The sequence below is a fragment of the Zhongshania aliphaticivorans genome (assembly GCF_902705875.1).
In the GTDB taxonomy this organism is placed as follows: Bacteria; Pseudomonadota; Gammaproteobacteria; order Pseudomonadales; family Spongiibacteraceae; genus Spongiibacter; species Spongiibacter aliphaticivorans_A.
The window spans coordinates 1-230,686 of record NZ_CACSIK010000002.1 but is presented as its reverse complement, the minus strand read 5'-3'; the positions used below and the strand labels follow the sequence as shown (position 1 = coordinate 230,686).

Sequence of the window (230,686 nt, the reverse complement as noted above, 5' to 3'; positions counted from 1 at the left end):
TCAGCTCCTTCTATTTCATTGACTATAGACTTTTTCAATGCGATGACTTCTAAGCAAGAGTTATAGTCAGTTGAAATATGAGTAATTAAGATGTCTATGTCTTTATATTGACTGCTTCCTTTAAAATATGAACCATAACCATATACAGATATCATCAATTTTAAAGCCAACCATTTTCTTGAAATCGTTCACGTTCATACTCTGTAAGGTAAGTCCAATACTCCCTTTTGTTTATAGCGGCCATGAATCCAGCGGTATCATACACACCAACCTGATCAGACATACAATTACGCTTAACATCTAGTGAATAACCACACCAATTAGAACTGATAACTACAGCTTGTAATGGTCCATAGTTTTCACATGACTCTACATATTCTGCAGTATCAAAGGAGTAGCACTCACAAATGAATACTTTTAATCTGCGACCATCAGTCAGTTCAAGGCTATAAACACTAGGGTTAACACGCTCAATTGTGTTTACTTTTGAATGCTCACGCATACGTTGTTCAAAAAAATTATAGTTTCCGTAATAGCTCATCCATGGAAAATTATCGTTGTGTGCTGGCATCTTCTTCTCCAAAAACTAATTCTTCAAAATCTGTAGGAAAACGTAAAACTGCTTGATACGGAATATCATCATTGACCCATGCTTCATAGCTCTCTACATGCATTATAAATTTACTAATAATTCGTTGTTCAAGCTTAGAAAATAACTCTCTATTTTCCTGTAATATTTTTACCACTTCACGGTTATTTGGAATGATTGTGGAAAGTCGAGCAGAGGTCCATAGAGCGTGTACTTGATCGTTATTAGGGTTTCTTCGGGCATTATCAGACAGTGGGCCATATTGGTTCCATGCTTGATGATTTTCAGACATATAAATTGAGATTTTATCTTTTAACTGATCCGTATTTTCAAATTTTTCTACACCAAGTCTATTTGAAATAAAGCTCTCGTGTTGATTTTTCATTTCAAGGAGAAGATCTACAGGGTATTCTGCTTCATTCTCTTCTTTATCAATCAATGTGTGGTGAGTAGGACATAATAGTATTAAGTTCTCATAACTATCACGTTCAGTGCTTGATTGTGATTGGTCATATCTATTTGAACCTGGCTTATTTCCTTTTATATGAGCCATTTCTCCAAGCGTATAAGGTGCAACTCCTGCGGCCTGCTCTACAGAAAGCTTTTCAGCGCAACCTGAAAAGGAACATATTCCTGCCGCATTTGACCATAGTAGTTTTATTGATTTATTTGTAATAGCCAATGGGACTCCTGTGAGCTATAACTAAAAATATAACAGCATTATTATGAAGACTGGTGCCTTATAACACCTTGGCTCTCTATCTCCAGGCCCGAATTCAGAATGGCGCCAAAAACCCTAGCGATATCATGCACTTGATTGTATTTCGTGGAATTGACTATCGGCGTTAGCAAGACGCGTCACCTCTATTTTTTCTTAAATCCCTTCTCCTGATCATAAACCCATACCTCAAGAAATCAACAACTTAGATTTCGATCTACGGAATTAGTGATCCCGCTTCTAGTGAACAAGCTCGTCGCTGGCGTGAACGGGTTGGCCAGTTTTAGTTGACCACTACAGAGAGCTTGGATTTCCATCGCCCAAGAGCCTTAATTCGGCCATTTTATGGTTCAAAGTGAGGTCAACTTATGGGGAAATGTACTCACGGCGGTGTAATCTGCAAGGTGAAACATTTCTCACCACCCACTGCACTTATCGCGTGCATAAATGTCAAAACCGCAGGGCGGTGTTCAATATCATTATTAACAGCTTATGCTCACGCCTGAACGCAATAATTAGCTTAACAAGATAGAATGTAACCAAAATGATTATCGTTGGTATCCACTTTGTGGTGAATACCGCACAACATCTGGAGAAGCAGTCTCATGTTCAAACGGATTTTTCAGGGTGTCCTGATCCTACTCGTCATAGTAGTAGCAGGCGTCGTATTTGCCCTAGAGCCCATCGCAAAGTTTATGATTGAACGCGAAGGCAGCAAACAAGTTGGTGCCCGCGTTAATGTCGACAGTGTCGATATCAGCTTCTACCCCACCCATGTTGCGCTCAACGGTTTAACTGTCGCCAACCCGCAGGAACCCATGCGGAATTTACTGCAGAGCGAAAAAATCTCTGCAGATGTAGATGCCAAAGCCTTACTTAAAATGCAGGTCATTGCCGATGAAGTGCTTTTATCCGGTCTGCAAATGTACACCGAACGCAGCACTCCCGGTACATTAGATGGCAGCATGCCACCGCCTAAAGAAGAAGACAGCAGCAGTGGTATGCCCACTATCACACTGCCAGACCCCGATGCCCTGCTCGCAGAAGAAAAGGCCACCATCCAAGCCGAAGTCACCGACATTCAAAATGGCTTTAGTCAATTAGAATCAAAGTGGCAGGACAAAGCGGCAAAAGTGCCAGACCAAGCCCAGTTTGAGCAATACAAACAACGCTGGAATGATTTAAAAAACAAAAATGTCATCGAGCGCATTGCCGGTGCCAAAGAATTACGTGACGACATAAAAGCAGAGCTCCGCCAGTTTGATAACTTAAAAGAAGACTTATCAAACGATTCCGCTGAAATAAAGTCACTGAGCTCGCGCGCCGCGACACTGCCCGCCAACCAGTCTAAACGCATGTTATCAAAATATGGCTTAGACCAAGGTAGTGAAGGCATGTTGCGCTTTCTACTTGGCGATGAGGTCAACACTATGGTGCAACGCGGCCTTAGCCTATACCAAGAAACCATGGGTAATATGGCTGCAGAAGAAGAGGCTCCAGTAAGTACCGAGCCCGCTGCGGAATTACCGGTCAATATTTTGATTCGTAAGATTTTGATTGATGGCTATCAAGTGATTGGCGGTGAAAAACTCGCTTACTCAGGTGAGATAAACGACGTTACCGACAAGCAAGATTACTGGAACAAGCCGATTACTATGGCGCTTAGCGGTGGCATGGAAGAAAAGTCACAGCTTGTTATCGACGGTATCTTTGATCAGCGTAATGACACCCTTAAAAGTGTTTTTAATATGGGCCTAAAGCAGTTAGCCCTATCTGGTGTTTCACTGTCGCAAAGTCCAGAACTCCCCTTGCAATTAGAGCAGGGTATTGCCGATATTGCCGCCAATTTCTCAATCAATGGCGACAACCTCAGCGGCTCTGTAGAGGGCTTGATCAATCAAGCAAAATTATTACTTAGCAATACCGACAACAAGACCGCAACCCTGCTTGCTGCAGCGCTGGAAGACGTTACTAAATTGGTGATGGATTTGAGTGTTAACGGCACCGTGAACGACCCTGCTATCAAACTTAAATCAAACTTAGATAGCATATTAGGTGACGTGTTGGGGGCTGAATTGAAAGCGCAACTTGGCGAGGTAGAGGACAAACTCAAAGCTAAGCTCAGTGCGGATTACGGGCCACAAATTGCAAGTTTGCAAGATAAGAAGAACATGTTGAGCCAATACCAAGATCTGCTCGGTGACCGTGAAGCCGCCTTGCAAGCACTGATGAAAGAATTAATGTAAACGCATTAGCTCTTCACACAGTTCAGAAAACAAAAAAGGCGCGCCTCATAATGAGGAGCGCCTTTTTTCTAACTCAATACAGCTTATTTAATTTTTGGATTTAAGCGACCAGAGTCATATTCCATATACATGGCTTCTAAACTCATTGGTTTAATTTTTGACGCGTTACCTGCGGTGCCAAACGCTTCGTAGCGTGCCACACAAATTGCCTTCATTTCTGTGATGGTTTCTTTCAGGTATTTGCGCGGATCGAACTCACTCGGGTTCTGCGCCATAAAGCGGCGAATCGCACCGGTAGATGCCAAGCGAAGGTCGGTATCAATATTGACCTTGCGAACACCGTGCTTAATTCCCTCGGCGATTTGCTCAACGGGCACCCCGTAAGTTTCAGGAATTTCACCGCCGTATTCATTGATAATCGCCAGCCAATCCTGAGGCACACTTGAACTGCCGTGCATGACCAAATGAGTGCCAGGAATGCGCGCATGGATCGCTTTAATACGATCAATAGCAAGAATATCGCCAGTAGGTGGGCGAGTGAATTTATAGGCGCCATGGCTTGTACCACAGGCAATCGCGAGGGCGTCCACCCCAGTTTTAGCAACAAAATCTGCGGCTTCTTCTGGGTCTGTCAGCATTTGCTCGTGAGATAATGTGCCCTCTGCACCCACGCCGTCTTCTTCTCCGGCTTGTCCAGTTTCAAGTGAGCCTAGGCAACCCAGTTCACCCTCAACAGAAACACCGCAGGAATGCGCCATGTCGACAACTTTACGGGTTACATCGACGTTGTAGTCGTACTCAGCAGGTGTTTTGCCGTCTTCTAATAATGAGCCATCCATCATCACCGAACTAAAACCAAGCTGCATAGAGCGCTGGCAAATAGCTGGGCTAGTGCCGTGATCTTGGTGCATAACGACGGGTATTTCTGGAAATTCTTCAATGGCGGCCAGAATCATATGACGCAGGAAAGGTGCGCCAGCGTATTTACGCGCACCGGCAGAAGCCTGCATGATCACGGGACTATTAGTCTCACGCGCGGCTTCCATAATTGCGCGAGTTTGCTCCAAATTATTGACATTAAATGCGGGTACGCCGTAGCCATACTCGGCCGCGTGGTCCAGCATTTGACGCAGACTGATAAGTGCCATTGTGAGTTCCTTTTAAGTTTTACTAAATGTATTTAGATGCCCAAGAACTGGTGCTTATAACCAGCCTTATTTGCGACGCTCAGATCAATTAGCTTTGTGCTCGTGCCTCTAAGATCGCCACCGCTGGCAATGTTTTACCTTCTACATATTCTAAAAATGCACCGCCGCCGGTCGAGATATAAGACACTTGATCAGCAATGCCAAATTTATCAACAGCAGCTAGGGTATCACCCCCGCCCGCAATGGAAAATGCACTAGACTCGGCAATGGCACGGGAGATGTCCTCGGTGCCATCTGCAAATTGGTCAAACTCGAATACCCCTACTGGGCCATTCCATATAATAGTGCCAGCTTGTTTCAGTATTTCGGCAAGACAAGCAGATGACACCGGACCAATATCAAAAATCATATCGTCATCGCCGACATTTTCTACTGGCCGTAGCGTTGCAGGCTCATTAGCGTCGAATTTTTTCCCGGTCATCACATCGGTCGGAATAGGAATTTGACACTTCTCCATTAAGGCCTTGGCTTTTGGAATCAGGTCTTCTTCATATAATGACTTGCCAACATTGTGCCCTGCGGCGGCAAGAAAGGTATTGGCAATACCACCACCGACCACCAACTGGTCTACTTTATCAGATAAAGTCTCCAACACCGTGAGCTTGGTCGACACTTTAGAGCCACCGACTATCGCCACAAAAGGCCGTGCGGGATTGGCCAGAGCGCGTTCTAAATTATCTAACTCACTCGCCAACAATGGCCCTGCACACGCAATAGGTGCGTATTTAGCAACCCCGTGGGTCGATGCTTGTGCACGGTGAGCCGTGCCAAAGGCATCCATAACAAACACATCACACAATGCCGCATAGGCTTTTGCTAAATCGTCACTGTCTTTCTTTTCACCAGCATTAAAACGCACATTTTCTAGCAGGGCGAGCTGGCCATTTTCAAGGGTCACACCCTCTTGCCAGTCATTGAGTAAGGCAACGGGCGCACCCAATGCTTCACTCAAATATTCTGCAACGGGCTTTAATGAATATTGCTCATCAAACTCACCCTCTGTCGGGCGGCCAAGATGTGACATAACAATGACTTTTGCACCCGCCTCCAGCGCCAACTTCAATGTTGGCAAGGCAGCACGCAAGCGCGCATCTGAACTGACTTTGCCTTCTGCAATGGGGACGTTAAGATCTTCTCGGATCAGTACTCGCTTGCCGGCCAGATCCAAATCCTGCATTTTAATTACTGCCATGTTCTATTCCCTATTTTCCCGAGAGCCACTAGCCGTATCGGCCAGACTAATTACCTAGGTTGCCGACACCCCACGTGCCGCCAATCTCAATATTCTTCATGCAAGATTCGCGCTGCCCACTGCCTACGACAACCAATGTGCCGTCACATCTAGCATCCGATTTGCATAACCCCACTCATTATCAAACCAAGTAAATAAGCTCACCAACTCGCCCGTTACCCGTGTTTGCCCCGCATCAACTATCGCCGAGCGTGGATCGTGGTTGAAATCACAGGACGCAAGCGGTTCATCGCTATACCCCAAAATGCCGGACAAGCGCCCTCTCGCGGCCATTTTAAGTGCCACATTCACATCTTCTACACTTACGTCGGCGTTTAAGCTTACCGTTAATTCCATCGCCGAGACATTATGAGTTGGAATGCGCACTGCCCGCGCTGCAAAACGACCATCAAGCTCAGGAATTATTCGCCCAATACCCGCTGCCAAACCGGTATCAACCGGGATCATCGACAGCCCTGCGGCGCGTGTTTTTCGTAAATCGGTGTGATGATAGGCATCCAATACCGGCTGATCATTCATGGCTGAATGGATGGTTGTGATACAACCCGAGCGCACCCCAAACGCCTTATTCAGCACGTCGATCACCGGCACAATGCCATTTGTAGTGCACGATGCGTTGGAGACGATGCGCTGTTCAGGGTCTAACTCCTGATGATTGAGCCCATACACTATGGTCGCAATACCCGGCTCGCCAGGTTGAGACAATAATACATGACGAGCGCCGCGCTCAATATGGGCCTCTAGCTCGGCATAACGGCTAATGACACCAGAACACTCGAGGACGACATCAATATTGTGGCGAGTCCAATCCACATTGGCCATGTCGTCATCATGGCTTACCGCAATGACATCACCATTAATCACCAATGTGCCATGACGAAACTCAACCTCGCCGGGAAAGCGGCCATGGGTACTATCGAACCGTGTTAAATGCGCTATTGTCGCCAAATCTGCTGGTTCATTAATGGCGACAATTTGCATTTTTTCACGCAAAGGTGACTCATAAAGGGCGCGCAATACACAGCGCCCTATTCGGCCGTACCCATTTATGGCCAGTCGCAACATTAGTCTAGGCAATCCTCAACGGCTTCTACAACAGCGTTAGCAGTGATACCAAAATATTCGAATAAATCAGCTGCTGGCGCCGACTCACCGAAGCTATCCATACCCACAATACGACCGTCCAAACCAACATATTTGTACCAGTAATCGCGATGTGCTGCTTCAACTGCAACCCGGGCTGGCACACTGCTTGGCAGTACCGACTCACGGTAATCACCGTCTTGGCTATCAAACACATCAGTGCTTGGCATAGACACAACGCGGATTTTTTTGCCCTTAGCGCTCAGTACTTCTTGCGCAGCCATTGCCAGCTTCACTTCTGAACCGGTTGCAATAATGATGGCTTCTGGCTCACCGTCACAGTCGCTGAGCACATAAGCACCACGGGCAATATTGGCTAGCTGAATGTCGTCACGTTGTTGGTGCGGCAAACCTTGGCGTGTGAAAATCAAGGCACTTGGACCATCAGCACGCTCCAACGCCGCTTTCCAGGCAACCGCAGACTCGGTCATATCGCAGGGACGCCACAAAGACATATTCGGCGTGCCACGCAAACTCGCAATTTGCTCAATTGGCTGGTGAGTTGGGCCATCTTCGCCCAAGCCGATAGAATCGTGGGTGTATATATGAATGACCCGCTGGCCCATGATGGCGGCCATGCGCACGGCATTACGTGCGTATTCCATAAACACCAAGAAGGTGGAACCGTAATTAATAAAGCCGCCATGCAGGGCAATACCGTTCATCATGGCTGACATGCCGAATTCACGAACACCGTAATGCAGGTAGTTGCCGCTGGCGTCTTTTGCCTCTATCGCTTTGGCTCCGCCCCAAATTGTTAAATTTGAACCTGCCAAGTCGGCAGAGCCACCTAGAAGTTCTGGCAGCATGGCACCGTAGGCATCCAAGCACAGTTGTGATGCTTTGCGTGTTGCCACGTCTTTAGATTCAGCTTGGCACTGAGCAATATAGGCATTGGCCTTTTCAGCAAAACCAGCCGGTAAATCCCCCGCAGATCGGCGCCCAAACTCCGCCGCCAATTCTGGGTATTCTGCCGCATAGGCATCAAAGACATCGTCCCACGCTCCTTCAAGCGCCTTACCTTTATCTTGCGCATTCCAGCCATCATAGATGTCAGCAGGGATTTCAAACGGCGCATGTGGCCAGCCCAAGGCTTCGCGAGTCAGGGCAATTTCCGCCTCGCCCAATGCTGCGCCGTGGCTTTCTTCTTTGCCTTGCTTATTAGGTGAACCTTTACCAATAATGGTTTTACAGCAAATTAATGTCGGTTTATCTGACTCTGCCCGTGCCGCTTCAATAGCACGCGCAATCTCTGCACTGTTGTGACCGTCAACGGCGGGAATCACATGCCATCCGTAAGCTTCAAAACGAGCTGGGGTGTCATCGGTGAACCAACCTTCAACTTCACCGTCAATGGAAATACCGTTGTCATCGTAAAATGCAATCAGCTTACCCAGACCTAAAGTTCCGGCCAGTGAACACACTTCGTGGGAGATTCCTTCCATCATGCAGCCATCACCAAGGAAGGTGTAGGTGTAATGATCGACAATATCAAAACCATCGCGGTTAAACTGTGCAGCCAATACTTTTTCGGCCACCGCCATACCTACGGCATTGGCAACACCTTGTCCCAATGGGCCGGTAGTGGTTTCTACTCCAGGCGTGTAACCGTATTCAGGATGGCCCGGCGTGCGGCTATGCAGCTGACGGAACTGCTGCAAATCTTCAATCGACAGATCGTAACCAGAAAGGTGCAGCAAAGAATAAATAAGCATGGAGCCATGACCGTTAGACAACACAAAACGGTCGCGGTTAACCCAAGATGGATTGCTTGGGTTGTGCTGCAAATAGTCACGCCATAAAACTTCGGCAATATCTGCCATGCCCATTGGGGCACCTGGGTGACCAGAATTGGCTTTCTGAACGGCATCCATACTAAGGGCGCGAATGGCGTTAGCGAGATCACTGCGAGAGGGCATCGGTGGCTCCTGAAATTTTAGCGGGCAACAAAGAGGCGGTATTTTCCACTACCGGCGGCAAGACAGCAAATACCAGAACCGTAAAAATGGCCAATTTACTTGCGCGAGGCGACAGCTAAGGCGAAAATTGCCAACTCAAGGAACAAATCAGGCTAAAAACCCCATGTTCAACAATATTTTGATGGTATGCATTGGAAATATTTGCCGCAGCCCGTCTGCCGAATACTTGCTAAAACACAAACTCGCTCACAAACCCAATGTCATTGTCCACTCTGCCGGCCTTGGCGCGCTCGTCGACAAACCCATCGACCCCAGCGCAGGACAACTTCTCACCGCCAACGGTGTTGACGCAGAGGCGCACCGCGCCCGACAACTTAGCACTGATATGCTGCTCAAAGCTGATTTAATTTTGGTGATGGAACAGCGTCATATAAAAGGTGTTACCGATCTTGCTCAGCAAGTTAGCGGCAAAACGTTTTTACTGGGCAAGTGGTCACAGAATCAGGCCGTACCTGACCCTTACCGTAAAAGCATGGAAGCCTTTGAACATGTTTACAAACAGATCGACCAATTTACCGATGACTGGTTGAAATACCTCTAAGGCCGCCAGAACAATAACAATCGCAGGCATGGCTATTTATTTGGCCATGCCGAATAAGCGGCCACGAAATCGAAATTTACAGCCTCAAAAACTATATCAATATATTTTGATATAGATTGCGAGCCCTGCTACACTGCGCAGCATGAAAGCTGCCGCCCATACCCCGAGCACAAGCACCACCCTTGATACCGAGCTTTTGCAACTATGCAAAGCGGGCGGCGATAGCTTGCGTCTGCAGGTTTTACGGGTGCTAAGCCGGGACGCCTACTCCGTCCAGGAGTTATGCCATATCTTGGATTGCCGACAATCCGGTATGAGCCACCACCTTAAAACCCTGACTGTTGCGGGTCTCATTACTAAACGCCGCGAGGGCAATAGCCTTTTTTATCGCCGCACTTACACCCCCAGCCTTCCCGCTCTGAGCGCACTTCACAACGCGCTACTTAGCAGCGCGGACTTAATCAGTTTGGCACCGGAACAACAGGCGCGGCTTGAGCAGGTATATATTGAGCGCGCAGATCGCTCGCGACTCTTTTTTGCCGAACATGCTGGTGAGTTTGGAGAGCAACAAGAACAAATGGTGGCCTACAGCGTTTACGGCCAGAGCTGCCTAGAACTACTGCGCAGCAGCCAAGCCAACGGCGGCAAGTTAGCAATAGAAATTGGCCCCGGTGAAGGCGCCTTTTTAGCCGAACTGTCACCGCATTATGACAAGGTGATTGGTCTAGACAACGCCGACGCCATGCTGAAGCGTGCCGACGAGTACATCAACCAGCAGGCCTTGAAAAATGTCTCGCTGATGCTTGGCGACAGCCGCGACCCCAGTCTTCAGCAAGACGCGGCAGACTGCGTGGTTTGCAATATGGTGTTACACCACGTGCCGTCCCCCGCTGACATCTTTAAAGATGCGGCTCGGCTGCTAAAACCCGGCGGCCTATTTTGTGTTACCGATTTATGTCGCCACGATCAGAGCTGGGCGCGAGATGCCTGTGGCGATTTATGGCTGGGCTTTGAGCCTGACGATTTAAGCGAGTGGGCACAGGCCAGTGGCCTGCAGGATGGGCCCGCTGCGTATTTGGCGCAATTAAATGGATTTCGAGTACAGGTTCGGCAATTTGTAAAACCGGATCATTTTCATACAACGATACCAACACACCAGGCCCGACACTCATAACTTATTGTCGGTAACTGGAGTGACTAACCACAGAGGACCTAGCAACATGTCTGACTACAGTATATTTACATCAGAGTCCGTATCGGAAGGACATCCAGACAAAATGGCCGATCAGATTTCTGATGCGGTACTAGACGCCATTATCGCTCGCGACAAATACGCGCGTGTTGCCGTTGAAACACTGGTTAAAACCGGCATGGCCATTGTTGCTGGCGAAGTTAGCACCTCTTGCTATGTCGACTTAGAAGACATTATTCGCGACGTTATTACCGGCATCGGCTACAACAGCTCAGACGTCGGTTTTGATGGCGCGAGCTGCGCGGTTCTCAACGCCATTGGCAAACAGTCTATCGATATCAACCAAGGTGTCGATCGCGCAAAACCAGAAGACCAAGGCGCCGGCGACCAAGGCTTAATGTTTGGTTACGCCACCAACGAAACTGAATCGTTAATGCCCGCCCCGCTGTTTTATTCTCACCGCTTAGTGGAGCGGCAAGCACAGCTGCGCAAAAACGGCAGCTTGCCTTGGCTGCGCCCTGACGCAAAAAGCCAAGTCACTTTACGCTATGAAAATGGTGTACCTGTGGCTGTCGACGCGATTGTACTTTCAACCCAGCACAATCCAGAAATTTCCCAGGCTGATTTGCAAGAAGCGGTACGTGAAGAAATTATCAAACACGTTCTGCCCGCTGAACTGCTTCACGCCGGCACAAAATTCCACATTAACCCCACTGGCAACTTTGTAATTGGCGGCCCTGTCGGTGACTGTGGTTTGACGGGACGTAAAATCATCGTCGACACCTATGGCGGCATGGCCCGTCACGGTGGTGGCGCATTCTCTGGCAAAGATCCATCTAAGGTTGACCGCAGCGCTGCTTATGCAGGTCGTTATGTGGCCAAAAATATTGTCGCCGCCGGCCTAGCGGATCGCTGTGAAATTCAAGTTTCCTACGCCATTGGCGTTGCCGAGCCCACGTCGATCTCTATCAATACGTTTGGCACCGGCAAAGTCAGCGACGCCAAACTAATTGCCGCTGTACGTGAAGTCTTCGACCTGCGACCTTACGGCATCACCACCATGCTTGACCTAGCTCACCCCATGTATCAACCCACTGCCGCCTACGGTCATTTTGGTCGCGACCCTTACGAGCACACTTATACATGGAAGGACAACGGCGAAACTAAATCAGAAACCAGCACTGCTTTTAGCTGGGAAAAAACCGACCGCGCAGATGCACTGAACAGCGCACTGTAATTTCGCGGCAAATTAACAAAGACAAAGGACAATATTATGACAGCAACACAAGCAGATTCAGGATTCAACGATTACAAAGTAGCTGACATCAGCCTAGCCGCTTGGGGTCGTAAAGAACTCAGCATTGCCGAAGGCGAAATGCCAGCGCTGATGGCTTTGCGTAGCAAGTACGGTGCAAGCAAGCCCTTAGCCGATGCAAAAATTCTTGGTTGTATCCACATGACGATTCAAACCGGCGTGTTAATTGAAACCTTGATTGAGCTCGGCGCCGAAGTACGCTGGTCATCTTGCAATATTTTCTCTACCCAAGATCACGCTGCCGCCGCTATTGCTGCAGCAGGTATTCCCGTCTTTGCGTGGAAAGGTGAAACCGAAGAAGAATACGAATGGTGCCTAGAGCAAACCATCCTTAAAGATGGCCAACCTTGGGATGCCAATATGGTGTTAGACGATGGCGGCGATTTAACTGGCCTGCTACACCAAAAATACCCGCAAATTATGGACGGCATTCACGGCATTACTGAAGAGACCACAACAGGTGTTCACCGTCTGCAAGAGATGCTGAAAAAAGGCGAACTGAAAGTACCCGCTATTAACGTAAATGATTCTGTCACCAAGTCTAAAAACGACAACAAATACGGTTGCCGTCACAGCTTAAACGACGCTATCAAACGCGGCACAGATCACCTGTTATCAGGCAAAAAAGCATTGGTTATTGGCTATGGTGACGTAGGCAAAGGCTCTGCCCAATCACTTCGCCAAGAAGGCATGATTGTTAAGATCAGTGAAATTGATCCTATCTGTGCAATGCAAGCCTGCATGGATGGCTTTGAAGTTGTGTCACCTTACAACAATGGTCTTAACGACGGCACAGAAGCCTGCATCAACACCGCTGTATTGGGCAACACCGACCTGTTGGTTACCACCACCGGCAACGTCAATGTCTGCGACTCAAATATGCTAAAAGGTCTGAAAAACGGCTGTGTAGTTTGTAATATCGGCCACTTTGACAATGAAATTGATACCGCCTTCATGCGCAAAAACTGGCAGTGGGAAGAAGTTAAACCACAGGTTCACCTTGTCTATCGCAACAAAGCAGAAAACGATCACCTGATTCTGTTATCTGAAGGCCGTTTGGTTAACCTTGGCAATGCAACGGGTCACCCAAGCCGTATCATGGATGGCTCATTCGCCAACCAAGTACTTGCGCAAATGTATTTGTACGAGCGTCGCTTTGCCGACATTGATGCCAGCTTAAAAACCGATGCTATCACCGTAAAAGTGCTGCCTAAAAAGCTAGATGAAGAAGTCGCAGCCGACATGGTTGCCGGATTTGGCGGCGTTGTTACCCAGCTCAGCCAAGCTCAGGCAGACTACATTGGCGTCAGCGTAGAAGGCCCGTTCAAACCTGAGAGCTATAAGTATTAATTAGTTGGACGACTGGTGTCGGATGGCTGAGGAGTAGCCCTAGATGGCTTACTTTAGACTTCCGACACTGGCCCACACGCTCAACACCACGGAACATTATCATGGCAAATCGTTACAGCTTTGAATTTTTCCCACCCAAAACCGAAGCGGGTCGCGAAAAATTAAAAGACACTCGCAGCCAATTGGCATCACTAAATCCCGAGTTTTTCTCAGTGACATACGGTGCTGGCGGATCTACCCGCGACAACACCCGTGACATTGTGCTGGAAACCAAAAAAGCCGGCTTGTCGGTGGCGCCACATTTGTCCTTCGGTGGCGATGAAGAGGCTGATATTTTAGCCCTTCTTAATAGCTATAAAGACGCAGGCATTGACCGCATCGTCGCACTGCGGGGCGACATTCCGTCAGGTATGGGAGCAACGCGCTTAATTTACGCCAGAGGGCTCGTAGAATTTATTCGCAAACACACCGGCGACCATTTTCAGCTAGAGGTAGCCGCCTACCCAGAAATTCATCCTGATGCGAAAACCTATGACGCCGACATTGGCTTTTTAAAAGACAAGCTCGACGCCGGTGCCGACAGCGCGATTACCCAGTATTTCTTTAGTGCTGACTCGTATTTTTACTTTATGGATGCCTGTGAGAAAGCCGGCATTAGCAAGCCGATTTATCCCGGCATAATGCCCATTACTAATTTTACAAACTTGGCGCGATTCTCTCGTAACTGTGGTGCTGACATTCCGCGCTGGTTGGCGCAAAAACTAGAAGGTTATGGCGACGACCAACAAAGTATTATTGAGTTTGGTAAAGAGTTTGTCACCGAGCTTAGTCACATCCTAATGGAAGGCGGCGCTCCCGGTATTCATTTTTACAGCATGAATCAGGTTGAGCCGATAAAAAGCATTGCCCAAGCAGTTATAGAGTCACACCCTTAAACTGTGATTCAAGCAACGGATGGCAGTTAACTGCCATCCGTTGCTTGGGTATTTCTCGAATCAAGCCACTGCACCACCGCGATCAGACCGCATCCATTCAATACCTTTACAGCCATTTTTTATAGCGGAAGAACACCAATAGGGCACCGGATATTGCGACGAGTATTCCAATAAAAATCGCAAAGGCATCGCCATTGTCAGCGCCAGGAATACCTCCCACATTTATACCCAGCAGTCCGGTCGCAAACCCCAGCGGTAAAAAAATCGCCGACACAATCGACAGCACGTACATTCGATTGTTCGACTCTTCCGAAATCTGATTGACCAACTCTTCTTGGCTGACCGCAGCGCGCTCACGAATACTGTCTAAGGTTTCTATATACTGCGCTAAGCGATCACTCACCTCCCTAACGTGACGCCGCTGATCATCACCAAACCAAGGCAAACGCTCACTCTGCACCCAACTCAACGCATCCCGCTGCGGTGCCAAATAACGCCGCAGAGCAATGGATTGACGACGCACCTGTCCCAGCTCACTGCGCAGTTTTGCACGCGCACTGCTAAGTAAGTTTTCTTCTAGCTCATCAACTTTATCTTCCGCATTATCAATGGGCCCCGCCATACGTCGAACCAGACGATCGCATAGCATCGCCACAAATTCAGAACTCGTTTCTGGCCCCTCTCCCTCTTTAAAACTACGAACAATGTCATCAACTGATAACAACTGACGCTTTCGCGAACTGATAATCCGGTGCTCATGAACAAATAAGCGTATAGAAACCATATCTTCGGGATCGGCTTCTGGGTTCATATTTACACCCCGCAAGGCCATTAACAGGCCGCCACAGTGAGACGTTGCTCGCGGACGGGTGTCTTCTGCCACTAAAGCAGAAATAGCGATGTCGTCCAAACCACTATGGTCCTCCAGCCAAGACAAGGTTTCCGGCTTGCTGTAATCGAAATGTAGCCACAGCAAACCCTGCTCTGGCTGCCAAGTGGACAATTCCGCCTCGCTAATATCTCGAGCACCACCCTGACCATCGAGTATTTTCGCGTACACTAAAAACTCATCCATTCCGAGTATCTCTTTATTTAAGCTTGTCACCGATAATCGCACAGCAACACCATGACGAACAATCATTCAGTACTCACGGTATTGAGCAAACCGTCTCGTCACATCAATAAGACTGGGAGCTGTTGCTATACGAATAACACAAGGTAGTCAGACCTCCTGAATCCTAAAATAATAATCTTACTGGAATGAATGATGAAAATTGGTATTTGCCTTCCCTATATGCAATCTGGCATCAGCCGCCAAGACTTTAAGGACTGGTGTCACATCATAGACCAAGGGCCGTTTTACAGCTTATCTTGTGGTGAACGTATTACTGGTTACAGCTATGAAATGCGCAATATCTTGGCGTTTGCCGCCGCTAAGACTGAGCGTGTAAAAATCATTCCTGCTCTATACGTTCTCCCTATGCATAGCGCTGTACAAGCTGCCAAAGAAATAGCGACGCTAGACATCCTCTCTGAAGGACGCGTTATGCTCACCGTCGGTGTCGGTGGCCGAGAAAAAGACTATCAAGCCTTGGATGCCAGTTTTAAAAATCGCTTCCAGCGAATGGATGATCAAATCGCAACCATGAAGAAAATATGGCGCGGCGAACGCTTGGACGGCCTAGAAGAAATTGGCCCCACACCAATTCAAGCCGGGGGCCCAGCTATTCTTGTTGGTGCTATGGGCCCCAAAAGTATCAACCGAGTCTCGAAATGGGCAGACGGTTTATACAGCTTTGCGATGGATGGCAATGCTGACCTGATCAAGCATTTCTTCGACTCTGCAGACAGCGCATGGCAAGTATCTGGACGAGAACACAAACCTTACCGCATGGCCGGATTTTGGTACTCACTCAGCAATAACTCTAAAACAGCACTGGGCAACTACGTGTTTGATTATCTAAAAACCTTTGGCGAAAAAGACGCCCGAGATATTGCCAACACCATGACAATGCATGATCCCTCGGCCATTAAAGACGGCCTAGATGCGATAGAGGCCTTGGGCTGTGACGAAATTCAATTGGTGCCAGCCACGGCTGATATTTCTGAGGTAGACCGCTTAGCAAACCTGATTGCTGGCCGGTAAATACTTGATCAATTAAACCGTGCTATTTTAATTTTGCACAAATTTCCAGCAAGGTACTTAGCTGTTTGTCCGTCACATTTTCGGTCAGTTCATCTGCACAGTGAATACAGGTGACTAGCGCATCATGGTATATCTCCACCCCCGTTGCGCTCAGTTTGACCAAGCTATACCGCGCATCTCGCTGATTAACCTCTTTTTCAACCAAGTGTAATTTCTGCATGGGGTTCAGCTTTTTGGTGATACCCGATGCCGACAAACTCACCGCGTCAGCTAGTTCGGTACGGCTCATGGTATGGTCTGTTGCCATATTCAGGTGATGCATCACCATAAACTCGGCAAAACTAATACCGTGAGCACTTAGCTTTCGATCAGCTCGTTTCACAAATGCAGCGCTTAAACTAACAATATCTGTCAATAAATTTAATGAACTATGCAAGGTCACAAATAAAGCCCCTAGTACTTGAAAGGTAAAGTATCTATCAACAATACTTCAGATCGAGAGCAAGCGCAATAGCAAGCCGCAATCGAGGGGTAATTTAAAAAATATCACCCTAGTCATCACGACCAATACGACCCACCACCGCTTTACATTAATTAAACTGATTAATATCCGCTAAATTTTGCACTTTTATATGAATTTATTGTTTATATACTCAGTCTATACGCAAACATCGTGCAATCAGGGGACGCACCATGCCAATAAAAAATACTCGCAGCCGCTATGGCTGGATAAGCATGGGCTTACATTGGCTTATGGCGCTGGTGGTAATTGCCATGTTCGCGCTAGGCATTTGGATGCGCGAACTATCCTACTATGACCCTTGGTATCAAGATGCGCCCGCCATCCATAAAAGTATTGGCATCATTTTATTTACCCTATTAATCGGCCGTATTATCTGGCGCAATATTAATATTCGTCCTCTTGACGATCCCGCCCTCAAACGCTGGGAGCGCATAACTAGCCACCTCGCCCATTTTGCGCTATACGGTTTAATGTTAGCGTTGATGGTCGCTGGTTATTTAATATCGACCGCCGACGGTCGACCCATTCAGGTATTTGATTGGTTTAGCGTACCGGCAACCTTATATGGCATTGCCGAACAAGAGGATATTGCCGGTGAGATTCACGAGATTCTCGCATGGGCACTTATTTTACTCGCCGGTGTTCATGCGCTCGCAGCATTGAAACATCATTTTATTAACCGCGACTCGACCTTGCTCAAAATGCTGGGGCGAGACGCCAAAAACATCACTCCTGTACACTCTACTGAAAAGGAAAATGGACTATGAAAAAACTCATCGCACTTGGCTTTACCGCACTTCTTGGCTTCAGCGGAGCCTTGCACGCTGCAGAATATAAAATTGACACTGCAGGGGCTCATGCCTTCATTCAATTTAAAATCAAACATCTTGGTTATAGCTGGCTATATGGCCGCTTCAATGATTTTGAAGGACGTTTTAATTACGACCCAGCCAAACCCGAAGCATCGACGGTTGATGTCACCATCAAAACCTCCAGCGTCGACAGCAATCACGCCGAGCGTGACAAGCATTTGCGAGGTAAAGATTTCCTAGAGGTCGAGAAATTCCCTATCGCCACCTTTAAAAGCATCAGCTTTACCCCACTAACGGACGGTAAAGCTGAACTAAAAGGTACGCTCACACTGCACGGTGTAACTCAGCCGGTCACTATTGCGGTGTCAGAAATTGGCGGCGGCAAAGACCCATGGGGTGGTGTGCGCCAAGGATTCCACGGCACAACCGAAATCGCCCTTAAAGATTTTGGTATTACTAAAAATCTCGGCCCCGCCTCGCAAACGGTAGAGCTGATCTTAGATATAGAAGGTATTGCGCAATCAATGATGTAGTACTGTCCATATTACTTTAATGCTGGTATGAACTTTATTGGTCTATAAGGCTCAAAGCTTAGGAATGACCCTCATCCAGTTTCAATTTATTCGGCCGCTTTGCGGCCTTTTTTATGCCTTCTCTTTTTATACCTACTCTTTGGGTGAATAGGTTTCTAACACATCATCTGCAGTAAATTGTGCATCTAATAGCGCAATCAAAGCATAAACCCCCATTAACTTTCTCATCACATACAGAAAATCTTTAGGAGGCAGGGCAAAATATTTGCTGATCGATGCCGCCACTGCGCGCTTGACTATTCGCTGTGGTAAACCGCTATGACGCCAGCAATACTGCCCATCTTCAGTAAGTGCTCGGGCAGGCACAGTGTCATCAATTTTTCGCAAAGGCTCTGCGATATCAACACCAATATCAACAAAATTATCAAGAACTGCCTGAGGGAAATGGGGCTTCATAAACCCTAGGCTAATTGCACGCTGTAAAAACTGGGCTTTATCCCGTCCACACGCGGCCAACAACATATCGCAAAACTCGCTGGCAAAGGCATTGGGCAATAAGCGCATTGCACCAAAATCTAAAAGTACTAATTTGTCATCTGTGCCGTTGCTATCAATGCGCACTCGAAAATTACCAAAATTGGGATCAGTTTGCATACGTCGCCATGTAAACAATTCCGTGAGAAATAAATCCAAGACCGCTCTGCCCAAACGATTACGTCGAGCTTGCGATAAATCCGCAACTTCTGCCGCGTTAACCGATACCGCCTCCTCGTAACTCATACAAAGAACACGACGTGTGCAAAATTGCGGGTAGCTTTTTGGCACGACAAATCGAGAATCATCCGCTAATGCTTGGTAAACAAAATCAAGGTCGCGGCGCTCTTGTTCGTAATCCACTTCTTTATGAAGCAACAAGCGGATATCACCAAACCAATCATCTAAATTCCGGGTACTCGGCATAAGTCGAGATACCTTTAAAAGCTGCATCACCGCGCTAAAATCAGCGTCAATGGTGTCATCCACCCCCGGATACTGAATCTTTATACACAGCGCTTCGCCAGTTTCTCGCAACACCGCGCGATGCACCTGCCCCAGTGATGCCGCCGCCAAGGGTTGTTCATCTATCTCTAAGGCCAATAACGCCGACTCACCTAATTCTTTCACCAACACGGGCCTTATGGCTCGCCATGACATGGGCGGCGTATTATCTTCAAGCTTGTGTAAGGCCTCTGCCACCTCCGGAGGCATTAAGTAATCACCATAGGTCGCCATCATCTGGCCGATTTTCACCACGCTGCCTTTTAAGCGGCCCAGCTCCTCAACAAAAAAATCAATATTCTCTTTTCGTTTCGCCAATGCGGCTTCTTCATCGCCACCAAAGCGCTGCAAGATGGATTGCCGCACAGCACGCGCACCGTATCTCGCGCCTAATTTTGATAGCGCCAAGCGCCGTGAAAACGCGCCAGTTTTAAGGTGATGTAGTGATTCATCATTTTTACTCATACGCTGGCGTACACCTACTTTAAATAGCGATTTATCCAATGACATACTGTAAACCGTGAGCGGTCTTCCTCTGGATTGCTGACGGTATTCCACATTCTGACTCGTGCTACGACCACTATTCCTTTACATTGAGTCCACAGTAATAACAAACCACTATCGTAACAGGACACCCGTTATGAAACAGCTACGCGCACTCACCCTCATTGGCCCCGGCTTTGTGGTAGCGGCTACCGGTTTAGGTGCAGGTGACTTAGTTGCGGCGGCAGTATCGGGAGCAACCCTTGGCAGCCAATTATTATGGGCCATCGCCTTTGGCGCCATCATCAAGCTCGCCCTTAATGAAGGCTTAGCCCGCTGGCAGCTAAGCAGCGGCACGACCTTATTGGCAGGCTGGCTTACTCATCTGCCTCGATGGATAAACTATTATTTTTTAATTTACTTATTTATCTGGGCCTTTTTAGTGGGCGCAGCACTGATGGCAGCCTGTGGCTTAGCGGCAAATGCCCTGCTACCTCAGCTTTCCGTTAATAGCTGGGCATCCATCCACTCGGTACTCGCCATTGCATTGGTATTATTCGGACGGTATTCACTGCTCGAACAGGCCATGAAAGTGTTGATACTCCTAATGTTTGCCACGGTCATGGCAGCCCTCTTGGCCAGTGACTGGTCGCTTATCACAGCAAGCTCAAACAATATTGGCGATATTAGCCAGCACATCAATTTGGTTATGGCCCTCATTGGCGGGGTTGGTGGCAGTGTCACGCTACTTTGCTATGGCTATTGGATGCGCGAAAAAGGCTGGCATGATAGCGACTCCCTCAAACTCGCTCGCATAGATCTCCTTATCGCTTACACCATTACCGCCCTCTTCGGCATGGGAATTATGATACTTGCCGCCCAGTCAGCACCTGAGTCAACGTCGGGCACTCATATTCTATTGGCCATGGCCGACCAACTCGGCGTACTGCTTCAACCCATTTTTAAAACCTTATTTTTAATCGGCGTGTGGGCAGCGGTATTCAGCTCTATGCTTGGGGTTTGGCAGGGTGTGCCATATATCTTCACCGACCTCACCGCTCAATGGCGCCATCAGCACGCGCCAATCAATACAACTAGCACACCATATAGATTAGCCCTGTTGTATATCGCCATCCCCCCCATCGCCCTGTTATACATGGGCAAACCCGTTTGGCTCATAATTTTATATTCGGTAACCGGTGCGCTATTTATGCCGTTTTTAGCACTCACATTGCTGTACTTGAATAATCGCGTGATTAAGCCAGCATTGCGCTACGGAGCCATCAGTAATACCGCGATAGTACTCGCACTGATTGTCTTTACATTTATTGGTGGGCAATATTTTTTGTCATGATGTGAGCCCGAATATTAAGGCCACTCGTCACCATAATCGTGAAGCAATTCTTCACCGGCACTAATATTACGGAGCGCAACCACGCTAAAATCGTCGTAGTAAATCACATTGAGAGATTTATGATGATTGATGTATTTCAGGCTGCAAGTGACATCGACCAAGCTGCCATCAGACATCGTCAAGGTATGTAAGCCGGCCTCATTAACCGCTCGTGTCGCACATATTCCCAACAGCGCGCCTTGGGCTATGTCTTGTCGGGCAAATAAGCCTTTACCATGTATTTCACTTTTACCCACTTGGTAGCACTTTGCCATTGTTCACCTCAGTCATGCCAGCAACACAGGGAGTAAGGTGATAAATTTATCGCCTTGCCCCGCTGCTACTTTATTTATAAAGCCTCAGGGCAAGGCAAAGGTAATTACTGCGCCATTTACTGCGCCAACATACTCATTAACGCCGCCCAACTGACTTTATCTGCATGAGCATCATAAGCTAGTGGCATGTCATATTTTTTACCAAGCGCTGTTGATCCAGGGTTTGTGAAGCTGTGCATCACACCTGGAAAACTCAGCAGTTCCAAATCCACTCCAGCAACCGTCATTTCTTCAACAAAGCCCGCAACTTGCTTGGCCGGCACCATGGCATCGGCACCGCCGGTAGCCACCAGTACTTTAGCTTTAATGGTGCCCGGTTCGACTTTTGTTTCAGTGCCTAGCGATCCGTGAAAGCTCGCCACCCCCGCCAAATCAAGACCACGACGAGCTTGATTCAATACCACCGCGCCACCAAAGCAGTAACCAATTGCAAACAATTTATTACTGTCTACCGATGGCTGCTTACGCAAAATAGCCAGTGCTGCATCAAACCGTGCATTCATTTTTTCAGGCTCAGCCAAGGCGGCATTCATAAATGACATTGCGTCTTTTGGATGTGTGGTTGATTTACCCGTACCATACATATCAACAGCAATTGCACTATAGCCCAAGCCTGCCAACTGCTTAGCGCGTTTGCGTGCATAATCATTCAAACCCCACCACTCATGCACAACCACCACCGCAGGGGCCGCTTTACTCACTGCGCTATCGTGATACAACACAGCCGTTCCCAGCTCATTAGGTAAGTTTATTTTCTGCTCTACCACAGCGGCATTCAGCACGGAACTTGTAAATACCAAGCCAAATAATAGTGTAAAAAACTTCATTCCAGACACTCCCCTATCAGTTCATTAATATGTTCAGAATATAGCGCCAAAACGATGACAAACATAGGCACGCGCTTGCGCTTAACTAAAAATTCAATTGGCTGGAGCTGATAAGATAGCGATACAAGCCCTTATCTCATCCATCCGTAAGACAGTAATCACCCAGCCAAACGCTGCACTAAGCTTAATGATACTGAATAGGAATATCACATCATATCCCGCTCAATATCCCGCAAGCGGCTGGCGTAATAACGGCAATTTTTCCATATCCATTCTTCTTTCGAGCGACGCGCTTTTTTCATTGTCGCCCCACTTTTATAACCCTTAAGCTTTTTACCATTACCCAAAGCCTGCTCTAAGCGAACGGTTTCAATCTTTTTTGCACGACACGCTTGCCAGCTGGCAGCGTGGGCAATGGGGAAAATACTAAGACAATATAGCAATACGAGTAGACGAAATTTCATGATGACCTCCTTGTCATTTTTGAAACTACCCCTAAACAATACGGCAGTGAATCACACTTTGTAAAACGGTCTGACCAATTTCATCGCTCTCTACCTGTCTTATCGCGCACCCCAATGGCATAATAGTTCGCTGTTACCCTGCCAAACGGAATTTTTACATGAGCAGAATCGCCCTGCCCCAGTATTTAGCCAACGCCTCTGTGGCGCCCGACCTGCAATCAGTTATTCTCGGCCTCGCCGAAGTCAGTGCCGATATTAGTAAATCATTAGCCAAAGGCGCACTGGCAGGTATTCTAGGTGCTGCCGGCGCTGAAAATGTGCAAGGTGAAGACCAAAAAAAGCTAGACGTCATTGCCAACGACATGATCAAAGAAGCTCTCGCCGCACTTCCCAATGTACGTGGGCTAGCCTCAGAAGAAGAACCTGATGTCGTTCCCTGCCACACCAACGGCAACTTCTTGGTGACCTTTGATCCGTTAGACGGCTCATCCAATATCGACATTAACAGCATGGTTGGGACTATCTTTTCGGTATTGCCCCACACCGGAGAAACTGCGGTTACCGAGCAAGATTTTCTACAACCCGGTCGCCAGCAAGCGGCGGCAGGCTATGTGCTATATGGCCCTTCGGTCATGCTGGTAATCAGTACTGGCAGTGGGGTGGCCATGTTTACCTTAGATCAGGATTCCGGTAATTATTTACTCACCGAAGCTGACGTTGCGATTCCCAGTGAAACCAATGAATTCTCTATTAACGCCTCTAACCAGCGTCACTGGGCAGCCCCCATGCAGTCTTATATTGCTGACCTAATCGCCGGCAAAGACGGCCCGCGCGGTAAAAACTTCAATATGCGTTGGGTTGCGGCGATGGTGGCGGATGTTCACCGCATTCTCTGCCGAGGTGGCTTATTTACTTACCCTTGGGATTCACGCAAACCAGAGCAAGCCGGCAAACTTCGCCTGATGTATGAAGCAAACCCCATGGGTTTCTTGGTTGAACAAGCCGGCGGCGAAGTCTGGACACCTGAAGGTAAAATTCTCGATATTCAACCAGCACATATTCATCAGCGCGTGCCTGTTATTTTGGGTGCCGCAACTGAAGTTGCTCTTTGCGTAGACTACCACCAGCGCTGAATCCCCTTCAGCGCCCACAGCGGAATATTCGGTAATGCTTAGTTATCGCCATGGTTTTCACGCCGGCAATCATGCCGACGTGCTAAAACATGTGGTCGAGGTGCTTATCCTCGACTATTTGATGCAAAAACCCACTGCCCTGTCTTATATCGACACCCACGCTGGCGCAGGTTTCTACCACTTTGCCAGCACATTCAGCGCGCAAAACCGCGAGTTTGATAGCGGAATCACCAAACTGCGCAACGCGGACGGCCAATTCGCTCCACCATTAGCGCGATACCTAGATATTGTAGAAAGCTGCAGTACCAACGAAGCTGCTGGCTATCCAGGCTCACCTGCTATTGCCATTGCCATGCTCCGCAAACAAGATAAAGCACATTTATTTGAGCTTCATCCCAACGACCACCAAAACTTAAGCAAGCGTTTTAAACACCAAGCGCAGATAAAAGAAAGTGATGGTTTTGCTGGCCTAAAAAGCGTGTTACCACCGCCAAGCAAACGCGGTCTCATTTTAATCGATCCGCCCTACGAAGATAAAAACGACTATCGCAATGTCATTGCCTCACTTAAGGACAGCCAGCGACGCTTCCCTAACGGAGTCTATGCGCTGTGGTACCCGCTTATTCCTCGTGACGAATCAAAAGATTTAGGTCGTCGCTTAAAAGCGCTATCGCCCAATAACTACCTGCATGCACAATTACACGTGCAAGCCGAACAAGGTAGTCACGGCATGTATGGCAGCGCCATGTTTGTTATTAATCCGCCCTGGCAGCTCCATGAACAAATGCAAGAAGTCATGCCGGTTTTACAAACGCTTTTAGCCGATGGCGAAAACACACCGTTCAAGTTAGACGCGGTAATAGCTTAATTTTGCAGGCTAATCTTATGCCGTGCTTTAGTGTAAGTGCATGCCTCTTACACCAACTCGTTGGCAAGAAACTCCATCGTATCGATGGACGTTTCAAAGTGATCGCGGTGCCCTATCATCAAGGTAGTCACATCCGATTTTTTCCAATCTTGTAAGCGCTCTCTAATACGCTCCTTAGGTCCAAGCAGCGATATCTCGTCAACCAAGGCATCGGGCACGGCCTTTATCGCCTCATCATGCTTACCGTCATACCACAAGTCCTGCACTTTTTCGGCCTCATCACCAAAGCCCATTCGACCCATTAAATTTTTATGGAAATTATCTTTCCGCGCCCCCATACCTCCCAAGTACAGCGCCATCGTCATTTTCCCTGGATACATGGCGTCTTCGAGATTGTCATTAACAATGCAATTCACCATTGCATTAATTTCGAAATTATCGGGTTTGTTTGCCAAGCTTTCATCGAAGATATTTAAACGATACGGCGACACAAAAATAGGCATCCAGCCGTCGAATTTTTCTGCTGCCAGTGCAATATTCTTTGGGCCTTCGGCCCCCAAAAATACCGGAATTTTTTTCCGTAAAGGATGAGTAATACTTTTCAGTGGTTTACCTAAACCCAAGTTATTCGGTCCCTGGTAAGGCAAGTTATATTGGCTACCGTGAAACTCCACTGGCGCCTCCCTAGCCACCACCTGCTGAAAAATATCCAGCCATTCACGGGTTCGCTCCAGCGGTCGCTTAAACTGCTGACCATACCAACCCTCAACCACCTGCGGGCCAGACACACCCACGCCCAAGCACAAACGACCATTGGACAAATGATCCAACGTCATCGCCGTCATCGCTGCACAAGCCGGTGTACGCGCCGACAACTGCATAACCCCAGTGCATAAACGAATCTTACTGGTCGTAGCCGCTATAGCTGCAAGTGGTGTAAAGCAATCTGAACCATACGCCTCAGCGGTAAAAACCGAGTCAAAGCCCATTTTTTCCGCCGCTTGGGCCAACTCTAAAAACCGATCCGTCGGCTGCTTTTGCCAGTATCCAAGATGGAGCCCAAGTTTCATGCTTAATCCTCATTATTATTTTGAGCATTCAAAAAAGTTTATGCCGCGCGAACTACTGAGGCTAATGCACTGCGGACTTTGCCGCATGTAAATACAATCGCTACGCTCACATGGATACCCGATCGGGGTCGGGTATGACGTGGTTTCTTATAGGTCACCCACAACTCCCCCCACTGTCATCCCCAACTTGATTGGGGATCCACAAACCTCAGAACCTAATTCGTTCCAAACTTCTCCACATGCAAATGCATTCGCTGCGCTCACATGGATACCCGATCGGGGTCGGGTATGACGTAGTTTCTTATAGGTCACCCACAACTCCCCCACTGTCATCCCCAACTTGATTGGGGATCCACAAGCTGCTGAACTTAGAAAACACGCCTTACTTCGCTACAAGTGACAATCGGTTACAACGCTAGGAAAAACTCAACATCACCTTGCCTAAGAAGAAATGCGTCTTACGACAATTGGCAGATCATCGACTGGTTTTGGTAAAGGCACTGTCTGCATTTTATTACTAAAGTTATCAGCCAAATGAAATTCATATTGCCGTAAGAATTGATGCATAAAGTTTTTAACTTGCATTAACGCAAAGTGCATTCCGATGCATTTATGGGCACCACCACCAAAGCCAACAAAGCTAAATGAATGGCGCTTATGTTCATTACGGGGCGCTAACCAACGATCAATATCAAATTTCATTGGCTCATCCCAGTACTCTTCCATACGGTGATTATGCTGAGGTGCCAAAAATAAAATAGTATTCGCTGGAAGTTTATACCCACCCAATTCGCATTCTTTTATAGTCCGGCGCTGCATCATCATAACGGAGGGGTGTAGTCGTAGTGCCTCTTTTACCGCCACTTCCATCAGTGGCATTTTCTCTAAATCTTCATACTCCAAATAAGGCTTATCAATGGCCATTACCTCATCGCGTAAGCGCTGCTGAAGCGCTTGATCTTGTCCCAAATGATAAAGCATATGGCTGAGTGCACTGGTCGTAGTATCGTGCGCAGCAAATAATAAAAAACTCATGTGGCCAATGATGTCTTCATCCGAAAAATAATCGCCATCTTCGGTCTTTTCTCGTGTGAAATAACTGAACGTGTCGGTACCGTCACCAGCTCGACGCTCTGCAATCAAGCTACCGAAAAATTCTTTCAGATAACGCTCACCTATTTTGCCTTTGCGAAATTTGGTGCCGGGTAATTCTTTGGTAACAATACCCATCAAGCCATCTGAAATATCCAAAAATGCCTTATTTAGTTTTGCCGCACGCTCATCACTCTCATCTAAACCAACAAATATTCTCGCCGCAACATCTAATAATATTTGCTTAATCGCAGGAAAAAACAGTAATTGACCCTTGTCACCCCAATCCACAATACTCTCGGCAATCATTGGCCCCATTGTGCCGATATACCCTTTCATTGCTTCATTTTTAAATGCTGTCTGCATCATACGGCGCTGAAATTTATGCTCTTCATGGTCTCGCAGTAATAAAGCACCTTTATAAAAACGGCCCAATGAACCCATATAACCCATTTCTGCAGAAAAGTTCTTATCCTTATCGAGATAGACCTCTTTATATAAATCTGGACCTATCAATAACGCGCCACGAAAACCCGCCAAACCAAAACGACTCACGCTACCAAATTTTTTATATTGATTATCAATAGTGCCGTAAAGGTCATTTACCAACTGGAACGTTTGACCAATAATCGGCAGCCCAAATGAACCAGGAATATGATTCAGGTTTTCATTATTCTTAGCGAGTTTATAGCTAGGGGTAACGGCGGTAGTCATAATCGGCCCTCCAAGTGGGGTGCGATGGATTCATTATTGTGAACTCATCATAGACCGGAGAAACATACATATCAATCGTTCGATATGAAACATCGGTAATATTCGGTATATTACCCAACTTGAATACTCATCGCGTCGTATCAAATTACAATGCTAAGGATTAAAAGTTGAGGAAAGTTGACCACGACAGCCGCCGAGAAGACGTTGCCGCTGCAGCCGCAAGCCTAATTGCTAACAAAGGTTTGGAAGCACTCACTACCCGTGCATTAGCCAAAGAACTTGGCTGTTCCATTGGCGTACTGTCACATTACTTCCACAGCAAAGAAGAAATCGTTATCGCCGCCTTCCGCTGGGCAGACCAACGCATCGACCTGAGAATGCAAGAAGCGATTGCCGATGACAGTCCCAATATCGAATCATTTTTTCCCGTCATTAAAGCGGGTTTACCGCTAGATGCCGAATCGGATTTAGAATGGCGCGTCCGACTTAACCTACACACTTTTGCGTTAACCCATGACACCAGCCTGCAAGCTGAGCGAGAAAAAAATCAACAATTCCGAGATCTTATGACAGGCATGATCGCCGGCCTACAAAACAAAGGCCATGTCACCAAAGAAGTAAGTGCAGAAGACATTACAAGCATCGCCTTCGACCTCGTCAACGGCATGGCCAAAAACCTAGTCATGTGTCCCTTTGACGAACGTGAACAAAAGGCCGAATACCTCTATAAACTCATTGAAATGCTAAGACCACTTCCCAAGCCTTAAATCAAACGCATTCGCTACGCTCACATGGATACCCGATCGGAGTCGGGTATGACGTAGTTTCTTACAGGTCACCCACAACTCCCCCCACCGTCATCCCCAACTCGATTGGGGATCCACAAACCTCGGAATTTAACCCGCTCCGGGCTTCACTGCATGTAAGTATATTCGCTTCGCTAACCTGGATACCCGATCGGGGTCGGGCATGACATGGTTTCTTATAGGTCACCCACAATTCCCCCCACCGTCATCCCCAACTCGATTGGGGATCCACAAACCTCGGAATTTAACCCGCTCCGGGCTTCACTGCATGTAAGTACATTCGCTTCGCTCATCTGAATACCCGGTCGGGGTCGGGCATGATGTAGTTTCTTATAGGCCACCCACAACTCCCCCGTCATCCCCAACTTGATTGGGGATCCACAACCCTCGGAATCTAAGCCACTCCGCACTTTGTTATATGTAAATACATTCGCGGCCTCATCTGGATGCCCGATCGGGGTCGGGCATGACGTGGTTTCTTATAGGTCACCCCCCCCACTGTCATCCCCAACTTGATTGGGGATCCACAAACCTCAGAATCTAAGCCACTCCGCACTTTGTTATATGTAAATACATTCGCGGCCCTCATCTGGATGCCCGATCGGGGTCGGGCATGACGTGGTTTCTTATAGGCCACCCCAACGTCAATAACCGGAAGCAAAATCCTTTACAGGTACTCACTACAAACTAGCGGTTTATCGCGACTTCGCTATCACCTCATTGGCATACCAGCTCATCATGCCGATTTTTTCTTCAACGCTCTTATCATCTACTTCAGACGCATACACATCGCGAAATGCCACTAGCACCTCATCAATACCAATATCTTCAAGACGTTTAATACCGTCGGCAGAATACGCCTCTGCCGTCATCGCATGAAACTCAAACGGCAAGTGATCCCGGCCATATTCTTTGCGGTAGTCATTTATTTGATCCACCATGCCCTTTATCGAATCCAATTCACCACCCGCCGCAATCCAGCCATCGCCCAATCGAGCGGCGCGACGCAATGCAGGCTTGGAGTGGCCGCCAACCAAAATGGGTGGCCTAACAGCGGGCACTGGACAAAGCTTAATTTCAGGCAGTTCAAACATGTCCCCTGAATACCCGAAATATTCCCCGGTCATCAGTCCATTAATGATCTCAATCATTTCATCCATACGTTTGCCGCGCTTGCCCCATGCCACATTAGTCACTTCAAAGTCTTCAGCCCAGGGGCTAATACCAACACCATAGCCAAAGCGGTTATTAGTAAGAATGGCTAAGCTAGACAATGACTTAGCAATTAAAGCCGGCTCATGAACAGCCAATTTATGAACAGAGGTGGTGAATCGAATCCGGCTGGTTAATGCTGCCAAATGGGCGGTTAATAGAAACGGCTCAATAAAAGGTACGCCGTCTAAAAACTCGCGACTACCATCACTGTTATACGGATATTTAGAGCTACCTTCTTTGGGATAACAAATGCTATCCGGCATGGTAATAGTGTCAAAACCTAAGCGCTCGGCTTCTAACGTCAGTGGTAAATACTGCTCAGTGGGACACATACTATGGTGATAGGCGAATTTCATGGCCAAATCCTTCTCGATCGTTATTATTTTTAGCTTGCCCATGTCACAGGGTCGCAAACTATGATCGACAGACAATAATATATTGCAGATCCTTTCGCCTCATCCGAACGGCGCAGCACACTTAATAAAACCAAGCGAATGCATACCATCACAAAAGAGGAAAACCTTGGCAAAATAGACCACAATATGAATACAGACTTTGATTATTGAGGCACAGACTCTTTTTATGCGCTTTACTTTTTTAGGCACCAGTGCGGGCACGCCCACCGCCAGCCGCAATGTCACCGCACTGGCGATGGCAATGGACGACCAGAAGGAATGGTATTTATTCGACTGTGGCGAAGGAACCCAGCACCGCTTATTAAAATGCCGTTACTCCTCTGCCAAGCTCAAAACCATCTTTATCACCCACGTACACGGTGACCACTGCTACGGTCTCCCCGGCCTTATTGCTAGCGCCAATATGAGTGGCCGCAAAGCCCCGCTTACTGTCTGCGCACCAGACGGCATTGAACAATATGTACGAAACACGTTTGCCTTAACCGATGTTCACAATCTACGCTTTCCCCTTAACTTTGTACGCTCAGACCAAGACGATTTTCACTATCGTGACGAGCACATTTCTGTCAATGCAGTAGCCATGTCTCACAGAGTGCCTTGCTTTGCCTATCACGCAACTGAAATACCGCCATACCATATAAATGAAAACAAACTAACTGAACTTGGTGTACCAAGAGGCCCACTTTGGCACGAGCTACAACAAGGCAATGATGTCTCACTTGAAAACGGAACACGCATCAAAGCCGAACAAGTGCGCACTGCTGGGTGGACACCTCGCAGTGCTGTTATTGGCGGTGACAATGACAAACCTGAGCTACTGCTAAAGGCGCTAAAGCAAAGTGATTTATTAATTCATGAAGCAACCTTTACAGAAGATGTACTCGCACGAGTGGGTCCACAATACATGCACAGCACCGCCGCCATGGTGGCAAAAACAGCAGAGAAAGCAGAGCTAAAACACTTAATACTCACCCACTTTAGCCAACGCTACCGTATGGACAAAGGCGCAAAAGAACATACAGTAAAGGACTTATATGACGAAGCAAGACAAGACTACCAAGGCAACTTAGCCTTAGCAGAAGATATGCAAAGCTACCAACTGGAAAAAGATAAAAGCTTGAGTAAGTTATAGTAATAACGTCATACCCAACTCGATTGGGGATCCACAGGCCCCAAGCTTTGACTCAACGCACCAACTAAAGCGCATTCGCTGCGCTCACCTGGATACCCGATCGGGGTCGGGTATGAACAATTACAAACAGCCCTCAGCCACCATACCCGTCAGGGTTATTACTCTGCCAACGCCACGTATCTGCCATCATTTTCTCAAGGCTACTTCCTGCCACCCAGCTTAATTCTCGCTTTGCTTTATCTGCATTTGCCCAAAATGCAGGTAAATCACCATGACGACGCGGTGCTATTTTATACGGCACTTTTTGGCCGGTAACAGATTCAAACGCCTTAACCATATCCAACACAGACACCCCATTACCGGTGCCCAAATTAAACGCATGCAAGCCCACTTTATCTAAGGACTGCAAAGACCGGCAATGCCCAACCGCCAAATCGACAACATGCAAATAATCCCGCAGACATGTGCCATCTGGCGTATTGTAATCATCACCAAAGACCGACAACTCAGCCAACTTACCCACGGCAACCCGACTAATAAACGGCATGAGATTATTCGGAAGCCCCAAAGGATCCTCACCAATTAAGCCAGAGACATGCGCGCCAATAGGGTTAAAATACCGCAATGCAACCACTGACCAGCGTGAATCAGACACACACAAATCAGCAAGGACGCGCTCTACCATTGCCTTAGATGCACCGTATGGACTAGAAGGCTGCCCCAAGGGCATAGACTCTTCATAAGGCACCGGCGCATCGGGGCCGTACACCGTAGCAGATGAACTAAAAACCAACTTAAACACACCTGCCTCAGCCATTGCTTGGCACAAAACCATAGTGCCACGCACATTATTGTCATAATACTGCAAGGGTTTTTCGACACTCTCACCAACGGCTTTTAAACCAGCAAAATGAATCACGGCATCAATGTCATACTTTGCAAATACTGCTGCCAAGGCATCAGCATCACGCACATCGGCTTGAACAAAAAGAGGAGCTTTACCAGAAATTTGATGAATACGATTAAGAACCGCTGGATTACTATTTACTAGGTTATCAACAATAACAACATCATAACCCGCTGCCTGTAGCTCCACGACCGTATGGCTGCCAATATAACCCGCGCCACCCGTAACTAGAATTGTTTGCATGTGCTAAACCTACAACTCAAAACATGTATCCTAGCGTATAAACGGCGAGGTTATAATCTTTACAAATCTTTCGATCACCATCGTATACTCACTTGAGAAGCATAAAGGCTCCCGAAATTATCATATGAAAACTGTGCTACTCTCAACAAGTCTTACGCAATATCGTAAACTTTCGCCAACGCATTAGCATCGCCAGCCCTAACGAACAATCACTATCTGACCCACTCTACCGCCTCACCACTCAAGCTCAACAACCGCATCCAATCCCCAATTCGATTGGGGATCCATAGGCCATGAGTTTTGACTCAACGTATTAACTAAAGCGCATTCGCTGCGCTCACCTAGATACCCGATCGGAGTCGGGTATGACGTGAATTTTTAGGTCATCCTCAACTCGATTGGGGATCCACTTACCTCAAAACCTGCTCCGCGCCGAACTCTGCTACTACCAAGTGCATTCGCTGCGCTCACCTAGTCACCTAGATACCCGAACAGAGTCGGGTATGACGTGAATTTTTAGGTCACCCTCAACTCAATTGAGGATCCACCTACCTCGGAATCTGCTCCGCGCCGAACTCTGCTACTACTAAATGCATTTGCTGCGCTCACCTGGATACCCGATCGGAGTCGGGTATGACAACAACGGGACATACTCCGGCCACTATCCAACCCGCCACCCCAACTACCCAGCCGTCATCCTCAACGATCGTACAGTCACCCCCCAACTACCCAACCGTCATCCCCAACTTGATTGGGGATCCACAAACCTCGGAGGTTAAATCCACGCAGCACGACGATACATGTATATGCATTCGCTTTATACTCAAGTGAATATCCAATCGAACGCTAGGCCCACAAATACAACGACCAGGTACTTTAATAAGTTACACAGTGAGTAGGGTTTAGATTATTACTTTAGTGTCGAAGCAACATAAAAATGCTATCAACAACCATAGAAAAACACAGGTGGAATACCCAAAATAAAAAGGAGGCAGGAACGCCGAGAGTTCAATTCTAGTGCACTAATCCTTTGTGCATAACCGTTCCTTGGTCAGCGTCCCTGCCAAGTGCTCATCCTGAGCAAGATTAAGTTTAACGCTGAGCTGAAGAATTGCAAATTATAAATCACCCTCAAATCTTAATAACCATAACGATTAAGCTCACTATGTAACATTAAGCTCATATCGAGAAATACAAAATGCCAATATCAACGTTTAATCGACTATCCCTAAACACGGCCATCCCATAGCACCGCAAACTTAAAAATATCATCCACAGGCCTCGGCACCTAGTTCGCGTCGCACTTAGATACAAGTAAATGCATTCGCTCCGCTCACACGGATACCCGCTCGGGGTCGGGGTCGGGGTCGGGGTCGGGTATGACGGTCTCTCCACCACCCCAATTCAAACCCATCGTCATCCCCAAAGATCCAACAGCCATCCCGAAAAACCCTACAGTCACTCCCAACGACCCTACCGTCATCCCCAACTCGATTGGGGATCCATCTACCTCGGAATATGCTTCGCGCAGAACCCTGCTAATACCAAGTGCATTCGCTCCGCTCACATGGATACCCGATCAGGGTCGGGCATGACATGATTAAGACTGGGACTGACATTATGAAAAGCTCTGCACACTCCGTCCACGCCCAATACCGTAATAAGCAATGCCTTGTTCCTCTAATAAAACAGGGTCATACAAATTGCGTCCATCAAATATAACTGGGTGACTAAGTGCTTCTTTTATTAACTCAAAATCCGGCGCTTTAAACGCATTCCATTCTGTACATACCACCAAAGCATCCGCGCCATTTAAGGCCGACTCTTTTGTTCCCATTAAACTCAAATCTGGCCGCGTGCCATATATACGCTGAGTTTCATTCATGGCCTCGGGGTCATAAGCTTGTACCGACGCACCCGCTGCCCACAATTTTTCCATAAGCACACGACTAGACGCATCACGCATATCATCGGTGTTCGGTTTAAACGACAAGCCCCACAGCGCAATTCGTTTACCTTGTAGATCACCCTTAAAATATGCCTCAACATGGGTAAACAATTTTTCTTTTTGACGACTATTGACCGCCTCAACTGACTTCAGTAATTCCGGCGTATACCCTACTTTTTCAGCCGTACGTACCAAGGCCTGCACATCTTTGGGGAAACAAGACCCGCCGTAGCCACAGCCCGGATAAATAAAGTGATAACCAATACGCGGGTCTGAACCAATACCCTGCCGTACTTTTTCGATATCCGCACCCAACTTTTCAGCCAAATTAGAAATCTCATTCATAAAACTAATTTTAGTCGCCAGCATACAATTAGCTGCGTACTTGGTCAGTTCAGCAGAACGTACATCCATCACAATTAATTTTTCATGGTTGCGGTTAAAGGGCGCATACAACTCCCGCATGGTATTTTCGACAGCAGGATTATCGGTTCCAATTACAATTCGATCTGGCCGCTGACAATCTGCAACCGCCGCCCCCTCCTTTAAAAACTCAGGATTAGACACTACATCAAAACCGACATCCACACCGCGCTCAGCCAACACCTCAGCCACACACGCCGCCACTTTATCTGCCGTGCCCACAGGCACAGTCGATTTATCGACAATAATTTTTGCCGACTCCATATACGTCGCAACGGTCTTCGCCACGGCTAACACATATTGTAAATCTGCAGATCCATCTTCATCTGGCGGTGTACCCACGGCAATAAACTGGACCTTACCGTGTTTAACACCAAAAGCGGCATCCGTAGTAAACTGCAAACGGCCAGCCTCATAATTACTCTGCACCAACGGCGTTAACCCAGGCTCATATATTGGAATGTCACCTTGCTTTAAGTTTTCTACACGCTCGGCATTAACATCCACACACACCACTTCATGCCCAACTTCAGCAAGCACCGCCGCCTGCACCAACCCGACATAACCAATACCGAATACCGTGACTTTCATTCGCTTACCCTAAATAAAAATATTAACTATATTAAATTCTAGCACGCTAAAAAGACCGCCCGGGACTTTAATCCAAGAAGAAATCGTAAAAAAGAGTGTTTAATAGAACTAAAACAAAACAATTGAAAATAGAAGCCCCGCATAACGGCGTCCAGAAAACTAACGATCAAATAGATTTATATTGTCATACAGGGCAATAATTGCGGTTATCAATACCAAGCTGCTTAAAACCCAAGAGTAACACTAAATTCAGCGCCAGCAGTGTCTTTACCCATATTGCGCAACTCAAAGTCACCACCCTGGTAATAAAGTCCATAGCTGAAACTCCAGTCACGCCAGTTTTCAAGATAGTTAAGTTTACCCTGCCAACCATCACCTGTTCGCCAAGCCAATGGTGTTACACCAGTTGCCTTATTCGTACCGTCACTATTAAAGTTCAGTTTAGATAACACCACTTGCCATGTCGCACCTGTTTCAGTGAAAACCTCAACACCAAGACTGGTAGATTTGGAGTCATTATCAATTGTTGCCGCCATATTCCGGTCTTTGTAACGATAACCAGATTTATAAGTCCCATGCTCATATGCATAATTTATTTGCCCAGACTTATAAAAACGCCGTGTTAATGTGTCAGTGAACTCAAGATAAACACGAACATCATTACTAGCAATCGGCATTTGAGCACCCAAGCCAAACGTGGCGATTAAGCGAGACGGCATCACGCCTGCATTATCCTCACCAACTAACTCACCGTAATGCTCAACGCTTATTTGATTACCAGAAGCAGTCGCACGCCAATCTATGCCGGCAATCTGATTACTAGGTTCGTTGTTACTGTTTATACCATTATCACCGTTGTTATCGTTACCGGTGACCATATCGACAAAACTACTAGAATCCTCTGGACGACCATCCCCACCCCATTGCGCCGCTCTTGACCCACCCAACTCTAACCAGCTTGCAGGCCGAAACGACATCCTAGCGCCCAATAATTTTGCATGGCTTATTTCACGATCACTCTCTAACTGCCCTGCAAACATCACCAAATTCCATGGTCCCAACCAGCTTAATAAAGGGCTTTCAAAAGGAAGGCTATTATTACGCTGCAAAAATATGCCGGGAACAGGCCGAGCATTATTCGACAATACTAAGGCATTTTGACGACTTGGCCCCCACCAGCGATCTATAGCGCCCGCCGCCGCAGCCCAGTTACCAAATAATAACGCAGCATAACTACCGTCAAAGCGAACATTCTCGCCATCTGCAGGGTCACCGGTATACGTCGTTTGTAACTTATACGCTGTCCCGCCATGAATAGCGGCATAACTAAGGCTTAATTCAGCCTCCTCACGAGGCACGCTATTAAAGCCTCTTAGTTGATTGGGACGCTCGGAGACAGACAATGAAACTGAAGTTCGGCTTGGCTTAGTGTGTTGTATAAATGCGTTACGAACATAGCTAAGAGAACGCTGCTGACCCGCAGTTAAATTACGACGACGCTCACCCCGCTTAACATCATTAATAACACCAGACCACATCAACGGCCACGTGTTGATAGGTACCGTAATAATACCTGCATCAGCCAACACCGTGATGTGGTGTCGAAGCTGCGAGTCCCCCACCTCCATCCAAGGCGAAGCACGCAACTGCGCCGAAAAAACGAAAAGCCAAGTTATCAATGTTGCCGTAATTACCGTTCTAAAATCCATTTTCATCTACACGATTTTGGCGCAGTAAAGACCGCGCAGGAAAAAACACCATAATACCTATTTTTTTGCCTAATGGCTTGAGTAGATTAAATGCATTCGCAACCACTCACATGGATACCCGATCGGAGTCGGGTATGACGTGGTTTCTTATAGGTCATCCCCAACGACCCGGCCCGTCATCCCCAACTACCCTACCATCATCCCCAACGACCCTACCGTCATCCCCAACTCGATTGGGGATCCATCTACCTCGGAATCTTCCCCGCACCACACTTCACTAATACCAAGTGCATTCGCTGCGCTCATCTGGATACCCGATCAGAGTCGGGTATGACAACAGAGAGACATACTCCGGCCACCATCCAACCCGCCATCTCAACTACCTTACCGCCATCCCCAACAACCCGACCCGTCATCCCCAACTTGATTGGGGATCCACCTACCTCAGAATCTGCCCCGCACCGCACTTCGCTACTACCAAGTGCATTCGCTACGCTCACATGAACACCCAATCGGAGTCGGGTATGACAACAGAGGGACATACTCAGGCCACCATCCAACCCGCCATCCCAACTACCCTACCGTCACACTCAACGACCAATTCGTCATCTTCAACGAGCAGTTCGTCATCTTCAACGAGCAGTTCGTCATCCCCAACTCGATTGGGGATCCACAAACCTCAAGCCTTAGGGGCACGCCCATACCGATCTTCAAAACGCACAATATCATCTTCACCCAAGTAAGAACCCGACTGAACTTCAATCAACTCAAGCGGAATAACACCAGGATTCTCCAAGGCATGAACAACACCAACCGGAATATACGTCGACTGATTCTCCGTCAACATCAACTCTTTATCACCATTAGTCACTTTTGCAATACCAGACACAACAATCCAATGTTCAGCTCGGTGATGATGCATTTGCACCGATAACTTAGCACCCGGCTTTACCGTAATACGCTTAACCTGATACCGCTCACCGTTATCAATAGAATCATAAACACCCCAAGGCCGGTAAACGTGACGGTGCTGACTCACCTCGCTACGGTCTTGCGCTTTTAATGACTCAACAATTTTCTTAACGTCTTGAACTTGATCTTTAGCCGCAACCAACACCGCATCATTCGTCTCGACAACGACAATATTATCCAAACCCACCGTCGCCACTAAACGATGCTCGGCTCTAATATAAGAGTTAGATGTATTATGACTCAGCACATCACCGCTACTTACATTGCCAGCAGCATCTTGATCACCAATCTCCCACAAAGAAGACCACGCGCCCACGTCACTCCAACCCGCCGACAAAGGCACAACCACAGCCTTATCAGTTTTTTCCATCACCGCGTAATCTATCGACTCATCAGGGCAAGTTTTAAATGCTTGCGCATCTACCCGTAAAAAATCAACATCACGGGTTTTGCCCAAATATGCCTTTTCGCAGGCAGAATAAATATCTGGCCTAAAAGCTTTTAGCTCATTCAAATACACATCAGCCGCCACTAAAAACATGCCGCTATTCCAGTAATAGCCGCCGTCATCTATATAAGATTGCGCAGTCTCTGCATCCGGCTTCTCAACAAACCGAGACACCGCGTAAGCGCCATTACCACTCTCAACGCCACGCTGAATATACCCGTAACCGGTGTGAGCCGACTCGGGCACAATCCCAAAGGTCACCACCTGACCAGACTCAGCTTGCGCCTTTGCAACCTCAACCGCAGCATGAAATGCGGCCACATCGTCAATCACATGATCCGCCGCCATCACCAAAAGCAATGGCGCAGCACCATCAGAAGAGTCCAGCGCTTCAAACGCAGCCAGCGCAATAGCCGGCGCGGTATTACGGCCAACGGGTTCTAAAATAATAGACGTTAATGCTGCACCGAACTCTTGCGCCTGCTGCGCCACCACAAAGCGATGCTCTTCATTGCAAATAACCGACGCGCTAGCGCTTAAACCCTCAACGCGAGCAAGGGTGGCTTGCAGCATGGAGTCTTCACCGGCAATAGATAAAAATTGCTTGGGGAATAACCCTCGGCTAGACGGCCATAAACGGCTGCCGCTGCCACCGGCCATAATAACTATATTCATTCAAGCACCACTACTTAATCTATTATTATGAAACGTCTATTTAACGCCAAACTGCCAATGTATTAAAACCCAAGCGTTTTTTCACAAAATAGACCGCGAGCAAATTCTGAGTCGCTACGGCAATCGCAGTGCCAATCGCAGCACCAAACACGCCAAAGTTAGCGGTCATAACCCACGCCAATATCAACGCAGTCGTACCCGATACCAACGTAATACTTCGAAGATCCCGCTCATGTCCCGTCATAATTAACAAAAAACCAACGGAACCAGTAATAACGTTAACGAATTGCCCAATTACGAGTATCCGTAATAACGACGCACCTTGCTCAAATTCGACACCAAATAATCCCATAAACAGCGTTGGAAAAAACAGCATTACGATTAAAATAGGAAATGCTATTACACTAGTAAGTACCACCGACTTTTTAGCTAAAGAAGACAATTCCCCCATTGCACCTGTTTTATATAAAGCAGAAAATCGGGGAGCGACAACGAGATTAATCGCTATAAGAACAAAGCTCGTTAGCATTGCTGTACGCTGCGCAACCGCGAGCTGTGCAACCAAATCAGGACTAAGGTAAGCGCCCGCAAAAAACTGACCAGACCACTGAACTAATTGCCCCATAACAACAACCAACCATAACGGAAGGCAGCTAGTAAATATTATACTCCAAGAAATACCTAATTTTTCTGACCTTGGCACCTTCCAATAAAACAAGACTCCGCCTGATATTGCTATTAATATACTCCCGACAGAAAAAACAAGAGCTAATTGTTGAGCCTGAAAAATTTTGAAATAATAAGCCCCCCCAACCAAGCAACAGTTAATAGCAATATTTAAAACGAAAATAGACCACGAGACGAGGCGTAAACCTTGTAAGGCATTTGCTCCAAGTGTTAACAGCGCCAAGCCCGGAATACCCAAAGATATACTTCTAAATACTGGTGCTAACGCAGGTTTAGATAACACATTATTTGCGAGATAATCTGCTAACAAATAAAAAAAGATAGCAATGGAAACACTTAAGGCTGATCCAAATAAAATCGACTTATTGTAAACTGCTAGTGCCTGTTTAGTGTCAGCAGCAATAAATCTCACTACAGTATTATCTAACCCGCCTCGAGATAATGCTGCTAACACAGCCACAATAGAATAAGTAAGGAAATAGTATCCCGACTCCTCCGCCCCCAACTGTCGTGCAATAAAAAAGGTCGCAGAAAATGCTGCTAATGCTCCAAGAATACGGACCAAGAATGCAATTCCCCCGTGCACCAATAACTCACGAGTATCGACATTAGCTATCATTCCACGAAATCGATAAAGCATCATTTCTAAGCCTAATTCAATCGTTATAACTTCGCCCACGGCCAATGCCGTAGTAGGCTATACCTTGTGCTTCTAGTATGGCGGGGTCGTATAAGTTGCGGCCATCGAATATCACGGCGTGATTTAGCGTTTCTTTTATTAGATCAAAGTCCGGGGCTTTAAAAGCGTTCCATTCAGTGCAAACCGCGAGGGCGTCGGCGCCGTTTAGGGCCGATTCTTTGGTACCCATTAGGTTTAAGTCTGATCGGGTACCGTATATGCGCTGGGTTTCGTTCATAGCTTCGGGGTCGTATGCCTGTACTATCGCGCCGGCAGCCCAGAGGTTTTCCATGAGTACTCGGCTGGATGCGTCGCGCATATCGTCGGTATTTGGTTTAAAGGACAGCCCCCACAGGGCAATGCGCTTGCCAGCCAAGTCGCCGTTAAAATAAGACTGAAGATGGTTAAATAATTTCTCTTTTTGGCGACCGTTCACCGCCTCGACAGAGCGCAGTAGTTCTGGGGTGTAGCCGACTTTTTCCGCCGTTCTGACCAATGCCTGTACGTCTTTAGGAAAACAGGAGCCGCCGTAGCCGCAGCCGGGATAGATAAAGTGGTAGCCAATGCGCGGATCTGAGCCTATGCCCAGCCGCACTTTTTCGATGTCGGCGCCGAGTTTTTCAGCCAGGTTGGCCATTTCATTCATAAAGCTAATTTTGGTTGCCAGCATGCAGTTGGCGGCGTATTTGGTCAGCTCTGCCGAGCGCACGTCCATGACAATTAATTTTTCATGGTTGCGATTAAAGGGGGCATAGAGCTCGCGCATTTTATTTTCTGCAACGGCGCTGTCGGTGCCGATCACTATACGATCTGGGCGTTGGCAGTCTGCAACCGCTGCGCCTTCTTTCAAGAATTCTGGGTTAGAGACCACGTCAAAATCTAAGCTCACGCCGCGCGCTTTTAATATTGCGGCAATGCACTCGGCGACTTTGTCTGCGGTGCCTACCGGCACGGTCGACTTATCGACGACAACCTTGGGAGTTTCCATATAGGTGGCGATGGTTTTTGCCACCGCCAAGACATATTGCAAATCCGCAGAGCCGTCTTCGTCTGGCGGGGTGCCCACCGCAATAAACTGGATTTTGCCGTGTTTTACCCCAAATTCAGCATCGGTAGTAAATTGCAGGCGGCCAGCCTCGTAATTGCGCTGTACCAATGGCGTCAAGCCTGGCTCGTAAATCGGAATAATGCCTTTCTTAAGGCTCTCGACCCGCTCGGCATTAATGTCTACGCAAACCACCTCGTGCCCAACCTCGGCCAAAACTGCCGCCTGCACAAGGCCCACATAACCAATACCAAAAACTGTTACATCCATCTAACTGACCTATAAAAAGGGCTAATTCTTAGGTGAATTCTAACACGCAAATATTAACTGGTGGAGAAAACCCGTTTAAAGCAGCATTAAACCAACACCAAATTTAATAAGGGAGTGGTCTAAAGTTTTGAGGGGCTATTCATACATAGCTTTTTGAATTAAAATTCATTTCACTAATTCCGACTTAAATCGATCAAACAACGCATTACTAACAATATTATTTTTAAACCTTGTAGAGCTTGATTTAGCTTCCGCAGACATACACAGCCACATGCACTCATCCATCTCCATCACTCGAAGCAAAATATCACCAAGCAACTTCGAATCCGACTTCGCAACTAAATATCCGGTTTTCCCATGCGACAGAACCTCCTCAAGGGCTCCATTTTTGTAAGCAATTACCGGCGTGCCAGATGCTAACGCCTCAACAACAACCAAACCAAGGCTCTCCGCCTCTCTTAAAGACGGAAATACAAACACTGTCGATTCTCGATATAGCGCTACCAAATCTCGTTGCGACACAGATAGTATATGACTAAGCTCAACGAGCTCAGCATGCCTTTTTGAAAACGATTCTACTTCAAATTTCTGAGGCCCATCGCCAACAATTATAACTCGAACCCTCCCCTTCCTCACGAGCAAGACAGCCTCGACAGCAGCCAGAAAGTCTGAAACGCCTTTCCCTGGAACCAACCTTCCCACAAATAATATAGTCGGAATTTCAGGCATACACCGATCTTCGCTATCAAAAAAGAAATCTGGCAAACCTCCCGATGGAGACACAAAAAAATCTTTTTGTGTTGGGCAAATAAATTCCTCCGCTACATTTTTGTAATATTCAGATGGGACAACAATGAAATCTGAAATTCGGCAGGCTATTTTGGATATCCATAGGCGTAATTTAGAAAATCTTCTACTAACACCCAGCTCATCAGCTATGTCGCTGCCATGAATATTGCCGACGATCTTAATACCTGGCCGGAACAATTTTAATAGAATAACCGGAACCCCAGAAAGCGAGATGTAATGGAAATAAAAAAAATCCCACCGGCCTTTAAGGCCTAAATTTAACACTCTATAAAAAAAAATGAGATAATTTAAAATAATATATCGCGACCCTCGATTTAGAGATAATACAGTTACATCTGCTCCACTTTCCTCAAGCCCTTCAGCGCAGTTTTGTACAAATGTACCAAGTGATGGCTGCGCCGCACTCGGATACATATTAGTGATGAGCAATATTTTTATTTTTTCGCTCATACCAAGAACCTACTAGTCCAACTCGGAAGATACTCGTGATCTACCATTGATAAAAAAATCTTCATATCATGATCTAATTCTCCGTATATCTTTTCACGCAAACCATCATCAAGCACTAGCTTCTCCCTGAAGTTATAAGATCGAGCCTTTTCTTTCAAAAATCTAGAAAAATCATCCCCCAATACCATTTTAGCAAATGTCTTCATACCACCAGGCCGACTAAGAATTCTTCCAATAAATTTACTCTTAGGCTCCCCTGACACATTACTTTTTTTACCTCTCAGTAAATCCATATCAAAATTAAGACAAAGAAAATCACTGATTTTCTTTGAGAATAAATTTGGCTGACTATACATCCATTCTTGATGCAAAATCAGATAATTCCCTTCTGGAACAAGCTCCTTAAAAGCCTTAAGCTGATGCCCATAGCAGCTAGCTGCCAGATAATGCCATATTGGACTCCAACCCTCACTTATTCGACGTGATTCACTACACAAGGCATCCCGAAAAGAATCCAGCGGCTCCCTTGCGTCTCGACGCATATGCTGATATGCAGAAAAAGCCCGCTCCGCCGGATCCCGAAAGAGCAAAATAAATTTCGCATCCGGAACTTCCTTTAAAATTTCAGCTATAGCCCCTCCTAAATACAAATACATAGTCGATGCATCAACACGCCACTTACAACCAACACCGTCATATAATTTGGTATATTCGTGCCTCTGATGCACAATCATACTTCTAAAAATTTCGTTATCTGCTGGACCCGAGAATTGCGGAGAGACATTCGGAAAAGCAAAATAGTGTGGCTCTTTTTCTTTCGGAACATAAAATTCACTACCCAACCGAAGGACATCAGATAATGACGTGGTGGCCGCCTTAGGAACCCCAGCAATAAACAAATTTGGAAACACCATTTTACTCACCTCCCCCAACAACACAGAACAATGTACTTATGATTTATGACGCCTGACGGAACCTAAGCACCTCTACATCATTAACTAAAATCACATCTTATCCAGAGCAATTCAAAATCTAATCGAATTCATCCTCGGAACCGATCAACTTAACGCACACCTTTAACACACTTTGCCAGCCACAACTATTTGACAACAGTAGAAATCACCTCACCAATATCTTCTCCTTGCTCAGCGCTAAAAATAAAGACATTCGAAAAATCCACATGTTTCTCTGAATAATCCGAGCCGTCTGGACAATAAATACCAAATTTAAAAAAAGGAGGTGAAACATCATTATAGCCAATAGGCACTGACTGCTTAGAGATTTCCATGGTATTAAACTTAATATAAACGTCGCCGGTTAGTAATAGTGGATTGATAACTTGACGGAGAATAATTATATTCCATTCGCCATATTTGACCTGCCCCAACCTCCATTTTGTGACCGAGCTAAATTCCCACGCACCTGGTTTACCAGGCGTTACCACCTCTTTGCTCTCACGAAAAATAAAGTATAATTCACCACTTTCGATTACCAGTGACGAAATGGGGTTTCTTGGCTTTTCCCCTAGTTTTTTATCCGGCATAGCATGATACTGCGCTATGATAGTGGGAGCTGAATCATTAACGAAATATTGCCCAAGAACTCTAAAACGAAAAGTAACCCACTGTGCAAGCTGCCTTTTATGGGGGCTATACAGAATTTCCGCCCCCTTACTAGATCTACTATCATTCATATCGCTTTTTTTCCAATTAAAACGATAATCAAAATCTGCACCTTCTACGTCTTGGCGCTGAATGATTGAATAGGAAAAAGGCTCCTCCCTCTTTTCTGTCGGCTGGCAACCCCATAGATAACAAAAATATAAGACCATGGTGAAAATAATAATTGAAAGCATTCTAACAAGCATTACGCCCACCCCTAACCAATATCCAGCTTCACTACGTCTAGCCATATTAGCTGGAGAACCATCACCTCCTACTATGATTTCTTATCGTCGACACCGAATCGCGAAGACCTATATCTATCAAACGAGAGAGAGCATAAAAAAGACAAAAAACCACAAAAACTGTAATCAGCCAGTATAAAAAAAGAGAGAACCCTCCTCTATGCCAATCAAACACTTTCGGAAAGAATCCAGACAATACAATTGCAAATGTAGGATACCTAAATATACCGAAATCAATCGCAACTAACACCGAAATTGCTGCAAGATAGTATATCAAAATACCCGCAGAACTCGCAGAAACCAGAATACCCTCACCAAATATTGTCGGTGACAGCGTAAGCTCTCTTAGGCTACCGACAACAAATTGGGTGTAATATGCTGAACCAGACAACATAATGTCAGGCTTCTCCTCCCAGAGCACTCTTGGCACCATTCTTAACAATTGATTTTCGAGCAATATCGTACCTGGGCACTGGACCACACCTCCAGCACTAGAACAATGCTCATAAATATTATAAAACGCATCAACTGGGAAAATATCGCCCTGGAGAAACAATAGTAATTGGGGTATGAACGCAAATCCTGATGAGTTTTCAGAGTAACCATATCTCATCATAGCCAAACCGCCAACTACAAATGGGAACAGACAAATTAGTGCAAGCATTGTTCTAAATTTAATTCTTCCCGTGTGGTACATAGTTAAAGTCACACATACGATTGACAACAAGAAATAAAACCGAAGCCCCACTGTAAACAAAAAAACAAGCAACCCAAAGCCGACAAAAGAAGCTGAGTAAAACCAAAATGCAGAGGTCTTTGCACTAGCCCATATTTTCCAAAAAAAATATGGCACAAAGAATGGCATAAACAAATAAAGCGCCCCTAAACCCCTTGTTTGTTCATATCGGGCCTCATAATCACCCATCGAGGATCCGAACCCCGTACTAGCTCCATACGCCAAAATCGAGATCCCGCTTGCCCAAAAAAGCAAATAAACAAACAGCCGATTCACTCTAGGCACATCATTCAGCGCCGAGTAATTAAACTGTTCAACCCTCAATTTTTTGCGAACATAATAGAACGCACACAAACAACAAGTAAACATGAACGTATATAGAGAAAACGCTTCTACATCAACGATTTTTAATTTATCCCGTACCAAAAGATTAGAATTAATAGTTATAAGTAAACTTAGAACCAAAAAAACAAGATGATAAGCCACCGCGAAAAGGAAAAAGGAAAAAGGATTTTTTTTAAATAATTTCTTTACCATGTACACTAACAAAAAGCATTGCAGTAATATTAAAGCATATTCCATCGTTCATTCCTTCAAGACCTATACCGGTGCAGGGACGCTAACCAGCCAAACCCTACGACACAAATACAGCCAAGACACAACAACCAATACAAATTTAGCCTGAACTGCACCGATTGCACTATCAACATTATCTATTTCTCTGTTCCAAGTGTGTTGGCGTACTAGCCCCAGAACTAACAAACAAATTTCACTCCGCAACTTGGAATTTCGATCATAAAAATGTGGAATTTAAATGCGTTCATACTCGCAAAAAAACGAGATCACAACACTGAACACCACTGCGCGTAAGCCCTCTATTTATCCAGACAAAAATTGGACGGTTTAACAAGCTACAAAGAACGCCCGCAAACTGTCAATAAGCATATCCCGACTGACGGAAGCATTTTCGCCTGCAGGCAACAATTCCGTCCGTCTTTTCAGCAACAGCAACATTTGCTCCTTATCTGAAACACGATAAACTCCAACAACTCCATTAACAGCATCCGCAGTTGCAAGCTGATGGTCGTTCCTGTGTTCACCCATGATGGCCAATCTAGGAAGGATAATTAGTGGCTTCTTCATTTTTTTCGCCGCCAGGATTGTACCAATCCCTGCGTGGCCAATGATTAAATCTGCCTTCTCAAAACATGCATCGTAAACTTCAGGCGTCATGGATGGGTGATATTCAACATTCTGGGGAACATAAGTTGTATTCCCTATTTGCGCCACCACTCCAAGCCCAAGCTGTTCAGCCAATTCGTCGACCATCTGAATTAATCGCGGAAATCCAAGCTGCGTGCCAACTGTTACAAATATCATAGGACAGACCCCATGTATTGAGCACCTGCGGCCTCAGCAACGTGCTCCCATTGCGACAACCACAAATCAGCATATTTCCTCGCCCTAAGGCCCGACATGGAAAAGGTCTCGGCGTTAGCGACGCTGTCTACCCAAACCGTTTTGATACCAAGTTTTTTCCCAATTGCTAGCGCTATTACACCGGGTAACGCGCCGGTAGAAATAATTACGTCTGGCCGCATCTTAATAAGCTGCCAAAAAATAGCAAACACACATAAAAGTGCTTTAATTGGCCGATCTCTGTTGCAATCGGGAATGATTGCGTACGAAGATAGCCCCTCTTCTTGGCTTGGCAGACCCGCCATTGTTGTAACAAAATGCGTTTGCTGACCTTCGAATGCCGGGCGAAGGAGCATGAGCTGCTTCCAATGTCCACCGCCGGAGGCGACTGCGAAAATTTTTTTCATTAAATACCAATCCGTAAAATAATTTATATCGGCAGTATCGAGCCACCATTTAAAACTAATATAGGATAAGAAAACACTCCCCTGAGCAAAGGAACACCACGGCACAATAAGAACCAAAACTCAGTATTAGCTTATAGATTTCAAGTTAAGTACATCCTTAGCAGGCAAAAATATTTTTGATTTCTTTGTGCAAAAAGGCTTTATTCACGAAGGTTTAGTACGCTTGCGGGGCGACAAAACCTTTAAAAACAGTGGCGCAGACAATTTTAAGATCCATCCAAACAGACCAATTTCGTATATAAAACAAATCAAACTCAATCCGCTTTTGCATTTTTTGAAGAGTATCCGTCTCACCGCGCCAGCCATTCACTTGCGCCCAACCTGTAATACCAGGCTTAACTAAATGGCGCTGCATATAGCCACTGATTTGATCGCGATATAGCTCATTATGAGCAACCGCATGGGGGCGAGGGCCAACAATACTCATTTTGCCCTGCAGTACGTTGATGAACTGGGGGAGCTCATCAAGCGAGGTTCTTCTAATAAAGGTACCAACTTTGGTAATACGGGCATCATTCTTTTGCGCCTGCACCACCACATTGCCGTTATCACAGGTGGTCATTGAACGAAATTTCCACACCATGATTTCTTCGCCGTTAATTCCGTAACGGCGTTGCTTAAAGATAACTGGACCCTTAGAAGTGAATTTTACTGCCGCCGCAATAAACAACATCGGAACTGCAATTAAACATAAAATGATTGAGCTAAGTACAACATCTTCCACACGCTTTACAACGGCATCAAAGGAATCAAAAGGGGTATCGTATACGCTTACTACGGGCAAACCGCCAATTTCACGGCTGCGTGCATTGAGCATTTTAAAGGTAAAAACATCGGGTACGATGTGAACGCAGCATGAACTATTGGCCAGAAACTCAACCAGTTCTTTTATGGTTTCTTCTTCTCGCATGGGTAGAGCAATATAAATATCATCAAACTCACCCGATCTAGCCTGCTCCTTTAAAAATTCAATATCCCCTAAGACTTGAAGCTTTTCACCGCCTAAAGGTCTACCACCTACCGTGACACGATTATCATAAAAACCCGCTATATCCATACCCATCCAAGGGCTTTGCAGAATACTTCTCGCCAACGTTAGCCCCGGTTCTTTAGCGCCAACGATAGCCACTTTGCGTGTGTTCACCCCTGTGCGGCGCATTTCTCGTAATACAATGCGCGCGGATACACGGTAAAAGCTAATGCCAACGGGGACAGCCAAGGCCCAAGCCACCATCACACCACCGCCAAAAGACTCATTTAAATCAAAAATAAACTCAAAGGTTAATAAGGTGCCCAGCACAATTAACCAAGTGGTAAAAACTGTTTTCACTTCATGGAGCAAAGACTGACCACGCCACGAAAAATACAGGCCATTTTTATGGGCAAGAATATGATAACTAAGGGAACCGACAAACGCAGCGACTTGGTAGCAAACCTCCCAGCCGTGGCCAGCTAAATTTACCAGCAAGGCCAGCAAGCCCCAGATCAGCAACACATCACTTACCTGATGCATGCCTACCAACATTGAATGGTGCTGCTTAATAAAGCCGCCTGACTGAATTGTATTACTCGCGCTTAACCGCTCGGTGCTCACAGCAACTCCCTCGCTTAGGAATGTTGTACTTCATTTTAGAAAGAGGGCAATCCTTTGACGACTTTCCTTGGTATTTCTATCAATTTGACGATTTGATCCTAGTTTAGAGACTTTATTCACAAACCATCTCTAGCCAGCCATCATATATCAGGCGCATTAAAGTTTAGTTGCAATATTGTGCTTTGCACTAAATTTGTTCTGTTACTGCATCCAAGCACGCAATTCTGCGCCATATGAGCGCAAAATCCAAGTGTCAATCCATGTAATTACTACACTTTTGCTTTTACGCGTTGGTTTTCACTCCCTTTACTTGCGCTCCGCCGCCATACTGATAATGTTACCCTGAGTAACATTTAAGCTAACTGAGCCCACACTAGGCAATAGCAAGTTGTAGGCCATTGTTTTGTTTTCCCTCACTTTTTTGTGAGTTTTTTGTATTATATAGAGGGCTGGTCGTAATGGGCTGATGGTAAAGCTCTGAGTGCGGCGGTATTTGGATCCCCGATCGAGTCGGGGATGGCATTGCTGGAGTCGGGTATCTAAGTGCGCGGAGCGAGTGCTTTATATTTCTACGCTGATTCAGAGTCTGGGGTATGTGGATCCCCGATCGAGTCGGGGATGACATTACTGGAGTCGGGGTGACATTGCAGGAGTCGAGGATGGCATTGCTGGGGTCGGGTATCTAATGTGCGCGGAGTGAGTGCTTTATATTTGTACGTTGAGTCAGAGCCCGGGGTATGTGGATCCCCGATCGAGCCGGGGATGACATTACTGGAGTCGGGGTGACATTGCAGGGGTCGGGGATGACATAGGTGGAGCCGGGGTGACATTGCAGGAGTCGAGGATGGGATTACTGGGGTCGGGTATCTAAGTGTGCGGAGCGAGTGCTTTATATTTGTACGCTGAGTCAGAGCCTGGGGTATGTGGATCCCCGATCGAGCCGGGGATGACATTGCTGCAACTGAGGATGGGGTGCTTTTGGTCATGTTTTTTGAGCAGCATTATGTTGATTGGCTTAGTTTGTGCCTTTCTGCACAAAATCAGCGCTGGCGTGAAGAAGGCAAGGTCGTTATGATTACACCCCGCGTATGGATGCGTCTTTATTTGTCAAATTTCGCTTTTAAGGGATTAGTGTGAACTGCAAAAAGAAACAGTGGGAATTTATCGATACAATAGCGAGCGGAGTATTGTCGTCGTATCGAGTATTTGACTTAGCCAATTTAATTCTTGTCTTATATAGCGCATTTGCGATTAAGACAACCAGTATCGCAGCAACGGATTTTCCTGCATGAATATTTTGAAAGCAAGCGCTTTTAGTTTTCTGATCATTAGTACATCAGCCTGCACACTTGTTCCTGGCAGCAATATGAATTCACTGAACTCGCGGTGGTTTGATGACACGCCCGAAAGCTACACCCCAGCGACACTTGATACTAGCTTTATTACCATTGACGCCACGGTTTTAAATCATTTAAATCAATCCACCCCCATTGGCGCCTCTCCCAATTTGGCGCTTCAAAAAGCCATGAGCGCTTACGAGTATCGCATTGGTCCCGGTGACGTATTGACCATTACGGTGTGGGAACACCCCGAGCTAACCATTCCCGCTGGCTCATTTAGAACTGCGGCAGAAGGCGGTAACGAGGTTAAGTCAGATGGCTCAGTGTTTTATCCCTATGCTGGCAATATTGCAGTAGCCGGCTTAACCACCAATGAAGTAAAAACACTGTTAGAAAACCGCTTAAGTTCGGTAATTAAAAAACCGCAAATAGACGTGCGTGTCGCTTCTTTTAATAGCCAAAGGGTTTACGTTACCGGCTCTGTAGCACAACCTGGCGTACTTCCCATTTCGGCTACTCCGCTAACCCTAGTTGATGCCATTGAGCAATTAGGCGGGCTAAGCAACAACGCATCCTGGGGATCGGTGACACTCACTCGTAACGGTGTAGCTAATACAGTTTCTCTACGGGCTCTGTATGAAGATGGTCGCTGGTCAGAAAATATTTTGTTACAAGACGGCGATTTAATTCATGTGCTCCGCAATGACGCCGACAAGGTGTTTGTCTTGGGTGAGGTGAACAGGCCACAAAGTCTGACCATGTCACGCAACGGAACCAGCCTGGCTGAAGCGCTAGCAGAATCCAATGGTATTAATGAAAACCGTGCCGATGGAAGAGGCGTATATGTTTTGCGCAACGCAGGCATCACTCATGACGAAGATGGCCTACCTGTTTATCACGCAACAATTTATAACTTAAATGCCGCTTCTGCTGTAGGCTTTATGTTAGCAGACAAATTCCCTTTGGAGGCCCGTGATGTGGTGTATGTGTCACCTGCACCCATTACTCGCTGGAACCGTTTTTTGAGCCAGCTGCTTCCCTCCATCATCGCCACGGATACCATTGGCGATGTTGAAAATAATTAATGTATTCAATAATGCCAACACGATTAAGCTCACCTAATCATGTTGGCATTATTAGTAATAGATAGTGAAAAAACTGCGCCTACCAGAGGGTTCGTGCGCGATTATCTTCTCAAGACTTAAAATATTTATCTGCATTCGGTACTGGATTATATGACAAGCCAAACCCCCTCGATAGACAGCAATAAGAACCCCATCCAAAGTGGCCGTCAACAACAAGATGACGAAATTGATTTACTGGCCTTGTTTGGCACCTTATGGGAATCTAAAGTGCTCATCGCCACCATCACCGCCGTGTTTATGGTGCTAGGCGTAAGTTATGCTTTGTTAGCCACTCCCGTATACAGAGCAAATGCCATCGTTCAAGTTGAAGAAAAGTCACCCAGCCTACCCGGCATGAGTGACGTCACTGAGATGTTTGGCGGTGAATCTGCCGCGGTTACCGAAATTGAACTATTAAAAAGCCGTAAAGTCATTGGCACTGCAATAGATGAACTAAACTTAGATATCATCGTTGAGCCACATTATTTCCCTATAATTGGTCACGCGATTGCGCGCCGCTTCCAAGGTGATGAGGGTGTATTTAACACACCCATAATGGGCTTTAAGAGCAAGGCTTGGGGTGGCGAGAAAATTAGCGTAACACGCTTTGCTGTACCCAGTTCTATGTTTAATGAAGAACATACTTTAATTACTGGGGAGAATGGCAGCTATACATTGGTATCACCAGAAGACGAAGTTTTACTTGAAGGGCACGCTGGAAAGACCACTAACAGCCAAGGCTATGAATTATTTGTTAGCGAACTACAAGCTCGCCCCGGCACACAATTTTCCTTAAGCAAAAAGCGCCGCCTCAGTGCCATCATCGCTTTACAGCAATTACTTGGTGCCTCTGAAAGAGGTAAAGACTCCGGCATTATTGCCATGTCATTAGAGGACACTGACCCCGCTCATGCTGAAGACATTCTCAATGTCGTTGCCGGCACTTATTTGCGCCAGAATGTAGAGCGCCAATCTGCCGAGGCAGCAAAGAGCTTAGCTTTTTTAAAAGACCAACTACCGACCATTAAGAAAGACTTGGAAGAAGCCGAACGCAAGTTTAACGAATACCAAGTACAAGCCGGCTCCGTTAACATCAGTGCAGAAGCTAATGCATTACTTGAACAGGTTGTTGATATTGAAGCTGGCCTTGCTGAATTACAATTAAAGAAAGCAGAGTTAGACCGGCTTTACACCCGCGACCACCCTGCCTACCAAGCGTGGCGTGAGCAAATGGCCGAGCAACGGGCTAGAAAGGAGCAGTTTAATGAGCGTATTAAAGGCTTACCCGAAACCCAACAAGAGTTGCTGGGTTTAAAACGTGACTTAGAAGTCGGCACCGAAATTTACACCCAAATGCTGAACAATATTCAAGAGCTGGATATTGTTCGTGCCGGCACCGTGGGCAATGTACGTATTGTTGATGATGCCGCTGTGAACGTTGAAGAGCCGGTTAAACCTAAAAAAGCGTTGATTGCCGTTATCGCAACCTTATTAGGCGGCTTTTTAGGTGTGGCTATTGTATTGGTTAGAGCCGCACTGAATCGCGGTGTCGAAAACCCTGATGACATCGAAGCCATTGGTATGCCGGTATACGCGTCTATTCCTTTATCAAACGAGCAAAGTAAACTCGACCGGGCCGTTCTGGGTAACAAAGCTAGAAGTCGCCGCCCCAAAAACCAGCACCCAACTGCATTACTTGCTCACCGCAATCCCACTGATATCACCATAGAGGCATTACGTAGTCTACGGACAAGTTTGCACTTTGCCATGCTTGAAGCCAGCAATAATATTATGATGATTTCTGGCCCCAGCCCGAACGTAGGTAAGTCTTTTATCTCTGGTAACCTTGCGGCGGTTATTGCTCAAGCGGGACAGCGCGTATTGTTAATCGATATGGATTTGCGTAAAGGCTATATGCACAAGATGTTTGATATGGGGCCTGAAGACGGTGTTTCTGACATTCTGAGTCAACGTATTAGTATTAAAGACGCTATTAAGCCCACCAAAATTGCTGAATTATCTGTAATGCCGAGGGGGACAATTCCGCCAAATCCGTCAGAGCTATTAATGAGTAAAGGCTTAACGGAGTTGTTGGAGGCTGTAAGCAGCGATTACGATTTAATTCTGGTTGATACTCCGCCCATTATGGCTGTAACCGATGCTGCGATTGTTGGCCGCCAATGTGGTGTCACAATGATTGTGGCGCGCTTTGGCCTAAACCCCATTAAGGAATTGGAAGTTACCAAGCAACGTTTTGAGCAAAATGGTATTAACGTAAAAGGTGTCGTCCTTAATGCCGTTGAACGTCGTGCGTCTGGCTATGGTTACGGCTATGGTTACGGTTACGGCTACTACCACTATGAATACAAATCGGATAAAGCGTAGCAACAACTACGCTTTATCCGCATATTGCAAGACCAAAAGTATTCGCTTCGCTCACATGGATACCCGATCGGAGTCGGGTATGACGTGGGTTTTAGGTCACATCCAACACCGTCACCTCGTCATCCACTACTAACTCCGCTGTCATCCCCAACTACCCTACCGTCATCCCCAACTTGATTGGGGATCCATAGCCCTCAGTGTCTTGCCTACTCCGCACTTCGCTAAACCGAAAGGCATTCGCTTCGCTCATCTCGATACCCGATCGGAGTCGGGTATGACGTAGATTCTTCTATGTCACCTCCAACACCAAATCGTCACCCCGACCACCCTACCGTCATCCACTACTAACTCAGCTGTCATCCCCAACTGCCCTACCGTCATCCCCAACTCGATTGGGGATCCACAACCTTCGGCGTTTTACCTACTCCGCACTTCGCTAAACCGAAAGGCATTCGCTTCGCTCATATGGATACCCGATCGGTGTCGGGTATGACGTGGATTTTTATAGGTCACCTCCAACACCCTACCGTCATCCCCAACTCGATTGGGGATCCACAGCCCTCGGAATCGTCCCTACTCCGCACTTCGCCAAACCGAAAGGCATTCGCTTCGCTCACCTGGATACCCGATCTGAGTCGGGTATGACGTGGATTCTTATAGGTCACCTCCTACTAACCCACCGTCATCCCCAACTTGATTGGGGATCCACAACCCTCGGAATTTTGCCTACTCCGCACTTCGCCAAACCGAAAGGCATTCGCTTCGCTCACCTGGATACCCGATCGGGGTCGGGTATGACGTAGCTTTTATAAGTCATCCCCAACTTGATTGGGGATCCATAGCCCTCGGAGTCTAGCCATCACACCAATAATCCAATTGCGCACCGAGCGCTTTAGTTGTAATGAGTTCATAGCATTATAATAATGACCGCTAACTTGTTACACATCACTATTTTCGCTACCATTTCTGCCCCACACACCCAGCGGTGATTTATGAAGCGTATTGTTTATCCAGGAACATTTGACCCAATCACTCGTGGTCATATTGATTTAGTGGAGCGCGCTAGCAAGTTATTTGACACGGTGGTCATTGCCGTTGCTAACAGCGAAAAAAAGCAGCCGATGTTCGCGCTCAAAGAACGCATGGATTTATGTGCCGAAGCTTTAGCGCATGTACACAATCTTGAGGTATGCAGTTTCACAGGTTTAACCGTGGAATTAGCTAGGGAACAGGATTGTACGATTATTTTGCGAGGCGTACGTACCGTCGCCGATTATGAATATGAGTTACAACTAGCGAATATGAATCGCTCACTAGCACCGGGAATTGAGACAGTGTTTCTCACCCCAGGTGAATCACTGTCTTATGTATCTTCATCGCTCCTTCGCGAAATTGCCAGTATGGGTGGTGATGTTTCCCGCTTTGTTCCTGACAATGTCAGTAAGGCTTTAAATTCCCGCTTTCCTCCGCGACAATGAGTAAACTATGGCATTAATCATCACTGATGAGTGTATAAACTGTGATGTCTGTGAACCCGAATGCCCCAACGAGGCTATTTATCAGGGCGACAGTATTTACGAAATAGATCCCAGCCGCTGCACAGAGTGTGTCGGTCATTTTGACGAACCTCAGTGCCAGCAAGTTTGCCCTGTTGATTGCATCCCTCTTGATCCTGCTCATATGGAAACAGAAGACCAGTTAATGGATAAATATGAGAAATTAACTACCTTGTCGTAAAACAATCGAATCTCGTCACCAAGGATGGTAACGCATGTATTCTCCCGCCGTGTATATTCTTGCCAACAAGCCCAATGGTACACTTTACATTGGCACCACGAGTAACCTTCAGCAGCGTGTGTGGCAGTATAAAAATAATTTAGTCGACGGTTTTTCTAAGAAATATGCTATCCATACATTGGTATATTTTGAACCATTTGACGAGATGTACCCTGCCATTTGCCGAGAGCGTCAGCTTAAGCGCTGGAATCGAGCATGGAAAATACAGCTGATTGAAAGTAGCAATCCCAAGTGGCTTGACCTTTATCCTAGTATTTTATAGTTCCCACTTGTTTGTGATTATACTGAGCTGGGGTTAACACCTAAAAACATTCGCTTCACTCACCTGGATACCCGATCGGGGTCGGGTATGACGTGGATTTTTTGGGCATCCCAACTACCCAACCATCATCCCCAGCTTGATTGGGGATCCACAACCTTCGGCGTTTTGCCTACTCCGCACTTAGCCAAACCCAAAAGCATTTGCTGCGCTCACGTGGATACCCGATCGGGGTCGGGTATGACGTGGATTTTTTGGGCATCCCCAACTACCCAACCGTCATCCCCAACTTGATTGGGGATCCACAACCCTCGGAGTTTCGACTGCTCTCCACCCTGCCAAACCCAAAAGCATTCGCTGCGCTCACATGGATACCCGATCGGGGTCGGGTATGACGTGGATTTTAAGTCATCCCCAACTTGATTGGGGATCCACAACCTTCGGAGTTTTGCCTACTCCGCACTTCGCCAAACCCAAAAGCATTCGCTACGCTCACATGGATACCCGATCAGGGTCGGGTATGACGTGGATTTTTATAGGCCATCCCCAACTACCCAAGCCGTCATCTCCAATTTGATTGGGGATCCACAAATTGCAAAACCTATTCCACTCCAAGCTTGGTTATCGCTTCACACCATTGATAATATTTGTCGCCACTCGTTTTCTTGCACTGGCATTATCGATAGACGGTTACCTTTTTTGAGCAAGATCATCTCCGCCAATGAGGGCTCAGCCTTGAGCTCTGATAAAGGAATGAGGCGTGGGAATTTGCGTTCAAATTTCACGTCGACCATAAACCAACGTGGGTTTTCTGGGCTCGCTTTAGGGTCGTAATATTTCGACTCTGGGTTTTGAGCGCTGTGATCTGGATACCCTTCTTTAACCACTGCTGCGATGCCTGCTATGCCGGGCACAGGGCACGAGGAGTGATAAAAAAACACTTTATCACCGCGTTTCATGTTATCGCGCATCATATTTCTGGCTTGATAATTCCGCACGCCATCCCAAGGTTCTGTGCCATCGGGACGGCTACACAAGTCATCTAGACTAAAGGCGTCGGGTTCTGACTTCATCAACCAATAGGCCATTGTTGTATTCCCTTAATAAACGCTACACTGATTTTTTATCTTCATTCTTCGACATCATGAAGATGAGCAACTCCGGCGGCCAAATATGAACATTGCTAAACCTTTTTCACAAGCCTGCGAAAATAATAAGCAGCCGATACTTAAACACCTCAAAACCGTATTGAAAGAATGCCACCATGTACTCGAAATCGGTAGTGGCACAGGGCAACACGCGGTGTATTTTTCTGCCAATATGCCACAGTTAATTTGGCAATGTAGTGATCGCGCTGAGAATATTGCCGGCATTTGCCAATGGCTTAACGATACCGCTCTTTCCGCGCCCTTAACCTTAGATGTACGGGATGATAATTGGCCAAACCAAAAATTTGACGCTATTTTCTCTGCCAATACCTTGCATATTATGAGCTGGGAAGAAGTGGAGTTATTCTTTCACAGAGTTAATACCCAGCTAAAAGCGACGGCGTTGTTGTGTATTTATGGGCCTTTTAAATACAAGGGCGCATTCACTTCTGAAAGCAACGCCAAGTTCGATCTCTGGTTAAAAAACAATAATGCTTTAAGTGGCATTCGCGACTTTGAGGCCATTGAAACCCTTGCCCATCAAGCTGGGTTTACTTTACAAGCTGACCACCAAATGCCGGCTAACAATCAACTGCTTATCTGGCAGCGCGGATAACATCCAGCCAAAACATGAGCCCATAAAAAACCCGGCCTAGGCCGGGTTTTCGTCTAAACTTATTGTTTAATCACTGCTTAGTAATCAAACTCATCTTCAGACATTTCATACGGCTCATACTCTTCTTCAGCCGCAGGCTCTTCCATTAGCATATCGTCTTCAAGCATGGAATCGTCATACATTGGCTCTTCAACTACGGCTTCTTCAGCCATCGCATCTTCAACCATAAGCTCTTCGTACATCATTGGCTCAGCTGCCACGTCATCGCTGCCCAATACTTTCAGCTCAACACGACGGTTTTCTGCACGTCCAGCTTTAGTATCATTGCTAGCAATTGGCTGCTCTTCACCATAACCTGTTGCCGTTAGGCGGTTGCTTTCAACACCACTGCCTACCAAGTAGCTTTTCACTGATTTGGCACGGTTTTGCGACAAGTTCATATTGTAGCTATCGCTACCTGAGCTATCAGTGTGACCTTGTAACTCTACGTTGAAGCCAGGTGAGCTAGCCAATGTTGACGCCACGTCATTCAGGATTGTTTCTGCATTCATGGTTAACTTGGCGCTATTAAGCTCAAAGTTAACACCACGCAAAATCACGGCCTGGTCTTTGGCACAGCCGTTTGACATAACGGCTTCACCAGCCATCGTATTAGGACATGCATCATCGGCATCAACAACACCGTCGTTATCACTATCAATTGGGCAACCTACAGCGTTTACTTCTGCACCAGCAGGCGTGTTTGGGCACTGATCAAGATAATCTGCAACGCCGTCGTTATCGCCATCAAGTGGGCAGCCAACGCTGTCTACTTGCACGCCACGAGGTGTACCAGGGCATTCGTCCATTTCGTCAGAAACGCCGTCACCATCAGCATCTTGTACGCCATATTGAGCGTCAAAGAAATTATAGCGAAGACCTACTAACAGGCTTTGTGCGCTGTATTCAGTTTCAATTTCAGTATCAGCTGTTGAAAAGCTAGCATCTTCAGACATGCTATAGCGGTAACCCGCGTCAAGTGCCAAACGTGGGGTAAGGTAATACGTTACACCTGCTCCCAACTGGCCAATCATGACGTCATCATCTGCTCCGCCGGCATCAAGATTAGCTTGACCCAAACCAAAACCGATATAAGGCCGCAGACGCTCTCCGGCAGAGAAGTCATACCATAAGTTACCCATCATTGAGCTGACTTCTAGTGAGCTGCCCGCACTCAACCCACCACTGTTCTCGATATCGTTCTCACCCTGACGATATTCAAATTCTAAGCGATATGGGCTTTCAAACTTATAACCAAAAGTAACACCGTAGCTAAAATCGTCGTCGTAGCTTGTTTCGAAATTGGCTGTATCCCCAGCACCACCACCAAGCAAACCACTTAACAAACCGCCAACTAATGGTAAATCGCCAACTAGAGCACCAAGACCACCCGCATTTTCTGTTGTTACTGTACCGTCTGCGTCAAATACATTGTTATAAAAAGCGTTGCCACCAATGTAGTAACCTTTTTCCTTCTCGGCTTCAGCCATAGCTACGCTCGCCGCAGATGCGAAAATCACACCGGCAGCAAGGGCAGTTTTCCATTGCTTACTCATAAACATCCCCTGAATCATTAAAGTTCTACCTTTTTTATAAAGTGTAAATTACCACGCTAGCGCGCGGCGTCATACACGATTAGCAGTATACCGAAACATAATAGCGTAAAATTGTTATTTAAAATGCGTACGATTTAACGTTTAAAAACTTGGAAATCCTAAACGCTCTGAACAGCACAGTAAAGTGGCGATTGGCAGACAATCACGATAAAACCGTCGAAAACCATCTTATTGTCGCTTTATTGGACAGAATCTACCCGAATTACCCGCAACGCGACTCTGCGGTTACGAGCCCGCCCCTCTTCACTGGAATTGTCCGCAATAGGCATAGCGTCACCATAAGCCTGAATATCAATTCGATGGGCAGCCACCCCAAGCGCCAGCAACACCGCCTTTACGGCCTTGGCCCGCATGTTAGACAGACGATAATTGAAATCAAGCGAACCGCTATTATCACTGTGCCCCTGCAGCGCTATGCGAAACTCAGGTGAGTGGATAAGCAAGTCCGCGACACGAAACAAACGCTCACGAGCCTCGGGCAGAACGTCAACACGGCCATGAGCAAAGCGAACACTTTCTAAGTTAACGGTTTGTCGAGCCGAGCAGCCATTACGCATGACTCTTTCGCCCATGGCGGTGCGCGGGCAATGATCCTCACCATTTTTAACCCCGTCATTATCGCTATCCATACAGCCGTAGTGATCTACAACGCTTTTCGGTGGGGTATTTGGGCAGCGATCGACACCATCAATGATACCGTCACCATCACTATCAGCGCAGCCATAGCGATCAACCTGTGCCCCCCTCACCGTTGCGATACACCGATCATCAGCGTCTCTAACACCGTCGTTATCTGCATCTTTAACGACTTCACTGATCCCCGCGCAAGCCGAAACCAGCAAACCCGCCAATAGCAGTAATAACAATCGACTTATTCTGTTCATCGCCCCGACCGTTTCAGCCTTTATTTACACAAAGTGTAACCAAGCGCCACTCGACTACCAATAGCGCAGAATACCTAGGTTTGCGATACCATAGGCACCCACACCATTACTCTGTTTTCAAGGCCGCTTTACCATGATCCCCGAACTCCTGTCACCTGCCGGTAGTCTTCGCAATATGCGCTATGCCTTTGCCTATGGGGCCGATGCGGTTTACGCTGGCCAACCCCGCTATAGCTTAAGGGTGCGTAATAACGAATTTAAAGACCTAGAAACCCTAGGAAACGGCATTGAAGAAGCACACCGGCAGAACAAGAAGTTCTATTTAGCCTCAAATATTTCTCCTCACAACGACAAAATTCGCAGCTACTTGCGCGACCTTGCCCCCGTTATAGAAATGAAGCCCGACGCGCTCATTATGGCAGACCCGGGGTTGATGATGTTGGTGCGTGAAAACTGGCCAGATATCCCCATTCATTTATCGGTACAGGCCAATGCGGTGAATTGGGCCTCGGTAAAGTTTTGGCACCAAAACGGCATTCAGCGCGTTATTCTTTCACGCGAACTTGCGCTGGACGAAATCGAAGAAATCCGCCAACGCGTGCCAGAAATGGAGATTGAGGTTTTTGTGCACGGCGCGCTGTGCATTGCCTATTCAGGCCGCTGCCTATTATCCGGCTATATGAATCATCGCGACCCAAATCAAGGCGCCTGCACCAACGCCTGTCGCTGGAAGTATCAAGCCCACGATGCCAAAGAAGATGAAACCGGCGACCTCGTCGCAGTGCAAACCTTTACACCTGAACCGGAGCCAGAACCTAAGCCCCAACCCATTGCCGAGCCCGTGCTATTACAGCAGGCACAACGACCCGGTGAGTTCATGCCTGCCTATGAAGACGAGCACGGCACCTATATTATGAACTCCAAAGACTTGCGCGCCGTGCAACACGTAGAACGCTTAGCCGCTATGGGGGTGCACTCATTAAAAATTGAAGGTCGAACCAAATCACATTACTACGTTGCCCGTACCGCACAGGTTTATCGGCGCGCCATTGACGATGCCACCCACGGTAAACCCTTCGATATGCATTTAATGGATGAATTGGATACCTTGGCAAATCGCGGCTACACCGAAGGTTTTTATCGCCGCCACCCTCCCAAAGAATATCAAAATTACGAAATGGGCTTAAACAACGCCCAACAACAGCAATTTGTTGGCGAAGTAGTTGATGCACACAACTCAACCATTACCGTTGATGTAAAAAATCGTTTTGAAACCGGCGACACCTTAGAACTCATGGTACCCGGCGGCAATACCAGATTCGCGCTGAAAACCTTGATCGACAAACACGGAAAATCAATTGATGCCGCACCCGGCTCTGGCCATCGCGTGCAAATTCCGCTTGATCAAGCCCTGCCCGAGTCGGCACTAAAGTATGCCCTGCTGGTCAAAGACATTCACAGCTAATCAAACAATGCTAACGGGAGCCACTATGGAACGACGAAAATTACGCGTACTGCGCGCACTCGTTAATATCAGCTTAATCAGTGTGGTATTTGGCGCTATTTTGAATTTATTAAGCGGTATTCTCGGTAATTACTATGTGCTGATCATCGGCTTTTTGGTGGCGCTGATTATCTTCTATTGCTACCGCCGAGCAGACAGTGAGGCTGCATCCAGCACAAGTTATTACCTTTGGCGGTATTTACCCACGCTGTTATTTATTAGCATGCCGATTATAACGTATTGGTATAGCCGCGACGCCCAATGGGCCTTAGCCGATATTATAAGCGGCGTTCAAATCAGCTGTAGTTTTGTATTGCCGGTGCTTTGCTTGCTTTATGTTGAGCGGGTATTAAAAAATGCCCAGCAGTAGTCTCCAATAACACAGCTTACTCAGTCTTTTTGAAGGGCAGCATCTCACTCGCTTCGCGCAGATAATTACCAATGTGAAGATGCTCCTCCTCTAAAAATCGCTGCACCGCCTGTGAAAAATCAGCATCGGCCAACCAATGATTTGAATAGGTGAGAATGGGGGTAAAACCTCGTTGAATTTTATGCTCGCCCTGCGCCCCCGGATCAAAATGCCTCAGGCCCTCACGTAAGCAATATTCAATGCCTTGATAGTAACAAGCCTCAAAATGCAAAAATTCATACTCGCGAATACAGCCCCAATAGCGCCCATACAAAGTGTGCTTATCTCGAAAGTTTAACGCTGCGGCCACCGGCTCATCATCGTGACTCGCTAGCACCATCACTAAATTTTCAGGCATGGTCGCTGCTAATTCGGTAAAAAACGCCTCAGGTAAATACCCGCCATGGCCACTGCGCTTTGCATAAGTCAGCTGATAACAATTAAAAAAGAACTGCCATTGCGCCGCACTCACCTCAGCCCCGCTTAACACCTGCAGCGTCAAACCCTGCTCAGCCACCACTCGACGTTCTTTGCGTAAACTCTTGCGCTTGCGAGAACTGAACGCCGCCAAGAAACCCTCGAAGTCACCATAATTTCGATCGTACCAATGGTATTGCGGGCCAATGCGCTGCAATAAACCCTCTTGCGCCCAAATTGTCGCCATCTCCGCCCGAGAAAATAAAATGTGCAGCGACGACGCGCCTATGTCCTTAGCATGAGCGGGTAATTTGCTCGCCAACTCAGCCATAAGCTCACCGCGATCACCCTCATCAACCAAGCACAAACGCGGGCCGGTTGCGGGTGTAAAGGGAATGGCTGACAGCAATTTGGGGTAGTACAGACGGCCATGACGCTGATAAGCATCTGCCCATGACCAATCGAATACATATTCACCGTAGCTGTGCGACTTAATATAAAGAGGCATAACCCCAATTAACAGCGCGTCACGGTAAATAACAAGATGATGCGCTTGCCAGCCCTTGTCCTCGGCAACTGCACCACTTGACTCAAGGGCGTGCAAAAATTCATAGCGCGTAAAAGGGTAATCACAACCCGCCGCCTTATTCCATGCTTCTGCGCCAACATCAGCAATGGTATTTACAAATTCTAACTGCAAATTAAGCAATACTTACGCCTCAAGTAGAAAGTGCAGCACAATGCCCACAAATATTGCCACACCCACCCAGTTATTATTTAAAAAAGCCTTAAAACAGTTATCGGTTTGCCGATACCGAATCAATTGCTGCTGATAGATAAATAAACCGCTGGCAACGATCAGCCCCGCGTAATAAATAAAGCTCATTTCAAAACGCGGACCAGCCATTAACAGCACGACTACAACACAAATTTGGAGCATGGCGGTGATGGCCCTATCGTCATCACCAAACAATATCGCCGTCGACTTTACCCCAATTTTTAGATCATCTTCTCGATCAACCATGGCGTAAAAAGTGTCGTAAGCCACTGTCCAAATTAAAACACCAATATACAAAAGCCATGCCGCGGGTGGCGGTAACTCGCCGGTTTGAGCCGTAAACGCCATGGGAATGCCCCAGGCAAAAGCGGCGCCCAGCACTACTTGGGGCAAATGGGTGTAACGTTTCATAAAGGGGTAAGTTGCCGCCAATGCCACCGCCACAAAGGCGAATAAAACCGTGAGCATATTGGTAAACAAAACCAAACCGAACGCCAACAAACATAAACTGGCAAAAAGTAGCAACGCTTCTTTCTCTGTGACTGCCCCCGTCGCGAAGGGACGCTGCTTGGTGCGGCTGACATGGGCATCTATCTTGCGATCGGCAAAATCGTTAATCACGCACCCTGCCGCTCGCATTAACACTGTTCCCAAAACAAAAATGATCAAAAGGTCAAAAGCCGGCACGCCTTCAGCCGCCAACCACAGCGCCCACAATGTGGGCCATAACACCAGATAAGTCCCTATCGGCCTATCCACTCGCATCAGAGCAAGATATTGAGGCGTTTGCTTTTTTAAATGTTGGAAAAATGCATTCATAAGACGGCCACTAAAATAGTCTGCCAAAAGTATATCAGCACCACCTATCGAGAAGGAAAACTACCAAGGCCGAAACGCAGGTAAAAATATCTCACTTACCATAATCGGATGATCGCTCAATAAAAATCGCGAGCGCCTGCCCCACAACAGCGTATTAGTCTCACCAGTGGCATCAGGCTCCGCCGTTGCTACTTGGCAAATTTGGTAAGGGTCGCGGGACATGTGCGGATCAGTGAACAGCAAGTGCCCTAAGGGACGATTATCTAAGGTACGCAAACGATCCAAACGCCCAACCAAAGACGTGGCAGGCAGAACACTGCGGGCATACACCCAGGGTTGATCATGGCAATGCAAATACACCTCTCGAATCAAACCCCAGTCGCGATCGCCCATTCCCAATAAACGACGCTCCGACAATGTTGGAATTTGCCAGCGCTGGCTCAATACCTCAACACGAAATTCGCCGTGGGACACACGCCGCAAATGTGATGTTAACGAGCCCTTGTCGAGCAGCCAGCGAGCATCTGCCGCAGGTAATGCCGACCGAGAGAATTTCTTACAATCGAGCCACTTAGGCTCTTGCGAGTAGAATCGTGGTGTTTGAAAAGCGTACAATACCAAGCTTCCAGTGTAGAGGTTCACTGAACATAGACGTTACCACACAATAATCGCGCAGCAATCAAAACTAAGGTGTGGCGGCAGAATGCGCGAATCAGGGGCGACTTGCAAGAGGTGGTATCAGCCAAATAGGCGATAACATCAATGTTTTTAATATCCTAAGCTTCACAGACAGAAGCGATTGGTTTATGAGGAATTGGCTTAATGAGTAAGTGGGAATGTATTGTTTGCGGTTGGGTTTACGACGAAAAGATAGGTGACCCAGATTCAGGAATTCCAGCAGGTACACGCTGGGAAGATATTCCTGATGATTGGCTATGCCCAGATTGCGGCGTGGGCAAAGAAGATTTTGAAATGATTGAGCAATCAGAAGAGAGCGATCTTCCCCATCACGAAGAGCCCGCTTCAGCCAGCGATAACGCTGCAATTGTGGTTATTGGCACCGGCTTGGCAGGTTACGGCCTAGTACGCGAGCTTCGCAAACACGATAAAGACACCCCTGTCATCATTATCACCGCCGATGATGGTCGCGCCTACTCTAAACCCATGTTGTCGACTGGCTTCACCAAAAACACCGACGCCGACGCACTGGCACAAAAAGACGCCGGTGGTATGGGCGAAGACCTCAACGCCAGCGTGTGGACGCTGACCAAGGTCACAGCCATCGACACCGCCGCGCAAACCATCACCATTGGCGACAAAGAAACTCAAGTTCACTACAAGAAGTTGGTATTGGCGCTGGGCGCCGATGTGATTCGTCCACCGATTCAGGGCAACGCCTTAGAATATGTGTACTCGGTCAATGACTTATTAGATTACGACGATTTCCGCACCGCAGTGGCTAAAAACAACGTTAAGAAAGTGTGCATTATTGGCGGCGGTCTAATAGGTTGCGAGTTCACCAATGACCTGATCAACGGTGGCATCGAAACGGAAACCGTAGACCCACTTGGCTACTGCCTACCTACCCTTTTACCTGAAGTTGCCGGTAAAGCAGTGCAAGCTGGGCTCGAAGCGAAAGGCGCCAAATTCCACTTTGGCCCATTGGTCACTGAAGTCAACAAAACGAATGATGGCCTAGCGGTTAGCTTAAACAACGGCGAAACCATAAACTGTGATTTAGTCTTATCTGCTGTCGGCGTTCGCCCTCAGGTCAAACTAGCACAAGACGCTGGCATTACCGTTAATCGTGGTATCGCCACCAACCGGTTATTAGAAACCAGCGCCCCCAATGTTTACGCAATGGGTGACTGTGCCGAGGTTGCAGGCCACGTACTCGTTTACGTTGCACCGCTAATGGCCCAAGCGCGCGCACTGGCCAAAACCCTCAGTGGTGAGGCGACCGAAGTTAGCTATCCAGCGATGCCCGTCACCATTAAAACCCCAGCCTGCCCTGTCACCGTTAGCCCTCCACCGCGTGACGCCCAAGGTAACTGGGAGATCGAACAAGACGGTCTCAATGTTGTAGCCCGTTTTGTTGGTAACGACGGCACATTGCTAGGCTTTGCCCTCACAGGCGAAGGCACCAAGCAAAAGATGGCACTGCAAAAACAACTGCCAGCTATTATGCCTTAGAACCGCTATGAGCCTGCGTCGGCAGGCCTAAGCACAGCAAGGGTGGAGTGAAAACTCCACCCTTTTTTATATCCAGAAACACTGGCTATCACGCAGATTCCACCTGCACGTATACAAACCCGCTACAGATTGCTAATATTCGCGCGCCCCGATAATTCGTTATCGAGGGTTCTCAGGGCGGGGTGTAAGTCCCCACCGGCGGTAATCATGCCAAGGCATGTAGCCCGCGGGCGCTCATCAGCAATTATCATTAACAATATTGTTTATGAGGACAGCAGATCTGGTGTGATTCCAGAGCCGACGGTTACAGTCCGGTTATGAGAAAAGATCGTTACTTGCCACAGCCCGCTTAGCGTCCACCACTAAGCCATTGCTAGGTTTGTCAGCTCTTCTTTGCCCTGCCGTATTCACTTGGGACAAGAACATGACAACGACAGACACATCACCAAAACAAACCGTCGCTTTTATTCAAGCCTGCTGGCACCGCGACATCGTCGACCGCTGCAAAGACTCGTTTCTAAGCGAGATAGCTTCTCGCAGCGACCTGAATGTAGAGTGCTTTGAAGTGCCCGGCGCCTTCGAAATTCCGCTACACGCCAAACTGCTAGCCCAAACCGGTAAATACGCTGCCATTGTAGGCGCAGGACTCGTCACTAATAGCGGCATCTACAAGCATGAGTATGTAGCCCAAGCGGTGGTTTCCGGCCTAATGCAAGTCCAACTCGAAACCAGCACACCGATGTTCTCAGTGGTGCTCACCCCGCATAATTTTCATAACAGCGAAGAACACACTAGCTTCTTCCGTGAGCATTTTGTGGTAAAGGGTGCAGAGGCCGCATCTGCGTGCATTGGCACACTAGAGAGCTTGGCCAAACTATAAAACACTAAAAACCGCAGCTACATAACAACAATAGCTATGATAATCTGCGGTTTTTAAGCGGTGTCCGTTACCGGCCACCCTAATACCAACGGAGAAATATGATGGGCTTCTACGATAATAAAATATTGCCAATCATCATCGATAAAGCCTGCTCGATGACATCAATTATGGGCTTGCGCGAAAAAATCGTCCCCCTCGCAAAAGGCAAAGTGCTGGAAGTCGGTATGGGCAGCGGTATCAATCTCGCACTTTATAATCCCGACAATATCGACTTTGTTTGGGGCTTGGAGCCGTCATTGGGTATGCGCAAAAAAGCCCAACGCAATCTCGACAAATCACCCGTCGAAGTAAAATGGCTAGACCTGCCCGGCGAACAAATACCTCTAGACGACAACAGTGTTGATACCGTATTGCTGACCTATACCCTATGCACCATCCCCGACTGGCAGCGCGCACTAGAACAAATGCGCCGCGTCCTTAAACCCGATGGCAAATTACTATTCTGCGAACACGGTCTAGCAGAAGAAATAACCGTGCAAAACTGGCAAAACCGGATAACTCCCGCGTGGAAAAAAATCGCCGGTGGTTGTCACCTCAACCGGCCCATAGCTGAATCTATTGCCAGCTGCGGTTTTACCATTAACACCTTGGAAACCTGCTACGCACCCGGCGTTCCCAAAATTGCAGGTTATATGTACTACGGAGAAGCAGTTATCAGCTAGCAAATCTTCACCACCTGCAAGTCATTGATCCCCTTGGCCAAAGGGGATCGATTAAAAACAACTTTACAATCAAATATCCCACCACCATTGACTGGTCATTACTGCTCTAGCACGCTAGAGTAAGGCAACATTAACGACCATCTATCAAGCCGTATTTAAACCCAAGAGCTATTGTCACTATGCGAAATATCCCTCTGCACTGGCAAATTATTGCCGCCATCTTATTAGCGGTTGCAGCAGGAATTTTGGGGGGCGCAGACGCCAGCATCGGCGGTTTATCATTCATCGCGGTTTACGCTTTTTTAGGCACCATGTTTCTCAACGCCTTAAAAATGCTCATCGTTCCCTTGGTCATGTCATCCATTATCAGCGGGATGGCAGGTATGGGCGGCGACCGGCTTGAAAAACTCGGCGGTAAAACCCTGCTGTTTTATGCCTGCAGCAGTTTAATTGCAATTTTAATCGGATTATTGGTTGTCAATATTATTGCCCCCGGCAGTGGCGACAATCAGGCACTAGCCGCCACCATCAGCAGTAGCGACCCAGCCTTGAGCGACACCTTGGCCAAGGTAGAAGGTCGCGGTATGAGTGATGTCGTACAAGTTTTTGTACGTATGGTGCCAACCAATATTGTAGCCGCCGCCGCCAACGGCGAAATGTTAGGCCTTATATTTTTTAGTTTATTATTTGGCTTTTTTCTCGCTCGCAGCAAATCTGAGCACGCCACAACCGTGATGCACTTTTGGCAGGGTGTTATGAGCATCATGACTGAAATCACCATGTGGGTAATGAAGTTTGCTCCCCTTGGTGTATTTGGCCTAGTGGCTAAAACCGTCGCCGTTACCGGCTTCGCCGCCTTTAAACCCATGCTGTTGTTTTTTGTTACTGCCACCCTCGCCCTGCTCATTCACGCATTTATTGCGCTGCCGCTGGTGCTGAGATACATCGGTGGCGTCAGCCCCAAAAAGCACTTTGCCGCCATGACACCCGCCTTGCTTACCGCATTTTCCACGGCCTCAAGCTCGGCAACGCTGCCGCTGACACTAAAGAGTGTTCAAGAAGAATCAGGGGTATCAAAACAAGTGAGTGGCTTTGTGTTGCCTTTGGGTGCCACTGTGAATATGGACGGCACCGCGCTCTATGAATGTGTCGCTGCCATGTTTATTGCACAGGTTTACGGCTTAGAATTGAGTATTGTTCAGCAATTTACAATTGTGATGATTGCCCTGCTCACCTCGATTGGCGTAGCCGGTATTCCCGCCGCGAGCTTGGTTGCCATCTCAGTCATATTGGGCGCAATCGGCCTTCCACTTGAAGGCATCGGGCTCTTATTAGTTACCGACCGAATACTCGATATGATGCGCACCGCCGTAAACGTATTTAGCGACTCCTGCGCCACGGTGGTCATTGCCCGCAGCGAGGGTGAGGAAACCCGTATTGCAATAAACAGTACTAAAACAGACACATAAAGCGCGCTTAAACCTTTATACGATAAATCCCTGGTCAATAATTAAACTCGTCGCGCAGGGATTCGCTAAACCCAAGCGCCATATTTCATTGCCAGAGCCCTTTCACACACTAAAAACGATGTAACATTTTTTATGACAAGCCCTCATCAAGGCCCGCTACAGGGCATACGTATTTTAGAGCTTGGCCAACTTATTGCTGGCCCTTTCACCACCACCATGTTGGCTTATTTTGGTGCCGAGGTTATCAAGGTTGAGCCACCCGGCATCGGCGACCCCATTCGTCGCTGGCGCAGCATGAAGGGCGACACCTCGCTGTGGTGGTATAGCATTGGCCGCAACAAAAAATCGGTGACCATTGACCTTCGTCATCCCGATGGCCAAGACTTGGTGCGAGAGTTAGCTACGCAATGCGATGTTTTAGTAGAAAATTTCCGTCCCGGCGTAATGGAAGGCTGGCGGCTTGGACCAGACGACTTAAAAGCCACAAACCCAGACCTAGTTTACACCCGTATCTCAGGCTACGGCCAAACAGGCCCCTATGCCGAGAAGCCCGGCTTTGCCTCAGTATGCGAGGGCATCAGCGGGTTTCGTCACTTAAATGGCTTCCCCGGCGAAGCTCCAGTGCGCCCTAATTTAAGCCTTGGCGACAGCATTGCCTCCTTACACGCCATTATTGGCATATTAATGGCCCTTAACGCCCGCGAGCGGGGCCTTCATCAAGGCCAGGTTGTTGACGTTGCCCTTTATGAAACCATGTTCAATATGCTGGAGTCAGTGGTGCCCGAATATGCTGAGGAAGGTATTATTCGTGAAGCGTCTGGCACCACACTAACCGGCATTGTTCCCACCAATACCTATCGCTGCCTCGACGATAAATTTGTCATTATTGGTGGCAATGGCGACTCTATATTTAAACGCCTCATGATTGAAATTGGCCGTGATGATTTTGCCAACAATCCCGCCATGGCAGACAATGCCGGACGAGTAGTACACCAACAGATAATAGATAACGCCATTGCCCAGTGGTGCCAACAACACCCAATACTGCACGTCATCGAAAAGCTAGAAGCGGTGAGAGTGCCTGCTGGCCCCATTTACAATGCCGAAGACATGGCCAATGATCCTCACTTTCAAGCACGGGGATTATTTGAAAAAGTTGCCGTTAACGATAAGGAAAGCGTTACCATTCCCGGTATGTCACCCAAATTAACCGGTACTCCCGGCAGCAACCAGTGGGCTGGCCCAGCGCTTGGAGAGCACACCCACAGCGTATTAAGTGATCTTTTAGGCCTTGCACCGGAGGTATTAGAAACCCTCAAAAACAACGCCGTGATCTAAAGGCTTAAAATTTAAGCCTAGCTGTTGCCGTTTAAACGCTAACTCAGTGCGCTTCTGTTATATTCACATTGTCAGCATTAGCCCAGAGGCCGCACTATGCACATTGATAAAGCCAAAAAACGTATCGCCAAGCAGGTTAAAAAAGGCTTCAGCGGCTACCCCTCCGTCACCTTAGCGTATTTTGGTGCCACGCCAGAAAGCGCGCAGGAACTAGTCATTTCCTTTACGCTTGAAGAAGGCGCAGAAGTACAGATACAAAAATTCAGCTGTGAAAACGACGCCAGAGAAGACGAGACCATTCAATCCACTATTGTAAAGATTATTGAACGCGCCAATGTGAATACCGTTATAGAAATTGAAGGTGTTTCAAGCTTTAAGTAATCAATACCATTGGAGCCCAATCAAACCCAAGGAATTCGGTGCTCTCCGGTCATTATCCACAGAGAATAAAGACAAAGTGCCAACATTCCTTCATACTACTAACTGCAATGCCTTTCAGGCCCCCTCCTTACGACGAAAACTGATTGGTTAACAAACGGGAATTTAGCCCGTAAAAATCAGCATACGCCACATTAAACTGCGCTCTCCAACTTTAATGCAGAGCAGCACTAACATTATCAACTTAGGCGCCATTAGCGAAAAAATATAACGCTGAGGCGACACCGACTTTGCAAGGATACCGATTCGACATGCAAGATAAAATCGCTATTATTTTAGAATATTTAAATGAGAATAAAACACGCTGTAGTAACAATGCGGCAGCTGAAGCGCTAGGAATAACTGCACCTGCGCTAAAGAAATTACTGGGAACGCGCCGGCCAGAGACGTCATGGTTAGTTAATTATGGCACTGGTGAACCCGCGGGTTTCAGCTCGGAAGAAAAACACCCAGACCTGTACCGCACCAAGCGCATTATAAAATCAGCTGAAGTGCTGACGCGGAACCTCGATTTATAAATAATAAGTAGTACGCTGTGTCAGTATTCACCGCCGTTGACGAACTAATAGCGGTCTCTACCGACAAATAAGAACTTATTGACGATCCGCAGCCTGCATTATCAACCAACTCCGAGCAAGAATATGATGCTTAAGTTTGTGATTTACTCTGCCCTGTCCTTTGTCATTTCATTGGTACACGCCTCTGACATGAAGATGGCTGATAACTGCACAATGAGCGGTTCACAAGCCGATATGACAGAATGCGCAGCGCAGCAGCACCACAAACAAAAGGTAATACTCAATAATGCCTTTGAGGAAGTGCTTGCCATCGCGAAATCTAAAAACCAAGGATTTGGTCCACAGATCGACAACATTCAATCGTCTCAAAATGCTTGGGAACAGTATGCTGAACAGGACTGCCAACTACTTATGACATGGGGTGGTAGCATTGCCAGTATGCAATACCATCTGTGTATGACTGAACACTACAAGCAGCGCCAAAAAAGTATTCAGGCCTATATTTGCCACCCAGCTTTAGGCCCCTGTACACAATAAACTAGAAAGGTCTGCTACCTTTGAGCACACCTTGTTGAGTGCTCGCCAAACCGATTATGCAACAGACAGCATAAATTTTAATTGTGTGCCTGCAATCTCCACCAAATCACCGCTATTTAACTGGCGCGGCTGCAAACCAATCTCAACCCCGTTTAGCTTTGGAGTACGGCCATCTTTACCTTCAATATGCTCTAAATAATAATCCTGCTGGCGACGGCTAATGGCTGCCACCTGAAAGCCCGCTTTACCCAGCTTGGTTAGGGGTTTACTCAGCGTCATTTCACGACCCGCCGAACCACCATTTTGAACCTGTAATTTGGCAATCATGGCCACTGGTGCAGGTTCGGCCGCTTTACTAGTTGGCCGCATAGCAATGGTCTTTTCTACTTCAGCTTCACCCTGGCTCTGCATTTCACCGTGATAGGTTAATGAGTGCTTGCCAATCGTAATGTAATCGCCATTGCGCAAGGGATGACGAGACACCGCCGTACCATTCACAAAGGTGCCATTGGTACTATCCAGATCCACCAAAAAGCTGTCTTTGAGTACCGTTTCAATCACGGCATGACGACCACTTACGGCCAAATTTTCGATGCAAATATCATTATCAGGCGCACGACCAACAGACACCCGCGGTTTATCCAGCGGAAAATCCTCAAGTACTCTACCCTGAAAACTGAGAACCAGCTTAGCCATAATCCCTATCCGTCATTGACCTGAAGTCACTACAAAGTGAAGTGCAGAAGCCTATCGCTGCAAACTAACTGCGGTATCACACTAATCAAACCAGTCCAGTTCCTCTTCTGAGGTGCTTTCCTGCCCAGCTACAACCTTGTCGACACGCACTACAATAATCGAAATATTATCATTGCCACCGGAATTATTCGCCATTTTCAATAATTGTGTCGCAGCGCGCTCTGGCGCCATGTCATTTGCGGCCAAAACGTCGGCAATATCGCTGTCTTCCACCATCCCCGTTAAACCATCTGAACACAGCACGTACAGATCGCCTTCACGCAGCAGCGCTTCCATTAGGTCTACTTCTACAATATCCGCCAGACCTAAAGCGCGAGTTATCACATTCTTATTGCGAGAATTACGCGCTTCATCCTCTGAGTACACCTTACGATCGACCATTTCTTGAACCAAGGTGTGATCCGTCGTCAATTGATCTAAAAAACCTTCGCGAAAACGATACAACCTAGAATCACCCACATGGGCCACTGCTAAGCGCGCTCCAACAAAACTAGCCGACACAAGGGTAGTACCCATACCTTTGCGGGCACTGTTTTGCTGTGCGTTTTCGTAAATAACGGTGTTTGCTGCGTAAACGGCATTACGCAAGGCTAAGGTTTGCGGGGAAAACTCTGATAGTTCTGCAACGGTTTCATCGCTTTCACTGTCTTCTTCCAAAAACTGCGTAAACCCTTCTATTGCCAAGGCGCTAGCGACTTCACCCGCGTTATGGCCGCCCATGCCATCAGCCACCAATACATACCCCTGCTCGCTTGCTAAATGGATAGCATCTTCATTATGACTGCGCACTTGGCCAATATCAGTCACACCAAAGGCCCGAATTATTGTTTTTTCTTCCATGGTATTACGCTTGTTTAGGGTTGAAGCTTGAGTATAGTCACCGGCTTTTAATGTGGTCAATGTTGAAGGCTGCAATAAATAGCAGCGACAAGAACCAAAATTGCACCAAATATCAATATCCTAAGTCTAGCATGAGCGGGTAACGGCACGGCTAGCGTGCTTATATGGCGACTCCATCATAGAAATTCGTACTGGCTAGCTGATGGTAAAATCATGCTCGGCTAGTATCTGTTAAACCTCGACTCAGGGTTGGTATTGGCAGATTGTCAAATTGAACTTGGGTAGGGTTATTCTGCAATCTCAACGTCGACCTCAAACCTCGGAAGTCATTTAGCTGGGCCTAGTTTTATTTCATATCTGCTGACAAGGAATTAACGCTCATTGGGATTGGGATTCGCATTTGAATGACAATATGGGTCGCCTGTTGTCTTCGAACACTCTGTAGTTTTTAGACCATCGTAGACCGCTTGTCCTATTTTCTGAGAAGAGCATCCAGCAAATGCAAATATTGCTAAAACACACACTATCATTTTTTTGTAATAACTCACATCTCTCCCCTAAAAATATACCGTCTAAATAGCGAGTTTAAAAAGTTGGCTATATTACCGAGGATTGAAGTTAGCCAAGCTTTTTAATCTTGTTGATTTACTTGTTAGCTTTTGATCACGCGATTACTTCAAGGCCTTTTTTTTCAGCTAGAGATAACATTTTCAATGCTGCACCTCTCGGTTTACTCTCACCTTGTTCCCATTTTTTGACTAATTTATCACTGACATTAAAATAACGAGCAAATACTGGCTGGGAAAGGTTGTTTTTTTGCCTAAGGGTACGCACTTGCTCCGGTGTGAACTCATGAATAGTTGTTAAACACAGAGCATCAAACTTTCGCATCGTGGTTTTGTTAATTGCACCTGATTTTTGCAAACCTTTTGCTGTTTTGTGTACTGCTTTTAAAATGTCACTCATAATTCACCCACCTTAATGAGCTCGCCACCATCTATTAATTGGTTAAGCTCATCCAAACCAAATTCTAAAAACTCTTTTGCTAACTCTTTTAGAGCTAGTTTCTCTTTTGCATTGATATTAGCTCTATCATTTTTAGCAAACGCATATAGGAAAAAATACTTACCCCCTATAACAGCACCGACTATAGTACGGTACCCTCCGCTTTTTCCTTTGTTGCCTGACGCAATACGCTTTTTGTAAACATTGCCACCTAATTCAGCATCAAAAAGTCCGTTACTCATTTCCTTACAAGCATTAATAAGATCATTGTCTGATAGCGCTTCTTTTTTCGTTAAAGAAGCAAAAACTTTGGTCTTATAGATCAAAGTATACTCCAATGGGGTATGTTTTTAAAATGTGAGCAGATTGACATAAACGATAAGAAACAGAAAGCTAACAGTTGTCATGAAGACTGCGGCCTAATATCATTTTGGCTCTCGGCTACTGATATCCAATCTAGATTGGAATCTAAAAACTCAGAATATCAAAGAGTTATGGATATACACATTGGAAAAGACCGCCGATATTAGCAAGACTAGCTCCTTACTCTTTTATTCATTCCCTTGCCTTGATCATAAACCCGTCTCAATATAAATCAACAACTTAGGTGACTGCATGCTGGGTTAAAGAGCCCGCTTCTTCTAGCCAAGCGCTTCACTAACGTGAATGCGGATTAGGTCTTGGGCAAGGTATCGATCTCTATGTCAGCCCCTATAATATTATCTACGCTTGCGAAGCAGTATTTTTCCTCCTGTAAGTATTGACTTTAATAGGTGGCAATGCGGCAATCGTCTAACTATCTTCAGATTCGATTAATTATGATTTTACTATTCATTTATATCGCCATTGCCTTGGGCGTGTCGTTTTTATGTTCTGTTCTAGAAGCGGTGCTATTAAGCGTTACACCGTCATATATTGCCGCAGAGCAGGAGCGGGGGCATCGCAACGGCCAATTGTGGGGTGACTATAAAACTGACGTTGACCGCCCTTTGGCGGCGATTTTAAGCCTGAATACCATTGCCCATACGGTGGGTGCCGCCGGTGCCGGTGCTCAGGCCACGGCTTTATTTGGTGAAGCCTATTTTGGCCTTATTTCTGCCATCTTGACCCTGTTGATTTTGGTGATTTCCGAAATCATTCCCAAAACCCTTGGCGCGCTATTTTGGCGGCAATTGGCTCCGCCCTGTGCCGTTGTGTTGAAATTCGTGATGTGGTCGATGTATCCCTTGGTGATCATGGCTCAGGGCATTACGTCTTTGCTGTCGCGGGGAGCATCATCACACTCAATCAGCCGTGAGGAGTTTGTCGCTCTAGCCGAAGTTGCCGTCAGCGAAGGTATTTTAGATCAGGAAGAATCCAGCGCCGTTGCCAGCCTTATTCGCTTTCGCGCCCTGCAGGCCAAAGATGTAATGACACCCCGCTTGGTTATTTTTAGTCTCGCGGAGGACGCGCAGGTTAGCGAGGTAGTGGAGGGCAACGATGCCATTCGATTCTCACGAATTCCCGTTTACGCCGACGACAAAGACAATATCACCGGTTATATCCGCAAAGACGAGCTTATGTTGGCCATGGCGCGCAGTCCCAATGCGCCCCTGAGTAGTTTACGTCGGGATTTCTTAGTGGTGCCAGATTCACAACCTACCTCTGAGCTACTTAAAAAGATGACTGAAATGCGCTTACAAATTTCACTCGTCGTTAATGAGTATGGCAGTGTAATGGGCTTGGTGACGATGGAAGATTTAATCGAAACCATGCTGGGCATGGAGATTGTGGATGAGACCGACCCCACCGTCGATATGCAAGTATTAGCTCGGGAATTATGGGCAAAACGAGCTCGCCGACTTGGGGTATTTGACGATGAAAAAATCAGTGCCGCTACGTCTTGGCAGGCGTCTCAAACAGACCAATAGCTAACTCAATAGCTAAAGGTCAGCGGCTCTGTTTCTTGATTCTTAAGGGTTACTGGCAGACGAAACTCATTGGGCATTTTCTTTACGGTGTATTGCTGACCTCGGGTCTGATGCACATAGCTAAAATAGTCATTGTCCAATCCGTCGATGCGATAGGCGTCATAGTGGTCTGCCACAGTAGGGTCCGCCGGTTTCATGCCGTTAAGCGTGACCCAGCCTCGAAAAATGCGGAAGTAAATATCGCCAGACACACCCCAAAAACCAACTTCAGATTGTGACCTCGCACTACCGTCAGCAGAAACAAAACGGAAATCAACTCGGTATGTGCCATCTGCAGATCGCTCGGTGAGCCACTCTTTCTGACCACCGTCTTTCAGTTTACGAACACCGTACCATTTACCAAGCAACATCTGCCGCGATTCGCTGCTCGGTATGCTAATTATCTCATCATCTTCTTGATCAAGCTGTAAATTTTCTTCTATTGGCATCACATCTAAATTGTTTGCCGATGGTGCCGGCTTTACCGGTTTATAGGGAGAGCAGGCGACCAATAACATCGACAATAAAGCATAAGCAAGCACGTGTTTCATGTAGTAAATCATTCCTAATGCAGCCTTCACAGGCTAGTCTTTTCTCTTTTTTACTTTTGCGCGTTACGCTTTATCCAGAACCAACAAATGTTGATGAGCGGGAAAATACAACGCCGTGGTGATGGGGCATTCTACCCCAGTTGCATGTAAAGCTTGCTGATAAATACGCATTTTTGTGTGATATCGACCAGCTTGCTCGTCCAAAAAGCGTTGCAGATTCCCCTTGGCCTTGGCGGTCTTATAATCGACAATCCAACAATGGCCTTGATCTATAAACACGCGATCCAAAATCAGCGTCTGCCATTGCCCACCAATCATTCTGCGTATGGTCTGCTCACTGGCTTGCCACTGATAACTATCTAGAATCCACTGTCCGTGGCGACAAGCCAGCGTATTGCTCACCAGCTCCATCACCCTTGCCACGCTCAATTCCAGCGCCGGTTCGGGGTGGCAATGATGCCTTAATCGCTGAGTAATACCCGCTTGCAAGCGCGCATTGTTTGCCAGCCATTGATCGCGGTCGTTCCGCCGCCCCAAACGCTCCATCAGCTCGTGAAAAACAATCCCCACCGCCCGTTCTTCAATATTATCTTCGAGTACCGCATTTTCTGTTTGACGCTGAGCACGCTGCAAAGGTGACTCAGCCGGCTCTGGTGGCTGCCACACTGGATTGCAAGCCACACTAAAGTCTCGTAATCGCGGAGCCGTGGGCACCCGTAACGGCGCAGTATCATCATCGGTCTCAATGGGCTCGGCGCGCTCAAATGCATCACCAACGCTGGCCCACAAACGATGTAAAATACTGCCTGAGGTCGCGGCCACATCCCCTTTGCTATTAATTTGCGCCTTGCCAAATATATGTAACTCGCGCTTTGCACGGGTGAGCGCCACGTAGATTAAGCGATCCACTTCTTCGTCCAAGGCCTGCGCTTGACGCTCACTCATGTAGTTGTACAGTTTTTCAGCGCCAGGATCTCGTCCTGAACGCTGAGGCTTGGGGGCAAAAATCATATGGCCACGCAAGCGCTGCCACGCCAATAAATCGCGATCGGCATTCCGGCCAGCCGCACCGGTCCCCGGCAGTATCACCACATCGAATTCAAGACCTTTAGATTTATGAATCGTCATAAGCTCGATATGGCTGCTGGGCGGCGTAGCATAAAGTCGCTCTATGGCTCGCTCTAATACGCGCACATCTTCTAATAAGCCCGCCGGTGCATATTCATCAAGTAAACCCAAAACCCTATCTATATCGCTTTGCTGGTGCGACTCAATACACACTGGGCCACCCAGCAAATACCATGCACTGCGCAAGGCCCAACGAAGGTCTCGGCTTTGCGGACAACTTTCTATCCAGTTAATCGTGTCTCTAAGGTGAGCTAGTGCTTGCTGACCTTCTGTGCTCAGCGATAGCGAGCTATCGGTATTCATAATGGCATCACGGAGTAGGCCGCCCGCTTGCCTTAATACCAACAGGTCATCCCAGCTCATGCCAACAAACGGCGCTCGCAATACCCGCGCCCACGCTACATTATCTGCCTCATGCCACAGGGCGCGGAGCAGTCCCATAAAATCCATTACCGCAGGCGTGGCTGTTAGGCTGTCTATATCTTGGCCAGAGAAGGTCAGTCCCGCCGCCTTCAATGCCGGTACGATATGTTTTAAATGTCCCCGATTGCGCACTAATATAGCCACCGATGACGTTTTACCCGTGTTTATACCAGCGGCCTGTTGCTGCTGAATAAGCTCTACAATAGCGCGCGCTTCTGCCTGCCCTGCACTGAGCTTGGCATCTACTTTTTGGCCGAGTAGTTGAGGGTGAATATGGACTTTTCCGGGGTTTTCTCGCTGTGGCAAAGCGGGCTCATAATAGCGGCCGCGATCTGTAAATAAGATTTTAAAACCGTCATTAACCCAATTAACAAGGTCGGGAGATGACCTAAAATTTGCCTTTAACTGCAATGGCATTAGCGATTTTCCAGCAAAATTACCTCGCTGTTGCAGCTCATCAAATAAACTCACTAAACTACCGCGAAACGCATAAATCGACTGCTGTACGTCACCGCAAAAGAACACACTGCGACCATCGTCGTCTTCCCAGCCCTGGCATAAAGCTTCTAGTAACTCTATTTGGCTAACCGAGGTATCTTGCATTTCATCGACCAGAATATGCTGTACTCGATCTTCTACCAATAGCGCCTCGCCGACTATTTCGCCGTGTTCAGCACCGAGCGCAGTAATGGCTCGCTGGGCAATCTCGCCAAAATCAACGCCGCCTTTGTGTTCAAAACTTAGCCTTAAATGCGCCAACAAATAGGCGAGGGCGATACGAAAGTGACCGACTAACTCGCGGCTCGTCTCTGGAAAATACGGCGGTGGCAGACTGGCAATACAGGCAAGATGCGCGGATGCCTCTTCAAACAAACCGTCGTCTTCTAAACCCTTAAGCCATGCTTTGGCCTCTGCATTACCTGCTTGGCCCGACTTTAAGCCAGCATGATTTAATGACCGCGGTTTATATAATTCTCCTTTGCCACTGAGCATGGCCTGAGCGAGGGTTTGCACCAGATCAAACTCAGCAATCGTAAGTTCCTTGCTGCTGCGTAAATCTGCAGCCCACGCGTGATCTTCATTACTGGCCGACGAAAGAGTAAATCCGGCAATCAACTGGTCAATATTCAAATCCTGTAACGCTGACCACGCCGGCTCAAATGACGACGCCACTTCGGTTATCAAGGCTTCTTCCATTGCATCAAGGTCGCCACTGATAACATCGCGAAGCCACTGATCACGCTTTGCCAGCAAAGCCGACAATAACGGTAGCAAGGTCTCTATTCGATTACTGCCATAGGCCAATAATTTTTGTAGTGCGGTGGCGAGAGCAGGGGGGCAATGTGGCTCATCCAATTGCCTGAACAAACTGAGAATGGCCTCGCGGTACAAGGCATCAGCATCAGTCACCGGCACTGCCGCGCCAAGCCCAGACAACAAGGGGAGGCGGCGCACCAAGCTGCCACAAAAGCTGTCAAAGGTCGTGATTCTTAGGCGAGCACTATTGTTTAACAAATGCCAATGATTAGCTCTGTCTTTTGCCAAGACCTTAAACACTGCCTCGCGAATATCATGCTCAAAACCACTGTCTGCTGGCTCTAAAGCCTCGCCCTCAGCAACACCCTGTAACGCCGCTGCACCAGCTTGCAGGGCCGATATCACCCGCTCTTTTATTTCACCCGCAGCCTTATTGGTGAAGGTAATGGCAACAACCGTTTCAGGCTGCTCTACCGCCAGCAAGCAATGTAAATATCGCAGTAACAAGACACCGGTTTTACCTGAGCCGGCAGGTGCACGCACCAATACTGAGTGGCGAGGGTTGACCGCTAGTTCGCGCTGATCTTGATCGGGTGGACGAGAAAACTGACTCATTCTGCTTCCTCCTCTATTCCCACATCTCGTAGTAAGGGCAGTAAAAAAGTGCTAAAACCGCGACTGTGATTCTTGCTGAAATCGTGCTCGATATTTCCTGCCAAAATGCCCATTGCCATAGTTTCTAATGCTGTGGACCAGGCCTCTAATTCGGCCTGCCATTTTTCCGGACTGTCGACATCGCTAGCGTGTGCTTTTTTTGCCACCACGCTGTTAGCCCAGTTACTGCGCATATGAATTTTCAAATCGTCAGGACTTTTTAATTGCGCCAACATGACACCGTCTAAGGCTTTAGATTGGCCATCGCTTGCCAGCACGTATATCGGTAGCTGAGGTTCACTTAAGTTATCAACACTCAGTGCGCGACCGTCGATAGTGCCGGTTTTATAATCAATGACTAAATGCTTACCAGCAATATTATCGATGCGGTCCATGCGAAGCCTCAGTGGAATACCCTTGATTTCGCTTTCTATTAATTGCTCCGTAGATATCACCTCAAAGTCTTGCACGCGTTGACGCTCGTTCTTATCCATCCACGCACAAACTAAGCTGATCACCCGCTCTTTTTCTATATTCAGTAGCGACTCACCATACCTGGCCACACTCAGTTCGGGGTTTTCTAAAGCGCGTTCGCAGCTTGCTCTAACCAAGGCTTCTAACTGCAAGTCGCTGAGTGCATCTAATGCCTGCTTGGCTTGCAGTGTCTTCCAGACATGCTCCATGGTGTCGTGAACCAAAATACCCTGCACACGATGATCGAGACCTTCTGCTGCCTCAGGAAACTCCCGTAAATTTAAGCGGTATTTTAAAAAAGCAAAAAATGGACTGCTGGCATATTCTTTAAATAAACCGGTGCCACCGCGTACCGATGCGCGCTGGCTAGAATCAACCGGCCGCACATGGTCAGTTGCAGGCCACAGCACTGCGCCGTGTGTCACAAATTGATTTTGCGCAGTCAGTGGTTGATCGTTTTGATAATCGGGTAACAGAGTACAGGGACCGAGGGGGCTACCTGCCTCATTTTCTCGACTGTGGCTTATATGTACCTGAGGAGCTGAGCTCAGCAAGCGCGATAAAACTTCTTGGTCACGCTGCAAACACAGCCCCGGATCACTGTTTGGGTATTTTGCCTGCCGTTGTAACTCTAGGGGTAAAAAAGGTGATGGCTCTACCCGTCGCGGCAAGGCGTTATCATCCAAACCCATTATCCAGGTGGCATCAAATTGCAGGCCAATGGCATCGTCATATTCCATGATCCGAATGGGGCAGGCCCAGTCACGGCTTACCGAAAAACGCTTGGTACTGAGAATATGCTGTAACCACGAAAGTGCGGTGTCGTGACTGACCTCGCCAAGCTGTCGATCAAGCGCACGAAATACATCCATTGCCTGACTAAAGCCACGACGACACTGTTCAACTACGACGTCATCATCACTGGTATTTGGCCAACCTGAATTCAGTAACAATTGATCAAAGAAACGCACCCACGACGATGGTAATTGACGTGCCGGCATGCTCTTGAGGATTGCCTCCAAATCATGCAATACATCACTGACGGTGGGATCTTGTTGCTCAAGTTTCCGCGCCAGCGATATAGCATTGCGAAGTGTGGTTTCTGGGCTCAAATATTCTCGCCAACGAATATCTAATGTTGCTCTTACACTGCGTGATTCAGGCCACCCTCGGACAAAACGAGAGCGCAAAATCCGACTTAATTGCTCCAAGGGCAGGGCGCGAGCACTCAGTGAAATTAAATCCCAAGCCGATTTTATCAATGGATAAGACATTAAGGTTTCGCTGGACTCAAAAACCCAAGGCTCACGTGCCGAAAAATCAGCGGAGGGAAAAAGTCCACTGGGATAAAATTGCCGCTGTAAAACATTTGTCAACGCGGCTCGGTAACGATTCATATCTGGCACCAGAATCGCGACCAAGGCACCATCAAGTGCTTTTCCATCAACATTGCCACGCTTAAAAATAGTTAGCAACCACGCCACTACGGCCTCGCACTCTTGGCTCATTTGTTGTGTAGAGCAAAATTTTGGCAGCGGTGGTGAAGGCCTTGATTCTGACAAAGTCACCAAATTTGTTTGTTCAGCGCAGGATTGAATAAACGTGCTAACTGATGGGCTAAGTGTTATATCTTCACTTAAAACAAGTTGATCCGGTAAATCTAAGATTGCGTCTTGCAATAAATTACACAATTGATCAGGCAACTGTTGCCCGCTTAACGCAGACTGTTCATCCAGCTTATCCTGCATGGTCTGACGCCAGTGGTAAAACGCCTGATATTCCGCTGAGAATCGATAGTAGTCCTCATCACTACTTAATTGATATTGCGCATGTAACTGGAATGCATCTACAAACTGCCGAGTGATCGCCATGCTATTAAGACAGTCTTGCGGATAAAACTCGCTTTTCTCAATAATATCTCTAGCCAACGCCAATAACTGAATAGGGCGTAAAACTTGTTTGGCGGGAAAAGTCCCATCCCACAGCTCCGCCAGCCATTGATCAACCGGCATTACCGTCACTGTTTCTATAAACGCTTGATCATGGCTGCCACGCAAACGCGCAATACGATCTCGACACTGACGCGCGCTGGCATCACTGGGCATTAAAACAATGCTGTGACCATCGCACGCTAGTAATTCCTGTAATTCCATTAACGCAGCCACTCCCTTATTGTTAACAATTCATTTTATCGCACAAATGTCGTTGGCTTTTCTATTTCATAGAGGGCATCACTGATATCTGCCAACTTCTCTTCCATCAAGAGCTTTGCATCATGTAAACCACGGTTATAGAAGTACGCACCGACTTCTTCGGAGAAAAAATCGGTTAAAAATTCAGCGTCAAATTTCCCGAGTTCTTGATGTAGCTCATCTTCAAAGTAACGTTGAACTTTAGCAATAATGATTTCTTTCTCGTGCTTAGAAAATTCAATAATAGCCATTTTTTCTCCGTGAATTTCTTCTCCGTGAATATTTTATTGTCTAGCTCACTCTGGCAGCACGTACCGCCAAAGCATGTTGCGCCGCCCATACAGCCGTTGCAAAACATGCCGTTAATAAATACCCTCCAGTGGGCGCTTCCCAATCTAACATTTCGCCGACACAATAGGTGTTAGCGACTCGCTTTAACATGAACTTATCATCTACGGCAGAAAAACTAATCCCGCCATCCGTGCTGATTGCTTCGTCTATTGGACGGGCACTGGTAAAGGTTTGCGGCAAGCATTTTATTAACGCGGGAATACCGTCAATATCGGCCATCTGCTGCTTACTTGTCAGTGCTTTAAACAGCGCCAGTTTTGCTCCGCTTAAACCACATTGCTTGCGCAGCACATTGGCCAAAGAGTCTTTTGGTCGCCGCTTAGCCAACACCTTTTGCAGCGCAGCTAAAGACCGATTAGGATCTAAATCCCAATACACGGTGCAATGACCATACTGTTCTATGGCATCACGTATGGGCGCAGATATCGCATACACCGGCCCACCCTCTATTCCATAAAATGAAATAACAGCGTCACCACGCTGACGCCATTCCTGACCCTTGGCATCTTGTACCGAAATCGCAATCGATTTTATCGGCGCGCCACTATATGCCTGCGTTAAATCCATTGGCCAAGGGTAATTAAACCCACAGTTACTAGGACGAAAGTCCTTACATTCAATGTTATTTTCTTTAAATTTAGCCAACCAGTGGCCATCGGAACCCAGTGCAGACCAACTGCCGCCACCCAGCGCAAAAAATAGCATCTCGGCCTTTACCGTTAAGACGTCGGTGGGACTCTGTATGACAATATCGCCCTTTTCATTCCAGCCCATCCAGCGATGCCGACTGTGGATGCGTACACCGTTTTCCCGCAAGCGGCTGAGCCAACGACGCAACAGCGGTGCCGCTTTTTTCTCTATGGGAAACACTCGCCCCGAGCTGCCAACAAAGGTTTCAACACCTAAATCTGCCGCCCAAGCTCGTAACGCTGTTGCATTAAAACCCTCTAAGGCCGGACGCAAAACCTCAGCTTTCTCGTCATAACGGCTCACAAAATCTGACCAATCTTCGTTGTGAGTAAGGTTTAAACCGCCTATGCCGGCCCGTAAAAATTTGCGGCCGACAGTGGGCTTGGCGTCGTAGAGGTCGACAATCACACCCGCATTACTTAACTGCTCCGCCACCATTAAGCCTGCGGGGCCACCCCCGATAACAACGGCCGTAAGATGAAGAGGGGAGGCAGACATAGGGACAAGCTCAGCATTATTCAATGCTGTAGATTGTACCGTAATCCGTCCAGCATTGAGACGGACACCAAGGAGTCATATAAGGTTTTTTATTGTTGAGATAGCAACACCGCTTGGCAATAAGCGCTGCTTACAATTCTACTTTATCAATGCGAGCAGGGCTGGCTGTCGACGACGAACGCCACAGTATCCTAGAAATCGACAGACCGAAGTAAGCGCCACTATTTTTGCGGAAAAGGGGACTGTCGTTAAACACGGCATCATGCAGATCATAATACCCAAGGGATGCGGTCACCCGCCAATTGCGATCAAGCTTGGCGGCAATGAAACCACGGATACCAACACTGTTATAGCCTCGCTCGGCCTGATACGCCGAACGTGTTGCAGTCGCAAATTGCGGTGCCACTCCATAAAAATAATCGTGGTAACTACTGTTGCCGTAGCGTAACTGCAAGGTGCTACCGGCCAAATAGCGCTCACCATAATGCTTGCGCCAGCGAAGCTCTGGATTAAACAGCCAGCCTTCGTAATCCATGGCAGGGAAATCATCTGCTGCTAACAAGGCGCGTAAATTGAGGCGAAACTGGATTTTATGGTCGGGTTTATCAAGAAACTTCAATCGCAAGGAAGGCCCCAGCTCCAGACTAATGTCGAGATCATCCATGCCCTCGCGAGCACGATTGTCTTCGCTATTAACGGGCAAACTGCCACCGGCAGATATATCAAGATCCCAGCGACTACCTTGAAACAGCAAACCTCGCAAACCATCTCGGCCAGCTTTTATGCGCGCCCCGCGGTAGATAATATAAGGGAAGGGCAGAGTGTAACTTTGACTTTGATCGGCACCGGGATAATCTGGTAAATGAATTGTCGCCAATCCTGCGCCAAGCTCCCATTTCGGTAACCGCTCCTGCTCATTTGCATTGACGCTAACCGAGATCAATAGCAGCAAACATGCTCTAAAAACCGTCATGGCTTTCTTTATCCTTAATTGCATCTCACGCGTCATCCACTAAGCCTACATCTCTGCGACTTTCTCTTTAAACGTTTGCGGCACTTCCACTACGGACTTCGTATTGTAATCAAAAAACAACATAGTATTACGCAATCGGGCCGTCTCTAAGTTTTTGCTTTCATTAAATATGCGAAATACCAGCTCGAAACTTTTATGAGCAAAGTTGGTAGCGACGACGTCAATACGCAATGTATCGGCATAATCCGTCTCATTAATATAGGATATTTCTGAATGCGCCATAATCAATCCGGCCTCTTCAAAAGCCGTGGCATGCTCATACCCTAAGGCAATAATGTATCGCAGCTGTGCCTCAATCGCGATGGCGGGAATTCGATCAGCCGCTAGATGATTTGCAACGTTAACATCCGAATACAAAACTGTATAAGTGGTGCTAAAGGGAAAACGTTCAGGTATCTCAATGAATTTTCTTGGCATGAATGCTCACTTACATCGTTGGGGCGATTACATTAAACGGCAGGATCAGTCGCAGTTTACCACTTTATTCAAGGCCATTAGAAAATTATTAAGATGACAGTAGACGTCGCAACTTCACTCACAATGCCTTACTTATCCGTTTTACGCCGCTGATAGTCGTCATACGATTCTCCGTATTCATCGACGCAGGCCTGATACTGTGCCGGCAATAACTTTTCACATTCTTGTAAGCGGTTGGCATGGCTAGCCTCATAAATCTGCCGCTGACTACAAGCTACGGTTATGAATGCCAAAAGTAAGATCAGCAGCGCGTGTAAGCGTTTATGTGCAAACTCAGGGCTGCTTATCAAACTGCGCCACTCCCTCAGGAATCTGAAACCAATCCTGCTTCTGGCTAACCCAAATATGAGCTTGTGGTTGCAGCACACGGGTATCGCTTAAATTAGCGGCTTTTAACTTTAATTCGTCGGGCTGATCTGGGTTAAAGTGATATATACGATTTCCACAGCGTGGACAGAACTTTGCGTAGCTTTTATTACCACTCTCTGCCATGCGGTTCCACTGCAATAATTCACCCTCAAACCGCACTGAATCCGCAGAGACAAACGCCGTTAAACTAAAGGCACTAGTGGAGAGCTTTTGGCATTCTTTGCAGTGACAAGCTAATACTTTTTTGGGGGGAGACAATAATTCATAGCGCACATTACCGCACTGACATGACCCCGAAATTGGGTACTGTATATCTGCCATACTCACTCCAGATGCTGTATCTGTAATTGGCTCAATATAGTAAGCCTATGGCTTGTCTAGTTCAATCGCCAACGGCCGAGCTGTACTCAGGAATTGCTACTCTTCAAGGTAAGGCATCAATTAAGTTAAACACTGCTCAACTACACACAAACCAGCAGAGCGGAGACTCATACTTTCATGGCCGCGTATCGCTTACGTTTTTTGCTGTCATACATAGCAAGGTCTGCATCAGCTAATAACTTCTCTACCGTGGTGTGTCGATCTGAATTAAATTCAGCTATTCCAAAATCAAAACGCAGGGCATGCGACCATTTCTCTTGCTGCCCCAGTTCTTCAACGGCGGTATTAAATTGCATAACAGCGAGGGTTGCCTCTGCCACGGATGCATCAATTAACAAAACTGCAAACTGATTCTTGGCAAGCCGTGCAACAAGGGCGGACTGATCCAAACGACTATTTAAATATTCGCCAAACTTTAGCAACATACGTTTTTGTTCAGCACTTTCTTCCTCGGCGTCACCCTCTTCGCCACGGTCTAACTCAATAAACACCAGTGAAACTGGGGTCGCGCTTCGAGAGCACAACGCGAGCCCTTTCTCAGCCAAGGCAAGAAAACTATGGCGATTGCTAAGGTTTGTCACTGCGTCAATGATATTCAATTCTGGCTGATTGATTTCGCGCTCAATCACTAAGGCCAAATCCCGCAAAGCCTCTAAGTCATTGTCATTTAACTCCCGTGGACGACGGTCAATGAGACACAGTGTGCCCAAAGCCATGCCGCTTTCTGTGTGCAAAGGACAACCTGCATAAAAACGGATATGCGGGTCACCGGTCACCAAGGGGTTATCATAAAATCGGGTGTCACTAAGTGCATCTTGGGTCGTCAAAATATTACGACTTAAAATAGTATGACCGCAAAATGATATTGCGCGTGAAGTCTCACGGACATCTAAGCCTTGGGCTGACTTAAACCACTGCCGGTCTTGGTCAATCAGGCTAACTAGCGCAATGGGGACATCAAATAGCTGGCTGGCAAATCGGGTAATGCGTTCAAATCGTTCTTCAAACGGCGTATCCAAAATATTCAGCGCCTGTAGCGATGCCAAGCGCTTATCTTCGCAATCTGGCGTCTTGGGAGTATCCACGGCCACACCTCAATATTAGTGAGCTATCGACACCCCTATTGGCACCAGACACAACTAATGTTTACATTTTTACAATGGATATTGTAGCTACGGTTTGGATAAGGTCCGATACGGGCTTATCCGTATGCAATGAGATAAATAGGGGCTATGACATAGGGCAGCAGCAATAAGATTACTTGGCAAAAAACGGTATTTTCTGACCACTCTCACACTCTACCAGCGCCGATTGGTCTTTGAGGTTTACGCCCGTCAAACCCATGTCTAAGGCGCGAACAATTAGGTATAAGGCCGTGTCGCAAGCTTGCTGATAACTCAGTCCTCCCGCTCTAATATTTGAAATACAATTTCGATTGGCATCACTACATCCTCGGTATGGCCCATAGCTTATATACACGCCAAGGCTGTCTGGCGAGCTAAGCCCCGGCCGCTCCCCAATCAACATAATCACCAGTTTCGCCTTTAAGGCCTCGCCAATATCATCCCCCAGTGCAACTCTCGCTTGGCTAGCAAGCGATAAGGGTGCGAGTGAAAGTGACTGCGCGTTTAAGGAGGGAATGAGTAAACGTAAAAATGGCATTGCATGCGCTTGTACGGCCGCTGATGACAGGCCATCTGCGACAACGATAGCAATATCGACGCTGTCATTTTGTAAATGACGCAAATCTTGCCACAGAGATTCGGGTAAGCGCCGGCCAAGGTCTGGCCGCTGTAGGTATTGGCCGCGGTCAGCGGCTTCACTTTGTAATACAATGGGCGCGGTCATATCCGGAAACACGTGTCGATACTGCGATATAAATTTGGGGATATTCAAAGCCAAATGCACGGCATCTCGCGCCCGAGCATGATCTAGCTGGAATTGTAAATTCGCCATCGTCGGCATCGACACGCCACTTCGCCCTTGAGCAATTCGCGCCGAGGTATAACGTCGTAAATCCCGCCACACATCTTTTCCAAGCTTATCACCACTGTTCTCGGTCATCCTTGCTCCTAAAAACTCAGCGCCTCAACAAACTTTGGCGGTAACGCCCCACCAGTTAGCAAGTCCCCACTATCATCCATAATCTTTGAGCTGCGCAGCCATGCTAAAAACTCAGGTGCCGGTGGCAAATCAAATAAACGGCGAATATACAAAGCATCATGGAATGAGCTAGTTTGATAATTCAACATAATATCGTCACCACCGGGAATACCCATGATAAAACTCCCTCCCGCAGCAGCAAACTGGGTTAGTAGCATGTCCATATCATCTTGGTCAGCTTCGGCATGATTGGTGTAGCAAATATCGCAGCCCATGGGCAGGCCCAGCAATTTGCCACAGAAGTGATCTTCCAATCCGGCCCTAATAATCTGTTTACCGTTGTATAGATATTCAGGGCCAATAAAGCCCACTACCGTATTAACCAGCAAGGGCGAAAACGCACGCGCCACTGCGTAAGCTCTCGCCTCTAAGGTTTGCTGATCAACACCATGATGAGCATTCGCAGATAGCGCACTCCCCTGGCCCGTTTCAAAATACATGACGTTATTGCCAACCGTGCCGCGCTGTAATGAGTGGGCAGCGGATTGCGCCTCAGCAAGAACCGACAGATTTATGCCAAAACTGCTATTTGCCTGCTCAGTGCCGGCAATAGATTGGAACACCAAATCAACGGGCGCGCCCTGATTGATTAATTCTAGCGTGGTAGTCACGTGGGTTAACACGCAAGATTGGCTTGGTATCGCAAAGCGAGTGATAACATCATCCAACAAATACAATAATCGCGATACTGTCTGGGTATTGTCTGATGCTGGATTAATTCCGATAACCGCATCACCACTGGCGTATAACAAACCATCGATAATACTGGCGGCTATTCCCGCGGCATCATCGCTAGGGTGGTTGGGTTGGAGGCGGGTCGAAAAATGACCCTTAAGTCCAAGGGTGTTTCTAAATCGGGTAATCACCTCACATTTCTTTGCGACCAAAATCAGGTCTTGAACCCGCATTAATTTGCTCACCGCCGCCACCATTTCTGGCGTTAAGCCCGGCGCTAAGTCTGTTAGTACACGAGTACTTGCCGCGTCTGACAATAACCAATCTCTAAAACCACCCACGGTAAGATGCGCTACCGGCTGAAAAGCTTGGCGGCAGTGACGATCAACAATGAGCCGCGACACTTCATCTGCTTCATAAGGAATAACAAGTTCATTAAGAAAATGTACGAGGGGAACATCGGCCAAAGCAAACTGGGCCGCGACACGCTCCTCGTGGCTACTGGCAGCAATACCGGCTAGGTGATCACCCGAGCGCGCAGGAGTCGCTTTTGCAAGCAACATGCTTAGATCGGTAAAAACATAACGCTGGTGGCCTAAATTAGCGCTAAACGGCATTAATCACCTTCAGTTGTGACAAAAGCATAATAGCTTTGAAACTACCAAGCTTTGTAGTGATGTGCAAAAGGAAATAGCGCGCGACGAGTGTGATATCTAAGCAACTAAATCCCTAGGTTTTAGCTAGAAACACACTTTCTTTTACTCCGAGCTATCAATCACATTACAATATCCGGCATCATAAAAGTTACAGACCTAAAACCATGCTGACATTTCTTCCCCCCTGGTTACGTGGCAGCCTTATTATGCTGCTCATCGTTTGCTCTACATTGACGCTTGTGCCGTTTCTTATGCTGGCCGCGCTGCTCAAATTGCTGATTCCCCTTACCAGCACCCGCCGCTGGTTTACTATCGTGTCGATAGAAATCGCAAATTTATGGGTGGGCTTTAATAACCTGCTACTGCAGGTGGTAAACAATATTGATTGGGATATTAAAGGGGCCGACGGACTAGACCCTAAGGACTGGTATTTTGTGACCTGCAACCATCAGTCTTGGGCGGACATCTTAGTCGTTCAAAAGGTCTTATTCCGAAAGATCCCAATGCTTAAATTCTTTCTTAAACAACAACTTATCTGGGTTCCTGTTATTGGTCTAGCCTGGTGGGCGCTAGATTTCCCATTTATGAAGCGCTATTCAGCAGCCGAAATTGCTAAAAACCCCGCGCTTAAAGGCAAGGATTTAGAAACCACACGTAAAGCATGTGAAAAGTTTAAATACACGCCCGTGACCGTGTTTAACTTTTTAGAAGGTACTCGCTTTACGCCCCAGAAACATGCCCAGCAACAATCACCTTACCAATACTTACTCAAGCCAAAAGCTGGCGGCGCTGCCTTTGTATTAGGTGCGATGGGCGATCAGCTGCACACCTTGTTAAATATCACGATTCACTATCCAAGTAACGATCACAGCTTTTGGCATTTTTTAACCGGCCGAGTCAACAAGGTGATTGTGCGCATCGACAAACAAACTATCGCACCGCCGTTCTTAAATCGTGACTATTTAAACGATCAAGAATTTAGGGGTAACTTTCAACAGTGGGTCTCTGAACTGTGGGAACAAAAAGACGATCAATTAAAACAACTGCACAAAGAAACCGACCCAGTTTAGAACGCTACAACACCTAAACAAAGTTGATATTTAGGCTGGTGAAGATTCACCACCAGCCTAATTTTTATTCCGCAAGCGCATAAATTATCCGCCTCGCTATTTTCGATTTAAGCGCTAGCATTACACACCCTAGCGCCTTACCATTTACCGTCAGAACATCAGCAAGCTCACCCTTTTTTGGATACCGATGTCAGACCTCCACTATTATCAATACCTACTGATTGGCCTAATTTTTATCTGGAGTGGCTTTGTTCGCTCAGGTCTCGGCTTTGGCGGCGCGGTCTTATCACTGCCATTTTTATTATTGGTTCATAACCAGCCCCTGGTGTTTCTGCCCTTAATCTCAGTACAGTTACTATTCTTTTCCTCCATCACTTTGATGCTCAATAACCGCAAATCAGAGGCGGCAAAAAGAAGCCACAAAAGCACGGTGGACTGGCCTTATCTCAGATATATGTTGGCCATTATGATAGTGCCAAAATTGCTGGGCGTATTTGGCCTCATTACCATGCCTGCCAATGTGCTCAGCATGATTATTTTTATTGTGGTATCGGTTTACGCGATTACCTATATTGCCAACAAACCGTTTAGAAGTAATAACAAATTTGTGGACGCGGTATTTTTAATGGCCGGTGGTTATATCAGTGGTACATCCCTAATTGGCGCGCCATTAATCATTGCGGTTGCCGCCCAGCATATTGCCCGCGAACGACTCCGCGATACGTTATTCGCCCTATGGTTTATTTTAGTAAGCATAAAACTTGCGGCATTTATCTATGCAGGCGTTAACTTGCAGCTCGCTCATCATTTATGGCTTTTACCCTGCGCCGCTATAGGCCATTTTATCGGCCTGCGTTTCCACGAAAAAATGCTAAAAGCTGAAACCCCTATTTTCTTCAGGGTGCTGGGGCTGACCCTGTTGACCATTAGTGCTCTGGGATTATGGAAGGCATTAGAAGGTTGAATTACTGGTAACGCTGCCCGTCATACTCCAGCCAACCGCCAATATGACGACCCGCAGGATCATGGTGTGTCCAGTGGAGTATGCCGCCCAAATTATTCCACTCGTATTCACCGTAAAATCCGACTCTATCTCCGGTTTGTAAGCCCTTTAACCGTGGCGCTAAATCAATATTATGAGCGACTAATAAGGTCTGCCCAGACGCTAGCTTAAGGATGAACTTCTGGTGCCGGCTACCTTTGGTATCATCAGCTAACACCTTTACAACACGCCCATTGCCTGCAACTTGAATATTACTTAGTTTATCTTGGTATGCCCTTGCCAATAATCCCGACTGAGCAATTGAACCTTTAGTTTCCGCAACAACAGGTGTTAGCCCGTTCCCATTAATATGTTTAGTGTTGTATTGATAGGTTTGATATAACGCCACCACAATCAGAATGACAAAAATTATCCATTTCAAAACTGACACCTCATTGGCAATACCTGTCTCGATTAATGAAACAACATTAGCAGAATTCCGTTACGTACTTTACTTTTCTGTAGTACCTCTATCACAATGACGCTTGATATTCAGTGGGAATAAACCACGGAGAACATAATGGGACTTAAAAACACAGCCAATACTTATGGCTCAATCGCAAAGTGCTTACACTGGCTGACGGCTGCACTTTTTTTAGGTTCTTACATCAGTGTCTATTATTTACACTGGTTCACCGAAGCCAGAACCCCAGAAAGCTTTAACGTTCTGCAAATTCATTTATCTATTGGGGTTTCCATTGCAGTTGTTGTCTTGCTGCGTATTTTATGGCGTATTTCAAACTCCACACCGTCTTTAGAGCCTGGTACTAAACTGGAACATCTAGCGGCGCATGCCGGTCATTATGCTTTATATGCCATTATGATAATCATGCCGATTACTGGCTATATGGGGACTGGAGCAAATGTAAATTTTTTCTTCTTATTTGAAATCCCAAAATTTGAAAACACGCTTATTTTCGACTTACTCGTCAATAATGGATTGGGCATGACCTTTAAGGAGTTCGAAAAACCAATGGACTTCCTTCACAAAGATGTCCTTGGTGCTTGGGTAGTTTGGCTACTTATCTTAGGTCATGCACTCGCTGCGCTTTATCATCATTTTGTTAAAAAAGACCAAACCCTGCACAAAATGACAATTGGTAAATAATGATCACTAAAGATGCGCTAAATTAACTACATTCCAGAAAAAATTTTCTCTATTTATTTTATGTTACTTTATGCGCATCAACTTTACTGACAAATAATTTGGCTAGGCAATACACCAAAACGCCCGCAACGATGCCGGGTAGTCCTTCGTAAACCATATTGTGCAGGTCAAAATAACGCCATGCTAAAGCCGTGCAAATACCCACAGTGCTCATTGCTATCGCGACATTCTGACTTGGACGCCCACCAAAAATAAGTACAATCAGCATAGGTACAAAGGCGCTCGCCAAGCCTGACCACGCCATGACCACCATGGCAAAAACACTTTGCGCACTGAGTAAAGCCCAAGCCAAAGCAAGTATGCACACCATTAAGGTCGAGGCTTTTATCAATAAAGGCCGTTCGATATTGTGAGGTAGAAGATCATGGGTAAATGCCGCTGACGAACTTAGGATTAATGAGTCAGCTGTAGACAATGTAGCAGCAAAAATACCCGCTAAGATTAAGCCTACTAGCACAGGAGGTAACAAAGTTTGTGCCATGGTTGGCAATGCCAACTCAGCGTCAAAACTTCCTACTTCTGGTAAGTATAGTCGTGACAATAAACCCACTGTGGTCGCCATTAAATAAAAGGCGGTAAACCAAAGGTAATACCACGCTCTGGCCCGATTCATTTCATCACCGCTGCTAAGCGTCATAAATCGAACCATAACATGAGGCTGACCAACCACCGATAATCCGGCAAACAACCAGCCTAAGGCAAATAGAAATGCGCCGGGCACACCCGGAAAAGCAAGATCTTCTGGAAACCAATCCATATAATTTGGAACGTCTTGTAAAGCGTTAACGGTGGCGTTTACACCGCCCAAATTGGCAACGGCTACCCACATAAGCAGCCCCATAGCGGTAATCATCACAATTGATTGCGCTGCATCAGTCCAGATTGATGCACGAATACCACCGGCTAAACAATACACCGCCACCAACACAGCACCCGATACCGCGCCGGCCCAAGTGGGCCAATCAAATAATACGTGTAAGGCTTTGCTGCCAGCAAGCAGTTGAGCAGCCGCATAAGAAGTAAGAAGCAATAAACAAATTACCGCGGCTAGCCGTTGATAGCCGGGTAAGATACTGCCGTTCCAATTTGATAACACACCCAGATAGCTCACTTCGCCACTTTTTTCCGTCATGCCGCGTAATTTACGATGCACGAAATGAGAGGCAATATAGTCGCCGAATATCCAGCCCACCATCACCCAAAATGCAGACAAGCCCACGGTGTAGGTGTAACCAATCACACCAATAAACATATACCCGCTATTATTGGTCGCGACCGCTGACAAACCTACCAACCATGGCTTAACGGTATTGCTGGCTAAATAATAATCTTTACTTTGGTGGGTATTAAACAATACCGATGAAAGACCAATAAGCACGAAGACACCAAGAAAGGCGGCAAAACTCCAAGCTGTAATCATAATCAATTCCGTGATGCTTACTGGTTAAGTGGCGGTAGTGATTGTCTATGAATTTACCGTCGCTGGAGCCAGTAGTTCAATGAGTAAAGGGTGCTCTCGTAATTCCGATAGGGCTGGGTCTCGGTGTAACTCGTCACGATAGGATTCAGACTGTTCGACAGCCTTGGCAAAATATCGCGCGGCGTCGTCGAGATTTCCCTGACAGGTATGCGCACACGATAATTGATAAAAGGCATGCGCATTAGCATCATCTAATGACAGTGCGTGATGACATAAATTAATGGCCCACTGGGGCTCATTTTGATCTAGGGCCGCATCTGCCTTATAGGTAATAGCTTCGATATCATCTTTACGTAGAGTGAGAATTTGATCGTAAATGGCAATTTTTCCTGCAGGACTAGATTCCTGGCTAGCCCGCAACCACAGAGAGTGGATCTCTTGGGTTAAGGTGATTTCTTCGCGGTTTGATTCGATATGCGCGGTTTCTTGTTTTAATTGTTTTTCTATTGTGCGCAGTCTTTTTTCATATTCTTCAATTAATTCTGCGACTTGCTCATTGGCGACCTTATGGACTTTATCTTTAATGTCGCGAATAGAATTCCAACCAATTAACACTAAAGCTGAACTCACCGCCGCAATAAGATAGAAAAAATAGGTCACCGTGTTGGTTGCATAAGACACGGCTTTATCTGCTGCGCCCAGCTCGCGATCAACAATCTCTGCCGCCATCTCGCGGTGTCCCCGCTCCATGTCTATGCGTAAATTGCGGATTTCATCCAGCATATAACGTTCGATAAAAGGCGAGTAAAGTGCCTCGTCTAAATTATCAATTGCCGCGTCTACGGCTGCGCTATCTGGGCTTGACGTAGGCTCCGCTGATACCATCAGCGGAGCCCATAAAGCCATCAAGAGCGTTAACGTTACGCGACGCATATTGCCTCACCGTGGTCATATACTTCTACAAGACAACGGTGCAAGCTGGCTACGCCTTTTTCGTAATCATCTTCGTTGACAACAAACTGCATATCAACCTGGCGCATAGATTGGTGCATTGCCAAGACGCTGATATTTGCCGATGCTAAAGCCGATACAGTTTTAGCCAGCATACCTGGGACCTGCATATCACTGCCAATTGCAGAGATAATCGCCACTTTTCTGGTACTGACTTCCGCGCTGGGAAACAGCTCCTTCACGGCACTGACTATCCGCTTGACCGTCTTTAAGTTAACACCGAGATAATTGGTTATGGTATTGGCATTGATATCTTTGGTAATCACAATACCTTTAAAACGCTCAATGGCTGCCAATATTTTTTGCTCGTATTGCCATAGCGAACCCACCATGTCCTGATCAAATACTTCTAAAGCGTAAACTTGTTTACGCCCAGCAATAATTTCTACACAAGGTTTCTCACTGCGGTAATCGCAATCGATAAGCGTACCGGCATGATTTGGCTCAAAGGTATTTTTTACCCGCAAAGCAATATTCTGCTGACGCAAACCTTTTGCAGCGCGAGGGTGAATCGCTTCCATTCCCAAATTGGCCAATTGGTCAGCCACATCATAATTTGTACGACCGATGGGCACGACTTTCTCTGCGCCAACAAGCCGCGGATCAGCACTGCTTAAGTGGTATTCTTTATGAATAACTGCCTCGTGTGCACCACTGATTACCGCCATACGGCTAAAAGTCATCTCACTATAACCGCGATCAAAACTTGCCATTAGGCCTTCCTGGCAATGAGCATATCCGGTCACGATGGGCAATGTTGTGGTGAGGTCGATTCCGGCTAAAGCCTCTTTAATATGTTCATCTAAGGGTAATGCTTCGTCAGCACGCCAGCCAGATAAATCAACATAGCAAGCATTTACGCCATCACGCTTTAACAGTGTTGCGGTATTCCAAGCACTGTGGGCTTCACCGATACTTGCTAACATTTCCCTAACGGTTAACAAGTGATCTTCTAAACCAAAGTGGCCGTGTTGGCACAAGCGATGAAGGTTATCCATGCAGCGCTCGGCTTCAAAAAGACGACTTTCTATATATTTATTCGCTTCTGCTAACTGCTCAGCATCTGGAAACAATTCAGCATTTATTTCTTTAAGGGTATTACCCACTTTACTTAAAGCGTCACGCCAAAGTGTCTCGGCTCCGTCGTCGGCAAACAAGGCGTAAACACCGGGGTGGCTGTTTCGCTTATTTTCTAATAATAAATCGGTTACACCACCGTAGGCAGATACCACAAAGATACGACCATAGATGTCGCCATTTTCACCACCCTCAAGAATGATGTTATCTCTTACGGCCTCGTAGTTGCTCATTGAGGTACCGCCAATTTTTTCTACACTGTGTGTCATTTTTCTCTCCGTTGAATAACTGAAATTCGCTTTCGGTCGTCAGCAGATTAATCAACAGGGTACACGCCATTTTCGTCATGTACTTCTTTGCCACTCAACGGTGGATTAAACACACACGCCATTTGCATATCTTCGCTGCCGCCGCGCAACAAGTGTTTGTCGTGCTTATCGAGAAGATAAATAGTGCCAGCTTCTAGCTTGTATATTTTTCCATCGTTTACGGTTTCTATTTCGCCATTACCAGAAATACAGTAAACCGATTCTAAATGGTTTTGGTAATGTATTGGCGTTTCTGTATTAGCAAAAATGGTGGTGATATTGAACGAAAAACCCATATTGTCGTTCTTTAATATCATCCTTACACTTTGCCATGTATCGGTAGCCACACAGCGTTCAGAATTTTCACAATCCTTTAAGGTTCTAACAATCATTTGACCTTCCTTCGTAAATATTTTGTCTGCCTGCTCGCAAAAACAGTATCAGTAATAAGCCGCTCTTCCACAGATTTCTACCTGTAGAAGAAGCGCTAATTTTAATCAATTAAGAGGCTTTTTTTTCGAGTGCCTTATCAAGCACTTCGGCAATGGCGTCGGTCATAATATCTAAACCGCGCACCAATTCGCCTTTATCTATGGTAAGAGGGCAGAAGACTTTAACAACCTGATCGCGATTACCGCAAGTTTCAATAATTAAGCCGCGATCAAAGCAAGCGCGGCCAATTTCAGAGGCGGTCTCGCCATCGGCACATGCCAAGCCCTGCATCATGCCACGCCCCTTGGGCTGCATTTGAGTAACACCGTAACGATCGGATATCTTTTTAAAGCGATGGCTAACAATTGCCGACTTTTCAACAATATCTTCAGCAAATTTATCGTCTTTCCAGTAATGACGGATTGCCGCCGCTGCGGTCACAAAAGCGTGGTTATTACCACGGAATGTACCGTTATGTTCACCTGGCTCCCACACATCCAAATCTGGACGCAACAACACAATAGCGAAGGGTAGGCCAAAACCACTCAGTGATTTAGACATGGTTATAATGTCTGGCTTGATACCACTTGCCTCAAAGCTAAAGAAAGTACCAGTACGGCCACAGCCAGCTTGAATATCATCAATAATGAGAAGGATATCGTGCTTGCGGCAGAGTTTTTCTAAACCACGAAGCCAATCATTATTGGCAACATTTAAACCGCCTTCACCTTGAACAGGTTCAACAATCATCGCCGCAGGTAGATCCACACCCGATGAAGGGTCTGACAATAATTTATCCATCATTTTCAAACTATCAGCATCACGGCCGTAGTAACCGCAATAAGGCATACGATTAACATCGCCCAGTGCCACACCGGCACCACCACGGTGGTGGCTATTACCCGTTGCTGCAACAGCACCCAAGGTCACACCGTGGAAGCCATTTGTGAAAGAAACTATTGACGTACGCCCTGTTACTTTACGGGCCAATTTAAGCGCAGCTTCTACCGCGTTGGTACCGGTAGGGCCAGTAAACTGGAAGGTGTATTCCATATCACGCGGCGCTAAAATGTGCTCGTTAAAGGCCTGCAAGAAATCACCCTTTGCCGACGTATGCATATCTAAACCGTGGGTAATTCCGTCACGCATAATATAGTCAACCAGTGCCTGCTTTAGCACAGGATTGTTATGGCCGTAATTTAGCGTGCCAGCCCCAGCAAGAAAGTCGATATATTGTTTACCATTAGTGTCGTATAAATGCTCGCCTTGTGCTTTATCAAAAGTCACTGGAAACGATCGAGCATAAGATTGTACTTCTGATTCTAACCTGTCGAAGATTGTCATAATAATTACTCCTCCTAGTATTCTTTACTAAGTTAAATTTGTTACTGCAGCATCTATTTCTATGCCGAAAACGGCCCTATACGAAGCAGTGCTTCACTGTCATGCTGACCGCCAAAGTGGGCTTCTTTCTCAAACCAAATACTGTGATTTAATTCTGTCTCTAGATCGCGGGCAAAGCTGCGGAATAACGCCCATGACGCGTCATTATCTGGAGTGATAGTCGTCTCCAAAAAACTCACACCCTCACAGGCTGGGCGCTTAATGATTTCCATCAGCATTTTTTTTGCTAGACCGCGACCACGCTGAGATTTGTCGACAACAACTTGCCAGACAAATACGGTGTCAGGTTTTTCTGGTATACGGTGAGCAGATATAAAGCCAACTAAGTGGCCGTCTTCCTCTACTGCAACCGAGGTGGCAGCAAAATGCGTGCACTGCAATAAATTGCAGTAAACAGAATTAGTGTCTAGTGGGGGACTGGCCGCCACTAATTGATTTAGGGCATAGCCATCTTCCGCCGTTGGCTGGCGAAAACGAAGCGTGGCAGCGTTGGCTTGCATCGCGCTATTTGATTTCAACACAATTTATTTGTGTTCATACTAATTTAATAAGCAAATAATATATAAAGCACCGCTTAATATCGCTTTATATCGTATTTAATCACTAAATTGTGAACTCAACCTCCCGAATAATTACTTAGTGTACGAAGTATTATAAGCTATTTAATTGTATAAGTTCAAGCTAAGCTATTGACAACACCCTAGTTTATCATGTGCAAAATTCACGCTAAGTCGCTACCATTGGGCCGCTTATGGAATTGAAGAAATTTAAAATGAACAGAATTGACGAAGTATTGATCTCGCTACGCCGAGTTACTCGCGCCATCGATTTACACTCAAAACATCTAATGAAGACCGCAGGGCTGACTGCACCACAGATGTTAATTTTACAAACCTTACGCGATCAAGGTGACGCTATTATTAGTGATGTCGCCAATCAAGTGAGCCTCAGCCAAGCCACCGTTACCAGTATTTTAGACCGCTTAGAAAAACGTGGTTTGGTAATGCGAGAACGCTCCAGACAAGACAAGCGCAAGGTTTTTGCTTGCCTTACCGATACCGGTAACAACTTAATTCGCAATGCGCCCATGCCTTTGCAGGATTATTTCATTCGCCAGTTCAGTGATTTACAAGAATGGGAACAGACCCAAATTATTAGCGCGCTGCAGCGTGTTGCACACATGATGGATGCTCAACATATCGATGCAGCTCCGCTGTTGGATGTTGGTGCAATTGACCGCCAAAGTGAGGAAGAGGGCCGCACCTTTGGGTTTAATAACAACGAGAAATAACAACGAGAAATAACACCCAGCGTCACACAATCGCCACATTTAATTGCTAGGTTTGTTGTAGTTATGCGCCCATTGAATCAATCACTAGGAATAGCGAATGGCGTGCCCTATCTGCCAGAGTACCAAATCTTCCTTGGCTGGCAGCAAACATGGACACAAACTCTACCGATGCGCCGACTGCAGCCTGCTCTATGTTTCCCCCGCGCCTGTCGACGGCGAACTGATTCACTATTATCAGGATTATCACAAGACCTCGCAGTACATCCGCAAGATCAAGTCAAAGCAGCGACGCGCTAAAAAACGCATCTGGTCTTTACAGCGTTTAACATTAGGAAAAAAATTTATCGATGTCGGCTGCAATGAAGGCTATGCCGTTGCAGCCGCTCGCAGCCTGGGACTGGAGGCCTGTGGTATAGATGTGAACGAAGCCAGTATAGGCTTGGCCCATCAGCAATATCCCATGGGAGATTTCAGAGCCACTAACGCGCAAGCCCTCGCCACCACCGATGAGCGCTTTGATATTATTTATTGCAGTGACGTTATAGAGCAGCTTTCTGATCCTCACTCCTTTATTGCCGCGCTTTATACACTTCTCAACAAAGGCGGCGTGCTGTTTTTAACCACCCCCGATATCGGCCACTTTTCAGTACAAAAAAACTTACTCGACTGGACTGCAGTCCGTCCACCCGAGCACTTGTTATATTTCTCCAAAGCGCCTCTACAACAATTGTTAGAAATGCATCAATTTAATCAAATAAGCTTTCGGCCTAACTTAAAACCCACCCTTAAGCTTATTGCTCGTAAATAAACTCCGCCGCCAAATTACCGAGACAGGGCAATATCCTCACGAGTACACTTTCAACTCCATCAGACTGGTTATGGGAAAAAACGTATATGTGGTGCTTTAAATTTCATTTGCGACCTCTAGGCATAGGCATACTGCTCAGCTGCCTTACAGCCTGCGGCCCCAGCCCTGATGGCACTGCTACAGCACACAATGACCGCGCCACCTCGCCACGAAGCCGAATGCCCGCAGACCCAGGACTAAAATCCCTGTATATCCAAAGCTGCTATAGCTGCCACAGTAGCGGCGTCGCCAGCGCGCCACGAAGTGGCAATACTGAAGACTGGGCACCCCGCATCAACAAGGGCATGGACGTGCTGCTGCGTAATACCCTTAATGGAATCGGTAGTATGCCGCCAAAAGGAATGTGCCACGGCTGCAGTGATAATGATCTAGCTCGTCTTATATTATTCCTCGCTGGAGAGAGTGAGTAATCGCTAACATTACAACGCTAGCGATTGTATAGCGCATGCCTGACGGCGTATAAAATTAACAGCGATTCACTTGTCGCCACACTGATCTACCACTAAGCTCAATGCGTAGTACTGACGTGATTAAACAAACCAAGAAGCGAGCCACGCTATGAACACATCGCCAACCATCCGCATTGGTATTAGCGCCTGCTTACTTGGCGACCCAGTTCGTTTCGACGGTGGCCACAAAAACCTGCCATTTGCGACTGACGAATTATCGCGACACTTTGATTTTGTCAAAATTTGCCCAGAACAAGCTATTGGTATGGGTGTGCCTAGACCTACAATTCGACTAGTCGGCGACCCAGACACACCTCGCTTAATAGGCAGCACGGATACCAGCATAGACGTTACCGATAAAATGACCGCCTTTGCCCGTAATACAACTCCCTCCCTCGATCACATAAGCGGCTATATTCTTTGTGCGAAATCGCCAAGCTGTGGCATGGAGCGAGTGCCAGTGTACGCAGAAAATGGTAATGGCCTTGGTAAAGTGGGCGTGGGCTTATTTGCCAAGCAATTAATGACTGCGCTACCACTATTGCCCGTTGAAGAAAATGGCCGTCTAAACGACGTCCATTTACGTGAAAATTTTGTCCTTCGCGTGGTTGCCTACTCACGTTGGCAAGCAATGATGAAAGAGGGGATTACAGCAAAACGACTGCAAGATTATCATCGTCGCCACAAGTTTTTACTTTTAGCGCACAACCAACCTATTTATCGTGAGCTCGGCCCCATTGTTGCCGAATCGGGGGATATCAATGACATTGCTGACCGCTATATTGATCAATTTATGTTAGCCCTGCGGCAGCCCGCCAGCATTAAAAATCACACCAACACCTTGATGCATATTCAGGGCTTTTTCAAAGATCATCTTGATCCAGAAGACAAGCAGCAACTCACTGAAGTGATTCGCGATTACGCAGCGGGTTTATTACCGCTCTTGGTCCCACTGGAAATGCTGAGCCTTTTTTTAAAGAAATACCAAGTCGAATACCTGCTAGATCAATATTACTTTACCCCATACCCGCGGGATTTAAAGCTCAGAATTGGGCTGTAAAATGACAGCGCTGGTTTGGTTTCGCAACGACTTACGCAGTTTAGACCACCCTGCGCTGACCGCCGCATGTGGTAAACATGATCAGGTTCGCGCCATTTATATACTTTGCCCACAGCAGTTAGATCACCATGGCATTGCGCCCATTCGTCGCCATTTTTTACGCAGCGCACTTGACGCACTGAGCCAACAACTTGCCGACCTTGGTATTCCGCTAGATATTATCGATAGCGGACATTTTAAAGACGTACCTGACACGCTTGATCTCTATTGCAGAGAACACAGCATCACCGCGCTTCACGCCCACAAAGAATGGTTAGTCGATGAAATTCAGCGGGACAACGCCTGCGCGGAACGTATCAACATACCATTCTATTTGATAGACGACAGCTTACTTAGCCCTGATCGCATAACCAAGGCAGACGGCCAACCCTACAAAGTTTTTACGCCATTCTCTCGCCTTTGCCGTAAAGAGCTCGCCGCCGCCTTTCCACGCGTCATTCCTAGCCCGCCAGCAAAAACCAGAGCAACGCCGATAAAACCCGTTAAATGCCCACGCTTTGGTCCCGAAAAAGACTCGTCGGCATGGCCATCAAACCAAGAAGACACCCTAACGCAACTTCGCCAGTTTTGCGCTGAACGCGCAAATGACTATCAGAAACACCGCGATTTCCCTGCACTTGACGGTACCTCTCGGCTTTCTGCCGTTTTAGCGCATGGCATTATTAGCCCTCGGCAGTGCCTAGCTCGGCTGCAGATGGAATGCGGTGATGAAATATGGGATGCTAAAAGTGATGCTGGAACGTGGTTTAACGAATTATTGTGGCGAGAGTTTTACCGTCACGTGGCCTACCATTTCCCTAGAGTAGTAATGGGCCGCGCCTTTCAGGTGAATACCGAAGCGATAGCTTGGCCCAATGACCCAGACTTATTTCAAGCCTGGTGTGAAGGGCGAACTGGTTACCCCATTGTCGATGCGGCCATGCGCCAACTCACCGAAACTGGCTGGATGCATAATCGCTTGCGGATGATAAGCGCATCGTTTCTATGCAAAGACCTCCACATAGACTGGCGCTGGGGCGAACGCTATTTTTTAGAGAATTTAATCGACGCTGACTTTGCATCAAACAACGGTGGATGGCAGTGGGCGGCCTCTACTGGCACCGATGCCGCACCGTATTTCCGCATTTTTAACCCCACCACTCAGGGCCTACGATTTGACCCCGACGGAGACTTTATTTTGCGCTTTATTCCAGAACTAAAGGGCCTTACTGGCAAACAACTACACCAGCCCCCTGAACACGGTGATTATCCCACTCCGATAATTGATCATAAAGAAAGGCGAAATATTACCCTCGCACTTTTTCAAGAAATCAGAGACTAAGTCCACTCGAACATATTTAATGCCCCAGCAAGCCATGCTTGCACTGGCTAAAACGACTTAGCGTAATCTATTCTATACGCGTAGCCGGAGGCATAATAAAATGATTAAGGAGAAACTGTGCGATTTATTTTCTTTACCCTACTGCTAACCAACACTCTTATCTTTTCAACAAATGCCAGCGCCAATGAAGGCGACCACCAAATTTTTGGCTTAAGCGAGTATGTCTATATTGAAGAGCTGGATGTTCGCTATAAAGCCAAAATTGATACCGGTGCGGAAAGCGCCTCAATCAATGCGATTAATACCCAGGTTGAAAAGGGTAAAGGGGATCAAGACGATATCGTTCATTTTGACTTGGTATTGCCTGACGACACACTCAAATCGGTAAGCCTACCCCTGAGTAAACATATTCGTATTAAACGCCGCGCATCTGATTACGACGAAGATGAAAAAGACTATAGTCGTCGCCCTGTGCTTGAACTTACACTGTGTATTGGTGGTCGCTCTCACAAAGTGGAAGCTAATTTAGCCGATCGCAGGCAGTTTTCAAAACCAATGCTGGTTGGCTCAGAACCACTTACCGCATTTAACGCCTTAGTGGACCCCAGCAAGAGATACCTACAAAACAAAACACTGTGCCCAAAACAAGATAACCCCGAGGAGCAAGAAGGATGAAGGGCGTAAAACTGCATGTCAGGGTTCTGGCACTGGCACTATTACTAATTGGTGCTGGCAGTACCGCATGGCAGATTTTTGTTCTCAATATTCCCATTTCTTCAGAAACCACGGAGCCAGTTTGGGTTATTGATACCAAACTGAGCTTCCAAGCCCGTAATAACAGCCCAGTAAAAGTACAAATGTACCTACCGCCCGAATGGAGTAAATTCATCACCTTGAATGAAAGCTTCATTTCTAAAAATTATGGCGTGAATACTGATGTTATAGGAGATAACCGCCAAGCTGTTTGGTCAGCTAGGCGCACAGAGGGCGATCAACAACTTTATTACCGGCTAATGCTCACCCAGCGCAGCAACTCACGCTTTTCAGAATCGGAACCCGGCCCACAATTTAGCGAGAGCCCCGAGCTCATCGGCGTAGAAAAAGTCGCCGTGGAAGCTCTGTTAAAGCCAATTCGCGAACATTCTGCTGACATCGAAACCTTTATTCGCGAAGCCATCAAACTTATCAATGAACCTAGTAATGACAATGCCCGCTTGCTGCTAGGTAATAACTACACCCAGGACAACAAATCTCGCGTTCTGGAGCTTTTACTCTCCTCTGCGCACATTCCCGTTGAGCGCGTGCACACACTGCGCTTGGTGAGTAGTGTGGCGCAGGTGCCTGAATTATGGATGCGCAGTTACAACGGTAAGCGCTGGCTATACTTTAACCCTGAGACCGGCGCCCTAGGCTTACCCGATGATCGCGTTGTTTGGTGGACTGGCAACGAGCTAATGGCCACGGTTGAAGGCGGCCGCCACCTCAAGGTTGAAGTCACTGCCAATCAAAGAACCATGAATTCTATTATGCTTGCCCAATCGATTGCTGAGCGTAAAGAAAACAAGTTCTGGGCCTTGTCTCTATACGATTTACCTTTGCAGTCACAGCAGACCTTCGAGATCATTCTCATGATCCCCATCGGCGTGATGCTCATTTTGCTGCTTCGCAATGTGATTGGCTTAGAAACTCTGGGCACGTTTACACCCGTGTTGATTGGCCTTGCCTTTAGAGAAACCCAAGTGTTCTGGGGCGTTATTTTATTTACGGTCATTACCGCACTCGGCCTGTCCCTGCGCTCCTATCTTGAGCATCTCCATTTACAGCTGTTGTCACGATTATCTGTGGTGCTGACCTTTGTGGTGATTATCATGGCTTTAATTAGTGTACTCGGCCACAGATTAGGACTTGATCGCGGCTTGTCCATCGCACTATTCCCTATGGTTATTTTAACAATGTCGATAGAACGAATGTCTATTGTATGGGAAGAGCGTGGCGGTATTCATGCTGGTAAAGTTGGCATTGGAACATTGGTGGCAGCAACCCTGTCACACCTAATGATGACCTATGAGCCGTGGACATATTTCGTCTTTACCTTCCCCGGCATGCTACTCATTTTTATGTCGCTTATGCTGGCTCTGGGCCATTATCGCGGCTACCGCCTAACCGAATTATTCCGCTTTAACGCCATGATTAAAGGCAAGTAATATGTCCTTATTCAGCACTTGGAAGGATCTGCGCAAGCAAGGCGTAATGGGCATTAATCAACGCAATGCAGACTATGTATTGCGTTACAACCAGCGCCATCTTTATCCCTTGGTTGATGACAAAATCAAAACCAAAGAACGTGCCGAACAAGCGGGGATTCACGTTCCCCCCATGTATGGTGTCATTGACTCTGATAAACAAATTAGCCAATTAGCAGAGATTGTTGATGGCCATCGAGATTTTGTTATTAAACCTGCACAGGGTGCAGGAGGCGACGGCATTATTGTCATTGTTGACCAATTTGAGGGCTACTATCGAACTGCATCTGGGCGTTTGTTAAGCCGTGAAGATCTTGAATTCCACCTCTCCGGTATTTTATCGGGCATTTACTCTCTAGGTGGTCATCGCGACCGCGCACTCATCGAGTTTCGGGTCACCCCTGACCCTATCTTCAGTGCTATCAGTTATGAGGGCGTGCCGGACATTCGTATTATTGTGCTCAAAGGCTACCCACTACTGGCCATGCTGCGTCTACCCACACGCCAATCTGGCGGTAAAGCCAATTTACATCAAGGCGCAATCGGTGTTGGTGTCGATTTAGCCACCGGAATCACCCTAGATGGTACATGGCTGAACAAACTAATTAACAGCCACCCAGATACCACCAACCCCGTCCGCGGCGTGCAGCTGCCTTACTGGAACGGGTTTATGTCACTGGCTACGCGTTGCTATGAATTAACGGGCTTGGGCTATTTAGGCGTTGACATGGTCCTAGACAAAGACAAAGGGCCATTGATGCTAGAATTAAATGCGCGACCAGGGCTAAACATTCAAATTGCCAACAACGCTGGGCTCGCTGCGCGCTGTGCAACTGTCGAAGCAGAAATTGAACGACTTGCATTGAAAGGGATTCACAAACCGTCACCTGACAAGCGCTTAGCGTTTTGTCAGCGAGAGTTTTCTCAAACTTCAGCAAATCTCAGTAGTGAAACATTTACCGCTGCGGAAGAGAGTCAAACTGCTGTCGATAAACATTGACCACATACAAACAGGCCCGCATAACACGATGCGGGCCTGTTTAGGTAAGGTCAAAAAAACAGGAAAGAAATGGCAGCAAACAAAATGAAACCGCTGCTGCCTAAAAAGACCTTATTTTGATGCACGCTCTATCGCAATTAGCTCTTCAGCAACTTGCAACATCTCTCTTCTACCACCCGCTGAACGGCCAGTGATACGGTATTTGCCATTGACGATCAGCTCAGGCGTTCCCGCAATGCCATAAGCACGCGCACGCGCATCAGCTTGTTTGACTTGACTATTAACGCCAAAAGAATCGAATGTTTTCCGGAAAGTGGCTTCATCGATACCGGTATGCTCAACAAATAAACTCGCCAAGGCATCCGCATCGCGCAACATATTGCGATCTAAGTTAATCGCTTTAAAAATAGGTTCATGGACCTTATCTAAAACACCTAGGGCAAGTGCGGTGTAATATGCTTTCGCATGCACAACCATAAGGTCGTTCCACATTGCCGGAGAGCGGTGAAACTCAACATCTGCAGCTGTATTTCGCTGCCAAACTTCTAACATGGGATCAAAATTATAGCAGTGGCTGCAGCCATACCAAAAGACTTCAACCACTTCTATTTTATCAGGGTTGCTAGTCCGTACCGGCTGAGCAATACGAATGAAACCTTCACCGTCTTTTGCATCTGTCACTGGAGGTGTCTGAACTGAGCTCGCAGCTGGTTGAGCCGTTTTTGCTGCAGTAGGCTCAGCGCCATCACTGCAAGCAGACATTAATATTAAAAAGCTGAACACACTGATCAGCGACAACATTTTCTTAAACATGAAGACTCCTCATTTAAACACCCGTTTTCACCCGCACTTATCACCGAGCACAGGGTATGAATAATTCGTTATAAGCGGAATGAGACCATACTAAAGCACAATAATTCCGATCTATCACTCTTTACTATACGGCAACTTTTCATCTATCGCCGCTATAAATAAATAGAGCCAAAGAAGTTTACGGAAATAAAAAAGGCGGCCAAAGCCGCCTTTTTGAACTCAGCCTGCCTTCTTTACTTATGTAGGCCTTGAATAAAGCTAGCAACAGCTTCTATTTCTGAGTCACTCATTTTAAAAGCAATTGAGCGCATAGTTTGAGCTTCGCCATCATTTGCTCGACCTTCGCGGCCATCTGCCGCCGCACGGAACGCGTTTAGCTGGGCGATCGTGTAGTCAGCATGCTGACCCGCCAAAGCTGGGAAGCCTGCCGCCGCCATGCCATGCCCAGTAGGAGAGTGGCAAGCTGCACATGCAGGTATGTTACGATCAGCAATACCACCACGATAAATTGCCGCGCCTTTCTCTACCAGTGCAGGATCTGCTTGGCCTGTATTCGCGGTTTTACTGGCATAAAATGCAGCGATATCGGCAATATCTTGATCAGACAAATGATCTGTTTGACCCGCCATCATAGGAACAGGACGTGCTCCAGATTTAATATCGTGTATTTGCTTGGCTAAATAGCGCTCACCTTGACCCGCTAACGATGGGAAGGTTGGAGCGGAGCTATTACCATCAGCACCATGACAAGCCGCACATGCAGCCGTTTTTGATTTTCCGGCTGCCGCATCACCCTCTAAAGCCACGGCTGAGCCCGCAAACATGAGTGAGGCAATCATTACTAGTAGTGGTTTATTCATTATTACATGCTCTTTAATCAAGATAAGTCTATTGCTGTCGGCCTAAGATTGCGGCGTTGCCATATATTCAATCAAGGCTTTAAATTCATCTGCACTACAGTCAAAGCAAAGGCCTTTTGGTGGCATAGTGCTAAAGCCTTCATCAGCGTGCTTTACCAGTGTCTCCATACCTTTTTCCAACCGTGGCGCCCAGTCTGCAGCAACACCAGTTTTTGGTGCCCCATTTACACCAAAACCGTGGCAGGCATAGCAGGATGCCTTGTAACGATCTACAATCGTCTGCTCGGCAGCGCCGGCTGACACGCTAGACAACAAAAATAGTACAACCAAAGGCCATTTATGCATGTTCTACGTCTCCGAGTTTAAGCGATCTATACTACAAATTGGTTAGTGAGAGTCTATCAAATGCTTAAAGTAAGCCCGCACAAAAACTGCGGCATTATACACAACTAGTCAGCGATCGGGCCAATTATTGACCCAATCCGTCACTGCAAGAGCAATTTTTCGGACATACTATGGATTCCAGCCCCACATTAAACTACCGCCGCGCCAGCTATTTAAAAAGCTCTCCTGGCCTTATGCATTGCCCTGATGATTCTGGGGCTGAGGTTGCATTTGCCGGTCGCTCGAATGCCGGTAAATCCAGCGCCATAAACCGACTCACAGAAAACAAAAAACTGGCAAAAACCAGTAAAACGCCTGGGCGAACCCAGTTATTAAACTTTTTCGTTCTCGATGATACCGGCCGCCAACGACTTGTCGACTTACCCGGCTACGGCTTTGCCAAGGTCCCCCTCGCTGTCAAAAATGAATGGCAGCGCAACCTTGAAGCCTATTTACAGAAACGTGAATCTCTGCGTGGCATGGTACTGATGATGGATATCCGTCACCCGCTGACTGACTTCGACCAGCAAATGGTAAGTTGGGCAACAAAAAGCGCTATGCCCTTACACATTTTGCTCACCAAATCGGACAAGCTCAAACGTGGGCCAGCATCAGCAACCTTACTTTCGGTACGCAAAAACCTTGCCGACTATGGGGATTTAATTAGTGTGCAATTATTTTCCGCGCAGAATGGCGACGGCCTGCAAGCATTGCGCTCAAAATTAGACCAATGGCTAGATGTTCTGAGCGAGGAAAATGCCGAATACACCGAGACAATCGCACCAGAAAATGACATTAAGGAGTAAAAGACGCAAAAAAGCCCGGCGCGCTGAACTCGCCGGGCAATCCTACTCCTCAAGGAGTTAGGGGGAGACAAGTCTCCTAACGCGGGGCTATTCTCAAATACGCTTAAGAGCAATAGCCTACTAAAAAGTAGACGCTGATTTACCATTGCGCAAGTTAATGCGCCTCATCCCAGTTTGCGCCTGTCCCCATCCCCACCTCTAATGGCACAGCCAATTTTGCTGCCGCCATCATCAATTTACTAAGCTCAGCCTTTACTTCGTCTAGGGCTGCCGGGGCAACTTCTAAAACCAGTTCATCATGAACCTGCATAATCAATTTGGCATCAATCCCACTATCGGATAAGTACTGATCCACAGATATCATGGCGCGTTTAATTATATCTGCCGCTGTCCCCTGCATAGGGGCATTTATTGCCGTGCGCTCAGCGGCCTGCCTACGCATACCATTACTGGCGTTGATTTCAGGAAGATATAACCGCCGACCAAACAAGGTTTCGACAAAACCTTTTTCTGCCGCTAGCACTCTTGTTTCATCCATATAACGAAGCACGCCAGGATAGCGCTCAAAATAAAGATCTATATACTCCTGCGCCTCTTTACGACCAATATGTAACTGTCGCGCCAAGCCGAATGCCGACATGCCATAAATCAAACCAAAATTTATCGCCTTGGCGTTTCGCCGCTGCTCATCACTCACCTCATCAACAGCGACACCAAATACTTCTGCCGCAGTTGCTCGGTGAATATCTTCGCCTCGCGCAAATGCGTCTATCAAGCCCTGATCTTCTGACAGATGGGCCATAATTCTCAGCTCAATTTGCGAGTAATCTGCAGCCAAAATAACGTAGCCAGATGGGGCAATAAATGCCTGACGTATCCGCCGGCCCTCTGCACTGCGAATAGGGATATTTTGCAAATTTGGATCAGACGAAGACAAACGCCCAGTCGCGGCAACAGCTTGGTGATAAGAGGTGTGAATACGACCCGTCTTGGGATCTATTAAGAGCGGCAATTTGTCGGTGTAGGTAGACTTCAACTTAGCCATACCCCGATGCTCCAAAATCACTTTTGGCAGCGGATAATCATGAGCCAACTCCACCAACACCTCTTCGGCAGTTGACGGCGCTCCTTTGGGGGTTTTCTTTATTACAGGAATATTCAAACGCTCAAAAAGAATTTCTCCTAGCTGCTTAGGCGAGGCTAAATTGAACTCGCCGCCCGCTAAGTCGTAGGCTTCCTTCTCTAAGGCCTGCATTTTCAACCCCAGCTCATGGCTTTGGCTGCCAAGCAACTCACGGCTTACCAGCGCGCCATTACGTTCAATGCGAGATAACACTGACACTAAGGGTAATTCAATGTCTCGGTACACGGACATCAGAGATGGGCTCGCTTTTAATTTTGCGGCCATAACATGGTGCAAACACAATGTGACATCTGCATCTTCTGCCGCATAGGGTGCCGCTTCTTCTAAGGCAATCTGGTTGAAAGTAAGCTGCTTTGCGCCTTTTCCCGCAATATCTTCAAAATGTATTGTGCTGCGGTCTAGGTATTTTAAAGCCAAGGTATCCATATCATGCCGGCTGCCAACAGAATCCAAGACGTAGGATTCAAGCATGGTGTCTTCGGCTATACCACGCAGAGTAATGCCATGATTAGCGAGGACATTTGCATCGTATTTTAAATTCTGGCCAAGTTTGAGTTTGTTATGGTCTTCGAGTATTGGCTTCAATGCTGCCAGTACGTCGTTCTCAGCTAGCTGATCAGGTGCATCCAAGTAATCATGGCCAAAGGGTAAGTAGGCCGCTTCACCCATATTGACAGCAAAAGACACCCCAACCACCCGCGCCTGCATGTAGTTTAAGCTAGTCGTTTCCGTATCAAACGCAAATAGTGGGGCATTGTTCAGTTTATCTAACCAATGAGTAAACTGAGATTGAGTAAGGATTAGCTGATAATCAGGTGTTCCTGTAAACGCGGGAACGGCATCAAGGGCATCATCTGACGGCACATCTGAAGCCTTTGATTCATTTATTAATTCTGTACGCTCATCTCTACTTAATTCTTGCACCCAGGTTTTAAACTCAAACTCTGTAAATAAACTGAGTAACCGAGTCTTATCAGGACTATTAGGCAATAATTCTGGCACTGACACATCGAGGGGAACATCACACTTTATGGTTGCCAATGTATAGGAAAGAAAAGCTTGTTCGCGCTGATCTGTTAGCTTTTTGGCCACACCCTTTGCGCCACGCATGGCCAAATCAGGTACTTTATCTAGATTTTGATATATATCCTCCAAACCTCCCAAGGCCTGCAGCAGAGCGAGCGCCGTTTTTTCGCCGACGCCAGCCACCCCCGGTATATTGTCTACTTTGTCGCCCATTAACGCTAAAAAATCGATAATCAGCTCCGGAGGGATACCAAACTTAGTATTTACCCCCGCCACATCCATTACCGTATCGGTCATTGTGTTAACAAGAGTTACATGCTCATTCACTAACTGCGCCATATCTTTATCGCCAGTAGAGACCAACACCGGCCTCTCACCACTCGCTTGGGCCGCCAAGGTTCCAATAACATCATCTGCCTCAACCCCCTCTATCACTAATCGCGGCAAACCCATTGCATCCACAATGGCATTGATGGGCTCAATTTGGCTACGTAAATCATCCGGCATAGGGGGGCGCTGCGCTTTATATTGCGGATACATATCATCCCGAAACGTTTTGCCCTTGGCATCAAACACAACGGCGATAGGGCTATCGGGGTAATCTTTCTGTAAACGTCGCAACATATTAATAACCCCTTTGATAGCACCGGTAGGTTGGCCTTTAGATGTATTCAGCGGGGGTAAAGCGTGAAACGCACGATACAGATAAGAGGAGCCATCAACGAGAACTAGAGGTTTTATTGCTGTCATAGGAGTGAATTTGCGCTTTGTTTAGTGAAAGGCGGAAGTGTACCACGAGCCGACCAAGCAACATCAGCCTCTCAAAAAACGGCGAATGTTACCTTTTTTCACATCCATGACACATCGAGACCTAGGTAATTTGCCACATTAACGGAAAATTAACAAAAATTAAGCGGACTCCTTTCGATTTTGTGTTACCTTATGTAACACGAGGTAACCAATTATCTCGTAACAGGCCAAACATGCCTATATTGAGAGGAGAACTCACATGAACAAAACTATCAGCGCAATCCTTATCCTGGTTGCCAGCACCATCGCCACTGCCGCAGAACCCAATGTTGCAGCCGATGAGCCAATGGTCTTAGCTTACAACGAGATCAAAAACGACACCCGCCAAGAACTGGCTACTGAGTACACAAGCCAGTACTCAGCCGAGCGCTTCTTGGAAAAAAATCTAGATATTGTTGCTGCCAGCCTAAACACTGAGCTAGACAATCAGATTAGTCGCGTAATGACGCCACGCATCGACAAATAAGCGTTTAGCTCTTATATGAGTCGCTGCCGACTATGGCTGATCAAAACAGGCGAGAAACGCCTGCCCGAGCTGACGGTATAAACCCAAAAAACCGTCAGCACCTGCATTTGCGCTCGGAACAGCACGACTAGCACCCAGCGGGTCAATTTCTATCACCGGAATATCTATACCTGCCACTAAGGCATTTAACATTGCCGGAGCATATTGCGGCTCACGGAACACGCAGGCAAATTCTCCTGACTGTAATCGCTCACGCAGCTGGACTATATGTCGCGCTCCAGGTAATCGATCAGAGCCAGATACCACCATCTCTCCTGCAGGCAAACCGTAGTGTTGCTCAAATCGGCTAAAGCCGTCATGCAACAATAGATACGCTTGGTGCTTATGTCGCGCTATCTCTTCTTTTAGCTCTTTATCATACTGGCGAAACTCTGTACTAAAACGCGCTGCATTTGCATGAAAATACGCCCCGCGTGAAGGTATTCGATCTGACAATATACGTGCGACACGGCGTGCAATACTCTGCACCTCATCCGCATCCATCCAAACATGAGGGTCTTGATCACTGCCTAAAGCAGGGTAGAGCACAACCGCATGCTCTTGCTTACGCAGTAACTTAGCCAAATAGGTTTCAAGCATCGGGCCCACCCAAAGCACAACATCGGCAGAGTGAACTCGTTTTGCATCGGAGGGGCGTAATTGAAAATCGTGAGGCGATATCGTTGCAGGTGCCAACAACTCAGCGCTAATCGCCTCTCCGCCAATATCGCTAACGATCAAGTGCAGGGGCATAATACTAGATAATACAATTGGCTTGTCACTGTCAGCCCATGCTGAATTACCGAGCATGCAAGCTGCCAATACCCACCAAACTAATACTCTCAACTAATCTTCCCCATTGTTTAATACTGCCCCAATGCAATACTATATCATTTTATTTTCACGCAAATTAGAACTAGATGCGTATTATTGCTGAACAACACAATCATCAGCTCTGTGTCGACGACGTCATAAGCCAAGCAAATAGAACTTGTCGGCACCACCAAGCTAAGTTTACCCGCATTCGCAAACACGTTTTAAAATGCGTATGGACAAGCCGCCAACCTATCGGAGCGTATAGCATTTTTGAAATACTTAAGAAAACGTGTGCCCGACTAACCACACCGCCTACGCTCTATCGCGCCCAATACATTTTAATTAAAAATGGCTTGATACACTGCACCCCTTCTTTAAATACATTTGTCGGCTGCTATTGGCCTTGCCAAAAGGTAGGCGGTAATGACTGACCCCCTATTAACTTTAGATAAAATTTCTCTAAAGCACCTGCACCAAAGCCTGCTTATTGATGTCAGCCTTAGCCTTAAACCGCGCCAAATAATGACTATCATTGGCCCTAATGGTGCTGGCAAAAGCACATTAATAAAGATCGCCCTTGGTTTAACTAAGCCCGATCAAGGTACCGTGTTTAGACAGCCCGGCATTAATATTGGTTATATGCCGCAACGGCTGACTCTGAACCCATTAATGCCTTTGAGTGTAGAACGATTTTTGGCAATGACCCGACGTGGCGCAAAGCAAATAGAGGCTGCGCTTGAGCGCACTGGGGTTAATCACTTACGTAAACGCCCACTAAATGATATTTCTGGAGGTGAGACACAGCGTGTATTACTAAGTCGCGCACTGCTCAGCAACCCCAATTTACTGGTGTTAGACGAACCCGCACAGGGTGTGGATATTAACGGTCAAACTGAGCTCTATGAGCTTATTAATAATTTACGCGACACACTCGGCTGTGCGGTTCTTATGGTGTCTCATGACTTGCACTGGGTAATGGCCCAAACCGACACCGTAATCTGCCTTAATCAGCATATATGCTGTCACGGCCACCCTGAGCATGTCAGTAACGACCCTGCCTATTTATCACTATTCGGCCGGCGCCACGCGGAAGCTATCGCACTTTACCAACACGACCACGACCATCAACACGACATCCATGGTGACGTGATCTGTGAGCACCACCATGATTGATATTCTTCTTTATGCTTTAATTGCCGGCTTGCTTGTTGCTGCCTTGTGCGGCCCCCTCGGTGCACTAGTGACTTGGCAGCGCATGGCCTATTACGGTGACACCCTTGCACACTCAGCGCTGCTTGGGCTAGCACTGGGGCTCGCCTTGCAGCTAAATTTACAATACAGCGTCCTTTTCACCTGCTTACTTATTGGCTTCGTCCTGTTTGTCTTACAGTGGTGGAGAGATATTGCACTAGATAGCCTGCTGGGCATCTTGTCGCATAGCAGCCTTGCACTCGGCTTAGTATTAATTTCGTTCCTAGATAATATGCAATTAGATTTAAACGCTTTTTTGTTTGGCGATTTACTCGCAATTGAAAAAGAGGATCTAATCAGTCTTGGAGGAATCTGTTTCTTGGTATTCGCTTTACTGTGCCGCTACTGGCATGCATTAGTTGCCGTTACCGCCCACGCCGAGCTTGCCGAAGTCGAAGGTTTACCTGTAAAACGCCTGCGCTTACTGCTCATGCTAATGGTTGCAGCAACCGTGGCTGTAGCAATGAAAATAGTGGGTGTATTGCTCATTACAGCGATGCTTATCATTCCTGCATCAGCAGCAGGCCGCTTTGCCCGCAGCCCAGAACAGGCCGCAATATTAGCAATAATCTGCGGCGCTATCGCGGTAATAGCAGGGCTTGCCGGTGCATGGTACTGGGACACCCCTGCTGGCCCTAGCATTGTTCTTGGCGCAGGCGGCTTGTTTGTACTTGGGCAACTAGCACCTAGCTATCGACGCAAATAACGGCAAGCCAACAATAAAACGTACTCACACCATTTCAATTTCGTATTATTCGGGCTTTATTTGCCCGCCTCAGCACATTGCCTCAAAGAGCAGGGGCGGGGTCAACTCAATAATATTCGCGAATAGATAAAAATGTTCTTTTCATTTTACTGATTTCCAAGGGCGCTTTAAAAAATCCAACCGAATGGCCCTGTGGGTTTATCAGTGCAATATTTGCACTATGCTCTACCAAGTAATTACTGCCTCCACCGGGAACCTTGGTGAATGGTATATTTAATGATGTAGCAAAACGGTGAACTTCCAAGAAATCGCCTGTAACACCCCTAAATGCTGGGTGGAAGAAATCCAAGTAGCTATGTAATTGTTCCGGTGTATCTCTAGCGGGATCAACGCTTGCCAACCAAATTTGAGTATCAGCTTGCACCTCTGGCTCTAACTCTTGGTAAAACGCTTTTAACTGCGCAAGGGTAGTGGGGCACACATCTGGGCAATACGTAAATCCAAAAAAGACCAAACTCCACTGACCTTGAAATGTCACTGGGGTAACACGCTCGCTACGGTCATCTTCCAAGGTGAAATTAGGTAGCATCCTTGGATTTTCGTATAAATACGCGCCTTGTGATTTCAGCTCTTCACTGGTCATCGGTCGGGCGCGAGTAGACGCATAAAAAAATCCGGCAACGAAAATAATCGCTACTGAAACAACCGCCAATACTGTTAATCTAATACCGCGCTCGCGCTTTACAGCGCCGCTTTCCTGCGTCTCTTCAGTCATTAATAATCAACCTCAAATATTGTCATGGCCGGCAATAAATAATGATCTAACAGCATGATCATAAACAGTGCCATTAGATACACAATAGAGTATTTAAACGTTGCCATTGGCGCTTTTGGATCATTGCCTCTCATCAGCACAATTGCCCAGTACAAAAAGCCAATGCCAAGACACACTGCCCCCAACAGATATAAAGACCCACTCATGCCAGTGGCAAATGGTAATAAGGTAACCACGAATAACAACACTGTATATAACAGAGTGTGTAATTTGGTGTAACCAATACCGTGGGTCACCGGCAGCATTGGAATTTCAACTTTAGCGTAATCATCACGGCGATGAATTGCCAGCGCCCAAAAATGCGGTGGTGTCCAAATAAAAATAATTAACACCAGCAATAGAGCATGACCATCAATTTGATTAGTAACCGCCGTCCACCCCAGCAATGGCGGGGCAGCACCTGCAATACCACCAATCACAATATTTTGTGGTGTAGCCCGCTTCAAAAACAGTGTGTACACCACCGCGTAACCCAATAGTGATGCCAAGGTTAACCATGCAGTTAATGGGTTCACTTTAATCAGCAAAATGGCCATTCCCAAGCCGCCAATGACCGCTGCAAAAATTGCTGCATCACGGGTTTTCACTCGACCCTGAGCAATTGGCCGATTATGCGTTCGCGCCATAACCAAATCTATTCGGCTATCAACAAGATGGTTCACTGCCGCTGCAGCTCCAGCACATAAGCCTATACCTAGGTTACCAAAAACCAATGCCTCCCATGGCACCATTCCAGGTACCGACATAAACATGCCAATCACTGAGGTTAGCAACATCAAAAGCACTACATTGGGCTTACACAGCTCGTAATAATCTCGCCAGTTTGCGGACTCAGCCTGTGACTGCGTCATACTCGAATTCCCCCGCGGTTTACCACCGCTGTATATACCAAATATGTGGTGGTTACCTGCGTAAGCAACAACAATGCACCGACTAGGTTGTGCGCTACGGCAACATCAATCGGGAAACGAAACACAACATTACTGATGCCCAAGCTAATTTGGACTGCTAGGACTACCAAAATGCCATATGACAATTTTTTTGCTGCAGGTAAGCTCAGTTGCAGCAACTTTATAGACAAAAATATTAAATACGCGGCTGTGATGATCGCACCAAGTCGATGACTAAAGTGAATTGCCACTCTAGCAGCATTGTCCATGGTACCGCCTAGGTAATTTGGCCCTATATGCTGGGTAATATTAAATCCATCAGCAAAATTCATTGGCGGTAGCCAAGCACCCTGACATGTCGGAAAATCTGGGCACGCAATATCCGCATAGTTTGATGTAGTCCACCCCCCCAATGCTATTTGAGCAATCACTATAATCAAGCCAATAACTGCAAAGGGTTTTATTGATAACAATTTTCTCTCATCAATTGCGGGTATGTGCCAGTGATGATTATTCAGCCGCAATGTGAGTAACCACAACATACTTAGCGTTGTGAAGCCACCCAGTAAGTGTGCGGTAACAACCTGCGGCCACAGCTTTAACGTGACCGTCCACATGCCGAACATGCCTTGTAAAATGATAAAAGCGAGTAGAAAAACCGGTAGCTTCACCGGTTGATTAGCTTCTTTGCTGCGAAGCGAAACAACTAGAATCGCAATAGTGAATAAACCCAGGCTAGATGCCAAATAGCGGTGAATCATTTCAGGCCATGTTTTGTCATGTTCCACTGGCGCATCTGGGTAGGCTTCATTAGCACGCGCCACGTCGTGATCATCACTGGGCCAGAGCACATGGCCGTAGCATGTTGGCCAATCTGGACACCCTAAGCCAGCATCAGCCAACCTAGTAAACACCCCCATGCCTAAAACAATAACTGCCACCAAGCAGGCAACAAATGTTAGGCGAAAGCCTGATTTTCGCTGCACAGGATTATTAAATAATGCCATTGTCTAATTCCGTGTTTGCTATTTGTACTAAGCCGATTATTTAATCAAGCGCCCCATATCTTTAAGGACGTCCTTGCCTAAAGTTGTCAGCGTTGGTAGCTCGGTATCACCTGCGCGGTAATACATCATCACCCAGCCCTTTGGATCAACCACATAAAATGCCTGTGGATCAAACGGGTCTATTTCCAAATTCTGTAACTTACCTAAAAACTCATTGCCATTTACATGTAATACCGTGGTATCACTGTGTTCACTCTCTAAGAAATCACGAAGATTTGCAGACAACGGGCCGTCTACTGCCAGATACACTAACTCCACCCGTCCAACTTTTTTTCCAAGTGCGGTGTGAGTTTGACGTGTTAAATAGAGCATACGCTCGCAGGCATCGGTACATTCCCGGCCACCAACTACCATATACACCCAGCGTGAATCGGCGCGGTCAAAGAGAAACTCACCGCCATCAAGGCGCTGTGGGTGAAGATCGCCTAGCTGCATCGGCGGGTTAATTAACGTACCCCGGTTAACAGTACGGAAATTGACAATATTTTCTTTCGCTAAATAGTACACCGCACTCGACAATAAAATTACCGCAATTGGAATGCCCAGTATCAAACCAAGAAGTCGTTTACTACGCTTAGGATCTGCCATTTTTGTCATTGTCCATTGTTCTCTGTGTCTTTACGGTGTTGATACCACTGCACCAAATTTGAATTGCGCAATATAAAGATAATGCCAAGTGCTAAAGCCATTCCAAACCACTGCACTGCATAGCCTGTATGTTTGGCGGGCGTAACATTAACCACCATTCGCTTAATTTGCAAAGCACCAGGACTATTGCTATCTAATCGCAAGCTAGTTGTTAATAAACTAGGGAACTCTTGATTCGCCGCATCAATATCCAACCATTGCTGACGCCGAGGCCAGTCACTTAACTGCTGCTCCTCACCTAAACTAAAATTCTTTTCCACACTGCGATATAGCTCACCAGTAACTTTAACAACGCCACTTGGGGTGTTTATGGCTGGCAAGGTACGGCGAGACGCGTCACCCTCAACCCAACCTCGATCAACCAACAGTTCTCGGCCGTTGTTTAGTTTAAAAACGGCCATTATCTCATATCCGAACCGCCCCTGATTAATTCTATTATCCAATAACCAATAACGGCTTTCATCAAACTCACCCAGCGCATAGACAGGTCGGTAGTTAGGATAATTTGTGAGTTCGGCAATATTCACTGCCGGCAGCAGGCGTCGTTCCTCAAAATCGGAAAGTAAGTCGCGTTTTTCATCGGCGCGCTCTAGCTGCCAACAGCCAAGGCTCACTAACACGGGCAGCATCAAGGTAATAGCTAAGGCTGACTTCCAATCCAACTGCCATTGCAACCTATTTTGCTTGCTAGCCATTTATGAAACCCTATTGTGTATACTGCGGCAAACAATTCTGGAGGTTCAGCAGTATGTGGTTAAAGATTGTCATAGTTGTGCTATTTATCGCACTTGTTATCAGCCTCTTTAGTGGCCTGTTCTTTTTAATGCAAGATCGCGGTACAACAATGCGGACGTGGCAATCTTTAAAGGTTCGCCTCATCCTTGCGACATGCTTGATGGGCTTTCTATTCTATGGCTTTTTTACTGGCGAGCTCGGCTCTAAAGCGCCATGGGACCAACGCTATTTAGATTCAAATGAAGCCAGCCAATCTAAACCCTAGACTCCCAATATGCAATTTGGCCGGTAACACCCACTTACCTTAGTAAGCAAATGTACCGGCCAAATTTACTGAGCTAGTACGAGTCGTCGTTCGCGTTTACAGAATGTAAACGAACAAGAACAAGAATACCCAAACCACATCAACAAAGTGCCAATACCATGAAGACGCTTCAAAACCAAATTGGTCTTCCGCTGAGAAGTGACCCTTTGTTTTTGAACGTAACCACTGAACCAACAACATGAACGTACCCATAGCAACGTGGAAGCCATGGAAACCCGTCAACATGAAGAATGTTGTTCCGTAAACACCACTGTTTAAGCGAATACCATATTCAAACAGTGCTTCATGGTATTCCATGTACTGTAAGTACAAGAAGATGCATCCCAGTGCCACAGTGATGAACAGCCATAAGTTAAACTTCTTACGATCATTCTGCTTAATACCCATATGGGCAATATGACAAGTAAAGCTAGATGCCAGCAGAATCACGGTGTTGTACAAAGGTAACCAATGACCAATATTGGCAAAACCTGGAAATGACAAGCTATGCTCGGCACCTACAAATTCACCATTGTTTGCTAAATGCCCAGCTGCAGCCTGTGCTTGTACACCACCAATTGCATCTTGAGGCGTTTCTAGCAGCGGCCAAGTGTATTCAAAACCAGGCCAAAGTAGGGTGTTCATTACCCCATCGCCTTCACCAGCTAACCATGGACCAGCAAGGTTGCGGATATAGAAAAGGGCACCAAAGAATGCGCCAAAGAACATTACTTCAGAAAATATAAACCACTGCATGCCAATCACGTATGACTGCTTTAGCTGTGCGCTATTCATACCAGCGCGGTTTTCACGAATAGTCGTGCTAAACCACACAAATAAGGTTGCGGCTAACCACGCTAAACCAGCAAACAAAATAAAGCCGGAGTTTGTATCTTCACCAGCGCGATAGCTGGCGTCATTTATAAAGCTGGCAGCACCGTAGACGATAGCTGTCATACCTATCGACGCACTAACAGCTAATTTACTACTGTCTGGCACGTAATAAGTTTCATGCCCTGTATTACTTTGACCCGCCATTGTTAAATCTCCATTTTCTCGGGAGAGAAAAATCTCTTTTCTATTTCGATGATGCCGCAACAGAATCCTGTTTGGCCGCCATCTCGGTTACGTCAAAAATTGTGTACGACAAGGTAATTACATGGATATCTTTGGGTAAATCACGATCAATAATAAATTGTAGCGCTAAATCGGCATTGCTTCCCGCCGCCAAAGGCTGCTGATTGAAGCAAAAACACTCCGTTTTATGAAAGTACTCGGCTGCACGGGACGGAACAATGCTGGGAATAGCCTGCGACACCATAAACTTATTCTGCGTATTCTTTGCGTAATAAGTCACTTGATTTGATTCACCAGGGTGAACCTCAATTTGACTGGTGTTAGGCGAAAACTCCCAAGGCATCATTTCATTGTTTTGTGCAACAAACTGTACTTTTACTATACGGTCTGTATCAATTTGGCTGTCTACAACCGTGTACTGCTGACCGGTTTTACCGTTAATGCCCAACGCCTCGCATAAAGCATCGTAAAGCGGGGGCATTACCCACATAGCGAAGGCAAACATAATAACCACCAAGCCCAGCAGCTTTACGCTGAGCATTTTGATGTTTTTGTCTACCTGCGTCGTCATAATTACACCCAGCCCTTACTTAATTTCTGGCGGAGTCGTAAAGGTGTGGTATGGCGCAGGCGAAGGCACTGTCCACTCCAGCGTCGTGCCACCTTCCCAAACTTTATCTTCAGTAACAGGCTTGCCATGTGTAATTGTTCTAACAATGTTGAACAAGAACAGTAGCTGGCTTGTACCGTAAATAAAGGCACCAATAGATGACATCATATTGAAGTCAGCAAACATCAGGTTGTAGTCAGGAATACGGCGCGGCATACCTGCCAGACCCACAAAGTGCTGCGGGAAGAAGGTCAGGTTAAAGCCAATGAACGAGATCCAGAAATGGGCTTTACCCATGGTCTCGTTGTACATTTTGCCCGTCCACTTTGGAATCCAGTAATACACCGCAGCCGACAGGGCGAATATCGCACCAGCAACCATTGTGTAGTGGAAGTGAGCCACAACAAAGTAGCTATCGTGGTATTGGAAATCAGCTGGCGCAATAGCCAACATCAGACCAGAGAAACCACCGATCGTGAACAAAAATACTTTAGCAATTGCAAACAACATGGGCGTTTCAAGGGTAATAGACCCTTTAAACATCGTCGTTATCCAGTTGAATACTTTTGCAGCCGTTGGCACCGCAATCAACATCGTGGCATACATAAAGAACAGTTCGCCAGCAATCGGCATACCTACCGTATACATATGGTGAGCCCATACAATAAACGATAAGAAAGCGATCGATGATGTTGCATAAACCATTGAATCATAACCGAACAAGGGCTTACGCGAGAACGTTGGAATGATCTCTGACACAACACCAAATGCAGGCAAAATGATAATGTAAACTTCAGGGTGACCAAAGAACCAGAACACGTGCTGGAACAATACGGGATCACCACCACCTGCCGCACTAAAGAAGCTGGTGCCAAAGTGAATATCCATTAACATCATGGTAACTGCACCGGCTAATACCGGCATAACCGCCACTAGCAAGAACGCCGTAATCAACCAAGTCCATACAAACATTGGCATTTTCATGTAAGTCATGCCTGGCGCGCGCATGTTCACAATAGTGGCAATGATGTTGATCGAGCCCATGATCGACGATATACCCATGGCGTGAACCGCAAATATAAAGAAGGTCACGCTTGGAGGCGCGTATGTCGTAGACAACGGCGCGTAGAACGTCCAACCAAAGTTAGGACCACCGCCTTCCATAAGAAGGGTAGACGCCAACAATAAAAACGTTGGTGGCAAAATCCAAAATGACCAGTTGTTCATACGTGGCAATGCCATATCTGGTGCACCGATCATCATCGGTATCATCCAGTTAGCCAAGCCAACAAAAGCCGGCATGATGGCACCAAACACCATGACCAAGCCATGCATGGTCGTCATTTGGTTGAAAAACTCGGGCTGCACAATTTGCAAGCCGGGCTGGAACAATTCAGCGCGAATGATCATGGCGAACGAGCCGCCTAATAAGAACATCGCAAAGCTGAACCACAAATACATCGTACCGATGTCTTTGTGGTTGGTGGTAAATAACCACCGACTGAAACCTTTAGCAGGTCCGTGATGAGCACCCATGGTGTAATCCCCCTACTGACCTTTCTTGAAGTTGTAAATATCAACTGGCTGCAACATGTCACCCATGTTGTTACCGAAGGCATTGCGCTGATATGTAATAACAGCGGCAAGATCTACCTCGTTTAGCTGACTACCAAATGCCGGCATTGCAGTGCCTGGTACACCATTGACGATGCGGTCTGTATGCTCTCTTATAGCGCCAGTCGCTATAGCACTGCCAGCAATTGCTTTACCGACACCGCCTTCACCATTTGCACCATGACAAGCAGAACATGCACTTGTGTAAACTGACTTACCGCGCTCTACCAACTCATCAAGAGAAAAGTCTTTTGCCATCAATTCTTTAATTTCAGCAGCGGCGGCTTCTTTTTCGCCTAACCACGCTTCATATTCAGACTCTTCAACGACGTTAACCACAATGGGCATAAAGCCATGATTGCGGCCACACAGCTCAGCACACTGACCACGAAAAACACCGGTTTCAGTCGCTTTAGTCCATGCTTCGTTGATAAAACCAGGAATTGCATCACGCTTAACCGCTAACGCAGGCACCCACCAAGCGTGCAATACGTCATTGGCGGTAACTAAAAAGCGCACTTTTTTGTTTACCGGGATAACAACTGGCTCATCAACTTCCAACAAGTAATTTGAACCCTTGTCTTCGGTATTCGCAATTTCCGCACCATCAGTCAACAAGTTAGAGAAGAAACTAACATTATCACCGTCTGGATTGATGTATTCGTATTTCCATTTCCACTGATAACCGGTAATTAAGATATCTAAATCAGCATCGTCGGTATCGTAGATTTCAATCAAGGTTTTGGTGGCTGGAACAGCCATAAACAACAAGATTAAAAAAGGAACTATGGTCCAAGCAATTTCCATTCGCGTATTTTCGTGGAAAGTTGCTGGCTCCTGATGACGCTCTTTACGGTATGCAAATACCGAGTAAAACATCACGCCAAAAACTACTATGCCTGTTACGACACAAATGTAGAAAACCCACATATGCAAGTCGTAAATTTGATGACCAACCTCGGTAATACCAGGGGTCATATTGGTTTGCCAACGCTCGGCCTGCTCGGCCCATGCGCCAGTACTAAACAGGCTTAGCAGCATTAGCACAGGACTAAGCGCCAGCTTGAGAAGCCGTTTCGCTTGTAAATACATCTCCCGTGTCTCCATGTACAGTTAATAAAGACCCCTCAGACCACACAAAGAGAACGGTGTACAAGTTTTCTATCTATTGAGGGAACACAATCGTTAAATTGAACTCTCACAACAGACACAAACAAATCTAAGTGCAGAATTTCTGGGAAATCTGTATTCAGATTCATTCGTAATTTGTACATCGCAAACTCATTGACGCTACTTTGGGTGCGACAAAACGCCGCAATTATAAACCTGATAAATGCACCAGCGCTACTCCGGTTCTCCTGAATGCACTATGACTTTTAGGGTATTTTCACCTGATTTGCTAAAAACCTACCAATTAAAGGGTTAATCTAGTCATCAAACCACTAGATATAGGATAAAATCTATTTTCGCACTAACGCAAATATCAATTTTTTATTCGCCCTAATTCTGTGCATACCCCATAACAAAACGCGACACGCTTTAATCATGAGCTCTTCACAGCAAATTAACCGTCGCATTCGCAACATTGCATGGCCGATGATCCTTGCGAACCTATCGGTTCCACTCTTGGGCATTGTCGATACCGCCATTCTCGGCCATCTTGACGACAGCCGCTACTTAAGCGCTGTCGCCATTAGCACCAGCTTACTTGCCTTCCTATATTGGGGGTTTGGCTTTCTGAGAATGGGCACCACTGGCGCCAGCGCCCAAACCCATAACCACCAGGAAAGCGCGGGCTTATTAATAAAAGCCCTTTTACTTAGCAGCATTATCGCTATTTTGATATTCATCATCGGTAGAAGCTTTAGCCACATCGGCCTTGGTTTAATGAATACCACTGAGAACCTACTCCCTATAGCGCAACGCTACTTACATATCCGCCTGTATAGCGCCCCCGCCGTATTAGGTACTTATGTTGTTATAGGCTGGCTTATCGGACAGCAGCAAACTCGTTGGCCGCTGATCATCGCAGTAGCCAGCAATCTTCTAAATATCGCGCTGGATTATGTTTTGATAATCAAATTCAACCAACTCAGCAATGGCGCAGCCGCCGCAAGCGCAATCAGTGAGTACTTTGGATTTGCGCTGGCTCTGTGGGCGGTACGCACCCCCTTAAAACACACGCTAGCAACGGGTTTAAAGATAAGCTGGGCGCAAGGCCCCAAACTTAAGCAGCTCCTTACCACCAACTTCCATCTGTTTATTAGAACAGCCGCACTGCTATCCAGCCTTGCTTTTTTTACCGCCCAAAGTGCGGCTCTTGGACAAAACCAACTTGCCGCCAACGCCATTTTGCTGCAATTAATGATGATCAGCGCTTACGGCCTTGATGGCTTTGCCCACGCGGCAGAAGCATTGGTTGGTGAAGCCTATAAGAATAACAACCAAGCACTGCTCATTAAGCTTTGCCTAGCCTGCGCTAAATTCTGTGCCGTTGCCGCTTTTAGCGCCAGCGTCATTCTCATTCTTTTTAAATCTGCCATTATTGAAATGATGACCGATTTACCCGCAGTGGCTCTTCTCATAAACAATGATTATTACTGGTTAGCATGGCTGCCACTGCTGTGTGCACCAAGCTACCTTCTAGACGGTATTTATATTGGCACACTCAAAACCAAAACCATGCAATGGTGCATGCTCTTCTCAGTTGCTGTGATTTACCTACCCCTATGGGCACTTACGCAACACCTTGGCAATAGTGGTCTTTGGCTTGCATTTACGGCATTCAATATAGCTCGTGGACTCAGCCTCGCAGCGTGCTTTAAATACAGTATCTTAAAAAAAGTGCCAACTTCCGTAAACTAGACTTCGCTACCCACCGTAACACCCTCTATAAATTGTAAATTCTCCGAAGATTAGTGATCTAGTCGACCTTATTTACACACTTTTTACGATTATGATTGATAAACACACAACCATGGGTAACAATATTTGGGTATTTAAGTATCAAGCCACCACCCAAGCCCCCTTCGTCATCATTTCATCGTCATTTTTTAAAGAGGTATGACTAATGAAAAAGTCTGTATTTTTACTCGCTAGCCTTATGCTATGCCTAATTAGCGGCACAGTCTTTGCCGAATGCGCAGCTCGCGCCGTTTACCGTGCCCCAGAAATTCCTAAATTAAATGAAACTAGCTTTGAACAAGTCGTCAAACTAGGGCAAGACGTGCGTGATTACATGGATGATGCTGACCGTAGACTAGAAAAGTGCGGCAATAAAGCCTCGCCACTGAGCCACAATCTCGCTATTGGTCGCATGGAAAGAGTCGCTAAAGCATACAATGAATTGGCTGTGTTCTATAACCAGACAAACCTAGCTGCAAATTAAAAATATCCCCTCAGAATATTATTCTGAGGGGAGCCTTATTCATCATAGCGTTAGCATTTCGTCATTTTGCCTAAGGCTGAAATAGACTACACCTCTGAAAGCCCACTCATTAAACCCTACTGCTCACACCTGTTGGGCGGCGGCTTTTATCAATTGCTCACAACGTAAAGTGGCTGCACCGGCTAAATCACGATCCGGCAAGATCAGAAACAAATCTGCGTACCGCGCTCCACCTTCCACCATCGGCAACGGAGTGAGCTCACCACTTGCTAATTCCCGACGTATACTTGGCTCTGGCAACCAAGCAAAACCTAGTCCGCGAACTACCGCCTTTATTGACATATCCATACGGCTTACCGTTAAGCGCTGAGTAGCTTCCAACCAACCTGAATCGCGCTGACGGCGAACACCAGAATCCCTTACCACAAGCTGACGGAAAGGCCGCAAGTCGTGATAATCAAGCTCACGGCCTAACTGATGTAAAGCATGATCTCGATGGGCAACCGCAACAAAAGTCACCCGCATTAAATGGTCGCCCAAAAAACCTGGCGGTACGATTCCTGTTATCGCCACATCACAACGGCGCTCTAACAAAGCCTCTTCTGCTCCGCTCAACACCGTCTCTACATATTCCATTCGAGTGTCTGGACAGCTCTCACTCAAATCCGCCAAACAGTTCAGCATAATTTCACTCGGAAATAAGGTATCGCTCACTATTCTCAACTGCGGCTCCCAACCTGCTGCAACAGACTTAGCGGATTTTTCCAAACGTAAAGCCTCATCAATCAAGCCGCGCCCTCGGCGGTACAACATCTGCCCTACCTCTGTCAGTTCGGACTTACGACCTTGAATCGCAAACACCTTAACGCCTAACTGCTCTTCCATTTTTTGAATGGTATAGGTCACCGCTGATTGACTCTTATGCAATACCTCGGCGGCTCGAGCGTAACTACCTTCATCCACAACGGCTAAAAAACAGTGCCACTGCTCTAGATTTGTCCTAGGTCCCGACATAATCATCAACTTTTCTGATTGAATATAGCAATAATTTGCGCTTTTTAAGCAGTTTTATCAATGATTGAATAAGCAACAACTTAAATACATCAATGTAAGGAAGGACACATGACCAATATCCTACACATCAATAGCAGCCTTTTCGGTAATGACGGTAAATCAAGCCAAATGGCTAATGAGTTTGTTCAGGCTCTGCGCAACAAGCTCGAAGAATCAGCTCTTATATCTCGCGACCTCAATGCCAAGCCCTTACCCCACTTGGATGGCGAACGCTTCACTGCGTTTACCACTCCAGCAGAACAGCGCAGCGATGAGCAAAAGCACATTGTTGCGGAGTCAGACCAGCTTATTAAGGAGCTCCGTGACGCAGACATCCTAGTTCTAGGTATCCCCCTCTACAATCTTGGCGTGCCATCTACTTTCAAAGCCTATATTGATCATATAGCCCGCGCCGGTGAAACGTTTCGCTACACCGCCAATGGTCCAGAAGGGCTGCTAAACAACAAAAAGGTATACGTATTTGCTGCTAGAGGAGGCCAGTATCAAGATACTCCATTGGATACGCAAACACCTTATCTTCGGCACATATTTGGCTTAATGGGGCTTCAGGATATCGAATTTATCTACGCTGAAGGCTTAAATATGGGGCCAGATATTGCCGACGCATCACTTGCAAATGCACGGAAACAATTGGCTAGCAAGGCAGCCTAGCGAATATTAACGGTTAACGGCCAGCTAAGGAGTTTGACGATGAAAACCCGCACAGTCACTCGTATTATTTCAGCACAGCCAACATCAGATGGAGCAGGGGTAAAACTAAAGCGTAGCTTAGGCCAGTCTAATGCCGCTAGGCACGATCCCTTTCTAATGCTAGATGAGTTCTTTTCGGACGAACCCGCTGACTATTTAGCGGGGTTTCCGTCTCATCCACACCGTGGCTTTGAAACAGTAACTTACATGCTTGAAGGGCATATGCTTCACCAAGACCACCTAGGTAATCAAGGCCACCTCAAAGACGGTGGTGTGCAGTGGATGACCGCTGGGCGAGGCATCATTCACTCTGAAATGCCGCAGCAAAACCATGGAAGAATGCGGGGCTTCCAATTGTGGATTAATTTACCTTCAGCAGAAAAAATGCAAGCTGCCTCTTACCAAGATATAACTGCTGATAAAATACCGCGCTTAAGCCTCGATAGTAGTAGCGAAGCCATACTCATCGCCGGGCACACTGTTATTAACCACTTATCAGCAACCGGTTTTATCAATGGTATTGACGGGAAGGCCCTGAGCACAGATCCAATTTATATAGACTTACGGCTGGCACCTGAAAAAAACGCAGAGGTCTCATTACCCCCAGATCATCATGCCGTTATCTATGTTTATGAGGGTGAAGTTACGATAGAGGGCACATCTATCACCAAATCTTGCAGCGCAATACTTGATGGTGGCGACACATTAAATATCAATACCCACTCTGGGGCCGGAATTCTTATTTTAGCTGGCCGTCCTATCGGAGAACCCATTGTTCAATATGGGCCATTTGTTATGACGACCAATGATGAAATTGAACAAGCATTAAGGGACTACCGTGATGGTGTACTCGTCTCCGCAAAGTGAATTGTCTTTATTTATGAGTTTACCAATAGGCTAGACCTCTGACAGCGATAGAAAACTATGTGTTTACGCTGTTGATTCTTGCGCGATATAGTAAGGCATCGACTCTATTTGGAGAGTAGCTTATGACAACCACAATGCTTGTACGCGAGGTAATGACCTCGCCATCACCGTTTGTAAAACAAGGAAGCGACCTAGGTGAGGTCGTCAAAACGCTGTTGGAACACGGTGTTTTTGGTCTACCTGTTATTAATGATCAACATAACTTAGTGGGCTTTGTATCTGAACAAGATTGCATCCACACGGTATTAGTCAGTAGCTATCACTGTGAGGGCTCACCCATTGTCGACGAAGTGATGAGTCGAGAAGTGTTATCTGTAGAAGCAGACATGTCTATTATCGACCTTGCTCAAAAAATGGGGAAGAACAAACCAAAATCCTACCCTGTTACTGAAGATGGCCAACTTATTGGCCTAGTTACTCGCAGCGCTATTCTTGAATCGCTATGGGAGAACCGGGCTAGCTGTGATTTACCCAATAGCAAAACTTAGACTTTTCGCATCGCAGCCAAAAACCTTGGCGCGATGCGTTTCTTCATAACGCTATAAGGAGTATGGCGTGAAAAACACCCATGTATTGATCGCTCTTTTTACACTTTGTGCCTGCCTGCTCGCCACTGCTACACAAGCAAAAACAATGAAAGATATTCCTTACGGAGAGGCCAAAGCGCAAAAATTAGATGTGTATCTACCCACAAAAGCACACGATAGCCCAATCATGTTTATGGTTCATGGTGGCGCATGGCGTATAGGCGACAAAGCAAACAGCAACACTGTCGACGCTAAAGTAGCACGGTGGGTAAAGCGCGGCTGGACTTTTGTATCTATTAACTACCGGATGCTGCCAGATACTCCCCCATATCAACAAGCCGAGGATGTTGCCAAGGCACTAGCACACGTTAAAACCCATAGCGCAGAATGGGGCGCAGACAATAAAAACATTGTCGTAATTGGACACTCAGCTGGTGCGCACTTGCTGTCTTTACTGTTAACAGACCCCAACTTATCTACACCCAACTCACTTAATGGCGTTCGTGGCGGTATTCTCCTAGACAGTGCCGCGCTAGATGTTCATAAAATTATGACCAACAAGCACCCTCGATTCTATAATCGAGTTTTTGGTGACGATCCAAATTACTGGCGTAAAAATTCTGCAATTGAACACCTCCACCAAGGGGTAAAACCATTATTATTAGTGTGCTCTACGCAACGCGATGATAGCTGTCCACAGGCAGAAACCTTTGTTCAAAAAGCAGACCAGCTCAAGGTCCAAACCACATTGTTAAAAGTCGATTTGTCACACAGGCAAATAAATGCCTCACTAGGTACTCAAACTACCTACACTGAGAACGTAGAACATTTTATCCGTGGCTTGGCTCCTAGCTTGCATTCCGTTCTACCGCCAAAAAATTAAATTATAGAGAACACAATGAACGGAATACTCAATATTATTATTCTCACCGCTGCTGCTGGTGTGTGTATTCCTTTCGGTGCCATCGTTGCCAATCACACCAGAATTCAACAACAATGGCTTGATAAGGAGTTTCGCCATTCCGTTATTGCCCTTGGTGCTGGCATTTTACTTGGCGCGGTTGCCATCGTCTTAGTTCCGGATGCGCTGGAACATCTAGACCACTCCCCCTGGGCTATCGCGCTACTATTATCCGGCGGGATTACTTTCTATTTCCTAGAAAAATATTTAGATATTCACCGCCGCGCTGCACCACAACTCACGGGGATGTTGCTAGATTATGTACCCGAATCACTCGCACTCGGAGGGCTCGCCGCCAGTGGCGCAGACTCGACCCTGCTGTTAGCCGTACTCATTGGCCTGCAAAACATACCAGAAGGTTTCAACACTTATAAAGAACTGACCGACGCGGGCCGGTCTTCCCGAAAAGTATATTTGCTGATGTTTGCGCTGGTACCACTTGGACCTATATTTGGTATTGCCGGTTATACCGCTCTGGGGGATAAGCATGACATACTGGGTGGTATCATGCTGATTGCCAGCGGTGGTATTTTGTATCTCATATTTCAAGATATCGCGCCGCAAATACCAATTCGTAAACACCGTGGCCCACCACTGGGAGCCGTCATTGGTTTTGCTATCGCAATGCTTGGCACCGTTTTAACCCAGTATTAAACTGAGGCCTTGTGCTCATGGAGTACAAAATTTGACCACACAAAATAACTCTTTTGGATTGATATGCGTATTTTACTAACATTGTTAATTCTAAGCTTACTCAGCGCATGCGGAAGCTCTTCCTACGATCAATCTAGAGAATGGCGCCTACAAGAGTGTGAAAAAATCCTTGACGACCTAGATCGGGGTAACTGTAAGAAAAACACTCCACATTACCAATAGCACCCCAGCTAGCCACAATCGACTAAACTTAGTGATTAATGCCCACTCCCAATCAATGTTTACAGTGATCAAATAGTGCTAAGCTCTAACACATAAATCATAACTTTTAGCCTGCATAAACCATTCATTGAATAGGGGAGACCCATGACACAGAGTACTTACGACATTATTGTTTTTGGTGCCAGCAGCTTTGTTGGCGAAATTCTGTGCCAATACTTAAGCAAAAACCGAGAAGAACCCGCTCTACGGTGGGCAATTGCAGGCCGGTCTGCCGCCAAACTAGAGGCGGTAAAAGCCAAACTCAATAAATCTGATTTAGATATTATTGTTGCAGATGCCTCCGATGAAAATGCATTGCGTTCACTGTGTGCAAAAACCCGCGTAGTCACGACCACCGTTGGCCCTTATGCCCTTTACGGCGAGCCCTTGGTAAAAATCTGTGCTGAGACCGGCACCGATTATTGCGATCTTACTGGTGAGGTTCAGTGGATTAGGAAAATGGTTGAGCGATACGATGGCGCCGCCAAAGCATCTGGAGCACGCATTGTAAATTGCTGCGGTTTCGACTCCATCCCCTCTGATTTAGGTGTCTATTACACCCAAGAACAAAGTAAGGCCAATTTCAACGAAACCTGTAGCGAAGTTAGTATGCGTGTAAAAGCTGTCAAAGGCGGTTTATCAGGTGGTACCTTTGCCAGTTTAATGAATGTGATGAAAGAAGCCTCTAACGATGCAGCGCTTCGCAAGGAAATGGCCGACCCGTATTCACTTTGTGTGGACGAATCCAGTAAGACTCGACAAGTAAATACCGGCTTAGCGCAATTTGATACGCTTTCTGGTAGCTGGACAACGCCGTTTATTATGGCGGCGATCAACACTCGAATTGTGCAACGCTCCAACTCATTATTAAAAGAAAGTTATTCAAAACCCTTTTTATATGATGAAGCCATGATGGTCGGAAAAGGGTTTAGCGGCAGATTACGAGCAGGGGCAGTTGGCGGCGGGCTAGCAGGCTTCATGCTGACCGCTAGCATCAAGCCAGGACGCTGGGTACTTTCCCGCGTCCTGCCGTCCCCAGGAGAAGGACCCAGCCCACAAGAACAGGAAAATGGCTTTTACGACTTACTCTTTTACGGGAAAACGGCCTCTGGCAAAAAAATACAATGCCGCGTTACCGGTGATCGCGACCCAGGATATGGCTCTACCGCTAAGATGCTTGGCCAAGCCAGTATTTGCCTCGCCCGCGATATCGACAAGGAAGACGTTGCGGGTGGTCTACTTACCCCAGCTAGCTGCTTTGGCAATAAACTAATAGAACGCTTAAAAATGTATTCTGGCTTAACCTTTAGCCAGATTAAATAAACCCGCTACTTACCGCCGGTAACCATCATGGTTTCCGGCGGCATTTCCTTCGTGGTGTCTACTCAGATTCCCAATTAACGGCTGTATTAACCTTATGGCTTTATCCAAACGTAGCTACATCACGCTCGCTCACCCAAATTAACGCCTCATCCCTTTGCAGAGGAATAAAGTGCTCAATTTCAATATTGGGAAATATTCGAGTAATAAATGTCGAGCCGCGATTAAACCAGCGAGGCTCACCGAGGATAGCCGTACGGGTAAAACGATTAATATATTTAGCTAAAAACCGCATTTCCTTAAGCCATCCCCTTGCCGTAAATCCTTCAAAGTGATCTAGCTCAATAAAAATATTTAAATTATCTTCTTCAAGTAATTTATGCTCGACCTCCTGCAAAATAAGGTCGATATCAGTGTGGTTTATTTTGCCAGATACCCTTACACCAACAACATGTGGAAAGGGAAGCTGCAACAACTCCAGCATGATATGTTCTCCGCGAATACGTTAGATAAGTATAGGCAAGATCACGGAGTTTGCGTTCCCAAGTATTAAGAAATAGGTATTATTCCTCAATGATCGCTACGATGTCGGCCATCACGGGGATCGATAAGCGACACGATTTTAACTTCATCCTCATGTGACAAAACTTCTTCGCCGGGCCTAGGCTGATTCACACGTGTTTCCGGCTCTTGTATTTTTCCCGTGTCGTCACGAATAGATTCTTTAAAACCACAGCGAACACATTCACGAATCTGTTCTAACTCAGAAACCCGATACATCACGGTTTTATCCATCTCAGCACACTTTGGACAAACGGCGCCGGCGATAAAACGCCGCTGATTAAATACGGTCGCCACGATTACTCTCCTTTTGCAACAGCAATACCCGAATGTCGCAATAGGGCATCATTGGCCGGCGCTCGGCCACGGAAGTTTTTAAATAGAACATCGGCGTCTTCAGCTCCTCCGCGCTCGAGTATCTCGGTGCGAAATTTTTGGCCAATTTCTTTACTCATCACGCCACACTCTTCGAATAGCGAGAAAGCATCGGCTGATAACACCTCTGCCCATTTATAGCTGTAGTATCCTGCCGCATAACCACCCGCAAATATATGAGAGAAACTATTTTGAAAGCGATTAAAAGCTGGTGGTAGGAAAACCGCCACTTGATCTCGCACCGTATTGATCATGGTATCAATGTCGGCCTCATCACGAATATCAGGCTGCATATGTAATTTAAAATCAAATAGCGAAAACTCTATCTGACGTAACATTTGCATTCCTGACTGGAAGTTTTTTGCTGCCAGTAATTTCTCTAACATGTCCGTCGGTAGTGCTTCGCCGGTTTGATAATGTGAAGAAATATCTGGGATAACTGATTTCTCCCAACACCAGTTTTCCAAAAACTGGCTAGGAAGCTCCACCGCATCCCAAGCAACTCCACTAATGCCCGCAACACTTAGGCAGTCAATTTTTGTCAGCATGTGATGCAGACCATGACCAAACTCATGAAATAGCGTTGTCACTTCATTGTGAGTAAGTAGGGAAGGGCGCTCGCTTGTCGGCGGCGAAAAATTGCAAACCAAAAATGCAACGGGTTGTTGCGCGCTGCCGTCATTGAGTAGGCGTCTACCACGCGCATTTGCCATCCATGCACCACCGCGTTTATTTGCTCGCGCATATAAATCCAAATAGAAGTGGGCAAGTACTTCACCACTTCGTGAAATGCGATAGCACTGGGCGTCTTTATGCCACAAATCAACATCTTCAATGGCGCTTATTTCAATATCAAACAGCTGACCAGTGATTTTAAATAAACCACTGATCACTTTTTCTGCTGGAAAATAAGGTCGCAACGCTTCTTGAGAAAGTGTAAATGAGGCTTCTTTTAGCTTTTCGCTGTAGTACGGTACATCCCATGCATTTAAGTCTGTAACCCCATGCTGGGCAGCAAAAACGGCGAGTTCTTCAAATTCTTGTTTTGCAACAGCTTGACTGGCAGACGCTAGCTCCTCGAGAAAATCAATCACTTGCTGACTCGATTCAGCCATCTTACTCGCAATGGAATAATCAGAATAATGCTCAAATCCTAGTAATTGCGCCATTTCATGGCGAAGCTGAGAAATCTCAACCATTAGCGGTCCGTTGTCCCACTGCTCAGCCTGCGGACCGAGTGATGACGCCCTAGTTACATAAGCTGTGTACATTTCCTTTCGCAATTCACGGTTATCCGCATATTGCATAAGAGGTAAATAGGTGGGGATATCAAGGCTCAAACGATACCCATCTATGCCTTTAGCTTTGGCCGCCTCCTTCAAATTATCCAGCACCGTATCTGGCACGCCAGCTAAGTCATCGACATTCTCAATGATTTTTTCCCAACCATCCGTCGCGTCAAGCACATGATTTGAAAACGTCGTTGATAGCTCACTCAAACGCTGCTGTATTTCAGCAAAACGACTTGCATTATCCCCATCTAAAGCAACACCAGACAATTTAAAATCACGTAGCATATTGCGTACAGCTTGTTGCTGAGGACCACTCAAGGTCATAAATTCAGCGCTATCGGCAAACACTTGAACTCGGTCATATAGTGGCCGGTTTTGTCCCATTTCACTGTTATAGGCGGTAAGTAAAGGCAAACAAGCACTGTATGCTGCTCGCCAAGCGTCGCCACTAATAACACTGTGTAAATGGCTCATAGGCGCCCAGAATCGACCAATGGCATCGTCTATCTCTTCCAAAGGAGCCATCAAATTTGGCCAGCTTGGCTGCGCTTTATCAGCCACGACTAAGGCCACTTGCTGCCGCGCGTTGGCTAAAATATCCTCGCATTCCTTCGCCATTGCCTGAGGATCTAGGGTAGAAAAGATGGGTAAACTATTCGCCGTCATGGTGCAAAAGACCTTATTAACTAAAAATCAACAATACCGCCAGTGTATCAAATCTAGGTGCGCCCCGAAGCCTGCTCATTGACTTTTAACTACCAAAAGCTAGAAATCAGTTAAGCTATACAAACACACCAAAATGGAGAGCTATATGAATTACCGGCCACAGCAATTTATCAGGCGCTTTGAGGAACACCACCCAAAGCTTGGTGAGCGTGTGTTTATTGATCCCAGCGCGGTTGTTATCGGTAATGTCAGCATTGGCGATGATAGTTCCATATGGCCAAATACCACGGTGCGCGGCGATATGCATAGTATCTCCATAGGTGCCAAAACCAGCATCCAAGACAATAGCGTTTTACATATCACTCATGCTGGCCCTTACAATCCTGAAGGATACCCACTGCAAATTGGTGACGAAGTGACTGTCGCTCACAGTGTCACGCTGCACGGCTGCACAATTGGCAATTGTGTGCTTATTGGCATGGGGAGTATTGTGATGGATGGTGCTGTCATTGAGGACAACGTGGTGGTGGGTGCCAACTCATTAATTCCTCCCGGTAAACACTTAGCCAGCGGTTGGCTTTATGTTGGCAGTCCCGCTAAACCGGTACGAGCACTTAGCAAAGGGGAGTACAGCTACTTTAGCTATAGCGCTGCAAACTATGCCAAACTAAAAGATCGCCATATTGCAGCATTGAGTACGACATAAACTCTGCTCTTAATAAACACCGGCATCATGGAGCAAATAGAGAAGGTAGGCCACGTACATTGCCAATAATCCCCCCCCTTCTACACGGGAAATTCGTCTCGCTTTGCGCGGCCCAAACGCGACCAGAAAAAAGATTCCCGTTAATAACAACATAACCGGATAATCACGACTCATTACTTCTGCATCAATGGCGCCGGGGGCTATTACCCCAGGCAACGCCATTACCCCCAATAAATTGAATAGGTTTGAGCCCACCACATTCCCTATGGCAATGTCGTGCTCATTTTTACGCGCCGCGGCAACAGACGCCGCTAATTCCGGCAAGCTCGTACCAATCGCCACAACGGTTAAACCAATAACCAGATCACTAAGGCCAAAGAATTGAGCTATCTCAACCGCAGACCAAACCAAAACCCGTGCCGACGCGATCAATAATACAAAGCCAAATAACAACCACATCAAAGCAATTTTGAGAGGCATATCTCGCGGAATCTCGGCCTCAAATTCCGCCGCAATGCTATCGCCCTTGCTGTGCTTTGCTTCCCATATTTGCCTGACAACTACCAGCACAAAACCGATCAGCAAAATACTTCCATCGACAAAACCTAAATCGCCATCGGAAAGCAGAAAATACCCCACCAGCATGACCAAAATCAGTAGCGGGATTTCACGAGTCACCAATTTGGATTGCACTTTTAGGGGAATTAATAGCGCGGTAAACCCTAAAATTAGGGCTATATTAGTAATATTTGAACCCAGCGCATTACCTACAGCCAAACCTGGCTGACCGTCTGCAGCCGCAATAGCGGAAACCAACATCTCTGGAGCCGAGGTCCCGATACCCACGATTAAGATGCCAACCACTAAAGGTGAAACGCCTAATATGGAGGCTGTTGCCGATGCACCAATCACAAAGCGATCCGCACTCCACACCAGTAAAACCAAACCCACGACCAAGGCAACAACGGTCAATAACATACAATAATTTCCAACAAGGCCATCGGCGTTTTTATTACGCCGACAAAGATTGACGAATGAGCTCAACAACCGGCTTTGTATCTGGACGCACACCACGCCAAATACAAAAAGATTCCGCTGCCTGCTCAACTAACATTCCCAAACCGTCCGATACTGCCCACGCCGCTTCAGCGGCTGCCCAACGCATAAATGGGGTTGGTTTTGGACCATACATCATGTCGTAAGCACAGCCATCATTGCTCAAAATATGGTGGGGTAGTGGTGGTAAATCCCCTGTCATACTCGCACTGGTGCCATTAATAATTAAATCAAACTGGGTGCCTATCAGGCCCTCATAACTACAACCTGAAACATCGCCCATGGCGTCAAACAACTTGACCAAATTCTGCGCTTTTTCCACAGTACGATTGGCAACAAGTACATGGGCTGGCTTCTGTTTTAGCACCGGACCAAGAATTCCGCGTGCTGCGCCCCCCGCGCCGAGCACTAAAATCCGACGCCCATTTAACTCCCAACCTAAGTTGTCATGAATATCGCGAACCAAACCCACACCGTCGGTATTATCGCCATATATGCTGCCATCTTCTTGCAATGCCAAGGTATTAACTGCCCCAGCACGGCGAGCGCGACCACTTAGCTGGTCAGCAAACTTAAACGCATCCAGCTTAAAAGGCGCTGTAATATTTAGCCCCTTGCCGCCATGACTAAAAAATTGACTGGCCACTTCAGCAAAGCGCTCTAACTCAACTTTATGAGCACGATAATTCAGTTTCTGCCCCGTTTGCTCTGCAAAAGCCGCGTGGATTTGCGGCGACTTACTATGCTTAACAGGATTGCCATACACGGCATACTGATCTTTATTTTCCATAACCAAGGATTACTGCCTTTATTACTCCGGTAACAACCAATCTCTAACCGGCAAGAATTCTGCGGTTAAAGCTGCTTCGGGACTTCCTATCTCGGGATGCCAATTGTACTCCCATCTGACTAAGGGCGGCAGCGACATTAGAATTGATTCAGTGCGACCACCACTTTGCAAACCAAACAAGGTTCCTCGGTCATGCACTAGATTAAACTCAACATAGCGGCCACGGCGATATAGCTGAAATTGGCGTTCACGATCGCCCCAATCCCTGTCTTTGCGGCGCTCAACTATAGGCACATAAGCCCGAGTATATGAGTTGCCCACCGCCTGCATAAATGCAAAGCATCGCTCAAAACCACCCGCATTTAAATCATCGAAAAACAGCCCCCCGACACCTCTGGCCTCATCGCGATGACCCATATAAAAATATTCGTCACACCACTTTTTGTACTGTGGATAAACATCTTCACCAAACGGGTCACAAGTATCTTTAGCTACCTGATGCCAATGCCGACAGTCCTCGGTAAAGCCATAATAAGGAGTTAGGTCATAACCACCACCAAACCACCAAACAGGATCTTCACCGGGCTTTTCAGCAACAAAAAATCGCACGTTAGCGTGACTTGTAGGCACATAGGGATTCTGCGGATGCATAACTAATGACACCCCCATGGCCTGATAACTTCTTCCCGCTAGTTCTGGCCTGTGCGCACTGGCTGTGCCTGGCATAGCATCGCCTTGCACGTGAGAAAAATTTACCCCGCCTTTCTCAAAAACTGCACCATCGCTTATCACTCGACTGCGACCCCGACCCCAGTCGTCTTCAACGAATGATGCTTGGCCATCAACCGCGGCTAACTGCTCGCAAATGCGATCTTGTAGCGATAATAAAAACTGTTTAACCGCAGCAATATCAATATTTTTCATCGGTACTCCACAGTAAAAATATCTGCACCATTCATATCGTTTTAAGCTCCTCGCAGATATTCGCCACTTAGAGCATCACAAATATCTGTTGGCTGTGCGCGGGCTCCTGTGCGACCCGGCAAATAGTAGTCCACCTGAGAACGAAAATAGCGCTGTACTTCGCGCTGGTTTCTAGCTGGTTCACAGCCAGCAGGGTTGGCAGAGGTTGAGACCAAACAGGTATTGGCCGCGCGACATAGCGCCGAGGTGAGTGGGTGATCACTCACTCTGATCGCTACGCTTTGGTGTTCGCCTTTAATCCAAGAGGGCGCCCAAGCAAAATCAGGAACCACCCATGTATGTGGGCCGGGCCAACTTGCTTCAACTTGTGTACGAATAGCTGCTGGTAAATTTGGCAACACTGCATCGAAACGCGCAACACTGTCCGCCACCAATACCAAGCCCTTTGCGGGATCGCGATTTTTCATATTCAAAATATGGCTAACCGCAGAGTTATCCCAAGGCACGCAGGCCAAGCCCCACACCGCTTCGGTTGGGTGACTAACAACAGCACCTGCTCGCAACAACGCTGCGGCACGGCGTAGACGATAGGAGTCTAATAAGGCCATAGGGCATAAATCCGCATTGTAGTTAGCTAAATCGACAAAATGCGGCGAAAGTATACCTGTTTTTACCTTGTGATGAGCCGAAAATTACACATATGCACAGCGAATGCTCAACGTGAAGTCGGGTAAATCATCTTAGCGGCTTCGCTGCCAACCGCCACGATACTGCTCTACCCAGCCCCCTAGCTCTAAATCCCCAAGTTCGGCTAGGGCATCTGCGACACTCAATCCGCAAAAATTGACCACTTCATCAAAAGATATTGGCTCGTAGCCAAGGGCATCATATACCCGAGATTCCACCTCTTCAGTGACAAGCTTCTCCGGATCTCCAACCGTTGCAGTGTCTGTATTGGCCCAGCCAGAAAACTCTTCGATAATATCGGATAAAGTATCGACCAACTTAGCGCCTTGCTTTATTAGTGCGTTACAGCCGCGACTTGCTGGGTTGTGAATTGACCCTGGAATGGCAAATACCTCTCGGTTCTGCTCCAGCGCTTGACGAGCGGTAATTAGCGACCCGCTGTGAATAGCTGCCTCTACCACGAGTACACCCAAGCTCATGCCACTAATTATTCTATTGCGGCGTGGAAATTGGTGTCTCAATGGCGGGCTGCCCAGTGGAAACTCGCTTAGCAACAAACCCTCTGAAGCAATTTGATCGTACAGTACCCGGTTACTTTTCGGATAACACTGGTCTACTCCTGTACCCAACACCGCAATCGTCGACGACGGCGATATTAATGCACCGATATGAGCGGCAGTATCCACACCCAGCGCCATACCGCTCACGGTTGTAAACCCAGCGTTACCCAGTGCCGTCGCAAAAGCTTGAGCATCTGCTCTTCCAGCACGGCTGGGTCGCCGGCTTCCCACCACAGAGAACAATACCCCCCTTAGTAATTCCGTGCGCCCTCGGTAGTACAGCAATGGCGGTGCATCATGTATCTCTTTCAATAAAGCGGGGTAATCATCATCGTGAAAACACAGAACATCAGCGTCTGCGCTAGCCAAGGCCTCGTCAACCCAGCCATGTCCGGAAAGAGAGAGCTCTTGAGCCAAGACGCGTCGTTGGCTAGCACTGATCCCTAGCTTCGCCAGTTCGAGGAGCGGTAAATCTAATATCAAGTGCGGGCTAGGGTTGGCTAACACCAGTCGTCTAAAGTGAGCTGGTGGTAACGCTAAACATTGCTGAACTTGAAGCCAGCGGCGGGCAAGTATTTCCACATTCGCATCCTTGCGTCTCGTGGCTGGACCGCTTTTAGCGGTCCGCAATTAATTTTACGGGTTCTTAACTTTATCACCTACGGTTAATGGCTGCTCTGCCTTTAGTACTAAGGCATAGCTAACTCGCTCAAAACTCCGGAACACCATTAACAAGCCTGCGCGAACATCAGGCGCTTTTACTCGCTCATTAGTCAGCGGGTCGGTAACTACCACTCCGGTGGTGTAAATCGCCATGACATCCCCAGCTTGAATTTCGTTTCTCGCCCCCAAGTTTAAGGTAACAACATCAAAACTCCCTATTTGGGTTAAACCACCATCGACGGCGATTATAAAGCCATTGGTGTTTTCAACCGGCGCCTTTGGTTCAAAACGAGCATGTAGGTGGCGCACCTCCATGGGTAAAAATCGATCTGCTCGACGAATTTCTTGGGTGCTGCGATTCAAGGTTAAAGTAGCAACATCCTTTTCTGTTGCCAGTAAATTAGCGGTGCCGATATCTGTAGCCTCAACCCCCAGCACTTCACCCGTTATCGGGTCCTGATAAACTTGGCCTCGGCGGTATACACCGTAGGTCTCATCACCACTAAAATCCCCGCGACCTAAAATTTGATCACCGGCACCAGCAACAATATTACCTCGCTTGCCAGCAAGCACATAGGGCGCCCGCTCCAGCTCTGCATCAGTGACAACCCGGCTACGAGTCAAAAATGGCGCGATAACGTCTAGGGGAATGGTTGGAATGGCGTCAGTAATATCAGAAATTCGCATTTCTGGCGTTAATTTCACAACACTATTATCAACCGCATTTCTCACCAACATAGGCTTACCATTCACCCATACCAGCGTTAAAACATCACCCGGATAGATCAAATGCGGGTTTTCAACTTGAGGATTGTAATGCCACAACTCTGGCCAAAACCAAGGATCATTCAAAAACATGGCTGATATGTCCCACAAGGTATCGCCTTTTTGGACCACATAGGTCTGCGGGTGGCCCCCTTTCAGGGAAAGCACATCACCCGCTTGCGCTAACGCCATCATCAGCCCAAGGCAAAGCCCCAACACCATGTTCTTCATAATTAAATCCTATTACTCTTTAAACGGCCAGCAACATGCCAAGAATCAGGCATTTCTTATGCGCTCTCTGTATAATATAGAGGATACACCGCTACAGGCGAATAATTTGTAGACCAAAATGTCTACTTATTCATTATCTTAGCAATAGTTATACAACTTACACGACAAATGATCACGAACTACTATGGCTATACTTGAAATTCTTGAATTTCCTGACTCGCGACTACGAACGGTGGCTAAGCCAGTTAAAACCGTTGATGACCGCATTCGCAACTTGATAGACGACATGTTTGAGACGATGTACGATGCCCCCGGTATCGGCCTTGCTGCAAGCCAAGTTAATGTACACGAACAAATTGTTGTTATTGATGTTAGCGAAGACCACAGCGAACCACTGGTTTTTATTAACCCGGAAATCACGGTAATAGACAGTGAAACCTTTGAATACGACGAAGGCTGTCTGTCAGTACCCGGTTTCTACGAGACCGTCACGCGCCCGCAGCACGTTAAGGTCAAGGCCTTAGATCGTAACGGCACCGCCTTTGAAATGGAGCCAAAAGGCTTGCTTGCAGTATGTATTCAACACGAAAAGGACCACCTTTTAGGTAAGCTCTTTGTTGACTACATCTCACCACTAAAACGCAACCGAATTCGCGGTAAAATGGAAAAACTCCACAAGCAAAAATCCTCATGAAGCCAACTCCGCTACGATTGATTTTTGCCGGCACACCGGACTTTGCTGCACAGCATTTGCAGGCGCTGATAGACGATGGCTCTCACGATATTGTCGCCGTCTATAGTCAGCCCGACCGGCCGGCTGGTCGAGGTAAAAAGACACTCCCCAGCGCCGTAAAACATACCGCCGAAGTTGCTGGCTTACCGGTTTATCAGCCCATAAATTTCAAAGACATCGCGGATCAAGAATTACTTGCCAGTCACAATGCAGACTTAATGATCGTGGTTGCTTACGGGCTACTGCTACCACAACGTGTTTTGGATATTCCCCGCCTAGGCTGTATTAACGTTCATGGATCACTGTTACCGCGCTGGCGTGGCGCCGCGCCAATACAACGCGCCATCGAAGCGGGTGACTCAGAAACCGGTATTACCATCATGCAAATGGATGCCGGTCTCGATACCGGAGACATGATCAGCAAAGTAAACTGCGCGATCAAGACTACTGACTCTGCAGCAGACCTGTTTAAACGCTTAGCGGATATAGGTGGCCCCGCCTTAATTCAAGCCGTCAACGCACTGGCAGCAGGGCAAGCCACAGCTCAGCCCCAAGACGATAGCCTGAGTAACTACGCATCAAAAATTGCTAAACCAGAAGCTATTATTGATTGGCAACAAGACGCCGTAAGCTTAGGTCGAAAAATCCGCGCCTTTAACCCCTTTCCTATCTGCTATACCCGCTTTGCCGCCAATCCCAAAGACGAACGTATAAAAATTTGGCGGGCTGAACCACTGGACATTTCTCACGATAACGCTAACCCTGGGGAGATTCTCAGTGCAGACAAAACAGGTATCACCGTTGCCTGTGGGCAGGGTGTATTGCGAATTCTTGATTTACAAATGCCTGGCGGTAAAGTGTTAGCCGCTGGTGATGTTCTAAATGCTAAAGCAGACCTCTTTAGCCCCAGCACACTGCTGGGCTCACCGTCTAACACACCATGAAGTGCCCCCGCGTTGCCGCCGCCCGCTGTCTGGCCAATATTGAGCAAGAGGGGAGCTCATTGGCTCGGGTTTTACCCCGTATTGAGCAAGAACTAGACCCCGCTCAGCGTTCACTATACCGCGAACTTTGCTATGGCACTCTGCGGTTCTACTGGAAGCTAGATGCCGCTCTAAAGCCCTTTTTCAGCAAGCCACTCAAAGCCAAAGACAGCGATGTGAAAATGCTCATTTACATCGGTGCTTATCAGCTTTCCTACACCCGTATTCCACCCCACGCGGCAATCAATAGCTGTGTTGAAGGTTGTCGTAAACTCAAGAAAAAATGGGCATCTGGCATGGCAAACGCCATTTTGCGCCGTTGCCAGCGGGAACAGGATGGTTTATTTAGCGCCCTAAGCCCCGCCGCAAGCGCCGCTTTTCCAGCGTGGTTATTCAACTCATTACAAAACGCTTGGCCAGATAATCTTGACGATATTCTCACCGCCAGTAATTCCCACCCACCTTTTTGCCTGCGCGTTAATCAGCAACACACTAGCCGCACAACGTATTTAGACGCGTTAAACCAAGTTGATATTAGCGCCAGTGCCTGCGATTTCGCCCAACAGGGCATTCGCTTAGCACAAGCCTGTAACGTCGATAAACTTCCAGGGTTTCACGACGGGGATGTCAGCGTTCAAGATGAAGCAGCCCAACTGTGCACAACACTGCTGGAGCTCAAGCCAAACCAACGTGTATTGGATGCTTGCGCCGCCCCTGGCGGTAAAACCGGAGCGATTCTAGAACATCAACCAGAGCTAAGCGAGGTCGTCGCGCTCGACATCGATGAACAGCGGCTCAGCCGCATTGAAGACAACCTCAATCGCCTCCATCTTAACGCGACGCTAGTTAGTGCCGACGCGAGCGATCTCGATGCTTGGTGGGATGGTCAATATTTTGATCGTATCCTGCTAGATGCACCCTGTTCTGCCACAGGTGTTATTCGACGCAATCCCGATATTAAACTTAATCGGCTCGATTCAGATATTGAGCCACTAGTAGCACTACAAACAACCTTGCTAGATACCCTCTGGCAATGTCTCGCACCAGACGGTATTTTTGTGTACGCCACCTGCTCCTTACTTCCAGCAGAAAATGAACAACAATTAACCGCCTTTATTGCTCGCCACAACAACGCCGAACTCCTGCCCATCAACACCGACTGGGGCGTGGATCGCAAAGGCGGACGGCAACTATTCCCACAGGTTGATGGCCATGACGGTTTCTTCTACGCAAAAATTCACAAAAATCCTGAGCTCTGCTCTTGAGTGACGCACCTTGCCGCCGCACAATGGCAGGCTTGGTGAGAATTACCTTTTTTGGCCGTACTGTGCTTGATATTGCAAGAATGAGATTATCAAGCTCGGACCCAATAACCAGAAGCTCAGGCGACTCCGAACAATGAAAATCATTATTCTCGGCGCAGGACAGGTTGGTGGCACACTAGCCGCCAACCTCGCCAGTGAACACAACGACATTACCGTTATTGACAAAGATGCGGAACGTTTACGGGAGCTTCAAGATCGCTTAGATATCGGTACCGTCACCGGGCAAGCATCACACCCAGATATCTTAGCTCGCGCAGGTGCTGCAGATGCTGATCTGCTCATTGCCGTCACTAATAGCGACGAAATAAACATGGTCGCCTGCCAAGTAGCCTACTCCTTGTTTCGAACGCCAACTAAAATCTCGCGAATTCGGTCCAATGCCTACACTAACGTCGAAAAGTTGTTCGGCTGTGACGCCATACCCATCGATGTTTTCATCAGCCCTGAAGAATTAGTTACCCGCTATATTAAGCGCTTACTGCAATACCCAGGATCCCTTCAAGTTTTAGATTTTGCCGACGGCAGGGTACAGCTAGTTGCTGTCAAAGCTTACTATGGTGGGCCCATGGTGGGCAGTGAACTCTCAGCGATTCGTGATCACATGCCAACCATCGACACCCGTGTAGCCGCTATATTCCGGCGAGGCACTGCCATTCTTCCCAGTGGTGACACGGTGGTTGAAGCCGGTGACGAAGTCTTCTTCATTGCGGCTAAAAAGAACGTAATGCCAGTCATGAGTGAATTACGGCGTCTAGACACTGCTTATAAACGCCTCGTTATTGCTGGTGGCGGTAATATTGGTGAGCGCTTAGCAAGGGCGGTAGAGAGCAGGTATAGCGTTAAAATCATTGAACGCAGCTATGATCGCTGCAGAGTGTTGTCCGAACAATTGTCCAAAGCCATTGTGTTACACGGCAGCGCCTCTGACCACGACCTTCTTGCCCAGGAAAACATAGAAGAAACGGATGTTTTCTTGGCGCTGACCAATGATGACGAAGCCAATATTATGTCTTCATTGCTCGCTAAACGAATGGGCGCGAAAAAAGTCATTACACTAATCACCAATCCTGCCTATGTGGATTTGGTGCAAGGCGGCGACATCGATATTGCTATTTCACCACAGCAAATCACCATTGGTAGCTTGCTCACCCATGTCCGCCGCGGCGATATTTATAATGTTCACTCACTGCGACGAGGAGCTGCGGAGGCACTAGAAATTATCGCACATGGCGATAGTCGATCATCAAAAGTCGTAGGTCGAAGATTAGATGAAATTGTATTGCCAGATGGCGTTAGTATTGGGGCGCTAGTGCGGGGCGAAGAGGTCATGATTGCACACAGCCACTTATTAGTAGAATCAGAGGATCACTTAATTTTGTTCCTCGTAGACAAAAGCAAAATCAAAATGGTCGAAAAACTATTTCAAGTCGGATTCACCTTTTTCTAATGACAAATAACTTCCCCCACACATTGGGGCGCTTGGTTTTATGCATCTGAGAATCATAGGCCGAATTATCGGCGTATTATTAATGATATTCAGCTTAACGATGGCTGTTCCTGCGGTGATTTCCGCATGGCTAAACGACGGTGCTCTCAATGCCTTTGTCACTGCATTTGCGCTAACATTTAGTGGTGGCTTACTTTTTTGGTTAGCTAACGTCAATCAACGCCATGAGCTGAGTATTCGCGACGGATTCCTTATTGTTTCCTTATTTTGGACAGTATTGGGCCTATTTGGAGCGCTACCTTTTTACCTTGCTGACAACCCTGGACTGTCTGTCAGCGACGCGGTATTTGAGTCTATATCCGGCCTCACCACTACGGGTGCAACCGTCATTACCGGGTTGGATGAACTTCCCATTTCCATCCTATTCTACCGGCAATTTTTACAATGGTTGGGCGGGATAGGGATCATTGTCATTGCAGTGGCAATACTGCCTATACTGGGTATTGGTGGAATGCAGCTCTACCGTGCTGAAATACCCGGCCCAGTAAAAGATAATAAACTCACCCCTCGTATTACTGGCACAGCAAAAATACTATTCCTTATGTATGTTGCGCTTACCTTAGTTTGCACCCTTGCGTATTGGCTCGCGGGAATGAGTTTTTTTGATGCTATAACCCACTCTTTTTCCACCGTAGCGATTGGTGGCTTTTCTACCCACGATGCCAGTATGGGATATTTTCAAAGCCCTCTAATATTAATGATATGCAGCGGTTTTATGTTATTTGCCGCCTTAAGTTTTACCATCCACTTTCATGTTTGGCGGTCACGTTCAATTTTCTATTACTTAAAGGATTCTGAAACCAGCTTCTATCTCATCATTGTTGCTATTGCCACACTGACTATTTCTATTTACCTATATTTCAGCGGCACCTATGCACTACAAGACAGTATTATCCATGGTGTGTTTCACACAATCTCTGTGGTCACCACGGCCGGATTCGGCGCCGAAGACTTCTCAATTTGGCCCAGCTTTTTACCCGTTGCCGTTATCATGCTGTCGTTCATTGGTGGCTGTGCGGGATCTACCGGTGGCGGCATGAAAGTAGTGAGGGTCATGCTTATTGCTAAACAAGGTATTCGGGAAATGAAGCAACTTATTCACCCCAATGCCGTCATCCCCCTAAAAATAGGTAGTCATCGTGTAGAGGCTAAAATTGTTAGTGCCGTATGGAGTTTTGTCGGCATTTATATGATCTCTTTTATCATGATCACCCTAGCAATGATGGCCTGCGGTCTCGATGCTCTCAGTGCTTTTTCAGCCACTGCCGCCGCCATAAACAATATGGGGCCTGGTCTCGGTGAGGTTGCCGCAAGCTATCGCAGTGTCAGTGACGCCGGAAAATGGATACTGTGCTATGCCATGCTCTTGGGACGATTAGAAATTTTCACCCTCTTAGTTCTATTCTTACCCTCATTTTGGCGACGTTAGTCAACGCTATGTCAAAATTACTTGAATCAGACAGTCAAACAAAATGGAACCGCCGCCACAGCGAACGCGAGCTCGGCAGCCCTGCCTGCGAAGTACTGCTACAGCACCTTGATTTACTACCAGACAAAGGCTATGCGCTAGACTTGGCGTGTGGTCTAGGTCGAAATGCCATCCAACTCGCAAAATGCGGCTTGGAGTGTGATGCTGTAGATATATCAGATGTTGCGCTGGCACGGTTACATACTTTCGCACGCCAGCACGAACTCAACATCAATACCCACTGTGTAGACATCGAAAATGACGGTATTGGAGACAAGCAATATGATGTCATTGTCGTCAGCTATTTTCTTCACCGGCCATTGCTGGCCAAGATTGTCCAAGCATTAAAACCTGGCGGCCTGCTTTTTTATCAAACCTTCTTAAGATCTGATACAACAACGGGTAACTCGAACCACCATAAAACAAATAACCGCTTTTACTTAGACAAAAATGAACTTCGCGCACAGTTCAAAAGCCTAAAAATACGCTATTATCAAGAAACATCGTTGAAGGAACCATCAAGTACCGCACCCGTTGCAATGCTGTTAGCAAGCAAGGCGCAAAATAACAACGTGGCGTAGTCTTGGCCTATACTCTCAACGATAAGCCTTAAACTTATAAGAGCTTTTTAATGGCACACCTTTACCTCGCCATAGCATTAACCGTCTCTGCAGCTATTGCAGCCGTAGTATATTTTGGTTTTAACACACCTTACGACCCCGCGTTACTCACCTTAGCCACACTCCTTGGCTGCACTTTTGTTATTGCCTTCATGTTAAGCAATCGCCTAGAGCGTCAACAAACACGCCATCGCCAGCTTGCCGATACCAATGCACTTCAACAACAGCTTATAGAACACAGCTCTTCAGCTTTTCTGATGCTGGATAACCAACTTAATATTCTTTTTTTAAACACTAACCACCCATCACTTGAAAAGATGGTTGCCAATGTCGATGTTTTTTCACTTGATCAGTATTGGCAAGAAAACGTGCCTGAAGAAACACGCAAGCTCGTCAACCAAGCGATAAGCGATAAGCGAGAGTGGCGAGGAGAGCTACGTTTTCAGAATGCAGAAGGGAGTGATTATGTCGCAGCAACCATTGCCCCGATCCTTGAAGATAACGGTGATTTGTCCCGTGTTGTTATTTCAATTGAAGATATTTCTGAGCATAAAGCCATTGCAGATCGATTATTCATTCGTGAACACTACAACGTCCTAACCGGTCTACCCAATCGACATTTTGCCCTTCGCGCACTGCAATCAACCATTAATGAACAAAACCATGGTGATAGTCATTTTATTCTCATTCATATTGATTTAGATCGTATTCGATATATCAATGATTCTTTGGGTCACCAAGTTGTTGATAGAATATTTATAGAAACAACCGAACGTTTACGACACAGCGTAAGCGAAGATCAAGTACTGGCGCATTTAGGTGCCGACGAATTTCTAATCATCCTTAACGCATCTAACAGTAGCATAGAGGCTCAAAATCTAGCTAATACAGTTCTCGAGCAATGCCGTACCCCTTACTTTATTGATCAACATGAAGTCAATATATCGGCGAGTCTCGGCCTCTGCCAATACCCCGATGATGGTGCCGATAGCACAGTACTTATGCGGCGTGCTGAAGCCGCAATGTTCAATGCAAAAGAGATGGGAGGAGACCGGTTCAGCTTTTATGAAGAGGGGATGAGTAGCGAAACCGAAAAACGCTTAGAAATAGAAAATCATCTGCGTTATGCCATCGATCGTGATGAATTCAAACTTTACTATCAACCCGTTATTGATCTCAAAACTAATAGCTTAAGCGGAGTAGAAGTACTGTTACGCTGGCAAAATACCGATTTGAGGAATCCCGGCCCCGATCAGTTTATCTCTGTTGCCGAACAGAGCGGTTTAATCATCGGCATTGGCAAGTGGGTGCTAGAACATGCTTGTAAGCAAGTCGTCACTTGGTCTCAGACCGACTTACCGCCGCTAACAGTTGCGGTTAATATTTCAGCTAAACAATTTATTGATGGTGATATTGTTGAAAGTGTCCGTTTTGCACTTCGCCAAAGCGGTTTGCCTGCATCACGATTAGAACTGGAAATTACCGAGGGTCTATTGATAAATGATACGGCAGAGATCCGCGACACCTTCATGCAGCTCAAAAAACTAGGGGTTCACTTATCACTTGATGATTTTGGTACTGGCTACGCCTCACTCAGTTATCTTAAGCGCTATCCCTTTGATACATTAAAAATAGACCGCAGCTTTGTACACGATATTGATAACTGTAACGACAGCGTTACACTGACCAATGCCATTATCGCCATGGGTCACAGCTTTAACATGACCGTTATTGCAGAAGGCGTTGAAAACCTGCACCAACGACGCATATTACGTGAACGTCATTGCGATATGGTACAAGGTTTTCTGTATTCTCCGCCGCTACCAACAGACCAGTTTGTATCGTGGGCCAAGCGCTATGCTGAAATGCAAACAAGTCAGCACGTTTAAAATCTAGAGTACCGGCAACACCATAGATTCATCCGTCCAAACTTGAGGCACAAAGCATTGTGGTAATGGCTCGGTGCCTTCTTGTAACCAAATTGGCGCTGAAAACGCTATCGGGCGATCGCCATCAAGTACACGCAAGAAGACATACTTTACATCAGAGCTGAATCCCAAGCGTGTTTCCCATGTCGAACCCGCGCTAGAATCCAACACGGTGTTATCAGGCCCAATTAACTCAAACCGCGGCGCAGTTACAAGGGTGCCATTCGACAACATACTTGCCTTCACGAGAAGCTCAGTACCTACTGTACGTCGTAATCGCGAGCCCATAACGTGATTGTCTACGCTAAAATCCAGACGAATATCGTTGTAGTTCTGAGCAACCGCATAAAACCTTCTCGCCAACATAGCCTCGCGCAAATCATCTCGACTATTAGAACGCGCAATGAAAACAGTCTTAGGTAGGTCACCATCACCCCAGCGAGTATCATGATGATCCTCAGATCCTACCGGGGCTAAATACCAACCCTTATCTAAAGCATAGCTTAACCAACTACCACCGGGACCATCACTATCGTATTCGCTTCCTTTACCAAATACCTCTATACCCACCGTTCTATAATCTGCAGCGGGGACATAGCGAAAATCATTAAACGTGAAACCTGGATCGCCGCCGAAATACTCAACAAAACTCTCTATTGCATCTTCACGACCAGGGTGATTAAAACTCAGCAAACCATCAGAACCACCGCCAAATTGTGCAGGATAGGAGAACCATTCCCAAAAGCGCACCATACTTACCGCATAACCAGGCCCAGTCTTGGCGTTGATAATATTACGAGAAAAGAACACATTAGCGTGTCCAAAGCGATCAGAAGTCCATTCAAAACCACGAAATGCCGTGAACGTTTCATCGCTTGCAGCCAGTGCTTGCTCCTGTGTTGCCTGCCATTTTACAAATGCATCGCTACGATTATCTGGATCCACAAATAAGAAGCAATCAAAAAACTCTTCCGGAGCACAGTCACCACGACCAACAGAAAGCGGAAGACCCATATTATCTGAGTGATCAGAGCTGCCCACAAAATCTAAGCCAGATGCTTTAACACGCGCATACACATCGGCGGGGCGGGTTAAAAACGTACCATCTGAATAAGCCGTATGCTCATGGAGTGCACCCGCATAATGCTCAAAACTATTGTCATCATAAGCAGGGTTGCAGGACCCAGCCGAATCTTCTTCACCAAGTTGTTCTAAGACATAGCTAGGATCGGTAATACTGGTCAACGCTGTCCCACACGTTTGAGGGCTTGGGTTGTCAATGCAAGCCAACACTGCAGGGCCAGCAATTTGGACAAAAATACATTCAGTGTTCGCAATATCACCGGTACAGGCGACAAATGCATCAGGGTCCAAAACTGGAGCGAGTGGTGCCAGAGGACAACCAGATGCCATTGGCTGTAATAGGCATGACAAGGGGTCAGGCGCAGCTGCGTTCCTAGCCACCCCCTGGAAACTTACTAGCTTGCTGGCCGTACTTACTCCATCACTTAATAAGAGCTCTAATTCAAAAACTTCATTCTTGCTAAGAATCGGTAAACTGGCACTCGCATTACCATCTATATCTTGATGAATAGTCAGCAAGGCTTGCTCATCACCAACCATTTGATGCCACTCATAGGTCAGTGCATTACCATCGGGATCCTGCCCAACGGCAACAAGCTGAATAGTCTCGCCACTATAAGCGACACCAGGGTCTACATAGGCATCTTTTATAAACGGAGGTTGATTTTCAACGGCCAAAACTCGAATAGTCAGCATATCAGAAGCAGAAGCTCCAGCATCATCAAATGCCGTTAAGCGAAGCTGTAAATCAACGTCATTGGTCACATTGGGTGCAGTAAAATTCGCGGTTAAGGTGTCGGCTTGATTTACCTCTAACTCAGCATAAGGCGCTAGTATCTCCCAGAAAACGGCTGAAACCTCGCCGTCGCCATCGCTAGCCATACCCTCTAAATAGACAAGCTCATTAGCCATAACCTCTTGATCCGCACCAGCTTCCACCTCGGGTAGCTGATTATCAAGGGTATCAAACACCTGTATTTCAATTTCAGCACTCGCAGCAAATCCACCACTATCCTGCACTAAAACAGTCACAACAATGACTTGATCTGTTTCCACCTGTGGTAGTTGGATAACAAACACATCTTGATCATCAACACTGATGACTTGTGCAACTGGTCCAGACTTTTGCTGCCATTTAACTGAACGAATACTGCGGCCACTCTGTGCTAAGGCCTGAACAGAAAGCTGAATTTCATCCGCTTCATTGCCTGAGGTATCCTCACTACTTGTTATTTGAGGTTGCTTAGTGACGTCATCTTCAGGAAAAACAGTGACTTTTTTACTGCCGACTTCCACTTGCCCACCCGAAAGTACTCGCTCCAAACTAAAATTCAGTTCCGTAGTTTGATTTACATCGGGCGCCACATAGCTCAAACGATCACCATCCATCTCAACCAAATTCACATCGAGCAAAGCACTATCAAATTGCCACTGCCATGTGCCCGACGTATTCGCCTCTGGTGTTGCACGCAAAGTATGTTGTGAATTAGATGCTATTTCGTCCCCACCAGTAATAGTTAACTGGCTCGGATCGGGCTGAGATGAGTCATCGGACGATGACTGCTCACTAGTGTTAACACTGTTGCCGCCGCAAGCTGTCAGCAGTCCGAAATAAAATAACAAACTAGCTAGTCTTAAGAACGGGTTCATAAATTTCGCTGCGGCTATAGAATTAAGGCCGCGAAGATAGCAAATGTCCATGACATTCGCGTGAATCAGCAACAAGCTCACTACTTCTAAAAATATTACTTGCACAAACAACTGTATTTACATACAGTAAATATTAAATTCAATACCGTTCAATAATCAGACGAGGTGACGTATGGCGGTAGTAGCCAAGTGGATGTGTGATAGGGACAATAGTATGTTTGACAACAAAAAAGATGCCGATGCCTATGACAAAATGTTGGAGTTGGCAGAAGGTTTCAGCGCATTGCTACAACAACATATTCCCGATGTTGACGAAACTAAGGCCGAAGAATTCGGAATTTTCTTAGCCAAAAACAAAGAAGCTGTTATGCAGGCCTGTAAAGGGAAAGTAGAAGCGCTGGACGAAATTGACTCGAAAGAAGCTGACAATATTCGCCCCATATCAGCCCAAGGCTAAATAATGTTGCGTAGGGTCCAGCACCGTTTTCTATTTTGAACCCCGATTTTTCTTAATTAAATCGTAGGCGACTTGGATTTCTTGGGCCTTTTCTGTGGCTATTTTCATCATATCTTCTGGAACACCTTTAGCCACCAGCTTATCGGGGTGATGCTGACTCATCAACTTACGATAAGCTCGCTTTATTTCTGCATCCGACGCCGACGCTTCAACACCGATAGCTTGGTAGGCCTTTTTAAGCTCAGAGCCACTGGTTTCACTCTGTGAGTAACTGCCACCGCCATGAAACTGACGCTGCGCCATCACCATATCTACTAAACGTTTAAACTCATGAGCGGACACCCCTAAGTAACCCGCTACTCGGCTAACAATATCCCGTTCTGCATCAGCCATTTCTCCGTCAGCCAACGCCATCGTCAACAAGGCCTCTAGCAACATCTGACGCAATAAGGGCTGACTTTTTGCTACCGTCATAAAATCTGATATTTGAGGCTCTAACTGGAAACCACTATCACTGCCTTGTTTAAAACGATTTATAGCATCTTGACGTCGTGCACCAGTAAGATCCAGCTGAGCGATAATCGCCTCTGTTTGCGCAATTTCAGACTCGCAAACACGGCCATCAGCCTTAGCTATATGGCCCATCACACGGAATACCGTGTCAAAAAAGATATTTTGAATACGCTCCCGCTCAGCACCATAATTAAAACGCATGGCCTGACCTAAGCCTCGATCAAAAAATGTCCCAACAACGAAACCCAGTAGTGCCAAAAGCGGGCCACCCACAAAAAACCCTAAAATCGCACCAATTATTTTTGCCATTCCAGTCTTTCTCCTAAAATCTAGCTGTTAATCATAGCAAGTCCACTATGGCTTCGACTAGAAACCGCCTTAGTCTTAACGCAGTGGCCTTCATATCTGTATAATTCACCTCTTTATTTATTTCGTGGGGAAAGCCGTGAGTAAGGCAGACGTCAGCACCTTTCAGGGGCTAATCTTAGCATTACAACAATTTTGGGCTGAGCAGGGCTGTGTTCTATTACAGCCGCTGGATATGGAGGTCGGCGCCGGTACCTTTCATCCCGCTACCTTTTTGCGCGCAATCGGCCCTGAAACGTGGAATGCTGCCTACGTACAACCTTGCCGCCGGCCAACGGATGGTCGCTATGGTAGCAACCCCAACCGGCTTCAACACTATTACCAGTTTCAGGTCATCATGAAACCCTCGCCAAGTAATATTCAGGAGCTATATCTAGACTCTTTGAAAATGCTTGGCATCGACCCCCAAGTACACGACATTCGGTTTGTTGAAGACAACTGGGAATCACCAACACTCGGGGCCTGGGGGCTTGGCTGGGAGGTTTGGTTAAACGGTATGGAAGTAACCCAGTTTACTTACTTTCAACAGGTGGGTGGTCTTGAGTGTTATCCCGTTAGTGGTGAAATAACTTACGGCCTAGAGCGCATAGCAATGTACTTACAGGGCGTAGATAGTATTTATGATCTGGTCTGGACAAAAGGGCCGGCTGGCAATGTTTCATACGGCGATGTGTTCCACCAAAATGAAGTTGAAATGTCTCACTTTAACTTTGAAGAAGCAGATACTTCACAGCTATTCGCGCAGTTCGATCATTGTGAAAAGGAAAGTGAACGCCTTATAGAAAAAGGTCTACCGCTACCTGCTTATGAAATGGTAATGAAAGCATCGCATGCATTCAATTTACTTGATGCTAGACACGCTATTTCTGTTACAGAAAGACAACGTTTCATTTTACGTGTCCGCAGCTTGGCGCGTGCAGTCGCGCAGGCATATTACGATACACGCGAAGCTTTAAACTTTCCTTTAGCACCCGACAATTTACGGTCCGAATTAGCTGCCGCAAAGGAGAGCAAATAATGAACCACGTCCGTGATTTATTAATTGAAATTGGTACTGAAGAATTACCACCAAAATCTTTAAAAACATTATCAAATGCTTTTTCAGAAAGTATTAGATCCCAGCTTGCTGGTCTGGGTTTAACTTTCTCATCAAGCAAAAGCTTTGCAACACCTCGCCGTCTAGCCATACTTATATCTGATTTAGCGGAAACCGCAGCGGACAAAGAATTAGAGATTTGGGGGCCACCTGTCAAAGTTGCCTTTGACGATGCCGGCAATGCAACCAATGCTGCCTTGGCCTTTGCCAAAAAAAATAAGCTAAATATTGAAGAAATACATCAGTTTATTGCAAATGATGGCAAACAAGAAAAACTCTGCTATCGCAGTATTGCTAAAGGTGTGGAAACAAAAAGTATTATCGCTTCTACCATTGATTCAGCATTAAATTCACTGCCCATCGCTAAGAGAATGCGGTGGGGGTCGTCTCGAACCGAATTTGTAAGACCCATTCAATGGCTCGCCATTGTTTTTGGCAATGAAACCATTCAAGAAAATATTTTTGGCCTAACATCGTCTAATAATACGAGAGGACATCGTTTTCATTGTACTCATGAATTAGAAATATTGTCCGCCAATAGTTATGAAACTATCCTTAAAGAACAGGGAAAAGTTATTGCGGATTACCAGCAACGACAAGATATTATCCGCAATCAAATTACTGAACTGGGTATTAATCTAGGCGGTAACACTGTTATCAGTGAAGATTTATTAGATGAAGTTAACTCCTTAGTAGAATGGCCTGTTTCATTAGCCGGTAGCTTTGAACAGCGTTTCTTAAAAGTACCTGCAGAAGCATTAATTTCATCAATGAAAGAGCATCAAAAATATTTTCACATTGTTGATGCTAACAACATGCTTATGCCACACTTTATTACAGTTGCAAATATTGAAAGTCACGACCCTCAAAAAGTTATCGATGGCAACGAGCGCGTTATTCGTCCACGACTTAGTGATGCCGCTTTCTTTTTTGAAACCGATTGTAAAACCAGTCTTGAACAACGCCGAGACAAACTCGCTAACATTGTTTTCCAAGACAAGTTAGGCACCATTTATGATAAAACCTGCCGCGTGGCTGAGCTAAGTTCTAATATAGCAGAGCACCTAGGGGCAGATGCTACACTTGTAAAACGAGCCGCAGAACTCTCTAAAAGTGATTTAGTTACCGACATGGTGCTTGAGTTCGATGATATGCAGGGTATAGCTGGTTATTACTATGCCCAAAATGACGGTGAAGAAAATGAAGTCGCGCTCACTATGAACGAGCAATATATGCCGCGATTTGCAGGCGATACTTTACCCACCACCATGACCGGTACCATCGTCGCACTTGCCGATCGTTTAGATACTATTACTGGTATTTTCGGGATTGGACAAATACCAACCGGCTCAAAAGATCCCTTTGCATTACGTCGTGCATCCCTTGGTATTTTGCGCATTATCATTGAAAAAAAGCTTCAACTGGACCTTGCTGATTTGGTCAAACTAGCTATCGAAAAGCATGGCAAATTTGATGACAACCCTAAGCTAAGCGACGCTGTCATTGCTTATATTATTGATCGGTTGCGAGCCGGCTATGAAGACCGAGGTATTTCCGCCGAGGTATTCCTCTCTGTTAACGCAAAACATTTGAGTGCACCCTTAGATATAGATCAGCGTATTAATGCAGTGCAGGCTTTCAACCAAATGCCGGAGGCTTCTGCACTGGCTTCTGCTAACAAACGTGTCTCCAACATTCTTGCGAAAGTAAATGCCCCAATAAGTCAGACTGTGGATCCCGCATTACTTCAAGAGCCTGCAGAAATTGCTCTCGCAGAGCAATTAACTTTGCAAAAAACTAAGGTATCGCCATTATTTGCTGTCGCTGACTACGAAGGAGGTTTAAAGGCACTCGCCGCCTTGCAGCCCACCGTAGATGCTTTCTTTGAACACGTTATGGTCAATGCAGATGAAGCTGCATTACGCAGCAATCGACAAGCTTTACTAAAACAACTTCAAGACTTGTTTTTGCAAGTTGCTGATATTTCCTTACTTGTAGTTGGTAAATAATATTTACCGATTTGTTGGATTTCTACGGTGGGGGAGGGCTGTTTCCAAGCCGTCCCCGCTTTATGCATAACACTGTGTTGAATAAGGTTAAATTCTTGTATGGAAAATATTGCTAATTTTATATTGACGATACGCTCATCACTTTTTTTTATCGGTTATGCCTTAATCACCGTTGTTGTTAGTGTTAGCGGACTTTTGTTTACCTCTTTCCTCCCTTTTCATATACGCGGTCGCTATTTTGTACTGGGTAATGCGCTAATAATTTATTGGTTACGCATTTGTTGTGGCGTAAAAACTCAAGTAAAGGGCACACTTCCAAAAGATACTCCATATGTTGCTATGGCGAAGCACCAAAGCCAGTGGGAGACATTTTATTTACAGTGGTATCTATTTCCCGTTGCCACAGTTGTAAAACGAGAGTTATTCAATATCCCGTTTTTTGGCTGGGCACTAAGAATGATGAACGCTATTGGTATCGACCGCAGTAACCCAAGGGCAGCGATTCGACAGACGATGGAGCAGGGCCTATCTCGCCTTAGAAATAACTACAGCTTACTTATATTTCCTGAGGGCACTCGAACCCCAGTGGGCAAACGTGGTAAATACGCCCGTAGTGGGGCAGGTATTGCCATTGAGGCGGGTGTCGCAGTATTACCGATAGCACACAACGGTGGCAAGCTTTGGCCTGCGAAAGGACTCAAAATAAAACCCGGCACCATAACCCTTGTCATCGGTGACCCTATTCCAACTTCAAATAGAGAAAGCCGCGAACTAATGCTAGAAGTAGAGAACTGGATCGAAGCTCAGTGTGAACTCCTTTAAGCCTTACTTACGGTATTATCAATCAAAAAAACCTATGTCATAAGTATTCAATGTCTATTTCAAAATATGCTCGGGTTACAACGCATCATTTGTAACGCCGAGCATAAATTAGCCCATCAAATATCTAGGTTAGCTACTTTAAGTGCATTAGTTTCAATAAAGTCTCTGCGTGGCTCTACATGGTCACCCATAAGGGTGGTAAATATCTGATCCGCAGCAACAGCATCTTCTATTGTAACTCTCAACATACGGCGGGCCTCAGGATCCATTGTCGTTTCCCAAAGCTGCTCAGGGTTCATTTCACCCAAACCTTTATAGCGCTGAACATTAAAACCACGCTCCGCTTGCTGCATAAGCCAATTAATTACATCAGAAAAATCACTGACGTCTTTCGTTCTTTCGCCACGTTTAATATACGCGCCTTCTTCTAGTAATCCTTGCAGACTTTGACCCAAAGAAACGATTGCTTGGTAATCGGCAGACTTGAAGAAATCACGCCCAAACTGATAGTGATCACTCACTCCATGAGAAATAATATCAATCACGGGCAAGAAAATATGTAACTCAGGATCTTCCACAACGCGAACATCATAGCGATGCTGGGCATCTCTTTGCTCTAATTCAACGGTGACTTCCGCTAATTTTTCAGCCCAACTCGCAACAATAGTTTTAACTCCTAACTCGTCGGCATTGAGTACAGGCATATACGTCATTTCACGAAGCACTCCAACAGGATAAAGGCGTGAGAGCCTTGCAATAATACTATCAACGCGGCGGTATTGAACTATCAGCTCTTCCAAACCAGCACCACCAATGGGTGCTGCATCTGGGTTAACATACAGCGCGGCACCATCCAGTGCAGACTGGGTTAGGTAATTAGCTAGTGCGGGTTCATCTTTCAAATATTGATGCTGCTTGCCACGACCAATTTTAAAAAGTGGTGGCTGTGCTATAAATATATGGCCATTTTCAATCAATTCAGGCATTTGTCTAAAAAAGAAAGTTAAGAGGAGGGTACGGATATGTGACCCATCCACATCAGCATCAGTCATGATAATAATGCTGTGATAACGTAATTTTTCTACATTAAACTCTTCCTTCCCAATACCGCAGCCTAATGCCGTTACGATAGTACCGACCTCAACGGAAGAAATCATTTTATCGAATCGCGCTTTTTCAACGTTAAGAATTTTACCTTTCAGCGGCAATATAGCCTGGGTACGACGATCTCGCCCTTGTTTAGCAGAACCACCCGCCGAGTCACCCTCGACTAGGTATAATTCAGATAGGGCAGGGTCCTTTTCTTGGCAGTCAGCAAGTTTACCTGGCAGCCCAGCTATATCTAATGCCCCTTTACGCCGCGTCATCTCACGCGCTTTACGCGCAGCTTCACGTGCACGCGCTGCATCCAGCATTTTCTGAACTATTAATTTAGCTTCATTTGGGCTTTCCATTAAGAAATCACCAAACTTCGCGGTCATAGCTTGTTCTACTATTGTTTTAACTTCGCTGGATACAAGCTTATCTTTAGTCTGTGACGAGAACTTTGGATCAGGGACTTTAACTGAAACAACGGCTGTTAGACCTTCTCGAGCGTCATCACCAGTAGTCGCTATCTTAGCTTTTTTAGCCAATCCTTCTTTTTCAATATACGTATTTAAATTTCTCGTTAAACCGGCCCTAAAACCTGCTAAATGCGTACCGCCGTCCCGCTGAGGAATGTTATTGGTGAAGCAGTACAGGTTTTCTTGAAAACCATCATTCCACTGCAACGCAACCTCAACAACAACGCCATCACTTTCTGTTGTGAAATGGAAAACATTGTTTACTGTCGTTTTATTTGTATTTAAGTACTGAACAAAAGCACTTAAACCGCCTTCATAACAAAACTGTTCTTTCTTACCATCTCGCTCATCGATCAGCTCAATGTTTATACCTGAGTTTAAAAATGCTAATTCCCGGATACGCTTAGCTAAGATATCAAAGTGAAACTCAATATTCGTAAAGGTTTCTGCCGATGGTTTAAACCTAATTTCTGTACCTGACCTTTCTGTTTCACCGATTATTTTTAAGGGTGCCTGCGGGATACCGTGCTTATAAACCTGCTCATGGACGCTTCCTCCTCGCCTGATCGTAAGCTGCAATTCTTCAGATAAGGCATTAACGACCGAAACACCCACACCGTGGAGGCCACCAGATACTTTATATGTATTGTCGTCAAATTTTCCGCCCGCATGGAGCACTGTCATGATAACTTCGGCGGCGGTGACACCCTCATCATGCATTTCAGTTGGAATACCGCGACCATCATCTGAAACAGAAATCGACTCATCACCATGGATAACCACTTGTATTTTACTACAATGACCAGCCAAGGCTTCGTCTATTGAATTGTCGACAACTTCAAAAACCATATGGTGCAAACCAGAGCCATCATCTGTGTCGCCAATATACATTCCAGGCCTTTTACGAACGGCATCAAGCCCTTTCAATACCTTAATACTAGAAGAATCGTATGTTCTGTTTTCTGTCATTTCTAGCCAACCTCAGTATCCGAATGCCGGACATTCAACTTATTGTATATTCGCAGCAACACACTGCCTTACTTACACCCAAAACTTCTGTGAAAATCGTCAAAAAAAACGATCACACTTTAACACTCTGCAATGGACCCATGTTCCACGTGAAACCTTTTCAAGCCTTTTCCTTTGCACCATTCATCATTTAAATCTGAACGCTTAACAGAGCTAGCAAACACTTGAACCCCCAAGCTAACAAGCTCAGCAAACACTGCCATACAACGGTACTGGTCTAACTCAGCAGCTAAATCATCGACAAGAAAAACCGTTGAAACACCCTGATCAAGTAAAACTTTTGATTGAGCTAGCTTTAAAGCGCAAACCAGTGTTTTAATTTGTCCACGAGAAAGTACATCTCCTGCAGGCAAACGACCAATTTTGAACTCTATATCGGCTCGGTGTGGTCCCGAGCGGGTAAACCCTGCTCTAAGATCACTTGTTAAGTTGTTTTTCAGGTGTTCTTCAAAATCGATCTCATCTACCTTCCACCCTGCATGCATTACCATACTAAGAGGAGGCATAGAACTTGCCCCATCATCAACGCCACTAAGTTTAAGCAAACGAGCATATATAGGATTGAAGGCTTGCTCTAGAAGTTTAAAGTGTTTTTTTCGCTCTTCATGTATATAAGCCGCCATAACCGCTAATTCTCGATCCCACGGCGCGAGCTGACAAGCCTCTATATTACCACGTCTGAGCAAAGAATTACGCTGTAGCAGCGCTTTCCTATACCTTGGCCAAAATTCATAAAAACCAGAGTGTTTCACGTGGAACACTCCCCAATCCAGATATTGCCGCCGAACTGAAGGGCTACCTTCTAATAGCTCGAAACTAGCAGGGTTAATAACTTGAACAGGTAAAACACCAGCTAGCTCCCCAACAGTGGACAGCTTTTCACCATTTATCTTAACGACAACAGAACCTTTTTTCGGGCGACTAACGCCTATAACCGTATTTACATTTTTATTATCAACGACAATCTCTCCACGTACCGTTAAAGCATCAAACCCATAAGAAATAACAGACTCCATCTTACGGGAACGAAATGAACGACTAAGAGCAAGGGTATGAATAGACTCTAATATGCTGGTTTTCCCACTACCATTAATGCCATGTATAAAATTGAAAGCACAAAACCCTGACAGATCTACCTGCTGTATATTTCTAAAGTTATAGATGCTCAATTTTTCTAGATACATACGTAATACCGAAAAAAAACATATGGCTCGATATAACAAGAAGGGGAGAGGGAAGAGGTGGGTAAGATAGTGACACGCCTTAAATCATGGAAATATAATACAATTGAAACAAAGCATGTCACGTAATGATTAGACATTACAAACGCATTGGCATCACTACATACTGACAACCACCACCTTCAGCCTCTTCAATTAATGTAGAGCTGTTGGCGTCTGAAAGTGAAAATTTCGCGGACTCACCATGTATTGCCGATAAAACATCTAGCAAATAACTTACATTAAAACCTATCTCTAAGCTGTCGCCTTGATAATCAACTGCAACAGTTTCTTCCGCCTCTTCTTGCTCAGGGTTGTTAGCAATAATCCTAAGCTCTCCACTTGTCAGAAGCATCCGTATCCCACGGTATTTCTCGTTGGACAATATTGCCGTTCTAGCAAAAGCTTGCTTAAGTTCTGCCCTTGAACCCAAAACAACTTTGGTACTGTTTCGGGGTAGCACCCGGTCGTAGTCAGGGAACTTACCGTCTATTAATTTGGAAGTGAAAGTAAAATCAGCTGTCACCACGCGAATATGATTACCGCCTACAATGACTTCAGCGTCTTGATCTTCATTGATCAGCAATCTGGCCAGTTCAACAACACCTTTTCTCGGGACAATGACATGAGCGGCGGTATCAACAGCAATATCACCCTGAAAAGTCGCCATAGCAAGGCGGTGGCCGTCTGTAGCAACAACCCGCAACTGGCCATTAGTAACTTCAAACAACATCCCATTTAAATAATAACGAACGTCTTGCTGTGCCATAGCAAAGCTGGTTCGTTCTATTAATCGCTTTAACTCACCTTGTTTAAGCGTGAAAGACTGACCACCTTTAGCTTGCTCAACACTGGGAAAATCATTTGCGGGTAGGGTAGATAACTGAAAACGACTACGACCAGATTTAAGTATTAATTTTTGGTCGTCCAATTGAAACTTAACATCTGAACCGTCTGGCAAGGCTTTACAAATGTCGACCAGTTTCCTTGCTGGAATCGTTATTTCACCCGACTCACTTGAAACATCATCTAAATGAACACGACCAATTAGCTCTACTTCTAAGTCTGTACCGGTAAGAGCCAACTCCTGGCCGTTTAAAACAAGCTGCACGTTCGCAAGAATTGGTAAGGTTTGCCTGCGTTCAACAACACCCGCAACCAAATTTAAGGGCTTAATCAACGCTTCCCGCGAAATAGAAAATTTCATGCGCCTAGTTCCTGTTCTTTTAAGTAATAATTTAAAGGTTAATACAAACTATGACTACTGTATTATATAACGCGCCACTAAACATCAGATCAACTGGTAAGTAGCCTTATTAAATTTTGATAGTCTTCCCGTATATCACCATCACTTTCACGCAACTCTTTTATCTTTCGACAAGCATGAAGCACTGTGGTGTGATCACGGCCACCAAAACCTTCACCTATTTCCGGAAGACTGTGATTTGTTAGCTCCTTAGATAAGGCCATTGCTACTTGTCGAGGGCGAGCAACGGAACGACTACGTCGTTTTGACATCAAATCCGCAATTTTAATTTTATAATATTCAGCTACAGTGCGCTGAATATTATCCAAGCTGACTTGTTTATCTTGTAATGCCAATAAATCTTTTAGCGATTCCTTAATTAATGGAATATCGATTGGTTTCGCCATAAATCGCGAGCTGGCAATAACACGTTTTAAAACACCCTCTAACTCTCTCACATTAGAGCGAACACGTTGTGCAATAAAGAATGCGGCATCAGAAGGAAGAACGGTATTTTCTTGCTCAGCTTTTTTGAGCAGTATAGCAACACGAGTCTCCAACTCAGGCGGTTCAACAGCGACCGTCAGCCCCCAACCAAATCGAGACTTCAAACGCTCTTCTAAGCCTTTGATTTCTTTAGGGTATCTGTCACAAGTAAGTATCATTTGCTGGCCACCTTCAAGCAGTGCATTGAAAGTATGAAAAAACTCTTCTTGGGAACGATCTTTACCTGAGAAAAACTGAATATCGTCTATTAAAAGTGCGTCCACTGAACGGTAATACCGCTTAAACTCATTAATCGCATTCAGCTGGAGGGCTTTAACCATATCTGCAACAAAACGCTCTGAATGTAAATAAACCACTTTCGCATTTGGGTTTTTTTCCATTAATGCATTACCAACTGCATGCATTAAATGCGTTTTACCAAGACCAACCCCCCCATAAAGAAATAACGGGTTGTAGCCACGACCAGGATTACTGGCAACTTGGCTGGCAGCTGCTCTAGCTAGTTGGTTAGACTTCCCTTCAACAAAAGTGTCAAAGGTATACGATTCCATTAAGGAACTCTGATGCCGAATACCGCCTTCAACCTCAACTTGCCGTTGACCAGTTATAATGGCTGGCGACGATTCAGAAGATGAAACAGGCTTAGCTGGAGAGCTGGCCGGAGGAGGAGACGGGGCAAAGGACTTATTATGAATAGGAGCTGGTGCTGACCTAGCGGCATGATGAGCACTAGAACTGGACTGAGTACTGACACCATGCTGAGAACCTCCATTTAAAGATCGTTCTGCAATACCAAGCTCAACATGTAATTTTCTTCCTGGAGGCGATAACTCAGAGACCAATTCTACAATACGAGTGTAAAAACGGTCATTCACCCAATCTCTAACAAATCGATTGGGTGCACAGAGACGGATAAGATCATCTATAAATTCGACACGTAGAGGGCGAATCCAAGTATTAAATTGCTGAGAAGGCAATTCGTCTTGCAAGTGTGCAATACATTTCTGCCAAATAGCGTCCAACAACTCTCACAACCTCCAAATATGTATCTAAGCTGAAAGCTTGATACTAATAAAATTCAAACAAAATAGTTTGGTCATTCTACGCGTCAAAACAGAGCTTATCCACACCTTTCTTCACACTAATAATATTAAAACAAATCAAAAAAACCCTTTTTATTCAACAGGATAAATAAGCTATAAAAATAAAAAAAGAAAATGGGAGTAAAATAAACACAATATAGAAAAAACCCAAACAACCTGTGTATAAGCTGTTAGTAAAATGTAAATTAGATGTACATAGGCGTGTATGACGCTTAAGTAACACAAAAAACTACAAATCATTGCTATTAAGCTCAATGTCCACTAAAATTCGCGATCCGATTTTTCACTACCTTAATAAAGGTGGTGCCTGCTGTCGCTTAAGTGGTAGCAGAATTTCATCAATATTACGGACGGCATCATGAGTAAAAGAACATTCCAACCAAGCAATTTAAAGAAAGCACGTAACCACGGTTTCCGTGCTCGTATGGCTACAAAAAATGGCCGCAAATTGATCAATCGCCGTCGTGCAAAAGGTCGTTCAGTTCTTTCAGCTTAAGTTCTGTTAAACGATAAGCTTATGCTGGTATAAAGGTGAGTTTTCACTTTGAGAAATCTTCACGCCTATTAAATGCCAGCGAATACCAAGCGGTATTTGATGAGTCACGCCTTAAAGTATCTACCGCCGAACTGTTGTTCTTAGCACGAAAAAACGACCTTAACCGAGCTAGACTTGGTTTGGTTATAGCAAAAAAGAACGTCAAACTCTCTGTACAACGCAATCGGATAAAGCGTGTTATTAGAGAAACGTTCAGAATGAATAAGCATAATTTACAGGGTATTGATATTATCGTATTAGCCAGACGTGGTCTGGGTGATCTTAGTAACAAAAAACTGAATGAAACCTGCAATCAGCTTTGGCATCAATTAGAGAAACGAGCTGAGAAACGCTTTCGCCAGCAAGAGGGCTAGTTAATATGCAGCGCTTGCTTATCGCCTGCATCCATTTTTACCGCCTGTTTATCAGTCCGCTGATGGCTCCGCATTGCCGTTTCTATCCCAGCTGCTCAAGCTATGCAGTTGAAGCCTTACAAAAACACGGCGCTCTCCGTGGTAGCTGGCTCAGCCTTAAACGAATAGGCCGATGCCACCCATTTAACGATGGCGGCTACGATCCCGTACCTAGTTGTCACTGTCATTCCAACGAACTTAATTTATCAAGGCAATCAAGCAATGATTGATTTTCAGCGCTATCTCCTTATCGCCGCCGTCGCTGCGCTATCACTTATGTTATTAATAGAATGGCAAAAGTTTGAAGTAAGCTCACCCACCACGACCCAGTCTAGTGCTAGCACCGCGATTGCACCCACTACAAGTAATGACAATAACGACCTTCCCGCCATTACAAGCAACAGTGAAATTGATGACATCAAGAGTGATACCAACACAAAGGTCAAACATATAACTGTTCAAACTGATGTTTTAGATATCAAAATCGACTTACATGGTGGTGACATCATTTATGCTGGGCTACCCAAATATACAGCTAGTTTAGAGTCTGAAGATCCTTTTGTTATTCTAGAAAATAACGATACACGAAATTATATTGCCCAAAGTGGCTTAATCGGCAACAACGCAACAGATACGTCAAAAGGTCGTCCTTATTTTTCCGCCAAATCAGCAAGTTATGCAATTAGCGAAGACTCCGACACCTTAAATGTAGATTTATATTATAAATACAGTGACACCGTAACAATAACTAAACGGTTTGAACTAAGCCGCGGTGAATACCTTATTCAGGTCAAATACTTAATTGACAACAAAAGCGATGACACATTCCAAGCAAGCTTTTTCGGCCAGCTAAAACGCGGCAACAGCGATGACCCAAGTGTCAATGATGACGGTGGCATGTTCGCTATGAAACCCTTTATCGGTGTTGCCTATGCTACAAATGAAGATTTGTATAAAAAATCGACCTTTAGCAAAATGCAGGATAAACCAGTTAAAGCAACCGTGAATGGCGGTTGGATAGGTATAGTTCAGCATTACTTCGTTAGTGCTTGGGTACCAACCCCAGACAGTGTTAATGAGTTAAGCACGATTGTTACCCAACAAAATATGAATATAGCTCGCGTAACCAGTGCTGCAGTTACCGTCGCTCCGCAAAGCCAAGGTACGATAAGCGCTAGTTTTTATACCGGCCCCAAAGACCAATATAGTCTCCAAGAAATATCTCCTGGCCTAGAACTGACGGTTGATTACGGCTGGCTTTGGTGGATAGCCCAGCCTTTGTTCTGGTTGTTGACCAAAATACATTCTGTACTCGGCAACTGGGGTTTCTCAATTATAGGGGTCACAATTTTAGTTAAAGCCGCTTTTTTCCAGCTGAATCAAAAAGCATTTACCTCAATGGCTAATATGCGAAAATTTCAGCCCAAACTCGCTGAAATTAAAGAGCGCTATGCGGACGATCGTCAAAAACAATCACAAGCAATGATGGAGCTGTACAAAAAAGAAAAAATTAACCCCTTGGGAGGATGTCTTCCAATGGTGGTACAAATGCCTGTGTTTATTTCTCTATATTGGGTGTTAATGGAAAGTATTGAATTACGACATGCTCCATTCGTACTTTGGATACACGACCTTTCTGCAATGGACCCATATTTTGTTATGCCACTTATCATGGGTTTATCAATGTTTATTCAACAGCGTTTAAATCCAGCACCACCTGATCCAATGCAGGCAAAAATAATGCAATGGATGCCCATAGTGTTTACATTCTTCTTCCTGTTTTTCCCTGCTGGATTAGTTTTATACTGGGTAGTCAACAACACTCTCTCTATCATTCAACAGTATATTATTACTAAACGCATAGAGAAGAAGGAGAGCGGCTTAGCCACTCGCTAAGCAAAAATGAATTACTCAAGCGACACAATTGCTGCAATAGCCACACCACCAGGAAAAGGTGGTGTGGGCATTGTCCGAATATCTGGACCTCAATGCCAAGATATTGCGCGCAATATGCTCGATATACCCAAACTAATCCCTCGTTATGCTCATTACAGCCGCTTTCTAGAAGTTACACCCACTGGTACCACATCGATTGATCAAGGTATTGCTATTTACTACCCTGGTCCAAACTCATTTACAGGTGAAGACGTCCTCGAGCTTCAAGGACATGGCGGACCCATTATTCTCGACTGTTTGTTGCGCTCGGTTATTAATCAAGGCGTCAGAATGGCTAGACCAGGGGAATTTTCAGAAAGGGCTTTTTTAAACAACAAAATTGATTTAGCTCAAGCTGAAGCAATTGCGGATCTAATTGATAGTGCTTCTGAGCAAGCGGCAAGACAAGCATTACGTTCTTTAGAAGGGCATTTCAGTAAAGAAATAAATGCACTAGTAGAAGCTATTACGTTACTTCGTATTTATGTTGAAGCGGCAATAGATTTCCCAGAAGAAGAAATAGATTTCATTAGCGACGGGAGAGTTGCTAATGAACTTGAGGCTATAAAAACGCACATTGAAGGCGTATTTAATTCTGCAAAACAAGGTAGCATACTCAGAGAGGGAATGACCGTTGTTATAGCGGGAAAGCCAAACGCTGGAAAATCGAGTTTACTCAATGCCTTAGCAGGAAGAGAGTCAGCAATAGTTACAAATATAGCTGGAACAACAAGAGATATACTTAGAGAAAATATTCTTATCGATGGTATGCCTCTTCATATTGTTGATACTGCAGGTTTACGTGACAGCAATGATCCAGTAGAACTTGAGGGTATAAAACGGGCCTGGGCGGAAATTAGTCAAGCTGACCGAATACTACTGGTTATAGACAGTCAAAACGACAATAAAGAAAAATCGGCTATACCTCCAGAATTTGATATTTTTGTAGAACAAAAAAAATTAACGCTAATATATAACAAGTGTGATTTAACCAATCTCACAGTTAAACCAGAAAACAACACCCAAGATAGCATTTATATCTCAGCGAAAGAAAACCTTGGTATTGATAGCCTAAGAGAACACCTAAAATCCTGTGTAGGATACGATGACGGCGATACTCCATTCATAGCCCGACGACGCCATATTGATGCGCTAACACGTGGAAGAGACCATATATATAACGGTGAACAACAACTTAAAACTTACAATGCAGGGGAGTTATTAGCTGAAGAACTTCGTCTAGCACAGAATGCCCTTAGTGAAATTACCGGAGAATTCAGCTCAGATGACCTTCTCGGTCGTATCTTTTCTAGTTTTTGTATTGGAAAATAATTACTCCACAAAACACTAACTTCAATAGCAAAAAACCTGCAATTAAGGCTACACTTAGAAGAGCTCTAATGTACCAAGGGATTGCGGATGCACCGACCATCGTTACAACACACTATAGCTATCAGTGTCTTAATATTATTCACTCTTAATCTTCCGCTTTACGCTAATACCTGGGATAGTGATGAACTTCCCATGGTATTAACTCCCGCCCGACTTAAACAAAACCGCAGTGAGGTCCCCGCCAGTGTCAGTGTGATTGATAGGGCAATGATTACCGCATCTGGTTTAAAAGAAATTCCTGAACTGTTTCGACTAATCCCAGGAACTTCTGTTGGCGCTAGAGACGGTTGGAACTACGTTGTAAGTTATCATGGTACGAACTACCGTGACTCTAGAAGAATGCAGGTTCTCATCGACGGTCGATCCGTCTACCAACCAGGTTTAGCTACTGTTGATTGGAATGATATTCCAATTTCAATACAAGATATTGAACGCATCGAAGTAGTTCGTGGTCCTTCTAGTGCTAGTTACGGTGCAAATGCATTCCTAGGTGTGATAAATATAATAACTCGTCATCCAAGTGACGTTAATCGTTACGAAACCGATATTCTTTATGGCACAGAAAATACAGAGAATTATAGAGTCAGCTACGCAGATGAAATATTCAACGGCAGCTACAGGGTTACAGCAGCAAGTATTCAGGATGATGGATTTGATATAGATCGGAATGGAAATGAACGATTTGATAGTAAATCTAGTAAACTTTTTAACACCCGTTACGAATCCCATATAGATGATTACACTATAAGTTTAGGATTGGGATATAAAACCGGAGAAACAACCGACGACTTATCAGATATTGACGTAACTCAGCCAATAACTAAAACAAAAGATTATTACTTTTCAAGTAAAATTGAAAAAGAACTTTCAGGTCGACATAAAGTAACATTCAACTACAACTTGTCATCTCAGAAACAAATACATAGATGGACAGTACAAGGCCCACCTTTTTTACTTGGTCTAAATAATAATCCATCCGCTGTCGTACTAGCAGATGCAAATGAGGATTTACGAGGAAGCCGTCAAGATGTCGATTTGCAAGACACTTATATATGGAACGACAGTTTCAAAACAATTGCAGGTATACATTTAATAAAATCACGCACATCTTCAGAAACTTACTATGGAACCACACTCAATAGTAATAATTATCAAATATTTTTTAATGCAGAGAAAAAAATAACAAAAAAGATAAGTTTTAATCTAGGAGGTTCTTATGAGTATGAAAAGAATATTGGTAAAAACTATTCACCGCGCATTGCTGCCCACTACCATTTATCAAATGGTCATAGTTTTAGGGCAGTATATTCAAAAGCAATAAGAACCCCAGACCTACATGAAACATCAGCGGATTGGAGTTATACCGCAAGAAATATAAGACCTTCACCCGACGGCCAAACTGAAGGTGAATTTATTCAAACGGCAGTTGGTAACCCAAATTTAAAACCAGAACAAATCGCTTCTAGAGAAATCGGGTACTACGGTAATTTTCACCGTTATAACTTTCAGTTAGATGTAAAAGTATTTAATGATCAACTAGAGCGTCTAATATCAAATTCAATATCACTAGAGCGATTTGATCCAATTAACAATGGTAATTTAAAACAATCTGGTATCGAAACTGAAATAGATTATCGACCAAGTCATCAATGGCTTGTCCACGTAAGTTATGCTTACATAAGAAGTAAAGCATACAGCAGCTCAGATCAACCTTTCACAGAAAGTACAGAAACAAGTTTTACTCCTAAAAATTCAGCTAGCGCGTTGCTTAGTTACAGAACAAAAAATAACTACAATATATCTCTAACACAATACTATGCTAGGGCTATTGGCACATCAAAAAACAAATTCTTTAGAAGTGATTTTCGTATCGCAAAGGAAGTAAGTTTCAAAAATACCAGTTTTGAAATTACCTATACTGGACAGTATAGACATGATCAAGATAGTGAATTACTTAGTGATAATATATATAGAAATGATCTCCGACAGTTTATCGGGTTAAACTTTAAATATTAGGTTTCGCAAGAGCAAGGAATAGCTTCTTGAAAAATTTACTATATGGATTATTAACAATTACCCTACTTTCTCTATCAACGTTATCCTACAGTAACGATGATAGAGGAATGACAGTCGACCTAATTTTACCTAATAATAATGAAATATTAGATAGATTATCAAAAAAGATAGATTCTAGTGAAAAATATACAGTAAACACATATATAAATAGTTTACCTGATGACAATAAACAAGGTGATATATTAGTTATTGTTTCTGAAAAACTAATACCACTACTTAATGAAAAAAACTACAAAGCTAGATTTGCCTTGTATGTTAATTCTAAAAATTATCAAAAATTAGAATTAATCAAATCATCTGCATTATTTTCAGATCAGCCTTTATCAAGGCAATTGTCATTAATACAAGCTATATTTGGTAATGAAGTTAAAAAAATAGGTGTAGCTTACAAAGATGAGCGATACGAAAATGAAATATCAGAACTGACTAAAATAACAGAATCATTGACAATAAATAAAACAAAGATAGTAGAAAAAAATATAATAAGAAGTATAAACAAGTTAATTCAAAGTAATGACATTCTTATTGCCACATCAGAAAATGATATTTTTAATTCAAAAACAATAAGACCAATCCTACTAAGTAGTTATAGGCACCAAACAGTTATTATTGGTCCAACAGAAGGATTTGTTATAGCTGGAGCCCTAGGAACAATACTCTCTTCACCTAGCCAGTATGCAGATGACTTAATCGCAATGATCAATAATTATATTGATAGTAATAAATTACCCCCGTCACAATACCCAAGTAAATTTAAAGTGAAAATAAATTATAGTGTAGCCGAGTCTTTAGGTCTTATTATTGATAATGAAGAAACCTTAGAAAATATTATTCTCAACCAAGGGGATAATAAGTGAGATTACTAGGATTTAAAAAGAACACATTATTTCAACAAATACTTATTGCTGGAATATCACCAGCACTCATTGTTTTTATATCACTATTCACTTATTCACTGATTACGCGATTAAATGATGCAGCATTTAGTCAAAAAGAAATTGCAATACGTATAGCAGAAAACATAGCAGCATCAAGTGAACTAGCAATTATAAGCGGCAATAACTCTCAATTAATAGAAATAATGAAATCTGCATTAATTCGAGAAATTTCTTCTATTACTGTCAATAACTTCATCTCTAAGGACAATGTAAGTGTTGAGAAAAATATACTGGGAGAATTCAACACAGTAACTATCCCCATATATCAAAGTAATATAGAGATCAGCGATTCATTCACTGGAGAAAAAACGTCTGTATTAGGTCCAAGAAACAAGATTGGTGAAGTAATTATAAAGCAATCAAAAAATACCTTATTAAAACTTCAGCGTAAGATAATTTTAGTGTCAAGTTTGATTGGTGTACTTTCAATTATAATTTGTATCTATGTGGCCTGGATTATAAGCAGAAGATTATCTCAACCATTAGCCGAAATTAAGAATTTCACTAAGAATATAGCTTCTGGAGAGCTAGGTGAAAGAATTAATGTTATAGAACAAGGTGAGATGGGTGATTTACAAAAAAATATAAATGAAATGGCACAAAGCTTAGAAAAACAACAACATGAAATAACGAATCGTCTTGAACAACTACAATTAGCTAAAACAGAAGCTGATGAGGCAAATAAAGCGAAAGGTTTATTTTTAGCAACAATGACCCATGAATTGAGAACACCTCTAAATGGTGCCTTGGGTATGCTACAACTATTAACAACAACTCCTCTAAGCGAGGAACAAAGTAAATATATTAATATAGCTACTCATTCTAGTGAGCATTTACTTAATATCGTTAACAATATACTTGATTATTCAAATATTGAAAAAGGTGACATTAAACTAGATAGGCAACTATTTTCACCCTCTTCTTTATTTGAAATGTCACTAACACCGCTAGCTCTCGAATCTAAAAGCAAAGGTGTTGATTTCAATTATAAAATTGCTGATGAACTTCAATCTATTAATATTTATGGAGACAGCACCCGTATACGTCAAATCATTCTTAATTTAACCGCTAATGCCGTTAAATTTACACACACAGGGTCAATAGATATCACCCTAAATGGTAAGAAATTGAATGACGAAAATATACAAATAACACTTACTGTAGCTGATACCGGAGTTGGTATTAAGGAAACAGACCACAAAATTATTTTTGACAGCTTTCGTCAAGTAGATGGATCAAATCAACGCCGCTACAGTGGATCGGGCTTAGGTCTAGCCATTGTTAAACGACTCTGCGAGTTAAAAAATGCAGACATTACAATGGAAAGCAGCCTCGGTAAAGGTACAACATTTACTGTTAGATGGATTTGCCGATACGAATCAAAACAACTTCCTGTTAATAATACTGAAGAGCAAAAAAATATACTCGTTGGTAAAAAAGTACTGATTGTTGAAGATAATCCAATAAACCAAATGTTAGTGGCTAGTATAGTGAAACGCTGGGGTATGCTAGCGATAACAGCAAACAATGGCGAAGAATGTTTAACTGAGTTACAAAATCAAAATGTAGATATCATTCTAATGGATTTACAAATGCCCATAATGGATGGCTATGAAGCAAGTGTTCAAATACGCGCAAACAAGAAATATTCGACTATCCCCATCATCGCCCTAACAGCAAACAACATTCAAGAAGACAAAAAACGCTGCTTCTCCGTTGGAATGAATGATTTTCTAAGTAAACCCGTTTCCCTCAATATTCTTAAAGAGAAGATGAGCTATTATCTCTACTGAATATCTCGGTACAAGCTCCCCTAAGACCGTGGGTAAGTACCCATCAAACAACGACTTATCCACAAGCTAAAAATAAAGATAAACTTACCCACATTTCACCCACAAGGGGTATCCATGAATTTGACAACTTATATGTGGATAAAACAGGTAGTTATAAACCAACAAAGTCTTTTATTATCAATAAGATAGTTAACTTATCAACAAAACAAGCTGTTCTTAATAATTACATTAAACATAAGTAAACAAAGATATTAGAATATATATACTTATATTATAGAAATGCAATTGATTAAAATATCACCAATTCATTGCAGGACTCAGAGATCCAAGTATAATTTCGCGTCTTCTTCTCTAAACTTCTTCAGGTGCCTTGTGGATTATCCGCAGAACTACGATGTTATTGTTATAGGTGGTGGTCATGCCGGTACTGAAGCCGCGCTCGCTGCAGCCAGAATGGGTTGTTCCACACTCTTATTAACCCATAACATTGAAACCTTAGGTCAAATGTCCTGCAATCCCGCAATTGGTGGTATTGGAAAGAGTCATCTTGTAAAGGAAATTGATGCTTTAGGCGGAGCTATGGCTAAAGCAACAGACTTGGGTGGCATCCAATTCAGAGTATTAAATGCACGCAAAGGACCTGCTGTAAGAGCAACAAGGGCGCAAGCTGATAGAGTCCTTTATAAAGCTGCTATACGTAGTATTCTTGAAAACCAAGAAAATCTAGCTATTTTCCAGCAAGCAGTTGACGATCTTATCGTTGATAACAATCAAGTCCGTGGTGTTGTAACCAATATAGGACTGAAATTTTTTAGTAAAACTGTTGTTTTGACCGCAGGCACGTTCCTTGGTGGAAAAATCCATATTGGTCTTGATAATCACAGTGGAGGTAGAGCTGGTGATCCACCATCTTTAGCGCTTGCGACTCGCTTACGAGAACTTCCTTTCCGAGTTGATAGACTTAAAACCGGCACTCCACCGAGAATTGATGCAAAAACAGTTAATTTTGATGGCTTAGAATCTCAATGGGGGGACACGCCAAGACCTGTTATGTCTTATTTGGGGAATCAAAGTCAGCATCCTGAACAGGTTTGTTGCTGGATTACTCATACCAACAGTAGAAGCCACGATATAATTCGATCTGGTCTAGATCGATCTCCCATGTACACTGGGGTTATCGAAGGAATTGGCCCTCGTTATTGTCCTTCTATTGAAGATAAAGTACATCGCTTTGCCGATAAAGATTCACATCAGATTTTTATAGAGCCAGAGGGATTGAACACACATGAGCTCTATCCAAATGGGATATCTACAAGCTTACCTTTTGATGTTCAGCTTAATTTAGTCCGCTCGATCAAAGGTTTTGAAAATGCTCACATGACTCGGCCTGGATACGCTATTGAGTACGATTATTTTGAACCAAGAGACTTAAAGTACTCTTTAGAAACTAAATTTGTGGCTGGTTTATTTTTTGCTGGGCAAATTAATGGCACCACGGGTTACGAGGAAGCTGCTGCACAAGGATTATTAGCCGGAGCCAACGCAGCTTTACTTGCACAAGGTCGTGAGTCATGGTGTCCTCGACGCGATGAAGCTTATATCGGTGTTTTAGTTGATGATTTAATTACGATGGGCACCAAAGAGCCTTATCGTATGTTCACCTCACGGGCCGAATATCGTTTGTTATTACGTGAAGACAATGCGGATATTCGATTAACAGAAAAAGGCCGCGAGCTGGGCTTGGTTGATGATGTTCGCTGGGCTGCTTTCTGTGAAAAAAGAGAAGGTATTGAACAAGAACGTGCACGGTTAGCCTCATTCTGGATACAGCCCAATAGTGAAGCAGCCAAGTCGTTAATGACCAAGATCGAAAAACCGCTTAGCCATGAATACAATTTATTAGAATTGCTAAAACGGCCTGAACTAAAATACAACGACCTAGCTGCTTTAGTCGCTGAACCAGAGTCTAAAGTCAGTGAGCAAGTCGCTGAGCAAATAGAAATTGGAATTAAATACGCAGGTTATATTGGTAGACAACAGGAAGAAATAGACCGCTTACGCCGCTATGAAAACACCAAACTACCTTTGGATTTTGATTATAGTGTTATCGAAGGCCTATCAAACGAAGTAAAGCAAAAATTAGCTAGCACAAGGCCAATGACGCTGGCGCAAGCATCTCGGATACCAGGGGTTACTCCTGCGGCTGTCTCTTTACTATTGATATATTTGAAAAAACGCGGTTTGTTAGATAGGAAATCAGCCTGAGTGGAAGGATTAAAAAATAGGCTTCTTGCTGGAATAGCAGATTTAGATATCAATGTTAGTGATGCGCAAAGTGAATTATTAATCAGCTACCTTAACTTGCTGCAAAAGTGGAATAAGGCCTATAACCTTACCGCAATTCGCGATCCGGCAATGATGGTTAGTAAACATCTCCTTGATAGTTTAAGTATTGCGCCGTATATCAACGCCATGCGTTATTTAGATGTAGGTACTGGCGCTGGTTTACCAGGTATTCCACTTGCCATCTTATACCCTGAAAAGCACTTTTCTTTATTGGATAGTAACGGTAAAAAAACGCGATTTTTGATAGAGGTCCGCCAGCAGCTGAAACTTGAAAATGTCAGTGTACATACTGAGCGAGTTGAGCTTTTTACGCCAGAATCCGCTTATGATGGTGTGTTATCACGTGCATTTGCCTCCCTGCAAGATATGGTAACGGGGTGTGAAAAGCATCTTTTACCAGGGGGTAAACTTTACGCTATGAAAGGTATTTTCCCTGAAACAGAGTTGAGTCAAGTTCCAAAACACTTTATCGTCGAACATTCTTATTCGTTGTCGGTGCCAAATGTTGACGAAGAGAGGCATCTATTAGTGCTCGCACGCCGCTAATCCAGTGGCTGTAAAGTCAAATTTAAGGAAAATCCAGTGGCTAAGGTATACGCAATTACCAATCAGAAAGGTGGTGTCGGTAAAACCACGACGAGCGTAAATTTAGCCGCATCTTTAGCTGCAACCAAACGCCGCATTTTATTGGTAGACCTTGATCCTCAAGGAAACGCCACAATGGGTTGTGGTATTGACAAAAGTAGCTTAGAAAACTCTGTTTACGATGTACTTGTAGCCAGTAAACCAATTACTGAGTGCATTGTATCGGCGCCGGAAAGTGGCTTCTCGGTATTACCTGCTAATCAAGACCTTACTGCTGCCGAAGTAGAGTTGATCAATGAGATTGGCAGAGAGTTTCGTCTGCGTGAAGCATTAGCCCTCGTCGCACAACAATATGATTATATTCTAATAGACTGCCCGCCATCATTGAACATGCTGACTGTAAACGCACTTGCCGCCGCCACCGGCGTGATCATTCCCATGCAGTGTGAGTATTATGCATTGGAGGGATTAAGCGCACTGGTAAATACCATCAATAGAGTTAAGCAGTTAATTAACCCCGGTTTAGAAATAGAGGGTCTATTGCGAACCATGTACGATGGTCGCAATAGTTTAACGAATCAAGTTACCGATGAATTGCGTCGTCATTTTGGCGATAAAGTATATAGCACCGTAATTCCACGTAATGTCAGGCTTGCTGAAGCCCCAAGCCATGGTTTGCCTATTTTATTTTATGATAAACAATCAAAAGGTGCCCTAGCTTACTTAGCATTGGCAGGAGAAGTACTACGTCGCGCGGTGGCGGCAGATACTACTACCGCATCGGGCGCTAACACACAGGCTGAACAGATTAATGGTTAAAAAAAGAGGATTGGGCCGCGGGCTGGATGCACTACTTGGCGCATCGGCGGCGGACCCGGTGGAGATAAGCACAGTCGCTAATACAAGTAATGATGCGCCAAGTGATTCGGGCGCTCATGAAACATCAGTACCCAGCGATGGCACGCTACGCAATCTCCCCATTGAATATATGCAACGTGGCCGCTACCAGCCACGTCGTGATATGCAGCCAGAAGCTTTGGAAGAGCTAGCAAACTCTATTCGGTCACAAGGCATCATGCAGCCCATTGTTGTGCGACCAATTGATACCGATCGTTATGAAATTATCGCGGGTGAACGCAGGTGGCGAGCATCGCAACTTGCCGGATTGGATTCAGTTCCAGCTTTAATCCGAGACGTGCCAGACGAAGCCGCCGCGGCAATGGCACTGATAGAAAATTTACAACGTGAAGACCTTAATCCTATGGAAGAAGCGCTAGCAATGGTGCGCTTACAAAAGGAATTTGAATTAACCCATGCGGAAATTGCCCAATTAGTGGGGAAATCTCGCACTACAATCACCAATTTACTACGCCTTACGGGTCTACGCGAAGAGGTACAGAAATTACTCGAAAATGGTGATATTGAAATGGGCCACGCTCGTGCTTTACTGGGTGTAGCTCAAGAACAGCAATCCTCAGCTGCATCCACAGTGGTTAGCAAAGGATTATCAGTAAGACAAACAGAAGCCTTGGTTAGGCGCCTCGCAGAAGAAAATACAGCTGATAAATCAAAAAAGGCAATGACCTTAGATCCTGATGTAAAACAGCTGCAAGAAAGTTTGTCTGAAAAGTTAGGTTCACCAGTAACTATTCAATACACAGCAAAAGGTCGTGGCACATTAACGGTTAAATACTCTAATCTAGAAGAGCTAGATGGGATTCTAAAGCACATTAAATAGCTTATTTTGTGTACAGAAGGAAAAAACCTTACATTATGTGGTGTTTTTAACTAAGTTACATGTTGTTGACCTAGGTAAATTACTGATTCCATAGACTTAAATAGATTTGATGAATACATAACATTACCACTATGAAATTTTAAATTGGTTGAACATTGATCATATAGTCCCTATAATTCGCCCCGTTTTGGACAAGCAGAACAAGTACAAAATCGGCCTCAAAAGGCGTAAGTGGTGATGGCATGGCAGTGGTAAAAGAGCGGGAGAGCCCCCGTACTGTCCATAAAATTAGTCGACCACCGATACTGAAAATATACAGTTTTCAATGTGCTCTTGTTTTATTTGTCAGCGTCATGCTGATTCCCTTGGATAAGATTATGGCTTATTCATTATTTATCGGGGGAATGATTTCCGTAGTGCCGAATGCATATTTCGCGCGCCAAGTATTTCTTTACACTGGTGCGGCATTCGCACGCGAAGTATCTCGGTCTTTCTATCGGGGTGAAACCGGAAAATTTGTGACCACATTGGTGTTATTTGCTGCAACGTTTATATTTGTTCAGCCCTTACATGTATTTGTAGTATTTTTGGCATATCTGTTCGTTATGCTGTTAAACGCTGTAATACTTGCTCGTTATGCAGTATTAGGCAAAAAGAATTGAAAATTTGGTCAACGCGTTAACATTTACGAGAGTGACACATGGCAGGTGAATCGCAAACTACCGTTGGTTATATCCAGCACCATCTTACAAACCTTACCTATGGGAAACTTCCTGCTGGCTACGAACGTCTTGATGAATCAGGACATGTGCACGAAGTACTAACACAAGATACATGGACATTAGCTCACAGCAGTGTTGAAGCAGCAGCAATGGGTTTTATGGCAATCCATGTTGACTCAATGTTGTGGTCTATAGGTTTGGGCTTTTTGTTTTTGTTGATCTTTGCCCGTATTGCTAAGCGCGCCCATAGCGGTGTTCCACGCGGATCACAAAACTTATTAGAAATGATCATTGGTTTCATTGATCAAACTGTAAAAGACGGCTTCCATCATAAAAATGCCATGATCGCGCCAATGGCACTAACTATTTTTATGTGGATCATTCTAATGAATACCATGGATTTGGTACCCGTAGATTGGATCCCCGCTTTTATGGGTTGGGTTACAGGTAATCCGCATTTCTTCTTTAAAGTTGTCCCCACAACAGATCCAAACGTGACTTTGGGTATGGGCTTCACAGTATTTGGCTTGATGGTTTACTTTACCATCGCCAAAAAAGGATTTATGGGCTTTGTTAAAGAGTTGACCTTGCACCCTTTCCATAGTCCAAAGTGGTATGTAAATATTTTACTGGTGCCGATAAACTTCGCGCTAGAAGCTATCTCTTGGATTTCTAAGCCAATTTCTCTAGGTCTTCGGTTGTTCGGCAACATGTATGCCGGTGAAATGATCTTTATTTTGATTGCGACTATGTTTGGTGCCGGCTTGGTATTAGGGATATTCGCTGGGGTATTACAGTGGGCGTGGGCAGTATTCCACATTCTTGTAATTACGCTGCAAGCATTCGTCTTCATGGTGTTAACGATCGTCTACATGGCTACAGCACACCAAATTGAAGAAGAAGACCAGTTTCATTGATTACCATTTTTATTAACTTAAAGTTGAAAGTAGGAGAACTACCATGGGTTTAGCACTGATCGCTGTTGCATTAATGATTGGTTTCGGCGCACTGGGTACTGCAATTGGTTTTGCAATCTTGGGCGGTAAGTTGCTGGAAGGTTCAGCACGTCAGCCAGAATTAGCGCCAATGTTGCAAGGTAAAATGTTCCTTATCGCTGGTCTGCTTGATGCGGTTCCAATGATCGGCGTTGGTATTGCAATGTACGTTCTGTTTGTTGTTGTTCCAGGTTTGCCAGCATAATTGCACGCAGCTAAAAAACACCAACAGCAAATTCATACAGCAGAGGTATCGGCGTGAATATTAATCTCACACTGATTGGACAATCGATCAGCTTTCTGTTCTTTGTGTGGTTCTCCTACAAATTTGTATGGGGCGCTATTCGCACAGCAATGGACGAGCGTGAAAAGCAAATCGCTGATGGTCTGGATGCTGCGGATCGCGCTGGCCGCGACCTTGAGTTAGCTCAAGAAAAGGCGACCAAGCAATTACGCGAAGCGAAAACGGAAGCGGCAGGCATTATTGATGCAGCTAACAAACGCGCTAGCCAGATCGTTGAAGAAGCGAAAGACGTAGCACGAACTGAAGGCGAACGCCTGAAAGCAGCTGCTGAAGCACAGATTGAGCAAGATGTGAACCGCGCTAAAGAACAACTGCGTTCACAAGTTGCTACGCTTGCTTTGGTTGGCGCTGAAAAAGTGCTTGAAGCATCTATCGATGAGTCTGTTCATAAAGACATGGTCGACAAGCTGGCCGCAAGCCTTTAAGCGAGGTTGATCATGGCGGAATTAAGCACAACAGCTAGACCCTATGCTAAAGCGGCTTTTGAGCACGCTTTAGCTACATCGGCGTTGGGTGAATGGTCGGTAATGCTGGTAACAGCAGCAGCCGTTACTCAACAACCGGAAGTACAGAAGTTTTTAAGTTCTCCGGCGATGACAACCGCACAGCAAGCGCAAACGTTTATAGACGTTTGCGGGGATACATTAAATGCTGGCGGACAAAATTTCATTAAGATACTCGCAGAGAACAAGCGCTTGGGATTACTCCCGACTATAAGCGAACTATTTGATGCGCAAAAGGCCATCCAAGAACGTACAGTGGATGTAGAACTGACCACAGCGTTCGCGCTGGACTCAGAGTCTGAAAAGCGTCTTGCTGAAGTTTTAGGCAAAAAATTGGCACGCGAAGTCAAGGTTTGCTCTAACACTGATCCTTCATTACTGGGTGGTGTTATTGTGAAAGCAGGTGACTTGGTAATAGATGGCTCGGTGCGCGGTCGCTTAGCGAAACTCGCTGAAGCAATAAATTCCTGAGCGTTTAGAGAATAGGATTGAGGAACAGAGCATGCAGCAACTGAATCCATCCGAGATTAGCGATATTATCAAACAGCGCATCGACAAATTAGATGTGTCTGCTGAAGCCCAGAATGAGGGCACGGTAGTATCCGTATCTGACGGTATCGTACGTATCCACGGTTTAACCGAAGTGATGTACGGTGAAATGATAGAGTTTGAAGGTGGCCGTTTTGGTATGGCCCTTAACCTTGAGCGTGACTCGGTAGGTGCCGTGGTATTAGGTGACTACTTAGGAATCGCTGAAGGTCAAACCTGTAAATGTACAGGTCGTATTTTAGAAGTACCTGTTGGTCCTGAGTTACAAGGTCGCGTTGTTGACGCACTGGGTAACCCAATCGATGGTAAAGGCCCAATTAACGCTAAAATCACCGATGCAATTGAAAAAGTTGCACCTGGTGTAATTTGGCGTAAATCGGTAGACCAGCCAGTGCAGATCGGCCTTAAAGCTGTTGATGCTATGGTACCCATCGGACGTGGTCAGCGTGAGTTGATCATCGGTGACCGCCAGATTGGTAAAACAGCGGTTGCAATCGATGCCATTATTAACCAGAAGTCTTCTGGTATTAAATGTGTCTACGTTGCAATTGGTCAGAAAGCATCTTCTATCGCAGCGGTTGTGCGTAAGTTAGAAGAGCACGGCGCAATGGATCACACCGTTGTTGTTGCGGCAACCGCATCTGATCCAGCGTCTATGCAGTTCATTGCACCGTTTACTGGTTGTACTATCGGTGAGTACTACCGTGACCGTGGCGAAGACGCACTGATTATTTATGATGATTTGACCAAGCAAGCTTGGGCTTACCGTCAAATTTCACTCTTGCTACGCCGCCCACCGGGTCGTGAAGCTTATCCTGGTGATGTATTTTATCTCCACTCTCGTCTACTTGAGCGCGGTGCTCGTGTATCTGAAGAGTACGTTGAGAAGTTCACCAACGGTGAAGTGAAAGGCAAAACAGGTTCATTAACAGCTCTGCCTGTTATCGAAACCCAAGCCGGTGACGTATCCGCTTTCGTACCAACAAACGTAATCTCCATTACCGATGGTCAGATCTTCATCGAAACTGACATGTTCAACGCGGGTATCCGCCCAGCAATGAACGCCGGTATTTCGGTATCGCGGGTTGGTGGTGCAGCACAGACAAAAATTATTAAGAAATTGTCTGGTGGTATTCGTACTGCGTTGGCTCAATACCGTGAATTGGCAGCGTTCTCTCAGTTCGCATCTGATCTTGATGAAGCGACTAAAGCACAGTTATCACAAGGTGAGCGCGTTACCGAACTGATGAAGCAGAAACAGTACAGCCCTCTCAGTATTGCTGAAATGGGTCTGTCTTTGTACTGCGCTAACGAAGGTCATCTTAAAAACGTTGAAGTTGCTAAGATTCTCGATTTTGAATCAGCAATCCTTTCTTACGCCAACAGCGAATATGCCTCGGTAATGAAAGAAATCAACGACAGCGGTAACTGGAACGCGGAGCTAGAAGGCAAGTTCAAAGAACTTGTTGAAAAGTTCGTAGCTACTCAGACTTGGTAAGACGTTAAGCTGCGCGCAAGCGCAGCTTTTCTGCTTGAGGATTGTTGAATCATGGCAGGTGCAAAAGAGATACGCACCCAAATATCCAGCATCAAGAGCACGCAAAAAATTACTAGCGCCATGGAAATGGTGGCGGCAAGTAAAATGCGTAGAGCTCAAGATCGCATGGAATTGGGTAAACCCTACGCACAGCGCATGCGCGCCGTGGTAGGTCATATCGCCAATGCAAATCCAGAGTACCGTCATCAGTATATGACTGAGCGGGAAGTTAAACGCGTCGGTTACGTTATTGTCTCTACTGACCGCGGCTTGTGCGGTGGCTTGAATACCAATGTATTCAAAAAAGCCATTAAATCAATGCAGGAATGGTCAGAGAAGAACGTAGAAATTGATCTATGTGTTATTGGTAGTAAAGCCAGTGCATTTTTCAAGAGCTACGGTGGCAACGTTGTTGCTGCGGCAAAAGACATGGGTGAAGCACCCAGCGTTGCTGATTTGATTGGCAGTGTGAAAATTATGCTCGACGCTTACGGCGAAGGTAAAATTGATCGTCTGTATCTGGTAGGTAATGAGTTTGTTAATACCATGACTCAAAGCCCGTTTGTAAACCAGTTACTGCCGTTAGAAGCTGAGCAAGATGACAGTTTGAAACATCACTGGGATTATATTTACGAGCCCAGCCCTGAAGAACTACTAGAAGGCTTATTGACTCGTTATGTAGAGTCACAAGTGTATCAAACAGTAGTTGAAAACGGCGCTTGTGAACAAGCAGCACGAATGATCGCAATGAAAAACGCGACCGACAATGCCGGCGATATTATCGACGGATTGCAGCTGGTTTATAACAAAGCACGTCAGGCGGCAATTACCCAAGAACTGTCAGAAATCGTGAGTGGTGCAGCGGCGGTAGCGTCGTAAAAATTTCACCACTGAAACAGAATTTGATTATTTAAGGTTTTGAAGAGGAACCGGATATGAGTAGCGGACGTATCGTACAAGTTATCGGCGCCGTTATCGACGTGGAATTTCCACGCGATGCGGTACCACAGGTCTATGATGCACTGTTGGTTTCTGACAGCGGTCTGACCCTGGAAGTGCAACAGCAATTAGGAGACGGCGTAGTTCGCACCATCGCCCTAGGTTCTTCTGAAGGATTGCGTCGTGGCCTAGACGTTAACAACACCAACGATAAGATCAAAGTACCTGTGGGCATCGAAACCCTAGGTCGGATCATGGATGTACTTGGTAATCCAATCGATGAGTGTGGCCCAATCGGTGAACAAGAGCGCATGCCAATTCACCGTAAAGCACCAGCTTATGAAGAGCTTGCGGCTTCTTCTGACCTGTTAGAAACAGGTATCAAAGTTATCGACTTGGTTTGCCCATTTGCTAAGGGTGGTAAAGTTGGTCTCTTCGGTGGTGCTGGTGTTGGTAAAACCGTAAACATGATGGAATTGATCAACAACATCGCAACTGAGCACAGTGGTTTATCTGTATTCGCCGGTGTTGGTGAGCGTACTCGTGAAGGTAACGATTTCTACCACGAGATGCAGGAAGCTGGCGTTGTAAACGTTGAAGACTTCAGCAAATCTAAAGTAGCAATGGTTTACGGTCAGATGAACGAGCCACCGGGTAACCGTTTGCGCGTTGCACTAACTGGCTTGACCATGGCTGAAAAATTCCGTGACGAAGGTCGTGACGTACTGTTGTTTGTCGACAACATCTACCGTTATACCTTGGCCGGTACCGAAGTATCAGCACTGCTAGGTCGTATGCCTTCAGCGGTTGGTTACCAGCCTACATTGGCAGAAGAGATGGGTGTTCTTCAGGAGCGTATCACTTCAACCAAAACTGGTTCTATCACGTCTATCCAAGCGGTATACGTACCTGCAGATGACTTGACTGACCCATCACCTGCAACCACCTTTGCTCACTTAGACTCAACCGTTGTACTGAGTCGTGATATTGCAGCAAAAGGTATTTACCCTGCAGTTGATCCACTTGATTCAACTTCACGTCAGCTTGACCCTTTAATCATTGGTCAAGAGCATTACGAAGTGGCACGTGGTGTTCAGAATGTTCTTCAGCGTTATAAAGAACTGAAAGACATCATCGCGATACTTGGTATGGACGAATTGTCAGAAGAAGACAAAACGACAGTAGAGCGTGCTCGTAAAATCGAACGCTTCTTGTCACAGCCTTTCCATGTTGCTGAAATCTTCACTGGTAGCCCAGGTAAATACGTGTCATTGAAAGACACAATTGCTGGCTTTAGTGGAATTCTGAATGGTGATTACGATCACTTGCCAGAGCAGGCTTTCTACATGGTTGGTACCATTGACGAAGCAATCGAAAAAGCAGCTAAACTGTAAGCTCGTGTAAACGAGCTTTACGCCTAAGAGGCTAAAATATGGCTATGACTATTCATTGTGACATTGTGAGTGCAGAAGCAGAGTTGTTCTCTGGTCGTGCCAAGCTAATTGTTGCAAACGGTACTCAGGGTGACCTGGGGGTGACCTATGGTCACGCACCGTTGCTGACGTCCTTAGAACCTGGTCCTGTACGAATCGTACAAGATAATGGTGAAGAGGTTATCTTTTATGTGTCAGGTGGTTTTTTAGAAGTACAGCCCAATGTGGTCAGTATTCTGGCAGACACCGCTATACGCGCCGGTGACCTTGATGAGGCAGCGGCAAGTAGTGCACAAAAGAGTGCTCAGCAGGCAATGTTGGATCAGAGTGCAGATGTTGATTACACTCGCGCGTCAGCTCAGCTGGCTGCAGCTTCAGCACAGCTTCGGACTTTACAGCAAATTCGTAAGTCACTAAGTAAATAATACGGTTTTACTGTATTAGCAAAAGGGCAGCTCTGGCTGCCCTTTTTTGTTTCCGTTACTATCTCCCGTTACACTCCCTAGATTGCCAAAACACGCAATAGATAAAGGTTCTATAATGACGCTAGACGTAGTGATTCTGGCCGCGGGTCAGGGAAGCAGAATGCGCTCCAAACTGCCCAAAGTACTCCATAACATCGCTGGTAAAAGCATGTTGCAACATGTGGTGGATACCACAGAGAAGATATCAGCAGACAATATCCACATCGTTATTGGCCACGGTGCTGATAAAGTAAAAACCAGCATCAGCAATCCAAAGGTACAATGGGCGATACAGGCAGAACAACTAGGAACAGGCCACGCTGTTAATCAGGCACTACCTGCCATTGCAGAGCAAAGCAAAGTGCTTATTCTTTACGGTGATGTTCCCTTAATATCAGAAGACACCTTACAGCGTATGCTTAATACGGGCTCAGACACTGCGCTAACATTATTAACGGTCAATTTAACCGACCCTACAGGTTATGGCCGTATCATTCGCAATAGCGATGGCAAGGTAGTGTCTATTACCGAGCAAAAGGACGCGAGTCCAACAGAGCTAGACATTAAAGAAGTTAATACCGGCATAATGTGCACATCGGCGGTTAACCTGAAGCGATGGTTACCACAGCTGAAAGATAATAATGCCCAAAGTGAGTACTACCTTACCGATATCGTCTCTATGGCAGTGGGTGATGATGTTGATATAGCGGTATGCCATGCTAGTCATCCAATGGAAGTGCAGGGTGCAAATAATCGTCAACAATTACAGCAATTAGAACGCTATTATCAGCTGACGGTAGCAGAAGAGTTAATGGCTAGTGGCGCAACATTGGCAGATGCAAACCGTATCGATGTAAGAGGTACTTTACAGGTGGGTGAAGATGTCACTATCGATGTAAATTGCATATTCGAAGGTGATGTTCAACTTGCAGATGGCGTTCATATAGGCCCGAATTGCCATATCATTAATTCAACAATTGCGAGTCATTGTGAAGTAAAAACAAATACCGTTATTGAAGGCGCAGTTATCGCAGAGCAGTGTACGGTTGGCCCTTTTGCTAGAATACGGCCCGGCAGTGTATTGGCAAGCGGCGTAAAAATAGGAAATTTTGTAGAAACCAAAAAAGCAAATATCAGAGAAAATAGCAAAGTAAGTCATTTAAGCTATATCGGTGATGCAGACATAGGTAAAGACGTAAATATAGGGGCGGGAACTATTACCTGTAATTACGATGGTGTGAACAAATTTAATACAGTCATTGATGATAATGCATTTGTTGGCTCGAATACCGCCTTAGTCGCTCCAGTGCATGTAGGTAAAACAGCAACGATTGGTGCAGGATCAACCATAACGGGTGATATTGCCGAAGGTGATCTTGCAGTTGCCCGAGCAAAACAACGTAATATTAAAAACTGGATTCGGCCAGAAAAAAATTCACGCTCATAAAAGCGTAATACTTAATTGTAAAGGGTAAGCAATATGTGTGGCATTGTAGGTGCAGTAGCGCAACGTGAAGTTTCTGGAATTCTTTTAGAAGGTTTGCGCCGCCTAGAATATCGCGGATACGACTCTGCAGGTATGGCGATTATTGCCCCCAATGGAAAAATTGAAAACCGGAAGCGAGTCGGTAAAGTTGAAAAACTTTCAGAAGAACTTACAAGCAGTCCATTACTCGGCCGAGTTGGTATAGCCCACACCCGCTGGGCTACCCATGGGCAACCATCAGAAGAAAATGCACACCCACATATTTCTGGTGATATTGCATTAGTTCACAACGGCATAATAGAAAATCACGAAGAGCTCAGACAACGACTAAAAGAACTTGGGTATCAATTTAATTCACAAACAGACACCGAAACAATAGTCCATCTATTACATTATTATTATCAAGAACAACAAGATTTAATGGCAGCGCTTAAGAAAACCATTGGTGACTTACAGGGTGCTTATGGTTTAGCGGTTATACATGCAGCAGAACCAGAGAAAATAATATGTGCGCGAAAAGGCAGCCCATTAGTTATTGGCATCGGTATTGGTGAAAACTTTATAGCTTCTGATCAACTTGCATTGCGGCAAGTAACAGATAGATTTGTATACTTAGAAGAGGGTGATATAGCAGAGATTTCACCAGACAACTATACAATCCTAAATGCAGAATTTAATGCGGTAACAAGGGACATAACCCAAATTGATTCCGCAGCAGAATCGGTAGATAAAGGTCATTATCGTCATTACATGCTCAAAGAAATATATGAGCAACCCAGTGTAATACGTCGATCACTGGCAGGAAGGTTAGGAAGTAAAAATATATTAATAGAAGCCATGGGCTCACGTGCAGGACAAATTCTTAAAGATATTTCGTCAGTACAAATAGTAGCCTGCGGCACAAGCTATCATGCAGGCATGGTTGCAAAATACTGGATAGAAGGGCTCGCAGGTGTGCCCTGCCGAGTTGAAGTAGCCAGTGAATTTAGATATCGTAAATTCAAAGTTCAAGACAACACTTTATTTGTAACAATCTCACAGTCGGGTGAAACAGCAGATACACTTGCGGCATTACGACTTGCAAAAACACTGGGTTATTCTGCGTCATTAACGGTGTGTAACGTTGCTCAAAGCTCCTTAGTCAGAGAGTCAGATTTATACTTAATGACAGAAGCCGGTCCAGAAATAGGCGTTGCATCTACCAAAGCATTCACAACTCAACTTGTTGCTTTACTGTTTCTAACGGTTGCCCTAGGTCGCCACCATGATATGACCGAAAATGAAGAAAAAGATATCGTTAAAGCCTTAAATGCGTTGCCGGATTTATTATCAGAAACATTAGAATTAAATTTAAATATTAAAAAAATGTCTAATGCATTTGCAGAAAAACATCATGCCTTATTTTTAGGGCGTGGTGCACAATGGCCGGTCGCAATGGAAGGCGCTTTAAAGCTAAAAGAAATATCTTATATCCACGCAGAAAGCTATCCGGCCGGCGAATTAAAGCATGGACCACTCGCTTTAGTAGACGCAGATATGCCGGTGATAGCTGTTGCCCCCAATGATGAATTACTAGAAAAATTAAAATCCAACCTAGAAGAAGTGCAAGCTCGCGGCGGACAATTGTTTGTATTCTGCGATAAAGCCGCTGGATTTAAAACCGCAAAAGGGATGGATATTATTGAGCTTCCCCATGTGGATGATGTTATAGCGCCAATAATCTACACCATACCGCTACAATTACTTTCTTATCATGTAGCAATACTAAAAGGTACAGATGTAGACCAACCCAGAAATTTGGCAAAGTCAGTTACAGTTGAATAAAACATTTATTAATTTGATAAAAAATATACTTTAGCTTTATTAGACTGCGTTATGATTAATATTGCATAGGTTATTTTTTTGACATGAGCCAAATATAATTATCCTAAAGCATAAATTACAGTATATATTCTAGAAAGACCGTAAAAAATTATAAAACAGTCCTCGTGCACACCTTTCAATAGCTAATAGTTTATATTACGCTGAATATCTGCAAAAAATGATTAGCGACAGAAAGTCATATAGTTGAAGAATTTCAGATAGATGGTATTACTCATAAGCGACTGACCTACACCGCGCAGCAGGGAAAATTTGTTATCATCTTGCCCAGTCACACAGTGTTTATCATGCCGATGGAAAGCACGGTTGAAAATATTGCTACTTATCTGGCAGGGCTGATAGCAAAAGAGCATAAATGTGATGTGATGGTCAAAGTTTATGAAGGTATAGACAAAGGTGCCTACGGCGAAGTGAGCGGAATGAATAACACGTTATGAAAAAAATTATTCTTGCCAGTACATCGATTTATCGAAAACAACAATTGGAAAGACTTAACATCCCATTTTCAACGGCTTCTCCAGATGTGGATGAGGATAGCCTAAAAGCCAAAGGCCTCGATCATATCGAGTTGTCGCGCAAATTATCCTTATTAAAAGCACGTAATATCAGCGCATCTAACGAAAATGCGATTGTGATTGGCGGTGATCAAGTTGCTAGTTTTAAGGGTGAAATATTAAGCAAGCCAAAAACTAAAGAAAAAGCATTCGAACAATTATCAACGCTGTCTGGTAATGAGCACCAACTCATAACTTCGCTTGCTATTATTGCTAATGGTCAAGAATACCTACACAGCTGTATTGCAATAATGAAAATGAGAGCCTTAAGTGATGCTCAAATATCACGTTATATCGATATTGATGAACCATTGTATAGTTGCGGTTCTTATCGACTTGAGGCATTAGGTATTAGCCTGTTTGAGGCTATCAACTGTGAAGACTACTCATCGATTATTGGTATACCTTTAATGTGGACAGCGAAAACCCTAACCGAGTTAGGTGCTTCAGTTCCTTAGCTGCAATAATTTTATTTTTAATAGTTAATCGCCACAATCTTTTCCATTGATCGAATATTAAACTGAGCCTGATAGCAGATCTTAAACGATCAGTTTGACGGTCTTAAAAAAGGGAGGATTACCGTACAAGCAGAAATGCATTACTTTGACGGTGTCCCACTCTATCAAGTTTGGCATAAAGATGGAGAACAGCAGCGCCTGAGCAGTACAGGTGAAGAATTGCCTGCGCCAGAGTTGTCGTGCATCAAGGAGCTAGCGGGTAATTTAATGAGTAATGAAACACCGGCGCACTACACCGTACTTAGCCGTTACGATAATTACTACTTTAGCCGTCATCCAGAGCGCGGTGGAAAACCCTTGCCGGTATTAAGAGTCGTATTTAATGATGATGCCAATACGTGGTTTCATATAGATATGAGCAGCGGTAAGTTGTTGAATAAAAGTACCTCGATAAATCGAGCATATCGCTGGCTATATAACGGTTTACACTCTTGGGATTTTATTTGGTTATGGGAGCGTCGGCCACTCTGGGATATCGTGGTAATAAGTTTTTCATTAGGTGGCCTGAGTCTTTCTTTATTCGGTGTCGTCGTCGGCTGGCGTAGAATAAATAGAATTTTAAAAACACCTTACATCCTACACAGGAGCGGAGTGTAGGATGTAAGGTAAAAGATGACTACTTCTCAATTGGTTTTACAAAACGAAGATAAGGCAGTTCAATATTAACCTCGCCAAAGGTCTCTTTGGCTTGCTCATCGCTTAGACTTAATGCGGCTATAACATCTTGTCCTGGAACCCAGTTGGCAGGGGTCGCAATAGGCGCACCGTCGGTAATTTGAATCGCATCCAGGGCCCGAAGTATTTCGGCGAAATTTCGTCCCACAGACATGGGATAGGACATAGTAAGGCGCACTTTTTTGTCAGGGCCAATAATAAATACGGTTCTTACGGTGGCACTATCAGCAGGTGAGCGTCAGTCTGGAAGATAAGCATCTGCAGGTAGCATTTGGTATAATTTAGATACTGCTAAAGAGGTGTCATCAATAATCGGAAAATCAGCCGGTGAGCCAGAAAAAGCAGCTATATCGCGTTTCCATTTTACGTGCTCTTCAACGGTGTCTACTGAGACACCCATAACTTTGGTGTTACGTTTGCTGAACTCGGGGGAAAGTTGCGCAACAGCACCAAACTCAGTGGTACATACCGGAGTAAAATCTTTTGGGTGTGAAAATAAAATAGCATAACTATCGCCAATCCAATCGTGAAGCGTTAGCTCACCTGCGGTAGAGTCAACAGTAAAGTTAGGCGCAATATCATTCAGTCTAATGGTCATGAGTATCTTCCTTTTTTTGATCGTTGTTTAAATTTAAAATCTTATAAATGTTGTTGTCGATTGCTATATATTCCAATCATTGCTTGATTGGCTCTTCTCAGCATATTGCTCGAGAATTCTGTTTATTCCCAAATGATGTGATAAAAATATATTGCCACTCAAATGAGTAATAAAATCGGTTTTATTGAGTACGTCCATTACCGGACCTTTTACTTCAGATAGGTGAAGCGTAATTCCACTATCCTGCAGTCGGTGGTTTATGGATTCCAAGGCTTCAAGTGCACTGAGGTCTATTTCATTAACGGCAGTGCACATTAAAATAATGTGTTGTACATCAGGTCTTCGTTCAAGCAACTCATAGATTTTGTCTTCTATAAAACCTGCGTTGGCAAAGTAAAGACTCTCATCAATACGTAGTGATAAAATTTCATCATGGGTAATGACGGTGTGGCGATTAATATTTCTATAATGTTCGGTGCCTGGCACTTCTCCCACAATAGCCATATGGGGAACCGAGGTTTTATAAAGGTGCAGGGCTAAAGACGCCAGCACCCCACAGGCTACGCCGGTCTCAACGCCTAAAGCTAAGGTAACGACAAGGGTAGTTAACACAGCTACAAAATCACTGCGTGCATAGCCCCAAGTTTTCTTGAGAATAGAGAAATCGATTAAGGTGAGAACGGCAACAATGATGGTGGCCGCCAGTGTCGCTTTGGGTAGATAGGCAAGGTATGGCGTAAAAAATAGTGCAGCTAAGGCAATGCCAATGGCGGTAAAAAATCCTGCAGCGGGTGTAACAGCGCCAGCATCAAAATTAACCACGGACCGTGCAAAGCCGCCAGTGACGGGATACCCCCCTGAAACAGACGCCGCGATATTGGCGGCCCCCAAACCTATTAATTCTTGATTTGGCACTATACGTTGGCGGCGTTTGGCGGCGAGAGTGTGGCCAACCGAAACAGACTCTACAAAGCCGATAATAGAGATAAAGATGGCCGACATCATAAGCTCGCGCCATGCTTCGTGTCCCAATACCGGCAAGTGAAAACTGGGTAAACCGTTGGGAACGTGTCCCACTAAGGCCACAGATTTGTCGCCAAGATCAAAGCTATAGGCAGCAAAGCTGGTTGCGACAATGGCTAACACGGGGCCGGTTTTTGCTAGCATCGATGCGCTTTTATCACCTAGCCCCATATTCATTAAAATGGGTTTTAATCCGTTTCTTACCCAGAACAAAAAAACTAATGCGGGTAGACCCACGGCGACCGTTGCCAAATTGATATGGCTTAGGTTGTTAAACAAAGATTGTAGGAGATGAAATAGGTTTTCCCCTTCAGCGTGTATTCCCAGAATGTGTTTGAGCTGGCTAAAGGCAATGATTATTCCTGAGGCCGTAATAAAACCGGAGATCACGGGATGAGATAAAAAGTTAGCCAAAAACCCCATGCGTAATAGCCCCATACCCAGCAAAAACACACCAGATAAAAAAGCTAAAAGTAAGGCCGCTTCAAGATAATTAACACTACCGATAGATGCGATATGACCGATGGCCGAGGCGGTCATTAGAGATACCACGGCTACTGGGCCAACAGATAAGGTGCGGCTGGTGCCAAAAATGGCATAGGCCACTAAGGGCAACATACTTGCATATAAGCCAACTTCGGCAGGTAATCCTGCTAGCAAGGCATACGCTAGCGACTGCGGGATTAGCATAATGGTCACAATAAGCGCTGCTAGCAGGTCGCTAAAAAGCGTGTCCTTATTGTAATCCCGAGACCAATCAAGAATCGGAAAATAGCGTTTTATCTCTGACGTTTTCAAAGAGTGGCTCCCTTATGAATCATTGCTCACTTTGGGTGAGACCAACCATTCTTTGCCCTTGAGCATGCCTTGCCAATAAATAAAGGGCAGCATTTTTTCTTTTAAAAACCACGCTGCTCGTGATGGCTTGGTGCCATTGATTAACCACTTGGGTAAGCTGGGGAGCAGTTTGCCACCGTAGCCAAATTCAGCCAGCACGATTTTTCCGCGCTCCACCGTAAGCGGGCAGGAACCGTAGCCATTATAATGAGCAAGGTGTTGTTCACCCTTTATGTCGGCAAGGATATTGGTGGCAACAATGGGCGCTTGAACCCGCACTGCGGCCATTGTTTTGGCGTTGGGCGAGTTAGCCACATCGCCTAGGGACCAAATATTGGCAAAGCGTTTGTGACGAAGGGTGTTTGGATCGACATCCACCCATCCGGCATCGTCGACTAATGGACTGCTGCGAATGAAGTCAGGTGCAACTTGCGGTGGACAAACATGAATCATATCAAATTCACGGCTGATGATTTCTGGCTGCCCTTCGGTATTCGTTATTTCGAAATAAGCGGTTTTTTTATCGCCATCAATCTTAACAAGCTTATGGTTAAAATTGAGTGAGGCTTTGTATTTAGCCACATACTGCTCTAAAGCGGGCAAGTAATCTGCTACGCCAAATAAGACCGCACCGGCGTTGTAAAACTCAATATCAATGTTGTCGATACAATCATTTTTAAACCAGTAGTCACTGGACAGATACATGGCTTTTTGTGGCGCCCCTGCACATTTGATTGGCATAGGGGGTTGGGTAAATAGGGCGCGTCCACCCTGTAAGTTTTGAACTAACTCCCAAGTATAAGGTGCAAGATCATAATGGTAGTTAGAGGTAACTCCATTTTTACCCAGTGTTTCACTAAGCCCCTCTATGCCTTCCCAGTTAAGTTTAATACCTGGGGCAACAACTAGACGGGCATACTTTATGAGCAGGCAGCCTTCGAGGACCACGGTATTCTTTTCGGGATCAAAAGCCGCGGCAGCAGCTTTAATCCATTTAGCGCCTTTAGGAATTAACGCACTCATTTCTCGTTTAGTTTGCTGTGGCGTAAAAACACCAGCGCCCACCATTGTCCATCCGGGTTGATAATAGTGTTTTTCTGCGGGCTCAATAATTGCGATTGATAAACTATTATCTCGTGCTAGTAAACTCGACGCTGTGGATATACCCGCAGCGCCGCCACCAACAATAACCACGTCATAGCAATCTAGTTTGTGTATTTCACCGCTAGTGCCGGCAATACGTGTCGCTACGCCACTCATGTCATAACCGGCCGCCTTTGCGGAGGCAACAATATTTGCCAACGGCTGTTGCCCTGCTTGGCTTAGTGCCCATAACGTCGTAGAGCGCATTCCGCTGCGACAGTATGCATGAACAGAATAATTAGCAGTTTTGAGTAACTCGCCAAAGGCAGCGGCCTCTTCATCCCTAACCTTCCCTGCGATCACGGGTAAATAATGACATTCAATGTCATGCTCTTTAGCTGCATTTTGGATGTCGGCAAAGGGTGTTTGGTCTACACCTTCGCCCTCGGGACGATTACAAATTATGGTACGCACACCACGTTTTTCCAGTTCACTAACATCGCTGACTAATAACTGTTCCGATACAGTTAAATTTGGGCTTAAATCTTTAATATTCATACTCGCTCCCGGCATGTGGAATATCGATATTTAAAGTAAATTGAGTGGCAGTTTTAGGTAGACCACCTCATTGCTGTCAGGATTGGGAAGGTGGCCAGCGCGCATATTTATTTGTAGCGAAGGCAAGATCAATCTAGGCATACCCAGCGTTGCATCACGCTGTTCCCGCATGGCAACAAATTCACCTTCGCTAATGCCCTGGTGCACGTGAATATTGTCTTCACGTTCTTGTTTTACGGTGGTTTGATATTCGACTTCTCTGCCATTGGGCATATAGTCGTGACACATAAACAAGCGCAGCTCGTCTGGAAGAGCGAGGATTCTTTGAATGGACTGGTATAAAGTTTTAGCGTCGCCACCGGGAAAGTCAGCGCGGGCACTGCCACCATCAGGCATAAATAAGGTGTCGCCGACAAAACCGGCATCACCCATAATGTGGGTCATACAAGCGGGTGTGTGTCCCGGGGTATGTAGCGCGTGGCAAAGCATATTTCCTACCGAGTAAGCGTCGCCATCTTGAAATAATTGATCGAACTGAGAGCCGTCTCGGCTAAAGTCTGTCCCCTCGTTAAATATTTTTCCGAAGGTGGTTTGAACAACGCTGATCTCGGCACCAATACCAATTTTTCCGCCCAACTTTTCTTGAATATAGGGTGCGGCTGATAAGTGATCAGCGTGGACGTGAGTTTCAATAATCCACTGCAGATCTAATTGTTGTTTGCGAATGTAGTCAATAATATTGTCTGCACCATTGAGGCTTAGTCTCCCTGATGCATAATCAATTTCCATAACCGAATCGACCACCGCACAGGCATTGCTGCTAGGGTCTTTAACAACATAAGAAAATGTATTAGTGGGCTCGTCAAAGAAAGGCACCACTACTGGCTTAACTGACAGGTCTACGCTATAGCTTGGTTTGTTCATGACATGACTCCCTTATTCATAAGACAAGGCAGTCGCCTTGCCGTGAAAAATGCGATACATAAAAAAGGTGTAAAACAAAATAACTGGCAAGGTGATAACAATCCCCACCAGGGTAAATTGCAGCGATTTGACTGAGGCTGCTGCATCCCAAATGGTCATTTCACCAATGATAATGTCTGGGAAAATACTGTAGGCCAGGCCTAAGCTGGCCATTAGACAAATAACGGCGGTGGCAACATAAATAATCCAACCATAGCCATGGGTTAAAAGTTTGGGTTTGCTCAGTAAATAAATAATAGCGCCATAACAAAGCAGGCAGCTGAGGGGAATGGGTAGCAGTAAAATGGTGTAAGGCAGAGTGAACCACTTTTCAGCAATGGTGGGGCTAACGAGAGGGGTCGCAATAGACACCATAAATAAGCCTAGGCCCATTGGCCAAATAGCCATGCGCGCCCAAGAGATTGCTTTTTCTAATAGTGCGCCTTCAGTTTTCATTAATAGCCAACCACAACCCAATATCAAATACAGGGCAGGTAAGGTCATGGCAATTAAGGCAGAAAATAATAAGCTTGTTGTGGAGTGTTGCAGCCCTGTGACATAAGCACCCAGCATCCAACCTTGTGCCATTGACGCAATAAGTGAGCCGGCAAAAAAGGCTTTATTCCAACGCCCGCGATGTTGGTCGCCGGCTTTAACCCGTAAATCAAAAGCAACTCCACGTAGCATTAAGCCCATAAGCATAATGGTGACAGGTAAATACAATGAGGTGAGAATAATGCCGTGGGCTAGGGGGAAGGCAATTAATAAAACGCCCACACCAAGCACAATCCATGTTTCGTTGGCATCCCAAAACGGCCCGATTGAGGCGATCATGATGTCTTTTTCATCTTCCTCAGCTAGCGGAAGCATCAGGCCAACGCCGAGGTCGTAGCCATCGAGCATGACGTAGATTAAAAGCGCTAAGCCCATGATGCCCATATAAATAATGGGTAACCAATATTCCATGATTTATAGCTCCTTATTGCTGTCGACAGCAGTGACTGGTGAACGGTGATGAGATGGAATGGATAGCATTGATAACGACGTTGCTGGCTTATTAGACATATGGCGCAGCGCAGCTATATAAGATGCCAATAGGAATAGGTATAGCAGTATGTAGCCAAATAACGTGCCTGCCAGCGTGGCACTACTGTGGTCAGCGGCAACGTCGTTAACGGTTAACACGCCAGATACAATCCACGGTTGGCGGCCAATCTCGGTGACGTACCAGCCTGCTAAAATGGCTATCCAGCCAGAGAAAGCCATCGCCGATAAAACATGTAACATGGTTTTATTGGGTTTGCCCTTGCCACGAAATTGCCATGCACTTGCCCACGCGGTGAGTAACATCAAGCCACCCATGGCGAGCATGACTCTAAAGGACCAAAACACAATCGCAACAGGGGGGTGCTCACCTTCAAATTCATTTAAGCCCTGAACTTTTCCGTTTAGTTCGTGGGTTAAAATTAGGCTGCCGGCATAGGGCACCTCAACAGCAAAGCGATTGCTGCGAGTTTCTTCATCAGGTAGGGCAAAAATGGTAAACGGCACCGCTTCTTCGGTCTCCCAGATGGCTTCCATCGCAGCTACTTTTGCGGGTTGGTGTTCTAAGGTGTTTAAGCCGTGTAGATCACCGATAAAAATTTGAATAGGCGCGAGTACCGCAGCCATGACAACACCGGTTTTCATCACTTTCCACGTTGCGGGACCATCAACATTCTTTAATGCCCGCCACGCGCTGATGCCCGCCACTAAAAATGCACTGGTAAGCAAAGAGGCTATTAGCATGTGAAAGAAACGGTAGGGAAATGATGGATTGAAAATCACCTTCATCCAACTCTCTACCATGACCACGCCATCTTCTAGATAGTAGCCGGTTGGTGTTTGCATCCAGGAGTTAAGACTTAATATCCAAAATGCCGAAAGAGTGGTTCCAAAAGTGACTAAAAAAGTACTTATTAAGTGGAGTCGGTTTGAAACACGGTCTTTACCAAATAACATAATGCCAAGAAACGAGGCCTCTAGAAAAAAGGCACTGAGCACTTCATAACCCAACAATGGCCCAGCTACATTGCCGGCCTTATCCATAAAGCCGGGCCAGTTAGTGCCAAACTGAAAGCTCATGGTGATTCCAGAGACAACCCCCATGGCAAAGGTCAGCGCAAAGACTTTTACCCAGAATTGATAGGCGTGTTCCCATGCTTTGTCTCCCGTGGCGGTATAACGAAGTCGGAAAAATAAAAGGATCCACGCCAAGCCAATGGAGATAGCGGGAAAAAGGATGTGGAAACTAATGTTGGTGGCAAATTGAATGCGCGCCAGTACAAAGGGGTCAAAGGTCATACATAAATTCCCAGTAATTATGCCATTCCAAGTGCATCCGCATACGTCGCGGTAGAGGTTTCGCTATATGAATTGCAACGGGTATGCCATGGCTAATTAGCGGCCTGTGAATTTATTTAACTTATTGATTTATAATGCTTATTTTATAGTTTTGGAAAAAGAGATGAAAATAACACTCGAAAACAAAGACATATATTGCCATTATTGACAAACGGTTTTGACAGAAATGGCAAAGTGAAATGCAGCTAATAGCGAGTGATACCAATAGAGAATTAGCCATCATGCTGGATGGTTATAGTGATCCCGCCATCCTTGTGTCAGCGGACTATGAAATATTGGCGAGTAATGAACAGTACCGAGAAACCTTTGGCGAAATAAACCCCGATCGTCAGTCTCGGTGCTTTGAAGTATCACATGGCTACCGCGTTCCCTGTGACCAAGCGGGTGAAAGCTGTCCGCTAATCGCTTGTAAAAGCTCTGGGAATAAAGAGCGGGTGCTTCATATTCATAATACCCCAAGAGGTAAAGAATATGTCGATGTAGAAATGCTGCCGATCCGCGATAGCGGCGGTAATTTAAAGTATTTTGTTGAGATATTAAAACGCGTAACGATTGCCAGCGCGACATCGAATAGCCGGACGATGGTAGGCCGCAGTACAAAATTTAACAGCCTTATTGAATTGATCAACCTTGTTGCCGATCACGATACATCGGTGCTGCTAATGGGGGAATCGGGAACGGGAAAGGAATTGGCTGCCATCGCAATCCATGAGGCGAGCTTGCGCCACAGCAAGCCTATGTTAACGGTGGAATGCGCGGGATTAACCGAAACCTTATTTGAAAGTGAATTATTTGGTCATGTAAAAGGGGCATTTACCGGTGCGACCAGCAATAAGCCAGGTTTGCTGGAGAGTGTAGAAGGTGGCACCTTGTTTCTCGACGAAATTGGTGACGTTCCATTGGGCATGCAGGTCAAATTATTGCGGCTTATAGAAACCGGAAGTTATCGAGCAGTTGGCAGCACACAGCTAAAGCGTGCCGACTTTCGTCTAGTATCGGCGACACATAAGAACTTGGCTGAGCAAGTGGAGAAGGGCGAATTCCGTGAAGACCTTTATTACCGTGTTAATGCCTTCCCAATCGTCTTGCCGGCATTGCGAGAGCGCCGCGAAGATATTGGCCTAATTGCTAAATCAATATTGGCAAAATTGTGTTCAAACAAAAAATATCAGTTAACCTCCTCTGCGCTCGCCGAGTTGAGTGAATACCCCTTTCCTGGAAATATTAGAGAGCTGCGGAATGTGCTGGAGCGTGCAATCATTTTTTCACCGTCCAATGTCATTGATGTGAAGGTGATTGACCGTTGTTTGAGTGATCGTGAAAAGGGACGTGAGAAAACCGCAGCGCCGGAGTGGCTAGACCTAAAAAGTCAGGAAATAGCGTACTTACAAGAATTGCTATTAGCTTGCGATGGAGACAAAAATAAGGCGGCAGATATTGCGGGTATTAGCCTTAGATCCCTATATCGAAAACTGGGTATTGCCGATAAAAATTAAATATTTTCTTACATCAACCGTAATGAGTGTGCTTTCGCAGCCGCTGCGGTTCTACTCTTTACGCCAATTTTTTCGTAAATATTATGAAGATGCCATTTAACCGTAGATTCAGAAATAATAAGTTCTTGCGCTAATTGTGTGTTGGCTAAGCCAGAGCCAACCAAGCGGAGTATTTCGATTTCACGCTTTGTCAGAGACTCGTTTTCTGCAAAAGTGTCTACCGATTTATTATCAGAATCGATTTCTATACTTTTAACAACCTCACCTTTTAATATATTAATAAGACGTGATTCAAAAACTTGATTGATTGAAGGTGCATTACTGAGTCGTACAGTATTCTTCTGAGATTGAATGTCGTAGAGTATTTCTAATACTGTATCGCCGGCACTAACAATTGGGTAGGCGTGATTTTCGGGGGCAGAGGTGTTGATGCATTTATCAAGCTCTCTTGCCGCCTCTTTTTTACGGTTCAGTTTCCAAAGTGTAATAGCCTTTAGTGCTGTTAAAGACTGTGTTGTATAGGTGCGAGTCGTTTTTTTAGCTTTTATCGTGTTTAGCAAGGTGTTTATAATTTTCAATGCATCGAGATATTTTCCTTGAGATACTTTGATTCTGGCATCTGCAATTCTCACAGTTTCCCTTACAATGGCTAAAGCATCACTAGGTAAAACCGATTCATTAATATCTAAGAAATTTGTTCTCTTACAGGTTTCTAAGGCGGCACTCAAATCATCGCAGCGTAGTAAAATTTCAATTTCTTCTGCAATTAAAGAATAGTAAAGTCGAGGTTGATTTGTACCCAGGGCCGTATCTTGACCTTGTTTTAATATTTTAATGGCATTACCAAGTTGACCACACCATGCTTCGCGCCGAGCGTCATTTCTAAGCGAAACCAGCAGGGGCTCTAGCGGCCCAAATGCTGAAGAAAAAATCTTACCGAATTTGGCATTATTTTCAATTTCATTGAAATTACATTGTTGGATACAGATTTCTGAATTAATTATTTCAGCCATTGCGTAAAGGTAGCTATTGGCCTTTTTATTAAGGCCCGCATTCAGGAGTGCGCGCTCCGCGCTCTCGCGAGCAGAGCTTATCTTTCCCTGTTCAATTTTTGATAAGCCAGCTAGAAAATCAGCCCATACCAAGGCGTAACTTGACCCTGCTTGCATTCCAAAGTTATAAGCTTCTGCGGCAAGCTTGATGGAGGCATCATGGTTGCGCAAGGCGTACATGGCATAACTTTGGCAATTATATAATGAGGCAGTAATAAACGACTGTGTGGGGTTAATTTCTACCAATAAATCATCACACTGTTTTATACCGTCTCTTAATTCATCGGTACAGGTTACAGCAATGGCGCTAACGGTTTTTGCCAGAGATCGAAATTCAGAAATTTCTTCATTAGTGAGTGACCAGCCATATTGGTCTGGTTTATCCAGGCCCTCTAACACCTGTTTAGACAAAGCCTGCGCCTTGGTGAGGTCTCTTGAAAAAGCGCGGGACCATGCGTGGTTTAATAACACTTCGGGGCGAGAGGTGTGGTAAGCCTCTGGTAAGCGCCTTAACCAATCTAAAATGGTGTGATGATCACCAAAACACTGAGCGACTTCTGGTGCATGTTCGGCAATCAATGCGGCAGCTTTGACATAGTTATTTGAAAGCAATGTATATTGAATAGCCTCGGTTAAATTACCATTACTTTGCCACCATGCTGCTGCAGCAGCACAAATAGCTTCAAATTTTCCAGGTTGTCGTTTAAGTAATTCATTCTTAAGAAAATCACCAAAAAGATGATGATATCGATACCAATTTCTATTGCGATCTTCTGGAACAATAAAATGGTTAGTTTGTTCTAGTAATACTAAGGTTTCATCGCTACTTGTTATATTCATAACATAGTTGCAGAGCGGTGCGCACATTCTGGATAGCGGACTTGTTAGTAACAGAAAGTTGCGATCATGTTCAGATTGTCCTTTCAGAACTGTGTGAAGTAAGTAATCGGCGAGATCTTTATCTCGTCCAGTGAAACTGCGAATAACCTCGCCGGTATCTTTATTGGATTTAGTAATAGCAAGGGCAGCTAGTTGTAATCCAGCTAACCAACCTTCAGTGGTGTCGTAAAGAATTTCTGCATATTCTAAATCTAAATCTATGGTGTGATGGTGGAGCATATAGTGAATAATTTCGCCAACACTTAGATTTAAATTGGTCTGCTCAACTTCATAGAGGGTTCCAGCAACCCGTTTTCGACTTAAATCAATCGGGAGGCAAGAGCGACTTGAAATAACAATTTTCATTGAGCTAGGCGCGTGTAAAACCACTCTGTTCCAGAATTTTATAATGCTAGGGTGGGTGATAGTTTGAAAATCATCGACAAATAAAATAACTGGCAGAGATGAAGATGTAAGTCGAGTAACAACGGTAGACAACAAGGCATCATAATCCCGTGAGGGATTTGCGTTGATCATAGAGAGCTCTTTTTCTGCTGCTGCCCGATCTAAAGGGTACAAGACTGAAATAAGATATTTGGCAAAAATTGAGGGTTCATTATCGTCATCATCTAGGTTAATCCATAAAACCAAGGTCGAGTGTGCCAATTCCGTGGTGGCAAGGTCAGCCATTAATGTGGTTTTACCAGAACCTGCTGGCGCAACAATGGTTAGTAAACCACCTGAGCAAGAAAATTCATCCTTTAACTTTCCCAGCGCTTCTCTTTGTAGGGGTGGGGTTTTTATAAAAGGTGCGCGTAACTTACTCTCCAATACCCCAGCCCTTCGATAGAAGGTGCTTAAACCATTTCCTAAATCATTGTTTTTGTTCATTTTATTATATTTTCCGGTGCTGTTCGGGTAAAAGCTTAATACAGAGTGTAGATCACAACGGTATTGTTGTAAGCCGTACATTTGATGGGGTTTTCTAGCCCAAATTACCCATATGATAGTCACTGATGAATGCGTACGAACAATAACTCACAGCGTAATTTATTGGCAGACCTAGCTGGTAGTGGGTAATCAATCTAAATAAAACTAAACAAAAGGGCAGTTGCATGCAAGCGTATTACAGCGGGCGTCTTATTAAGCAGGGTTTTCTCGCACTGATTGTGGCATTGGTAGCAGGATTTTTACTGATATTTTCAATGATCGGTGGCATGTCGCTTAGTCCAGTACCAATACTGATTGAATTTGATCTCCCAGGCAGCATTGCTGGGTGGCGCACCGTGCACGTTGGGATGTTGATGAATGCCATTATGGCGATTGCCATTGGTGCTGCCATGCGAGCGGTCGTATTAGAAGAGTCGGCGTCATACCGTGTGTTTATGGGCACAGCAATCGCAATATGGTGCAACTTTGCATTTTACATTTTTGGAATGTTTGCACCCAATCGTGGGGTGACCTTAGAAGCAAATAGATTGGGAGAGGCTAGCTTAGCAGGAGCCGCTGCATTTCTTCCAGCGCTCTTGGGTTCGGTTACTTTGATATATGCGGCCATCGTCATGTGGCGTGCTCAAGCCAAAGATGAGAAATAAGGCAATGAATACGCATGATAGAGCGGTAGAGGGTATAGATAATTTAGAATTGTTGAGCAATTCAGAATTGCAGCTTGCATTTAATCGTGTAAAAGCGGCCTACAACACCAAAGGTGCGTTTAGTTTTTCAGAGCGAAAAGAAAAACTGAAGAAAATGGCGATCTTATTAGATGAAAATAGAAATGCCATTATTAATGCATTAAGCGCTTACTTTGGTCATCGTGCTATAGAAGAAACGCGGATATCTGAAATAGCAAATACGGTAGCCAATATAGATTACGCTGTGTCGCATTTGCACAAATGGATGCGTCCAAAACTACGTAGTACGTCAATGTGGTTTTTACCAGGTCAAAATCGAGTTATGCCTCAGGCCTTAGGCGTTGTTGGGGTAATGGTACCTTGGAATTATCCGGTAAATTTGGCAATAAGCCCACTTGCTGCTGCTTTAGCTGCTGGCAACCGCTGCCTTATTAAAGTCTCTGAACTTACCCCAAAGACAGAGGTGATATTAAGAACAATATTGGCACAAGTTTTTGATGACAGTGAGGTTGTTGTCGTTGGTGGTGATGCCACAGTTGCGGCAGAATTTGCATCACTCCCCTTTGACCATTTGTTATTTACAGGCTCTACCGCGATCGGTAAGAAAGTGATGTCCGCTGCTGCGCATAACTTAACGCCTGTGACTCTTGAGCTGGGTGGAAAAAATCCCGTTGTTATTGAAGAAGATTATTTCTTGGGAGAAGCATGCCACCGCATCTTATGGGGCAAAACATACAATGCAGGTCAAACCTGTGCAGCACCAGATTATGCATTAATTCCCAAAGGGGCCATTAACGATTTTAGAGTATGGTCCTCACGACATTACCGCAGTTTATTTCCCTGCGGTGCAATGTCGATGGATTACACCTCAATTATTAATCAATCACACTTTAATCGCCTTCAAGATCTTGTCGATGATGCAAGAAACAAGGGGGCAGAAATACTGCAGTTAGAAGATTTTACTGATCAACACCGTAAGCATCGTAAGTTCCCCTTCACTTTAATCTTTAATCCTAGTCTCGACAGCAAGGTAATGAAGGAAGAAATATTTGGTCCCATTTTGCCGATTATAGAAGTGAATGGATTAGATGAGGCAATTCAATTTGTTAATGAAAGGTCGCGACCACTCGCTATTTACCATTTTACAGATTCTACTGAGTCGAAAAATAAACTGGCAGAAAAAGTCGTTGCAGGCGGAATGACAGTAAATGATGTCATGTTGCAATATTTACAGCCATCACAACCATTTGGTGGTGTGGGTGGGAGTGGTTTCGGCGCATATCATGGGGAAGAAGGATTTAAAACTTTCTCTCATATGAAAGCAATATTTAGTCAGCGTGGGTTTGGAAGTTTCACAGGTATTAAATTACTTTATCCGCCTTACGGCATGTTGGGGCGATTAATTATTAAATTAATGCGTGGATAAAATTTTATAAATATAAAGAGATCATTATGACTGTATTTAAAGAAGATTTATTTAGTGGACAGACAACATTTGTTGTAGGTGGCACCAGTGGAATAAATCTGGGTATCGCGGAAGCAATGGGGAAGCTGGGTTCAAAAATTTTTGTCGTTAGCCGTAGTCAAGACAAAGTAGTAGCAGCGATATCTAGACTTACAGAAATGGGAATTGAAGCAGATGGCTTCAGTGCAGATGTAAGAGACTATGACGCAATATACCAAGCTGCACGTACGTGCTCAGAAAAATTTGGCGATATTGATAATGTTATTTCTGGAGCGGCAGGAAATTTTGTCTCACCTGCAGAGCAATTGACCTCTAATGGATTTAAAACTGTCGTCGATATTGATTTAGTTGGCACATTTAATGTCTGCCGTGCGGCATTCGATTTTGTTAATAAAAAGGGTGCAGCAATGATAAATATTTCAGCTGTACAAGCGTTTACACCCATGGTGGGGCAGGCTCATGTGTGTGCAGCCAAGGCAGGAATAGAAGCATTAACCAAGGTGCTGGCTATTGAGTGGGGAAGCAAGAGCATCAGAGTAAATGCCATTGCGCCTGGTGCCGTTGGCGAAACCGAGGGTATGCGCCGACTAACACCGACAAAAGAGCATGAAGAAAGATATATGAAGCATATACCACTTGGTCGATACGCAAAAATTGAAGAAGTTGCTGATACAGCCATCTTCTTATGCTCCAGTGCAGGAGATAATTTTACCGGTGAAGTCGTTGTTTGTGATGGCGGTCAATCCATTCTTGGTGGTGGTGGATTTAAAGAGGCTTGGTCATAAGTTATCAGTTTGGATAGCTAGACATGTATACCCCAATATTTGTTAACGGTTAGCAGTGAGGAGATTGCGATGAGTGCAATACCAGAACATCCAATGGATGACTTTCCAGTCAGAAATTTAACCTTTGATGTTAATAATGTTGAATATCAAGACCCCTTGTGGAGCAGAACACTACCTGAATTTTCAATGTTCGTGAATGCTCTTGGTGTGCATGTGCCTTATTTTGAGCGTTATCTAGTCAAGTCATTATCAAAAGCAAAGCCTTATATCCAGGATGATAAATTACGTAAAGATGTGTCAGCAATTATTGGTCAAGAAGCGCATCACGCTAGAAATTTTGTAGATGTAAACCGTTGGTTAAGTGAACGTTACCCCGAGGTTAAACGCTTAGATAACGAAGCGAAACAATATTTCACAAAACATGCTAAAGAAGATGATCTTAAAAAAATGCTGGGTTTTACTGCTGGTTATGAAACGTTCACATTTTTGGGCGGTATGATCATTCTTGATAATTACGAAAAATGGTTTGCGGATAGCGATCCAACTATGCGGGCAATTTGGATGTGGCACCAAGTTGAAGAAGTAGAGCATGGGTCAGTTGCCTTTGACGTGTATCAAGCACTATATGGTGTCGATGAATGGTATAGAAAATATATGGTCTCATTGGCCTTAATGCATATTGCATCAGAAACCATTCGTACCTATCTACATATGAGTCGCGTGGAAGGTTGGTGGAGAAACCCATTAAAAGGGCTAAAAAAACTAACTTTTTGTATGACCATGCTCGGTAGATTTGTGCGTAGCGCGTTACCTGTTTTCAAAAAAGGCTACCATCCTAGAAATCATCCCTTTGTGACTAGCGAACAGAATGAAATACAAGTTGCTTGGCGAAGATTTCATTCGGGTGGCGGCGATGTATTAGAAATTGATAAAAATAAAATGGCTGAAATAATGGCAAAGTAAAAAACGGCCAATAAATTATATATCCAATAAAAAGCCCACCTTATGATTGGTATTTCGATTTAACAATTTTGATTAAATTTAAATACACACTTTGATCGTGGGATATAAAAATATGACGTCTACGTCGAAACAACTTATTCAAGAGAAAGTAACATTAACTTTCTATGAACAAACAGGCATTAGAAAAATTGTCAGTGGCATGGCTGGTATTAGTTTGATGGAGCTAGCAAAAGCCAATGATATTGCAGGAATAGATGGTGATTGTGGTGGTGCATGCTCCTGTGGAACCTGTTGCGTCATTATTGAAAATTCAGCTGCTATGAATCTAGAACAAGTAAGTGATGCAGAGCTAGGTATTCTGGAGTTTGTGAGTGATGACATTGTCGAGGGTCAACGTTTAGCTTGTCAGATTGATGTCACCAATATACTTGAAGGCGCTGTTATTAAAGTGGCCACCTAATTTTATAACAATTTTTTTCTCTAAATCAGTCCGTATTACTAATAACAAGATAGAGTACAAGAAGATGATAACGAAAGTTTTGAGTGCCCCCGTACGCTCAGCTATAAGAAATTCTGTTGGTGTTAGCACATTGTGTTTAATGGCAAATCATGCTGTTGCGGCCAGTGGAAATATCATGTTAGAAGAAGTTATCGTAACCGCCCAGAAACGCAGCCAAAGTACCCAAGATGTACCTATCGCTGTAACCGGTATGAACAGTAATCAAATGGAAAAGTTTGGTTTAGATAACGCGGTTGACTTGGGCGCCTATGTTCCGAATATGCAAGTAAGTGGCCCTTTTGGCGATGTGCAGCCGATATTTTCTATTCGTGGTGTCAGCATGTCAGATTACTCAGCCAACCAACCCAGCCCAATTGGCGTGTATATCGACGAGGCATATCTGGCCCCTGTATATAGTCATGGCGCTAGTTTTTTTGACATCGAAAGGCTTGAAGTCCTGCGGGGGCCACAGGGTACTTTGTATGGGAAAAACACCACGGGTGGTGCTATCAATGTTATTACCCGAACACCAAAGATCGGAGATGAGGCAGAAGGGTTTGTAAAGTTAGGTGTAGGAAATTATAACGCCCAAACTACCGAATTTGGTTTTGAAACAACTGTAGTACCAGATCGAGTTGCTGTGCGTTTTGCTGGTGTAATGAAGAAAGATGATGGCTATATAGAGAATAAATTAGATTCACAAAATACTACCCAGACAGACTTTAGGGCCTTTCGCTTAAGTGTTTCAGCGGATATTAGCGATAGAATCAATGCCGTGTTTAAATTTACAAAAGGTGAAAATGACGCTTTGGCAACAACACCGCGTAATGAGCCCCGTGTAGATATTAGTTTTTTGGGGCCTTTATCAAGTGATTCTTCAGGATTTATAGATTATACCGGCTACGATAGTACTTCGAGAGGGCTTGGTTTTTATGAGACCGAATCCAATAGAGTGGGAACACTGGACACAAATTCAGACTTAGCTGTATTAACCTTAAATTACGTAGCAGATAGCTTTACGCTGACATCGGTAACAGCGTACAGCGACAATGACTATTACAACGATATGGATATTGATGGTTCTCCGCTGCACATGGTAGAGAATGTTTGGTCTTCAGATGCGGTAGGTTTTAGCCAAGACTTCCGAATATCCACCCAGCTAACTGGCCCAGTTAATTTCATTGCCGGTGTTTACTACGATTATCAAAATCTTTATCTTCATAATTTATATTCTCTATATGGCGATTTCATAGACTTACGTATTGGTCTTGCCGACCCCGACTTGATTCCGCTAGCCCCTTTCTTATTAGACTTTGGCGTTATTGATCAAAGGATGCGCACAGAGAAAGAAAGTTATGCTGTGTACAGCCAATTCCGATTTGATATCAGCAATGACTTGGGCGTGGATTTGGGACTTCGTTATACCAACGATACCAATGACTTGACCTATCTCAATGTATCTAGGGTTGGCTATGATGGCGAAGGCCGAGGTTCATGGACCCCAGGCAATACCAGCGGCGTAGACGACGCCTTTCTTGCTCCACCATTAACCGTGACAGGTTTGACTTCAATACTGCAAGATCCTCTTTCGGCATTGGAGTATGCCAATACAGGTTACACCACGGGACCTTATACCCTTGAATCTGCGCCTCAGCTCAGTACCTCAGAAAAAGAAATTACAGGTAAATTGGGTATTGATTACAGATTTAATGACGACATTATGGTTTTTGCCTCTTATAGCCGAGGCTACCGAAGCGGTTCATTTAACGGTGGTTTGTACTATGAACCACGACCAATTGAAACAGCCTACGCAAGACCAGAATATTTAGATGCCTTTGAAATTGGTATAAAAGCGGAGGCATACGATGGCAAGGTGCGTATTAACTCGGCCATATTTGATTATAAATACACAGACCAGCAGTTTATAAACCAAGTATTTGTTTCTGCATTCTTAGAAAACGCAGGGGGCTCACGGATACGAGGTGCAGAAACGGAATTATGGGCCGGTATTACTGAATCATTGTCGTTCAGTTTAAACGTCGGTTATCTCGATACTGAGTTTACCGAGCTCTCATTGTCGAATACCGAAACCGTTGCTGATAAAGAAGATAACCTCGATTTATCAGGTAATAATTTGATATCTGCACCCACCTGGAATTATTCAATTTCAACGGACTACGACATTTTTGAAATAGATGCGGGCTATTTGACCATTAATCTCAATGCTAACTTTCAAGATGATCAATGGTATAGCGCCTATAACGGTGACGGTGGCTACGGTGAGCTAAAACAAGATGCGTATTGGTTGTTCAATGGTCGACTGTCATGGGTAGCGTCCGACGATGCATATTCGGTATCGGTTTGGGGTAAAAACTTAGCAGCAAAAGAATACGATACTTACGCTATCAACCTTCAAGGTGCATTTGGTTTTGATTACTACATTCGCGGTGCCCCACAAACCTATGGCTTGGATTTGAAGCTTAATTTTTGAGTAAAAAAATAGGCATGTAAATAAAACTAAACACAATTAATTTTGTGTTTAGTTTTTTCTCGTTATAAATATTAACTAAAACCCATGACAGGGGAGTTCAGCTTAATGAACAAAATAAGAGCCTACAGTGGCATTGTGTATCACGCGCAGTATTTTCCCGACACCACCGCCGTTACCGACGATATTGGTTCATATAGTTATAGAGAACTGCTCGATGATGCTTTGCGAACTGTATCAGCATTTCGGCAAGCGGGATTAATGGCTTCTGATCGGGTGGCCATGGCCAGTGATAACCGATACGAAGCCATTGTACTGATTTTGTCTGGCCTGCTTGGCGGCCCCGTTATTGTGCCGGTCAACCGACGTATGTCGGCTGCTGAGATGATGTGGGTTATCACCCATTCTCAGGCTAAGATTTTGGTTTGTGATAGCGAGGCGATGTCAGCTTTAACAGCAGTAGAAGGACATGGACTACAAGAAATTCAGTGCATGACTTTTGAGGGCGGTGGCACTGGTCTAAAAAGTGAGAATAAGCCATTTTTATCATGGCTTAGGACCTTTACAGCCGCTGACTTTGATCACCATTACCAAGCTAGTCGGCCTTATCTTCAAGTTTATACCTCGGGAACCAGTGGCAAGCCAAAGGGAGTGGTTCTCACAGAAGAAAATTGTTTGGGGCAGCTCTCGTCGTTGTTGATGTGTTTAGACGTATCGTTGGCAAGAGGTGATTCATTTTATGAAGGATTACCCCTTTTCCATGTCGGCGGAATCATGGTCACGCTATTGGCATTAAGTCGAGGTTTAGCGCTGCGATTCCTCGGCAGTTTTAATCCTAGCGCGGTGCTAGACATGATTTGCACAAAACAAGTAGTGCATGTCGCCTTAGTGCCAGCGATGATTCAGGCGTGTCAAAACGGAGATCGAAATACAGCGGCCTTACAGCAATTACAAACAATTATGTACGGTGCCTCACCCATCACGGAAACGTTGCTAAGAAATGCAAAAACGCGTTATCAATGTGATTTTTTTCAAATATACGGTATGACAGAAACCCATAGTGTCATTACGGTACTGGGATCCTCAGACCATGAACAACTCTTTGCTAATAAGATTCTAGCCGGTACAGCGGGAAAGCCGGTGCCAGGTGCACATTTACAAATTGTAGATGATCAAGGCGTACCGCTAACACCGGGTCAGCCTGGTGAAATAAGGGTGAGTTGCCAACATACCATGAGTGGCTATTGGCAGAACGAAGCCGCTACTAACGAGACAGTACAAGAGGGTTATCTCTATACAGGTGATGTTGGTTTTATCAATGATCACGGATTTCTTTACATCATGGATAGAAAGAAAGACCTTATCATTTCAGGTGGAGAAAATGTGTCCTCACTTGAAGTAGAAAGTGCCTTGATGGCCCACCCAGACATTAATGATGTGGCAGTGATTGGCTTGCCAGATGAGCGCTGGGGCGAGATGGTCACTGCGGTAGTAGTTAGGTCGTCTGATTCTGTGTCGGAGCAAGATATTTTAGCATTTTCTAAAAATGCACTAGCTGGATTTAAAACGCCAAAACGTATCATCTTCAGCGATGTTATTCCAAGAAATGCAAATGGAAAAATTTTGAAAAAAAATCTTAGAGAAACCTACCAAAAGGACTGATATAAATGAGCGATGCCACACAATTTTCTAGCTTTAGATTTGAAGTAAATGCAGCTGTAGCACATATTGTGCTGAATAGAAGTGATAAGCGAAATTGTCTCGTTAGAGAATTTTGGTATGATCTTCCTCAGGCGGTAAAACTTGCTGAACGGCTACCAGAAGTGCGGTGTATTTTATTGCGCGCTGAGGGAAAAATGTTTAGCTCGGGAATCGACTTAGCGGTCTTACAAGGCTTAACCGCCATGGGGGATGGCTTGGAGTTGGCGAGAAAGGCAGACCACCTCAGGCGCACCGTACTGTCCCTACAAGATGCTATATCCGCGTTGGAAGAAACGAGATTGCCCGTCATTGCCGCTATTCAAGGTGCGTGTATTGGTGGTGCCTTAGATGTTGTGTGTGCTGCAGATATTCGTTTGGCAGAGTCAGCGACGGCATTCACTCCACTAGAAATGGACTTTGGCTTTGTGCCTGACCTCGGAACGGTTCAGCGTTTGACGGCAAATCTACCGTCTGCGGTAGTAGCTGATTGGCTGATGGATTGCAGGACCGTATCGGGCGACGAGGCTAAGCATCTGGGCTTTGTGTCTCGTGTGGTTGCCGATGCGGGTGAACTTGAATCGATGGCAGTAGCACTGGCAGAGCGGATTGCTGCTCGATCCCCCGTCGCCATTATGGGAGCCAAGGAGGTGATGAAGTTCACCAAGGAGCATGGTGTTAAGGCTAGCTTGCGCTATACCGCCACCTGGCAGTCGAGTGTCTTTCCCGGAGACGATGTGGCTAACTGCCTAAAGGCTAAACAGACCGGAGGTGCGCCTTCTCATGAGAATATGGCGGACGACCGACCGCTGTATGGCAAAGAAGATACACTTCAACAATAACGGTGATGTCATGGTGAATAAGTGGTTTGAATGAACCGTTATTCACCATGTAACGTATTTATCTCTTCTTACTGTTAAACTGAGCCGCTTCGCAAGTCGCTAGTTTGGCAGGCAATGGCACCTCAGTTACGTCACCCCTATATACTCTTAACTCTCGTCGCGCTTTTTTGGGGAGGCAATGCCATTGCGGGCAAGTTAGCTGTGGGTCACGTTTCCCCGATGTTGTTAACATCGCTCAGATGGCTGTTTGCCTGTGTATTTATAGCCCCTTTTGCTTACCAAGATGTTAAGCGTGAATGGCCGATTATCCAACAACATTGGTTTAAGCTCTTCTTATTAGCAGCCTTGGGGTTTACGGCGTTTAATGCCTTATTTTATTGGGCCTTGAATCATACCAGTGCGATCAACGTCACTATTGAGCAGTCGGCAATGCCCTTGGTGGTGTTTCTGGGTAATTTTATTTTGCTAGGCTTGCGTCCTGTCAGATTACAATTAGTGGGGTTTAGTTTGACCTTGCTGGGTGTCGTCATCACAGTCTCTCATGGCCAGCTATCAAGCCTATTAACCTTAGATTTAAATCGCGGTGACGCTATTATGTTGTTAGCCACCTTGCTATATGGTGGTTATACCGTGGCCTTGCGGTATAGGCCGCCTTTGCATTGGCGCAGCATGATTATGGTATTAGCTTTGTTTGCGTTTTTGTCATCGCTACCATTAAGCCTATATGAATATTGGCAGGGGTTTGCGATTATCCCTGATACGAGAGGATTGGGAGTGGTGTTATACATTGCGATATTCCCATCGCTTATCGCTCAGTCTTTATATATGCGTGGGGTAGATTTAATAGGGGGAAATCGCGCTAATTTATTTATTAATTTAGTGCCGGTGTTTGGTTCAATATTAGCCGTTGTCATTCTGTCTGAAGACTTTAAACCCTATCATCTTCTTGCTCTTGGATTGGTCATTGGGGGCATTTTACTTGCAGAGCGTGGTGTTAAGAAAGCCACCAAGTAACCCTAATCCGTGTACATTTTACAATAGAGGCCTTGAGTATTAAAAATGCAACAGAACAAACCATTGCCACAGACACACACTCAGATAACGTAGTAAGTTGTTCTGCTTGTAGAGCATCGTGTTGCCGTTTAGAGGTGATGCTGATTAGTGAAACAGGTGTTCCAGAGAGATTTATACAGCGTGACAAGTGGGGCGGAGAAGTGATGAAGCGCTTGGCTGACGGCTGGTGTGCGGCACTAGACCGCGACACCAAGCTGTGTAGTATTTATGACAATAGGCCGTATATTTGTAGAGAATTTGCGACCAACTCCTTTGAATGTTTAGAAGAATATGAGCCGCGTTAATCTAAAATAATAAGGTGATTTGGCAATTCATTTTTTTCTCTACTTGCTGGCAGTGCTCGCTGTAATTTCTCACCACAGGCGGTAATACATTCGATAAAGCCCTGTGCCGTTTCACCCTTAGCAACTCGCTGAGTAAATTGATTGACGATGGTTTGCCAATCGCTATCGGGAATTTTCTCAGAAATACCACGATCCACTAAAATTTCTACGTAGCGCTCGGCCTCAGACACAAAAATTAGCATTCCTGTTTCGCCGTCGGTGTGATGTAGATTTTGTTCTAAAAATTGCCGGCGGGCCAAATTACTGGCCCGCCAATGGCGTACTGCACGGGGAATTAAACGGGCTTGTATACTGGGAAGTCGAAACAGCACAGCCAATAAAATAAAACCCGCCCACTGGCTTAAAATTAATTGGTGTACGCTCAGCCATTGGCCAAGGTAATTAATGGCACCGGGTAATATCAACGCCAGCACACTAGCCCATAACAGAGGTATATAGGTGTAGTCATCTGCTTGGCGTGCAAGCACCGTGACCAGTTCGGCATCGCTATGGCGCTCTGCTTCACTGATTGCCTCGGCAACCTGAGCTTGTTCCTGTTGGTTTAATAAAGCCATAAATTACTCTGTGTTTATTTAATCGTGGAAGTCCGTCTGTGATGCCAAAGGGCGCTAAATTACCAACCTCCAGAGGCACCACCACCGCCGAAACCTCCGCCGCCGCCACCAAAACCGCCGCCGCCAAAGCCTCCACCAAAACCACCGCCATAGCCGCGACTACCACGACCAAGGGCAGAGCCAAGAAGTAGGCCGCCAAGTAGGCCACCTCGACCACGGCCGCCACCACCTAACATCATCGCCACCATGACGATAAACAAAAGAAAGCCAAGTCCAGGTGGCGCCTTTTTGCTAGATGTCTGTGTCTTGGGTATCGCCTCAGCTTTGCCATCAATAACCAGAATCATGGCTTCAACTGCGCGGCTTATCCCGCCATTAAAGTCACCGCTTTTAAAGGCGGGAGTGAGAATTTGTTGAATAATTTGTGCGCTGCGGGCATCGGTTAATTGGCCCTCTAAGCCATAGCCAACTTCAATACGCATTTTGCGTTCTTTCATGGCCACAATCAGCAGCGCACCGTTATTCTCGTCTTTTTGACCAATCCCCCAGTGGCGGCCGAGCTGGTAACCAAAATCGGCAATGTCATAGCCCTGTAGATCGGCAAGCGTGACCACTACCAGTTGATTCCCGGTCCGTTGCTCTTGCTGCGCAAGTTGTTGATTGAGTGCCTGCTTGGTGTTTGCCGACAGTAAATTGGCATTATCAACAACGCGACCAGTAAGCTTGGGAAAGCTGGGTTCTGCTGCAAATACCGTTAGGCAGCAGAGTAGGCCGCATAGCAGCAGGGTGAATGGTTTAAACATAGACATTAGAAATTAACCTGAGGTGCTTGGTCAGCGTTTTCTGCCGTGGCTTCAAAGGTTTCCCGTACTTTAAGGTCGCTATACATAATGCTGTGCCAAATTTTGCCGGGAAAGGTACGAATCTCAGTATTGTAACGACCAACAGCAAGAATAAAGTCGCGGCGAGCCACGCTAATCCGGTTTTCTGTGCCCTCTAGCTGAGACTGTAAGGCTAAGAAGTTTTGATTAGATTTAAGATCGGGATAGCGCTCAGATACCACCATTAAACGACTCAGTGCGCCGCTAAGTTTAGCTTGCGCCGCTTCAAATTGTTGTAATTTTTCTGGATTGTCGAGGATATCCGCGTCGACCTGCATAGAGGTCGCTTTAGCGCGTGCTTCTACCACAGCGGTGAGGGTTTCCTGTTCCTGAGCAGCAAAGCCTTTCACGGTGGAAACCAGATTGGGAATAAGGTCGGCGCGTCGTTGATATTGATTTTCTACTTGTGCCCATGCGGCTTTGGCTTCCTCGTCCATACGGGGAATATTGTTAATACCGCAGCCCGACAACACGGCGCTGAACAGTACAATAAGAATAAGTGCATAATTGCGGCGGACTGATATAGCTGGGTGCATTTTTCAGGTCTCAATGAACAAACAGACCTTCATGGTACACCCTATAGGGTGCTTCTGTAGAGGGTGCAATCAGAACAAGCTGACAAGTTTAAATGCTGGTCATAATTAGTGTGTAAGGCAGTTGCTCGTGATCCCGCGCCATGCCTAGCTAAGGGTGATGTACACCGTGTTGGCTAGGCTTTTTTGGCCATTGATTGTCATCATAATGTTATAAAAGTGAAGTATCAGGCGACTCGCCGTAAGCGCCTGCGCCGGTGCCTGGGAGCCTCAGGAAAGTGCGGCCCAATGGGTTGCTCTTTGCGTTGTAAGTAATCAATGATCGCGTCACGAATCCTTTGATTTCCGCCTTCAATTCCCTGATTGCCAAACAAGCGATTAAATTCAAATACATAAGGCTGATCACCGACCATGGCAATATCAAAACCGCCGTGGTCAATCTCTAAGCTTGTTGCCAAATTCAGTGCAAGATTAATGGCTTGGGTGGGCACGGGGCTCTGGTCAATGATGCCGCCCTTGGCAACGTTATTATAAAAACCTTGGTCAGACTGTAAGCGCCAGTAAGCACTCACTACTTGATCGCCAATAATAACCACACGGATATCGCGGTCGATGGGTAGGTATTCCTGCACATACAAAATATCGGTGCGGGCTAAATACGCCGCCCAATCCGCACGGTTATTGATAAGCCATACACCACTGCCCTGCGAAGCCTTTGGCAGTTTGGCCACAAAGGGGAGCAGCATTAACTCCCACAATTCTTCTGCATTAGAGGGCGTGTTGGCGCGGATTTCAGTTTGTGGAATATTCGCTGGCGCGACCATTTCGAAGGCGCGGCTCATTTCAATTTTATTGTGGCCCAATAAATAGCTGGCTTGGCTAGGAAATACCTTGGCTTTTAGTCCGTAAATCAAGGCGTTGAGTTGCCAATATTCTGGATACAAAACCCACTCGGCACTGCTGATGTCGTCTTTGTATTTAAATATTTGCTCAGGTTTTAACTGGGTGGTGTCGTTAAAACCCAAAGTGCGAAAAATATCGAATGAAATCCAAGCCATGATTGACTACTCAATTGAGGTGCGTCTTTTTACGTTCAAATCTCAATATCGTCAATAGATCAAATTCGGCATTTATTGGCTATTTATAACAGCTTGAAGTCGGTATTTATTAGCACTAGGCTGAGAGGTAAGCGGGTGATCACACCATAAGTAACAAAGAGATGTCACTGTATGAAAATAGCACCGTTAATCGTTGTTCAAGATGTTGAAAAAGCCAGCTCATTTTATCAAGCCGTGCTGGGCTTGCGCAGCGGACACGGCGGTAAAGAATATGAAATGCTAATGTATCAAGACAAGCTTGTTCTGCAATTGCATAAACCCGATGTACATGAGCACCCGGCCATGTGGCAGGCGAATATGAGTAATGGCAACGGCGTGATTTTATGGTTTAGCTGCGATAATTTTGAACAAACACTTATTAATATTCGCCAGTCTGCTGCGGTCATCGTAGCCGATCCGCACATTAACCCCAATGCCAATCAGCATGAAATTTGGTTTAAAGATCAAGATGGCTATCTTATTGTGGTGTCTCAGCCCGTCGTGAAATCTGCTTAAACTAATAGAGGCATTCAGTAGAGTACGCCCCTCAATCATCGAGCTTAAAAACGTCAATGACAAATCCAATAGCGTTATTTCAAAAAAATTGGCAACAGGCAAAATCCTTGGATGACGCCAATGCACCTTACTGCACCTTGGCCACGGTATCAGCAGTGGGGCAGGTTTCCGTACGAACCTTGGTATTAAGAGAAGTCACCGCCACCTCGTTTCTCATTTTTATCAATGACAGCTCGCCTAAATGGCAGGATATACAACATTCAAACAACGTTGAATTACACGTGTTTTGGCCGTCGCTTTTACAGCAATATCGCATTCGTGGTGAGTGTCATTCAGTGCCCGTTGAGCTAATACAGCAGCATTGGGCCAGAAAGCCCTATGATGCCAAAATTCTCGATCACTACTACCAAGATGTTCAGCCGCAAAGCAGTGGGCTCGACTCAAGAGAGGCATTACTTAAAGGAATAAACGAAATAAAAAGACGTTACCCAAATGACGCCGACATACCGTATCCAGCTAATGCTAGGGGTGTTGAAATTACAGCCAACTATATAGAGGTGTGGCATAGCTCGACATCTGAGCGGCTGCATCACAGAAGTTTATATCAATTAAAAGAGGCCAACTGGGACCAGCAAATATTGGTTCCCTAAACATGCCATGCAGGGTAAGCACATTATTGAAAATATGGCTAAGTCACACTGTTATAAAATTAACTTGGGTGACGCCATGCTTGCAGACTTCGCAATGGCTGATCTTAAAGTTCGTTTAGAAAATATTTACATCTCAGCGGGGCAGCCAGAGAATATGAAGGCGGTATATCGGCATGAATCCAGCGGTTTACATTGCGAACTCTTGGTGTATCTCAGTGCTGAGTTTCAAACGGCGGCAAAACTAAGTAATGCCATACGCTGTGACGGGTTTCCGCAGATAGATTCAGCACACCTTGCCGGTAATGAAATATAGTCCCAGCCGACATTAAAATTATTTTTCACTCACTGCTTGCCCGTCTTTAAGGTTAACGTCGGCGTTATTTGTCATAATTCATCAGAATAATTTAGCTGATGTGCCATTATTATGAAAAATAGTTACGCCTGTATTGGTTTGTTTAACCCTAAATCGCCAGAAAATGTCGGGTCTGTAATGCGCGCTGCAGGTTGTTACGGTGTTAATTCGGTGTTTTATACCGGCACGCGATATGATCATGCCAAGCCCTTTTACACGGATACGCAAAAAATCTATGAAACACTGCCCTTGGTTTGTGTGGATAACTTAAAGGATACAATCCCTCTGGGTTGTGTGCCGGTGGCGGTGGAATTAATTGACGGCGCCAAACCGCTTACCACCTATAAACATCCACCCCGCGCCTTTTACATTTTTGGCCCTGAAGACGGAACGCTAAAAAAAGAAATCACCAATTTCTGCGAAGATATTGTCTATATTCCCACCGACGGCTGCATGAATTTAGCGGCCACGGTCAATGTGGTCTTGTATGACCGCCTTGCTAAAGGCAATGATTTTTCTCATCACCAGGGGGCATTAACGCGCAAGCGCAAATAACATGGATGGGAAACGTATGACTTTTGAAGGCTGGATAGCCCTCGTGAGTGAGCACACACTTACCATGGAGGGCTTGGGTGACAGATGTTAAGCAACGGGCTATTTCAGTTGCTTAATAAAGGCATCAGATTCGTTAATGGCTTTTTCCATGGCAGCAATTAATTGCTGCACATCACGATCTATACCAGCCAACTCACCTTTTAGGGCGCCAATGGCTGAGGCATTCAGGTTGTGTTTAAGGTACAGCACATTGTCGCGCAGCGCGTTTAAAACGGGGTCAACGCTTTTCTCGGCACTGCGCATCGATTTAATTAGGCTGGCGTACTGACGTTTAGTGGCCTGTAGTTTGTTGGCGCTGTCGCTGCGCAGGCGAGCGTTGCTGTATAGCTCTAGCTCGTCTTGCCATTCATCAAATAGGGCTTCAGCCACGGATTCTACTTTATCTATGCGGCTACTTAGGTCTTGGGCGGCGGCTTCACTGTCTTCAAATTCGTTGTTCAGACGGTTGTAGTATTTTTCTAAATCACCACCATCAAAGCTCACCACCGAGCGAAACTCAGTAAGCGCGTCTTTAAATTGTTCTTGGGTCTCTTGCTGGGCTTCTTTGGCCTCGCCGACACGGTCAACCAGAATGTCACGTTTGTGAACACCCACTTTCTCCATGGCGTTGTAATAGGTGGACTCACAGCCAGTTAGAGAGAATACGAACGTTAAGGCTAACAGTGAGATAAAAACGCGCATGGGTCTTCCTGATTCATTATTGATGTTGTTTATTATGTTAGCTTGCATAACAGGGCGCGGCAAATAACGCGGGGTATAGACGAAGTAAAATAGCCTTAACAGCCATTGGCTCAACGCTGTATATAAAGTAAACCTGACGGAGGGGTAGCTGCCATCAGGGTGTCTTGAGTGATGTTTTATAGTCACAGAATTCTCTTATGACATGACGATACCACGGTCAGTAAATACTGACTTCGCTGCAGTTGCCGCATTTAAGGCAGCGGGGAATCCAGCGTAAACAGACATTTGAATGATAATTTCGACTATCTCTTCCGGTGAGCAGCCAACATTTAATGCGCCGTGTATATGAACTTTAAGTTGTGGCTCGGCATTTCCCATGGCGGTTAAGGCCGCTACGGTGGCAATTTCGCGGGATTTTAGGTCTAGGGCATCACGGCTGTATATGTCACCAAAGGGGTATTCAATAATATAGCGACCAAGATCGGGGGCAATATCTTTTAAGGATTCAATGACGCGTTCGCCGGCCTCGCCATCAATTTCTTTGAGTTTCGCCATACCGCGAAAAAATCTCGAATTACTCATTGGCCTGTCCTCTTGTGAGTGTAAATTTGATATCAAAGAACAAGCATTCAATGGCAGATAGCCAAAAGAAACGGCGAACAAAACCACGGACTTTTTGCAGAGTGAGCGTCTGTTAATAGTGATTTGGTTTTGTTCCGAGGCCATCGGGGTAATCCATTGCTGCTGAGTTCATGCCAATAGACTAGCCCTTAGAGTTAACTCTCAGTCAATGGGATTAGTGTGATTTATTTCAGCTTGATAGAAGGCTATTTTGTTTTCTAAGTTTTTAAGATGGGTTTGTTGATCTGCTATTCTCTGGCCTAAGGCATCGGCATGGTCTATTAATAATTTTTGACGTGCTTGTAAGGTTGACTGACCCGCTTTTCGCAATTGTGCATATTTTTGAATGTTTGCTAAAGGCATTCCGGTGTCTTTAAGGCGTTTAACAAAAGCGAGCCAACTAAGATCTTTTTCTGTAAACGAGCGATGACCATTGGCGCGTCGCTGAACGTCGTCGAGCAAACCAATTTTGTCGTAGTACCTTATGGTGTGTGGACTTAATCCGGTTCGGTTTGAAAATTCAGAGACGTTCATTGTTGTATTAAAACTTCCTTAATTTATAGAATGAAAAAAATTATTTTTTTCCTGCGCTAGGTTCAGAAATAGCATCTAGGTCAACAAGATTCCACGGCATGTTTTTATGCCGATAGATCCGTTTATTAAGTTTCGGGTAGTCGCCTACGTCATGGTCTGCACGCTGGCCAACCACAATACACTTTAAAATGCTGTCGCCATTATTGCGCAAAGAGTGTGCTTTGCCACCCGCTCTATAGCCAATAAAATCACCCGCTTTAACATTGTATCTATCGTCGCCTATTAATGCCTCGGCAGAACCTTCCAGAATATAAACGCATTCGTCTTCGTGATAATGTTTATGAAATTCAGTTGTTTCATGGCCCACCTGAACTTCAATAATATGAAAACCAAACCCAGTTAAACCGGTAAGATCTCCCAATGATTTATTATTTCGTTTAGCATTGTTATTTAAGAAATGTGTTTTAGAAAGGCCTTCAAATTGTTCAATATCTTCCTTGCTTAATAAATATGTATCCATGATGTTCTCCTACCGGATTATTTAGTATTCCCTTATCTTTACGCTGATATTGATAGCGTAACATCGTAACTCAAATATAGAAGTGGTGGCTGTTGGCCTGATTTGAAAAGCGCAATTTACGTTTAGTCGACCTGCTTAACATTACGGCATGACTTTATATAACGCTATCAGGCGGGTGTGATACGCGCAAGTTAAGCTGTCCGTTACTAAATTGAAAGTGTATATTAGTTATTGACCGATCATTCCACAACTTGTATCGTGTCTTAAAATTGAGGAGGAGACAATGGCAAGACCACGACAATTTGACCGCCAACAAGCCTTGGATGCCGCAATGCAGGTGTTTTGGATGCAGGGCTACAGTGCAAGCTCCTTACAACAATTATTGGACGCAATGCAGATCAATCGCGGCAGCCTTTACGCGGCGTTTGGTGATAAGGCGGGTTTGTTTACTGAGGTGGTCAATCATTATCACGACAGTATGCAAGCCGTTGTCCTTGAGATATTAAATAACCAAGAAAATCCGGCGCAGGGAATTCGTGATGTCTTCGACATTACGCTGTTTATGTTGAATAAAGACGAGCGCGCGCTGGGATGTTTATTAGTTAATACCGTTAATGAGTTATCGGCTATTGATACCAACTTACAACAATGTGCCTCAGAAAAATTAGATGTGATAGAGCAAGGCTTGATAGAGACTTGCCGGCGCGCTCAGGCACAAGAACAAATGATTACCACAGTCAGCGCAGACGAAGCGGGAAAAATGTTAATGACCTGCATGATTGGTCTTCGTGTGCAGAGCCGTCGCGGTGTAGAGGAGTTACCTTTACGTCAGAGTGTGGAGCCCTTGTTAAGTATGTTAATGCCCAATAAATAATGCCGATGACATGCGGCAAGGATTTGTAATGAATAGTTTTAAATCTCATTTTATTTCTGCGTGGATGACCTTACTTTTTGCCGGTACGGCACGAAGTGCATGGGCGATATATCAACAAGAAAATACCAGTTCATGGCTGTGGGTATTACTGGGTGTGGCGTCACCGTTGTTATTTTTTGTCTGGGTATTTACTGCCAATGTAGCGCGAACCGAGAAGGCCACTAAATTCATTTTAGCCGTGACAATACTTGCGCTGATAGGCCTTGTAGCAACACCGCCAGCAACGATAGAGCAATTAGCTTGGATCTTGTTGGTGGGGGTAATCGGTACGGTGCTGTACGAGTGGTGGTATTCAAGTTTTGGCGACAGAAGCAATGCACTGCTTGATGTTGGTCAAACGCTTCCCGCTTTAACCTTTCGCAAGACCGATGGTGGCGCACTAAACACCAATGAGCTTAATAAACCCATGCTGATGATTTTTTATCGCGGCAATTGGTGCCCATTATGTATGGCGCAAATAAAAGAAATTGCAGGGCAATATCGCCAGCTGGCTGACAAAGGCGTAGAGGTTATGCTGATAAGCTCACAACCGCCAAGCCATACTAGTTCATTGGCAGAACGCTTTGATGCGCCGATGTCGTTTTTGGTGGACCAAGATAATCAAATGGCAAACCGCTTGGGAATAGCCGCGACGCAGGGTTTGCCCTCAGGCTTGCAGGCATTGGGTTATGACAGTGATACGGTGATGCCCACGGTCATTATGACGGATGCCCAAAGCAAAATACTCTTTGCAGACCTAACCGACAATTATCGGATTAGACCAGAGCCGGACACGTTTCTTAAGGTGTTTGCACAAGCCGGTATTTAAGCATGGCAGCAATAGCTTCTTATTCTAAAGAAGCCAGCCACGCCTTGCCGCCCAAGCGTTGTTGTTGCTTTAAATTCCAGTTGGCCCGCTCAATTAAATGCGGTGCGGGGGCCGCGGGTTGGTATTTGAGCGGGCTGGGTAGGCTAGATGCCAATAGTGCAGACTGCCAAGGCGTTAATGCAGCTGCGGAGGTGGCAAAGTGATGCTGGCTGGCAGCGGCTAAACCAAAGACACCGTCGCCCCATTCGGCAATGTTTAAATACACTTCTAAAATACGTTGTTTGGGCCAACATAGCTCAATTAAACCGGTAAACCATACTTCCAAGCCTTTGCGAAACCAGCTCCGCCCCGTCCATAAATACATATTGCGAGCTACTTGCTGACTAATGGTACTGGCTCCGCGCAGACTGCCACGACGCTGTCGTTCTTCAATCGCTTTTTGAATGGCTTTGAGGTCGATGCCATAGTGATGAGGGAAATTTTGGTCTTCTGAAACAACAGCCGCCAGCGCAGCATGGTGGGGAATATCACGCCATGCTAGCCATTGCTGTTTGATATCGTAGTCGCTACCACGCTGTTGCCAGCTGCGCTCCAACATGACCATGCTTACCGGCGGATTTAGCCATCTAACGGGTAAAACGAAAACAAAGCTAATTAAAATAAAGTATAGGATGCTACGCCAAATCAGGCGCTTTAGCTTGATCATTGTTTGCTCCCGTTACACAGACATACACCGAGTTAGTCGATTCGCTATTTTGAAAGGGATTATAAAAAGACACGATATGTGAGTTAACGGATTCAAACACCGTGTTGAGTAAGGCCTCAAAACCTGAATCTGGCAAGTTTTGCGACCACATGGCAAACACCCCGTGTGGTTTAAGTTGGCTGGCCATCAGGGTAAGGTTTTCGGTGGTGTAAAAGCCGGCGTTACTGGCATTGAGAAACTCACTGGGCGAATGATCAATGTCGAGTAAAATAGCATCAAATTGCTTGCCATGATCATCGGGGTCAAAACCGGTAAGTGGATCGGTGGCAAGATCAAAGAAACTACCCAGAATATAGCGATTCCGTGGATCAGCATTTAAGGTTTTACCCAGCGGCACTAACTCTTTCTCATGCCAGCTAATAACGGTATCTAAGGCATCAACCACTAGTAACTCGTCAATGCGCGAATCTTTAAGGGCAGCCACCGCTGTGTAACCCAAGCCCAGGCCGCCAACCACAACACTCAGATTATCGCCCTGTACAGAAGCAAGACCGAGGGTAGACAGCGCTTCTTCAGCGTCGACGAACATACTCGACATCAAAAATTCGTCGCCGAGTTTTACCTCGTAAATATCTCTGTCCCCAAAAGCGGGCATACGTCGGCGGCGCAAAGAAATCTCGCCTAAGGGGGAGTCTTGGCTGTCTATTTCTTCAAAAAGCAGGCTCATCGTTGTTTCTTCCTAATGAACCACGGGGCTCACGTCTTAGTTTATTAAAGGTTTGCTACGCTAACATAGAACACGGTCGCCATCGAATAAATGCATCACCGCGATTAGGCTGCAAAAGCTTGGCAGGCTTGGGGGAAAGTGCGTATTTGACTAAAAACTATAGCGCGATAAGCACCAAATCTGCTTATAGATAGCGCTGGCTTGGACTGAAAATTGGCGAGAATGAAGAGTATATTTTTAATGTATCAAAATATATGCTCGTTTAGTCAAAATGCGCTTTAATATGAATTCCTTATTTTTCTTCATTAAATTAATTAGTTTCGCTGGCTGCTCAGGTATATTGATTTTGGCAAAACGAGCATGCGGAAGATTACAATGTTAGGGAATATAACATGGATTTTTTCGAATGAAAGAAGTAAGAGAAAAACTTAAGTGTCAATGCGGACAGGTGTCGTTTTCGGTTAGCGGAAAACCTATTATTAGTGCCGAATGTTTATGTTCAGATTGTCAAATTGCGGGTGCAGAAATTCAGAAACGTGCAGGAGCCCCATTAATTCTTGATCGAAACGGAGCAACAAGATTTGTCTTATTCAGAAAAGATAAAGTCGAGTTTCTTTCAGGCCAAGAGAAACTGAAGTCATATTACATCAATGATGATTTATCTACTCGTCGAATAATCGCAAGCTGTTGCAATACACCAGTATTTTTAGAGTTCACTAAAGGGCATTGGCTTAGTATGTATGGGAATTTGTGGTCTAAAGATGAAATCCCGCCGTTAGAAATACGCACAATGACGCGAAGTAGACCTAAAGGTGTAGTGCTTCCCAATGATGTGCCAAATCCAAAAACACACAATTTTTCATTTTATATAAAATTGCTTAGCGCCTGGGCTGCTATGCGCTTTAGTGCGCCTGAGCTAGATTTTATTGCTGGAAAAATTGATGATTAAAGCGATTCAAAATCTGTCGAAAGAATATTATTTCGCTGCGCTCTAAACCAGCCGTAAAAACGGGTGTAATATTTTTCTGATCTATAAAATATATTTGCGCAACGCGGTGGCGGCATTTATCTGTTATGGCTGACCTATCAATGTTTTTTTATGCTCTGCACTTATAAGCATTTCTTAATTTCACTAATAACGGTGGTAACCCGGTTTGCTATGGGTTTATCTCGCCGAACACCAAGGTAGATCGTTTCGCTAACAGGGTGGTGAAGCGGGTGCGCTTTAATGGTGTTTTGTTGTGGAAAGGCGGCGACGGCGTGAGCGGGTAATACGGTAAATCCTAGGCCTCTGCTTACTGGGTCTAAAATTAAACTTATTTGGTTGGAAAAGCCTTTCTTATTCAGCAGCTCACTATGATGGTATTCAGGATAGTTGGCTGTTAGCAGCAGTCCAGCGTGGTGGGCGCCATCGGGGTGGTCTATAAACCCCAGTGAGCATAAATCCTCCCAGCTTGGCGTACTCAGTGTTGCCGGCGTCACTAGTAGTAGGGCTTCTTTGGCAATGGAATGGCTATCTAGGGAAGCCAGCGTAGAGGTTCTGGTCATCAAACCAATGTCTATCTCGTTGCTGGCAATCGCACTTTCTACATCCGCATTGGGAGCAAATCGATAATCAATAATCAGTTGCGGGTATTGCTGCTGCAGTGTCAGTAGCTGTGGGTATAATTTTAGGCCTAGGCTTCCCGGTGATTTAATCCGTACCTCACCTTTGTTGGCGGGGTCTTCGCTAATGCGCTGCTCCAACTTGGCCAAAGATTGAATAATCTCTCGGGCTTCGGTGTATAGCCGCTCACCCGCGTCGGTGAGGGTAAATTGCTTGCCGTGACGCACCAGCAATGGCAGGCCAATATGATCTTCCAGCTTGTGGATATGTTGGCTGACGCCAGACTGGGTCATATGCAGTTGTTCGGCGGTGCGGGTGAAACTGCCAACTTCAACAAGTTGGCAAAAGCTGCGTAGCCATTGGGTATTTATCATTACAAACTATAATCCATATTATGATAAATGATAATTATACGTAATCTATTAGGTTTTGTATGCTACTCCCACATTAATTGAGGAGCATCGCAATGAGTCATGTTTATCCAAGAAATTTTTCACACATTGGTATTTCAGTACCTGATCTAGAAAAAGCCGTTGCGTTTTATACCGAGGTGATGGGCTGGTATCTGATTATGGAGCCGACCGACATTGTTGAGGACGACAGCCCAATTGGTGAAATGTGTAATGACGTTTTTGGTGCTGGTTGGGGAAAATTTCGTATAGCCCATTTGTCGACTGGTGATCGTATTGGTGTTGAGTTGTTCCAATTTGAGAACCAAGTTAATCCCGACAATAATTTTGAATATTGGAAAACCGGGGTTTTTCATTTTTGTGTTCAAGACCCTAATGTAGAAGAGCTAGCTGAACGTATCGTGGCGGCGGGTGGTAAAAAGCGGATGGCGAAACCTCGTTATTATTATCCTGGAGAAAAACCGTATCGTATGATTTATATGGAAGACCCTTTTGGTAATATCCTTGAGATTTATAGCCATAGCTACGAGTTGGTATATAGTGAAGGTGCATACTAAATCACATCAAAACATAGTGTGCGTGGAATGCAGCGCTACTTAACGATGTTAGAGAACCGTCATATTGGGCATCGTTAAGTTATGGTTTGTGAGCTTATGGATTAAGAATCCCAGCCGCGCCTAATTTTGAAGGTTAGACCTGATTTTTATAGATAAATTTAGCTGGCTTAGCAGATTAAGCTAGCTAAATAAGAATGATAATAATTATACGGCTTGTTTTCAGTGATCACATTTGGAGCATGGCGGGGTTATCGTGCGCCTTTTTAAGCCGCTTATCTGGTGTGTTAGTTATATGATGGGTTAATAAGTCACAAAGAGAGGCCTTATTAGCATATCTTTTAGAGTGGCATCGATTCTGCAACAGTTATATAAATTTATCAGTTTCGTCAATTTAAGAGGCGAACATTGTAAAGCTGTAGGAAATTTATATGAGGTCTTCCAAGTCCAATGATAGGTCAGCCTTGTTGCTGAAAATCATTCTAACAACACTTTTAGTGACTGTTATTTCCGCTTGCGGTGGTAGCAATTCAATTACGCGAACCGACACAGGAAGTGAGAATACAGAAGACACTGGAGATACCGGAGATACCGGAGATACCGGAGATACCGGAGATACCGGAGATACCGGAGATACCGGAGATACCGGAGACACCGGAGACACCGGAGACACCGGAGACACCGGAGACACCGGAGATACCGGAGATACCGGAGATACCGGAGATACCGGAGATACCGGAGATACCGGAGATACCGGAGA

At 45.6% G+C, this 230,686-nt stretch carries 224 protein-coding genes and 1 riboswitch (1 of these 225 cut by a window edge); of the genes, 114 read left to right on the top strand and 110 right to left on the bottom strand.

What is annotated here, in order from left to right; translation table 11 throughout:
- The 3 genes in view from AELLOGFF_RS14540 to AELLOGFF_RS14530 are tightly spaced (each overlapping or abutting the next) and all read right to left on the bottom strand, a layout consistent with a single transcriptional unit that may run on beyond the window.
- A protein-coding gene (locus AELLOGFF_RS14540) for a hypothetical protein (protein ID WP_200842738.1) crosses the window boundary here: on the bottom strand, window positions 1-170 show its beginning. The gene continues 181 nt to the left of window position 1, outside the view; the window shows 170 of its 351 coding nt (coding positions 1-170); it begins with the start codon at window positions 168-170; its stop codon lies beyond the left edge, outside the window.
- Window positions 161-571 carry a hypothetical protein gene (locus AELLOGFF_RS14535; RefSeq protein WP_159269622.1) on the bottom strand — a complete coding sequence of 137 codons (411 nt, stop codon included), beginning with the start codon at window positions 569-571 and terminating at the stop codon, window positions 161-163. The genes AELLOGFF_RS14540 and AELLOGFF_RS14535 overlap by 10 nt, the downstream gene beginning before the upstream one ends.
- On the bottom strand, window positions 552-1,271 hold the full coding sequence (locus AELLOGFF_RS14530) for an HNH endonuclease signature motif containing protein (RefSeq protein WP_159269621.1): 720 nt from the start codon (window positions 1,269-1,271) through the stop codon (window positions 552-554). The genes AELLOGFF_RS14535 and AELLOGFF_RS14530 overlap by 20 nt, the downstream gene beginning before the upstream one ends.
- A gap of 641 nt (window positions 1,272-1,912) precedes the next feature.
- On the opposite strand from AELLOGFF_RS14530, the gene AELLOGFF_RS14525 reads away from it, so the two are divergent.
- Window positions 1,913-3,553 carry a TIGR03545 family protein gene (locus AELLOGFF_RS14525; RefSeq protein ID WP_159269620.1) on the top strand — a complete coding sequence of 547 codons (1,641 nt, stop codon included), beginning with the start codon at window positions 1,913-1,915 and terminating at the stop codon, window positions 3,551-3,553.
- 83 nt (window positions 3,554-3,636) lie between these two features.
- Here AELLOGFF_RS14525 and fba read toward each other — a convergent pair whose 3' ends face one another.
- The 4 genes from fba to tkt all read right to left on the bottom strand — a co-directional run bounded on the left by fba (window position 3,637) and on the right by tkt (window position 9,075).
- Window positions 3,637-4,701: a class II fructose-bisphosphate aldolase gene (gene fba / locus AELLOGFF_RS14520; RefSeq protein ID WP_159269619.1), complete on the bottom strand. Its 1,065-nt coding sequence runs from the start codon at window positions 4,699-4,701 to the stop codon at window positions 3,637-3,639.
- Between the two features lie 88 nt (window positions 4,702-4,789).
- A complete protein-coding gene (locus tag AELLOGFF_RS14515; protein WP_159269618.1) occupies window positions 4,790-5,953 on the bottom strand; it encodes a phosphoglycerate kinase in 1,164 nt (387 codons plus the stop codon).
- A 123-nt stretch (window positions 5,954-6,076) separates the two neighbouring features.
- Window positions 6,077-7,078, bottom strand: coding sequence for a type I glyceraldehyde-3-phosphate dehydrogenase (locus tag AELLOGFF_RS14510; protein WP_159269617.1), 1,002 nt, complete (start codon window positions 7,076-7,078; stop codon window positions 6,077-6,079).
- Complete coding sequence (gene tkt / locus AELLOGFF_RS14505; protein WP_159269616.1) at window positions 7,078-9,075, bottom strand: transketolase; 1,998 nt, start codon at window positions 9,073-9,075, stop codon at window positions 7,078-7,080. The genes AELLOGFF_RS14510 and tkt overlap by 1 nt, the downstream gene beginning before the upstream one ends.
- 163 nt (window positions 9,076-9,238) lie before the next feature.
- On the opposite strand from tkt, the gene AELLOGFF_RS14500 reads away from it, so the two are divergent.
- The 5 genes from AELLOGFF_RS14500 (at window position 9,239) to metF (ending at window position 14,468) form a co-directional block, all read left to right on the top strand.
- Complete coding sequence (locus tag AELLOGFF_RS14500) at window positions 9,239-9,676, top strand: low molecular weight protein-tyrosine-phosphatase (RefSeq protein WP_159269615.1); 438 nt, start codon at window positions 9,239-9,241, stop codon at window positions 9,674-9,676.
- Between the two features lie 142 nt (window positions 9,677-9,818).
- Window positions 9,819-10,850: an ArsR/SmtB family transcription factor gene (locus AELLOGFF_RS14495; protein WP_159269614.1), complete on the top strand. Its 1,032-nt coding sequence runs from the start codon at window positions 9,819-9,821 to the stop codon at window positions 10,848-10,850.
- 46 nt (window positions 10,851-10,896) lie between these two features.
- Window positions 10,897-12,105, top strand: coding sequence for a methionine adenosyltransferase (gene metK, locus AELLOGFF_RS14490; RefSeq protein WP_159269613.1), 1,209 nt, complete (start codon window positions 10,897-10,899; stop codon window positions 12,103-12,105).
- Window positions 12,106-12,141: 36 nt separating this feature from the next.
- Window positions 12,142-13,533, top strand: a complete 1,392-nt coding sequence (gene ahcY, locus AELLOGFF_RS14485) for an adenosylhomocysteinase (protein ID WP_159269612.1) — start codon at window positions 12,142-12,144, stop codon at window positions 13,531-13,533.
- Window positions 13,534-13,634: 101 nt separating this feature from the next.
- Entirely contained in the window at window positions 13,635-14,468 is an 834-nt protein-coding gene (gene metF / locus AELLOGFF_RS14480; protein WP_159269611.1) for a methylenetetrahydrofolate reductase [NAD(P)H], read from the top strand.
- Window positions 14,469-14,574: 106 nt separating this feature from the next.
- Here metF and zntB read toward each other — a convergent pair whose 3' ends face one another.
- Window positions 14,575-15,609, bottom strand: a complete 1,035-nt coding sequence (gene zntB / locus AELLOGFF_RS14475) for a zinc transporter ZntB (protein ID WP_235035692.1) — start codon at window positions 15,607-15,609, stop codon at window positions 14,575-14,577.
- A gap of 126 nt (window positions 15,610-15,735) precedes the next feature.
- Here zntB and AELLOGFF_RS14470 point away from each other — a divergent pair, with 126 nt between their 5' ends.
- On the top strand, window positions 15,736-16,614 hold the full coding sequence (locus AELLOGFF_RS14470; protein WP_159269767.1) for an LLM class flavin-dependent oxidoreductase: 879 nt from the start codon (window positions 15,736-15,738) through the stop codon (window positions 16,612-16,614).
- 22 nt (window positions 16,615-16,636) lie between these two features.
- Here the strand turns inward: AELLOGFF_RS14470 and AELLOGFF_RS14465 are convergent, their stop codons facing one another.
- Window positions 16,637-17,056, bottom strand: a complete 420-nt coding sequence (locus tag AELLOGFF_RS14465) for a MarR family winged helix-turn-helix transcriptional regulator (RefSeq protein WP_159269610.1) — start codon at window positions 17,054-17,056, stop codon at window positions 16,637-16,639.
- Window positions 17,057-17,307: 251 nt separating this feature from the next.
- On the opposite strand from AELLOGFF_RS14465, the gene AELLOGFF_RS14460 reads away from it, so the two are divergent.
- Window positions 17,308-17,904, top strand: a complete 597-nt coding sequence (locus AELLOGFF_RS14460; RefSeq protein WP_159269609.1) for a cytochrome b — start codon at window positions 17,308-17,310, stop codon at window positions 17,902-17,904.
- Window positions 17,901-18,482, top strand: a complete 582-nt coding sequence (locus tag AELLOGFF_RS14455; RefSeq protein WP_159269608.1) for a YceI family protein — start codon at window positions 17,901-17,903, stop codon at window positions 18,480-18,482. Before AELLOGFF_RS14460 ends, AELLOGFF_RS14455 begins: the two co-directional genes overlap by 4 nt.
- Window positions 18,483-18,614: 132 nt before the next feature.
- On the opposite strand, the gene AELLOGFF_RS14450 is transcribed toward AELLOGFF_RS14455, so the two are convergent.
- The gene (locus AELLOGFF_RS14450) at window positions 18,615-20,030 is read right to left on the bottom strand and encodes an ABC1 kinase family protein (RefSeq protein WP_159269607.1); all 1,416 of its coding nucleotides are present in this window, start codon (window positions 20,028-20,030) and stop codon (window positions 18,615-18,617) included.
- A gap of 130 nt (window positions 20,031-20,160) precedes the next feature.
- On the opposite strand from AELLOGFF_RS14450, the gene AELLOGFF_RS14445 reads away from it, so the two are divergent.
- Window positions 20,161-21,357 carry an Nramp family divalent metal transporter gene (locus AELLOGFF_RS14445; RefSeq protein ID WP_159269606.1) on the top strand — a complete coding sequence of 399 codons (1,197 nt, stop codon included), beginning with the start codon at window positions 20,161-20,163 and terminating at the stop codon, window positions 21,355-21,357.
- Window positions 21,358-21,371: 14 nt separating this feature from the next.
- Here AELLOGFF_RS14445 and AELLOGFF_RS14440 read toward each other — a convergent pair whose 3' ends face one another.
- The 3 genes from AELLOGFF_RS14440 to AELLOGFF_RS14430 form a co-directional block, all read right to left on the bottom strand.
- Window positions 21,372-21,671 carry an SET domain-containing protein-lysine N-methyltransferase gene (locus tag AELLOGFF_RS14440; RefSeq protein ID WP_159269605.1) on the bottom strand — a complete coding sequence of 100 codons (300 nt, stop codon included), beginning with the start codon at window positions 21,669-21,671 and terminating at the stop codon, window positions 21,372-21,374.
- Between the two features lie 116 nt (window positions 21,672-21,787).
- Window positions 21,788-22,558, bottom strand: coding sequence for a dienelactone hydrolase family protein (locus tag AELLOGFF_RS14435; RefSeq protein WP_159269604.1), 771 nt, complete (start codon window positions 22,556-22,558; stop codon window positions 21,788-21,790).
- Between the two features lie 206 nt (window positions 22,559-22,764).
- Window positions 22,765-23,022, bottom strand: a complete 258-nt coding sequence (locus AELLOGFF_RS14430; protein ID WP_159269603.1) for a hypothetical protein — start codon at window positions 23,020-23,022, stop codon at window positions 22,765-22,767.
- A gap of 158 nt (window positions 23,023-23,180) precedes the next feature.
- Here AELLOGFF_RS14430 and AELLOGFF_RS14425 point away from each other — a divergent pair, with 158 nt between their 5' ends.
- The gene (locus AELLOGFF_RS14425) at window positions 23,181-24,155 is read left to right on the top strand and encodes a class 1 fructose-bisphosphatase (protein ID WP_159269602.1); all 975 of its coding nucleotides are present in this window, start codon (window positions 23,181-23,183) and stop codon (window positions 24,153-24,155) included.
- Window positions 24,156-24,189: 34 nt separating this feature from the next.
- Window positions 24,190-25,023, top strand: coding sequence for a 23S rRNA (adenine(2030)-N(6))-methyltransferase RlmJ (locus AELLOGFF_RS14420; RefSeq protein ID WP_159269601.1), 834 nt, complete (start codon window positions 24,190-24,192; stop codon window positions 25,021-25,023).
- 47 nt (window positions 25,024-25,070) lie between these two features.
- Here AELLOGFF_RS14420 and AELLOGFF_RS14415 read toward each other — a convergent pair whose 3' ends face one another.
- Together AELLOGFF_RS14415 and AELLOGFF_RS14410 are read right to left on the bottom strand one after the other, a co-directional pair.
- A complete protein-coding gene (locus tag AELLOGFF_RS14415; RefSeq protein ID WP_159269600.1) occupies window positions 25,071-26,093 on the bottom strand; it encodes an LLM class F420-dependent oxidoreductase in 1,023 nt (340 codons plus the stop codon).
- Window positions 26,094-26,534: 441 nt separating this feature from the next.
- Window positions 26,535-27,899: a cytochrome P450 gene (locus AELLOGFF_RS14410; RefSeq protein ID WP_159269599.1), complete on the bottom strand. Its 1,365-nt coding sequence runs from the start codon at window positions 27,897-27,899 to the stop codon at window positions 26,535-26,537.
- A gap of 167 nt (window positions 27,900-28,066) precedes the next feature.
- Between AELLOGFF_RS14410 and AELLOGFF_RS14405 the strand changes: the two genes are divergently transcribed.
- Window positions 28,067-28,666, top strand: coding sequence for a TetR/AcrR family transcriptional regulator (locus AELLOGFF_RS14405; RefSeq protein WP_159269598.1), 600 nt, complete (start codon window positions 28,067-28,069; stop codon window positions 28,664-28,666).
- 734 nt (window positions 28,667-29,400) lie between these two features.
- Here the strand turns inward: AELLOGFF_RS14405 and AELLOGFF_RS14400 are convergent.
- Complete coding sequence (locus tag AELLOGFF_RS14400) at window positions 29,401-30,276, bottom strand: TIGR03619 family F420-dependent LLM class oxidoreductase (RefSeq protein WP_159269597.1); 876 nt, start codon at window positions 30,274-30,276, stop codon at window positions 29,401-29,403.
- Window positions 30,277-30,502: 226 nt separating this feature from the next.
- Between AELLOGFF_RS14400 and AELLOGFF_RS14395 the strand changes: the two genes are divergently transcribed.
- On the top strand, window positions 30,503-31,468 hold the full coding sequence (locus tag AELLOGFF_RS14395; protein WP_159269596.1) for a ribonuclease Z: 966 nt from the start codon (window positions 30,503-30,505) through the stop codon (window positions 31,466-31,468).
- A 133-nt stretch (window positions 31,469-31,601) separates the two neighbouring features.
- Here the strand turns inward: AELLOGFF_RS14395 and galE are convergent, their stop codons facing one another.
- From galE to AELLOGFF_RS14320, 16 genes are all read right to left on the bottom strand, one after another.
- Window positions 31,602-32,618, bottom strand: coding sequence for a UDP-glucose 4-epimerase GalE (gene galE, locus AELLOGFF_RS14390; RefSeq protein WP_159269595.1), 1,017 nt, complete (start codon window positions 32,616-32,618; stop codon window positions 31,602-31,604).
- A gap of 1,333 nt (window positions 32,619-33,951) precedes the next feature.
- Window positions 33,952-34,185, bottom strand: coding sequence for a hypothetical protein (locus AELLOGFF_RS14385; protein WP_159269594.1), 234 nt, complete (start codon window positions 34,183-34,185; stop codon window positions 33,952-33,954).
- A gap of 51 nt (window positions 34,186-34,236) precedes the next feature.
- Window positions 34,237-35,580 carry a UDP-glucose dehydrogenase family protein gene (locus tag AELLOGFF_RS14380; protein WP_159269593.1) on the bottom strand — a complete coding sequence of 448 codons (1,344 nt, stop codon included), beginning with the start codon at window positions 35,578-35,580 and terminating at the stop codon, window positions 34,237-34,239.
- 224 nt (window positions 35,581-35,804) lie between these two features.
- Window positions 35,805-37,289, bottom strand: a complete 1,485-nt coding sequence (locus AELLOGFF_RS14375; protein WP_159269592.1) for a capsule assembly Wzi family protein — start codon at window positions 37,287-37,289, stop codon at window positions 35,805-35,807.
- A 302-nt stretch (window positions 37,290-37,591) separates the two neighbouring features.
- Window positions 37,592-37,789, bottom strand: coding sequence for a hypothetical protein (locus AELLOGFF_RS14370; protein WP_159269591.1), 198 nt, complete (start codon window positions 37,787-37,789; stop codon window positions 37,592-37,594).
- A gap of 44 nt (window positions 37,790-37,833) precedes the next feature.
- Complete coding sequence (locus AELLOGFF_RS18150) at window positions 37,834-37,965, bottom strand: hypothetical protein (protein WP_268818566.1); 132 nt, start codon at window positions 37,963-37,965, stop codon at window positions 37,834-37,836.
- A gap of 3 nt (window positions 37,966-37,968) precedes the next feature.
- Window positions 37,969-39,384 carry a mannose-1-phosphate guanylyltransferase/mannose-6-phosphate isomerase gene (locus AELLOGFF_RS14365; RefSeq protein WP_159269590.1) on the bottom strand — a complete coding sequence of 472 codons (1,416 nt, stop codon included), beginning with the start codon at window positions 39,382-39,384 and terminating at the stop codon, window positions 37,969-37,971.
- Window positions 39,385-39,424: 40 nt separating this feature from the next.
- Window positions 39,425-40,750, bottom strand: coding sequence for an oligosaccharide flippase family protein (locus AELLOGFF_RS14360; RefSeq protein WP_159269589.1), 1,326 nt, complete (start codon window positions 40,748-40,750; stop codon window positions 39,425-39,427).
- Window positions 40,728-42,065: a UDP-glucose dehydrogenase family protein gene (locus AELLOGFF_RS14355; protein WP_159269588.1), complete on the bottom strand. Its 1,338-nt coding sequence runs from the start codon at window positions 42,063-42,065 to the stop codon at window positions 40,728-40,730. Before AELLOGFF_RS14355 ends, AELLOGFF_RS14360 begins: the two co-directional genes overlap by 23 nt.
- Window positions 42,066-42,230: 165 nt before the next feature.
- The gene (locus AELLOGFF_RS14350; RefSeq protein WP_159269587.1) at window positions 42,231-43,325 is read right to left on the bottom strand and encodes a glycosyltransferase family 4 protein; all 1,095 of its coding nucleotides are present in this window, start codon (window positions 43,323-43,325) and stop codon (window positions 42,231-42,233) included.
- On the bottom strand, window positions 43,322-44,239 hold the full coding sequence (locus tag AELLOGFF_RS14345; RefSeq protein ID WP_159269586.1) for a sulfotransferase family protein: 918 nt from the start codon (window positions 44,237-44,239) through the stop codon (window positions 43,322-43,324). Before AELLOGFF_RS14345 ends, AELLOGFF_RS14350 begins: the two co-directional genes overlap by 4 nt.
- Before the next feature lie 185 nt (window positions 44,240-44,424).
- Complete coding sequence (locus tag AELLOGFF_RS14340) at window positions 44,425-45,237, bottom strand: heparin lyase I family protein (RefSeq protein WP_159269585.1); 813 nt, start codon at window positions 45,235-45,237, stop codon at window positions 44,425-44,427.
- A 16-nt stretch (window positions 45,238-45,253) separates the two neighbouring features.
- Entirely contained in the window at window positions 45,254-46,549 is a 1,296-nt protein-coding gene (locus tag AELLOGFF_RS14335) for a WzyE family oligosaccharide polymerase (RefSeq protein WP_159269584.1), read from the bottom strand.
- Window positions 46,550-46,870: 321 nt separating this feature from the next.
- Window positions 46,871-47,347, bottom strand: coding sequence for a glycosyltransferase (locus tag AELLOGFF_RS14330; RefSeq protein WP_159269583.1), 477 nt, complete (start codon window positions 47,345-47,347; stop codon window positions 46,871-46,873).
- Window positions 47,344-47,793 carry a UDP-N-acetylglucosamine--LPS N-acetylglucosamine transferase gene (locus AELLOGFF_RS14325; protein WP_159269582.1) on the bottom strand — a complete coding sequence of 150 codons (450 nt, stop codon included), beginning with the start codon at window positions 47,791-47,793 and terminating at the stop codon, window positions 47,344-47,346. The genes AELLOGFF_RS14330 and AELLOGFF_RS14325 overlap by 4 nt, the downstream gene beginning before the upstream one ends.
- A gap of 214 nt (window positions 47,794-48,007) precedes the next feature.
- A complete protein-coding gene (locus AELLOGFF_RS14320; RefSeq protein ID WP_159269581.1) occupies window positions 48,008-49,447 on the bottom strand; it encodes an undecaprenyl-phosphate glucose phosphotransferase in 1,440 nt (479 codons plus the stop codon).
- Window positions 49,448-50,368: 921 nt separating this feature from the next.
- Between AELLOGFF_RS14320 and AELLOGFF_RS14315 the strand changes: the two genes are divergently transcribed.
- The 6 genes from AELLOGFF_RS14315 (at window position 50,369) to AELLOGFF_RS14290 (ending at window position 56,355) form a co-directional block, all read left to right on the top strand.
- On the top strand, window positions 50,369-50,584 hold the full coding sequence (locus AELLOGFF_RS14315) for a hypothetical protein (RefSeq protein ID WP_159269580.1): 216 nt from the start codon (window positions 50,369-50,371) through the stop codon (window positions 50,582-50,584).
- Window positions 50,585-50,735: 151 nt separating this feature from the next.
- Complete coding sequence (locus AELLOGFF_RS14310) at window positions 50,736-51,872, top strand: polysaccharide export protein (RefSeq protein WP_159269579.1); 1,137 nt, start codon at window positions 50,736-50,738, stop codon at window positions 51,870-51,872.
- A gap of 150 nt (window positions 51,873-52,022) precedes the next feature.
- Window positions 52,023-54,296, top strand: a complete 2,274-nt coding sequence (locus AELLOGFF_RS14305; protein WP_159269578.1) for a polysaccharide biosynthesis tyrosine autokinase — start codon at window positions 52,023-52,025, stop codon at window positions 54,294-54,296.
- A 992-nt stretch (window positions 54,297-55,288) separates the two neighbouring features.
- Window positions 55,289-55,774 (top strand): pantetheine-phosphate adenylyltransferase, encoded by a 486-nt coding sequence (gene coaD, locus AELLOGFF_RS14300; RefSeq protein ID WP_159269577.1) that lies wholly within the window; start codon window positions 55,289-55,291, stop codon window positions 55,772-55,774.
- A gap of 7 nt (window positions 55,775-55,781) precedes the next feature.
- Entirely contained in the window at window positions 55,782-56,033 is a 252-nt protein-coding gene (locus AELLOGFF_RS14295) for a YfhL family 4Fe-4S dicluster ferredoxin (protein WP_159269576.1), read from the top strand.
- Between the two features lie 34 nt (window positions 56,034-56,067).
- Entirely contained in the window at window positions 56,068-56,355 is a 288-nt protein-coding gene (locus tag AELLOGFF_RS14290; RefSeq protein ID WP_159269575.1) for a GIY-YIG nuclease family protein, read from the top strand.
- A gap of 626 nt (window positions 56,356-56,981) precedes the next feature.
- Here the strand turns inward: AELLOGFF_RS14290 and AELLOGFF_RS14285 are convergent.
- Window positions 56,982-57,440: an EVE domain-containing protein gene (locus AELLOGFF_RS14285; RefSeq protein ID WP_159269574.1), complete on the bottom strand. Its 459-nt coding sequence runs from the start codon at window positions 57,438-57,440 to the stop codon at window positions 56,982-56,984.
- A gap of 85 nt (window positions 57,441-57,525) precedes the next feature.
- Between AELLOGFF_RS14285 and AELLOGFF_RS14280 the strand changes: the two genes are divergently transcribed.
- The gene (locus AELLOGFF_RS14280; RefSeq protein WP_200842737.1) at window positions 57,526-58,116 is read left to right on the top strand and encodes a DUF938 domain-containing protein; all 591 of its coding nucleotides are present in this window, start codon (window positions 57,526-57,528) and stop codon (window positions 58,114-58,116) included.
- 77 nt (window positions 58,117-58,193) lie between these two features.
- On the opposite strand, the gene AELLOGFF_RS14275 is transcribed toward AELLOGFF_RS14280, so the two are convergent.
- Together AELLOGFF_RS14275 and AELLOGFF_RS14270 are read right to left on the bottom strand one after the other, a co-directional pair.
- Window positions 58,194-59,711 (bottom strand): OmpA family protein, encoded by a 1,518-nt coding sequence (locus AELLOGFF_RS14275; protein ID WP_200842736.1) that lies wholly within the window; start codon window positions 59,709-59,711, stop codon window positions 58,194-58,196.
- 239 nt (window positions 59,712-59,950) lie between these two features.
- A complete protein-coding gene (locus tag AELLOGFF_RS14270) occupies window positions 59,951-60,655 on the bottom strand; it encodes an OmpA family protein (protein WP_159269573.1) in 705 nt (234 codons plus the stop codon).
- A gap of 133 nt (window positions 60,656-60,788) precedes the next feature.
- Here AELLOGFF_RS14270 and yegQ point away from each other — a divergent pair, with 133 nt between their 5' ends.
- Both yegQ and AELLOGFF_RS14260 read left to right on the top strand, forming a co-directional pair.
- Window positions 60,789-62,120, top strand: coding sequence for a tRNA 5-hydroxyuridine modification protein YegQ (yegQ, locus tag AELLOGFF_RS14265; protein ID WP_159269572.1), 1,332 nt, complete (start codon window positions 60,789-60,791; stop codon window positions 62,118-62,120).
- A gap of 25 nt (window positions 62,121-62,145) precedes the next feature.
- A complete protein-coding gene (locus tag AELLOGFF_RS14260; RefSeq protein ID WP_159269571.1) occupies window positions 62,146-62,529 on the top strand; it encodes a hypothetical protein in 384 nt (127 codons plus the stop codon).
- 16 nt (window positions 62,530-62,545) lie between these two features.
- Here the strand turns inward: AELLOGFF_RS14260 and AELLOGFF_RS14255 are convergent, their stop codons facing one another.
- From AELLOGFF_RS14255 to AELLOGFF_RS14245, 3 genes are read right to left on the bottom strand one after another with little or no spacing between them, the layout of a single operon-like run.
- Window positions 62,546-63,685, bottom strand: coding sequence for a GNAT family N-acetyltransferase (locus AELLOGFF_RS14255; RefSeq protein ID WP_159269764.1), 1,140 nt, complete (start codon window positions 63,683-63,685; stop codon window positions 62,546-62,548).
- Between the two features lie 12 nt (window positions 63,686-63,697).
- Window positions 63,698-64,582, bottom strand: a complete 885-nt coding sequence (gene ubiA, locus AELLOGFF_RS14250) for a 4-hydroxybenzoate octaprenyltransferase (RefSeq protein WP_159269763.1) — start codon at window positions 64,580-64,582, stop codon at window positions 63,698-63,700.
- 60 nt (window positions 64,583-64,642) lie between these two features.
- Complete coding sequence (locus AELLOGFF_RS14245; RefSeq protein ID WP_159269570.1) at window positions 64,643-65,224, bottom strand: chorismate--pyruvate lyase family protein; 582 nt, start codon at window positions 65,222-65,224, stop codon at window positions 64,643-64,645.
- A 180-nt stretch (window positions 65,225-65,404) separates the two neighbouring features.
- Between AELLOGFF_RS14245 and AELLOGFF_RS14240 the strand changes: the two genes are divergently transcribed.
- From AELLOGFF_RS14240 to AELLOGFF_RS14205, 8 genes are all read left to right on the top strand, one after another.
- Window positions 65,405-66,775, top strand: a complete 1,371-nt coding sequence (locus AELLOGFF_RS14240) for an FAD-dependent oxidoreductase (RefSeq protein WP_159269569.1) — start codon at window positions 65,405-65,407, stop codon at window positions 66,773-66,775.
- Between the two features lie 164 nt (window positions 66,776-66,939).
- Window positions 66,940-67,106, top strand: a riboswitch (FMN riboswitch).
- Between the two features lie 93 nt (window positions 67,107-67,199).
- The gene (locus AELLOGFF_RS14235) at window positions 67,200-67,655 is read left to right on the top strand and encodes a 6,7-dimethyl-8-ribityllumazine synthase (RefSeq protein ID WP_159269568.1); all 456 of its coding nucleotides are present in this window, start codon (window positions 67,200-67,202) and stop codon (window positions 67,653-67,655) included.
- A gap of 98 nt (window positions 67,656-67,753) precedes the next feature.
- Entirely contained in the window at window positions 67,754-68,377 is a 624-nt protein-coding gene (locus tag AELLOGFF_RS14230; protein ID WP_235035690.1) for a class I SAM-dependent methyltransferase, read from the top strand.
- Window positions 68,378-68,556: 179 nt separating this feature from the next.
- Window positions 68,557-69,846 (top strand): dicarboxylate/amino acid:cation symporter, encoded by a 1,290-nt coding sequence (locus AELLOGFF_RS14225; protein WP_200842735.1) that lies wholly within the window; start codon window positions 68,557-68,559, stop codon window positions 69,844-69,846.
- Between the two features lie 132 nt (window positions 69,847-69,978).
- Window positions 69,979-71,184, top strand: coding sequence for a CaiB/BaiF CoA transferase family protein (locus AELLOGFF_RS14220; RefSeq protein WP_159269567.1), 1,206 nt, complete (start codon window positions 69,979-69,981; stop codon window positions 71,182-71,184).
- 96 nt (window positions 71,185-71,280) lie between these two features.
- A complete protein-coding gene (locus tag AELLOGFF_RS14215) occupies window positions 71,281-71,565 on the top strand; it encodes a hypothetical protein (RefSeq protein ID WP_159269566.1) in 285 nt (94 codons plus the stop codon).
- A gap of 308 nt (window positions 71,566-71,873) precedes the next feature.
- Window positions 71,874-72,140 carry a hypothetical protein gene (locus AELLOGFF_RS14210; protein ID WP_159269565.1) on the top strand — a complete coding sequence of 89 codons (267 nt, stop codon included), beginning with the start codon at window positions 71,874-71,876 and terminating at the stop codon, window positions 72,138-72,140.
- 123 nt (window positions 72,141-72,263) lie between these two features.
- Window positions 72,264-72,677, top strand: coding sequence for a lysozyme inhibitor LprI family protein (locus AELLOGFF_RS14205; protein ID WP_159269564.1), 414 nt, complete (start codon window positions 72,264-72,266; stop codon window positions 72,675-72,677).
- Window positions 72,678-72,731: 54 nt separating this feature from the next.
- Here the strand turns inward: AELLOGFF_RS14205 and AELLOGFF_RS14200 are convergent, their stop codons facing one another.
- The 4 genes from AELLOGFF_RS14200 to AELLOGFF_RS14185 all read right to left on the bottom strand — a co-directional run bounded on the left by AELLOGFF_RS14200 (window position 72,732) and on the right by AELLOGFF_RS14185 (window position 75,604).
- Window positions 72,732-73,373: an FHA domain-containing protein gene (locus tag AELLOGFF_RS14200; RefSeq protein ID WP_159269563.1), complete on the bottom strand. Its 642-nt coding sequence runs from the start codon at window positions 73,371-73,373 to the stop codon at window positions 72,732-72,734.
- 81 nt (window positions 73,374-73,454) lie between these two features.
- Window positions 73,455-74,273 carry a Stp1/IreP family PP2C-type Ser/Thr phosphatase gene (locus AELLOGFF_RS14195; RefSeq protein ID WP_159269562.1) on the bottom strand — a complete coding sequence of 273 codons (819 nt, stop codon included), beginning with the start codon at window positions 74,271-74,273 and terminating at the stop codon, window positions 73,455-73,457.
- 663 nt (window positions 74,274-74,936) lie between these two features.
- A complete protein-coding gene (locus tag AELLOGFF_RS14190; RefSeq protein ID WP_159269561.1) occupies window positions 74,937-75,239 on the bottom strand; it encodes a helix-turn-helix domain-containing protein in 303 nt (100 codons plus the stop codon).
- Window positions 75,236-75,604, bottom strand: a complete 369-nt coding sequence (locus tag AELLOGFF_RS14185) for a type II toxin-antitoxin system RelE/ParE family toxin (RefSeq protein WP_200842734.1) — start codon at window positions 75,602-75,604, stop codon at window positions 75,236-75,238. Before AELLOGFF_RS14185 ends, AELLOGFF_RS14190 begins: the two co-directional genes overlap by 4 nt.
- A 492-nt stretch (window positions 75,605-76,096) precedes the next feature.
- Between AELLOGFF_RS14185 and AELLOGFF_RS14180 the strand changes: the two genes are divergently transcribed.
- Window positions 76,097-77,188 carry a CNNM domain-containing protein gene (locus tag AELLOGFF_RS14180; RefSeq protein ID WP_159269560.1) on the top strand — a complete coding sequence of 364 codons (1,092 nt, stop codon included), beginning with the start codon at window positions 76,097-76,099 and terminating at the stop codon, window positions 77,186-77,188.
- 5 nt (window positions 77,189-77,193) lie between these two features.
- On the opposite strand, the gene AELLOGFF_RS14175 is transcribed toward AELLOGFF_RS14180, so the two are convergent.
- The 12 genes from AELLOGFF_RS14175 to AELLOGFF_RS14120 form a co-directional block, all read right to left on the bottom strand.
- Window positions 77,194-77,778: a hypothetical protein gene (locus AELLOGFF_RS14175; protein ID WP_159269559.1), complete on the bottom strand. Its 585-nt coding sequence runs from the start codon at window positions 77,776-77,778 to the stop codon at window positions 77,194-77,196.
- Window positions 77,779-77,841: 63 nt separating this feature from the next.
- A complete protein-coding gene (locus tag AELLOGFF_RS14170) occupies window positions 77,842-81,201 on the bottom strand; it encodes a UvrD-helicase domain-containing protein (protein WP_159269558.1) in 3,360 nt (1,119 codons plus the stop codon).
- Window positions 81,198-83,867 carry a PD-(D/E)XK nuclease family protein gene (locus AELLOGFF_RS14165; RefSeq protein ID WP_159269557.1) on the bottom strand — a complete coding sequence of 890 codons (2,670 nt, stop codon included), beginning with the start codon at window positions 83,865-83,867 and terminating at the stop codon, window positions 81,198-81,200. The genes AELLOGFF_RS14170 and AELLOGFF_RS14165 overlap by 4 nt, the downstream gene beginning before the upstream one ends.
- Window positions 83,868-83,902: 35 nt before the next feature.
- Window positions 83,903-84,157: a DUF2164 domain-containing protein gene (locus AELLOGFF_RS14160; RefSeq protein WP_159269556.1), complete on the bottom strand. Its 255-nt coding sequence runs from the start codon at window positions 84,155-84,157 to the stop codon at window positions 83,903-83,905.
- Between the two features lie 40 nt (window positions 84,158-84,197).
- A complete protein-coding gene (locus AELLOGFF_RS14155) occupies window positions 84,198-85,445 on the bottom strand; it encodes a TIGR03862 family flavoprotein (RefSeq protein ID WP_159269555.1) in 1,248 nt (415 codons plus the stop codon).
- A gap of 130 nt (window positions 85,446-85,575) precedes the next feature.
- Window positions 85,576-86,418: a MipA/OmpV family protein gene (locus AELLOGFF_RS14150; RefSeq protein ID WP_159269554.1), complete on the bottom strand. Its 843-nt coding sequence runs from the start codon at window positions 86,416-86,418 to the stop codon at window positions 85,576-85,578.
- Between the two features lie 45 nt (window positions 86,419-86,463).
- Window positions 86,464-86,895, bottom strand: coding sequence for an acyl-CoA thioesterase (locus AELLOGFF_RS14145; RefSeq protein ID WP_159269553.1), 432 nt, complete (start codon window positions 86,893-86,895; stop codon window positions 86,464-86,466).
- Between the two features lie 128 nt (window positions 86,896-87,023).
- Complete coding sequence (locus tag AELLOGFF_RS14140; RefSeq protein ID WP_159269552.1) at window positions 87,024-87,245, bottom strand: hypothetical protein; 222 nt, start codon at window positions 87,243-87,245, stop codon at window positions 87,024-87,026.
- On the bottom strand, window positions 87,229-87,645 hold the full coding sequence (locus AELLOGFF_RS14135) for a GFA family protein (protein ID WP_159269551.1): 417 nt from the start codon (window positions 87,643-87,645) through the stop codon (window positions 87,229-87,231). Before AELLOGFF_RS14135 ends, AELLOGFF_RS14140 begins: the two co-directional genes overlap by 17 nt.
- A gap of 167 nt (window positions 87,646-87,812) precedes the next feature.
- Window positions 87,813-88,790, bottom strand: coding sequence for a sensor domain-containing diguanylate cyclase (locus tag AELLOGFF_RS14130; protein WP_159269550.1), 978 nt, complete (start codon window positions 88,788-88,790; stop codon window positions 87,813-87,815).
- A gap of 172 nt (window positions 88,791-88,962) precedes the next feature.
- Window positions 88,963-89,769, bottom strand: coding sequence for an ethanolamine ammonia-lyase subunit EutC (gene eutC / locus AELLOGFF_RS14125; RefSeq protein ID WP_159269549.1), 807 nt, complete (start codon window positions 89,767-89,769; stop codon window positions 88,963-88,965).
- A gap of 8 nt (window positions 89,770-89,777) precedes the next feature.
- The gene (locus AELLOGFF_RS14120) at window positions 89,778-91,160 is read right to left on the bottom strand and encodes an ethanolamine ammonia-lyase subunit EutB (RefSeq protein ID WP_159269548.1); all 1,383 of its coding nucleotides are present in this window, start codon (window positions 91,158-91,160) and stop codon (window positions 89,778-89,780) included.
- Between the two features lie 203 nt (window positions 91,161-91,363).
- Between AELLOGFF_RS14120 and AELLOGFF_RS14115 the strand changes: the two genes are divergently transcribed.
- Window positions 91,364-92,269 carry an acyltransferase gene (locus AELLOGFF_RS14115; RefSeq protein WP_159269547.1) on the top strand — a complete coding sequence of 302 codons (906 nt, stop codon included), beginning with the start codon at window positions 91,364-91,366 and terminating at the stop codon, window positions 92,267-92,269.
- A gap of 187 nt (window positions 92,270-92,456) precedes the next feature.
- Window positions 92,457-93,233 (top strand): sulfite exporter TauE/SafE family protein, encoded by a 777-nt coding sequence (locus AELLOGFF_RS14110; RefSeq protein ID WP_159269546.1) that lies wholly within the window; start codon window positions 92,457-92,459, stop codon window positions 93,231-93,233.
- A gap of 1 nt (window position 93,234) precedes the next feature.
- Here the strand turns inward: AELLOGFF_RS14110 and AELLOGFF_RS14105 are convergent, their stop codons facing one another.
- Window positions 93,235-93,693: a DUF3465 domain-containing protein gene (locus tag AELLOGFF_RS14105; protein ID WP_419183927.1), complete on the bottom strand. Its 459-nt coding sequence runs from the start codon at window positions 93,691-93,693 to the stop codon at window positions 93,235-93,237.
- A 138-nt stretch (window positions 93,694-93,831) separates the two neighbouring features.
- On the opposite strand from AELLOGFF_RS14105, the gene AELLOGFF_RS14100 reads away from it, so the two are divergent.
- Complete coding sequence (locus tag AELLOGFF_RS14100) at window positions 93,832-94,419, top strand: cytochrome b (RefSeq protein ID WP_159269545.1); 588 nt, start codon at window positions 93,832-93,834, stop codon at window positions 94,417-94,419.
- A 58-nt stretch (window positions 94,420-94,477) separates the two neighbouring features.
- Here AELLOGFF_RS14100 and AELLOGFF_RS14095 read toward each other — a convergent pair whose 3' ends face one another.
- The 6 genes from AELLOGFF_RS14095 to ectA all read right to left on the bottom strand — a co-directional run bounded on the left by AELLOGFF_RS14095 (window position 94,478) and on the right by ectA (window position 100,652).
- Window positions 94,478-95,899: a sodium/proline symporter gene (locus AELLOGFF_RS14095; protein ID WP_159269544.1), complete on the bottom strand. Its 1,422-nt coding sequence runs from the start codon at window positions 95,897-95,899 to the stop codon at window positions 94,478-94,480.
- A 45-nt stretch (window positions 95,900-95,944) separates the two neighbouring features.
- Window positions 95,945-96,832, bottom strand: coding sequence for a TPR end-of-group domain-containing protein (locus tag AELLOGFF_RS14090; RefSeq protein ID WP_159269543.1), 888 nt, complete (start codon window positions 96,830-96,832; stop codon window positions 95,945-95,947).
- The gene (locus tag AELLOGFF_RS14085) at window positions 96,820-98,256 is read right to left on the bottom strand and encodes an aspartate kinase (protein ID WP_159269542.1); all 1,437 of its coding nucleotides are present in this window, start codon (window positions 98,254-98,256) and stop codon (window positions 96,820-96,822) included. Before AELLOGFF_RS14085 ends, AELLOGFF_RS14090 begins: the two co-directional genes overlap by 13 nt.
- A gap of 47 nt (window positions 98,257-98,303) precedes the next feature.
- Window positions 98,304-98,687 carry an ectoine synthase gene (locus AELLOGFF_RS14080; RefSeq protein WP_159269541.1) on the bottom strand — a complete coding sequence of 128 codons (384 nt, stop codon included), beginning with the start codon at window positions 98,685-98,687 and terminating at the stop codon, window positions 98,304-98,306.
- Between the two features lie 109 nt (window positions 98,688-98,796).
- Window positions 98,797-100,071: a diaminobutyrate--2-oxoglutarate transaminase gene (ectB, locus tag AELLOGFF_RS14075; RefSeq protein ID WP_159269540.1), complete on the bottom strand. Its 1,275-nt coding sequence runs from the start codon at window positions 100,069-100,071 to the stop codon at window positions 98,797-98,799.
- Window positions 100,072-100,130: 59 nt separating this feature from the next.
- The gene (gene ectA, locus AELLOGFF_RS14070; RefSeq protein WP_235035688.1) at window positions 100,131-100,652 is read right to left on the bottom strand and encodes a diaminobutyrate acetyltransferase; all 522 of its coding nucleotides are present in this window, start codon (window positions 100,650-100,652) and stop codon (window positions 100,131-100,133) included.
- A 251-nt stretch (window positions 100,653-100,903) separates the two neighbouring features.
- Between ectA and AELLOGFF_RS14065 the strand changes: the two genes are divergently transcribed.
- The 8 genes from AELLOGFF_RS14065 (at window position 100,904) to AELLOGFF_RS14030 (ending at window position 108,423) form a co-directional block, all read left to right on the top strand.
- The gene (locus AELLOGFF_RS14065; protein ID WP_159269539.1) at window positions 100,904-101,422 is read left to right on the top strand and encodes a MarR family winged helix-turn-helix transcriptional regulator; all 519 of its coding nucleotides are present in this window, start codon (window positions 100,904-100,906) and stop codon (window positions 101,420-101,422) included.
- 97 nt (window positions 101,423-101,519) lie between these two features.
- The gene (locus AELLOGFF_RS14060; protein WP_159269538.1) at window positions 101,520-102,230 is read left to right on the top strand and encodes a class I SAM-dependent methyltransferase; all 711 of its coding nucleotides are present in this window, start codon (window positions 101,520-101,522) and stop codon (window positions 102,228-102,230) included.
- Between the two features lie 86 nt (window positions 102,231-102,316).
- Window positions 102,317-102,700: a c-type cytochrome gene (locus AELLOGFF_RS14055; RefSeq protein WP_159269537.1), complete on the top strand. Its 384-nt coding sequence runs from the start codon at window positions 102,317-102,319 to the stop codon at window positions 102,698-102,700.
- A 148-nt stretch (window positions 102,701-102,848) separates the two neighbouring features.
- Window positions 102,849-103,799 carry a YbgA family protein gene (locus tag AELLOGFF_RS14050; protein WP_159269536.1) on the top strand — a complete coding sequence of 317 codons (951 nt, stop codon included), beginning with the start codon at window positions 102,849-102,851 and terminating at the stop codon, window positions 103,797-103,799.
- Window position 103,800: 1 nt separating this feature from the next.
- Entirely contained in the window at window positions 103,801-105,180 is a 1,380-nt protein-coding gene (phrB, locus tag AELLOGFF_RS14045; RefSeq protein ID WP_159269535.1) for a deoxyribodipyrimidine photo-lyase, read from the top strand.
- 117 nt (window positions 105,181-105,297) lie between these two features.
- Window positions 105,298-105,855: an ATP-dependent zinc protease gene (locus tag AELLOGFF_RS14040; RefSeq protein WP_159269534.1), complete on the top strand. Its 558-nt coding sequence runs from the start codon at window positions 105,298-105,300 to the stop codon at window positions 105,853-105,855.
- On the top strand, window positions 105,852-107,384 hold the full coding sequence (locus AELLOGFF_RS14035; protein WP_159269533.1) for an inactive transglutaminase family protein: 1,533 nt from the start codon (window positions 105,852-105,854) through the stop codon (window positions 107,382-107,384). The genes AELLOGFF_RS14040 and AELLOGFF_RS14035 overlap by 4 nt, the downstream gene beginning before the upstream one ends.
- Window position 107,385: 1 nt before the next feature.
- Complete coding sequence (locus tag AELLOGFF_RS14030; protein ID WP_159269532.1) at window positions 107,386-108,423, top strand: alpha-L-glutamate ligase-like protein; 1,038 nt, start codon at window positions 107,386-107,388, stop codon at window positions 108,421-108,423.
- Window positions 108,424-108,534: 111 nt separating this feature from the next.
- Here the strand turns inward: AELLOGFF_RS14030 and AELLOGFF_RS14025 are convergent, their stop codons facing one another.
- The 3 genes from AELLOGFF_RS14025 to AELLOGFF_RS14015 form a co-directional block, all read right to left on the bottom strand.
- Entirely contained in the window at window positions 108,535-109,236 is a 702-nt protein-coding gene (locus tag AELLOGFF_RS14025) for a thiol:disulfide interchange protein DsbA/DsbL (RefSeq protein ID WP_159269531.1), read from the bottom strand.
- A 233-nt stretch (window positions 109,237-109,469) separates the two neighbouring features.
- The gene (locus AELLOGFF_RS14020; RefSeq protein ID WP_159269530.1) at window positions 109,470-110,096 is read right to left on the bottom strand and encodes a c-type cytochrome; all 627 of its coding nucleotides are present in this window, start codon (window positions 110,094-110,096) and stop codon (window positions 109,470-109,472) included.
- A 42-nt stretch (window positions 110,097-110,138) separates the two neighbouring features.
- The gene (locus AELLOGFF_RS14015; protein ID WP_159269529.1) at window positions 110,139-110,441 is read right to left on the bottom strand and encodes a c-type cytochrome; all 303 of its coding nucleotides are present in this window, start codon (window positions 110,439-110,441) and stop codon (window positions 110,139-110,141) included.
- Between the two features lie 170 nt (window positions 110,442-110,611).
- Between AELLOGFF_RS14015 and yihA the strand changes: the two genes are divergently transcribed.
- On the top strand, window positions 110,612-111,286 hold the full coding sequence (gene yihA, locus AELLOGFF_RS14010; protein ID WP_159269528.1) for a ribosome biogenesis GTP-binding protein YihA/YsxC: 675 nt from the start codon (window positions 110,612-110,614) through the stop codon (window positions 111,284-111,286).
- Window positions 111,287-111,440: 154 nt separating this feature from the next.
- Here the strand turns inward: yihA and polA are convergent, their stop codons facing one another.
- Entirely contained in the window at window positions 111,441-114,206 is a 2,766-nt protein-coding gene (polA, locus tag AELLOGFF_RS14005; protein ID WP_159269527.1) for a DNA polymerase I, read from the bottom strand.
- 259 nt (window positions 114,207-114,465) lie between these two features.
- On the opposite strand from polA, the gene AELLOGFF_RS14000 reads away from it, so the two are divergent.
- Entirely contained in the window at window positions 114,466-114,732 is a 267-nt protein-coding gene (locus AELLOGFF_RS14000) for a hypothetical protein (protein ID WP_159269526.1), read from the top strand.
- Window positions 114,733-114,762: 30 nt separating this feature from the next.
- Here AELLOGFF_RS14000 and AELLOGFF_RS13995 read toward each other — a convergent pair whose 3' ends face one another.
- Window positions 114,763-115,617, bottom strand: coding sequence for a metal ABC transporter solute-binding protein, Zn/Mn family (locus tag AELLOGFF_RS13995; RefSeq protein ID WP_159269525.1), 855 nt, complete (start codon window positions 115,615-115,617; stop codon window positions 114,763-114,765).
- A gap of 393 nt (window positions 115,618-116,010) precedes the next feature.
- On the opposite strand from AELLOGFF_RS13995, the gene znuC reads away from it, so the two are divergent.
- Together znuC and AELLOGFF_RS13985 are read left to right on the top strand one after the other, a co-directional pair.
- Window positions 116,011-116,760 (top strand): zinc ABC transporter ATP-binding protein ZnuC, encoded by a 750-nt coding sequence (gene znuC, locus AELLOGFF_RS13990; protein WP_159269524.1) that lies wholly within the window; start codon window positions 116,011-116,013, stop codon window positions 116,758-116,760.
- Complete coding sequence (locus AELLOGFF_RS13985; protein ID WP_159269523.1) at window positions 116,753-117,544, top strand: metal ABC transporter permease; 792 nt, start codon at window positions 116,753-116,755, stop codon at window positions 117,542-117,544. Before znuC ends, AELLOGFF_RS13985 begins: the two co-directional genes overlap by 8 nt.
- Before the next feature lie 106 nt (window positions 117,545-117,650).
- Here the strand turns inward: AELLOGFF_RS13985 and AELLOGFF_RS13980 are convergent, their stop codons facing one another.
- From AELLOGFF_RS13980 to AELLOGFF_RS13960, 5 genes are read right to left on the bottom strand one after another with little or no spacing between them, the layout of a single operon-like run.
- On the bottom strand, window positions 117,651-118,319 hold the full coding sequence (locus AELLOGFF_RS13980; RefSeq protein ID WP_159269522.1) for an SCO family protein: 669 nt from the start codon (window positions 118,317-118,319) through the stop codon (window positions 117,651-117,653).
- Entirely contained in the window at window positions 118,319-119,230 is a 912-nt protein-coding gene (gene cyoE / locus AELLOGFF_RS13975) for a heme o synthase (protein WP_159269521.1), read from the bottom strand. The genes AELLOGFF_RS13980 and cyoE overlap by 1 nt, the downstream gene beginning before the upstream one ends.
- The gene (locus AELLOGFF_RS13970; RefSeq protein ID WP_159269520.1) at window positions 119,227-120,276 is read right to left on the bottom strand and encodes a COX15/CtaA family protein; all 1,050 of its coding nucleotides are present in this window, start codon (window positions 120,274-120,276) and stop codon (window positions 119,227-119,229) included. Before AELLOGFF_RS13970 ends, cyoE begins: the two co-directional genes overlap by 4 nt.
- 36 nt (window positions 120,277-120,312) lie before the next feature.
- Window positions 120,313-120,933 (bottom strand): hypothetical protein, encoded by a 621-nt coding sequence (locus AELLOGFF_RS13965; RefSeq protein WP_159269519.1) that lies wholly within the window; start codon window positions 120,931-120,933, stop codon window positions 120,313-120,315.
- Window positions 120,930-121,679 carry an SURF1 family protein gene (locus AELLOGFF_RS13960; RefSeq protein ID WP_159269518.1) on the bottom strand — a complete coding sequence of 250 codons (750 nt, stop codon included), beginning with the start codon at window positions 121,677-121,679 and terminating at the stop codon, window positions 120,930-120,932. The genes AELLOGFF_RS13965 and AELLOGFF_RS13960 overlap by 4 nt, the downstream gene beginning before the upstream one ends.
- A gap of 53 nt (window positions 121,680-121,732) precedes the next feature.
- Between AELLOGFF_RS13960 and AELLOGFF_RS13955 the strand changes: the two genes are divergently transcribed.
- Window positions 121,733-121,984, top strand: a complete 252-nt coding sequence (locus AELLOGFF_RS13955; protein WP_159269517.1) for a DUF2909 domain-containing protein — start codon at window positions 121,733-121,735, stop codon at window positions 121,982-121,984.
- Between the two features lie 96 nt (window positions 121,985-122,080).
- Here AELLOGFF_RS13955 and AELLOGFF_RS13950 read toward each other — a convergent pair whose 3' ends face one another.
- Genes AELLOGFF_RS13950 through coxB form a run of 4 tightly spaced genes read right to left on the bottom strand, consistent with a single transcriptional unit; the run spans window position 122,081 to window position 126,416 of the window.
- Window positions 122,081-123,061 (bottom strand): cytochrome c oxidase subunit 3, encoded by a 981-nt coding sequence (locus tag AELLOGFF_RS13950; RefSeq protein ID WP_159269516.1) that lies wholly within the window; start codon window positions 123,059-123,061, stop codon window positions 122,081-122,083.
- Between the two features lie 40 nt (window positions 123,062-123,101).
- The gene (locus AELLOGFF_RS13945; protein ID WP_159269515.1) at window positions 123,102-123,671 is read right to left on the bottom strand and encodes a cytochrome c oxidase assembly protein; all 570 of its coding nucleotides are present in this window, start codon (window positions 123,669-123,671) and stop codon (window positions 123,102-123,104) included.
- 15 nt (window positions 123,672-123,686) lie between these two features.
- Window positions 123,687-125,246, bottom strand: coding sequence for a cytochrome c oxidase subunit I (gene ctaD / locus AELLOGFF_RS13940; protein ID WP_159269514.1), 1,560 nt, complete (start codon window positions 125,244-125,246; stop codon window positions 123,687-123,689).
- Window positions 125,247-125,258: 12 nt separating this feature from the next.
- Window positions 125,259-126,416, bottom strand: a complete 1,158-nt coding sequence (coxB, locus tag AELLOGFF_RS13935; RefSeq protein WP_159269513.1) for a cytochrome c oxidase subunit II — start codon at window positions 126,414-126,416, stop codon at window positions 125,259-125,261.
- Between the two features lie 453 nt (window positions 126,417-126,869).
- Between coxB and AELLOGFF_RS13930 the strand changes: the two genes are divergently transcribed.
- Complete coding sequence (locus AELLOGFF_RS13930; RefSeq protein WP_159269512.1) at window positions 126,870-128,189, top strand: MATE family efflux transporter; 1,320 nt, start codon at window positions 126,870-126,872, stop codon at window positions 128,187-128,189.
- 205 nt (window positions 128,190-128,394) lie between these two features.
- Window positions 128,395-128,712: a hypothetical protein gene (locus AELLOGFF_RS13925; RefSeq protein WP_159269511.1), complete on the top strand. Its 318-nt coding sequence runs from the start codon at window positions 128,395-128,397 to the stop codon at window positions 128,710-128,712.
- A gap of 123 nt (window positions 128,713-128,835) precedes the next feature.
- Here the strand turns inward: AELLOGFF_RS13925 and AELLOGFF_RS13920 are convergent, their stop codons facing one another.
- A complete protein-coding gene (locus AELLOGFF_RS13920; RefSeq protein WP_159269510.1) occupies window positions 128,836-129,726 on the bottom strand; it encodes a LysR family transcriptional regulator in 891 nt (296 codons plus the stop codon).
- A gap of 108 nt (window positions 129,727-129,834) precedes the next feature.
- Here AELLOGFF_RS13920 and AELLOGFF_RS13915 point away from each other — a divergent pair, with 108 nt between their 5' ends.
- The 6 genes from AELLOGFF_RS13915 (at window position 129,835) to AELLOGFF_RS13890 (ending at window position 135,129) form a co-directional block, all read left to right on the top strand.
- Entirely contained in the window at window positions 129,835-130,437 is a 603-nt protein-coding gene (locus AELLOGFF_RS13915) for an FMN-dependent NADH-azoreductase (RefSeq protein ID WP_159269509.1), read from the top strand.
- Between the two features lie 39 nt (window positions 130,438-130,476).
- Window positions 130,477-131,343: a pirin family protein gene (locus tag AELLOGFF_RS13910; protein ID WP_159269508.1), complete on the top strand. Its 867-nt coding sequence runs from the start codon at window positions 130,477-130,479 to the stop codon at window positions 131,341-131,343.
- 122 nt (window positions 131,344-131,465) lie between these two features.
- Entirely contained in the window at window positions 131,466-131,891 is a 426-nt protein-coding gene (locus AELLOGFF_RS13905) for a CBS domain-containing protein (RefSeq protein WP_159269507.1), read from the top strand.
- A gap of 67 nt (window positions 131,892-131,958) precedes the next feature.
- Window positions 131,959-132,813: an alpha/beta hydrolase gene (locus tag AELLOGFF_RS13900; protein WP_159269506.1), complete on the top strand. Its 855-nt coding sequence runs from the start codon at window positions 131,959-131,961 to the stop codon at window positions 132,811-132,813.
- Window positions 132,814-132,828: 15 nt separating this feature from the next.
- Complete coding sequence (locus AELLOGFF_RS13895; RefSeq protein WP_159269505.1) at window positions 132,829-133,545, top strand: ZIP family metal transporter; 717 nt, start codon at window positions 132,829-132,831, stop codon at window positions 133,543-133,545.
- A gap of 366 nt (window positions 133,546-133,911) precedes the next feature.
- The gene (locus AELLOGFF_RS13890; protein ID WP_159269504.1) at window positions 133,912-135,129 is read left to right on the top strand and encodes a saccharopine dehydrogenase family protein; all 1,218 of its coding nucleotides are present in this window, start codon (window positions 133,912-133,914) and stop codon (window positions 135,127-135,129) included.
- 100 nt (window positions 135,130-135,229) lie between these two features.
- On the opposite strand, the gene AELLOGFF_RS13885 is transcribed toward AELLOGFF_RS13890, so the two are convergent.
- The 3 genes from AELLOGFF_RS13885 to AELLOGFF_RS13875 form a co-directional block, all read right to left on the bottom strand.
- On the bottom strand, window positions 135,230-135,610 hold the full coding sequence (locus AELLOGFF_RS13885; RefSeq protein WP_159269503.1) for an STAS/SEC14 domain-containing protein: 381 nt from the start codon (window positions 135,608-135,610) through the stop codon (window positions 135,230-135,232).
- 86 nt (window positions 135,611-135,696) lie between these two features.
- Complete coding sequence (locus AELLOGFF_RS13880) at window positions 135,697-135,984, bottom strand: YheV family putative zinc ribbon protein (protein WP_159269502.1); 288 nt, start codon at window positions 135,982-135,984, stop codon at window positions 135,697-135,699.
- Between the two features lie 2 nt (window positions 135,985-135,986).
- Window positions 135,987-138,020 (bottom strand): M3 family metallopeptidase, encoded by a 2,034-nt coding sequence (locus tag AELLOGFF_RS13875; protein ID WP_159269501.1) that lies wholly within the window; start codon window positions 138,018-138,020, stop codon window positions 135,987-135,989.
- A gap of 145 nt (window positions 138,021-138,165) precedes the next feature.
- Between AELLOGFF_RS13875 and AELLOGFF_RS13870 the strand changes: the two genes are divergently transcribed.
- Window positions 138,166-138,726 carry a gamma carbonic anhydrase family protein gene (locus AELLOGFF_RS13870; protein ID WP_159269500.1) on the top strand — a complete coding sequence of 187 codons (561 nt, stop codon included), beginning with the start codon at window positions 138,166-138,168 and terminating at the stop codon, window positions 138,724-138,726.
- A 9-nt stretch (window positions 138,727-138,735) separates the two neighbouring features.
- Here the strand turns inward: AELLOGFF_RS13870 and AELLOGFF_RS13865 are convergent, their stop codons facing one another.
- The 6 genes from AELLOGFF_RS13865 to AELLOGFF_RS13840 form a co-directional block, all read right to left on the bottom strand.
- Complete coding sequence (locus AELLOGFF_RS13865) at window positions 138,736-139,704, bottom strand: calcium/sodium antiporter (RefSeq protein WP_159269499.1); 969 nt, start codon at window positions 139,702-139,704, stop codon at window positions 138,736-138,738.
- Window positions 139,705-139,738: 34 nt separating this feature from the next.
- Complete coding sequence (gene aroE, locus AELLOGFF_RS13860) at window positions 139,739-140,572, bottom strand: shikimate dehydrogenase (protein WP_159269498.1); 834 nt, start codon at window positions 140,570-140,572, stop codon at window positions 139,739-139,741.
- Between the two features lie 21 nt (window positions 140,573-140,593).
- Complete coding sequence (gene hemF, locus AELLOGFF_RS13855) at window positions 140,594-141,496, bottom strand: oxygen-dependent coproporphyrinogen oxidase (protein ID WP_159269497.1); 903 nt, start codon at window positions 141,494-141,496, stop codon at window positions 140,594-140,596.
- 41 nt (window positions 141,497-141,537) lie between these two features.
- Window positions 141,538-142,104, bottom strand: a complete 567-nt coding sequence (locus AELLOGFF_RS13850; protein WP_159269496.1) for an L-threonylcarbamoyladenylate synthase — start codon at window positions 142,102-142,104, stop codon at window positions 141,538-141,540.
- A 132-nt stretch (window positions 142,105-142,236) separates the two neighbouring features.
- A complete protein-coding gene (dprA, locus tag AELLOGFF_RS13845) occupies window positions 142,237-143,325 on the bottom strand; it encodes a DNA-processing protein DprA (protein ID WP_159269495.1) in 1,089 nt (362 codons plus the stop codon).
- Between the two features lie 54 nt (window positions 143,326-143,379).
- Entirely contained in the window at window positions 143,380-144,402 is a 1,023-nt protein-coding gene (locus AELLOGFF_RS13840; protein WP_159269494.1) for a LysM peptidoglycan-binding domain-containing protein, read from the bottom strand.
- Between the two features lie 184 nt (window positions 144,403-144,586).
- Between AELLOGFF_RS13840 and def the strand changes: the two genes are divergently transcribed.
- The 7 genes from def (at window position 144,587) to AELLOGFF_RS13805 (ending at window position 152,927) form a co-directional block, all read left to right on the top strand.
- Window positions 144,587-145,096 (top strand): peptide deformylase, encoded by a 510-nt coding sequence (def, locus tag AELLOGFF_RS13835; protein WP_159269493.1) that lies wholly within the window; start codon window positions 144,587-144,589, stop codon window positions 145,094-145,096.
- Window positions 145,093-146,079 (top strand): methionyl-tRNA formyltransferase, encoded by a 987-nt coding sequence (gene fmt / locus AELLOGFF_RS13830; protein WP_159269492.1) that lies wholly within the window; start codon window positions 145,093-145,095, stop codon window positions 146,077-146,079. Before def ends, fmt begins: the two co-directional genes overlap by 4 nt.
- Window positions 146,076-147,383: a 16S rRNA (cytosine(967)-C(5))-methyltransferase RsmB gene (gene rsmB / locus AELLOGFF_RS13825; protein WP_159269491.1), complete on the top strand. Its 1,308-nt coding sequence runs from the start codon at window positions 146,076-146,078 to the stop codon at window positions 147,381-147,383. Before fmt ends, rsmB begins: the two co-directional genes overlap by 4 nt.
- 88 nt (window positions 147,384-147,471) lie before the next feature.
- Window positions 147,472-148,890 carry a Trk system potassium transporter TrkA gene (trkA, locus tag AELLOGFF_RS13820; RefSeq protein ID WP_268818568.1) on the top strand — a complete coding sequence of 473 codons (1,419 nt, stop codon included), beginning with the start codon at window positions 147,472-147,474 and terminating at the stop codon, window positions 148,888-148,890.
- A gap of 40 nt (window positions 148,891-148,930) precedes the next feature.
- A complete protein-coding gene (locus AELLOGFF_RS13815) occupies window positions 148,931-150,379 on the top strand; it encodes a TrkH family potassium uptake protein (RefSeq protein WP_159269489.1) in 1,449 nt (482 codons plus the stop codon).
- 8 nt (window positions 150,380-150,387) lie between these two features.
- Complete coding sequence (locus AELLOGFF_RS13810; RefSeq protein ID WP_159269488.1) at window positions 150,388-150,999, top strand: class I SAM-dependent methyltransferase; 612 nt, start codon at window positions 150,388-150,390, stop codon at window positions 150,997-150,999.
- A 50-nt stretch (window positions 151,000-151,049) separates the two neighbouring features.
- A complete protein-coding gene (locus tag AELLOGFF_RS13805) occupies window positions 151,050-152,927 on the top strand; it encodes a putative bifunctional diguanylate cyclase/phosphodiesterase (RefSeq protein ID WP_159269487.1) in 1,878 nt (625 codons plus the stop codon).
- A gap of 3 nt (window positions 152,928-152,930) precedes the next feature.
- Here AELLOGFF_RS13805 and AELLOGFF_RS13800 read toward each other — a convergent pair whose 3' ends face one another.
- A complete protein-coding gene (locus AELLOGFF_RS13800) occupies window positions 152,931-155,804 on the bottom strand; it encodes a PKD domain-containing protein (RefSeq protein ID WP_159269486.1) in 2,874 nt (957 codons plus the stop codon).
- Between the two features lie 67 nt (window positions 155,805-155,871).
- Between AELLOGFF_RS13800 and AELLOGFF_RS13795 the strand changes: the two genes are divergently transcribed.
- Entirely contained in the window at window positions 155,872-156,156 is a 285-nt protein-coding gene (locus tag AELLOGFF_RS13795; RefSeq protein ID WP_159269485.1) for a YebG family protein, read from the top strand.
- A 30-nt stretch (window positions 156,157-156,186) separates the two neighbouring features.
- Here AELLOGFF_RS13795 and djlA read toward each other — a convergent pair whose 3' ends face one another.
- On the bottom strand, window positions 156,187-156,978 hold the full coding sequence (djlA, locus tag AELLOGFF_RS13790; protein ID WP_159269484.1) for a co-chaperone DjlA: 792 nt from the start codon (window positions 156,976-156,978) through the stop codon (window positions 156,187-156,189).
- A 136-nt stretch (window positions 156,979-157,114) separates the two neighbouring features.
- Here djlA and glyQ point away from each other — a divergent pair, with 136 nt between their 5' ends.
- From glyQ to AELLOGFF_RS13775, 3 genes are all read left to right on the top strand, one after another.
- Window positions 157,115-158,053, top strand: a complete 939-nt coding sequence (gene glyQ, locus AELLOGFF_RS13785; protein ID WP_159269483.1) for a glycine--tRNA ligase subunit alpha — start codon at window positions 157,115-157,117, stop codon at window positions 158,051-158,053.
- Complete coding sequence (gene glyS, locus AELLOGFF_RS13780; protein ID WP_159269482.1) at window positions 158,053-160,140, top strand: glycine--tRNA ligase subunit beta; 2,088 nt, start codon at window positions 158,053-158,055, stop codon at window positions 160,138-160,140. Before glyQ ends, glyS begins: the two co-directional genes overlap by 1 nt.
- A gap of 99 nt (window positions 160,141-160,239) precedes the next feature.
- Window positions 160,240-160,962 carry a lysophospholipid acyltransferase family protein gene (locus AELLOGFF_RS13775; protein ID WP_159269481.1) on the top strand — a complete coding sequence of 241 codons (723 nt, stop codon included), beginning with the start codon at window positions 160,240-160,242 and terminating at the stop codon, window positions 160,960-160,962.
- A 116-nt stretch (window positions 160,963-161,078) separates the two neighbouring features.
- Here AELLOGFF_RS13775 and gyrB read toward each other — a convergent pair whose 3' ends face one another.
- From gyrB to dnaA, 4 genes are all read right to left on the bottom strand, one after another.
- Entirely contained in the window at window positions 161,079-163,496 is a 2,418-nt protein-coding gene (gene gyrB, locus AELLOGFF_RS13770; RefSeq protein WP_159269480.1) for a DNA topoisomerase (ATP-hydrolyzing) subunit B, read from the bottom strand.
- A gap of 119 nt (window positions 163,497-163,615) precedes the next feature.
- Window positions 163,616-164,740 carry a DNA replication/repair protein RecF gene (recF, locus tag AELLOGFF_RS13765; protein WP_159269479.1) on the bottom strand — a complete coding sequence of 375 codons (1,125 nt, stop codon included), beginning with the start codon at window positions 164,738-164,740 and terminating at the stop codon, window positions 163,616-163,618.
- 136 nt (window positions 164,741-164,876) lie between these two features.
- A complete protein-coding gene (gene dnaN, locus AELLOGFF_RS13760; protein ID WP_159269478.1) occupies window positions 164,877-165,983 on the bottom strand; it encodes a DNA polymerase III subunit beta in 1,107 nt (368 codons plus the stop codon).
- An 89-nt stretch (window positions 165,984-166,072) separates the two neighbouring features.
- The gene (gene dnaA / locus AELLOGFF_RS13755; RefSeq protein ID WP_159269477.1) at window positions 166,073-167,554 is read right to left on the bottom strand and encodes a chromosomal replication initiator protein DnaA; all 1,482 of its coding nucleotides are present in this window, start codon (window positions 167,552-167,554) and stop codon (window positions 166,073-166,075) included.
- A gap of 436 nt (window positions 167,555-167,990) precedes the next feature.
- On the opposite strand from dnaA, the gene rpmH reads away from it, so the two are divergent.
- The 26 genes from rpmH (at window position 167,991) to AELLOGFF_RS13625 (ending at window position 193,865) form a co-directional block, all read left to right on the top strand.
- The gene (gene rpmH, locus AELLOGFF_RS13750) at window positions 167,991-168,128 is read left to right on the top strand and encodes a 50S ribosomal protein L34 (RefSeq protein ID WP_159269476.1); all 138 of its coding nucleotides are present in this window, start codon (window positions 167,991-167,993) and stop codon (window positions 168,126-168,128) included.
- A gap of 35 nt (window positions 168,129-168,163) precedes the next feature.
- Window positions 168,164-168,541 (top strand): ribonuclease P protein component, encoded by a 378-nt coding sequence (gene rnpA, locus AELLOGFF_RS13745; RefSeq protein WP_159269475.1) that lies wholly within the window; start codon window positions 168,164-168,166, stop codon window positions 168,539-168,541.
- 5 nt (window positions 168,542-168,546) lie between these two features.
- Complete coding sequence (gene yidD, locus AELLOGFF_RS13740; protein WP_159269474.1) at window positions 168,547-168,810, top strand: membrane protein insertion efficiency factor YidD; 264 nt, start codon at window positions 168,547-168,549, stop codon at window positions 168,808-168,810.
- A complete protein-coding gene (yidC, locus tag AELLOGFF_RS13735) occupies window positions 168,803-170,476 on the top strand; it encodes a membrane protein insertase YidC (RefSeq protein WP_159269473.1) in 1,674 nt (557 codons plus the stop codon). The genes yidD and yidC overlap by 8 nt, the downstream gene beginning before the upstream one ends.
- Before the next feature lie 6 nt (window positions 170,477-170,482).
- The gene (gene mnmE, locus AELLOGFF_RS13730; protein ID WP_159269472.1) at window positions 170,483-171,847 is read left to right on the top strand and encodes a tRNA uridine-5-carboxymethylaminomethyl(34) synthesis GTPase MnmE; all 1,365 of its coding nucleotides are present in this window, start codon (window positions 170,483-170,485) and stop codon (window positions 171,845-171,847) included.
- 87 nt (window positions 171,848-171,934) lie between these two features.
- Window positions 171,935-173,923: a TonB-dependent receptor plug domain-containing protein gene (locus AELLOGFF_RS13725; protein ID WP_159269471.1), complete on the top strand. Its 1,989-nt coding sequence runs from the start codon at window positions 171,935-171,937 to the stop codon at window positions 173,921-173,923.
- A gap of 26 nt (window positions 173,924-173,949) precedes the next feature.
- Entirely contained in the window at window positions 173,950-174,840 is an 891-nt protein-coding gene (locus AELLOGFF_RS13720; RefSeq protein ID WP_159269470.1) for a hypothetical protein, read from the top strand.
- The gene (locus tag AELLOGFF_RS13715) at window positions 174,837-176,714 is read left to right on the top strand and encodes an ATP-binding protein (RefSeq protein ID WP_159269469.1); all 1,878 of its coding nucleotides are present in this window, start codon (window positions 174,837-174,839) and stop codon (window positions 176,712-176,714) included. The genes AELLOGFF_RS13720 and AELLOGFF_RS13715 overlap by 4 nt, the downstream gene beginning before the upstream one ends.
- A 372-nt stretch (window positions 176,715-177,086) precedes the next feature.
- A complete protein-coding gene (mnmG, locus tag AELLOGFF_RS13710) occupies window positions 177,087-178,979 on the top strand; it encodes a tRNA uridine-5-carboxymethylaminomethyl(34) synthesis enzyme MnmG (RefSeq protein ID WP_159269757.1) in 1,893 nt (630 codons plus the stop codon).
- Window positions 178,980-179,606, top strand: coding sequence for a 16S rRNA (guanine(527)-N(7))-methyltransferase RsmG (gene rsmG / locus AELLOGFF_RS13705; RefSeq protein WP_159269468.1), 627 nt, complete (start codon window positions 178,980-178,982; stop codon window positions 179,604-179,606).
- A 36-nt stretch (window positions 179,607-179,642) separates the two neighbouring features.
- Entirely contained in the window at window positions 179,643-180,464 is an 822-nt protein-coding gene (locus tag AELLOGFF_RS13700; protein WP_159269467.1) for a ParA family protein, read from the top strand.
- The gene (locus tag AELLOGFF_RS13695; protein WP_159269466.1) at window positions 180,457-181,383 is read left to right on the top strand and encodes a ParB/RepB/Spo0J family partition protein; all 927 of its coding nucleotides are present in this window, start codon (window positions 180,457-180,459) and stop codon (window positions 181,381-181,383) included. The genes AELLOGFF_RS13700 and AELLOGFF_RS13695 overlap by 8 nt, the downstream gene beginning before the upstream one ends.
- Window positions 181,384-181,625: 242 nt before the next feature.
- Entirely contained in the window at window positions 181,626-182,045 is a 420-nt protein-coding gene (locus AELLOGFF_RS13690; protein ID WP_159269465.1) for an ATP synthase subunit I, read from the top strand.
- A 38-nt stretch (window positions 182,046-182,083) separates the two neighbouring features.
- Window positions 182,084-183,022: a F0F1 ATP synthase subunit A gene (gene atpB, locus AELLOGFF_RS13685; RefSeq protein ID WP_159269464.1), complete on the top strand. Its 939-nt coding sequence runs from the start codon at window positions 182,084-182,086 to the stop codon at window positions 183,020-183,022.
- 43 nt (window positions 183,023-183,065) lie between these two features.
- Window positions 183,066-183,305 (top strand): F0F1 ATP synthase subunit C, encoded by a 240-nt coding sequence (gene atpE / locus AELLOGFF_RS13680; RefSeq protein ID WP_008253083.1) that lies wholly within the window; start codon window positions 183,066-183,068, stop codon window positions 183,303-183,305.
- A gap of 53 nt (window positions 183,306-183,358) precedes the next feature.
- Complete coding sequence (locus AELLOGFF_RS13675) at window positions 183,359-183,829, top strand: F0F1 ATP synthase subunit B (RefSeq protein ID WP_159269463.1); 471 nt, start codon at window positions 183,359-183,361, stop codon at window positions 183,827-183,829.
- A gap of 12 nt (window positions 183,830-183,841) precedes the next feature.
- Window positions 183,842-184,378: a F0F1 ATP synthase subunit delta gene (locus AELLOGFF_RS13670; protein ID WP_159269462.1), complete on the top strand. Its 537-nt coding sequence runs from the start codon at window positions 183,842-183,844 to the stop codon at window positions 184,376-184,378.
- A 31-nt stretch (window positions 184,379-184,409) separates the two neighbouring features.
- Window positions 184,410-185,954: a F0F1 ATP synthase subunit alpha gene (atpA, locus tag AELLOGFF_RS13665; RefSeq protein ID WP_159269461.1), complete on the top strand. Its 1,545-nt coding sequence runs from the start codon at window positions 184,410-184,412 to the stop codon at window positions 185,952-185,954.
- 51 nt (window positions 185,955-186,005) lie between these two features.
- The gene (atpG, locus tag AELLOGFF_RS13660; protein WP_159269460.1) at window positions 186,006-186,872 is read left to right on the top strand and encodes a F0F1 ATP synthase subunit gamma; all 867 of its coding nucleotides are present in this window, start codon (window positions 186,006-186,008) and stop codon (window positions 186,870-186,872) included.
- Window positions 186,873-186,928: 56 nt separating this feature from the next.
- Entirely contained in the window at window positions 186,929-188,326 is a 1,398-nt protein-coding gene (atpD, locus tag AELLOGFF_RS13655; RefSeq protein WP_159269459.1) for a F0F1 ATP synthase subunit beta, read from the top strand.
- A gap of 38 nt (window positions 188,327-188,364) precedes the next feature.
- Window positions 188,365-188,790: a F0F1 ATP synthase subunit epsilon gene (locus tag AELLOGFF_RS13650; protein WP_159269458.1), complete on the top strand. Its 426-nt coding sequence runs from the start codon at window positions 188,365-188,367 to the stop codon at window positions 188,788-188,790.
- Window positions 188,791-188,905: 115 nt separating this feature from the next.
- Window positions 188,906-190,276 (top strand): bifunctional UDP-N-acetylglucosamine diphosphorylase/glucosamine-1-phosphate N-acetyltransferase GlmU, encoded by a 1,371-nt coding sequence (glmU, locus tag AELLOGFF_RS13645; RefSeq protein WP_200842733.1) that lies wholly within the window; start codon window positions 188,906-188,908, stop codon window positions 190,274-190,276.
- 33 nt (window positions 190,277-190,309) lie between these two features.
- On the top strand, window positions 190,310-192,139 hold the full coding sequence (glmS, locus tag AELLOGFF_RS13640) for a glutamine--fructose-6-phosphate transaminase (isomerizing) (RefSeq protein WP_159269457.1): 1,830 nt from the start codon (window positions 190,310-190,312) through the stop codon (window positions 192,137-192,139).
- A gap of 344 nt (window positions 192,140-192,483) precedes the next feature.
- Window positions 192,484-192,633, top strand: a complete 150-nt coding sequence (locus tag AELLOGFF_RS13635) for a hypothetical protein (RefSeq protein WP_159269456.1) — start codon at window positions 192,484-192,486, stop codon at window positions 192,631-192,633.
- The gene (locus tag AELLOGFF_RS13630) at window positions 192,630-193,208 is read left to right on the top strand and encodes a Maf family protein (protein ID WP_159269455.1); all 579 of its coding nucleotides are present in this window, start codon (window positions 192,630-192,632) and stop codon (window positions 193,206-193,208) included. Before AELLOGFF_RS13635 ends, AELLOGFF_RS13630 begins: the two co-directional genes overlap by 4 nt.
- A 135-nt stretch (window positions 193,209-193,343) precedes the next feature.
- On the top strand, window positions 193,344-193,865 hold the full coding sequence (locus AELLOGFF_RS13625) for a hypothetical protein (protein WP_159269454.1): 522 nt from the start codon (window positions 193,344-193,346) through the stop codon (window positions 193,863-193,865).
- A gap of 19 nt (window positions 193,866-193,884) precedes the next feature.
- On the opposite strand, the gene AELLOGFF_RS18230 is transcribed toward AELLOGFF_RS13625, so the two are convergent.
- The 7 genes from AELLOGFF_RS18230 to AELLOGFF_RS13595 form a co-directional block, all read right to left on the bottom strand.
- Window positions 193,885-194,109, bottom strand: coding sequence for a hypothetical protein (locus tag AELLOGFF_RS18230; RefSeq protein WP_419183926.1), 225 nt, complete (start codon window positions 194,107-194,109; stop codon window positions 193,885-193,887).
- A 72-nt stretch (window positions 194,110-194,181) separates the two neighbouring features.
- Window positions 194,182-194,541, bottom strand: coding sequence for a redoxin domain-containing protein (locus AELLOGFF_RS18225; RefSeq protein WP_419183925.1), 360 nt, complete (start codon window positions 194,539-194,541; stop codon window positions 194,182-194,184).
- A gap of 63 nt (window positions 194,542-194,604) precedes the next feature.
- Window positions 194,605-196,362 (bottom strand): SulP family inorganic anion transporter, encoded by a 1,758-nt coding sequence (locus AELLOGFF_RS13615; RefSeq protein WP_159269453.1) that lies wholly within the window; start codon window positions 196,360-196,362, stop codon window positions 194,605-194,607.
- A gap of 12 nt (window positions 196,363-196,374) precedes the next feature.
- The gene (locus AELLOGFF_RS13610; protein ID WP_159269452.1) at window positions 196,375-198,042 is read right to left on the bottom strand and encodes a bifunctional protein tyrosine phosphatase family protein/NAD(P)/FAD-dependent oxidoreductase; all 1,668 of its coding nucleotides are present in this window, start codon (window positions 198,040-198,042) and stop codon (window positions 196,375-196,377) included.
- A gap of 30 nt (window positions 198,043-198,072) precedes the next feature.
- The gene (locus AELLOGFF_RS13605; protein WP_159269451.1) at window positions 198,073-198,966 is read right to left on the bottom strand and encodes an MBL fold metallo-hydrolase; all 894 of its coding nucleotides are present in this window, start codon (window positions 198,964-198,966) and stop codon (window positions 198,073-198,075) included.
- A gap of 12 nt (window positions 198,967-198,978) precedes the next feature.
- Entirely contained in the window at window positions 198,979-199,971 is a 993-nt protein-coding gene (locus AELLOGFF_RS13600) for a cytochrome d ubiquinol oxidase subunit II (protein ID WP_159269450.1), read from the bottom strand.
- Window positions 199,972-199,974: 3 nt separating this feature from the next.
- Window positions 199,975-201,348 (bottom strand): cytochrome ubiquinol oxidase subunit I, encoded by a 1,374-nt coding sequence (locus tag AELLOGFF_RS13595; RefSeq protein ID WP_159269449.1) that lies wholly within the window; start codon window positions 201,346-201,348, stop codon window positions 199,975-199,977.
- 239 nt (window positions 201,349-201,587) lie between these two features.
- Between AELLOGFF_RS13595 and AELLOGFF_RS13590 the strand changes: the two genes are divergently transcribed.
- Window positions 201,588-202,904 carry a sigma-54 interaction domain-containing protein gene (locus AELLOGFF_RS13590; RefSeq protein ID WP_200842732.1) on the top strand — a complete coding sequence of 439 codons (1,317 nt, stop codon included), beginning with the start codon at window positions 201,588-201,590 and terminating at the stop codon, window positions 202,902-202,904.
- Between the two features lie 8 nt (window positions 202,905-202,912).
- Here AELLOGFF_RS13590 and AELLOGFF_RS13585 read toward each other — a convergent pair whose 3' ends face one another.
- Window positions 202,913-205,726: a LuxR C-terminal-related transcriptional regulator gene (locus AELLOGFF_RS13585; RefSeq protein WP_159269448.1), complete on the bottom strand. Its 2,814-nt coding sequence runs from the start codon at window positions 205,724-205,726 to the stop codon at window positions 202,913-202,915.
- A 224-nt stretch (window positions 205,727-205,950) separates the two neighbouring features.
- On the opposite strand from AELLOGFF_RS13585, the gene AELLOGFF_RS13580 reads away from it, so the two are divergent.
- The 10 genes from AELLOGFF_RS13580 (at window position 205,951) to AELLOGFF_RS13535 (ending at window position 216,567) form a co-directional block, all read left to right on the top strand.
- Window positions 205,951-206,430, top strand: coding sequence for a hypothetical protein (locus AELLOGFF_RS13580; protein ID WP_159269447.1), 480 nt, complete (start codon window positions 205,951-205,953; stop codon window positions 206,428-206,430).
- A gap of 4 nt (window positions 206,431-206,434) precedes the next feature.
- Window positions 206,435-207,895, top strand: coding sequence for an aldehyde dehydrogenase family protein (locus AELLOGFF_RS13575; protein ID WP_159269446.1), 1,461 nt, complete (start codon window positions 206,435-206,437; stop codon window positions 207,893-207,895).
- Between the two features lie 26 nt (window positions 207,896-207,921).
- Window positions 207,922-208,719, top strand: coding sequence for an SDR family oxidoreductase (locus tag AELLOGFF_RS13570; RefSeq protein ID WP_235035686.1), 798 nt, complete (start codon window positions 207,922-207,924; stop codon window positions 208,717-208,719).
- Window positions 208,720-208,788: 69 nt separating this feature from the next.
- The gene (locus tag AELLOGFF_RS13565; protein ID WP_159269445.1) at window positions 208,789-209,682 is read left to right on the top strand and encodes a metal-dependent hydrolase; all 894 of its coding nucleotides are present in this window, start codon (window positions 208,789-208,791) and stop codon (window positions 209,680-209,682) included.
- A 112-nt stretch (window positions 209,683-209,794) separates the two neighbouring features.
- Window positions 209,795-210,142: a 2Fe-2S iron-sulfur cluster-binding protein gene (locus AELLOGFF_RS13560; protein ID WP_159269444.1), complete on the top strand. Its 348-nt coding sequence runs from the start codon at window positions 209,795-209,797 to the stop codon at window positions 210,140-210,142.
- 64 nt (window positions 210,143-210,206) lie between these two features.
- Window positions 210,207-212,672, top strand: coding sequence for a TonB-dependent receptor (locus tag AELLOGFF_RS13555; RefSeq protein WP_159269443.1), 2,466 nt, complete (start codon window positions 210,207-210,209; stop codon window positions 212,670-212,672).
- A gap of 105 nt (window positions 212,673-212,777) precedes the next feature.
- Window positions 212,778-214,331, top strand: coding sequence for an AMP-binding protein (locus tag AELLOGFF_RS13550; protein WP_159269442.1), 1,554 nt, complete (start codon window positions 212,778-212,780; stop codon window positions 214,329-214,331).
- 5 nt (window positions 214,332-214,336) lie between these two features.
- Window positions 214,337-215,209 (top strand): enoyl-CoA hydratase-related protein, encoded by an 873-nt coding sequence (locus tag AELLOGFF_RS13545; protein WP_159269441.1) that lies wholly within the window; start codon window positions 214,337-214,339, stop codon window positions 215,207-215,209.
- A gap of 114 nt (window positions 215,210-215,323) precedes the next feature.
- Window positions 215,324-216,223: a DMT family transporter gene (locus AELLOGFF_RS13540; RefSeq protein ID WP_159269440.1), complete on the top strand. Its 900-nt coding sequence runs from the start codon at window positions 215,324-215,326 to the stop codon at window positions 216,221-216,223.
- Between the two features lie 32 nt (window positions 216,224-216,255).
- Window positions 216,256-216,567, top strand: coding sequence for a YkgJ family cysteine cluster protein (locus AELLOGFF_RS13535; RefSeq protein ID WP_235035685.1), 312 nt, complete (start codon window positions 216,256-216,258; stop codon window positions 216,565-216,567).
- Here the strand turns inward: AELLOGFF_RS13535 and AELLOGFF_RS13530 are convergent.
- From AELLOGFF_RS13530 to AELLOGFF_RS13515, 4 genes are all read right to left on the bottom strand, one after another.
- Complete coding sequence (locus AELLOGFF_RS13530) at window positions 216,564-217,181, bottom strand: TPM domain-containing protein (RefSeq protein ID WP_159269439.1); 618 nt, start codon at window positions 217,179-217,181, stop codon at window positions 216,564-216,566. The two genes, AELLOGFF_RS13535 and AELLOGFF_RS13530, sit on opposite strands and share 4 nt — an antisense overlap.
- A gap of 59 nt (window positions 217,182-217,240) precedes the next feature.
- Window positions 217,241-217,990: a TPM domain-containing protein gene (locus AELLOGFF_RS13525; protein ID WP_200842731.1), complete on the bottom strand. Its 750-nt coding sequence runs from the start codon at window positions 217,988-217,990 to the stop codon at window positions 217,241-217,243.
- A complete protein-coding gene (locus AELLOGFF_RS13520; RefSeq protein ID WP_159269438.1) occupies window positions 217,990-218,598 on the bottom strand; it encodes a LemA family protein in 609 nt (202 codons plus the stop codon). Before AELLOGFF_RS13520 ends, AELLOGFF_RS13525 begins: the two co-directional genes overlap by 1 nt.
- A gap of 224 nt (window positions 218,599-218,822) precedes the next feature.
- Window positions 218,823-219,653, bottom strand: coding sequence for an ATP-grasp domain-containing protein (locus AELLOGFF_RS13515; protein ID WP_159269437.1), 831 nt, complete (start codon window positions 219,651-219,653; stop codon window positions 218,823-218,825).
- Between the two features lie 171 nt (window positions 219,654-219,824).
- Here AELLOGFF_RS13515 and AELLOGFF_RS13510 point away from each other — a divergent pair, with 171 nt between their 5' ends.
- The 4 genes from AELLOGFF_RS13510 (at window position 219,825) to AELLOGFF_RS13495 (ending at window position 221,765) form a co-directional block, all read left to right on the top strand.
- A complete protein-coding gene (locus AELLOGFF_RS13510) occupies window positions 219,825-220,208 on the top strand; it encodes a VOC family protein (protein WP_159269436.1) in 384 nt (127 codons plus the stop codon).
- 56 nt (window positions 220,209-220,264) lie between these two features.
- Window positions 220,265-220,858, top strand: a complete 594-nt coding sequence (locus AELLOGFF_RS13505) for a pyridoxine/pyridoxamine 5'-phosphate oxidase (protein ID WP_159269435.1) — start codon at window positions 220,265-220,267, stop codon at window positions 220,856-220,858.
- A 34-nt stretch (window positions 220,859-220,892) separates the two neighbouring features.
- Complete coding sequence (locus AELLOGFF_RS13500) at window positions 220,893-221,171, top strand: hypothetical protein (protein ID WP_235036461.1); 279 nt, start codon at window positions 220,893-220,895, stop codon at window positions 221,169-221,171.
- Window positions 221,172-221,282: 111 nt separating this feature from the next.
- Window positions 221,283-221,765, top strand: a complete 483-nt coding sequence (locus tag AELLOGFF_RS13495; protein WP_159269433.1) for an RNA methyltransferase — start codon at window positions 221,283-221,285, stop codon at window positions 221,763-221,765.
- A gap of 99 nt (window positions 221,766-221,864) precedes the next feature.
- Here AELLOGFF_RS13495 and AELLOGFF_RS13490 read toward each other — a convergent pair whose 3' ends face one another.
- The 4 genes from AELLOGFF_RS13490 to AELLOGFF_RS13475 all read right to left on the bottom strand — a co-directional run bounded on the left by AELLOGFF_RS13490 (window position 221,865) and on the right by AELLOGFF_RS13475 (window position 224,181).
- Window positions 221,865-222,506: a DUF2959 domain-containing protein gene (locus tag AELLOGFF_RS13490; RefSeq protein ID WP_159269432.1), complete on the bottom strand. Its 642-nt coding sequence runs from the start codon at window positions 222,504-222,506 to the stop codon at window positions 221,865-221,867.
- Window positions 222,507-222,701: 195 nt separating this feature from the next.
- Window positions 222,702-223,088, bottom strand: a complete 387-nt coding sequence (locus AELLOGFF_RS13485; protein ID WP_235035684.1) for a carboxymuconolactone decarboxylase family protein — start codon at window positions 223,086-223,088, stop codon at window positions 222,702-222,704.
- Between the two features lie 201 nt (window positions 223,089-223,289).
- A complete protein-coding gene (locus tag AELLOGFF_RS13480; RefSeq protein ID WP_159269430.1) occupies window positions 223,290-223,661 on the bottom strand; it encodes a MerR family transcriptional regulator in 372 nt (123 codons plus the stop codon).
- Between the two features lie 40 nt (window positions 223,662-223,701).
- Window positions 223,702-224,181, bottom strand: a complete 480-nt coding sequence (locus AELLOGFF_RS13475; protein ID WP_159269429.1) for a cupin domain-containing protein — start codon at window positions 224,179-224,181, stop codon at window positions 223,702-223,704.
- Window positions 224,182-224,464: 283 nt separating this feature from the next.
- Between AELLOGFF_RS13475 and AELLOGFF_RS13470 the strand changes: the two genes are divergently transcribed.
- The gene (locus AELLOGFF_RS13470) at window positions 224,465-225,055 is read left to right on the top strand and encodes a TetR/AcrR family transcriptional regulator (protein WP_159269428.1); all 591 of its coding nucleotides are present in this window, start codon (window positions 224,465-224,467) and stop codon (window positions 225,053-225,055) included.
- Between the two features lie 28 nt (window positions 225,056-225,083).
- Window positions 225,084-225,923 carry a redoxin domain-containing protein gene (locus AELLOGFF_RS13465; RefSeq protein ID WP_159269427.1) on the top strand — a complete coding sequence of 280 codons (840 nt, stop codon included), beginning with the start codon at window positions 225,084-225,086 and terminating at the stop codon, window positions 225,921-225,923.
- A gap of 19 nt (window positions 225,924-225,942) precedes the next feature.
- On the opposite strand, the gene mtgA is transcribed toward AELLOGFF_RS13465, so the two are convergent.
- Window positions 225,943-226,629, bottom strand: a complete 687-nt coding sequence (gene mtgA, locus AELLOGFF_RS13460) for a monofunctional biosynthetic peptidoglycan transglycosylase (RefSeq protein WP_159269426.1) — start codon at window positions 226,627-226,629, stop codon at window positions 225,943-225,945.
- A complete protein-coding gene (locus AELLOGFF_RS13455) occupies window positions 226,598-227,356 on the bottom strand; it encodes a spermidine synthase (protein WP_159269425.1) in 759 nt (252 codons plus the stop codon). The genes mtgA and AELLOGFF_RS13455 overlap by 32 nt, the downstream gene beginning before the upstream one ends.
- Window positions 227,357-227,762: 406 nt before the next feature.
- Here AELLOGFF_RS13455 and AELLOGFF_RS13450 point away from each other — a divergent pair, with 406 nt between their 5' ends.
- A complete protein-coding gene (locus AELLOGFF_RS13450) occupies window positions 227,763-228,305 on the top strand; it encodes a GFA family protein (protein WP_159269424.1) in 543 nt (180 codons plus the stop codon).
- Window positions 228,306-228,466: 161 nt separating this feature from the next.
- On the opposite strand, the gene AELLOGFF_RS13445 is transcribed toward AELLOGFF_RS13450, so the two are convergent.
- Window positions 228,467-229,336: a LysR family transcriptional regulator gene (locus AELLOGFF_RS13445; RefSeq protein ID WP_159269423.1), complete on the bottom strand. Its 870-nt coding sequence runs from the start codon at window positions 229,334-229,336 to the stop codon at window positions 228,467-228,469.
- A gap of 92 nt (window positions 229,337-229,428) precedes the next feature.
- Between AELLOGFF_RS13445 and AELLOGFF_RS13440 the strand changes: the two genes are divergently transcribed.
- On the top strand, window positions 229,429-229,929 hold the full coding sequence (locus tag AELLOGFF_RS13440; RefSeq protein WP_159269422.1) for a lactoylglutathione lyase family protein: 501 nt from the start codon (window positions 229,429-229,431) through the stop codon (window positions 229,927-229,929).
- A 428-nt stretch (window positions 229,930-230,357) separates the two neighbouring features.
- Window positions 230,358-230,686: hypothetical protein (locus AELLOGFF_RS13435; RefSeq protein ID WP_200842730.1), on the top strand; the 329-nt coding region annotated here is incomplete at its 3' end.

Excerpts from the sequence above, each read along its gene's own strand:
- AELLOGFF_RS14030 (WP_159269532.1), top strand. The coding sequence starts at position 107,386 with ATGTCCTTATTCAGCACTTGGAAGGATCTGCGCAAGCAAGGCGTAATG.
- AELLOGFF_RS13650 (WP_159269458.1), top strand. The coding sequence starts at position 188,365 with ATGGCTATGACTATTCATTGTGACATTGTGAGTGCAGAAGCAGAGTTG.
- AELLOGFF_RS14380 (WP_159269593.1), bottom strand. The coding sequence starts at position 35,580 with ATGAAAGTCACGGTATTCGGTATTGGTTATGTCGGGTTGGTGCAGGCG.
- AELLOGFF_RS14375 (WP_159269592.1), bottom strand. The coding sequence starts at position 37,289 with ATGGATTTTAGAACGGTAATTACGGCAACATTGATAACTTGGCTTTTC.
- AELLOGFF_RS14440 (WP_159269605.1), bottom strand. The coding sequence starts at position 21,671 with ATGGCAAAGTGCTACCAAGTGGGTAAAAGTGAAATACATGGTAAAGGC.
- AELLOGFF_RS14190 (WP_159269561.1), bottom strand. The coding sequence starts at position 75,239 with ATGAGTGACATTTTAAAAGCAGTACACAAAACAGCAAAAGGTTTGCAA.
- AELLOGFF_RS14295 (WP_159269576.1), top strand. The coding sequence starts at position 55,782 with ATGGCATTAATCATCACTGATGAGTGTATAAACTGTGATGTCTGTGAA.
- AELLOGFF_RS14495 (WP_159269614.1), top strand. The coding sequence starts at position 9,819 with ATGAAAGCTGCCGCCCATACCCCGAGCACAAGCACCACCCTTGATACC.
- AELLOGFF_RS14535 (WP_159269622.1), bottom strand. The coding sequence starts at position 571 with ATGCCAGCACACAACGATAATTTTCCATGGATGAGCTATTACGGAAAC.
- AELLOGFF_RS13970 (WP_159269520.1), bottom strand. The coding sequence starts at position 120,276 with ATGGCATTATTTAATAATCCTGTGCAGCGAAAATCAGGCTTTCGCCTA.
- AELLOGFF_RS13525 (WP_200842731.1), bottom strand. The coding sequence starts at position 217,990 with ATGTCTATGTTTAAACCATTCACCCTGCTGCTATGCGGCCTACTCTGC.
- AELLOGFF_RS14515 (WP_159269618.1), bottom strand. The coding sequence starts at position 5,953 with ATGGCAGTAATTAAAATGCAGGATTTGGATCTGGCCGGCAAGCGAGTA.
- AELLOGFF_RS13875 (WP_159269501.1), bottom strand. The coding sequence starts at position 138,020 with ATGACGGCGAATAGTTTACCCATCTTTTCTACCCTAGATCCTCAGGCA.
- AELLOGFF_RS14195 (WP_159269562.1), bottom strand. The coding sequence starts at position 74,273 with ATGGAAGAAAAAACAATAATTCGGGCCTTTGGTGTGACTGATATTGGC.
- AELLOGFF_RS13965 (WP_159269519.1), bottom strand. The coding sequence starts at position 120,933 with ATGACAAAAATGGCAGATCCTAAGCGTAGTAAACGACTTCTTGGTTTG.
- AELLOGFF_RS14210 (WP_159269565.1), top strand. The coding sequence starts at position 71,874 with ATGCAAGATAAAATCGCTATTATTTTAGAATATTTAAATGAGAATAAA.
- AELLOGFF_RS13895 (WP_159269505.1), top strand. The coding sequence starts at position 132,829 with ATGAACGGAATACTCAATATTATTATTCTCACCGCTGCTGCTGGTGTG.
- AELLOGFF_RS14055 (WP_159269537.1), top strand. The coding sequence starts at position 102,317 with ATGTGGTGCTTTAAATTTCATTTGCGACCTCTAGGCATAGGCATACTG.
- fba (WP_159269619.1), bottom strand. The coding sequence starts at position 4,701 with ATGGCACTTATCAGTCTGCGTCAAATGCTGGACCACGCGGCCGAGTAT.
- AELLOGFF_RS14135 (WP_159269551.1), bottom strand. The coding sequence starts at position 87,645 with ATGGCAGATATACAGTACCCAATTTCGGGGTCATGTCAGTGCGGTAAT.
- AELLOGFF_RS13530 (WP_159269439.1), bottom strand. The coding sequence starts at position 217,181 with ATGGCTTTATTAAACCAACAGGAACAAGCTCAGGTTGCCGAGGCAATC.
- AELLOGFF_RS14350 (WP_159269587.1), bottom strand. The coding sequence starts at position 43,325 with ATGAGCGAAAAAATAAAAATATTGCTCATCACTAATATGTATCCGAGT.
- AELLOGFF_RS14100 (WP_159269545.1), top strand. The coding sequence starts at position 93,832 with ATGGGACTTAAAAACACAGCCAATACTTATGGCTCAATCGCAAAGTGC.
- AELLOGFF_RS13505 (WP_159269435.1), top strand. The coding sequence starts at position 220,265 with ATGACAAATCCAATAGCGTTATTTCAAAAAAATTGGCAACAGGCAAAA.
- AELLOGFF_RS13865 (WP_159269499.1), bottom strand. The coding sequence starts at position 139,704 with ATGTTATTGACCGTTGTTGCCTTGGTCGTGGGTTTGGTTTTACTGGTG.
- metF (WP_159269611.1), top strand. The coding sequence starts at position 13,635 with ATGGCAAATCGTTACAGCTTTGAATTTTTCCCACCCAAAACCGAAGCG.
- AELLOGFF_RS13850 (WP_159269496.1), bottom strand. The coding sequence starts at position 142,104 with ATGGCCTTATTAGACTCCTATCGTCTACGCCGTGCCGCAGCGTTGTTG.
- AELLOGFF_RS13950 (WP_159269516.1), bottom strand. The coding sequence starts at position 123,061 with ATGGCGGGTCAAAGTAATACAGGGCATGAAACTTATTACGTGCCAGAC.
- AELLOGFF_RS13600 (WP_159269450.1), bottom strand. The coding sequence starts at position 199,971 with ATGGAATATTGGTTACCCATTATTTATATGGGCATCATGGGCTTAGCG.
- atpG (WP_159269460.1), top strand. The coding sequence starts at position 186,006 with ATGGCAGGTGCAAAAGAGATACGCACCCAAATATCCAGCATCAAGAGC.
- AELLOGFF_RS14235 (WP_159269568.1), top strand. The coding sequence starts at position 67,200 with ATGACAACGACAGACACATCACCAAAACAAACCGTCGCTTTTATTCAA.
- coaD (WP_159269577.1), top strand. The coding sequence starts at position 55,289 with ATGAAGCGTATTGTTTATCCAGGAACATTTGACCCAATCACTCGTGGT.
- AELLOGFF_RS13595 (WP_159269449.1), bottom strand. The coding sequence starts at position 201,348 with ATGACCTTTGACCCCTTTGTACTGGCGCGCATTCAATTTGCCACCAAC.
- AELLOGFF_RS14470 (WP_159269767.1), top strand. The coding sequence starts at position 15,736 with ATGAAAATTGGTATTTGCCTTCCCTATATGCAATCTGGCATCAGCCGC.
- AELLOGFF_RS13520 (WP_159269438.1), bottom strand. The coding sequence starts at position 218,598 with ATGCACCCAGCTATATCAGTCCGCCGCAATTATGCACTTATTCTTATT.
- AELLOGFF_RS14065 (WP_159269539.1), top strand. The coding sequence starts at position 100,904 with ATGAACAGAATTGACGAAGTATTGATCTCGCTACGCCGAGTTACTCGC.
- AELLOGFF_RS14430 (WP_159269603.1), bottom strand. The coding sequence starts at position 23,022 with ATGAAATTTCGTCTACTCGTATTGCTATATTGTCTTAGTATTTTCCCC.
- AELLOGFF_RS14090 (WP_159269543.1), bottom strand. The coding sequence starts at position 96,832 with ATGCGTCGCGTAACGTTAACGCTCTTGATGGCTTTATGGGCTCCGCTG.
- AELLOGFF_RS13470 (WP_159269428.1), top strand. The coding sequence starts at position 224,465 with ATGGCAAGACCACGACAATTTGACCGCCAACAAGCCTTGGATGCCGCA.
- AELLOGFF_RS14120 (WP_159269548.1), bottom strand. The coding sequence starts at position 91,160 with ATGCCGTTTAGCGCTAATTTAGGCCACCAGCGTTATGTTTTTACCGAT.
- def (WP_159269493.1), top strand. The coding sequence starts at position 144,587 with ATGGCTATACTTGAAATTCTTGAATTTCCTGACTCGCGACTACGAACG.
- AELLOGFF_RS13540 (WP_159269440.1), top strand. The coding sequence starts at position 215,324 with ATGGCACCTCAGTTACGTCACCCCTATATACTCTTAACTCTCGTCGCG.
- AELLOGFF_RS13690 (WP_159269465.1), top strand. The coding sequence starts at position 181,626 with ATGGCAGTGGTAAAAGAGCGGGAGAGCCCCCGTACTGTCCATAAAATT.
- ahcY (WP_159269612.1), top strand. The coding sequence starts at position 12,142 with ATGACAGCAACACAAGCAGATTCAGGATTCAACGATTACAAAGTAGCT.
- AELLOGFF_RS14155 (WP_159269555.1), bottom strand. The coding sequence starts at position 85,445 with ATGTCTGCCTCCCCTCTTCATCTTACGGCCGTTGTTATCGGGGGTGGC.
- AELLOGFF_RS14310 (WP_159269579.1), top strand. The coding sequence starts at position 50,736 with ATGAATATTTTGAAAGCAAGCGCTTTTAGTTTTCTGATCATTAGTACA.
- AELLOGFF_RS13630 (WP_159269455.1), top strand. The coding sequence starts at position 192,630 with ATGAAAAAAATTATTCTTGCCAGTACATCGATTTATCGAAAACAACAA.
- AELLOGFF_RS13890 (WP_159269504.1), top strand. The coding sequence starts at position 133,912 with ATGACACAGAGTACTTACGACATTATTGTTTTTGGTGCCAGCAGCTTT.
- AELLOGFF_RS18225 (WP_419183925.1), bottom strand. The coding sequence starts at position 194,541 with ATGACCATTAGACTGAATGATATTGCGCCTAACTTTACTGTTGACTCT.
- glmU (WP_200842733.1), top strand. The coding sequence starts at position 188,906 with ATGACGCTAGACGTAGTGATTCTGGCCGCGGGTCAGGGAAGCAGAATG.
- AELLOGFF_RS13635 (WP_159269456.1), top strand. The coding sequence starts at position 192,484 with ATGCCGATGGAAAGCACGGTTGAAAATATTGCTACTTATCTGGCAGGG.
- AELLOGFF_RS14205 (WP_159269564.1), top strand. The coding sequence starts at position 72,264 with ATGATGCTTAAGTTTGTGATTTACTCTGCCCTGTCCTTTGTCATTTCA.
- ctaD (WP_159269514.1), bottom strand. The coding sequence starts at position 125,246 with ATGGGTGCTCATCACGGACCTGCTAAAGGTTTCAGTCGGTGGTTATTT.
- AELLOGFF_RS14395 (WP_159269596.1), top strand. The coding sequence starts at position 30,503 with ATGCGCTTTACTTTTTTAGGCACCAGTGCGGGCACGCCCACCGCCAGC.
- AELLOGFF_RS14415 (WP_159269600.1), bottom strand. The coding sequence starts at position 26,093 with ATGAAACTTGGGCTCCATCTTGGATACTGGCAAAAGCAGCCGACGGAT.
- atpD (WP_159269459.1), top strand. The coding sequence starts at position 186,929 with ATGAGTAGCGGACGTATCGTACAAGTTATCGGCGCCGTTATCGACGTG.
- AELLOGFF_RS14400 (WP_159269597.1), bottom strand. The coding sequence starts at position 30,276 with ATGAAATTCGCCTATCACCATAGTATGTGTCCCACTGAGCAGTATTTA.
- yegQ (WP_159269572.1), top strand. The coding sequence starts at position 60,789 with ATGATCCCCGAACTCCTGTCACCTGCCGGTAGTCTTCGCAATATGCGC.
- dnaN (WP_159269478.1), bottom strand. The coding sequence starts at position 165,983 with ATGAAATTTTCTATTTCGCGGGAAGCGTTGATTAAGCCCTTAAATTTG.
- galE (WP_159269595.1), bottom strand. The coding sequence starts at position 32,618 with ATGCAAACAATTCTAGTTACGGGTGGCGCGGGTTATATTGGCAGCCAT.
- AELLOGFF_RS13810 (WP_159269488.1), top strand. The coding sequence starts at position 150,388 with ATGTCAAAATTACTTGAATCAGACAGTCAAACAAAATGGAACCGCCGC.
- AELLOGFF_RS13795 (WP_159269485.1), top strand. The coding sequence starts at position 155,872 with ATGGCGGTAGTAGCCAAGTGGATGTGTGATAGGGACAATAGTATGTTT.
- AELLOGFF_RS13670 (WP_159269462.1), top strand. The coding sequence starts at position 183,842 with ATGGCGGAATTAAGCACAACAGCTAGACCCTATGCTAAAGCGGCTTTT.
- AELLOGFF_RS14175 (WP_159269559.1), bottom strand. The coding sequence starts at position 77,778 with ATGAAACACGTGCTTGCTTATGCTTTATTGTCGATGTTATTGGTCGCC.
- AELLOGFF_RS13555 (WP_159269443.1), top strand. The coding sequence starts at position 210,207 with ATGATAACGAAAGTTTTGAGTGCCCCCGTACGCTCAGCTATAAGAAAT.
- AELLOGFF_RS13725 (WP_159269471.1), top strand. The coding sequence starts at position 171,935 with ATGCACCGACCATCGTTACAACACACTATAGCTATCAGTGTCTTAATA.
- AELLOGFF_RS14315 (WP_159269580.1), top strand. The coding sequence starts at position 50,369 with ATGTGGATCCCCGATCGAGCCGGGGATGACATTGCTGCAACTGAGGAT.
- ectB (WP_159269540.1), bottom strand. The coding sequence starts at position 100,071 with ATGACAATCTTCGACAGGTTAGAATCAGAAGTACAATCTTATGCTCGA.
- AELLOGFF_RS13585 (WP_159269448.1), bottom strand. The coding sequence starts at position 205,726 with ATGAACAAAAACAATGATTTAGGAAATGGTTTAAGCACCTTCTATCGA.
- AELLOGFF_RS14015 (WP_159269529.1), bottom strand. The coding sequence starts at position 110,441 with ATGCATAAATGGCCTTTGGTTGTACTATTTTTGTTGTCTAGCGTGTCA.
- AELLOGFF_RS14170 (WP_159269558.1), bottom strand. The coding sequence starts at position 81,201 with ATGAGTCAGTTTTCTCGTCCACCCGATCAAGATCAGCGCGAACTAGCG.
- AELLOGFF_RS14165 (WP_159269557.1), bottom strand. The coding sequence starts at position 83,867 with ATGGAATTACAGGAATTACTAGCGTGCGATGGTCACAGCATTGTTTTA.
- AELLOGFF_RS13985 (WP_159269523.1), top strand. The coding sequence starts at position 116,753 with ATGATTGATATTCTTCTTTATGCTTTAATTGCCGGCTTGCTTGTTGCT.
- polA (WP_159269527.1), bottom strand. The coding sequence starts at position 114,206 with ATGACAGCAATAAAACCTCTAGTTCTCGTTGATGGCTCCTCTTATCTG.
- tkt (WP_159269616.1), bottom strand. The coding sequence starts at position 9,075 with ATGCCCTCTCGCAGTGATCTCGCTAACGCCATTCGCGCCCTTAGTATG.
- eutC (WP_159269549.1), bottom strand. The coding sequence starts at position 89,769 with ATGACCGAGAACAGTGGTGATAAGCTTGGAAAAGATGTGTGGCGGGAT.
- AELLOGFF_RS14455 (WP_159269608.1), top strand. The coding sequence starts at position 17,901 with ATGAAAAAACTCATCGCACTTGGCTTTACCGCACTTCTTGGCTTCAGC.
- AELLOGFF_RS13560 (WP_159269444.1), top strand. The coding sequence starts at position 209,795 with ATGACGTCTACGTCGAAACAACTTATTCAAGAGAAAGTAACATTAACT.
- AELLOGFF_RS13590 (WP_200842732.1), top strand. The coding sequence starts at position 201,588 with ATGCAGCTAATAGCGAGTGATACCAATAGAGAATTAGCCATCATGCTG.
- AELLOGFF_RS13980 (WP_159269522.1), bottom strand. The coding sequence starts at position 118,319 with ATGACTGAAGAGACGCAGGAAAGCGGCGCTGTAAAGCGCGAGCGCGGT.
- AELLOGFF_RS13920 (WP_159269510.1), bottom strand. The coding sequence starts at position 129,726 with ATGTCGGGACCTAGGACAAATCTAGAGCAGTGGCACTGTTTTTTAGCC.
- AELLOGFF_RS13465 (WP_159269427.1), top strand. The coding sequence starts at position 225,084 with ATGAATAGTTTTAAATCTCATTTTATTTCTGCGTGGATGACCTTACTT.
- AELLOGFF_RS14115 (WP_159269547.1), top strand. The coding sequence starts at position 91,364 with ATGCTGACATTTCTTCCCCCCTGGTTACGTGGCAGCCTTATTATGCTG.
- aroE (WP_159269498.1), bottom strand. The coding sequence starts at position 140,572 with ATGGAAAATAAAGATCAGTATGCCGTGTATGGCAATCCTGTTAAGCAT.
- AELLOGFF_RS13580 (WP_159269447.1), top strand. The coding sequence starts at position 205,951 with ATGCAAGCGTATTACAGCGGGCGTCTTATTAAGCAGGGTTTTCTCGCA.
- AELLOGFF_RS14335 (WP_159269584.1), bottom strand. The coding sequence starts at position 46,549 with ATGGAATATGCTTTAATATTACTGCAATGCTTTTTGTTAGTGTACATG.
- AELLOGFF_RS13445 (WP_159269423.1), bottom strand. The coding sequence starts at position 229,336 with ATGATAAATACCCAATGGCTACGCAGCTTTTGCCAACTTGTTGAAGTT.
- AELLOGFF_RS14410 (WP_159269599.1), bottom strand. The coding sequence starts at position 27,899 with ATGACTACCGCCGTTACCCCTAGCTATAAACTCGCTAAGAATAATGAA.
- glyS (WP_159269482.1), top strand. The coding sequence starts at position 158,053 with ATGAACCACGTCCGTGATTTATTAATTGAAATTGGTACTGAAGAATTA.
- AELLOGFF_RS13485 (WP_235035684.1), bottom strand. The coding sequence starts at position 223,088 with ATGAGTAATTCGAGATTTTTTCGCGGTATGGCGAAACTCAAAGAAATT.
- mnmE (WP_159269472.1), top strand. The coding sequence starts at position 170,483 with ATGAATTACTCAAGCGACACAATTGCTGCAATAGCCACACCACCAGGA.
- AELLOGFF_RS14525 (WP_159269620.1), top strand. The coding sequence starts at position 1,913 with ATGTTCAAACGGATTTTTCAGGGTGTCCTGATCCTACTCGTCATAGTA.
- AELLOGFF_RS13475 (WP_159269429.1), bottom strand. The coding sequence starts at position 224,181 with ATGGATACATATTTATTAAGCAAGGAAGATATTGAACAATTTGAAGGC.
- AELLOGFF_RS18230 (WP_419183926.1), bottom strand. The coding sequence starts at position 194,109 with ATGTCCTATCCCATGTCTGTGGGACGAAATTTCGCCGAAATACTTCGG.
- AELLOGFF_RS13545 (WP_159269441.1), top strand. The coding sequence starts at position 214,337 with ATGAGCGATGCCACACAATTTTCTAGCTTTAGATTTGAAGTAAATGCA.
- AELLOGFF_RS14160 (WP_159269556.1), bottom strand. The coding sequence starts at position 84,157 with ATGGCTATTATTGAATTTTCTAAGCACGAGAAAGAAATCATTATTGCT.
- AELLOGFF_RS14150 (WP_159269554.1), bottom strand. The coding sequence starts at position 86,418 with ATGACGGTTTTTAGAGCATGTTTGCTGCTATTGATCTCGGTTAGCGTC.
- AELLOGFF_RS13570 (WP_235035686.1), top strand. The coding sequence starts at position 207,922 with ATGACTGTATTTAAAGAAGATTTATTTAGTGGACAGACAACATTTGTT.
- AELLOGFF_RS13610 (WP_159269452.1), bottom strand. The coding sequence starts at position 198,042 with ATGAATATTAAAGATTTAAGCCCAAATTTAACTGTATCGGAACAGTTA.
- recF (WP_159269479.1), bottom strand. The coding sequence starts at position 164,740 with ATGTATCTAGAAAAATTGAGCATCTATAACTTTAGAAATATACAGCAG.
- AELLOGFF_RS14035 (WP_159269533.1), top strand. The coding sequence starts at position 105,852 with ATGAAGGGCGTAAAACTGCATGTCAGGGTTCTGGCACTGGCACTATTA.
- AELLOGFF_RS13905 (WP_159269507.1), top strand. The coding sequence starts at position 131,466 with ATGACAACCACAATGCTTGTACGCGAGGTAATGACCTCGCCATCACCG.
- AELLOGFF_RS13500 (WP_235036461.1), top strand. The coding sequence starts at position 220,893 with ATGGCTAAGTCACACTGTTATAAAATTAACTTGGGTGACGCCATGCTT.
- phrB (WP_159269535.1), top strand. The coding sequence starts at position 103,801 with ATGACAGCGCTGGTTTGGTTTCGCAACGACTTACGCAGTTTAGACCAC.
- AELLOGFF_RS14000 (WP_159269526.1), top strand. The coding sequence starts at position 114,466 with ATGAACAAAACTATCAGCGCAATCCTTATCCTGGTTGCCAGCACCATC.
- AELLOGFF_RS13490 (WP_159269432.1), bottom strand. The coding sequence starts at position 222,506 with ATGCGCGTTTTTATCTCACTGTTAGCCTTAACGTTCGTATTCTCTCTA.
- AELLOGFF_RS14290 (WP_159269575.1), top strand. The coding sequence starts at position 56,068 with ATGTATTCTCCCGCCGTGTATATTCTTGCCAACAAGCCCAATGGTACA.
- AELLOGFF_RS14330 (WP_159269583.1), bottom strand. The coding sequence starts at position 47,347 with ATGATATTTGTAACAGTTGGCACGCAGCTTGGATTTCCGCGATTAATT.
- znuC (WP_159269524.1), top strand. The coding sequence starts at position 116,011 with ATGACTGACCCCCTATTAACTTTAGATAAAATTTCTCTAAAGCACCTG.
- AELLOGFF_RS13550 (WP_159269442.1), top strand. The coding sequence starts at position 212,778 with ATGAACAAAATAAGAGCCTACAGTGGCATTGTGTATCACGCGCAGTAT.
- AELLOGFF_RS13515 (WP_159269437.1), bottom strand. The coding sequence starts at position 219,653 with ATGGCTTGGATTTCATTCGATATTTTTCGCACTTTGGGTTTTAACGAC.
- AELLOGFF_RS14200 (WP_159269563.1), bottom strand. The coding sequence starts at position 73,373 with ATGGCTAAGCTGGTTCTCAGTTTTCAGGGTAGAGTACTTGAGGATTTT.
- AELLOGFF_RS14325 (WP_159269582.1), bottom strand. The coding sequence starts at position 47,793 with ATGAAAAAAATTTTCGCAGTCGCCTCCGGCGGTGGACATTGGAAGCAG.
- AELLOGFF_RS14270 (WP_159269573.1), bottom strand. The coding sequence starts at position 60,655 with ATGAACAGAATAAGTCGATTGTTATTACTGCTATTGGCGGGTTTGCTG.
- AELLOGFF_RS13960 (WP_159269518.1), bottom strand. The coding sequence starts at position 121,679 with ATGGCTAGCAAGCAAAATAGGTTGCAATGGCAGTTGGATTGGAAGTCA.
- AELLOGFF_RS13605 (WP_159269451.1), bottom strand. The coding sequence starts at position 198,966 with ATGAACAAACCAAGCTATAGCGTAGACCTGTCAGTTAAGCCAGTAGTG.
- AELLOGFF_RS13575 (WP_159269446.1), top strand. The coding sequence starts at position 206,435 with ATGAATACGCATGATAGAGCGGTAGAGGGTATAGATAATTTAGAATTG.
- AELLOGFF_RS13930 (WP_159269512.1), top strand. The coding sequence starts at position 126,870 with ATGAGCTCTTCACAGCAAATTAACCGTCGCATTCGCAACATTGCATGG.
- AELLOGFF_RS13910 (WP_159269508.1), top strand. The coding sequence starts at position 130,477 with ATGAAAACCCGCACAGTCACTCGTATTATTTCAGCACAGCCAACATCA.
- hemF (WP_159269497.1), bottom strand. The coding sequence starts at position 141,496 with ATGAAAAATATTGATATTGCTGCGGTTAAACAGTTTTTATTATCGCTA.
- AELLOGFF_RS14095 (WP_159269544.1), bottom strand. The coding sequence starts at position 95,899 with ATGATTACAGCTTGGAGTTTTGCCGCCTTTCTTGGTGTCTTCGTGCTT.
- yihA (WP_159269528.1), top strand. The coding sequence starts at position 110,612 with ATGGATTCCAGCCCCACATTAAACTACCGCCGCGCCAGCTATTTAAAA.
- AELLOGFF_RS13695 (WP_159269466.1), top strand. The coding sequence starts at position 180,457 with ATGGTTAAAAAAAGAGGATTGGGCCGCGGGCTGGATGCACTACTTGGC.
- zntB (WP_235035692.1), bottom strand. The coding sequence starts at position 15,609 with ATGATTGTTCGTCATGGTGTTGCTGTGCGATTATCGGTGACAAGCTTA.
- AELLOGFF_RS13815 (WP_159269489.1), top strand. The coding sequence starts at position 148,931 with ATGCATCTGAGAATCATAGGCCGAATTATCGGCGTATTATTAATGATA.
- mtgA (WP_159269426.1), bottom strand. The coding sequence starts at position 226,629 with ATGATCAAGCTAAAGCGCCTGATTTGGCGTAGCATCCTATACTTTATT.
- AELLOGFF_RS13775 (WP_159269481.1), top strand. The coding sequence starts at position 160,240 with ATGGAAAATATTGCTAATTTTATATTGACGATACGCTCATCACTTTTT.
- AELLOGFF_RS14050 (WP_159269536.1), top strand. The coding sequence starts at position 102,849 with ATGAACACATCGCCAACCATCCGCATTGGTATTAGCGCCTGCTTACTT.
- AELLOGFF_RS13625 (WP_159269454.1), top strand. The coding sequence starts at position 193,344 with ATGCATTACTTTGACGGTGTCCCACTCTATCAAGTTTGGCATAAAGAT.
- rsmB (WP_159269491.1), top strand. The coding sequence starts at position 146,076 with ATGAAGTGCCCCCGCGTTGCCGCCGCCCGCTGTCTGGCCAATATTGAG.
- AELLOGFF_RS13480 (WP_159269430.1), bottom strand. The coding sequence starts at position 223,661 with ATGAACGTCTCTGAATTTTCAAACCGAACCGGATTAAGTCCACACACC.
- AELLOGFF_RS14500 (WP_159269615.1), top strand. The coding sequence starts at position 9,239 with ATGTTCAACAATATTTTGATGGTATGCATTGGAAATATTTGCCGCAGC.
- AELLOGFF_RS14450 (WP_159269607.1), bottom strand. The coding sequence starts at position 20,030 with ATGTCATTGGATAAATCGCTATTTAAAGTAGGTGTACGCCAGCGTATG.
- metK (WP_159269613.1), top strand. The coding sequence starts at position 10,897 with ATGTCTGACTACAGTATATTTACATCAGAGTCCGTATCGGAAGGACAT.
- AELLOGFF_RS14225 (WP_200842735.1), top strand. The coding sequence starts at position 68,557 with ATGCGAAATATCCCTCTGCACTGGCAAATTATTGCCGCCATCTTATTA.
- AELLOGFF_RS14230 (WP_235035690.1), top strand. The coding sequence starts at position 67,754 with ATGATGGGCTTCTACGATAATAAAATATTGCCAATCATCATCGATAAA.
- AELLOGFF_RS13840 (WP_159269494.1), bottom strand. The coding sequence starts at position 144,402 with ATGAAGAACATGGTGTTGGGGCTTTGCCTTGGGCTGATGATGGCGTTA.
- glmS (WP_159269457.1), top strand. The coding sequence starts at position 190,310 with ATGTGTGGCATTGTAGGTGCAGTAGCGCAACGTGAAGTTTCTGGAATT.
- AELLOGFF_RS14240 (WP_159269569.1), top strand. The coding sequence starts at position 65,405 with ATGAGTAAGTGGGAATGTATTGTTTGCGGTTGGGTTTACGACGAAAAG.
- cyoE (WP_159269521.1), bottom strand. The coding sequence starts at position 119,230 with ATGACGCAGTCACAGGCTGAGTCCGCAAACTGGCGAGATTATTACGAG.
- AELLOGFF_RS13885 (WP_159269503.1), bottom strand. The coding sequence starts at position 135,610 with ATGCTGGAGTTGTTGCAGCTTCCCTTTCCACATGTTGTTGGTGTAAGG.
- yidC (WP_159269473.1), top strand. The coding sequence starts at position 168,803 with ATGATTGATTTTCAGCGCTATCTCCTTATCGCCGCCGTCGCTGCGCTA.
- AELLOGFF_RS14345 (WP_159269586.1), bottom strand. The coding sequence starts at position 44,239 with ATGGTGTTTCCAAATTTGTTTATTGCTGGGGTTCCTAAGGCGGCCACC.
- AELLOGFF_RS13925 (WP_159269511.1), top strand. The coding sequence starts at position 128,395 with ATGAAAAAGTCTGTATTTTTACTCGCTAGCCTTATGCTATGCCTAATT.
- AELLOGFF_RS13455 (WP_159269425.1), bottom strand. The coding sequence starts at position 227,356 with ATGAGCCTGCTTTTTGAAGAAATAGACAGCCAAGACTCCCCCTTAGGC.
- AELLOGFF_RS14340 (WP_159269585.1), bottom strand. The coding sequence starts at position 45,237 with ATGGCTAGACGTAGTGAAGCTGGATATTGGTTAGGGGTGGGCGTAATG.
- AELLOGFF_RS13495 (WP_159269433.1), top strand. The coding sequence starts at position 221,283 with ATGAAAAATAGTTACGCCTGTATTGGTTTGTTTAACCCTAAATCGCCA.
- AELLOGFF_RS14215 (WP_159269566.1), top strand. The coding sequence starts at position 71,281 with ATGCACATTGATAAAGCCAAAAAACGTATCGCCAAGCAGGTTAAAAAA.
- AELLOGFF_RS14020 (WP_159269530.1), bottom strand. The coding sequence starts at position 110,096 with ATGAATAAACCACTACTAGTAATGATTGCCTCACTCATGTTTGCGGGC.
- AELLOGFF_RS14420 (WP_159269601.1), top strand. The coding sequence starts at position 24,190 with ATGCTTAGTTATCGCCATGGTTTTCACGCCGGCAATCATGCCGACGTG.
- AELLOGFF_RS14180 (WP_159269560.1), top strand. The coding sequence starts at position 76,097 with ATGATTTTACTATTCATTTATATCGCCATTGCCTTGGGCGTGTCGTTT.
- AELLOGFF_RS14425 (WP_159269602.1), top strand. The coding sequence starts at position 23,181 with ATGAGCAGAATCGCCCTGCCCCAGTATTTAGCCAACGCCTCTGTGGCG.
- rpmH (WP_159269476.1), top strand. The coding sequence starts at position 167,991 with ATGAGTAAAAGAACATTCCAACCAAGCAATTTAAAGAAAGCACGTAAC.
- AELLOGFF_RS14080 (WP_159269541.1), bottom strand. The coding sequence starts at position 98,687 with ATGATTGTTAGAACCTTAAAGGATTGTGAAAATTCTGAACGCTGTGTG.
- AELLOGFF_RS14435 (WP_159269604.1), bottom strand. The coding sequence starts at position 22,558 with ATGAAGTTTTTTACACTATTATTTGGCTTGGTATTTACAAGTTCCGTG.
- fmt (WP_159269492.1), top strand. The coding sequence starts at position 145,093 with ATGAAGCCAACTCCGCTACGATTGATTTTTGCCGGCACACCGGACTTT.
- AELLOGFF_RS13510 (WP_159269436.1), top strand. The coding sequence starts at position 219,825 with ATGAAAATAGCACCGTTAATCGTTGTTCAAGATGTTGAAAAAGCCAGC.
- coxB (WP_159269513.1), bottom strand. The coding sequence starts at position 126,416 with ATGTATTTACAAGCGAAACGGCTTCTCAAGCTGGCGCTTAGTCCTGTG.
- AELLOGFF_RS14510 (WP_159269617.1), bottom strand. The coding sequence starts at position 7,078 with ATGTTGCGACTGGCCATAAATGGGTACGGCCGAATAGGGCGCTGTGTA.
- atpA (WP_159269461.1), top strand. The coding sequence starts at position 184,410 with ATGCAGCAACTGAATCCATCCGAGATTAGCGATATTATCAAACAGCGC.
- AELLOGFF_RS14445 (WP_159269606.1), top strand. The coding sequence starts at position 20,161 with ATGAAACAGCTACGCGCACTCACCCTCATTGGCCCCGGCTTTGTGGTA.
- AELLOGFF_RS14085 (WP_159269542.1), bottom strand. The coding sequence starts at position 98,256 with ATGACACACAGTGTAGAAAAAATTGGCGGTACCTCAATGAGCAACTAC.
- AELLOGFF_RS13450 (WP_159269424.1), top strand. The coding sequence starts at position 227,763 with ATGAAAGAAGTAAGAGAAAAACTTAAGTGTCAATGCGGACAGGTGTCG.
- AELLOGFF_RS13870 (WP_159269500.1), top strand. The coding sequence starts at position 138,166 with ATGAATTACCGGCCACAGCAATTTATCAGGCGCTTTGAGGAACACCAC.
- AELLOGFF_RS13565 (WP_159269445.1), top strand. The coding sequence starts at position 208,789 with ATGAGTGCAATACCAGAACATCCAATGGATGACTTTCCAGTCAGAAAT.
- AELLOGFF_RS13915 (WP_159269509.1), top strand. The coding sequence starts at position 129,835 with ATGACCAATATCCTACACATCAATAGCAGCCTTTTCGGTAATGACGGT.
- atpB (WP_159269464.1), top strand. The coding sequence starts at position 182,084 with ATGGCAGGTGAATCGCAAACTACCGTTGGTTATATCCAGCACCATCTT.
- AELLOGFF_RS13945 (WP_159269515.1), bottom strand. The coding sequence starts at position 123,671 with ATGACGACGCAGGTAGACAAAAACATCAAAATGCTCAGCGTAAAGCTG.
- AELLOGFF_RS14110 (WP_159269546.1), top strand. The coding sequence starts at position 92,457 with ATGTCAGACCTCCACTATTATCAATACCTACTGATTGGCCTAATTTTT.
- gyrB (WP_159269480.1), bottom strand. The coding sequence starts at position 163,496 with ATGACAGAAAACAGAACATACGATTCTTCTAGTATTAAGGTATTGAAA.
- AELLOGFF_RS14285 (WP_159269574.1), bottom strand. The coding sequence starts at position 57,440 with ATGGCCTATTGGTTGATGAAGTCAGAACCCGACGCCTTTAGTCTAGAT.
- ubiA (WP_159269763.1), bottom strand. The coding sequence starts at position 64,582 with ATGAATGCATTTTTCCAACATTTAAAAAAGCAAACGCCTCAATATCTT.
- AELLOGFF_RS14025 (WP_159269531.1), bottom strand. The coding sequence starts at position 109,236 with ATGTTTAAGAAAATGTTGTCGCTGATCAGTGTGTTCAGCTTTTTAATA.
- AELLOGFF_RS14365 (WP_159269590.1), bottom strand. The coding sequence starts at position 39,384 with ATGAATATAGTTATTATGGCCGGTGGCAGCGGCAGCCGTTTATGGCCG.
- AELLOGFF_RS14220 (WP_159269567.1), top strand. The coding sequence starts at position 69,979 with ATGACAAGCCCTCATCAAGGCCCGCTACAGGGCATACGTATTTTAGAG.
- djlA (WP_159269484.1), bottom strand. The coding sequence starts at position 156,978 with ATGGCAAAAATAATTGGTGCGATTTTAGGGTTTTTTGTGGGTGGCCCG.
- AELLOGFF_RS14280 (WP_200842737.1), top strand. The coding sequence starts at position 57,526 with ATGAACATTGCTAAACCTTTTTCACAAGCCTGCGAAAATAATAAGCAG.
- yidD (WP_159269474.1), top strand. The coding sequence starts at position 168,547 with ATGCAGCGCTTGCTTATCGCCTGCATCCATTTTTACCGCCTGTTTATC.
- AELLOGFF_RS14145 (WP_159269553.1), bottom strand. The coding sequence starts at position 86,895 with ATGCCAAGAAAATTCATTGAGATACCTGAACGTTTTCCCTTTAGCACC.
- AELLOGFF_RS14355 (WP_159269588.1), bottom strand. The coding sequence starts at position 42,065 with ATGGATGTAACAGTTTTTGGTATTGGTTATGTGGGCCTTGTGCAGGCG.
- AELLOGFF_RS14275 (WP_200842736.1), bottom strand. The coding sequence starts at position 59,711 with ATGAGTAAGCAATGGAAAACTGCCCTTGCTGCCGGTGTGATTTTCGCA.
- AELLOGFF_RS13955 (WP_159269517.1), top strand. The coding sequence starts at position 121,733 with ATGTGGTTAAAGATTGTCATAGTTGTGCTATTTATCGCACTTGTTATC.
- AELLOGFF_RS13440 (WP_159269422.1), top strand. The coding sequence starts at position 229,429 with ATGAGTCATGTTTATCCAAGAAATTTTTCACACATTGGTATTTCAGTA.
- atpE (WP_008253083.1), top strand. The coding sequence starts at position 183,066 with ATGGGTTTAGCACTGATCGCTGTTGCATTAATGATTGGTTTCGGCGCA.
- AELLOGFF_RS14305 (WP_159269578.1), top strand. The coding sequence starts at position 52,023 with ATGACAAGCCAAACCCCCTCGATAGACAGCAATAAGAACCCCATCCAA.
- AELLOGFF_RS13805 (WP_159269487.1), top strand. The coding sequence starts at position 151,050 with ATGGCACACCTTTACCTCGCCATAGCATTAACCGTCTCTGCAGCTATT.
- AELLOGFF_RS14060 (WP_159269538.1), top strand. The coding sequence starts at position 101,520 with ATGGCGTGCCCTATCTGCCAGAGTACCAAATCTTCCTTGGCTGGCAGC.
- AELLOGFF_RS14460 (WP_159269609.1), top strand. The coding sequence starts at position 17,308 with ATGCCAATAAAAAATACTCGCAGCCGCTATGGCTGGATAAGCATGGGC.
- AELLOGFF_RS14260 (WP_159269571.1), top strand. The coding sequence starts at position 62,146 with ATGGAACGACGAAAATTACGCGTACTGCGCGCACTCGTTAATATCAGC.